Origin of the sequence: Nonomuraea sp. SYSU D8015 (assembly GCF_008065375.1) — a bacterium.
Lineage (GTDB): Bacteria > Actinomycetota > Actinomycetes > Streptosporangiales > Streptosporangiaceae > Nonomuraea.
Genome location: NZ_VJYI01000005.1, coordinates 110,593 through 340,394, shown reverse-complemented (window position 1 = coordinate 340,394; position 229,802 = coordinate 110,593). Strand labels below are relative to the sequence as shown.

At 70.4% G+C, this 229,802-nt stretch carries 202 protein-coding genes (2 of these 202 only partly in view); 92 read left to right on the top strand and 110 right to left on the bottom strand.

Annotation, left to right across the window (positions count from 1 at the left end; genetic code table 11):
• The 3 genes from ID574_RS23980 to ID574_RS23970 form a co-directional block, all read right to left on the bottom strand.
• Window positions 1-996, bottom strand: partial view of an ATP-binding protein gene (locus ID574_RS23980; RefSeq protein WP_188191191.1) — the 5' portion only. 285 nt of this gene lie to the left of the window's left edge; 996 of the gene's 1,281 nt are visible here — the first part of the coding sequence; the start codon lies at window positions 994-996; its stop codon lies off the left edge, out of view.
• 4 nt (window positions 997-1,000) lie between these two features.
• On the bottom strand, window positions 1,001-1,669 hold the full coding sequence (locus tag ID574_RS23975) for a response regulator transcription factor (RefSeq protein ID WP_012888073.1): 669 nt from the start codon (window positions 1,667-1,669) through the stop codon (window positions 1,001-1,003).
• A 263-nt stretch (window positions 1,670-1,932) separates the two neighbouring features.
• Window positions 1,933-2,157, bottom strand: coding sequence for a hypothetical protein (locus ID574_RS23970; RefSeq protein ID WP_188191190.1), 225 nt, complete (start codon window positions 2,155-2,157; stop codon window positions 1,933-1,935).
• A 256-nt stretch (window positions 2,158-2,413) separates the two neighbouring features.
• Here ID574_RS23970 and ID574_RS23965 point away from each other — a divergent pair, with 256 nt between their 5' ends.
• A complete protein-coding gene (locus ID574_RS23965) occupies window positions 2,414-3,466 on the top strand; it encodes an SAM-dependent methyltransferase (protein ID WP_188191189.1) in 1,053 nt (350 codons plus the stop codon).
• A gap of 91 nt (window positions 3,467-3,557) precedes the next feature.
• Here ID574_RS23965 and ID574_RS23960 read toward each other — a convergent pair whose 3' ends face one another.
• Window positions 3,558-4,418: an NAD-dependent epimerase/dehydratase family protein gene (locus ID574_RS23960; RefSeq protein ID WP_188191188.1), complete on the bottom strand. Its 861-nt coding sequence runs from the start codon at window positions 4,416-4,418 to the stop codon at window positions 3,558-3,560.
• A 279-nt stretch (window positions 4,419-4,697) separates the two neighbouring features.
• Between ID574_RS23960 and ID574_RS23955 the strand changes: the two genes are divergently transcribed.
• The 3 genes from ID574_RS23955 to ID574_RS23945 all read left to right on the top strand — a co-directional run bounded on the left by ID574_RS23955 (window position 4,698) and on the right by ID574_RS23945 (window position 8,073).
• On the top strand, window positions 4,698-5,030 hold the full coding sequence (locus ID574_RS23955) for a TetR/AcrR family transcriptional regulator C-terminal domain-containing protein (RefSeq protein WP_188191187.1): 333 nt from the start codon (window positions 4,698-4,700) through the stop codon (window positions 5,028-5,030).
• Entirely contained in the window at window positions 5,027-5,551 is a 525-nt protein-coding gene (locus tag ID574_RS23950; protein WP_188191186.1) for a 4'-phosphopantetheinyl transferase family protein, read from the top strand. The genes ID574_RS23955 and ID574_RS23950 overlap by 4 nt, the downstream gene beginning before the upstream one ends.
• Before the next feature lie 257 nt (window positions 5,552-5,808).
• A complete protein-coding gene (locus ID574_RS23945) occupies window positions 5,809-8,073 on the top strand; it encodes a glycoside hydrolase family 95 protein (protein WP_188191185.1) in 2,265 nt (754 codons plus the stop codon).
• A 43-nt stretch (window positions 8,074-8,116) separates the two neighbouring features.
• On the opposite strand, the gene bfr is transcribed toward ID574_RS23945, so the two are convergent.
• The 7 genes from bfr to ID574_RS23910 form a co-directional block, all read right to left on the bottom strand.
• The gene (bfr, locus tag ID574_RS23940) at window positions 8,117-8,602 is read right to left on the bottom strand and encodes a bacterioferritin (protein WP_188191184.1); all 486 of its coding nucleotides are present in this window, start codon (window positions 8,600-8,602) and stop codon (window positions 8,117-8,119) included.
• A 28-nt stretch (window positions 8,603-8,630) separates the two neighbouring features.
• On the bottom strand, window positions 8,631-8,807 hold the full coding sequence (locus ID574_RS23935) for a (2Fe-2S)-binding protein (protein WP_188191183.1): 177 nt from the start codon (window positions 8,805-8,807) through the stop codon (window positions 8,631-8,633).
• A 141-nt stretch (window positions 8,808-8,948) separates the two neighbouring features.
• The gene (locus tag ID574_RS23930) at window positions 8,949-9,569 is read right to left on the bottom strand and encodes an MBL fold metallo-hydrolase (RefSeq protein WP_188191182.1); all 621 of its coding nucleotides are present in this window, start codon (window positions 9,567-9,569) and stop codon (window positions 8,949-8,951) included.
• The gene (locus ID574_RS23925) at window positions 9,570-10,655 is read right to left on the bottom strand and encodes an S-(hydroxymethyl)mycothiol dehydrogenase (protein WP_188191181.1); all 1,086 of its coding nucleotides are present in this window, start codon (window positions 10,653-10,655) and stop codon (window positions 9,570-9,572) included.
• Between the two features lie 15 nt (window positions 10,656-10,670).
• Window positions 10,671-11,636 (bottom strand): adenylate/guanylate cyclase domain-containing protein, encoded by a 966-nt coding sequence (locus tag ID574_RS23920; RefSeq protein ID WP_188191180.1) that lies wholly within the window; start codon window positions 11,634-11,636, stop codon window positions 10,671-10,673.
• Complete coding sequence (locus ID574_RS23915; protein WP_188191179.1) at window positions 11,633-12,142, bottom strand: PH domain-containing protein; 510 nt, start codon at window positions 12,140-12,142, stop codon at window positions 11,633-11,635. Before ID574_RS23915 ends, ID574_RS23920 begins: the two co-directional genes overlap by 4 nt.
• Window positions 12,143-12,197: 55 nt before the next feature.
• Window positions 12,198-13,019: a biotin--[acetyl-CoA-carboxylase] ligase gene (locus ID574_RS23910; RefSeq protein WP_188191178.1), complete on the bottom strand. Its 822-nt coding sequence runs from the start codon at window positions 13,017-13,019 to the stop codon at window positions 12,198-12,200.
• 71 nt (window positions 13,020-13,090) lie between these two features.
• Here ID574_RS23910 and fdhD point away from each other — a divergent pair, with 71 nt between their 5' ends.
• The gene (gene fdhD, locus ID574_RS23905; RefSeq protein WP_188191177.1) at window positions 13,091-13,930 is read left to right on the top strand and encodes a formate dehydrogenase accessory sulfurtransferase FdhD; all 840 of its coding nucleotides are present in this window, start codon (window positions 13,091-13,093) and stop codon (window positions 13,928-13,930) included.
• Here fdhD and ID574_RS23900 read toward each other — a convergent pair.
• On the bottom strand, window positions 13,927-15,714 hold the full coding sequence (locus ID574_RS23900) for a hypothetical protein (RefSeq protein ID WP_188191176.1): 1,788 nt from the start codon (window positions 15,712-15,714) through the stop codon (window positions 13,927-13,929). The genes fdhD and ID574_RS23900 overlap by 4 nt on opposite strands.
• 147 nt (window positions 15,715-15,861) lie before the next feature.
• Between ID574_RS23900 and ID574_RS23895 the strand changes: the two genes are divergently transcribed.
• Both ID574_RS23895 and ID574_RS23890 read left to right on the top strand, forming a co-directional pair.
• Window positions 15,862-16,944, top strand: a complete 1,083-nt coding sequence (locus ID574_RS23895) for an epoxide hydrolase family protein (protein ID WP_188191175.1) — start codon at window positions 15,862-15,864, stop codon at window positions 16,942-16,944.
• Between the two features lie 8 nt (window positions 16,945-16,952).
• Window positions 16,953-17,546 (top strand): O-methyltransferase, encoded by a 594-nt coding sequence (locus tag ID574_RS23890; protein WP_188191174.1) that lies wholly within the window; start codon window positions 16,953-16,955, stop codon window positions 17,544-17,546.
• A gap of 66 nt (window positions 17,547-17,612) precedes the next feature.
• Here ID574_RS23890 and ID574_RS23885 read toward each other — a convergent pair whose 3' ends face one another.
• The 3 genes from ID574_RS23885 to ID574_RS23875 all read right to left on the bottom strand — a co-directional run bounded on the left by ID574_RS23885 (window position 17,613) and on the right by ID574_RS23875 (window position 22,909).
• Window positions 17,613-20,234: a phosphoenolpyruvate carboxylase gene (locus ID574_RS23885; RefSeq protein ID WP_188191173.1), complete on the bottom strand. Its 2,622-nt coding sequence runs from the start codon at window positions 20,232-20,234 to the stop codon at window positions 17,613-17,615.
• A gap of 229 nt (window positions 20,235-20,463) precedes the next feature.
• Window positions 20,464-22,026, bottom strand: a complete 1,563-nt coding sequence (locus tag ID574_RS23880; protein ID WP_188191172.1) for a hypothetical protein — start codon at window positions 22,024-22,026, stop codon at window positions 20,464-20,466.
• 106 nt (window positions 22,027-22,132) lie between these two features.
• Window positions 22,133-22,909, bottom strand: a complete 777-nt coding sequence (locus ID574_RS23875) for an ABC transporter ATP-binding protein (protein ID WP_188191171.1) — start codon at window positions 22,907-22,909, stop codon at window positions 22,133-22,135.
• A gap of 36 nt (window positions 22,910-22,945) precedes the next feature.
• On the opposite strand from ID574_RS23875, the gene ID574_RS23870 reads away from it, so the two are divergent.
• From ID574_RS23870 to ID574_RS23845, 6 genes are all read left to right on the top strand, one after another.
• Window positions 22,946-24,535: an acyl-CoA carboxylase subunit beta gene (locus ID574_RS23870; RefSeq protein ID WP_188191170.1), complete on the top strand. Its 1,590-nt coding sequence runs from the start codon at window positions 22,946-22,948 to the stop codon at window positions 24,533-24,535.
• Window positions 24,532-24,741, top strand: coding sequence for an acyl-CoA carboxylase subunit epsilon (locus ID574_RS23865; protein ID WP_188191169.1), 210 nt, complete (start codon window positions 24,532-24,534; stop codon window positions 24,739-24,741). The genes ID574_RS23870 and ID574_RS23865 overlap by 4 nt, the downstream gene beginning before the upstream one ends.
• A gap of 107 nt (window positions 24,742-24,848) precedes the next feature.
• Window positions 24,849-25,787 carry an NYN domain-containing protein gene (locus ID574_RS23860; RefSeq protein WP_188191168.1) on the top strand — a complete coding sequence of 313 codons (939 nt, stop codon included), beginning with the start codon at window positions 24,849-24,851 and terminating at the stop codon, window positions 25,785-25,787.
• Window positions 25,788-25,871: 84 nt separating this feature from the next.
• Window positions 25,872-27,260 carry a DNA-3-methyladenine glycosylase 2 family protein gene (locus ID574_RS23855; RefSeq protein WP_270094304.1) on the top strand — a complete coding sequence of 463 codons (1,389 nt, stop codon included), beginning with the start codon at window positions 25,872-25,874 and terminating at the stop codon, window positions 27,258-27,260.
• Window positions 27,257-27,769, top strand: a complete 513-nt coding sequence (locus ID574_RS23850; protein ID WP_188191167.1) for a methylated-DNA--[protein]-cysteine S-methyltransferase — start codon at window positions 27,257-27,259, stop codon at window positions 27,767-27,769. The genes ID574_RS23855 and ID574_RS23850 overlap by 4 nt, the downstream gene beginning before the upstream one ends.
• Before the next feature lie 207 nt (window positions 27,770-27,976).
• Window positions 27,977-28,186 carry a hypothetical protein gene (locus ID574_RS23845; protein WP_188191166.1) on the top strand — a complete coding sequence of 70 codons (210 nt, stop codon included), beginning with the start codon at window positions 27,977-27,979 and terminating at the stop codon, window positions 28,184-28,186.
• An 84-nt stretch (window positions 28,187-28,270) separates the two neighbouring features.
• Here the strand turns inward: ID574_RS23845 and ID574_RS23840 are convergent, their stop codons facing one another.
• Window positions 28,271-29,428 carry an MFS transporter gene (locus tag ID574_RS23840; RefSeq protein ID WP_188191165.1) on the bottom strand — a complete coding sequence of 386 codons (1,158 nt, stop codon included), beginning with the start codon at window positions 29,426-29,428 and terminating at the stop codon, window positions 28,271-28,273.
• Window positions 29,429-29,518: 90 nt separating this feature from the next.
• On the opposite strand from ID574_RS23840, the gene ID574_RS23835 reads away from it, so the two are divergent.
• A complete protein-coding gene (locus ID574_RS23835; RefSeq protein ID WP_188191164.1) occupies window positions 29,519-29,950 on the top strand; it encodes a MarR family winged helix-turn-helix transcriptional regulator in 432 nt (143 codons plus the stop codon).
• On the opposite strand, the gene ID574_RS23830 is transcribed toward ID574_RS23835, so the two are convergent.
• The 12 genes from ID574_RS23830 to ID574_RS23775 all read right to left on the bottom strand — a co-directional run bounded on the left by ID574_RS23830 (window position 29,947) and on the right by ID574_RS23775 (window position 40,177).
• Window positions 29,947-30,876: a hypothetical protein gene (locus tag ID574_RS23830; RefSeq protein WP_188191163.1), complete on the bottom strand. Its 930-nt coding sequence runs from the start codon at window positions 30,874-30,876 to the stop codon at window positions 29,947-29,949. The two genes, ID574_RS23835 and ID574_RS23830, sit on opposite strands and share 4 nt — an antisense overlap.
• Entirely contained in the window at window positions 30,873-31,508 is a 636-nt protein-coding gene (locus ID574_RS23825; protein WP_188191162.1) for a hypothetical protein, read from the bottom strand. Before ID574_RS23825 ends, ID574_RS23830 begins: the two co-directional genes overlap by 4 nt.
• Window positions 31,505-34,192: a BTAD domain-containing putative transcriptional regulator gene (locus ID574_RS23820; protein WP_223167001.1), complete on the bottom strand. Its 2,688-nt coding sequence runs from the start codon at window positions 34,190-34,192 to the stop codon at window positions 31,505-31,507. Before ID574_RS23820 ends, ID574_RS23825 begins: the two co-directional genes overlap by 4 nt.
• Window positions 34,193-34,262: 70 nt before the next feature.
• Window positions 34,263-34,673, bottom strand: a complete 411-nt coding sequence (locus ID574_RS23815) for a TadE/TadG family type IV pilus assembly protein (protein WP_223167000.1) — start codon at window positions 34,671-34,673, stop codon at window positions 34,263-34,265.
• Window positions 34,670-35,083, bottom strand: a complete 414-nt coding sequence (locus ID574_RS23810; protein ID WP_188191161.1) for a TadE/TadG family type IV pilus assembly protein — start codon at window positions 35,081-35,083, stop codon at window positions 34,670-34,672. Before ID574_RS23810 ends, ID574_RS23815 begins: the two co-directional genes overlap by 4 nt.
• A complete protein-coding gene (locus tag ID574_RS23805; protein ID WP_223166999.1) occupies window positions 35,080-35,520 on the bottom strand; it encodes a TadE/TadG family type IV pilus assembly protein in 441 nt (146 codons plus the stop codon). The genes ID574_RS23810 and ID574_RS23805 overlap by 4 nt, the downstream gene beginning before the upstream one ends.
• Window positions 35,501-35,734, bottom strand: coding sequence for a hypothetical protein (locus ID574_RS23800; RefSeq protein ID WP_188191160.1), 234 nt, complete (start codon window positions 35,732-35,734; stop codon window positions 35,501-35,503). The genes ID574_RS23805 and ID574_RS23800 overlap by 20 nt, the downstream gene beginning before the upstream one ends.
• Complete coding sequence (locus ID574_RS23795) at window positions 35,731-36,654, bottom strand: type II secretion system F family protein (protein ID WP_188191159.1); 924 nt, start codon at window positions 36,652-36,654, stop codon at window positions 35,731-35,733. Before ID574_RS23795 ends, ID574_RS23800 begins: the two co-directional genes overlap by 4 nt.
• On the bottom strand, window positions 36,647-37,495 hold the full coding sequence (locus tag ID574_RS23790) for a type II secretion system F family protein (RefSeq protein ID WP_188191158.1): 849 nt from the start codon (window positions 37,493-37,495) through the stop codon (window positions 36,647-36,649). The genes ID574_RS23795 and ID574_RS23790 overlap by 8 nt, the downstream gene beginning before the upstream one ends.
• Window positions 37,496-37,498: 3 nt before the next feature.
• A complete protein-coding gene (locus tag ID574_RS23785; protein WP_188191157.1) occupies window positions 37,499-38,794 on the bottom strand; it encodes a TadA family conjugal transfer-associated ATPase in 1,296 nt (431 codons plus the stop codon).
• The gene (locus ID574_RS23780) at window positions 38,791-39,507 is read right to left on the bottom strand and encodes a MinD/ParA family ATP-binding protein (RefSeq protein ID WP_188191156.1); all 717 of its coding nucleotides are present in this window, start codon (window positions 39,505-39,507) and stop codon (window positions 38,791-38,793) included. The genes ID574_RS23785 and ID574_RS23780 overlap by 4 nt, the downstream gene beginning before the upstream one ends.
• 1 nt (window position 39,508) lies before the next feature.
• A complete protein-coding gene (locus tag ID574_RS23775) occupies window positions 39,509-40,177 on the bottom strand; it encodes a hypothetical protein (protein ID WP_188191155.1) in 669 nt (222 codons plus the stop codon).
• Between the two features lie 372 nt (window positions 40,178-40,549).
• Here ID574_RS23775 and ID574_RS60010 point away from each other — a divergent pair, with 372 nt between their 5' ends.
• Complete coding sequence (locus ID574_RS60010) at window positions 40,550-46,408, top strand: FtsK/SpoIIIE domain-containing protein (RefSeq protein ID WP_223166998.1); 5,859 nt, start codon at window positions 40,550-40,552, stop codon at window positions 46,406-46,408.
• 537 nt (window positions 46,409-46,945) lie between these two features.
• Here ID574_RS60010 and ID574_RS23760 read toward each other — a convergent pair.
• Both ID574_RS23760 and ID574_RS23755 read right to left on the bottom strand, forming a co-directional pair.
• Window positions 46,946-48,310, bottom strand: coding sequence for a WXG100 family type VII secretion target (locus ID574_RS23760; RefSeq protein ID WP_188191154.1), 1,365 nt, complete (start codon window positions 48,308-48,310; stop codon window positions 46,946-46,948).
• Window positions 48,311-48,315: 5 nt separating this feature from the next.
• On the bottom strand, window positions 48,316-48,696 hold the full coding sequence (locus tag ID574_RS23755; RefSeq protein WP_188191153.1) for a hypothetical protein: 381 nt from the start codon (window positions 48,694-48,696) through the stop codon (window positions 48,316-48,318).
• A gap of 96 nt (window positions 48,697-48,792) precedes the next feature.
• Here ID574_RS23755 and eccB point away from each other — a divergent pair, with 96 nt between their 5' ends.
• Window positions 48,793-50,220: a type VII secretion protein EccB gene (gene eccB / locus ID574_RS23750; protein ID WP_188191152.1), complete on the top strand. Its 1,428-nt coding sequence runs from the start codon at window positions 48,793-48,795 to the stop codon at window positions 50,218-50,220.
• A gap of 8 nt (window positions 50,221-50,228) precedes the next feature.
• Here eccB and ID574_RS23745 read toward each other — a convergent pair whose 3' ends face one another.
• The 8 genes from ID574_RS23745 to eccD form a co-directional block, all read right to left on the bottom strand.
• Window positions 50,229-50,981 (bottom strand): WXG100 family type VII secretion target, encoded by a 753-nt coding sequence (locus ID574_RS23745; RefSeq protein ID WP_188191151.1) that lies wholly within the window; start codon window positions 50,979-50,981, stop codon window positions 50,229-50,231.
• Window positions 50,978-51,976 (bottom strand): type VII secretion target, encoded by a 999-nt coding sequence (locus tag ID574_RS61695; protein WP_188191150.1) that lies wholly within the window; start codon window positions 51,974-51,976, stop codon window positions 50,978-50,980. Before ID574_RS61695 ends, ID574_RS23745 begins: the two co-directional genes overlap by 4 nt.
• Window positions 51,977-52,037: 61 nt before the next feature.
• Window positions 52,038-53,318, bottom strand: a complete 1,281-nt coding sequence (locus ID574_RS23735) for a WXG100 family type VII secretion target (protein ID WP_188191149.1) — start codon at window positions 53,316-53,318, stop codon at window positions 52,038-52,040.
• Window positions 53,318-53,647 carry a hypothetical protein gene (locus tag ID574_RS23730; protein ID WP_188191148.1) on the bottom strand — a complete coding sequence of 110 codons (330 nt, stop codon included), beginning with the start codon at window positions 53,645-53,647 and terminating at the stop codon, window positions 53,318-53,320. The genes ID574_RS23735 and ID574_RS23730 overlap by 1 nt, the downstream gene beginning before the upstream one ends.
• Before the next feature lie 86 nt (window positions 53,648-53,733).
• Complete coding sequence (locus tag ID574_RS23725; protein WP_188191147.1) at window positions 53,734-54,042, bottom strand: WXG100 family type VII secretion target; 309 nt, start codon at window positions 54,040-54,042, stop codon at window positions 53,734-53,736.
• A 17-nt stretch (window positions 54,043-54,059) separates the two neighbouring features.
• A complete protein-coding gene (locus ID574_RS23720) occupies window positions 54,060-54,407 on the bottom strand; it encodes a WXG100 family type VII secretion target (RefSeq protein WP_188191146.1) in 348 nt (115 codons plus the stop codon).
• 232 nt (window positions 54,408-54,639) lie between these two features.
• A complete protein-coding gene (locus ID574_RS23715) occupies window positions 54,640-55,080 on the bottom strand; it encodes a YbaB/EbfC family nucleoid-associated protein (RefSeq protein ID WP_188191145.1) in 441 nt (146 codons plus the stop codon).
• Between the two features lie 22 nt (window positions 55,081-55,102).
• Window positions 55,103-56,449, bottom strand: a complete 1,347-nt coding sequence (gene eccD, locus ID574_RS23710; protein ID WP_262496040.1) for a type VII secretion integral membrane protein EccD — start codon at window positions 56,447-56,449, stop codon at window positions 55,103-55,105.
• 251 nt (window positions 56,450-56,700) lie between these two features.
• On the opposite strand from eccD, the gene eccCa reads away from it, so the two are divergent.
• The 3 genes from eccCa (at window position 56,701) to ID574_RS23695 (ending at window position 62,196) form a co-directional block, all read left to right on the top strand.
• The gene (gene eccCa, locus ID574_RS23705) at window positions 56,701-60,684 is read left to right on the top strand and encodes a type VII secretion protein EccCa (protein WP_188191144.1); all 3,984 of its coding nucleotides are present in this window, start codon (window positions 56,701-56,703) and stop codon (window positions 60,682-60,684) included.
• Window positions 60,685-60,763: 79 nt separating this feature from the next.
• Window positions 60,764-61,063, top strand: coding sequence for a hypothetical protein (locus ID574_RS23700; RefSeq protein WP_188191143.1), 300 nt, complete (start codon window positions 60,764-60,766; stop codon window positions 61,061-61,063).
• Window positions 61,060-62,196 carry a transglycosylase SLT domain-containing protein gene (locus ID574_RS23695; RefSeq protein ID WP_188191142.1) on the top strand — a complete coding sequence of 379 codons (1,137 nt, stop codon included), beginning with the start codon at window positions 61,060-61,062 and terminating at the stop codon, window positions 62,194-62,196. The genes ID574_RS23700 and ID574_RS23695 overlap by 4 nt, the downstream gene beginning before the upstream one ends.
• A gap of 17 nt (window positions 62,197-62,213) precedes the next feature.
• On the opposite strand, the gene ID574_RS23690 is transcribed toward ID574_RS23695, so the two are convergent.
• Complete coding sequence (locus ID574_RS23690; RefSeq protein ID WP_188191141.1) at window positions 62,214-62,615, bottom strand: hypothetical protein; 402 nt, start codon at window positions 62,613-62,615, stop codon at window positions 62,214-62,216.
• A gap of 124 nt (window positions 62,616-62,739) precedes the next feature.
• Between ID574_RS23690 and ID574_RS23685 the strand changes: the two genes are divergently transcribed.
• From ID574_RS23685 to ID574_RS23670, 4 genes are read left to right on the top strand one after another with little or no spacing between them, the layout of a single operon-like run.
• A complete protein-coding gene (locus ID574_RS23685; protein WP_188191140.1) occupies window positions 62,740-62,979 on the top strand; it encodes a hypothetical protein in 240 nt (79 codons plus the stop codon).
• 20 nt (window positions 62,980-62,999) lie between these two features.
• Window positions 63,000-63,836, top strand: coding sequence for a hypothetical protein (locus tag ID574_RS23680; protein ID WP_188191139.1), 837 nt, complete (start codon window positions 63,000-63,002; stop codon window positions 63,834-63,836).
• A complete protein-coding gene (locus tag ID574_RS23675; RefSeq protein WP_188191138.1) occupies window positions 63,833-64,222 on the top strand; it encodes a YbaB/EbfC family nucleoid-associated protein in 390 nt (129 codons plus the stop codon). Before ID574_RS23680 ends, ID574_RS23675 begins: the two co-directional genes overlap by 4 nt.
• A gap of 12 nt (window positions 64,223-64,234) precedes the next feature.
• On the top strand, window positions 64,235-64,522 hold the full coding sequence (locus ID574_RS23670; protein WP_223167048.1) for a YbaB/EbfC family nucleoid-associated protein: 288 nt from the start codon (window positions 64,235-64,237) through the stop codon (window positions 64,520-64,522).
• A 61-nt stretch (window positions 64,523-64,583) separates the two neighbouring features.
• Here the strand turns inward: ID574_RS23670 and ID574_RS61690 are convergent, their stop codons facing one another.
• From ID574_RS61690 to ID574_RS23650, 4 genes are all read right to left on the bottom strand, one after another.
• Entirely contained in the window at window positions 64,584-66,833 is a 2,250-nt protein-coding gene (locus tag ID574_RS61690; protein ID WP_188191136.1) for a serine/threonine protein kinase, read from the bottom strand.
• A gap of 108 nt (window positions 66,834-66,941) precedes the next feature.
• The gene (locus ID574_RS23660; RefSeq protein WP_188191135.1) at window positions 66,942-68,048 is read right to left on the bottom strand and encodes a S8 family serine peptidase; all 1,107 of its coding nucleotides are present in this window, start codon (window positions 68,046-68,048) and stop codon (window positions 66,942-66,944) included.
• Window positions 68,049-68,074: 26 nt separating this feature from the next.
• Window positions 68,075-70,183, bottom strand: coding sequence for a serine/threonine protein kinase (locus ID574_RS61685; protein ID WP_188191134.1), 2,109 nt, complete (start codon window positions 70,181-70,183; stop codon window positions 68,075-68,077).
• A gap of 208 nt (window positions 70,184-70,391) precedes the next feature.
• Entirely contained in the window at window positions 70,392-70,664 is a 273-nt protein-coding gene (locus ID574_RS23650) for a WXG100 family type VII secretion target (protein WP_188191133.1), read from the bottom strand.
• Window positions 70,665-70,791: 127 nt separating this feature from the next.
• Here ID574_RS23650 and ID574_RS23645 point away from each other — a divergent pair, with 127 nt between their 5' ends.
• The 9 genes from ID574_RS23645 to ID574_RS23605 all read left to right on the top strand — a co-directional run bounded on the left by ID574_RS23645 (window position 70,792) and on the right by ID574_RS23605 (window position 79,537).
• On the top strand, window positions 70,792-71,511 hold the full coding sequence (locus ID574_RS23645; protein ID WP_188191132.1) for an SDR family NAD(P)-dependent oxidoreductase: 720 nt from the start codon (window positions 70,792-70,794) through the stop codon (window positions 71,509-71,511).
• A 25-nt stretch (window positions 71,512-71,536) separates the two neighbouring features.
• Window positions 71,537-73,288 (top strand): acetyl/propionyl/methylcrotonyl-CoA carboxylase subunit alpha, encoded by a 1,752-nt coding sequence (locus ID574_RS23640; RefSeq protein WP_188191131.1) that lies wholly within the window; start codon window positions 71,537-71,539, stop codon window positions 73,286-73,288.
• A gap of 169 nt (window positions 73,289-73,457) precedes the next feature.
• On the top strand, window positions 73,458-74,813 hold the full coding sequence (locus ID574_RS23635; protein ID WP_223166997.1) for a hypothetical protein: 1,356 nt from the start codon (window positions 73,458-73,460) through the stop codon (window positions 74,811-74,813).
• Between the two features lie 267 nt (window positions 74,814-75,080).
• Entirely contained in the window at window positions 75,081-75,380 is a 300-nt protein-coding gene (locus ID574_RS23630; RefSeq protein ID WP_188191130.1) for a hypothetical protein, read from the top strand.
• Entirely contained in the window at window positions 75,380-76,459 is a 1,080-nt protein-coding gene (locus tag ID574_RS23625) for a bifunctional WXG100 family type VII secretion target/C40 family peptidase (protein ID WP_188191129.1), read from the top strand. The genes ID574_RS23630 and ID574_RS23625 overlap by 1 nt, the downstream gene beginning before the upstream one ends.
• Before the next feature lie 499 nt (window positions 76,460-76,958).
• Window positions 76,959-77,714, top strand: coding sequence for an oxygen-binding di-iron domain-containing protein (locus tag ID574_RS23620; RefSeq protein WP_188191128.1), 756 nt, complete (start codon window positions 76,959-76,961; stop codon window positions 77,712-77,714).
• A gap of 28 nt (window positions 77,715-77,742) precedes the next feature.
• Window positions 77,743-78,357 carry a histidine phosphatase family protein gene (locus tag ID574_RS23615; protein WP_223166996.1) on the top strand — a complete coding sequence of 205 codons (615 nt, stop codon included), beginning with the start codon at window positions 77,743-77,745 and terminating at the stop codon, window positions 78,355-78,357.
• A complete protein-coding gene (locus tag ID574_RS23610) occupies window positions 78,358-78,903 on the top strand; it encodes a GNAT family N-acetyltransferase (RefSeq protein WP_188191127.1) in 546 nt (181 codons plus the stop codon). It begins immediately after the preceding gene.
• Between the two features lie 52 nt (window positions 78,904-78,955).
• Entirely contained in the window at window positions 78,956-79,537 is a 582-nt protein-coding gene (locus ID574_RS23605; RefSeq protein WP_188191126.1) for a putative glycolipid-binding domain-containing protein, read from the top strand.
• Window positions 79,538-79,555: 18 nt separating this feature from the next.
• Here the strand turns inward: ID574_RS23605 and ID574_RS23600 are convergent, their stop codons facing one another.
• The 3 genes from ID574_RS23600 to ID574_RS23590 all read right to left on the bottom strand — a co-directional run bounded on the left by ID574_RS23600 (window position 79,556) and on the right by ID574_RS23590 (window position 84,638).
• Window positions 79,556-80,560, bottom strand: coding sequence for a LacI family DNA-binding transcriptional regulator (locus ID574_RS23600; RefSeq protein WP_188191125.1), 1,005 nt, complete (start codon window positions 80,558-80,560; stop codon window positions 79,556-79,558).
• On the bottom strand, window positions 80,557-83,328 hold the full coding sequence (locus ID574_RS23595) for a glycoside hydrolase family 3 protein (RefSeq protein ID WP_223166995.1): 2,772 nt from the start codon (window positions 83,326-83,328) through the stop codon (window positions 80,557-80,559). Before ID574_RS23595 ends, ID574_RS23600 begins: the two co-directional genes overlap by 4 nt.
• 98 nt (window positions 83,329-83,426) lie before the next feature.
• Window positions 83,427-84,638: an ROK family transcriptional regulator gene (locus tag ID574_RS23590; protein WP_188191123.1), complete on the bottom strand. Its 1,212-nt coding sequence runs from the start codon at window positions 84,636-84,638 to the stop codon at window positions 83,427-83,429.
• 267 nt (window positions 84,639-84,905) lie between these two features.
• Here ID574_RS23590 and ID574_RS23585 point away from each other — a divergent pair, with 267 nt between their 5' ends.
• The 3 genes from ID574_RS23585 to ID574_RS23575 all read left to right on the top strand — a co-directional run bounded on the left by ID574_RS23585 (window position 84,906) and on the right by ID574_RS23575 (window position 88,536).
• The gene (locus ID574_RS23585; RefSeq protein WP_188191122.1) at window positions 84,906-86,546 is read left to right on the top strand and encodes an extracellular solute-binding protein; all 1,641 of its coding nucleotides are present in this window, start codon (window positions 84,906-84,908) and stop codon (window positions 86,544-86,546) included.
• Between the two features lie 89 nt (window positions 86,547-86,635).
• Window positions 86,636-87,613: an ABC transporter permease gene (locus tag ID574_RS23580; RefSeq protein ID WP_188191121.1), complete on the top strand. Its 978-nt coding sequence runs from the start codon at window positions 86,636-86,638 to the stop codon at window positions 87,611-87,613.
• Window positions 87,610-88,536 (top strand): carbohydrate ABC transporter permease, encoded by a 927-nt coding sequence (locus ID574_RS23575; protein ID WP_188191120.1) that lies wholly within the window; start codon window positions 87,610-87,612, stop codon window positions 88,534-88,536. Before ID574_RS23580 ends, ID574_RS23575 begins: the two co-directional genes overlap by 4 nt.
• 64 nt (window positions 88,537-88,600) lie before the next feature.
• Here ID574_RS23575 and ID574_RS23570 read toward each other — a convergent pair whose 3' ends face one another.
• Both ID574_RS23570 and ID574_RS23565 read right to left on the bottom strand, forming a co-directional pair.
• Entirely contained in the window at window positions 88,601-88,792 is a 192-nt protein-coding gene (locus tag ID574_RS23570; protein WP_188191119.1) for a hypothetical protein, read from the bottom strand.
• A gap of 280 nt (window positions 88,793-89,072) precedes the next feature.
• Window positions 89,073-91,766 carry a cellulose binding domain-containing protein gene (locus ID574_RS23565; RefSeq protein ID WP_270094303.1) on the bottom strand — a complete coding sequence of 898 codons (2,694 nt, stop codon included), beginning with the start codon at window positions 91,764-91,766 and terminating at the stop codon, window positions 89,073-89,075.
• A 183-nt stretch (window positions 91,767-91,949) separates the two neighbouring features.
• Between ID574_RS23565 and ID574_RS23560 the strand changes: the two genes are divergently transcribed.
• On the top strand, window positions 91,950-92,717 hold the full coding sequence (locus ID574_RS23560; RefSeq protein WP_188191118.1) for an SDR family NAD(P)-dependent oxidoreductase: 768 nt from the start codon (window positions 91,950-91,952) through the stop codon (window positions 92,715-92,717).
• Entirely contained in the window at window positions 92,714-93,460 is a 747-nt protein-coding gene (locus ID574_RS23555; protein WP_188191117.1) for a glycoside hydrolase family 16 protein, read from the top strand. The genes ID574_RS23560 and ID574_RS23555 overlap by 4 nt, the downstream gene beginning before the upstream one ends.
• On the opposite strand, the gene ID574_RS23550 is transcribed toward ID574_RS23555, so the two are convergent.
• From ID574_RS23550 to ID574_RS23515, 8 genes are all read right to left on the bottom strand, one after another.
• A complete protein-coding gene (locus ID574_RS23550; RefSeq protein WP_188191116.1) occupies window positions 93,397-93,882 on the bottom strand; it encodes a DoxX family protein in 486 nt (161 codons plus the stop codon). The two genes, ID574_RS23555 and ID574_RS23550, sit on opposite strands and share 64 nt — an antisense overlap.
• 105 nt (window positions 93,883-93,987) lie before the next feature.
• Window positions 93,988-96,867, bottom strand: a complete 2,880-nt coding sequence (locus tag ID574_RS23545) for a glycoside hydrolase family 3 protein (protein WP_188191115.1) — start codon at window positions 96,865-96,867, stop codon at window positions 93,988-93,990.
• A 13-nt stretch (window positions 96,868-96,880) separates the two neighbouring features.
• Window positions 96,881-97,702, bottom strand: a complete 822-nt coding sequence (locus ID574_RS23540; protein WP_188191114.1) for a carbohydrate ABC transporter permease — start codon at window positions 97,700-97,702, stop codon at window positions 96,881-96,883.
• On the bottom strand, window positions 97,699-98,562 hold the full coding sequence (locus ID574_RS23535) for a carbohydrate ABC transporter permease (protein ID WP_188191113.1): 864 nt from the start codon (window positions 98,560-98,562) through the stop codon (window positions 97,699-97,701). The genes ID574_RS23540 and ID574_RS23535 overlap by 4 nt, the downstream gene beginning before the upstream one ends.
• Window positions 98,563-99,867, bottom strand: a complete 1,305-nt coding sequence (locus tag ID574_RS23530; RefSeq protein ID WP_188191112.1) for an ABC transporter substrate-binding protein — start codon at window positions 99,865-99,867, stop codon at window positions 98,563-98,565. It lies immediately after the preceding gene.
• 17 nt (window positions 99,868-99,884) lie between these two features.
• A complete protein-coding gene (locus tag ID574_RS23525; RefSeq protein ID WP_188191111.1) occupies window positions 99,885-102,170 on the bottom strand; it encodes a TIM-barrel domain-containing protein in 2,286 nt (761 codons plus the stop codon).
• A 280-nt stretch (window positions 102,171-102,450) separates the two neighbouring features.
• Window positions 102,451-103,755, bottom strand: a complete 1,305-nt coding sequence (locus ID574_RS23520) for a M20/M25/M40 family metallo-hydrolase (protein WP_188191110.1) — start codon at window positions 103,753-103,755, stop codon at window positions 102,451-102,453.
• Entirely contained in the window at window positions 103,752-104,732 is a 981-nt protein-coding gene (locus ID574_RS23515) for an Lrp/AsnC family transcriptional regulator (RefSeq protein ID WP_188191109.1), read from the bottom strand. The genes ID574_RS23520 and ID574_RS23515 overlap by 4 nt, the downstream gene beginning before the upstream one ends.
• Window positions 104,733-104,841: 109 nt before the next feature.
• On the opposite strand from ID574_RS23515, the gene ID574_RS23510 reads away from it, so the two are divergent.
• Window positions 104,842-106,146 (top strand): MFS transporter, encoded by a 1,305-nt coding sequence (locus tag ID574_RS23510; protein ID WP_223166994.1) that lies wholly within the window; start codon window positions 104,842-104,844, stop codon window positions 106,144-106,146.
• On the opposite strand, the gene ID574_RS23505 is transcribed toward ID574_RS23510, so the two are convergent.
• A complete protein-coding gene (locus ID574_RS23505) occupies window positions 106,143-106,595 on the bottom strand; it encodes a gamma-glutamylcyclotransferase family protein (protein ID WP_188191108.1) in 453 nt (150 codons plus the stop codon). The genes ID574_RS23510 and ID574_RS23505 overlap by 4 nt on opposite strands.
• Before the next feature lie 72 nt (window positions 106,596-106,667).
• Here ID574_RS23505 and ID574_RS23500 point away from each other — a divergent pair, with 72 nt between their 5' ends.
• Window positions 106,668-108,062, top strand: a complete 1,395-nt coding sequence (locus ID574_RS23500) for an NAD(P)H-quinone dehydrogenase (protein ID WP_188191107.1) — start codon at window positions 106,668-106,670, stop codon at window positions 108,060-108,062.
• A 206-nt stretch (window positions 108,063-108,268) separates the two neighbouring features.
• Here the strand turns inward: ID574_RS23500 and ID574_RS23495 are convergent, their stop codons facing one another.
• The gene (locus ID574_RS23495) at window positions 108,269-111,487 is read right to left on the bottom strand and encodes an efflux RND transporter permease subunit (protein ID WP_442939322.1); all 3,219 of its coding nucleotides are present in this window, start codon (window positions 111,485-111,487) and stop codon (window positions 108,269-108,271) included.
• A gap of 131 nt (window positions 111,488-111,618) precedes the next feature.
• Between ID574_RS23495 and ID574_RS23490 the strand changes: the two genes are divergently transcribed.
• The 3 genes from ID574_RS23490 (at window position 111,619) to ID574_RS23480 (ending at window position 114,826) form a co-directional block, all read left to right on the top strand.
• On the top strand, window positions 111,619-112,071 hold the full coding sequence (locus ID574_RS23490) for a MarR family winged helix-turn-helix transcriptional regulator (RefSeq protein ID WP_223166993.1): 453 nt from the start codon (window positions 111,619-111,621) through the stop codon (window positions 112,069-112,071).
• 287 nt (window positions 112,072-112,358) lie between these two features.
• The gene (locus ID574_RS23485) at window positions 112,359-113,162 is read left to right on the top strand and encodes a purine-nucleoside phosphorylase (RefSeq protein WP_188191105.1); all 804 of its coding nucleotides are present in this window, start codon (window positions 112,359-112,361) and stop codon (window positions 113,160-113,162) included.
• Between the two features lie 44 nt (window positions 113,163-113,206).
• Window positions 113,207-114,826: a phospho-sugar mutase gene (locus ID574_RS23480; protein ID WP_188191418.1), complete on the top strand. Its 1,620-nt coding sequence runs from the start codon at window positions 113,207-113,209 to the stop codon at window positions 114,824-114,826.
• Window positions 114,827-114,839: 13 nt separating this feature from the next.
• Here the strand turns inward: ID574_RS23480 and ID574_RS23475 are convergent, their stop codons facing one another.
• A complete protein-coding gene (locus ID574_RS23475) occupies window positions 114,840-115,844 on the bottom strand; it encodes a nucleoside hydrolase (protein ID WP_188191104.1) in 1,005 nt (334 codons plus the stop codon).
• 176 nt (window positions 115,845-116,020) lie between these two features.
• Here ID574_RS23475 and ID574_RS59985 point away from each other — a divergent pair, with 176 nt between their 5' ends.
• Entirely contained in the window at window positions 116,021-116,473 is a 453-nt protein-coding gene (locus ID574_RS59985) for an ATP-binding protein (RefSeq protein WP_223166992.1), read from the top strand.
• Entirely contained in the window at window positions 116,419-117,423 is a 1,005-nt protein-coding gene (locus ID574_RS23470) for an ATP-binding protein (protein ID WP_223166991.1), read from the top strand. The genes ID574_RS59985 and ID574_RS23470 overlap by 55 nt, the downstream gene beginning before the upstream one ends.
• A gap of 147 nt (window positions 117,424-117,570) precedes the next feature.
• Here the strand turns inward: ID574_RS23470 and ID574_RS23465 are convergent, their stop codons facing one another.
• From ID574_RS23465 to ID574_RS23455, 3 genes are read right to left on the bottom strand one after another with little or no spacing between them, the layout of a single operon-like run.
• The gene (locus ID574_RS23465; protein WP_188191103.1) at window positions 117,571-118,059 is read right to left on the bottom strand and encodes a GyrI-like domain-containing protein; all 489 of its coding nucleotides are present in this window, start codon (window positions 118,057-118,059) and stop codon (window positions 117,571-117,573) included.
• A gap of 15 nt (window positions 118,060-118,074) precedes the next feature.
• On the bottom strand, window positions 118,075-118,995 hold the full coding sequence (locus tag ID574_RS23460; protein WP_223166990.1) for a sigma-70 family RNA polymerase sigma factor: 921 nt from the start codon (window positions 118,993-118,995) through the stop codon (window positions 118,075-118,077).
• Window positions 118,995-119,813, bottom strand: coding sequence for a MerR family transcriptional regulator (locus ID574_RS23455; RefSeq protein ID WP_188191101.1), 819 nt, complete (start codon window positions 119,811-119,813; stop codon window positions 118,995-118,997). Before ID574_RS23455 ends, ID574_RS23460 begins: the two co-directional genes overlap by 1 nt.
• Window positions 119,814-119,924: 111 nt before the next feature.
• Here ID574_RS23455 and ID574_RS23450 point away from each other — a divergent pair, with 111 nt between their 5' ends.
• The 3 genes from ID574_RS23450 (at window position 119,925) to ID574_RS23440 (ending at window position 122,941) form a co-directional block, all read left to right on the top strand.
• On the top strand, window positions 119,925-120,617 hold the full coding sequence (locus tag ID574_RS23450) for a TetR/AcrR family transcriptional regulator (protein WP_188191100.1): 693 nt from the start codon (window positions 119,925-119,927) through the stop codon (window positions 120,615-120,617).
• Complete coding sequence (locus ID574_RS23445) at window positions 120,577-122,043, top strand: class I adenylate-forming enzyme family protein (RefSeq protein ID WP_223166989.1); 1,467 nt, start codon at window positions 120,577-120,579, stop codon at window positions 122,041-122,043. Before ID574_RS23450 ends, ID574_RS23445 begins: the two co-directional genes overlap by 41 nt.
• Window positions 122,044-122,200: 157 nt before the next feature.
• Window positions 122,201-122,941, top strand: a complete 741-nt coding sequence (locus ID574_RS23440; RefSeq protein WP_188191099.1) for an enoyl-CoA hydratase/isomerase family protein — start codon at window positions 122,201-122,203, stop codon at window positions 122,939-122,941.
• Between the two features lie 13 nt (window positions 122,942-122,954).
• Here ID574_RS23440 and ID574_RS23435 read toward each other — a convergent pair whose 3' ends face one another.
• From ID574_RS23435 to ID574_RS23420, 4 genes are read right to left on the bottom strand one after another with little or no spacing between them, the layout of a single operon-like run.
• On the bottom strand, window positions 122,955-123,572 hold the full coding sequence (locus tag ID574_RS23435) for a hypothetical protein (RefSeq protein ID WP_188191098.1): 618 nt from the start codon (window positions 123,570-123,572) through the stop codon (window positions 122,955-122,957).
• On the bottom strand, window positions 123,569-124,642 hold the full coding sequence (locus ID574_RS23430) for an adenosine deaminase (protein ID WP_188191097.1): 1,074 nt from the start codon (window positions 124,640-124,642) through the stop codon (window positions 123,569-123,571). The genes ID574_RS23435 and ID574_RS23430 overlap by 4 nt, the downstream gene beginning before the upstream one ends.
• Entirely contained in the window at window positions 124,639-125,007 is a 369-nt protein-coding gene (locus ID574_RS23425) for a cupin domain-containing protein (RefSeq protein ID WP_188191096.1), read from the bottom strand. The genes ID574_RS23430 and ID574_RS23425 overlap by 4 nt, the downstream gene beginning before the upstream one ends.
• A gap of 4 nt (window positions 125,008-125,011) precedes the next feature.
• Complete coding sequence (locus tag ID574_RS23420; RefSeq protein ID WP_188191095.1) at window positions 125,012-125,611, bottom strand: AMIN-like domain-containing (lipo)protein; 600 nt, start codon at window positions 125,609-125,611, stop codon at window positions 125,012-125,014.
• Between the two features lie 125 nt (window positions 125,612-125,736).
• Here ID574_RS23420 and ID574_RS23415 point away from each other — a divergent pair, with 125 nt between their 5' ends.
• Window positions 125,737-127,704 carry a hypothetical protein gene (locus tag ID574_RS23415; RefSeq protein WP_188191094.1) on the top strand — a complete coding sequence of 656 codons (1,968 nt, stop codon included), beginning with the start codon at window positions 125,737-125,739 and terminating at the stop codon, window positions 127,702-127,704.
• Window positions 127,705-127,748: 44 nt separating this feature from the next.
• Here ID574_RS23415 and ID574_RS23410 read toward each other — a convergent pair whose 3' ends face one another.
• On the bottom strand, window positions 127,749-129,152 hold the full coding sequence (locus ID574_RS23410; RefSeq protein ID WP_223166988.1) for an MFS transporter: 1,404 nt from the start codon (window positions 129,150-129,152) through the stop codon (window positions 127,749-127,751).
• Between the two features lie 114 nt (window positions 129,153-129,266).
• Here ID574_RS23410 and ID574_RS23405 point away from each other — a divergent pair, with 114 nt between their 5' ends.
• The gene (locus ID574_RS23405) at window positions 129,267-129,665 is read left to right on the top strand and encodes a MarR family winged helix-turn-helix transcriptional regulator (protein ID WP_188191092.1); all 399 of its coding nucleotides are present in this window, start codon (window positions 129,267-129,269) and stop codon (window positions 129,663-129,665) included.
• Here the strand turns inward: ID574_RS23405 and ID574_RS23400 are convergent.
• From ID574_RS23400 to ID574_RS23375, 6 genes are all read right to left on the bottom strand, one after another.
• The gene (locus tag ID574_RS23400; protein ID WP_188191091.1) at window positions 129,662-130,942 is read right to left on the bottom strand and encodes a thymidine phosphorylase; all 1,281 of its coding nucleotides are present in this window, start codon (window positions 130,940-130,942) and stop codon (window positions 129,662-129,664) included. The genes ID574_RS23405 and ID574_RS23400 overlap by 4 nt on opposite strands.
• Window positions 130,942-131,337: a cytidine deaminase gene (locus ID574_RS23395; protein WP_188191090.1), complete on the bottom strand. Its 396-nt coding sequence runs from the start codon at window positions 131,335-131,337 to the stop codon at window positions 130,942-130,944. The genes ID574_RS23400 and ID574_RS23395 overlap by 1 nt, the downstream gene beginning before the upstream one ends.
• On the bottom strand, window positions 131,334-132,614 hold the full coding sequence (locus tag ID574_RS23390; RefSeq protein ID WP_188191089.1) for an ABC transporter permease: 1,281 nt from the start codon (window positions 132,612-132,614) through the stop codon (window positions 131,334-131,336). The genes ID574_RS23395 and ID574_RS23390 overlap by 4 nt, the downstream gene beginning before the upstream one ends.
• A complete protein-coding gene (locus ID574_RS23385) occupies window positions 132,611-133,753 on the bottom strand; it encodes an ABC transporter permease (protein WP_188191088.1) in 1,143 nt (380 codons plus the stop codon). The genes ID574_RS23390 and ID574_RS23385 overlap by 4 nt, the downstream gene beginning before the upstream one ends.
• Complete coding sequence (locus tag ID574_RS23380) at window positions 133,753-135,366, bottom strand: ABC transporter ATP-binding protein (protein ID WP_188191087.1); 1,614 nt, start codon at window positions 135,364-135,366, stop codon at window positions 133,753-133,755. Before ID574_RS23380 ends, ID574_RS23385 begins: the two co-directional genes overlap by 1 nt.
• Before the next feature lie 91 nt (window positions 135,367-135,457).
• Window positions 135,458-136,528 (bottom strand): BMP family lipoprotein, encoded by a 1,071-nt coding sequence (locus ID574_RS23375; protein WP_188191086.1) that lies wholly within the window; start codon window positions 136,526-136,528, stop codon window positions 135,458-135,460.
• Window positions 136,529-136,819: 291 nt separating this feature from the next.
• Here ID574_RS23375 and ID574_RS23370 point away from each other — a divergent pair, with 291 nt between their 5' ends.
• A complete protein-coding gene (locus ID574_RS23370; protein ID WP_188191085.1) occupies window positions 136,820-138,697 on the top strand; it encodes a Xaa-Pro dipeptidyl-peptidase in 1,878 nt (625 codons plus the stop codon).
• Window positions 138,698-138,887: 190 nt separating this feature from the next.
• On the opposite strand, the gene ID574_RS23365 is transcribed toward ID574_RS23370, so the two are convergent.
• The gene (locus ID574_RS23365; RefSeq protein WP_188191084.1) at window positions 138,888-140,111 is read right to left on the bottom strand and encodes a M20 family metallopeptidase; all 1,224 of its coding nucleotides are present in this window, start codon (window positions 140,109-140,111) and stop codon (window positions 138,888-138,890) included.
• 499 nt (window positions 140,112-140,610) lie between these two features.
• On the opposite strand from ID574_RS23365, the gene ID574_RS23360 reads away from it, so the two are divergent.
• Entirely contained in the window at window positions 140,611-142,002 is a 1,392-nt protein-coding gene (locus tag ID574_RS23360) for a peptide ligase PGM1-related protein (protein ID WP_223166987.1), read from the top strand.
• On the opposite strand, the gene ID574_RS23355 is transcribed toward ID574_RS23360, so the two are convergent.
• Complete coding sequence (locus tag ID574_RS23355) at window positions 141,974-142,183, bottom strand: SCO4848 family membrane protein (protein ID WP_223166986.1); 210 nt, start codon at window positions 142,181-142,183, stop codon at window positions 141,974-141,976. The two genes, ID574_RS23360 and ID574_RS23355, sit on opposite strands and share 29 nt — an antisense overlap.
• An 83-nt stretch (window positions 142,184-142,266) precedes the next feature.
• Between ID574_RS23355 and ID574_RS23350 the strand changes: the two genes are divergently transcribed.
• Window positions 142,267-143,388 (top strand): D-alanyl-D-alanine carboxypeptidase family protein, encoded by a 1,122-nt coding sequence (locus ID574_RS23350; RefSeq protein WP_188191082.1) that lies wholly within the window; start codon window positions 142,267-142,269, stop codon window positions 143,386-143,388.
• Here ID574_RS23350 and ID574_RS23345 read toward each other — a convergent pair.
• A complete protein-coding gene (locus ID574_RS23345; protein WP_188191081.1) occupies window positions 143,377-144,309 on the bottom strand; it encodes a YihY/virulence factor BrkB family protein in 933 nt (310 codons plus the stop codon). The two genes, ID574_RS23350 and ID574_RS23345, sit on opposite strands and share 12 nt — an antisense overlap.
• Window positions 144,310-144,331: 22 nt before the next feature.
• Complete coding sequence (locus ID574_RS23340; protein WP_188191080.1) at window positions 144,332-145,591, bottom strand: amidohydrolase family protein; 1,260 nt, start codon at window positions 145,589-145,591, stop codon at window positions 144,332-144,334.
• Window positions 145,592-145,651: 60 nt separating this feature from the next.
• Between ID574_RS23340 and ID574_RS23335 the strand changes: the two genes are divergently transcribed.
• On the top strand, window positions 145,652-146,158 hold the full coding sequence (locus tag ID574_RS23335; protein WP_188191079.1) for a MarR family winged helix-turn-helix transcriptional regulator: 507 nt from the start codon (window positions 145,652-145,654) through the stop codon (window positions 146,156-146,158).
• Here the strand turns inward: ID574_RS23335 and ID574_RS23330 are convergent.
• Window positions 146,155-147,015: a haloalkane dehalogenase gene (locus tag ID574_RS23330; protein ID WP_188191078.1), complete on the bottom strand. Its 861-nt coding sequence runs from the start codon at window positions 147,013-147,015 to the stop codon at window positions 146,155-146,157. The genes ID574_RS23335 and ID574_RS23330 overlap by 4 nt on opposite strands.
• Before the next feature lie 91 nt (window positions 147,016-147,106).
• On the opposite strand from ID574_RS23330, the gene ID574_RS23325 reads away from it, so the two are divergent.
• Together ID574_RS23325 and ID574_RS23320 are read left to right on the top strand one after the other, a co-directional pair.
• Window positions 147,107-147,565, top strand: coding sequence for a MarR family winged helix-turn-helix transcriptional regulator (locus ID574_RS23325; RefSeq protein ID WP_188191077.1), 459 nt, complete (start codon window positions 147,107-147,109; stop codon window positions 147,563-147,565).
• Between the two features lie 80 nt (window positions 147,566-147,645).
• Window positions 147,646-148,836, top strand: coding sequence for a helix-turn-helix domain-containing protein (locus ID574_RS23320; protein WP_188191076.1), 1,191 nt, complete (start codon window positions 147,646-147,648; stop codon window positions 148,834-148,836).
• 344 nt (window positions 148,837-149,180) lie between these two features.
• Here ID574_RS23320 and ID574_RS23315 read toward each other — a convergent pair whose 3' ends face one another.
• Window positions 149,181-149,945 carry a TetR/AcrR family transcriptional regulator gene (locus tag ID574_RS23315; RefSeq protein WP_188191075.1) on the bottom strand — a complete coding sequence of 255 codons (765 nt, stop codon included), beginning with the start codon at window positions 149,943-149,945 and terminating at the stop codon, window positions 149,181-149,183.
• Between the two features lie 48 nt (window positions 149,946-149,993).
• Here ID574_RS23315 and ID574_RS23310 point away from each other — a divergent pair, with 48 nt between their 5' ends.
• Window positions 149,994-150,704, top strand: a complete 711-nt coding sequence (locus ID574_RS23310) for a bleomycin resistance protein (protein WP_188191074.1) — start codon at window positions 149,994-149,996, stop codon at window positions 150,702-150,704.
• Between the two features lie 373 nt (window positions 150,705-151,077).
• Here ID574_RS23310 and trpS read toward each other — a convergent pair whose 3' ends face one another.
• Together trpS and ID574_RS23300 are read right to left on the bottom strand one after the other, a co-directional pair.
• On the bottom strand, window positions 151,078-152,082 hold the full coding sequence (gene trpS, locus ID574_RS23305; protein WP_188191073.1) for a tryptophan--tRNA ligase: 1,005 nt from the start codon (window positions 152,080-152,082) through the stop codon (window positions 151,078-151,080).
• A 14-nt stretch (window positions 152,083-152,096) separates the two neighbouring features.
• Window positions 152,097-153,410 (bottom strand): hemolysin family protein, encoded by a 1,314-nt coding sequence (locus ID574_RS23300; RefSeq protein WP_188191072.1) that lies wholly within the window; start codon window positions 153,408-153,410, stop codon window positions 152,097-152,099.
• 86 nt (window positions 153,411-153,496) lie between these two features.
• Between ID574_RS23300 and galE (ID574_RS23295) the strand changes: the two genes are divergently transcribed.
• Complete coding sequence (galE, locus tag ID574_RS23295) at window positions 153,497-154,444, top strand: UDP-glucose 4-epimerase GalE (protein WP_188191071.1); 948 nt, start codon at window positions 153,497-153,499, stop codon at window positions 154,442-154,444.
• A 245-nt stretch (window positions 154,445-154,689) separates the two neighbouring features.
• Here the strand turns inward: galE (ID574_RS23295) and ID574_RS23290 are convergent, their stop codons facing one another.
• Window positions 154,690-155,676, bottom strand: a complete 987-nt coding sequence (locus ID574_RS23290; protein WP_188191070.1) for a malate dehydrogenase — start codon at window positions 155,674-155,676, stop codon at window positions 154,690-154,692.
• A 55-nt stretch (window positions 155,677-155,731) separates the two neighbouring features.
• Entirely contained in the window at window positions 155,732-157,741 is a 2,010-nt protein-coding gene (locus ID574_RS23285) for a serine/threonine-protein kinase (protein WP_188191069.1), read from the bottom strand.
• 193 nt (window positions 157,742-157,934) lie between these two features.
• Here ID574_RS23285 and ID574_RS23280 point away from each other — a divergent pair, with 193 nt between their 5' ends.
• Entirely contained in the window at window positions 157,935-159,062 is a 1,128-nt protein-coding gene (locus ID574_RS23280) for a saccharopine dehydrogenase family protein (RefSeq protein WP_188191068.1), read from the top strand.
• Between the two features lie 5 nt (window positions 159,063-159,067).
• Here ID574_RS23280 and ID574_RS23275 read toward each other — a convergent pair whose 3' ends face one another.
• The gene (locus ID574_RS23275; protein ID WP_188191067.1) at window positions 159,068-159,589 is read right to left on the bottom strand and encodes a hypothetical protein; all 522 of its coding nucleotides are present in this window, start codon (window positions 159,587-159,589) and stop codon (window positions 159,068-159,070) included.
• Window positions 159,590-159,725: 136 nt separating this feature from the next.
• Here ID574_RS23275 and ID574_RS23270 point away from each other — a divergent pair, with 136 nt between their 5' ends.
• Window positions 159,726-161,339 carry a hypothetical protein gene (locus ID574_RS23270; RefSeq protein ID WP_188191066.1) on the top strand — a complete coding sequence of 538 codons (1,614 nt, stop codon included), beginning with the start codon at window positions 159,726-159,728 and terminating at the stop codon, window positions 161,337-161,339.
• Complete coding sequence (locus ID574_RS23265; protein ID WP_188191065.1) at window positions 161,336-162,406, top strand: hypothetical protein; 1,071 nt, start codon at window positions 161,336-161,338, stop codon at window positions 162,404-162,406. The genes ID574_RS23270 and ID574_RS23265 overlap by 4 nt, the downstream gene beginning before the upstream one ends.
• Here the strand turns inward: ID574_RS23265 and ID574_RS23260 are convergent.
• From ID574_RS23260 to ID574_RS23245, 4 genes are all read right to left on the bottom strand, one after another.
• A complete protein-coding gene (locus ID574_RS23260) occupies window positions 162,400-163,428 on the bottom strand; it encodes a polysaccharide deacetylase family protein (RefSeq protein ID WP_188191064.1) in 1,029 nt (342 codons plus the stop codon). The genes ID574_RS23265 and ID574_RS23260 overlap by 7 nt on opposite strands.
• A gap of 129 nt (window positions 163,429-163,557) precedes the next feature.
• On the bottom strand, window positions 163,558-164,772 hold the full coding sequence (locus tag ID574_RS23255) for an NADP-dependent isocitrate dehydrogenase (protein ID WP_188191063.1): 1,215 nt from the start codon (window positions 164,770-164,772) through the stop codon (window positions 163,558-163,560).
• A 53-nt stretch (window positions 164,773-164,825) separates the two neighbouring features.
• Complete coding sequence (locus ID574_RS23250) at window positions 164,826-165,140, bottom strand: DUF3017 domain-containing protein (RefSeq protein WP_188191062.1); 315 nt, start codon at window positions 165,138-165,140, stop codon at window positions 164,826-164,828.
• Window positions 165,137-166,258 (bottom strand): citrate/2-methylcitrate synthase, encoded by a 1,122-nt coding sequence (locus ID574_RS23245; protein WP_188191061.1) that lies wholly within the window; start codon window positions 166,256-166,258, stop codon window positions 165,137-165,139. Before ID574_RS23245 ends, ID574_RS23250 begins: the two co-directional genes overlap by 4 nt.
• 181 nt (window positions 166,259-166,439) lie before the next feature.
• Between ID574_RS23245 and ID574_RS23240 the strand changes: the two genes are divergently transcribed.
• The gene (locus ID574_RS23240) at window positions 166,440-167,087 is read left to right on the top strand and encodes an FHA domain-containing protein (RefSeq protein ID WP_188191060.1); all 648 of its coding nucleotides are present in this window, start codon (window positions 166,440-166,442) and stop codon (window positions 167,085-167,087) included.
• Between the two features lie 186 nt (window positions 167,088-167,273).
• Here the strand turns inward: ID574_RS23240 and ID574_RS23235 are convergent, their stop codons facing one another.
• Window positions 167,274-168,806, bottom strand: coding sequence for a glycoside hydrolase family 10-like protein (locus tag ID574_RS23235; RefSeq protein WP_188191059.1), 1,533 nt, complete (start codon window positions 168,804-168,806; stop codon window positions 167,274-167,276).
• Window positions 168,807-168,895: 89 nt separating this feature from the next.
• On the opposite strand from ID574_RS23235, the gene ID574_RS23230 reads away from it, so the two are divergent.
• The 3 genes from ID574_RS23230 (at window position 168,896) to ID574_RS23220 (ending at window position 173,102) form a co-directional block, all read left to right on the top strand.
• The gene (locus ID574_RS23230) at window positions 168,896-170,326 is read left to right on the top strand and encodes a glycoside hydrolase family 3 protein (RefSeq protein ID WP_188191058.1); all 1,431 of its coding nucleotides are present in this window, start codon (window positions 168,896-168,898) and stop codon (window positions 170,324-170,326) included.
• Entirely contained in the window at window positions 170,323-171,174 is an 852-nt protein-coding gene (locus ID574_RS23225) for a MurR/RpiR family transcriptional regulator (protein WP_223166985.1), read from the top strand. The genes ID574_RS23230 and ID574_RS23225 overlap by 4 nt, the downstream gene beginning before the upstream one ends.
• A gap of 95 nt (window positions 171,175-171,269) precedes the next feature.
• Entirely contained in the window at window positions 171,270-173,102 is a 1,833-nt protein-coding gene (locus ID574_RS23220; RefSeq protein ID WP_223166984.1) for a thiamine pyrophosphate-dependent enzyme, read from the top strand.
• Between the two features lie 104 nt (window positions 173,103-173,206).
• Here the strand turns inward: ID574_RS23220 and ID574_RS23215 are convergent, their stop codons facing one another.
• Window positions 173,207-174,064, bottom strand: coding sequence for a bifunctional methylenetetrahydrofolate dehydrogenase/methenyltetrahydrofolate cyclohydrolase (locus ID574_RS23215; RefSeq protein WP_188191055.1), 858 nt, complete (start codon window positions 174,062-174,064; stop codon window positions 173,207-173,209).
• Window positions 174,065-174,339: 275 nt separating this feature from the next.
• On the opposite strand from ID574_RS23215, the gene ID574_RS23210 reads away from it, so the two are divergent.
• The 3 genes from ID574_RS23210 (at window position 174,340) to ID574_RS23200 (ending at window position 180,525) form a co-directional block, all read left to right on the top strand.
• Window positions 174,340-178,521, top strand: a complete 4,182-nt coding sequence (locus ID574_RS23210) for a glycoside hydrolase family 38 N-terminal domain-containing protein (RefSeq protein WP_188191054.1) — start codon at window positions 174,340-174,342, stop codon at window positions 178,519-178,521.
• A 79-nt stretch (window positions 178,522-178,600) separates the two neighbouring features.
• Complete coding sequence (locus ID574_RS23205; protein ID WP_223166983.1) at window positions 178,601-179,449, top strand: DUF7158 domain-containing protein; 849 nt, start codon at window positions 178,601-178,603, stop codon at window positions 179,447-179,449.
• Window positions 179,449-180,525, top strand: a complete 1,077-nt coding sequence (locus ID574_RS23200; RefSeq protein ID WP_188191053.1) for an ROK family protein — start codon at window positions 179,449-179,451, stop codon at window positions 180,523-180,525. Before ID574_RS23205 ends, ID574_RS23200 begins: the two co-directional genes overlap by 1 nt.
• A 281-nt stretch (window positions 180,526-180,806) precedes the next feature.
• Here the strand turns inward: ID574_RS23200 and ID574_RS23195 are convergent, their stop codons facing one another.
• The 3 genes from ID574_RS23195 to purN form a co-directional block, all read right to left on the bottom strand.
• Window positions 180,807-181,007 (bottom strand): hypothetical protein, encoded by a 201-nt coding sequence (locus tag ID574_RS23195; RefSeq protein WP_188191458.1) that lies wholly within the window; start codon window positions 181,005-181,007, stop codon window positions 180,807-180,809.
• A 106-nt stretch (window positions 181,008-181,113) separates the two neighbouring features.
• Window positions 181,114-182,652 (bottom strand): bifunctional phosphoribosylaminoimidazolecarboxamide formyltransferase/IMP cyclohydrolase, encoded by a 1,539-nt coding sequence (purH, locus tag ID574_RS23190; RefSeq protein ID WP_188191052.1) that lies wholly within the window; start codon window positions 182,650-182,652, stop codon window positions 181,114-181,116.
• Window positions 182,649-183,278 (bottom strand): phosphoribosylglycinamide formyltransferase, encoded by a 630-nt coding sequence (purN, locus tag ID574_RS23185; protein ID WP_223166982.1) that lies wholly within the window; start codon window positions 183,276-183,278, stop codon window positions 182,649-182,651. The genes purH and purN overlap by 4 nt, the downstream gene beginning before the upstream one ends.
• A gap of 75 nt (window positions 183,279-183,353) precedes the next feature.
• On the opposite strand from purN, the gene ID574_RS23180 reads away from it, so the two are divergent.
• Window positions 183,354-183,773 (top strand): hypothetical protein, encoded by a 420-nt coding sequence (locus ID574_RS23180; protein WP_223166981.1) that lies wholly within the window; start codon window positions 183,354-183,356, stop codon window positions 183,771-183,773.
• A gap of 523 nt (window positions 183,774-184,296) precedes the next feature.
• On the opposite strand, the gene ID574_RS23175 is transcribed toward ID574_RS23180, so the two are convergent.
• The 3 genes from ID574_RS23175 to sucC form a co-directional block, all read right to left on the bottom strand.
• The gene (locus tag ID574_RS23175) at window positions 184,297-185,913 is read right to left on the bottom strand and encodes a cell division protein PerM (protein ID WP_188191050.1); all 1,617 of its coding nucleotides are present in this window, start codon (window positions 185,911-185,913) and stop codon (window positions 184,297-184,299) included.
• Between the two features lie 390 nt (window positions 185,914-186,303).
• On the bottom strand, window positions 186,304-187,179 hold the full coding sequence (gene sucD / locus ID574_RS23170; RefSeq protein WP_188191049.1) for a succinate--CoA ligase subunit alpha: 876 nt from the start codon (window positions 187,177-187,179) through the stop codon (window positions 186,304-186,306).
• Window positions 187,180-187,182: 3 nt separating this feature from the next.
• Complete coding sequence (sucC, locus tag ID574_RS23165; protein ID WP_188191048.1) at window positions 187,183-188,364, bottom strand: ADP-forming succinate--CoA ligase subunit beta; 1,182 nt, start codon at window positions 188,362-188,364, stop codon at window positions 187,183-187,185.
• A 613-nt stretch (window positions 188,365-188,977) separates the two neighbouring features.
• Here sucC and ID574_RS23160 point away from each other — a divergent pair.
• Window positions 188,978-189,868: a hypothetical protein gene (locus tag ID574_RS23160; RefSeq protein ID WP_188191047.1), complete on the top strand. Its 891-nt coding sequence runs from the start codon at window positions 188,978-188,980 to the stop codon at window positions 189,866-189,868.
• A gap of 347 nt (window positions 189,869-190,215) precedes the next feature.
• On the opposite strand, the gene galE (ID574_RS23155) is transcribed toward ID574_RS23160, so the two are convergent.
• On the bottom strand, window positions 190,216-191,193 hold the full coding sequence (gene galE / locus ID574_RS23155) for a UDP-glucose 4-epimerase GalE (RefSeq protein ID WP_188191046.1): 978 nt from the start codon (window positions 191,191-191,193) through the stop codon (window positions 190,216-190,218).
• Between the two features lie 470 nt (window positions 191,194-191,663).
• Here galE (ID574_RS23155) and ID574_RS23150 point away from each other — a divergent pair, with 470 nt between their 5' ends.
• From ID574_RS23150 to ID574_RS23130, 6 genes are all read left to right on the top strand, one after another.
• Window positions 191,664-193,127: a glutamate-cysteine ligase family protein gene (locus ID574_RS23150; RefSeq protein WP_188191045.1), complete on the top strand. Its 1,464-nt coding sequence runs from the start codon at window positions 191,664-191,666 to the stop codon at window positions 193,125-193,127.
• A 5-nt stretch (window positions 193,128-193,132) separates the two neighbouring features.
• Window positions 193,133-193,771 carry a neutral zinc metallopeptidase gene (locus tag ID574_RS23145; protein ID WP_223166980.1) on the top strand — a complete coding sequence of 213 codons (639 nt, stop codon included), beginning with the start codon at window positions 193,133-193,135 and terminating at the stop codon, window positions 193,769-193,771.
• 85 nt (window positions 193,772-193,856) lie between these two features.
• Window positions 193,857-194,117 (top strand): WhiB family transcriptional regulator, encoded by a 261-nt coding sequence (locus ID574_RS23140; RefSeq protein WP_223166979.1) that lies wholly within the window; start codon window positions 193,857-193,859, stop codon window positions 194,115-194,117.
• Between the two features lie 171 nt (window positions 194,118-194,288).
• Window positions 194,289-194,972, top strand: a complete 684-nt coding sequence (locus ID574_RS23135; protein ID WP_188191044.1) for a CPBP family intramembrane glutamic endopeptidase — start codon at window positions 194,289-194,291, stop codon at window positions 194,970-194,972.
• Between the two features lie 189 nt (window positions 194,973-195,161).
• On the top strand, window positions 195,162-195,293 hold the full coding sequence (locus ID574_RS61680) for a hypothetical protein (protein ID WP_262496038.1): 132 nt from the start codon (window positions 195,162-195,164) through the stop codon (window positions 195,291-195,293).
• Entirely contained in the window at window positions 195,287-195,718 is a 432-nt protein-coding gene (locus ID574_RS23130; protein WP_188191043.1) for a PIN domain nuclease, read from the top strand. The genes ID574_RS61680 and ID574_RS23130 overlap by 7 nt, the downstream gene beginning before the upstream one ends.
• A 2-nt stretch (window positions 195,719-195,720) precedes the next feature.
• Here ID574_RS23130 and ID574_RS23125 read toward each other — a convergent pair whose 3' ends face one another.
• Window positions 195,721-196,440 (bottom strand): PIG-L deacetylase family protein, encoded by a 720-nt coding sequence (locus tag ID574_RS23125; protein ID WP_188191042.1) that lies wholly within the window; start codon window positions 196,438-196,440, stop codon window positions 195,721-195,723.
• Window positions 196,441-196,536: 96 nt separating this feature from the next.
• Here ID574_RS23125 and pcrA point away from each other — a divergent pair, with 96 nt between their 5' ends.
• Window positions 196,537-198,798, top strand: a complete 2,262-nt coding sequence (pcrA, locus tag ID574_RS23120; protein WP_442939320.1) for a DNA helicase PcrA — start codon at window positions 196,537-196,539, stop codon at window positions 198,796-198,798.
• A gap of 307 nt (window positions 198,799-199,105) precedes the next feature.
• Here pcrA and ID574_RS23115 read toward each other — a convergent pair whose 3' ends face one another.
• From ID574_RS23115 to ID574_RS23100, 4 genes are all read right to left on the bottom strand, one after another.
• On the bottom strand, window positions 199,106-199,966 hold the full coding sequence (locus ID574_RS23115) for an SAM-dependent methyltransferase (protein ID WP_188191041.1): 861 nt from the start codon (window positions 199,964-199,966) through the stop codon (window positions 199,106-199,108).
• Window positions 199,967-200,141: 175 nt separating this feature from the next.
• Window positions 200,142-201,101, bottom strand: coding sequence for a L,D-transpeptidase (locus ID574_RS23110; RefSeq protein WP_188191040.1), 960 nt, complete (start codon window positions 201,099-201,101; stop codon window positions 200,142-200,144).
• Between the two features lie 120 nt (window positions 201,102-201,221).
• Window positions 201,222-201,854 carry a response regulator gene (locus tag ID574_RS23105; RefSeq protein WP_188191039.1) on the bottom strand — a complete coding sequence of 211 codons (633 nt, stop codon included), beginning with the start codon at window positions 201,852-201,854 and terminating at the stop codon, window positions 201,222-201,224.
• The gene (locus ID574_RS23100) at window positions 201,851-203,059 is read right to left on the bottom strand and encodes an ATP-binding protein (protein WP_188191038.1); all 1,209 of its coding nucleotides are present in this window, start codon (window positions 203,057-203,059) and stop codon (window positions 201,851-201,853) included. Before ID574_RS23100 ends, ID574_RS23105 begins: the two co-directional genes overlap by 4 nt.
• A 113-nt stretch (window positions 203,060-203,172) precedes the next feature.
• On the opposite strand from ID574_RS23100, the gene ID574_RS23095 reads away from it, so the two are divergent.
• From ID574_RS23095 to ID574_RS23060, 8 genes are all read left to right on the top strand, one after another.
• A complete protein-coding gene (locus tag ID574_RS23095) occupies window positions 203,173-204,798 on the top strand; it encodes a PspC domain-containing protein (RefSeq protein ID WP_188191037.1) in 1,626 nt (541 codons plus the stop codon).
• On the top strand, window positions 204,788-204,988 hold the full coding sequence (locus tag ID574_RS23090; RefSeq protein WP_188191036.1) for a hypothetical protein: 201 nt from the start codon (window positions 204,788-204,790) through the stop codon (window positions 204,986-204,988). The genes ID574_RS23095 and ID574_RS23090 overlap by 11 nt, the downstream gene beginning before the upstream one ends.
• Window positions 204,989-205,063: 75 nt before the next feature.
• Entirely contained in the window at window positions 205,064-205,546 is a 483-nt protein-coding gene (locus ID574_RS23085; protein WP_188191035.1) for a (2Fe-2S)-binding protein, read from the top strand.
• Window positions 205,543-207,903: a xanthine dehydrogenase family protein molybdopterin-binding subunit gene (locus ID574_RS23080; RefSeq protein ID WP_188191034.1), complete on the top strand. Its 2,361-nt coding sequence runs from the start codon at window positions 205,543-205,545 to the stop codon at window positions 207,901-207,903. Before ID574_RS23085 ends, ID574_RS23080 begins: the two co-directional genes overlap by 4 nt.
• Window positions 207,900-208,754 carry an FAD binding domain-containing protein gene (locus ID574_RS23075; protein WP_188191033.1) on the top strand — a complete coding sequence of 285 codons (855 nt, stop codon included), beginning with the start codon at window positions 207,900-207,902 and terminating at the stop codon, window positions 208,752-208,754. Before ID574_RS23080 ends, ID574_RS23075 begins: the two co-directional genes overlap by 4 nt.
• Window positions 208,755-208,837: 83 nt before the next feature.
• Window positions 208,838-209,542 (top strand): SRPBCC family protein, encoded by a 705-nt coding sequence (locus ID574_RS23070; protein WP_188191032.1) that lies wholly within the window; start codon window positions 208,838-208,840, stop codon window positions 209,540-209,542.
• A gap of 111 nt (window positions 209,543-209,653) precedes the next feature.
• Window positions 209,654-212,287 (top strand): bifunctional glycosyltransferase/CDP-glycerol:glycerophosphate glycerophosphotransferase, encoded by a 2,634-nt coding sequence (locus ID574_RS23065; RefSeq protein WP_188191031.1) that lies wholly within the window; start codon window positions 209,654-209,656, stop codon window positions 212,285-212,287.
• On the top strand, window positions 212,284-213,306 hold the full coding sequence (locus ID574_RS23060; protein ID WP_188191030.1) for a glycosyltransferase: 1,023 nt from the start codon (window positions 212,284-212,286) through the stop codon (window positions 213,304-213,306). Before ID574_RS23065 ends, ID574_RS23060 begins: the two co-directional genes overlap by 4 nt.
• Window positions 213,307-213,443: 137 nt before the next feature.
• Here the strand turns inward: ID574_RS23060 and ID574_RS23055 are convergent, their stop codons facing one another.
• The 3 genes from ID574_RS23055 to ID574_RS23045 are packed head-to-tail and all read right to left on the bottom strand — an operon-like array spanning window position 213,444 to window position 216,878.
• Complete coding sequence (locus ID574_RS23055; protein ID WP_188191029.1) at window positions 213,444-214,484, bottom strand: sulfotransferase family protein; 1,041 nt, start codon at window positions 214,482-214,484, stop codon at window positions 213,444-213,446.
• Between the two features lie 21 nt (window positions 214,485-214,505).
• Window positions 214,506-215,396, bottom strand: coding sequence for a CDP-alcohol phosphatidyltransferase family protein (locus ID574_RS23050; protein WP_223166978.1), 891 nt, complete (start codon window positions 215,394-215,396; stop codon window positions 214,506-214,508).
• A 48-nt stretch (window positions 215,397-215,444) separates the two neighbouring features.
• The gene (locus ID574_RS23045; RefSeq protein ID WP_188191028.1) at window positions 215,445-216,878 is read right to left on the bottom strand and encodes a glycosyltransferase family 2 protein; all 1,434 of its coding nucleotides are present in this window, start codon (window positions 216,876-216,878) and stop codon (window positions 215,445-215,447) included.
• A 148-nt stretch (window positions 216,879-217,026) separates the two neighbouring features.
• On the opposite strand from ID574_RS23045, the gene ID574_RS23040 reads away from it, so the two are divergent.
• A complete protein-coding gene (locus tag ID574_RS23040; protein WP_188191027.1) occupies window positions 217,027-217,518 on the top strand; it encodes a GNAT family N-acetyltransferase in 492 nt (163 codons plus the stop codon).
• Entirely contained in the window at window positions 217,515-218,558 is a 1,044-nt protein-coding gene (pseI, locus tag ID574_RS23035; protein WP_188191026.1) for a pseudaminic acid synthase, read from the top strand. The genes ID574_RS23040 and pseI overlap by 4 nt, the downstream gene beginning before the upstream one ends.
• On the opposite strand, the gene ID574_RS23030 is transcribed toward pseI, so the two are convergent.
• Window positions 218,555-219,511, bottom strand: coding sequence for a PseG/SpsG family protein (locus ID574_RS23030; RefSeq protein ID WP_188191025.1), 957 nt, complete (start codon window positions 219,509-219,511; stop codon window positions 218,555-218,557). The two genes, pseI and ID574_RS23030, sit on opposite strands and share 4 nt — an antisense overlap.
• Window positions 219,508-220,236, bottom strand: coding sequence for a cytidylyltransferase domain-containing protein (locus ID574_RS23025; protein ID WP_188191024.1), 729 nt, complete (start codon window positions 220,234-220,236; stop codon window positions 219,508-219,510). The genes ID574_RS23030 and ID574_RS23025 overlap by 4 nt, the downstream gene beginning before the upstream one ends.
• Window positions 220,237-220,320: 84 nt before the next feature.
• On the opposite strand from ID574_RS23025, the gene pseB reads away from it, so the two are divergent.
• Entirely contained in the window at window positions 220,321-221,298 is a 978-nt protein-coding gene (gene pseB / locus ID574_RS23020; RefSeq protein ID WP_188191023.1) for a UDP-N-acetylglucosamine 4,6-dehydratase (inverting), read from the top strand.
• Window positions 221,298-222,422 (top strand): aminotransferase class I/II-fold pyridoxal phosphate-dependent enzyme, encoded by a 1,125-nt coding sequence (locus ID574_RS23015; RefSeq protein ID WP_188191022.1) that lies wholly within the window; start codon window positions 221,298-221,300, stop codon window positions 222,420-222,422. Before pseB ends, ID574_RS23015 begins: the two co-directional genes overlap by 1 nt.
• Here the strand turns inward: ID574_RS23015 and ID574_RS23010 are convergent.
• Genes ID574_RS23010 through ID574_RS23000 form a run of 3 tightly spaced genes read right to left on the bottom strand, consistent with a single transcriptional unit; the run spans window position 222,419 to window position 227,057 of the window.
• Window positions 222,419-224,305, bottom strand: coding sequence for a glycosyltransferase family 2 protein (locus ID574_RS23010; RefSeq protein WP_188191021.1), 1,887 nt, complete (start codon window positions 224,303-224,305; stop codon window positions 222,419-222,421). The genes ID574_RS23015 and ID574_RS23010 overlap by 4 nt on opposite strands.
• A gap of 39 nt (window positions 224,306-224,344) precedes the next feature.
• The gene (locus ID574_RS23005) at window positions 224,345-226,126 is read right to left on the bottom strand and encodes a hypothetical protein (RefSeq protein ID WP_188191020.1); all 1,782 of its coding nucleotides are present in this window, start codon (window positions 226,124-226,126) and stop codon (window positions 224,345-224,347) included.
• A 16-nt stretch (window positions 226,127-226,142) separates the two neighbouring features.
• Window positions 226,143-227,057, bottom strand: coding sequence for a hypothetical protein (locus ID574_RS23000; protein WP_223166977.1), 915 nt, complete (start codon window positions 227,055-227,057; stop codon window positions 226,143-226,145).
• A gap of 367 nt (window positions 227,058-227,424) precedes the next feature.
• On the opposite strand from ID574_RS23000, the gene ID574_RS22995 reads away from it, so the two are divergent.
• From ID574_RS22995 to ID574_RS22980, 4 genes are all read left to right on the top strand, one after another.
• Window positions 227,425-227,673, top strand: a complete 249-nt coding sequence (locus ID574_RS22995; RefSeq protein WP_188191019.1) for an acyl carrier protein — start codon at window positions 227,425-227,427, stop codon at window positions 227,671-227,673.
• Between the two features lie 51 nt (window positions 227,674-227,724).
• Window positions 227,725-227,907, top strand: coding sequence for a hypothetical protein (locus ID574_RS22990; protein WP_188191018.1), 183 nt, complete (start codon window positions 227,725-227,727; stop codon window positions 227,905-227,907).
• 108 nt (window positions 227,908-228,015) lie between these two features.
• Window positions 228,016-228,810: an SDR family NAD(P)-dependent oxidoreductase gene (locus tag ID574_RS22985; protein WP_188191017.1), complete on the top strand. Its 795-nt coding sequence runs from the start codon at window positions 228,016-228,018 to the stop codon at window positions 228,808-228,810.
• On the top strand, window positions 228,807-229,802 hold the 5' portion of the coding sequence (locus tag ID574_RS22980; protein ID WP_188191016.1) for an AMP-binding protein. The gene runs 315 nt beyond the window's last position; 996 of the gene's 1,311 nt are visible here — the first part of the coding sequence; the start codon lies at window positions 228,807-228,809; the stop codon falls past the right edge of the window. The genes ID574_RS22985 and ID574_RS22980 overlap by 4 nt, the downstream gene beginning before the upstream one ends.

Sequence of the window (229,802 nt, the reverse complement as noted above, 5' to 3'; positions counted from 1 at the left end):
CCCGTGGCGCAGCGAGTTCTCCAGCAGGGACGCGACCACCTGGCCGAAGCCGCCGGTCGTGGCCATCGCCTTCAGCCCGCGCGCGCCGTCGAGCCGCAGCGTGCGTCCAGCCTCCCTGAACACCGGCTCCCACTCGGTGACCTGCTGGACGAGCACCTCGTCGATCGCGACCGGCTCGGCCTGCGCGTGGCGCTGGCGGCGGGCCGCGGCCAGCAGCTCGTCGATCACCGCGGTCAGCCTCTCGGCCTGCACGATCGCGGCCTCGCCCTCCTCCCGCACCACCTCGGGGTGGTCGGCGGCGGAGACGATCTCCTCCAGGCGCATGGTCAGGCCGGTCAGCGGCGTGCGGAGCTGATGTGATGCGTCGGTGGCGAACTCGCGTTCGCGGGTGAGCAGATCGGAGATGCGGGTGGCGCTGCGGTCGAGCACCTGGGCCACCCGGTCGAGCTCGGGGATGCCGTAGCGATGCTTGCTCGGCCGCGCGTCCCCGGAGCCGAGCCGGTCGGCGATCTTCGCCAGGTCCTGCAAGGGCAGCGTCAGGCGGCGGGACTGCACGACGGCAAGGCTCACGGCCACCGCCAGGGCGGCCGCGGCCAGGGCGACGATGAGGAGCAGACGTGCCCGTACGTCCTGCTCGACCTTGTCCCTGTCACGGCTTATCAGGACGTAGACGCCGGTGTTGGTCTCGGCGTCCTGCGTCATCAGGTGTCCGGATGGTGGGGGGCTGCCGACGATGGTCAGCCTGAGCGGCGTTCCGCGTTCCCAGATCCGGATGTACCTGCCCGGGTATTTCTGCTCCAGTTGCTGGGGGTCGAGCGGCGTCTCCTGGACGCGGGCATACTCGACCTCCCCCACGAGGCGCCTGGCCTCCGCCCCGAGCTCCTGAGCCGCCTCGTCGACGATCAGGCGGCTCACCACGACGCCCAGGGGGACCCCCAGCAACAGGACCGCGATCACTGCGACGACCAGGGTGGAGGTGAGCAGTCGACGGCGCATCCGCCTACTCGCGTTCGAACCGGAAGCCGACTCCCCGGACGGTTGTGATGTAACGGGGCTTGGCGGCGTCGTCACCCAGTTTGCGGCGGAGCCAGGAGATGTGCATGTCGAGTGTCTTGGTGGAACCCCACCAGTTGGTGTCCCACACCTCGCGCATGATCTGCTCGCGAGTGACCACCTTGCCGGCGTCCCGTACGAGGACGCGCAGCAGGTCGAATTCCTTTGTCGTAAGATGCAGCTCTTTGTCTCCCATCCAGGCGCGCCGGGAGTCCGCGTCGATGCGCACACCCTGCACGACCGGCGTCTCGGAGGTGCCGCGGCGCAGCAGCGCCCGCACCCTGGCCAGCAGCTCGGCCAGCCGGAACGGTTTCGTCACGTAGTCGTCGGCGCCGGCGTCGAGGCCGACCACCGTGTCGACTTCGTCGACTCGGGCCGTGAGTATGAGGACCGGAGTGCCGTGGCCCTCGGCCCGAATCCGGCGGGCCACCTCCAGGCCGTCCATTTCTGGCAGGCCCAGATCAAGAACTATGAGGTCGATGCCGCCCGACAGCGCCCTTTCCAGGGCTTGCGGACCGTCGGGGCTCACCTCGACCTGATAGCCCTCGCGGCGCAGCGCACGCGCGAGCGGTTCAGAGATCGAGGTGTCGTCCTCGGCGAGAAGTACGCAGGTCATAAAGCGATCGTAGGACCTTAGGCGATCGTTTCCCGGGCACAGCGCGCGGTTTGACTCGTCGTTGACCTATCTATTGACCTGGGCAAACACGACTAAAATACGGTTGATCATGATTAAATTGCCGCGGCCTTTCTGAACAGATCGTCGACTGATCGTGCCCGTCGGGACGGATTCTCAATCCTCTTCAAGAAAGGCGGCAATCACCCCGACTATTTGCTCAAGATGTGCCGCATCGGGCAAATGGCATGGGCCGTCAAGAGCGATCATGCGTCCAGGTCGTCCTGGCCGACCCGCAGCGCGTAGCCTGGAGGTTGGGTGCGCAGCTCGGCTCCGGGGAGCGCGCGCCGCAGCGCCGACCGGCACGACGACACCGCCTCTCCGGCCCCGGTCGGAGGCTCCCGCCGGCAGCGCCGCCGGCAACGCCCGCTGCCGCTCGTCCCTGCCACCGGGCCGCCTTCGTGCCCCGCCGCCTCGACCGTGCCCGACACCCGGAACTTCCTACGCGGCTGTGACAGCGCCGTGGCAGCGGAACGACAGCCGAACGCCCGAACCTGACGGTTGCCTGATGGTTCAAGCGCGTTCGAGGAGGCATGCCATGCTCGTCAGCCCGTCGAAGGTCCGGTCACCGGCTTCCGCGACGGCCTCGTCGAGGGTCGCTTCCCCATCTGTGTCGAATGACCTTTTCGCCGCGTCCGGCGACACCGATTCTCGTTCGGGACTTTCTACGGGACGAAGGAGAAGATCATGACCACGACGACGGATCAATTCGCCGACCGGCTGTTCCAGGCGGCGCTCGGCACCATCGAGGTGCTCTCCGTGCACATCGGCGACCGGCTGGGCTGGTACCGCACGCTGGCCGCACACGGCCCTGCCATTCCTGAGGAGCTCACCGCGCGGGCCGGCGGCCACGAGCGGTACGCCAGGGAATGGCTGGAGCAGCAGGCCGCGTACGGGATCCTGGAGGTGGCCGCGGACGGCCGGTTCGTGCTGCCGAAGGGCGCCGCCGAGGTGCTGACGGACGAGGCCAGCCTGGCCTACCTCGCGCCGCTGGCCCGGATGCTGGCGGGCGCGGCGGTGCAGATGCCCGCCCTGCTGGACGCCTACCGGAGTGGCGACGGGGTCGGCTGGGCGACGTTCGGGGCCGACGTGCGCGAGTCGCAGGCCGACATGAACCGGCCCTGGTTCGAGCACGCGCTGCCGGGCGCCCTCGCCGGCGTGCCCGCGCTCGACGCCGTGCTCCGCCGTCCCGGCGCCCGCATCGCCGACATCGGCTGTGGCGCGGGATGGTCGTCCATCGCGCTGGTCCGGGCGTACCCGGACGCCACCGTGGAGGGCGTCGACCTCGACGGGCCCTCCATCGAGCTGGCCGAGCGCAACGCGGCCGCCGCCGGCCTCGGCGGGCGCGTCTCCTTCCGCCGCGGCGACGCCGCGCTGCTCGGCGGCGGCCGGTACGACGCCGTCTTCGCCTTCGAGTGCCTGCACGACATGTCGCGGCCGGTGGACACGCTGGAGGCGGCGCGGCACGCGATCGTGCCCGGCGGGGCCGTCGTCATCATGGACGAGGCCGTGGGCGAGTCGTTCACGGCGCCCGCCGACGACACCGAGCGGCTGATGTACGGCTTCAGCCTGCTCATCTGCCTGCCGGACGGGATGAGCGACCGGCCGTCGGCGGCGACCGGCACCGTGATGCGCCCGGACACGCTGCGCCGGTACGCCCGGGAGGCGGGCTTCCGCGACGTCGAGGTCCTGCCGATCGAGGAGTTCGGCTTCTGGCGCTTCTACCAGCTCATCCCGTGACCCGGCTTCTCCGTTGCCGACGGGGTTCCCCAAGGGCTTTCTCGGCTGCCCACCCTCGGCCGGCGCCTGGAGGTGATCGATGCGGTGGGCGTCATGGGCCGGTCCACGCGGCGAACCCCTCGCGCCAGGACGCGTATCGGGGCGTCCAGCCGAGGTGCTTGCGCGCGTACCGGTTGTCCGCGCCCCGTGCGAACCCGTTCCTCTGTGTGCCGTTCTCCGGTGGCTCGGGCGCGCCGACGGCCCGGCAGAAGGCAGGCAGCCAGTCCCGGCCCGGGGCGGGGTCGTCGTCGCAGACGTTCACGGGGCCGGATGGCCAGGCGAGGGCTTGGACGGCGGCGGTCGCGGCGTCGTCCACGTGCACGAAGCTCATCACGTCGGCATCGGCCACGAGGGTGCCCGACCTGGCCTGGTCCGCCCTCAGCCCACGCGGCTCGAACCAGGTGCCGGTGCCGTAGAACATCCCATAACGCAGAACCACCCACTCGGGGAGCTCCCGTGCCGCTGACTCCAGGGTCGCGACGGCGGCGACGCTCGTGCGGCGCGGCTCCGGAGCGTGGACGTCGAGCGGCGTCTCCTCGGCCGCCGGGTCGTCGCCCGGCTCGTACATCCATGAGATGCTCTGCGCCACGATGCGGCGTACCCCGGCGGCCAGGGCCGCGTCGACCAGGTTGCGTGTGCCGATCGTGCGGATCCGGGCGTTGGCGGCGAGGTCGCCCGCGCTCAGGTCGGTCAACTGGTGCATCACGACATCGGCGCCTGACTCACGGAGGGCGGCCGTCAACGCGTCGGCGTCATAGACGTCCGCGATCACGGGAGTGGCGCCCAGGTCGCACAGCATCGCGGCCTTCGACTCGTCACGTGTCGTCGCCGTCACCGTGTGGCCCTCGGCGACCAGCAGCGGGACGATGCGGCGGCCCAGCACGCCGGCGCCACCGGCCAGGAAGACGTTCATGCCGTCACGTTAGGACGCGATCGGTCCGGAGAAGCAGGCCACTTCACCGATGTTTCGCCGGACCACTTGGCACCTCGCATCGGAAGGGCCCGTGACGCCCGACGGGCTGCTGCATCGGTCCTCGAGTGATTCTCGGTCGGGGCGGTGCACGGTAGCGGGTGAGCGAGTGAGCGGAGTAAGCCGATGAAAACCGACCTTCTGCCACGTGCGCCCCGCCTTCCCGCGTGGTGGCCGCCGCGCACGGCCCCACCCCGTGGGCCCCATACCACGCTCGAAGGCGTGCCGGCCGGGGTTCGGGTGCCCGCCGCGGATCCGCGGCGGTGGCGGGAGCAGTTGGAGGACGTGACCGCCGGGCTGCGTGCGGCGCTGCTGGCCCACCCGGGCATGGCGCGGGTCGCGCTGGACTCTCCGCCGGGCCCGGAGGGGCGGCGCGTCAGGAATCGCCTCACCGCGCCCACGGACGAGCCGCGCTCCCCCTTCACCGCGCCCCTGGACGGGCCTCGATCCCGCTTCACCTCGGCGCCCGAGGCCCGTGGCGGGGAGTGTTTCCGCTTCGGGCTTCGCCTGTTGCTGGACGGGCTTGCCGCCGCGCTCCCGGAAGGCGTGGGATGACCTGCGAGGTGTGGTGGGCGGAGCTCGGTGATGTGCGCCCATGGCATGACGGGCTGCTGGATCCCGTGGAACGGCGCTGGAAGGCGAAGTATCGCGCCGCGGCGGACCGTGACCGCTTTGTCCTGGGTTGTGCGATCACCAGGATCGTGCTCGGCCGGCACTTGGGGATGCCTCCCGCCGATGTGCCGCTGCGGCGCGACTGCCCGGACTGTGGTCGCCCGCACGGCAAGCCTCGCGTGCCCGGCGACGAGCTCCACGTGTCGGTGTCGCACTCCGGCCGCTGGGTGGCGGTGGCGATCACAGATGTGGGCCGTGTGGGCATCGACGTGGAGCGCATCGCCGTACGGGCCGCGCCGCTCGTGGCGGCGGCGCTCACGGACCTGCCGCGGCGTGCCGGACATGCCGTGGGGCTCGCGATCGTCGGGGTGGAGGAGATCCCCCGCGTGACGGAGGGCAGCGCGGCCCGCTACCTGACCAGCGCCGCCCGACACATTGCCTGGCCAGCGTCGCCCCTCACATGACGAGCGCTGTCTCCTGGGCCTCGTCGTATTTCGCACGTCACCACGACAGGCCCGCGTTGCCCCGCCCCTCCGCACTTCGGCGAGGTCCCTCCAGGGAAAGGGTGAGAGCCTGGGATCGTGCGGATCAGGGGCCGAGGGCCGGCCACTTCGGCGGGGTTCTCGCGGGAGAGGCCGGGAGGGGCGCGGCGACGGCGGGGCGAAGGCTGCTGCCCTCCGCTGCGCCCGCGACCGGGCCCGGATTGTTACGGTTGTGATCCATGACAGGCTTACTCCTCTGGTACGACCGGCCCGCCACCGACTGGGAGACCGAGGCGCTGCCGATCGGCAACGGGGCGCTGGGCGCGATGGTCTTCGGCGGGACCGACGTCGAGCAGATCCAGTTCAACGAGAAGACGCTGTGGACGGGCGGGCCGGGGTCGCGGCAGGGATACGACTTCGGCAACTGGACGAGCCCGCGCCCGCACGCCCTCTCCGAGGTCCGCGAGGTGCTGGACCGCGAGGGGCGGATGGCGCCGGAGGAGGCCGCGGCCAGGCTGGGGCAGCCGAAGTCGGGCTTCGGGGCGTACCAGACGTTCGGCGACCTGTGGCTCGACCTGCCCGAAGGCGCCCCCGCCGGCTATCGCAGGGAGCTGAGCCTGCGTGAGGCCGTGGCCAGGGTGGCGTACACGGTGGACGGGGTGCGGCACACGCGCGAGTACTTCGCGAGCCACCCGGGCAACGTGATCGTCGGGCGGATCTCGGCCGACCGGCCGGGCGCGGTGGAGTTCACGTTGCGCGCGTCGTCGCCGCACGACGACAAGCGGATCAGCGTGGCGGACGGGCGGCTGACGATGCGCGGGGCGCTGGCGGACAACGGGATGGTGTTCGAGGCGCAGGTGCAGGTGGTCGTGGAGGGCGGCACCCGTACGGACGGGGCCGACCGCGTCACGGTCACCGGAGCCGACAGCGCGGTGTTCGTGTTGTCCGCCGGGACCGACTACGCCCCCGTCTACCCGGCCTACCGGGGCGAGGATCCGCACGACGCCGTCACCGCCGCCGTGGACAAGGCGGTGGTGCAGGGGTACGAGGCGCTCAAGCGAGCCCACCAGGACGACCACGCGCGGCTGTTCGACCGGGTGGAGCTGGACCTGGGCCAGGAGGAGCCGGAGGTGCCGACGGACCGGTTGCTGGCGGGCTACACCGGCGGCGACTCGCCCGCCGACCGGGCGCTGGAGGCCCTCTACTTCGCCTACGGACGCTACCTGCTGATCGCGTCCTCACGGGCCGGGTCCCTGCCGGCGAACCTGCAGGGCGTGTGGAACGACTCCACCGCCCCCGCGTGGTCGAGCGACTACCACGTCAACATCAACCTGCAGATGAACTACTGGCCGGCCGACGTGACGAACCTGTCCGAGACGGCCGTGCCGTACGACGAGTACGTCCAGGCCCTGATGGCGCCGGGCAGGCGGACGGCGCGCGAGATGTTCGGGGCCGAGGGGTGGGTGGTGCACAACGAGACGAACCCGTTCGGGTTCACCGGCGTGCACGACTGGGCCACCGCGTTCTGGTTCCCGGAGGCGGCGGCCTGGGTGACGCAGCACCTCTATGACCGCTACCGGTTCAGCGGCGACCTCGGCTACCTGCGGCAGACCGCCTACCCGGCGATGAAGGGGGCGGCGGAGTTCTGGCTGGACACGCTGCACACCGACCCGCGCGACGGGACGCTGGTCGTGTCGCCGAGCTACTCCCCCGAGCACGGGGACTTCTCGGCGGGCGCGTCGATGTCGCAGCAGATCGTCTGGGACCTGTTCACGAACGTCTGGGAGGCCTCGGCGATCCTGGACGTGGACGCCGAGTTCCGGACCCGGGTGATGGACGCGCTGGAGCGGCTGGACCCGGGGCTGCGGATCGGCTCCTGGGGTCAGGTGCAGGAGTGGAAGGCCGACCGGGACGAGCAGGACGACACGCATCGGCACGTGTCGCACCTGTTCGGGCTGCATCCCGGGCGCCAGATCGCGGCGGGGAGCCCCGAGGGCGAGGCCGCCAAGGTCACGCTGGCGGCCAGGGGCGACGGCGGCACCGGGTGGAGCAAGGCCTGGAAGATCAACTTCTGGGCGCGGCTGCTCGACGGCGACCACGCGCACACGATGCTGGCCGAGCTGCTGAAGCACTCGACGCTGGACAACCTGTGGGACACGCACCCGCCATTCCAGATCGACGGCAACTTCGGGGCCGTCGCGGGCATGGCCGAGATGCTGGTGCAGAGCCACCATGGGGTGATCCACGTGCTGCCCGCACTGCCGTCGGCCTGGCGCACCGGGTCCGTGCGCGGGCTGCGGGCCCGCTGTGACGTGACCGTGGACGTGTGGTGGCGCGACGGGACGGCCGAGAAGGTCACGCTGCGGGCGGGGCGCACCGGCGAGATCACGGTACGGGCCGCCGGACGGGTGTGCGACGAGCAGGGGGACGAGGTGGCCGTGCGGCGCACCGACGACACGGTGAGCTGGGACGCCGAGGCCGGGAAGGCGTACACGATCGGCTGACCGGGGCGGGCGGGCCCCGCCCGCCCCGGCGCCGTGACGGCGGTCAGTCGTCGGCGGACGGCGGCTCGGCGTAGCGGGCCAGGTAGAGCTGCAGGCCGAGGCTGTCGATCAGACCCAGCTCGGTCTCCAGGTAGTCGATGTGGTGCTCCTCGTCCTGGAGGATGTCCTCGAAGATGCGGGCCGAGGTGACGTCACCCTTCTCCCGCATGAGCTGGATCGCCGGCCGCAGCCGCTGCACCACCGACAGCTCGACCTCCAGGTCGGCCCTGAGCTGCTCTTCGACGGTCTGCCCGATGTGCAGGGTGCCCAGGCGCTGATAGTTGGGCAGCCCCTCCAGGAAGAGAATGCGGTCGGTGAGGCGCTCGGCGTGGCGCATCTCGTCGATCGACTCTTCGCGGGTGTGCTCGGCCAGCTTGGTGTATCCCCAGTTTTCCTGCATTTTGGCGTGCAGGAAATACTGGTTGATCGCTGTGAGCTCGGCGGTCAACTGCTCGTTGAGCAACTCGATGATCTGCTTGTCGCCCTGCATGTGAACGGGCCCCTTGCTGCTATCCCGGCTATGCGGTCGTCAACTCTTCCGACCTTTTCAGGATCGCACAGATCTTCCGTACACATCGGGCACAGTCCCCACCAGCCCCGGTGGTGTCGCGGATCTCCTTCGCGCTCTTCGCCCCGGAGGCGATGCAGTCGTGCACCTCGTTCTCCGTTACCGCACGACAAATGCACACGTACATCCAGGGACGGCCTCTCCGCGAAAAGATGGGATGCCAAGGTTAGGCACACCTAAGATAACCCACTTTGGTAAGGCTTGCCTACATTGGGTGGGCCACAGTGACGTATCCCTCGGCGAACAGCGGATTACGGGCCGTCTCTAATCAGTGTCCCCTGGCGATCCACTCCTCCAGATGCGGGGCCTCCGCGCCGATCGAGGTCGAGTCGCCGTGGCCGGTGTGCACGACGGTTTCCGGCGGCAGGGTCAGCAGCCGCTTCCTGATCGACTCGATGATCGTGTCGAACGACGAGTACGAGCGGCCGGTCGCCCCCGGCCCGCCCTTGAACAGGGTGTCGCCGCTGAAGAGCGCGCCGAGCTCGCGCCCGTACACGCAGACCGCGCCGGGCGCGTGGCCGGGCGTGTGCAGGATCTCCAGCGCGCAGCCGCCGACCTCGATGCGCTCGCCGTCGGTCAGCGGCTCGTACGGGACCGCATCGCCGTATTCCTGCTCCCACAGCACCTGGTCGGCGGGGTGGAGGCGGATCGGCGCCCCGGTGCGCTCGGCCAGCTCGCGGGCGGCGTTGATGTGGTCGTTGTGCGCGTGCGTGCAGACGATGGCCTTGACCGCGCGCCCGCCGACCCGCTCGGCGATGGCCGCGGCGTCGTGGGCGGCGTCGATGACGACGACCTCGCGGGCGTCGCCGACCAGCCAGACGTTGTTGTCGACGTCCCAGGTGCCGCCGTCCAGCGAGAACGTGCCCGAGGTGATGACGCGGTCGATCATCTAGAACGTCACCACCGAGCGCAGCACGTCGCCGTTGTGCATCTTCGCGAACGCCTCCTCGACCTGGCCGACGCCGATCGTCTCGGTGACGAACTTGTCGAGCGGCAGCCGGTTCTGCAGGAACAGGTCGATCAGCATGGGGAAGTCGCGGCTCGGCAGGCAGTCGCCGTACCAGCTCGACTTCAGCGACCCGCCGCGCCCGAACACGTCGAGCAGGGGCAGCTCCAGCTTCATCTCCGGCGTCGGGACGCCGACCAGCACCACCGTGCCCGCCAGGTCGCGGGCGTAGAAGGCCTGCGTGTACGTCTCCGGCCGGCCCACCGCCTCAATGACCACGTCGGCGCCGAAGCCGCCGGTCAGGTCGCGAACGGCCTCGATCGGGTCGCTCTCGCGCGCGTTGACCGTGTGGGTGGCGCCGAAGCCGCGCGCCCATTCCAGCTTGCGGTCGTCCACGTCCACCGCGATGATCGTGCCCGCGCCCGCCAGCGAGGCGCCCAGGATCGCCGCGTCCCCGACGCCGCCGCAGCCGATCACGGCCACGCTGTCGCCGCGCGTCACCCCGCCGGTGTTGATCGCCGCGCCGATGCCGGCCATCACGCCGCAGCCCAGCAGGCCCGCCACCGCGGCCGGGGCCTCGGCGGAGACCTTGGTGCACTGGCCGGCGGCGACCAGGGTCTTCTCCAGGAACGCGCCGATGCCGAGCGCGGGCGACAGCTCGGTGCCGTCCTTGAGCGTCATCTTCTGCGTCGCGTTGTGGGTGTTGAAGCAGTACCAGGGGCGGCCGCGCAGGCAGGCCCGGCACCGGCCGCACACCGCCCGCCAGTTGAGGATCACGAAGTCGCCCGGCTCGACCTCGGTGACGCCGGGGCCCACCGCCTCGACGACGCCCGCCGCCTCGTGGCCGAGCAGGAACGGGAAGTCGTCGTTGATGCCGCCCTCGCGATAGTGCAGGTCGGTGTGGCAGACCCCGCTGGCCTGCACGTTGACGACGGCCTCACCAGGCCCGGGATCGGGGACGACGACGGTCTCGAGCGAAACTTCCTGGCCCTTGGCCCTGGCGATGACGCCCTGCACTTCGTACGGCATGGCAGCCATCTTGTGTCAGGAGGTTGATCTCCGCAAGACATAGGGCTGCACCAGGCCGAGGCCCCTCGCCTGGCGGCGTCTGATCTTGTGGATCTCGTAGCCGTCGAGCCCTCCGGCCAGCTCCGCGTCCACCAGGACGGTGCCCGGACGGGCGATCGCGGTGAGCCTGGCCGCCAGATTGACGGTGGTGCCGAACACGTCGCCCATCATGGGCACCACCGGGCCGTACGCCATGCCGATGCGCAGTTCCTCCGCGTCGAGCAGGTCGAGCGCGATCGCCGCCGCCTGTGCAGCGGTCGGCGCGGTGAACAGCACCTCGTCGCCCAGTGTCTTGACCAGCCGGGCGCCGTGCGTGGCCACCACGTCGGAGGCCCGCGACTCGAAGCCCTCCACCAGCCCGGCCAGCTCCCGCTCGTCCAGCTCGCGAGCCCGCCGGGTGAACGCCACCAGATCCGCGAACCCCACCGCCATCGGCACCCGGGTCGGCACGGGGTGGTCGTTGAGGTCGGCGAGGGCCAGCAGCCGGGTGCCGGCCGCGGCGAGCTGGGTCCGCCAGACGTGGATCAGCACGCGTTCGAAATCCGGCAGCATCACCTGCGCGGTGTCGAGCATCGCGGCCAGGTCGGCGTCGGTGGGCTCCGGCCGCAGCATCGTGCTCGTCATGATCTCCGCCTGCCACTGCGCCAGCCTGGCCGTGGTCTGGCCGAGCGCGCGCGCCATGCGGACGACCGTCTCCTCGTCGAGCAGGCCGCGGTCGAGCATCCTGCGCACATGGAGCAGGGCGCCGACGTCGGCGTCGGTGAACGCCACGGCGTCGTCGGCGCGCTGGGCGAAGCCGAGCGCCCTCCAGATGCGCGCGGCCAGCTCCTGCGACACGCCGCTGCGGGCCGCGACCTGCGCGCGCGTGTAGCGCGGTGGCAGGCCGAGCAGCAGCCGCTCGATGTCCTCGGCGGTCGGCCGTCCCCGCGGATGAGAGCTCAACGGCCGTCGATCTCGCCGTCCGAGGCGTCCTCGACCAGCCTGAACAGGTCGGTGCGGACATCCTGGATCTTCGGGATGTCGCGCAGCACGATCTCGCCCCGGTCGCCCGCGGACTCGACGGTCAGCGTGCCGCAGCCGAGCAGGCGCTCGGCGAAGGTCTGGTCGGAGCTGACGGTGTTGACCTTGGCGATGGGGATCTCGTCGGTGGACTTGTTGAGCACGCCCTGGCTGATCGTGAACCGGTGGGTGGTGAGCACGTAGCCGGTGTTCTTCCACTGCAGGTAGGGCACGAACGACCAGATCGTCAGCAGGATGAGGGCGATGACGACGACGGCGATCCTGGCGTAGGAGGCGAACTGCCAGTCCGGCATGAACCACAGCGCCGCGCCCGAGGCCGCGGCGATGAGGACGAGCGCGGCGAAGGGGCCGATGAGCCGCTTCCAGTGCGGGTGGAAGGACCGGACGCGTCGCTCACCCTGCGTCAGATGGTGGTCGGGAAGGGTCATGGCCCAAATCGTGCCACCATCACCGCCCGGCGGCTATGTGGACGGCATAACCGGCTCACCCGGCGATCCGGACGTGCACCACGTCGCCCGCGCTGAGCGTGTAGTGCTGGTCATCGCCGGCCACCTGCAGGTGCCCGGCGGTGTCGACGCCCGTCGCCTGCCCCATCAGCACCTGCCCGCCGGGCAGCTCCACCCGGACCAGGCGGCCGATCGTGGCGCTGGCCGCCAGGTAGGCCGAGCGCAGCCCGGACGCCTCGGCGTCGCCGCCTGCCGCCGTCCACTCCCTGTAGTGGGTCTCGACCTCTCTGAGGATGGCCCTGAGCAGCGGATCCCGGTCGACGCACGCCGCCTTCTCGATGCCCAGCGACGTGGCGGTCTCGATCGGCAGCTCCTCCGGCCGGAGCGACACGTTGAGCCCCATGCCGATGACGACCGCGTCGTCGGACCGCTCGGCCAGCACGCCGGCCAGCTTGCGCTCGCCGATCAGCAGGTCGTTGGGCCACTTCAGGCGTACGTCGACCTCGGCCAGGCGGCGCACGGCCGAGGCGGCGGCGACGCCGTACAGGAGCGCCAGCCAGCCCTGCGCGGCCATCGGGACCTGCGGCCTGAGCAGGATCGAGAACGTCAGCCCCGCGCGCGGCGGCGCCGTCCATGTGCGGCCCAGTCGCCCGCGGCCGGCCACCTGCGACTCCGCCACCAGCACCGCCCCCTCGGCGGCTCCCTCGCGGGCGGCCGCGGCGAGGTCGGCGTTGGTCGAGCCGGTGCTCTCGACCACGGTGACGCCCGTCCACAGGCTGCCGGGGCGCACCAGAACGCGGTTGAGCGCCGCCTCCGAGAGGGGAGGTCGGTCGAGGTCGGAGTAGCGGGAGTCGGCCATCCCCCTATCTTGTCAGCGGGGAAGGATGGAGACATGAGCAAGGGTCTGGACCTCGTCACCGTGCGGCCGCTATGAAGCCCCGCCCCGGCCCCACCACCCGCATGCGGATCCGGGAGATCACCGGCTCCGTGGCCAGGGACCGCCGCGACGACCTGGCCACGGAGGAGCCGCTGGAGATCCGCCTCGCCTCGGCCGACGGCGCCCGCAAGACCGTGGCCGTCACCATGCGCACGCCGGGCCACGACTTCGAGCTGGCCACCGGGTTCCTGCACGGCGAGGGGCTGGTGCGGCCCGGCGAGATCGCGGCGATCGCGTACTGCACCGACGAGGACCTCCCGCCGGAGGCCCGCTACAACACGGTCACCGTGCGCCTGCGCGGGCCCATCCCCGACCTGCCCGCGCTGGACCGGCACTTCCTCACCTCCAGCGCCTGCGGCGTCTGCGGCTCGGCCAGTCTCGACGCGCTGCACGACCGCTGCCGTCCGATCCCCCGGGGAGAGCTGGCGCTCACCCCCGAGGTCCTGTACGGCCTGCCGGACGCCCTGCGCGGGGCCCAGGGCGTGTTCGGCAAGACCGGCGGCCTGCACGCAGCGGGCCTGTTCACCGCGACGGGGGAGCTCCTGGCCCTCCGGGAGGACGTGGGGCGGCACAACGCGGTCGACAAGCTGGCCGGCTGGGCCGCGCTGGCGGACCGGCTGCCGCTGGCCGGCCACGTGCTCATGGTCAGCGGCCGCGCCAGCTACGAGATCATGCACAAGGCTCTCGCCGCCGGGATTCCCGCCGTCTGCGCGGTGTCCGCGCCCTCCTCCCTGGCCGTGGACGTGGCCAGGGAGTTCGGGATGACGCTGGTCGGGTTCCTGCGCGGCGAGCGCTGCAACGTGTACGCGGGCGGTGAGCGGATCGCCGCCTAACTCTGGCAGTGGACGGGATAGTCGGCTTCCATGGCCGGCTTGTTGTGGTTCAGCACCTCGAACCGGACCACGCCGCCGGGCTTCGGCTTCCCGCTCCAGTGGAAAGCCTGCAGCGCCAGGAAGCCGGACTGCGGGACCTTGTACGTGTGCTCCTGGTCCGGTTTGCCGTCGATGACCCACCGGTAGGAGATCTCCGTTCCGGCGGCGGCCAGGAGCGTGGCCTGGGCGGTCGGGTACGGATCCAGCGTGCAGTCGCCGTAGGTGGCCATCGGCTCGAAGCCGGCGAACCTGACCGTGCCCGGCTCGGGGGTCTGCGACCAGCACGTGCGGCTGTAGGGGGCCTCCCTGACCGCCTTGTTCTGGTTGAGCAGTTCGATGCGGACCTTGCCGGTCTTGGTCTCCTTCGTCCAGTCGTACCAGAAGTCGCCGATCGACAGAGGGCGTCCGGCGATGAGCTTGGCCGTCCTGGTCACCTTGGGGTCGCCGTCGACCACGATCCGGTAGCTGATCTCGGTGTCGCGGTCGGACACGACCCTCGCGCTCGCGTTGAGCGCGTAGTAGGTGGTGCAGTCGCCCTTGTACAGCGGCGTCAGCAGCTCGTGGATGACCACCTTGGCGGGGTCGGGCTCGGCGGCGCACGTGACGGTGAACTTCCGCTCGGCGGAGGCGGTCGCGCCCTCGGCCACGAGCTCCACGCTGTGGCCGCCGGCGACCTTCGTGTTCCAGATGGCGGAGGTGTACTGGGAGCGTGGCTGGTCACTGGCCGGGAAGTCCGCGGTGAACGCCTGTCCCTTGACGCCGTCCATGGCCCACCAGAAGGTGACCTTCTGCGCCGCTCCGGCCGGGAGGTTGACGCGGCCCGTGGCCTCGTAGGCGATGGGCTCGGCGCAGCTTCCCTCGTAGTCGCCCGGGGTGAGGGTCTCGATCTGCGGCACCGGCTTCTGCGCGGGCGGCGGGCTGGTGGGCGTCGCCGTCGGGGTCGACGTGGGGGTGGAGGTGGGGGTCGAGGTCGGGGTCGAGGTGGGGGTCGGCGCCGGACCGGTCTTGCAGGTCACCTGGTACGCCGCCCGCCCCGAGTCGCGCCCGCCGGGACCGAGAAGGTGAACGGCCTTCCACCCACTGGCCGTGCTCCCCACGCTGACCGGCAGCGTGACCTGGCGGATGCGCGGGCCGCCTGCGACGAAGTACAGCGACTCCGGCCGTCCCTCCCCGGTGGCGCTGTCGATCCACTGGTAGTCGACCTTGGCCGGAGTGCGTGACACCTGGATGGTGCCGGTAAACGTCACCCTGGCCGGGCAGGCGCCGCTGTAGGTCGCCGGGCTGACGTCCACGTGGGCGACGGCCATGAGCGGATTGCCCGGCTCGCCGGGCAGCGGGTGCGTGGTGTCCCACACCTTCGAAGGCCCCTGGCAGGCGACGGTGAAACGCGCCTTGGCGGACAGCCCGCGCTTGCCGAGGACCTCCACCGCCTGCCAGCCAGAGGTGCTGCGGTCGAAGGTCTGCCGATCCCGCACGGTGACCTTGCGCGCGCCGTTGACCCGGAAGCTCTTGATCGCGCCCTTGCTGCCGTCGCCGCGCACCCATCGGTAGCGGACGACGCCCTTGCCCTTGGCCGCCACCACGGCGGAGAAGCCGACCGTGGTGGGGCAGGCGCCGGAGCGCTTGCCCGGGCTCGCCTTGACCTGGGCCACCGCCGTCTTGATCGCCGGGGCGGCGAGCGCGGGAGGAGCGGCCAGCAGGCCGCCGAGCACCGCGGCGCCCAGCAGCAACGCTGTCCTCTTCATCAGTTGTGCCTTTCTCTGCTTCGGAAAGGCTCATGATCGCGGGTGGCCCTTGGAAATCACTTGGGCCACACTTGTCACATCTATGGAATGGATCATTCCGTTCTGCTATTCTTGGAACAGAACGAACCGTTCCGAGAGGATCCCGTCATGACCATTACGCCGTTCCGCATCGCGATCCCCCAGGCCGACCTCGACGACCTGCGCGACCGCCTCTCTCGGGCCCGCTTCGCCGACGAGATCCCCGGCGCCGACCAGGGCGTCAGCGTCGAGCGGGTGAAGCGCCTGGTCGGCTACTGGCGCGACGGGTTCGACTGGCGGGCGCAGGAGGCCAGGCTGAACGCGTACCCGCAGTTCACCACCGAGATTGACGGGCAGAACATCCACTTCCTCCACGTCCGCTCCGACGCCCCGGACGCCATGGCGCTGATCCTCACTCACGGCTGGCCCGGCTCGATCGTCGAATACCTCGACGCCATCGAGCCGCTGAGGCGCCACTTCCACCTGGTCATCCCGTCGCTGCCGGGCTTCGGCTTCTCAGGCCCGACCAAGGAGCTCGGCTGGAACAACCGGCGCATCGCGGGGGCGTGGGCCGAGCTGATGGCCCGGCTCGGATACGAGCGCTACGGCGCTGCCGGCAACGACGCCGGGTCGATGATCTCTCCTGAGATCGGCAGGATCGACCCGGAGCACGTGGCCGGGGTGCACGTCACCCAGCTGTTCTCGTTCCCCTCCGGCGACCCGGCCGAGTTCGCGGAGCTGAGCGAGGAGGATCAGGCCGGGCTGGCCGTGCTCGACTGGTTCTGGAAGGAGAAGGGCGCCTTCAACGTCCTGCAGTCGCAGCAGCCGCAGACCCTCGCCCACGCCGTCATGGACTCCCCCGCCGGGCTGCTCGGCTGGCTGGCGCAGCTCCTCGACGACGACCTCGACGACGACTTCGTCCTGACCAACGCCGCGATCTACTGGTTCACCGGGACCGCCGGGTCGTCGCTCCGGCTGTACTGGGACAACGCCCGCATGGAGCAGCCCAAGGAGCCCACGACCGCGCCGACGGCGCTGGCCATGGCGGAGGGCGACTTCAAGTCCATCCGCCGCTTCGCCGAGCGCGACCACGCCAACATCGTCAGCTGGAAGACGCTCCCGGCCCCGGCCCGCGGGCACTACACCGCGCACACCGCGACCGAGGCGCTCACCTCCGACGTCATCGCCTTCTTCGCGGGGCTTCGCGCTTGAATGTGACCATGAATCCTTCACTCGAGGCTTATCTGACGGACCTGTACGAGCGCGGCCGCGAGCACGACGCCCCGCTGGCCGACCGGCTGCTGCGACTGCGGAACATGACGCCGGCCGCCGCCGCGTTCGTCTCGGTGCTCATCCGGGTCCAGCGCAGCCTGCGGGTGCTGGAGATCGGCACGTCCAACGGCTACTCGGCGATCTGGTTCGCCGACGCCGTGCGGGACACCGCAGGCCGTCTCACCACCGTGGAGATCGACGCCGCACGGGTCGCGGAGGCCCGCGCCAACCTCGCGGCCGCCGGCGTGGCAGGCCATGTGGACGTGGTGCACGCCGACGGCGGCCAGGTGCTGGAGTCCGCAGCCGACGCCTCGGTCGATCTGGTGGTGCTGGACGCCGAGCGGCCCGCGTACCTGGGCTATTGGCCGCACCTGCTGCGGGTGCTCACCCCCGGTGGCGTCATCGCCGTGGACAACGCCGTCAGCCACCGGGAGCAGGTCGCCGGCTTCCTCGAGCTGATGGCGGCGGACGGCGGGTTCGCCGTACACGTGCACGAGATCGGCGACGGAGTGCTCACCGCGGTCCGGCTGCCGCGATCCTGACCCGGACAGGTCCACCGGCCCGGCGCTGCCCCGGTGCCGGGCTCGCCCAGCCCGGCACCGCCGCCGTCAGCCGGTGTTCTGCAGGCCCGCCGCGACCCCGTTGACCGACAGGAGCAGGAGCGTGGACAGCCGGTCGCGCTCCTGCTCCGACGGGGCGCCGGTGCGCAGCGCGCGCAGGGCCCGCAGCTGGAGATGCGACAGCGCGTCCACGTACGGGTCGCGCAGCTGGACGGCACGCGAGAGCACCTTGCGGTTCTCCAGCAGGCGCGTGTGGCCCGTCACGCGCAGCACCAGCTCGCGGGTCCGGTCGTACTCCTCCAGCACCTGCTGGGTGAAGTCCTCCCGGCCGCCGAGCGCCAGGTAGCGCTTGGCGATCGAGCGGTCGGTCTTGGCCAGCGACATCTCCGCGTTGTCCAGCATCGCGTTGAACAGCGGCCACTCCTGGTACGCGGCCCGCAGCTCGTCGAGGGAGTCGGCCGCGGCCAGGCCGGCGCCGAGGCCGTACCAGCCGGGCAGGTTGACCCGGGTCTGCGCCCACGCGAACACCCACGGGATCGCCCGCAGGTCGTCCAGCGAACGCGGCGCGCCCAGGCCGCGGCGGGCCGGGCGGGAGCCCAGGCGCAGCGTGCCGATCTCCTCCAGCGGGCTGACCAGGCCGAACCACTCGGGGAAGCCCGGCGCCTCGGTCAGCGCGCGGTACGCCTGCTCGGACGCGACGGCCACCCGCTCGGCCAGGCCGCGGAACCGATCGGCCGCGGCGGCCGTGCGGGCGCCGACCGTGGGCGAGGAGGCCATCAGGACGGCGTTCGTGACCTGCTCCAGGTGGCGGCGGGCGATCGCGATGTGCCCGTAGCGGGCGAAGATGACCTCGCCCTGCTCGGTGACCTTGAACCGGCCCGCGACCGAGCCGGGCGCCTGCGCCAGCACCGCCCGGTTGGCCGGGCCGCCGCCGCGCCCCAGCGCGCCGCCGCGGCCGTGGAACAGGCGCAGCTTCACGTCGTGCTCGGCGGCCCAGGCGGTCAGCGCCTCCTGCGCCTCGTACAGGCGGAGCGTGGCGGCGGCGGGGCCGAGCTCCTTGGCCGAGTCGGAGTAGCCGAGCATGATCTCCATGCGCCGGCCGGTGGCCGCCAGCCGCTCCTGGACCTGCGGGATCTCCAGCATGCCGGTCAGCACGCGCGGAGAGTTGGCGAGGTCTTGCCCCGACTCGAACAGCGGCACCACGTCCAGGACGGGCGCGCGGCCGCCGAGCGCGTGCTGGGCCAGCTCGTAGACGGCCGCTATGTCGTCGGCCGAGCGGGTGAAGGAGACCACGTAGCGGGAGCAGGCGCGCACGCCGTACCGCTCCTGGATCCAGCCGATCACCCGGATCGTGGCCAGGACCTCCTCGGTGCGTTCCGACGGCTCGCCGCCGGCCCGCAGCTCCTCCAGCGCCGCCGCGTGGACCTGGGAGTGCTGGCGCACCTCCAGCTCGGCCAGGTGGAAGCCGAAGGTCTCCACCTGCCAGATGAGGTGCTGCAGCTCGCCGTACGCCTGCCGCGGCGCGGACGCGGCCAGCGACTCCTGCGCCAGCCGCAGGTCGGCCAGCAGCTCGGCGGGCGAGCGGTAGGCCAGGTCGAGGTCGCGGCGGTGGGTGGCGGCGATGCGCGCGGCCACGAACAGCAGCCACTGCCGGTGCGGCTCGCGCGGGGAGCGGGTGGCCAGCTCGGAGACGAGCTCGGGGTGGGAGTCCACGGCCCCGGCCAGCGCCGCCTTCAGCTCCGCCGAGCAGGGGGCGAACTGGGCGGACGCGGTGAGCGTGCGGGCGATGCGCGAGCAGGCCGTCTCCAGCGCCGACAGCACGTGTTCGGACTGGATCTGGATGGTCTCGCGGGTGACCCTGGCCGTGACGTTGGGGTTGCCGTCGCGGTCGCCGCCGATCCAGCTGCCGTACCTGATGAACGGCCTCGCCTGCGGCGGGCGGGTGCCGGTGCCGGGGTCGAGCGCCGCGTCGAGAGCGCGGTAGACCTGCGGCACCATGCGGAACAGCGTCTCGTCGAAGGCGGCCATGGCCGTGCGCACCTCGTCGAGCGGGTCGAGCTTGGTCGAGCGCAGCTGGGCCGTGCGCCACAGCAGGTCGATCTCCTCCAGCATGCGCCGCTTGCTCTCGGCGCGCTCGGAGGCCCCTCGGCCCGGCGAGTTGTACTCCGTGAGCTGGGTGCTGATCCGCTGGATGGCGGTGACGACCGCGCGTCTGCGTGCCTCGGTCGGGTGCGCGGTCAGCACCGGGTGCAGCTCCAGGCCCTCCAGCAGCTCGGCGACGCGGTCGTGGCCCAGCTCGTGGACGGCCTGCGCCAGCGACTCCCGCTGGACCCGGCCCTCGGCGTCCCGCTCGCGCAGCGTGCGGATCCGGTAGTGTTCCTCGGCCAGGTTGGCCAGGTGGAAGTAGCAGGTGAACGCGCGGGCGACCTGGACGGCCCGCTCGATCTCCCACGCCGCGACCATCTCGGTGATCACATCGGCGGAGATCTCACCTCTGCGTGCCGCGATGACGGCCTTGCGCAACCGTTCGACGTCTGCCAGCAGGTCCTCGCCGCCCTGCTCGGCGAGCACCTGGCCGAGCAGCTTGCCGAGCAACCGCACATCGTGGCGCAGCTCGTCCGGCATCTCGGTGACAGCGGCGCTGCGATGTTCGAGCCCCTGGTCAATCATGCTTTGAAGAGTAGCGAGTCGGTTTGAATGCACGTAGACCGGTCTCGCCAATTGGACTAGACCACTGGTGAGGAGGGCTTTACCGAAAGTCCGCAGAAAGCCATCGGCCTTCAGGCCGTGGATGAATGCGGCCCCCGATAGGGCGGGATTGCCTGGTCTGTGAAGCGCCAAGGACCAGGGCCGCGCAAGCGGCGCCGGAAATCCTCGCCTCTTTAGGGCGAGGAGCAGGTCAGGAGGCTTTGGACACGGCCGCCAGCAGTTCGGGGAGACGGGCGAAGCCGATGCGGGCGGCCAGGCGGCGGCCGAGCGTCTCGGCCAGCAGGCCGTAGAACGGCGCCACCACGGACACCCACAGGAGCCCGAATGCGAGCGGCACCACGAACGGCAGCGACAACAGCGCGATGCCGAGCATCGCGCCCATGGAGGAGGCGAACGCCTGCCCACCCTGGCCCGGGGCGGCGCCGCTGAAGGCGTTCATGCGCTCGGGCACGGAGTACGGCAGCACGACGCTGGTCACCGAGCCCACGCCGAGCCCGATGCCGAGCGCGCCCCACCCCGACAGCATGGCCGGCGCGATCGCCGCCGGGTGACCGGTGAGCAGGCCGGTGACGACGGCGATCACGCCGAGCAGCGGCACCGCGACGAGCGCGCTGGCCAGGTGGCGACCGGCCAGGTCGGTGGCCAGGCTCCGCTCCGAGCCGAACGTCACGGCGTTCATCCACAGCGAGCGCCCGTCGATGCCGAACGCGTTGCCCGACTGGAGGGCGATCATCAGGGCGCCGACGGTGGTGATGACGATCGCCACGCCTTGGCCAGGCGTGCCCTCGGCGGTGCCGCTCAGCGAGAACGACAGCACGAGTGTGATCGCCAACGCGCTGAACCAGCCCACGCGGAACCTCGGCTCGCGCCTGATGTACTTCAGCTCCTTGGTGACCACCGCGGCCAGCGGCCCGTCCGGCACGAACCGGTCGACCAGGCCGATTTCCTTACGTACGGACGCCTGCGTGGAGACGTCGGGCGTCACCAGCGCGCGGCCGAGCGCCTTGATCCACAGCCAGGCGAGCGCCACGACGACCAGCGCCAGGAACGCCAGCTCGGCCAATCCGATCAGGCCGCCGTCGGCTATGGCGTGCGCGGCCATGCCCGGCGGGGTCCACCTGAGCACGGCGGCCAGCTGGTGCAGCATGGCCTCAGGGTCGCCGAAGCCGCGGTTCATCAGCAGGTTGGGCAGCTGCGCGAGCACCACCACGACCACGGCGGCCACCGCGAGCACGTCGCGGCCGCGCCGGGTGCGGAGCGCGCCGGACAGCGACGTGGTGATCAGCCGCGACGTCACCACGCAGAGCGCGAACTGCAGTAACACGGCGGGCACCCCGAGCAGCGCACCGCCGACGCCGGCGGGGAGCGCGATCAGGGCGCCGGACGTGACGGCCAGCATCGCGACCGGCCAGACGCCTGTCACGGACGCGGTCAGCATGCCGACCGCCAGCGTTCGCGTGCGCAGCGGGAACAGGGCCAGCTTGGCCGGATCGAGCGTGTCGTCCAGGCCGAACGCGAGCAGCGGCACGATCATCCAACCGAACAGGAACAACGCGAACGCGACGATCACCAGCGAGGTCGCGATGTCGGCCGGCGCCAGCCTGAGCAGGCTCATCAGGAGGAAGCCGAAGACGGCCAGCCCGGCGGCCATGATCAGAGTGAAGACGAACCCGAGCCGGCGCTGGAGGTCGCCGCGCAGGTTGCCGGCCAGCAGCCGCAGCTTGAGCCGGGCGAACAGGGCTACCGTGCTCATGGCCTCACTCCGTTCGGCGGCTCGGTCGCCACATGCCGCCGTCTTCCCCCGCTCTGGTCGCTCCGCTCCCGCCGCTCCTCCAGACGACGGCACTCCCTCGCTGTGCTCACTGGTCGTCCTTCGGCCTGGCGCCCAACCAGGACAGGCCTGCCTCGCGGCCGTGGGCGGGGCCGCCGACCAGCTCCAGGAACGCCTGGTTGAGGCTGCGCCCGCCGCGTACGTCCGCCAGCGGCCCCTGCGCCACGATGTGGCCCGCGCTCATCACCGACACCCAGTCGCACAGCCGCTCGACCAGGTCCATCACGTGACTGGAGAAGATGACCGTCGAGCCGGAGGCGGTGAAGCGCCGCAGCACCTCGGTCAGCGTGTTGGCGCTGACCGGGTCGACGCCCTCGAACGGCTCGTCCAGGAACAGGACCGACGGGTTGTGCAGCAACGCGGCCGCCAGCCCGATCTTCTTCCGCATGCCGGTCGAGTAGTCGACGACGAGCTTGTCGGCGGCGCCGGACAGGTCCATGACGGCCAGCAGCTCGTCCGCCCGCTGCTCGACCTCTCCCTTGGGGATGCCGCGCAGCCGCCCGGCGTAGAGGAGCAGCTCGCGGCCCGACAGCCGCTCGAACAGCCGCAGCCCTTCGGGCAGCACCCCGATGCGCGCCTTGACCTCGACGGGATCGCGCCACACGTGGAACCCGTCCACCTCGGCCGAGCCGCCGTCGGGCCGGAGCAGCCCGGTGATCATGCTCAGTGTGGTCGTCTTACCCGCGCCGTTGGGCCCGACCAGGCCCGCGAAACTGCCTGCGGGGACGACGAGATCGACCCCCGCGACGGCGACCTGCTGTCCGTACCGCTTGAACAGGCCATGGGTGCGAACCGCCTCCGTCATGGAACCAATCTATGGGGAGGGGTTAGCCTTGCGCGCATGAGTGCAGCTGCGGAGCCAATGCCGGAGAAGCCGGATATCCATACGACTGCCGGGAAGATCGCCGATCTGGAGCGGCGCCTCGACGAGGCCGCGCACGCCGGGTCCGCGGCCGCGGTCGAGAAGCAGCACGCCAAGGGCAAGATGACCGCCCGGGAGCGGGTGCTCGCGCTGCTGGACGAGGGCTCGTTCGTGGAGTTCGACGAGTTCGCCAGGCACCGGTCCTCGATGTTCGGGCTGGAGAAGCGGCGGCCGTACGGCGACGGGGTGATCACTGGTCACGGCACCATCGACGGCCGGCAGGTCTGCGTGTTCTCGCAGGACGTGACCGTGTTCGGCGGCTCGCTCGGCGAGGTGTACGGCGAGAAGATCGTCAAGGTCCTCGACATGGCGCTCAAGACCGGCTGCCCGATCATCGGCATCAACGAGGGCGGCGGCGCGCGCATCCAGGAGGGGGTGGTCGCGCTCGGCCTCTACGCGGAAATCTTCAAGCGCAACGTGCACGCCTCCGGGGTGATCCCGCAGATCTCGCTCATCATGGGCGCCGCGGCCGGCGGGCACGTCTACTCCCCCGCGCTGACCGACTTCATCGTGATGGTGGACCAGACGTCGCAGATGTTCATCACGGGTCCCGACGTGATCAAGACGGTGACGGGCGAGGAGGTCACGTTCGAGGAGCTCGGCGGGGCCCACACGCACAACACGAAGTCGGGCGTGGCCCACTACCAGGCATCCGACGAGGACGACGCGCTCGACTACGTCAAGGCGCTGCTGTCGTACCTGCCCTCCAACAACCTGGACGAGGCGCCGGTCTTCGAGGCCGCCGCGGACCTGGACCCGGATCCCGAGCTGGACGAGCTGATCCCCGACTCGCCGAACCAGCCGTACGACATGCACCAGGTGATCGAGCACGTGCTCGACGACGGAGAGTTTCTGGAAGTGCACGCGCTGTTCGCGCCGAACATCGTCGTGGGGTACGGCCGGGTGGACGGCCAGTCGGTCGGCGTCGTGGCGAACCAGCCCATGCATTTCGCGGGATGTCTGGATATCAACGCTTCAGAGAAGGCCGCAAGATTTATTCGAACATGTGATGCCTTTAATATTCCTATCCTGACATTTGTTGATGTACCGGGTTTCCTGCCCGGCACCGATCAGGAATGGAACGGAATCATCCGCCGGGGCGCCAAGCTCCTCTACGCCTACGCCGAGGCCACCGTGCCGCTGATCACGGTCATCACGCGCAAGGCGTACGGCGGCGCGTACGACGTCATGGGCTCCAAGCACCTCGGCGCGGACATCAACCTCGCCTGGCCCACCGCGCAGATCGCGGTCATGGGCGCGCAGGGCGCGGTCAACATCCTCTACCGGCGTGAGCTGGCCGCCTCCGACGACCCCGAGGCCGAGCGTGCCAGGCTCGTCACCGAGTACGAGGACACGCTGGCCAACCCGTACATCGCGGCCGAGCGCGGCTACGTGGACGCGGTGATCCGGCCGTCGGAGACCCGGCCTCAGGTCGTCAGGGCGCTGCGGGCGCTGAGGAACAAGCGGGCGACGCTCCCGCCGAAGAAGCATGGGAACATTCCGCTATGACGGCACATCTGCGTATTGTCCGCGGTGACGCCACGCCGGAGGAGATCGCCGCCTTGGTGGCCGCGCTCGCCACGCGACGGAGCTCGCATGCGGGAGAGGAACCGCCTCCTCGACCCCGCCGCCAAACGTGGCGAAACCCCGCCAGAGGTATGCGTAAGCCCGTCCTTCCAGGGAAGTCGGCATGGCGGATGAGCGCCCTACCCTAGATAGATCCTGGGAAACGGGTGTCAAGCTCGCCGGGAGTTGGGACTATCTAGAGAAAGTAGGCGTATATAGTCGGCCGATCAACTAACACCGCGGCCTGGAGGACGACATGGCCATCCCAGACCTCGTGCCGCATCCTGTGGCAGCCAAGTACGCCGTCCTGGTGGATGTCGGTTATCTGTACGCGGCGGCGGGTGAAGTGCTGCTGGGTGCGAAGGAACGCAAAGAATATCGGGTGGCCGCAGATGAGCTCATCCAGAGTCTGCAGAAACATGCAGAGGAACGTATTTCTGGCGAACTCTTGCGGATCTATTGGTATGACGCAGCCCGTGACCGCGTGCCGACCGTCGACCAGCGTGTCATCGCCCAGCTCCCCTGGGTCAAGGTGCGACTTGGCAACCTGAACGCCCGTGGCCAGCAAAAAGGCGTGGATGCGCAGATCAGGAGCGATCTGGAGGCACTGGCCAGACATCATGCGGTCACCGACACCATCCTGCTGGCAGGCGATGAGGACATGGTCCCGGCCGTCGAGGCGGCGCAGGCGTACGGCGTGCGCATCCACTTGTGGGGCGTAGAGCCGCCGTACGGCACCAACCAGGCCGAGCGCCTGGTGTGGGAGTCCGACACCGTGGAAGTGATCTCTGCTGATTTCCTGAGGCCCTTTTTCAGCCGCGCTCCTCAACCCGTCCCGGTCCAGCCGCCCGCCGCGCCCTCGCCCGCCCAGGTGTTCGCCGGGCGCGCGCCCGTCAAGCCGCACGCCAAGCCCGGGCAGGTCGCCAAGCTCGGCCCGAGCCGGCCGCGCGTGGAGGACGTGGGCGAGCACGTGGCGCAGAAATGGATTCTCACCCGCGGCCGCGACAACATCCGCGACCTGCTGCCGGGCCCGATCCTGCCGACCGTGATCGACACCGAGCTGCTGATCGAGGCCGAAAAGGAGCTCGGCCACTCGCTGCGACCGTTCCCGGAGGCCCGGGTGTGGCTGCGTGACGGGTTCTGGGCGCGCGTCTACAGGGAGTTCGACCTGGGTGTCGGGGTGTCGTCGAAGTAGCTCGGGAGGGGCTGACCTGGCCTGTCACGTTCACGTCTGATTTCCGCCAGTCAGCGCCCCTGAGGAGCGCATACCGTCGGAGGCATGGCACCTCCACTGGAGCTCGACTTCGACTCGTGCTACCGGGCCGTCTCCGCCAGGGACGCCCGGTTCGACGGCCGCTTCTACACGGCGGTGACGACGACGCGCATCTACTGCCGTCCGATCTGCCCGGCCCGTACGCCGTCGTCGCGCAACGTGCGCTTCTACCGTCACGCGGCCTCGGCCGAGGCCGCCGGGTTCCGCCCGTGCAAGCGCTGCCGTCCCGAACTCTCCCCCGGTGACCCCGGCTGGGACGTGCGCGGCGACCTCGTCGGCCGGGCGCTGCGGCTGATCGACGACGGCGCGGCCGACGAGCAGGGTGTCGCGGGGCTGGCCGCCCGGCTGCACATCACCGAGCGGCACCTGCACCGGCTGTTCGTGGCCGAGCTGGGGGTAGGGCCGCTGGCGGTGGCTCGGACGAAGCGGCTGCTGCTGGCCAAGCAGTTGCTGACCGAGACCGGGCTGCCGGTGACGGACGTGGCGTTCGCGGCGGGGTTCGGAAGCGTGCGGCAGTTCAACGCGACGATGCGGGAGACGTACGGCTTCACGCCCAGCGAGCTGCGGGCCACGGCGGGGCCGCCGGTCACCGACGCGACGCTGCGTCTCCGGCTGCACCGGCGGGAGCCGTACGACGTGGAGGGGGTCTTCGCGTTCCTGGCCTCCCGGGCGATCCCTGGGCTGGAAGTGGCGGATCGTACGTCGTACTCGCGGGCCGTGCCGGGCGGGACGATCACACTCACGCCGCGGCGCGACCACATCGCCCTCGACGTGGCGGTGGCGGACACGCGGCAACTCGCCCGCGTCGTGGCGCGCTGCCGCCGCCTGCTCGACCTGGACGCCGACCCCGAGGCCATCAGCGAGGCCCTCGGCCCGACCTCCCTGGGCCCGCTGGTCGCGGCCCGGCCGGGGCTGCGGGTGCCGGGGACGTTCGACGGGTTCGAGCTGGCCGTGCGGGCGGTCGTGGGCCAGCAGGTCTCGGTGGCGGGCGCCCGCACCCTGCTGGGCCGCATCGTCGCCAGAGCCGCCGCGCCGGACGGCCTCTTCCCCACCCCCGCCCAGCTGCTCGAGACCGACCTGACCGGCCTGGGCCTGACCAACCGCCGCATCGACACGCTCAAGGACCTGGCGGCACGCCTGGCCGAGGGCCGCATCGACCTGGACGGCGGCCAGGATCCCGCGGAGGCGGTGGCGGAGCTGCTGGAAGTCCGCGGCATCGGCCCGTGGACGGCCGGCTACATCGCGTTGCGGGCGCTCCGCGACCCCGACGCCTGGCCCGCGGACGACCTGGTGCTCAAGAAGCGCATGGCCGCCCTGGGCATCACCGACGACCACATCGAGCGGTGGCGGCCCTGGCGGGCCTACGCCGCGCTGCATCTCTGGAGCTCATCATGATCGCTGCTCAGCTCGTCCCCACCCCCATCGGTCCTCTGGCCCTGCTCTCCCGCGAGGGCGTGCTGGTCGCGGCCGGTTTCACCGCCGACCCCACGGAGATGTTCGTACGGCTCACGCCCGCGCTGCAGGCGGAGGGCCTGGAGGTGGTGGACGACCTCGGCCCGGCGGCGGAGGCCGCCCGTGCGTATATGGCGGGCGACTTGGACGCCCTGGACGCCATCCCGGTCTCCCAGCCGGGCTCCCCGACCCGCAAGCGGCTGCACGCGGCGTTGCGCGAGGTCAAGGCCGGGACGACCGTGTCGTACGCGGAGCTGGCCGAGCGGGCCGGGCTCCCGAAGACGGCGGCCCGGGCCGCCGGGTCGGCCTGCGCCCAGAACCTGATCGCGCCGTTCGTGCCGTGCCATCGGGTGCTACCCAGCGGTGGGGGGTATGGCGGGTACTACTACGGCGTACCGGTCAAACAGTGGCTGCTTGCCCACGAATCCGGACGAATTGACAACTCAAAGTAATGATATAACTGAGTTCGGTAATGCGTTCGGCATGCCGGCGCAGAAACATGAGTTCTTTGCTGGAACTCGTCCGGGGACGCCCGTCTCTCGTGGCCGATCTGCTGGGCCGAGACCGGCGTCCCCGTATCCCCCTTCCAAGAAGCCAGGCTGGACAGCGGCGACTTCACGGATTGCAGGCCGACGGAGTATCGGGCCGATGCAGTGGTCGTGCTGGAGGACGACGAGCACGTGCCGGTGTCGGCGGTCGTGCTGGAGGTACAGCGGCAGTACGACGAGGACAAGCGCTGGAGCTGGCCTGTCTACCTGGCCACCCTCCGGGCACGCCACAAGTGTCCGGTGCTGCTGCTCGGGACATCCTCGAGGTCCTGGGTCCGCAAGGCCGCCACCGCCACCAGCGTCGACGAGCTGTTCGACTGACATCACCGCAGATTCGGGGCGTTCGGGCAGCAATGAGCACACATGAGGGCAACAGTGGCAGCCAAGTGCCAGCCCCATCTGTGCTCACACCGCAGGCGCGAAGCGGCGCGCCTGGACGCCCGCCGCCCCCGCGACCGCCAGTCCGACCGTTCCCAACACGGCAGCAGTCCAGGCCGGCGCCGTGTAGCCGAGGCCCGCGTCGATCGTGAGACCGGCCGCGAACGAACCAATGGCGTTGCCCAGGTTGAAGGCGCCGATGTTGGCGGCCGAGGCCAGGGTCGGAGCGCCGGCTGCGGCGTCCAGGACGCGAGTCTGCAGGGGCGGGACCGTGGCGAAGGCCGCCACGCCGAACAACGTGATCGCGACGACGAAGGCGATCTGGTCACCCGACAGCAGGGCGACCGCCACGGCCAGCAGGGTGAGCAGGCCCACCGATCCGTAGATGCTCGGCATGACGGCGCGGTCGGCGAGCTTGCCGCCGATGAGGTTGCCCGCGACCAGCCCGACCCCGAACAACGCCATCACCACAGGCACCGCCCCCGGCGAGAAGCCGCCCACGCCGGTCATGATGGGCGCGATGAACGTGATGACCGCGAAGACGGGCGCGAAGCCGAAGACGGTCATCGCCAGGGCCAGCCAGACCTCGGGCTTGCGGAAGGTTCCCAGCTCCCGCAGCAGGCCGCCGCCCGCGGGACTCGGCTGCCGGGGGACGAGGGCGAGCACGCCCGCGAGACCCACCAGGCCGATGGCCACCACCACCCAGAAGGTGGCCCGCCAGCCGAACGACTGCCCGATCCACGTCCCCAATGGCACTCCGAGGACGTTGGCCAGCGTCAGGCCGGTGAACATCAGGGCGATCGCGCTGGCCCGCCGCTGCGGCGCCACCAGGTCGGCGGCCACGACCGAGCCGACGCCGAAGTACGCGCCGTGCGCGAACGCCGCCAGGATGCGGCCGGCCATCAGCACCCCGTACGAGGGCGCCAGCGCCGACAACAAATTGCCGGCGATGAACAGGATCATCAACGCCAGCAGCATGGTCTTGCGCGACAACCGGCCGCCGAGCATGGTCAGCGGCGGCCCGCCGACGGTCACGCCGAGCGCGTACCCGGACACCAGCAGGCCGGCGGCCGGGATGGTGACGGCGAAGTCGGCCGCCAGGTCGGGCAGCAGGCCGTTGATGATGAACTCCGTGGTCCCGATGCCGAAGGCGCTGATCGCGAGGGCGAACAGGGCGAGAGGCATAGAATTCTCCTCAGGCGACGTTAGTAAGCGTAGGCATTATTTGCACACGCCGACTAACTGACCATACAAGGATGTCGAGGAGGCTGCCACATGCCCATAGCCGATGACGCCGTCGAGGCGCGCGCCCAGGGCTGGCGCACCCTCGCCGCGCTGCACGCGAAAATCGAGGACAGGCTGGAGAAGGCGCTCCAGAAGGAGCACGGCCTGAGTGTGAGCGAATACACAGTGCTCGACGTGCTGGGCCGGCAGGACGGGTGGCATATGCGCATGCAGCAACTGGCCCGCGCCGTCGTCCTCAGCCAGAGCGCCACGACGCGTCTGGTCACCCGGCTGGAGAACCGCGGGCTGCTGCGCCGCTATTTGTGTGAGGACGACCGGCGCGGCATCTACTCGGAGGTCACGCCGGCCGGGCGCGAGCTGCTCGCGCAGGCGGGCCCCACGCACGACGCCGTGCTGAAGGAGGTGCTGGCCGAGGCGGCGGAGCAGCCGGAGCTGGCCCCGCTCGCCGCGGTGCTCAGCTAGGGCTTGACGTTGCTCTGGATCTCGCCCACCGGCACGTCACGCGTGACGTCGAGCTCCACGGGGGCGAACTGGAACGGCACCACGTTGTCCTGCACCTCGACCGACCACACCGTGCTCACCGTGAGCGTGTACTTCTCGCGCGGCTGGTCGATCGACGAGCGCAGGTAACGCACGCCACAGGAGAACGTGCCGCCCTTGGTGTACGGCTTGCCGGCCGTGCCGCAGCCGCTCTCGTTGACCTCGGCCCGGTCCTGAGTCGTACCGGGGTCGATCTTGACGTTCTGGAGGTTGGCGACCAGGGTCACGCTCATGACGCCGGGAATCTCCGCCGTGACCGTGCGGCGAGGCTGGCCGACGCCCTCCAGCCAGACCCAGGTGGGCAGGTTGACGAAGCTCTTGGCGTCGGGGTTCAGCTTGACGGTGTGCTCGGGCACGGTCAGCGCGGCCCTGGCGATCTGCGCCAGCTGCTCGATCGTGATCCCGGACGGCGGCGTCTGGCCGGGCGGCACGAACACGCCGGTCGGGTCGAGCTCGGTCATGCAGGCCACGTGGTTCGGATCAGCCTCGTTGTACGCGGGCGTCCACCACCGCCCCGGCTTTGTCAGCACGTCCTCGAACGGCTTGAGGTACTCCTGGTGGTAAAAGTCGTCGATCCGCGCTCGGTTGGCCGCGTCGCGGCCCTTACTCTGCCGGTCGTACATCTCCTGGGCGGACGGGCCCGGCTCGTACCAGCACGGACGCGGGATGCGATAGCCGTCGCCCTTCCCACCTTTGGCGCCGTCGCCACGGAAGGTGATGACGTCACCGATATATGCAAACGCCGTCTTTCCATCCTGTCCGACCTCGGCGGTGGTCTCGCCGGCGCCTTCTCCGGGCCTGTCGAGAAGCAGCGGTGCCATGAGCAACGCCGCGATCAAGACTTTCATCGGGTGCACCTCTCTCTGCCGGTGGCGTACATCCTCATGCGCCACACCCCGTCGTCGCCGCGGCGGACGCCCACGCTCTGGGGGTATGGGGTGCGCAGCCAGTCGGGTTGAGGGCTGATGACCTTCCCGGTGCGGGAGGAGACCACCCGGATCCCCGATTCGTCTACGCACGCGGTGACCTCGGCGCCCCTGCCCATCCGGGCAGCGACCCGCAGGTTGTAGATCCGCCCGACTCCGCGCATCGACCACCCTTCGTCGACGAACGACTTCACCCATTCGCTCGCCTGAACCGCCGCGTCGAACTCGAGGCCGTCCTTGTAGATCGTTTTCCCCTCGACGACGGCCTTCCGGGTGCCGACGTACTGGTCGACCATGGGCTTCAGGGCCGGGTGGGGGTCGGCCGGCCACTCCACTCGTATGCGCAGGCCATGGCCGACGTCGATGGTCTGGGTGCCCGACGGCAGCTTCTCGTCCGCGGGCCGCTCGGCCTGTGCCGGGCTGCTCTGTTCGGGCGTGGCCGTTTCCTTCGGCGCGGCGGACTCGGCCGCCGCCTCCCCTGGCGCGTACGGACGTGCGGCCTGGCCGCATCCTGCCACTAAGAGCAGGGTCAGCGCTATCGCGATTCGTCTCATGCCGATGACTCCCTCACCACATGGATGCGCCATGTGGGCAGCAGTTCTTCGATCAAGGCCTCGGTTTCCGGGGCCATCCCGCCGCCGTACGGGTGGGAGACCGCCCTTCTGGTCAGGCCCTCGACGACGGCGCGCAGGCGGGCGACGTCCTCGGTGGCGTGCGTGGCGCGCAGCAGGTCGCGCCAGAGGCCCTCGTCGTCGGCCGCCAGCAGGAGCGCCGCGCGTACGGCGGCCACCGCGGCGTCCGGCTGCCCCTGGGCCAGGCGGATCTCGCAGAGCTGGTGCGCCGCGTCGGCGATCTCGGCGGCCACGTCGTACTCCAGGTCTTCCGCCGCCAGCCACGCGTACCTGCCGGGCGGCCGGCCGGCCAGCAGCGGGCCCCGGACCAGGCCGAGCGCCTTCTCCAGCAGGACGGCCCTGGCCGTCGGGTCGCCGTGGGAGCGGCGGACGAGCTCGCGGAACAGCGCCCAGTCCGTACGCACCTCGGGACCCAGCCGGAGCCGGCCGGCCTCGTCGGTGAGCAGGTGCCGGGGCCCCAGCCATTCGGCGACCCTGGCGATCGTGGCGTCCCTGACCATGTCCTGGACGCCCCGTGGCCACAGCACGCCGCCCAGCACCACGGGATGCACGCCGCCCGGATGCGTGGCCAGGTAGATCAGCAGCTCCGTGGCCAGGGCCATCCGGCCCTCCTCCAGCGGGCCGAGGCCGAGGACCTCGATGGGGCCGAGCATGCGGATCTCGACGGCGGGCGGGTGGAGGCCGGACAGCGGCTCGGGGTCGGGGATGGGCTCGCCGTCCATCCGCCCGGCCGTGCGGAACAGGTCGACGAGCGCCCGGTAGTGGCGGCGGGGCAGGAGCTGGGCGTCCACCTCGAAGCCCAGCTCGGCGATCTTGGCCTTGCCGTCGTCGGTGATCTCCAGCGTCCAGGTGGCGTGGGGGACGTCGCCGGCCACGACGTACCCGGCGGTGTCCCTGCGGGCCAGCAGTGCCAGGCGGCGCGCCTCCTCGTGCGTGGGCGCCACCGACGACAGCAGGTAATGGGCGACGGGTGGGCTGCCGGTGATGCGGCCGGTCAGCACTTCCCTGCGCGGGGCCGCGGCGGCCTCCAGCTCGGGCAGCACCTCGGCCAGGCCGCCGACGGCCCTGATGCGGTCGGGCGCGATCGCGGTCAGCTCCTCGCCGAAGCCGACGAGCGTGATGCGCATGCGGTCGGACCAGCGGTTGGTGGCCAGCTCGACGGCGATGGCGGCCAGCGCCGCCGTGGTCTGCGCCCCGCGTACGTTGATCAGGCCCTGCGCGGCCTCGAGGTCGACCAGCACGCGGCCGTGCGCGTTCGTGCCGATCGAGACCAGCCCGGGGTACGGCGCCCCGCCGGGCTGGTCCTGCAACAGCCGGCCCTCGTGGGCGGGCAGCCGCCACACCTGACCGCCGTCCTCGGCCGTCCAGGGCGGGGGCGGGTCGGCGTCCGGCGGGTGGACCCACAGGTCGAGCGTGCGCGCCGACAGGTGGGCCGCGTACACGGTGGGCGGCGTGCGGTTCTGGGCCGCAAGCTCGGCGCCGAGCAGCCGCAGGCCGATGTCCAGGATGCGGGCGCCCGGCGCGTCGCCGCCCAGCCTGAGCGCGACCTCCGCCTCGGCGGCGTCGCCGCGGGGGCGGGCGATCCTGCGGCCGAACATCCGGCTCCAGAGCTGCTCGCGGCGCCGCCTGGCCAGCACGAGCAGCAGCCCGGCGGCCGCCAGCGAGGCCCCGGCCAGGTATTCGACCAGGTCGTCGTCCTGGGCCTGCCGAATGGCGGTCGGCTCCTCCTGCCTGGGGTCCTGCCGGTCCGGCAGGCGCTGCTTGACCTCGCCCTTGGCCTCGCTCTCGACCTCGCCGTGGATCCGACCGTCGGGGAGCTGCGCGCGGCCCGGGTGCTCGCGCAGCGTCTGCTCGCGCGGCTGGTCGGCGGGGACGATGTGGACGTTCCTGGCGTCGTCCGGCATGTCGAGCACCCAGCCGGGCCTGATCAGGTCGGCCATCTTCAGGCGGGAGCCGTCCGGCTGCTCCTTCGCCTGGTTAAGTCGGTAAATTTCGGCATATCGGCGGCCGTCGCCCAGGCACTTCTCCGCGATCTCCCACAGGCTCTCGTGGTGCCGCCCGTGCGGCGGCTGGACCACGTACACCTTCTTGGTCTTGTTCGTCTCCAGCGTCTTCTCCACGATCGGCGCGGAATACGCCACCGCGGTCACCGGCGGCGCAGCCGGGGCGGGCGACAGTTTCGCGATCGGCACGATCATGGCCCCGGTCGTGAACAGCAGCAGCACGGCCCCGACGAGCTTGTTGGCGAGAGCCTGCGTGCCGCCGGAGAGAGGCACGCGGGCGGGCATCCCGACCCGGCGGACCCCCGCGTACACCTCGACGAGCACGCACACGAACAGCTGGAACCAGGCGAGCCACACCAGCAGCACGAGCACGGCCACGATCGTGCTCGGCCCGACGCGGCCGGTGAACGTTTCGAGGTCCAGCAGCTCCGGCCGGATCGGCGGCCCGACGAACGTGAGCAGCGCGTACGGCACCCCGCCCACCAGCGCGATGAGCACGACCAGCGCGGCGAGCCCGGCGAACACGTCGCCGGCGCTGCGTCTGGCCGGAATGCGCCTGGACGTGTGCCGCCCCTGTGGACGCGCGGGCTCTCGCGTCGGCATCGCCTCTCCTTTCTCCCACCCAGCGTCCTGCCTCGTGCGTTCCGCAATCCATCGAGTGAAGGGATTCGGTCTATCTCGCTTCGGGCGCGGCACTGGCCTCGCCGGTCATCTCCGAGCCGGGGAATCCGATCGCGCCGAGGAAGAACGCCTCCCACCGCACCGACACGGTGACCGTCACCTGCGCCCCGCCCTGCTCCACGGTGCACTCGCCGCTGGTCACGCCGTCGCCGCCCTGCGCCGCGACGATCTCGTCGGCTCTGCCGCACACCTGGTCGTCGCCGAGCAGCCGGGCCTCGCCGGTGGCGCGGAGGTGGTCGACGTCGATCTGGTCGGCGCCGGCCCGCGCGGCCTGCTCGGCCACGTCCGCGGCCCGCAGCCGCGCGTTGATCGCCGACCCGCCGTCCACCAGCAGCCCGGCCAGCAGGAACGCGACCACGGAGAACAGCACGGTGAACACCGACATGGACCCCCGCTCGCTCACTCCTCCACCCTCCTGAACTGCTCCAGGGGCACCACGGCCGTGCCGGTGAGCTGTTTGGTGGCGCCGAACCCGAGGAAGCCGAGGTCCAGCTCGCAGGTGACCTCGGCCTGGATCTGGCCGCCCTGCTCGTACGCGGAGCCGTCCAGGGAGACGGTCGGGGACCCGCAGGGGCCGGTGAGCGTGCTCTCGGCGATCGCCTCGGCGGCGGCCTCGGCCTCGTCGAACGTCCGCTGCACCGACGCCGCCCTGGCGGCGTCCCTGGCCGCCCCGCTGACCCGCCCCTGCGACTCCACCAGCACCCCCGCACCGGCGAGGAACATGAGGAACAGCAGGAAGAGCGGGGCCAGCATGACCGTCTCCACGGCCATGGACCCGCGCTCGGGATCCCCCTCAGTGATCGGCAGGGTCATTCGCAGTCCTCGCCGCCGTTGTCGGGACGGAAGCACTCGACCGGTCCGCCCGCGGTCGCAGTGATCGTGAACGCGAGCTCCGGCAGCAGCGGGACGACCTGCACGGCGCTGCCGGTCACCGTGACGAAGCGCTCGTCGGGCTCCCTTTCGGACGTCGTGGCGGTGGCGTTGCCGAGCAGCCGGGGGCCGATCGCGCGCACGATGTCGGTGGCCTTGGCCGTCGCCGCGCCCGGCCAGTCGCCGGAGTCGATCGGCGCCGACCTCGCCACGCGGGCGCCTTCCCTGGCCGCCGCCTCGGCGACCTGCCGGGCGTGGAACCAGAGCGCCACCTGCACGATGAGCAGCGACACCGCGAGGATGACCGGCATGAGCATGGCCAGCTCGATCGCGGTCACGCCGCGCTCGCCGTCGCGGGGCCTACGGCTGAGGGTCGTCACCACCGCCACCACCGCCGAAGTTCTGCTCGATCTCGCCCTGCTGCTGCTCGACCAAGGTTCTGATCAAGGTGGCCAGGCCGAGGGCGACGCCGGCGATGATGGCGGTGATGATCACCCATTCGACGGCGGAGGCGCCGCGCGTGGGCGCCGTACGGGCCCGGTGGATGCGCGAGCCGAGGTATGCGGTGAGGTAAACGATCCAGGGATGGTTCATGAGACCCCCAACATCTTCATAGCGGCGGGAAAACTGAGAAAGATCACGAATCCGGCGCAGAGGAGGAGCTGGGCCACGAGCATCGACTGCGAGCGCTCGCCCGCCCGGCCCTCGATCTCCGCCAGCTCGCGGCGGCGCAGTGTGGCGGCCCTGGCCGTCAGGGAGGCGCGTACTTTCGCGCCGTCGTCGGCCACCAGGCCGAGCGCCGCGGACAGGTCGCGCAGCTCGTCGACGTTGATCTCCTCGCCGAGCTGGCCGAGCGCCTGCCATGGGGTGATGCCGACGATCCTGGCGCCGCTCAGCGCGTCGCGGATGCGGCCCATCGCCCAGTTGGGGCGCTCGCCGCTGACCGAGACGGCCATCGTGAGCGCCTCGGGCACGCCGCGGCCGCCGGCCAGGTTCATGGAGACGAGGTCGAGGAACGCGCCCACGGCGTGGCGGAAGTCGCGTCTCCTTGCCGCCGCCTCCTTCTTCACCTGCAGGTCGGGGAGGAAGAAGAACACGACGGCGACGATCAAGGAGGCCCAGAACGGGATGGCGGGCGAGGTGCCCCATTCCATGAGCACCAGCCAGCCGAGCAGCAGTGGGAACGCCAGCAGGCCGCTGGCGGCCAGCAGCGCCTTCGTGGCCAGGAACGCCTCGAACGAGCGCCCGACCAGCGCCAGGTCCGCCTTGATCGACCTGACCTCCCAGCCGCGGGCGCCGTACAGGCGGGCCAGCCGCAGGCCGAGGCCGCGGCGGAACGCACTGACCTCCTCGTCGGGCAGCACGAGCTGGATGCGGGGAGCGTCCGTGTCCTCGCGGACGGCGTCGAGCGCGAGCAGCCGCGCCACCAGCCCGGGACGGGCCGGGAAGAGCGCGCGGAGCAGCACGAACAGTCCGAGTCCGAGTACGGCTCCCGCGAGCGCGCCCTCAACCATCGCCGCCACCTCCCATCAGCAGCCGCGTCGGCTTGTCGAACCTGGCCAGCCGCCTCATCCACGCGAACCCGGCCCCGAACAGCCCGGCCACGACCACGAGGACGGCCTGGCCGAGCAGGCCCTCGTACTCGGCGACGTAGGTGGGGTTGAACACCACGAGGATCCCGGCGAAGACCAGCGCGGTGATCACCACGATCTGGACGCTGCGCCTGGTCGCGCGGCGCTCGGCCTCGACGCGACGGCGCATGTCGAGCTCCTCGCGGGCCGACACGGCCAGCGCGCCCAGCACGTCGCGCAGGCCGGGGCCGCGCAGCTTGGAGTTGAGGATGAGCGCGGCCACGACCAGGTCGGCCGAGGGGTCGTCGAGCTCGTCGGCGAACAGCGCGAGCGCCTCGGGCAGCGCCATCCTCGTGTGCAGCCGGTCGATCATGGCGCGCAGGTGGGGCCGGAGCGTGGGGGCGGCGGCCCTGATGGACGACGGGATGGCCTGTTCGAGCCCGGCGGCGCCGGCGATCGTGTCGCGGAGCGACTCGGTCCAGGCGGCGAGCCCTTCGAGGCGGCGCATCGCGGCGCGCTCCTCGGACGCGCCGCCCGCCAGGCCGCGCCAGGCGAACACGAGCAGCACCGTGCCCACTGCGACGACCGGCCAGCCGGTGATCAGCAGGACCAGGGTGGCGGCCACCGCGGCGATCGCCGTGCGGGTGGTCAGCATCTTGACCAGGTGGCGCTTGGGCTGGGACGGGCGGGGGCGCAGGCCGTACAGGGCGATGAAGAACAGGAACAGCCCGCCGCCGGCCACGGCGCCGGCCAGCAGCGCGAAGGGGTCGAAGGTGATCGCCATCCGTCACCATCTCCCCGGCGTGTAGCCGTGTGCCATGAGCTCGTCCAGGCAGGAGACCGGCGCGTGGGGCACGGCGCCGCCGTCCGGCCCCGGGACGAACACCTCGCTCGACAGGACGCGGCCGTCGCAGCCGTTGACCTCGCGGACGCTGGAGACGTAGCGGCGCAGGGTGCCGCCGCGGTGGTAGTCGTTGCGTTTCTCGACGAAGACCACGAAGTCGATGGCGCCCGCGATGAGCATGTGGGTGGCGTCGATGGGGAGGCGCTCGCTGGCCTGCAGGGCGTACGTGGCGATGCGGTTGAAGACCTCCATGCTGGAGTTGGCGTGGATGGTCGACAGGGAGCCGTCGTTGCCCTGGGTCATCGCGTTGAGCATGGTGACGATCTCGTCGCCGAGGACCTCGCCGACGATGACGCGGCTGGGGTTCATCCGGAGGGAGCGCCTGACGAGCTCGGCCATGGAGATCTCGCCCTGGCCCTCGGAGTTGGGCAGGCGCTGCTCGAAGGCGACGACGTTGGGGTGGAGCTCGGGGAACTGGTCGAGGCCCAGCTCCAGGGCGCGCTCGACGGTGATGAGGCGCTCGCTGGGCGGGATCTCGTTGGCCAGGGCCCGCAGCAGGGTGGTCTTGCCGGCGTTGGTGGAGCCGGCGATCATGATGTTCTTGCGGGCGGCGACGGCCGCACTCAGGAACCTCCCAATGTCCGGACTTATCGTGCCATTGCCCACCAGATCGGACAGGAAGACCTTGCCCAGGCGGGCGCGGCGGATCGAGACCGCCGGCCGCACCGTGACGTCCATGACGGCGCTCAGCCGGGAGCCGTCGGGGAGGCGCAGGTCGAGCTGCGGGTTCGCGGTGTCGAACGGCCTGCTCGACAGGCCGGAGTACGCCGCCAGGATCTGGATGAGCTCGATCAGCTCCTCGTCGGACTCGGCGACCGGGTCGTGCATGACCTCCTGGCCGTCGGCGTAGCTGACGAAGACCCTGTCGCAGCCGTTGATGTCGATGTTCTCGACCTGGGGGTCGTCGAGCAGCGGCTGCAGGCGGCCGACGCCGAACAGCGCGGCGTGGATGCCGGCCGCGAGCGCCTCCTCCTCCTCCACCGTGGGCGGAGTGCGGCCGAGGCCGATCTCGCTGCGGGCGTGCTCCTCCAGCACCTGGGAGATCAGCGCCCTGGCGAACTGGCGCTCGTCCTCCCCGGTCATCGCGGGCAGGCCGTTGGCCTGGTCGAGCCTGCGCTGGTGGGCCAGGCGGTCGCCGACCTCCTGGCGGAACCGTTTGACCAGCGAGTGATCGATCATCGGTGGCTCACCAGCCTCGCCGCGAGGTCGCGGGACGTACGGATGAGGAGCGAGCGGTCGAGGCGGCCGCCCCACTGGCCGCGCAGGAGCTCGGCGCCTTTGGGGTCGTAGGCGAGGCCGTGGACGAACTGGACGCTCGGGCCGACGATCCTGCGGACGTCCTCGATCTGGGCCCGGTAGGCGCGCGGGTCGGCGATCACCACGACGCCGTGCGCCTTCGTGACCTGGAGGCGCTCGCGCAGGTGGGCCACGTGGTCGAGGGTCGCCCTGGTCAGCAGCACGACCTGCTCGGCCTCGGCCAGCAGGTCGCCGAGCTGCGGGTGCGCGCCGAGGCGGCCGCAGTCGGCGATCACGTCGGCGTTCGGGATCGCGGCCAGCGCCCTGCCGAGCGGCCCCCACAGCCAGGTGAGCCCGGCGGCCTGCTCGCCGTGGGTGAGCCCGGCCAGCACGTCGAGGCCGCCGACGATCTTCTGCGTGTGCTGGTGTATCTGGGCGGGCTCCAGCCCGCGCCGGGCGGTGGCGCCCAGTGTGAGCAGGCCCCTGCCCGGGTTGAGCACGCCGCCGTCGGCGGCGGGCAGCCGGTAGGCGAGGTCGCCGCCCGCCGGGTCGCACTCGGCCAGCAGCACCGGCCGCGGCCACACCGCGGCCAGGGCGGTCGCGGCCGTGGTGACGCCCGGCGCGCCTTTGTCGGCGGCCAGCACGATCAGTCCCACGTCAGCGCGCTCCCGGCAGCTCGGCCACCGCGATCTCGCCGGTGGAGGCGAACGCCACGATTTCCGGCGCCGCAGATGAATCCACGACCACCGTGATCTGGCCGGAATTTCCGGAACGGGATCTGTCGCCGGCGGCGAAGACGAGTGCGCTCTGGGCGAGCACGCGCGATTGTCCCTGGCTCGACCGGCTCGGTACGAAAATCACCTGGACGCGGTCGCCCTGTTGAATGCCGGCGGGCATTTGGCCGGGCTTGAGCGCCAATCCGACCGTGGCCTTGCCCTCGCCGAGCTCGCTGCTGGCCTTGACGCCCATCTGGTTCGTCAGCAGCGTGCCGGGCAGGATGGTCACGGCCGCGAAGCTGTTGACGACCTGCTGGCGCTGCGACCAGCTGACGAAGTCGATGCCGGTATCGGCGATCTTCACCTCTTCGAGCGCGTCCGCCGGGAACTTCTGACCTGCGCCGATCTGCTGGGTGACCCTGATGGCGGAGACGCGGTCGCCGCTGTTCAGCACGAGCAGGGTGGTGGCCAGCGCGCCGCCGAGGATGAGCAGGACGGCGAGCGCGGCCAGGGCCGGCTTGCGTTCGCGGGGTGGCACCGGGAGCTTGCGCGAGGCCGGGCCGGACAACCCCGCCGCCGTGTTGACGGCAGGCTTTTCACTGGTCCTCATGGGTGGGGGGCTCCCAATGTGAATTGCGGAATCCACGCCATTATGTGGGTCGCATTGGAACGGCGGGGGCGGAATGCGAGGACCCATGCTCGTTTCGCAGGTGACGGTATGTCAATGGGAAATAATCGATGCCTATTGTTTCTATCGAGTTGACGAGTGGGGATTTTTCCGGCTAGCCGCCACTTCAGCCACAATCGCCACTTGAATCACGTACATTTGCCGCTCTATGCGTATGAGCAGGTGCTGACCCGGTCGCGTCGCGATCCGCGTTGTCCACAGAACGCCGTTCTCATGCCATTGCCGTCAACCGACCGGCCTAGCCTCGCTCCGGGCGCTACCTTGGCGCCCGAAGTCGAGCGAGGAGACGGCATCATGCGGATCATGCTCACCGTGCTCGGCGGGCAGGGCGACCGCGACGTCGTGATCGACGGCGACGACGACGCCACGGTGGCGAAGGTGAGCGAGGCGCTCAGCGACCACGGACCTCTGGCGAAGGTCGTCCGCCTGCCCCGAGCGCGAGCGCCGTACGGCATGTCGGCCGACGGCATTCATGTGCCGCCGCCGCGCCGGCCGGAGCGCGCCCACCTGCCAGGCGGCCAAGAGCCGGTGATGTGGCGCGACGGCCGCCCGCTCGACCCGCGGGCCAGGGCCTCGTCCGTGCTGCGCGACGGCGACAAGGTCACGCTCGACCCCAAGCTGGCCCGCGCCACCGTCGTCGAGGAGCCGGGCGGGGTGGCCGAGGTGCGCGTGGTGGGCGGGCCGGCGGCCGGTGCGGTGCACCGGCTGGGGCTGGGCGCCCACATCATCGGCTCCGACCCGATGTGCGCGATCGCCGCCGCCGATCCGGCGCTCGCCCCCGAGGCGGTCACCGTACGCGTGACGCCTGACGCGATCACCGTGGCGCGCACCTGGCGCGAGCCGGGAGAGGCGCCCAAGCTCAAGCTCAAGGGGCGGTGGGCCGAGGAGGTCGCCGAGCTGACGGCGCGGACCGCCGAGCGGGAGGCGGCCGAGCTCGCCGCAGGCTACGGCGAAGCCCCCGAGCTCGACGGCCGGCCGTTCACCGAGCCCGTCGAGTGGCCCGACCAGGCGGTGCTGACCTGCGGCTCCTCGGTGTTCGTGCTGACGTCGATCGAGCCCAAGGACGCCCATCTGGCACCGCGGAGCGAAGGCGGCATGGCCTACAACCGGCCGCCGCGGCTGCGCCGCCCCGAGCCGGAGCGCAAGTTCGTCAAGCCGAAGGAGCCGACCAGGAACGAAGGCCTGCGCCTGCAACTGCTGGCCGCGCTCCTGCCCGCCGCGCTGGGGCTGACCCTGGCGATCGCCCTGGGGCAGTGGTACTACCTGCTCATCGCCTTCATGACCCCGATCATCATGATCGGCCAGTGGTGGAGCGACCGCCGCCACGGCAAGAAGCAGCACAAAAAGGCGATCAAGGAATACAAGGAGCGGCTCCAGAAATACGACGAGGCGGTCGAGGGGGCCAGGGTGATCGACGAGGCGGCCCGCCGGGCCGACGCCCCTGACCCCGCCCAGGTGCTGCTCACGGCCACGGGGCCGCGCCGGCGGCTGTGGGAGCGCAGGATCCACGACTCCGACGCGCTCAGGCTCCGGGTCGGGCTCGCCGACCTGCCCGCCAACCTGGAGCTGTCGGAGGAGCAGGGCGGGCCCATCGATCCGCCGATCTGCCGCTCCGTGCCCGTGGCGCTGCCCATGCGCAGGCTGGGCGTGGCGGGCCTCACCGGCCCGCGGGCCGCCGCGACCGGCCTGGCGAGCTGGCTCATCGCCCAGGCCGCCACTCTCCACAGCCCGCGCGACCTGGCCATCGTGGTCGTGTCGGCGCATGCCGACGCCGAGAGCCGCTGGGGCTGGATGCGCTGGCTGCCGCACTGCGCGCCCCGTGCGGGCGAGGAATGCGTGGCGTTGTTCGGCACCGACCCCGACTCTGCCGCGCGCCGCGTCTCGGAGCTGGCCGCCCTCATCGACGAGCGCCAGAACACCAAGATCCCCGAGCTGGGCAAGATCCCCACCGGCTGGGACGACCTCGGCGGGTCAGAGAAACCCACGTTCTCCTCCTACGACGTGCGCCCCCACGACGTGCTGGTGATCCTCGACGGCGCCCAGGTGCTGCGCGGCCTGCCCAACATGCCGCAGGTGCTGCGGCAGGGGCCGCGTTCCGGCGTCTACACCCTGGCCCTCGACGACGACCAGCGCCTGCTGCCCGAGGAGTGCCAGACGGTGGCCGCGTGCGGCGGCGACGGCCTCGTGCGTCTGCGCGGCGGCGGCCTCGACGTCATCGGCCCGGTCCTGGGCGACTTCGTCTCGGCCGCCTGGTGCGACCGTCTGGCCAGAGCGCTGGCCCCGATCCGCGACGTGAGCAGGGACGACCCGGCGGGCAACCTGCCCGGCGCGGTCCGCCTGCTCGACCTGATGCGCATGCCCAGCCCGTCGGGCAAGGAGCTGGCCGCCCGATGGGGCGACCGGGGCTCCACGAGCGCGCTGATCGGCGTCGGCCCCGAGGGGCCGTTCTCGGTGGACCTCAGGCTCGACGGCCCCCACGGCCTGATCGCCGGCACGACCGGCGCGGGCAAGTCGGAGCTGCTGCAGACGCTGATCTGCGCGCTGGCGGTGGCCAACCGGCCGGACCAGCTGACGTTCGTGCTCATCGACTACAAGGGCGGGGCCGCGTTCAAGGAGTGCGTACGCCTGCCGCACACGGTCGGCATGGTCAGCGACCTCGACGGCCATCTGACACAACGCGCGCTCGACTCGCTGGCGGCGGAGATCCGGCGCAGGGAGCGCCTGCTGATGCAGGCCGGGGCCAAGGACATCGACGACTACGCCGGCGCCGTCCCTCTGCCGCGGCTGGTGCTGATCATCGACGAGTTCGCCGCCCTGGTGGCCGAGTTGCCCGACTTCGTCACGGGCCTGGTGGACATCGCGCGCAGGGGCCGTTCGCTGGGGATCCACCTGATCCTTGCCACCCAGCGCCCGGCGGGCGTGGTGACGGCCGACATCCAGGCCAACACGTCCCTGCGCATCGCGTTGCGGGTGACTGAGCCCTCCGAGTCGACGGACGTCATCGACCTGCCCGACGCGGCCCACATCTCCAAGTCCACGCCGGGCCGCTGTTACGTGCGGTCGGGGGTGGGGGCGGCGACCGCTGTGCAGACGGCGAGAGTCGGGGGCCGCAGCCCGGCGGCGTCGGGTGCGCTCGAGGCGTCCGGCGGCAACGTGCGGGTCGTGGACGTGGCCTGGCGCTCGCTGGGCAAACCGCTTCCGCGTCCGCCGGAGCCGGAGGAGGAGTCGACGGTCACGGACCTCACGCTGGTGGCCGACGCCCTCATCGAGGCCGCCCAGCTGACCGGTGTCCCTGCCCAGCCCAGCCCTTGGCTCGACCCCCTCCCCACCCACTTCGTCCTGGACCTCCCAACGCCTGCCTCCGTCCCCGAGCCCCCGCCCAACACCGCCTCCGCACCCGGCAGTGCGGGCGACATTCCGGCCATCGCGTCCAACCCACCCGAGACGACGGGCAACACGCCCGCCATCGCCTCCGCTCCGCCCGGAACCACCGGAAACACCCCCGCCATCGCCTCCGACCCGCCCAGAACCACCGGAAACACCCCCGCCATCGCCTCCGGCCCGCTCGGGTTCGCTGGGAACGCGTCAGGCATCGACGTGGGCGCCTTCGGGAGCGGCTCGAAGCAGGCGGGCACGACCTCCGCATCGTCCGGCGCCGCTGAAGGCGTGGCCGGCGTCGTCCCCTTGGGCGGTGCGGGGGACGGGCGTGGTGAGTCCGGTGACGGCTCGGTCTCTGACTCGTCCAGGTCAGGCGACGCCCGAAGGCCAGGCTCCCGTTCCGAGGCATCTGATGCTGACGGCGCCGCACCGCGCTCCGCTGGTTCCCATGCATCGGGAGCCACGCCCGTTCACGCCTCCGGTGTTCCCTTCCGCGGCAACCCCCTGCAGCCCCGGGTGAAAGGCTCCGGCCAGCCGGCGCTGGAAGACTCCGGCCACCAGGGGAACGTCAGCGCGGGCGTGGTTCCATCCACGGGGTTCGGCCCCGTCCCACCTCCGGGATCCACCGCGCTCCCACCGTCCGGATTCGGCGCCGCCCCACCGGAAGAGCCGGACATGTCCCCTTTGGCAGGGCAGGAGATGGCGCATTCAGCAGGGCCGGACATGTCCCGCCCGGCAGAGCCGGACGGGCCCCACCCTGCGGGGACGGGCGTCTCCCACCCGGCAGGGTCGGATCCGTCGTCTCCGGCGGGGCAGGTCGGCACGCCGGGCCCGTTCCATCCGGCGGGGTCGAATGCCTACCCTCCAACGGGACTTGGCGCGCGCCTTCCAGCAGGACCGGACGCCCGCCCACTTGCGGGACCGGGCGCGCACCCTCCTGCAGGACCGGACACCCGCCCACTTGCGGGACCGGGCGCGCACCCTCCTGCAGGACCGGACACCCGCCCACTTGCGGCACCGGGCGCGCACCCCCCTGCAGGACCTGGCGCGCCTCCTCCGGCAGGGGTGGGGGCATACTCTTCGGACTCGTCGGTGCAGGTGGACGGCGCTCCGTTCGGAGGGTCGGACAGGAGCCGGGGGTCGCGTGCGGGTGGGGCTCCGTCGTCAGACTCGGGGGTGTCGGCGGGTGGTGCGTTCGTTGAGGTGGCGCCTCTGCCCTTCGGCCTCACCGATCGGCCGTGGGCGCAGGATCGGAAGCCTCTGGCGCTGGACCTCGCGCACGGAGGGCATCTGCTCATCGCGGGGGCCGCGCGGAGCGGCAGGTCCACGGCGCTGCGGACGATCGCCGGGTCCATCGCGGCCCACACCTCCCCCAGCGACGTGCACCTCCACGCGGTCGACTGCGGTTCGGGAGCGCTCCTGCCGCTGGTGGCGATGCCCCACTGCGGCGCGGTGGTGACCCGTGACCAGCTCGACCGGGTCGAGCGCCTGCTCACCAGGCTCCGGGCCGAGATCGGGCGCCGCCAGCAGCTCTTGGCCGAGGCCGGGCACGCCTCCCTGGCCGAATACCGCCAGGCGGGCCACCGGCTCCCCTGGCTGGTGTTCATGCTCGACCGCTGGGAGGGCTTCGTGGCGGCGTTCGAGAGCTACGACTACGGCAGGCTCATCGAGGCGCTGCTCCAGTTGCTGCGCGAGGGCGCGGCGGTGGGATTTCGCGGCGTGGTCACCAGCGACCGGTCCGGGCTGCTGGGCCAGGTGTCCACGGTCTTCGACGAACGCCTGCTGCTGCGTCTCTCCGACGGGGCCGACTACGGTCTGGCCGGTTTCCCCCTCAAGGGCCTGCCCTCGTCCATGCCCGCGGGCCGGGCGCTGTCGATGGGTGAGCACGGCGTGGTGGAGCATCACATCGCGCTCCTCGCCGCCGACCCCTCCGGTCCCGCCCAGGTGGCGGCGCTCCAGTCCCTGGCCAGGCAGGCCGCCGCAGCGGGCGAGGACGAGGCGGGTCGTCCCCGGCCGCGGCGGCAAGGGCCCGCGCACGAGGACGGGACACCGCTGGGGCGAGGCGCATGGCGGTGGAGCGGGGAGCCGCCGCTGCGCGTGGACGCCCTCCCGATGCGCATCACCGCAGCGCAGACCCTCGAACTGGATCCGTCCTTCGTCCCTCCCTCACCGCTGTGGGCGCTGATCGGCGCGGGAGGCGACGCCCTCGCCCCGCTCGGACTCGACCTGCTGGCTCACGGGCCCGGCGCCGTGATCGCGGGCCCCGCCCGCTCCGGCCGGTCGTCGGCCCTGCTGACGGCCGCGCACTCACTGATCGATCGCGGCACCCCGGTCATCGCCATCGCGCCGAGACGCAGCCCGCTGAGAGACCTGGACGGAGCCCTGGCGGTCCTGGACGGCAACGCCGCCAACCTGCTGGAGCTCGTCGCGGACCAGCACCATTACGTCGTGCTGGTGGACGACGCCGAGCTGATCAATCCCGACTCCCCGCTGGGCACGGCTCTGGAGGAGGTGCTCCGCTCGGGCAGGGACGGCGATCACGGCCTGCTCATCGCCGGCACGACCGGGGACCTCGCGGTCGCGTATCGCGGCTTCGTCGCCGAGACCCGCAAGGCCCGTACGGGGCTGCTGCTGGCGGTGCAGGGGCAGAACGACGGTGACATCTTCACCATCCGCCTGCCGCGTGGCGCGGCGGGCGGGCCGCCCGGACGCGGCCTGCTCGTGACGACCGGCAACATCACCCCCGTCCAGGCGGCTCTGCCGGACAACGCCTGAGGGTCTCCCCTCGCCTCCCCGCCTCCGCCGGTCTCATGCCGCAGATGGGAGAGGACGACGGTTCGCGGGTTCGCGTCCGGCACGTGGGAGGGCGGCGAGTCCGCAGGCGGAAGTGGGGTTCGCGGCTTCGTCCCGCAAGCGGGGGCGGCACGCCTCAGAGGTCCGCCGGCTCCGTCCCGGAGGCGGCAGGGCGGCTCGCGGGTGCGTACTGCCCGGCGGAGCAGGGTTCGCGGCTTTCGACCCGAAAGCGGGGACGCGGCGCGCCCCTCGTAGGCGGAGGGCTGTGGCGGCGGCGGCAGGCGGATGGGCCGCTGGCGGGTTCGTGCTGCCCGCCGGAGCAGGGGACGCGGCTGGCGGGTTCGTCTCGCGGGTGGGAGGGCAGCTGGCGGGTTCGTGTAGCGGGTGGGAGGGCAGCTGGCGGGTTCGTGTAGCGGGTGGGAGGGCAGCTGGCGGGTTCGTGTAGCGGGTGGGAGGGCGGCTGGCGGGTTCGTGTTGCGGGCGGAGCAGGGTCGTGGGTTCCGCCCGCAACAGGGCGCGTTAGCCGATCTTGCTGTTCACCGCCGAGTCCGTGTCGCCGCCCCACACGTCGTCGTCCTCGTGGAGCCACGTGGTGGATTCGCGGTCCCGGGATTGCTCCGCGCCCGCTCCACCCCCCATCGCGCCCATGGGCATGATCGGCATCCCCGTGTTCCCACCGACCCTGACGCCGCCTGCCGGTGCCGCGGCGGGCACGACGCCGCCACCGTACGCGCCGGGGCCGCCCGGGCCGCCGGAGGTGCCCGGAGTGAACGACGAGGTGTTGGGGGTGGCGTGGCCGGGCGGGTTCGCGGTGGGGAAGTTCCCGCCGTTGGCCGTGTAGCCGTTCGGGGGGCGCTGGTAGTCCTGGAGATTCGTGGTGGGATTGGTGCCGGGGCTCGGCACCTGGCCGGGGTTCTGCGACGTGGCGCCGGCCGGGTTCTGGCCGCTGGGGTCGGTGCCGCGGGGGTCGGTGCCGCCGGGCGTGGCCGTGGAGCCGGTGGAAGGGTCGCCCTGCTGCCCGGGCTCGCGGGGGTCAGGATCGGTCTGGGTGGTGTCGGTCGGGGAATGGACGGAGCCGAGGGTGGGGCCGTCGGTGTCCCGTCCGCCCGGCCGGTAGCCGTTCAGGTCGTTGTTGCCGTACGAGACCGGGGTGACGTTCCCCGTGCCCGGCCGCTGGTCGCCGAAGTTGTAGTCCACCGGAGGGGGCTGATACGTCGGCCCTGCCGACGGATGGATGTCCGGCAGCGTCTCCTCCAGGTTGTCCGGCATCTTGTGGAGGATTTGCTTGAGGTCGTTGCCGAACGTCTGCAGGTGGAGCCCGGCCAGCTCGTTCGAGGTCCCCCATTGGGCGCGGGTGGAGTTCACAACCTCACCGCGCTCGTTGTAGTAACCGGTGTAGACGCCGAAGTTGTCCGAGATGAGGTCGTCGTTCCAGCTGCCGGTGTCGGTGAACGGTATCCCCGCGTTGAAGTATCCCTGGTAGTGCCAGGCCGGCAGCAGGAACCCCTTCCAGTCGTCGTTGAGGAACGCCTGGTGGCCGCGTACGACGTTGCCGAACTCCGAGAGGGGGTGGGCCATTTTCCCCAGCTTCTCGGCCAGCTCGCCCAGCGTCGCGTACAAAATCCCAAGTGCCTTCTGGGCTTCGACCGAGGCCTTGCCCTCCCAGACCTTGGCGAGGTTGTGGGCCTCCGCCTTGATCTCCTCCCTGGCGTCGTTGACCGCCTTCTGCGCATCGCGGTAGGCAGTCGCCGCATGGTCGATGGGCGCGGGATCGAACTTCCCGATCAAGGTGAGGACCTGCTCGACGTTCCGGTTGTCCGGGCTGTCGGTCCCGCCTGCTCCGGAGGCCTTCAGGGAGTGGGTCTCATGCCTGCTCTCTCCCATGACGATCACCTCCCGCCTTCGTTGGCCGTATTCGTCACCCGGTAGGTGCCGGCCCCGTCGTCGATCAGGGTTATCGCGGTTTCGAACTTCTGGAGGACTCTGCCGTAGACCTGCGTGAACGTTTCGTGGTTGTCCGTCAACGTTTGGAGGAACGTCTTGATCCCGTCGACGCGATCGATGCCCGCCAAGTGATCGCGCAGCTTGGAGAGGTCGCCGGAAGTGGCGAGATTTCCGACCGAACCCTTGCTCGTGCCATAGCCCGAAATGGGCTGCATCGCCTCACGCAGCGCTTCGGCGATGTTCGCGATCTTCCTGGCGTCGTACGTGACACCGTCCCGTTCCGCCTCCAGCCCCGGCCAGTCTTTGGGCGGTTGCGCTTCTCCCACGAGGCCCTCCCCCTTGGCACTTGATCAAGCAGCCTACTGGAATGTTTCCTTTGCCGTACAGAAAACTCATAGTCAACATGCGTAACATTAGGCAATATGCAGACCCAAAAGGATCTTTATCAGGCGCATCGGTTGATGACGCAGCGCCTGGGGCTGGCTCTGCTGCAGGGGGAACCGGATGTGCCGGAGTCCCCGATGCGGAGGCAGAACGTGGCGACGTTCGCCGGGATCCTGGTCGCCGTGCTGATCGTCGCAGGGTTCGGGATCTGGGGACTGCTCAAGCCGGGGAACGCCACCAAGCTGACCGAGGCCGGCCAGCTGCTGATCGAGGAGGAGACCGGCGCCTCGTACGTCTACAACCAGCAGAGCGGCAAGCTGCAGCCGGTGGCGAACTATGTCTCCGCGCGGCTGATGCTGGGCGAGGAGAACATCAAGGTCAGGACGGTGTCCGCGGAGTCGCTGGCCGGCTTCGGCCGCGGGCAGAAGGTGGGCATCCAGGGGGCGCCCGACTCGCTGCCGAAGCGCGAGCGGCTCGTCAAGGCCCCGTGGTCGGCATGCGTGGTGGAGGGGGTCGATGCAACCGGGATGCGCAAGCCGTTCGTGACGCTCGTGGCCGGGACCGACGTCGGTGGGACGCCCGTGGGCGGCGAGGCTCTGGTCGTCAGCGAAGGGCAGAACAGCTGGGTGCTCTGGGCCAACCAGCGCATGCGGGTGACGAACGTGGACCGGCTCACCGATCAGGCGCCGCGCCGCGTGCCCACGTCGTGGGTCAACGCCATCCCCGCGGGCGTCGACTTCGCCGCTCCGAAGGTCCCCCAGCGCGGTAAGAAGGCCGTCGGCCCCGGCGGCAAGGCGTCCAGGGTCGGGCAGGTGTACAAGGTCGCGCCCGTGGCCGGCTCGGGCGAGCGCTGGTACGTGCTGCTCGCGGACGGCCTCGCGCCGATCAACCAGACGCAGGCGATGCTGCTGCTCCTGGACCCGGCCAGCAAGAGCGCCTACGGCAAGCTTCCGGTCCGCGAGACCTCGATCGACGCGGCGAGCGCCAACGCGATGAAGGCCTCCGGGAAGGCCCTGCTGAACAACGGCCTGCCGGCCACCATGCCCCGCTTCCGCTCGCCCGGGGCGTCGGCCCCGCTCTGCGCGGTGTACGCGAACACGGCGAAGGGCTCGACACGGGCCGTGCTGACCACCGGCAGCAGGATTCGCATCCCGACGCCGCCGGCGAGCGCCGGCCCGGAGAAGGTCGACCAGGTGCTGCTGCCGCCGGGCAGCGCGGTGCTGGCCGGGACCCTGCCGGGCGACGGGCAGTTGTCGGCGGTGCAGCAGTACTCCCTGATCACCGACCAGGGCCGGAGGTTCCGCCTGTCCACGGCGGACGTGATCGCCAAGCTGGGGTACGAGGCCACGGACGTCGCGCCGGTGCCCTCCCACCTGCTCCTGCTGATCCCCGACGGCCCGATGCTGGATCCGGCGGCGGCCAGGACGCCGGTGCAGGAGGTGCAGACCATCCAGCAGCCGCGGTGATCGACGCCCTAGATCTTGAGGTTGCCCCCGCCGAGCGGCGCTCCCAGGGACTCGTCCATTTTCGGGGTGAGGGCGCCCATGTTCGGGTCGTACGTCATGCCGTCGTTCGTGAACGGCATCTTGCCATTAGGCGTCGACATCGTGTTGGTCGGTATGGCGGCCTCGAGCGTGGGGAAGATCTTGCCGCTCATCTTGGTCTGCGTCACGGCCATGCTCAGGAGCGTGCCGAGGCCGATGACCACCATGCCCTGCTTCTTGACCACGTTCCCGATCACGGTGAGAGTGGCCTTGCCCACGGCGGCGTCCGCGGCCTCCGCGGCCAACGCGGTCGGCGGAGTGCTCCTCATGGCCATCTTCCAGAGCCCGAACGCATACACGCCCAGGCCGATGGCCATACAGACGCCGGCGCCGACCTTGTAGAAATTGGCCGTCGATCCGACGCCGTCAGCGGTGTTGTCACGGATCTCTTTGAGCTGCTTGATGGAGTCGTTGTAGCTCGTGTAGACGCTGTCGAAGGCCTCGGACGCCTTGCCCTCCCATTTGCCTTTCTCTTTGAGCTGGTCCCTCAGCGTGCGGAGCTCCCCGCTCAGGGTGTCCAGTTCGTTCGTCCGCCATTGACCGGCGGAATGGTCCATGCCGTTGGGATCGGAGACCATGGTGCCGATGGCGGCGGCGACGTAGAACGGCCACGGCCGCCAGATCATGGCGGCCCCGAGCATCGCCGCCCCGGCACCCGTCATGTAGAGGTCCTTGTAGTTCACAGGTCTTCCTCCTGACCGATCACCTGGGGTGCGATGTCCTCGTCGCCGCCCCAGACGCCCTCGTCCTCGGACAGGCCGACGGTTTTCTCACGGTCGTTCTTCTGGTCGCCGGCCGCGCCCCCGGCACCCATGGGCATGAACGGCATCATCGGCATGCCGCTGCCCGCAGCCCCGCGCAGACCGGCGGTCGCCGCGGCCGGTACGGCGCCGTTGGGGCCGGCGCCCACGCCCACGCCTCCGCCGGGGCCGCCGAGCGTGCCGGGTACCGTCCGCGTGCCGGGGGAGCCGGGGTCGACGGTCGGCAGGTTGCTCCCGACGCCGGGGGGCGGGGGCTGATAGGACGACAGGTCAGTTTTGCCGGGATTGTTGAGCGCCGAGTCGAGGTCGGGGACCCTCATGTCCGCCGGGTCGGTGGTCGGCAGGTTCTGCTGAGGCAGGTCGGTGCCGGGCAGGTCGGTGCCGGGCAGGTTCGGCTTCGGCAGGTCGGTGGAGGGCAGGTCCGAACCCGGCGGCTTGCCATTGCCCGGCAGGTCGCCGCCCGGTAGATCTCCTCCGGGGAGGCGGCCGCCCGGCAGGTCCCCTCCGGGGAGGCGGCCGCCCGGCAGGTCTCCACCTGGGAGACCGCCGCCGGGGATCTTGGGCAGGTTCGCGTTCTTCAGACCGTCCATGCCCAGGTTGCCGGGACCGGGGATGTCGTTCAGACCGGGCACGTTGCCGCTGTCGTCGTCGGCCTTCCGGTAGTTCTCACTGGCATGCTTGAGTGCCGGCATCCAGGAGGCCAACGCCGCGCGGGCCCGCTCCAAGGCGTCCCGCTGGTTGGCGATCGCGTCCTGGTGGACACTGTGGACTCCCAGGCCGACCACGCCGAAGTGGGGCCAGGGAACGTCCAGATTGTTGGTCGCGTCCCTCAGCTTGGCGACGCGGTCGACGTGCGGGTTGATCGTCTCGCTGCTGGCTTTGATCTCCTCCGCCGTGAAGCTGAGGCCCGATGACAATCCCTGGCCACCGAAGCCTCCGAGCGAAGGGAAAGGGTTCGACCCATTGTTGCCCATCAGTTCATCCGATCACGGGGTCCGTCGTCTCATGGCTGGTCGTCCAGCTGCTCGCGTCCTCCGGCACGTACGTGTTCCGCTCCAAGTCGCCGTGCTCGCCCGCGCCTGCGGCACCGCCCATGAACGGCATGAACGGCATCCCGGCCGACGACCCGCCGCTTCCGCGGCCGCCTGGCCCCACCGCGGAGGCCGGACTGCCGCCGACGCCCGGCGAGCCGATGATCGCGGGGATGCCCGGCGACCCTGACGGTCCGATGTAGCCGCTGGGAGGGCTGATCGACGTGGTCGGCACGGTCGCGGCCGGCGTGGTCAGCACCGGCGGCTGATAGCTCGCCACGGCGGTCTGGCGCGGGTCGACGGTGTTCGTGTCACCCGTGGTCGTACGGTCCTGATCGCCGATGACCGGCGGAACCGTGCCGTCGCCGGAGCCGGGGGGTTGCGTCTGGCCCGGGGCCGGGGTCGTGGGCGTGTTCGGGTTGGAAGGGCCGCCAGGATCGCCCGGGTTGTTCGGGTCGGGGTTCGTGGGATTGTTCGGATCCGAACCGCCCGGGTTGGAGCCGCCCGGATTGGAACCACCCGGGTTGGAGCCGCCGGGGTTGGAACCGCCGCTACCTGGGCTGGACCCGCCGGAGCCACCGCCGGAGGAGCCGCCGCCGCCCGAGTAATCGCCCGCCGACGAGCCGAAGGTGGGGCCTGTCGTCCCGGAGCCTGTGGGGTAACCCGGGTTCTGGGTGTCGACGGGGACCCCGGGGAGGTTGACCGTGGGCAGGTTGTACTCGATGGCCGCGGGAACGTCGCTGTAGTAGACGGTGACGATCCACTTGTTGAGATCGTCGAGCACCTTCCGCGCGTGCTCGTTCTTGTACGCGGTGTCGAGCTCTTCCTGGGTCTGTGAAGGGGACGAGACTTCCGGGACGTCCACCTTTTCATTGATCTTGCGGTGAGCGTCCTGGAGGTGCGTCGCGTACGTCCCGAGCGCGCCGCCCATCTCCCGCATTCTCTGGACGAGCTGGGCGCCGGTCGCCTGCAGCATGTCCAGCGCTTCCCCGGCCAGCTCGGCGTCCGGCCCCTTCCAGATCTGCAGGATCTTGGCGCGGTTCGCCTCAAGGGCGTTGACGGCCTGCTCGACCTTGCTCGACGCGTTGTTGTACGTCATGCCGGCGCCGGAGACCGTCGACGGGTCCGTGTTCAGGATCCACTGCTTGATCTCGGCCATGGAGTTGTTGACGGAGGTGCCCTTGGGTCCGTCGCCGAGCTTGATCTCGACCTTCCCCCGCTCAGCCATCAGGTCTCACCCTCGTTGGTCCGGCGCGCCCTGTCATGGTTGTCAGCGCTGAGCTCGACGGCCTTGACGACGTCCTCGTACGCCTTGATGAACTTGTCGTACACCTCGGCGAACTTCAGGCCCGCGTTGGACGACCCGACGACCTTGGCGAGGGTCTCGGCGTCCGACCACCGGCCGATCTGGGTCGCAGAGAGCTCGTTGCCGGTGTCGATCTGGTTGATGTTGCCGTTGGGCCGCTCGCCCCGGCCCATCATGGCGTCGAAGGCGCCTCTCAGCTCCTGCGCCACCAGGCGCATGCCGGACGGCGAGTTCTCCCGGGCGTCGGTCATGCCTCTCCCCCAACAACAGTTCCCCCAACAACAGTGCTCTCGGCCACCGCGCCCCAGCGATGACCGAGAGAATGGACGAATTCGGGTCAGTCCGTCCAGATGCTGATGTTGCGCCGCTCGGCGGACTCGTAGTTGCCCTTGGCGACGTTGACCGCCGTCGCGGCCTGGAACAGCTGCTGGCCCATCGCCTTCTCGTGGGCGTTCCACTGCTCGCGCTTGGTGTCGAAGAACTGCTGGGCCTCGCCCTCCCAGCTGGCGCCCAACTCCTTCTTGATGTCCTGGTACAGGTCGTCGGTGGCCCTGTCGAGCTCGGTGACGACCTTCTTGAGCTCCTCGTAGGCCTGCTCCATGGAGCCGAACCGAACGTATGTGTAGTCGTCAGCAGGCATAGACATGATGGTCTCCGTCCAGCTCAGCGGTTGGCGTTGATGAGGGAGTCGATACGGCCGCCCTGACCGGCCCCGGCGAAGCCGCCGGCGATGTCCATGTTCTGGTCGGCGGCGTTCCGGTAGACACCGGCGCCGATGTTGAGGCGGTCGTAGATGTCCTCAAGAATCTTGATGACCGCCTTGAACTCGACGTCCCATTGGTCGAGCGCCTGGCTGAACTTCTGCGCCGCGCCACCCTTCCACCCCTGGGTGGTCAGGTCGCCCTTGATCTGCTGGACGCGCTGCCGCATGCCCTCGATGTACTGCGCGGTGTCCTGGCAATAGCCTGCCGCGTTGGTCAGCTGAGTTGGGCTTGCCCCGTACAGTGCCACTGGACCTCCAAGTCGACATGGCCTGGTCTGTCACGACGGGCGGTCACCCGGTGAAACGAACGGACTACCCCCGTGAACAACATCAAATGGCATGGTAGTCACTTTTGGCCCCACAATTCCCAGAAATATCAAATTACGGATCGGTCACGCTGTGGCGACTTTCCGGAAAACCTGCTGGTAGAGGGCGCAAAAGCCCTGACATCAGGAGAGCCTCGGCTGTGGGTGGACGGCGTCAGAGCTCCATCCGGCGGCGGATGGTGTCGAGCTGACCCATCACGTCCGTGAACGCCCGGTCGTGGACCGCCTCCATCTCCTTGAGCTTGTCGAGCGCGGTGGCCGGGTCGGAGAGCCGCATCGGGTCGTCCTTCCCACCGAACATCTCGCCCACGGCCGCGTTGACCTGACGCTGGAAATCAGCCGTGGCGTCCGCGAGCGCGGTCTTGATCAGGTCGGCCAGCTCGCCCGAGCCCATGCGCATCGCCTTCGGGTGGATCTCCAGCTCGCGCACGCCCTGGTGGTCGTACTCGACGGTGACCATGCCGTTCTCGTCCTCGGCGCGGCCGACGTACGAGTCGAGGTTGCGCTGGAACTCCTCCAGGTGCGCGAACTGCTCCTGGGCGCCCTTGAGCAACTTGTCGATGTCGATGTTCGCGAAGTCGCCGAACTCCTGCATCCCACTACCTTCCTGAAAGAGATCAGCCGGACAGCCCGCGCACCCAGGTGTAGACCTCCAGCACGCCCAGCGCGAGCGGGAAAAGCTGCACGATCAGCGCCACGTCCAGAATGTCGGCCGAGCGCCCCCAGAACGGCGACGGCTTCCCCGTCGCCAGCCAGAGCCCGATGCCCACGGTCGTCAGGGCCAGCCACAGCACCCCGATGGCCACGGCCAGCGACCCCACGATCCCGCCCTGGCCAACCAGCGACAGCGCGAGCATGGCGAACCCAGCCAGGCCCGTGCCGATGAGCCAGAGCCGCTGTCCGAGCCCGCGGAAGACCCGGGCCCGCATGATCACGGTGAGCGACAGGGACACCGTCATGACGGCCGCCACCCAGTCGCGGTCGAGCACCAGCAGCAACTGCGTCACCAGCACCGAGATCCCGATCGCGGCGATCATGCCGGTGGCGTAGCGCTGCGCGACCCTGGTGCGGTCCTGGATGGCCTGGGCGTCCAGGCGCTGGTTGTCGCTGCGGAGTTCCTCCGCGGTGGTCGGCATGGCCGGCAGTGGCACCTTGGCCAGCCGGAACGACAGCGTGGGCACCAGCGGGCTGAACGCCAGCAGCACCGCCACCGCCACGGCCGCCACCCCCGCGGGCGGCGCCGACCACACCATCACCGCCGCCGCACAGATCCCTCCGGCCGTGGCGGCGACGGCCGTGCCCAGGAAGCCGGGAACGCCGTCGGAGACCAGCGCGCCGCCGACAGCGGCCACCAGCGCGGTGCAGGCCAGCGCCGACAGCAGGTGCGGCGCGCCGAACCCGGCGGCGGAGCCCGGCGCGAACAGGCCCGCGACGAATCCGTACGGCAGCGCCGCGTGCCCGATCAGCGCGCCGGCCATCGAGTCACCGACCGCCCGGGACAGCAGCGTGCCGGTGACGACCAGCAGCAGCGCCAGCAGCCCGGCCACGATCGTGACGGTCAGCGCCGGCATCCCGGACAGGGCCAGCCCGACACCGCCCAGCACGAGCAGGCCGGCCGCCCCGCTGGCACCCACGATCCTGGTGTGCCTGGCCGACCAGACGCCGCGGCCCTCGCGTACGCCGGTGGCCACCACGTCGGCCACGTCGTCGTAGAGCGCCGGCGGCAGGATCGCCTCACGCGGCCTGAGATAGAGGATCTCGCCGTCGAGCACGCCCAGCGCGCCCAGGCTCTGTCCCAGGTCGAGCGGCGCCCCGCCGAGCCGCTGCAGCGTCCACCCGGGAGCGGCGGCCGAGTCGCCGCCCACCTCGCCGAGCGCCCGGAGCAGTCCCGGCAGCACGTTCGGCAGCGGGATATCGGCGGGCAGCGACAGGTCGGCCTTGCGCCGCGGACCGACGATCGTCACATGGCACTGGGTCGGCATCGGCATGGGCACCTGCGCCAGGGCGCCCTGCTGGAAGGGGCCCTGTGGCGGTGGCGGGGGACCGAGGCGCCCGGAAAATCCGTTCATCGGCGGCGGACCCGGGGGTGGTCCCTGGATGGGGGGTGGACCGGGCGGAGGTCCCTGAACAATATGTCCCATATCAACTCTCCGTCCCCACCAACGGTCATGGACAACAGAGAACATATCCGGTCTCTTCTGGTAAGAACGTCTCGATGAGCATCGTCGTCGTCCGCCGCCCTGAGCGCCGTCCGGGCCCCAAACCCCCGCGCGGCGAGATCCTGCTCGAGTCCCCACCCGAGATCCCCGAGGTCCAGGGGCAGGGCTTCACGCTGGTCCTCACCTACCTGCCGATGGTGGCGGGCGCGGCGGCGATGGCCCTGATGTTCACGTCCTACGGCAACGCCAACCCGATCATGTACGTGGCCAGCGGCCTGTTCGCGCTGTCGATGGTGGGCATGACGCTGGGCCAGGTCGGCCGCCAGGCGGGCGAGCGGAAGTACCGGCTCAACGGCGCCCGGCGCGACTACTTCCGCTACCTGAGCCAGGTGCGCAAGAGGACCAGGCGCGCGGCCCGGCAGCAGCGGGAGGCTCTGGAGTGGAGCGGTCCCGAGCCCGACTCCTTGTGGTGGATCGCCATGGGGCCCCGGCTGTGGGAGCGCCGCCCGCGCGACGATGACTTCGCCACCGTACGGCTCGGCACGGGCGTCCAGAAGCTGGCCATCCAGCTCATACCGCCGGACTCCAAGCCCATCGAGGACTTGGACGCGCTGGCCGCTGGCGCCCTGCGCAGGTTCATCAGGGCGCATTCGACGGTGTCCGGGCTGCCCGTCGCCGTAGCGCTCGGCTCGTTCGCCCGGATCAGAGTGACCGGCGACCCGGTCGCCGTGCGCGACCTGATGAGGGCCATGATCGCCCAGTTGACCGTGTTCCACTCGCCCGACGACATGCGGATCATGGTGTGCGCCGGCGCGGACTGGATGCCGCACTGGGAATGGGTCAAGTGGCTCCCGCACGCGCTGCACCCCGAGGAGGTGGACGCGGCCGGTCCCGTACGGCTGATGACGGAGAACATGAGCGAACTGGACCGGCTGGTCGGCGGCGAGCTCAAGGAACGCGCCCGGTTCCGGCCGGGCGCCGCGGCCGACTCGCTGCCGTACCACGTGCTGATCGTGGACGGCGGGCACGTGCCGCACGACTCCCAGCTCGGCACCGACGCCATCCAGGGCGTGACCGTGATCGACCTGTCCGGCTCGACCGCCGACGTGGAGGAGGCCAACACCCTGCGGCTGGACATCCGGCCGGACGGCTTCCACATGGTGAAGATCGACCACGCGGGCAAGGAGCACCGGACGCGGCTCGGCGACCCCGACCGGCTCGACTATCTGCGGGCGGAGGGCCTGGCCAGGCAGCTCGCGCCGCTGCGGGCCTCGACGTCCTCCGGCGGCGAGGCCGAGGACGTGCTGTCGGTCAACACCACGCTGACCGAGCTGCTGGGCGTCGGCGATCCCACCCACCTGGACCCGTCCGTCACCTGGCGGCCGCGGGCCGGCCGCAACAGGCTTCGGGTGCCGATCGGGCTCGGAGCCGACGGCCGGGTCGTGGAACTCGACATCAAGGAATCGGCGCAGGGCGGCATGGGGCCGCACGGCCTGGTGATCGGAGCCACCGGCTCCGGCAAGAGCGAGCTGCTGCGGACGCTGGTGCTCGGCCTGGCGGTCACGCACTCGTCGGAGATTCTCAACTTCGTCCTGGTCGACTTCAAGGGCGGCGCGACCTTCCTGGGGCTGGAGTCGCTCTCCCACGTCTCGGCGGTCATCACCAACCTGGAGGACGAGCTCCCGCTGGTCGACCGCATGCACGACGCGCTGCACGGCGAGATGGTGCGCAGGCAGGAGCTGCTGCGCGCGGCGGGCAACTACGCCTCGCTGCGCGACTACGAGCGGGCCAGGGAGCAGGGGGCGGAGCTGGCGCCGCTGCCGACGCTGTTCGTGGTGCTCGACGAGTTCAGCGAGCTGCTGTCGGCCAAGCCGGAGTTCATCGACCTGTTCGTGATGATCGGCCGGCTGGGCCGCTCGCTCGGCGTGCACCTGCTGCTGGCCTCGCAGCGCCTGGAGGAGGGGCGGCTGCGCGGCCTGGACACCCACCTGTCGTACCGAATCGGCCTGCGGACCTTCTCCGCGATGGAGAGCCGGGTGGTGCTGGGCGTGGCAGACGCCTACGAGCTGCCCTCGGCACCGGGCAACGGCTACCTCAAGTTCGACACCACCGGCATGACCAGGTTCAAGGCCGCGTACGTGTCCGGCCCCCACCAGGTGGACTCCCACCGTCCCGGCTCCGAGGACGGCCACACCGTCCTGCGCCAGGTCGTGGAGTACGGCTCGGCGTACGTGCCGCTCCCCGTCGTGAAGGAGCCGCCCAAGGAGGCCCCGGCGGCCGCGGAGGTGGACGAGCGCTCCTCCCAGGCCAGCCTGCTCGACATCGTCGTGCAGCGCCTGGCCGGACACGGGCCGGCGGCCCACCGCATCTGGCTGCCGCCGCTCGGGGAGCCGGCCACGCTGGCACACCTGCTGCCGCCGCTGTCCGTCACGCCTGAGCTCGGCCTGTCCACGCCCGGCTGGCACGGCAGGGGCAAGCTCCACGCCGTCGTCGGGATCATCGACCGGCCGTTCGAGCAGCGGCGGGATCCGTACTGGCTGGATCTGTCCGGCGCCGCCGGGCACGTCGGCGTGGCCGGAGGGCCGCAGAGCGGCAAGAGCAACGTGCTGCGCACGCTGATCGCCGGCATGGCGCTCACCCACACCCCGCGCGAGGTGCAGTTCTACTGCCTCGACTTCGGCGGCGGCGGCCTCGCGGCACTGGAGGGGCTGCCGCACGTGGGCGGCGTCGCCACCAGGCTCGACGGCGACCGGGTACGCAGAACCGTCGCCGAGGTGGCGGCGCTGCTGCAGCAGCGGGAGCGGAGCTTCACCGAGCGCGGCATCGACTCCATCGCCACCTACCGGCGGATGGTGGCCGATGGCAGCGCTCAGAGCGACGGCTGGGGCGACGTGTTCCTGGTCATCGACGGATGGCTGACGATCAGGCAGGAGTTCGAGAGCCTGGAGGGCGTGATCACCGACCTGGCGGCGCGCGGGCTCGGCTACGGCATCCACGTGGTGGCGGCGACCAACAAGTGGTCGGAGTTCCGCTCCGGCATCAGGGACCTGTTCGGCACCAGGATCGAGTTCAAGCTGGGCGACGCGTACGAGTCGGAGATCAGCAGGAAGGCGTCGCTCGCCGTTCCCGAGGGAGTGCCGGGCCGCGGCCTGACCAGGGACGGCATGCACTTCCTCGCCGCGCTGCCGCGGATCGACGGGCAGCAGAGCGCCGAGGACGTCTCCGAGGGCTTGCGGTCGGTGGTGGAGATCGTGCGGCAGTCCTGGCAGGGGCCGAAGGCGCCGCCGGTGCGCCTGCTGCCGTCGCTGCTGCCCGCGGCCGCTATGCCGGGGCCGGAGCTGACGGGCCCGCACCGCATCGCGATTGGCATCGACGAGGACGCGCTCTCGCCGGTCACGCTCGACTTCGAGACCGATCCGCACTTCATCGTGTTCGGCGACAACGAGTGCGGCAAGTCCAACGTGCTCAAGCTCATCATGGAGGGCGTGGTCGCGAGGAAGACGCCACACGAAGCCATGATGATCGTGATCGACTACCGGCGCTCGCTGCTGGACACCGCGGTGACCGAGCACCGCATCGGCTACGCCGCCTCCAGCACGGCCGCCACGGAGCTGATCCAGGACGCGCGGTCCGCCCTGCTGAAGCGCCTGCCGCCGGCCGATCTCACGCCCGAGCAGCTGCGGGAGCGGAGCTGGTGGCAGGGCTCGGACCTGTACATCGTGGTGGACGACTACGACCTCGTGGCCACGTCCAACAACCCGCTGCAGCCGCTGGCCGAGCTCCTTCCGCAGGCTCGGGACATCGGCCTGCACCTGGTGCTGGCCCGGCAGAGCGGCGGCGCCAGCCGGGCGATGTACGACTCGGCCGTCCAGCGGCTGAAGGAGATGGCCAGCCCGGCGCTGATCATGTCGGGCAACCGGGATGAAGGCCAGCTCTTCGGCAACATCCGCCCGCAGCCGCTGCCCGTCGGCCGCGGCTTCTACGTCGACAGGAGGTTCGGCTCCCGCCTGATCCAGACCGCGTACCTGGAGCAGGTGTAGTCCATGGCCGGGCAGAACGGTGTCCGTTATGCTCGGCCCTCCTGTGCTTCATACACAGTCGGGGAGTTCCATGGGGTTTGTGGATGTACATGTCCGGGCGATCGAGGAGTGCGGGCGACAGGCGACCCGCGTCCGGAACATGCTCGACTTCAATGACGCGTTCGTGGACGGCAAGGCCACGGCGCCGAGCGGCGCCACCGACGCCGGCATCTTCGGCAAGCTCGAAGGCGCGGGCGACCTGGCCACCAAGATCGATGAGGTGTGGAACTCGGTCAAGCACGAGCTCGGCGAGGGACGCAACCGCTTGAAGAACGTCGACACGGCGCTCGGCGAGGTCGTCACCAACTACCGCGGCGCCGAGGGGGCCTCCGGCGCATGAGCATCGTCCAGACGCTGGCCGGGAAGCTGGCCAAGGTCGACGGCGACCCGAAGGCGATCAGGAACATCGCCGCCGGTCTGCGCGCGGTTGGCGACCACGTCTCCACTTCGATGAACCGGCTCCCCCGGTACGTCAGCGAGGTCGGCAAGGCCTGGCGGGGCGCGTCGGCCGAGGCCTTCGCCTCGTACATGGCCGCCTACCCGAAAGCGGGCAACAACCTCAAGGGAGCGCTCACCACGTGCGCCTCGGCGCTCGACGAGGCCGCCGGCAAGCTGGAGAGCGCCCACAACACGATCACGAACCTGCACAGCCAGGCGAGCGCGGCGCAGACCGCTTACAAGAACAAGCACCCCGACGCCACCGCGGCCGACATCGACAGGCATGTCGCCTCGGCGCTGCAGGGCGACCCGGTCAAGCAGGCCGACGACGCCATCCGGGACGCCCAGGACGCCGTGGCCTCCGCCAAGAAGGCGCTCGGCGAGCAACTCGGCGAGGGATTCACCTTCTTCAAGGGCATCCCGCAGCCCGACGGGGCCGACTTCAAGGAAGGCACGCACAAGGTCGACTGGCGGAAGATCGGAAGCTACAACCCCACCACCACGCTCGCCTCGACAGGAAATCCCGGCGGCCTGAACGGCCCTGGGGACGGCGGCCCCGGGGGCGGCGGCTCGGGAGGTGGCGGAGGCGGCGCCGGCGCGCCGTCGTCGTACGGCAACGCCCCGGCGCCCAAGGCTCAGGTCGTCGAGTGGATCAAGCAGGCCCTCACGATCATCAAGTCGCCCGAGATGGCCGCGATCATGCGGCAGAGGGGGCTGGACGTGAGCGACCTGGACCCGAACGACCCCAAGGACATCCAGCGCATCTGGACGATCATCTACCACGAGTCCGGCGGCAACCCCAACGCCATCAACAATTGGGACATCAACGCCAAGAACGGCGTGCCGTCCCAGGGACTGATGCAGACCATCCCGCCCACCTTCAACGCGCACGCGCTGCCCGGGTACGGCCAGATCCGGGAGCCGGTGGACAACATCATCGCCGGCGTCCTGTACACCTACAGCCGCTACGGCAACCTCGCCGGCCACCCCGGCATCTCGTCCCTGGAGCGGGGCGGCGGCTACCGGCCCTACTGAGCCAGGGAAACACCGGGTTACGACAACGTGAAGGATGATCGCACAATGCCCTTCACCTGGGCAAATGCCGATTTAAGCGACATTTCGCGGTGATACAAAGATCGGGTGTCGACTGATCCTCCGTCCACCAGCGCGAGCCCGTCCCCGACGGGCGGCGCCTCACCGAGCCCTTCGACGCCCGCTTCCAGCACGCCCAACCCGACGCCGAGCACCCCGCCGACCAGCGGGACGCCGTCGCCCACGCCGTCTCCTTCGACGACGCCTCCGAGCACGACGCCGTCCCCCACACCGAGCACGACGCCGTCCCCGACACCGAGCACGTCGGGGACGCCCACGCCGAGCCCGTCGATGGTCAGCCCGTGCCCGCACGCCCCCAAGTGCCCGCCGCCCGTGTGCCTGCCGCCGTCGCTGCGGCTCACGGCGACGCCCAGCGCCGGCCCTCGCCCCAGTCCTGACAAGCCTGCGGGAAACGGCTCCGGCGACAAGTCGAACCTTCCCGGGTACGAGACCCGGACCGGTTCGATCGACGCGTTCGCCGGGTCCATGAGCGGCGCGGCCCAAGGCGTGAACCTGGTCAAGGAGCGCACCCCCCGCTTCGAGGGCTGGAACCTGGTCCCGCTGGCGGGCGTCCCCCTCGTCGGCCGGATGTTCGTCGGCCGCTACAACACCATCTCCGACACCTGGCGTGACAGCGCGGGGATCCTGCGAGGTGTGCTCGACAAGGACAGCGAGAAGGTCACCAGGGCGGCGCAGAACTACCGGAACGCCGAACGTCCCGGCTGAAAGAACTGAGAAGGATCTGGATGTCGACTCCCTCGAACCAGCCGCCCAAGCTGATCATCCCCGGTCAGAGCACCACACAGCCGACCGGCGGGCAGCTCCATCTGGCCAACTCCAACGGCGCTGTCACCAAGACCGTCACGGTGCCACCGGCCACCGCCCGTGCCGACAACGGTTTCTTCAATCGCCTGATCGCCCGGCTGAACCCTCTGCGTGCGGCCACCAGGCCGGCGATGGGACTGCTCGGCGCGGGCGCGATCGCCCTGGACGTGGCCGCCACGCTCAACCTGGGCAACCCGTTCCTCTTCTACGACCGGCGGGAAACCTGGAAGGAGATGTCGGGCTCGCTGGAGGGCAGCAGGTCGAACCTGTGGCGCGGCTACTTCGACAACGTCTCGCCGAACTGGAAGGGCCACGCGTCCGAGATGCTCCAGCAGTACGTCCGGTTCAACGTCAACGGCCTGTTCAGCCAGCTCGGCAAGGTCAGCGACGACATGAGCAGCAGCATGCAGTCCCAGTTCAAGGAGGTGGCCGAGTACGACCTGTCGGTCCTCGGCCTGTACGCCTCCCAGGCGCCGATCCTCAGGACCCTGGCCTCCATGAGCGCGCATCCGGTCGCGCGCGCCACTCTGGTGGCTCAGACGGGCCTCTTCATGGGCGCGCTCGGCAACCTCCTCAAGCAGTTCGCCGACATCTACGTCACCAACGAAGGCGAGCTGAACAAGCTGGAGCTGAAGCTCAACGACCTGAGAGGCGCCTTCTACAACTCGGGCAACCCCGAGCTGGGGGCACGCGACCTGGACCTCTCGGGCAACATCGAGAACAAGGACATCTGGGTCCACGCGTCGGAGCAGGAATGAAAGAGATCAAGGCATTCGCCGAGGGCAGGGAGGGCGACGTGACCGGCCTGCTCCGCGAGATCAACGAGTGGACCGGCGCGCTGAACAGGACGATGGACGACCTGGCGAGAGAGCGGCTGGAGGGCGCCGACGAACGCGGCATCGTACGCGCCAAGATCTCCGGCACCGGCCGCTTGCTCGGGCTGACCATCGACTCGCGCGGCCTGAACGACCTCGACCACGTCCAGCTGGCCGCCGCCGTCATGGAGGCCGTCGGCGCGGCCCGCGCCGCGATGGGCGACCGGCTGACAGAGCTGATGAGCGACCTGGTCGGCCCCGAGTGGTCCGCGCAGCCCGGGGAGGACCCGTTGGCGTCCCACATCCAGCGCGTGTTGCGGGAGGGATGAGCCGTGCAGGAGATGGACGAGCTGATGGAGCGCCTGGAGGCGATCACGGCGGCCGGCCGGCGGGCCGAGGAGATGACGGCCGAGTGGAGCACGCGCCAGTTCGTCGGCCGCGCCGACGAGGGCCGCATCGTGGCCACCGCGGACGCGCTCGGCACCCTGACCAAGCTGGAGATCAGCCCGCTGAGCAGGAAGCGGCTGGACGCCCGCCGCCTCGCCGACGAGATCGTGGCCGCCGTGTCAAAGGCGGAGGAGGCCGCCGCGGCCGCCAAGGACGAGTTGATGAGCAACCTGCGCCCCTGACCTCCGTACGTGGAGAACCCCTCCGGGCCGGTGCCGGCCCGGAGGGGTTCTCTGTGTGGGGTCAGCCGCAGTTGGCCCAGTCGGCGCTGGTGGCGAAGCGTCCGGCACTGCCGGAGAACCTCACGCACTTGCCCTTGGCGGGCAGCTTGACCGGCCCGGCGTAGTACTCGAACTGGCCGCTCTCGGTCCGGCTCCCGCCGCCCTGCACCTCGAGCGTGGCGCTCACGTAGGTGGGCTTGCCGATGTCCGTGGTCTTCATGGTGACCACGCAGTTCTCACCGGTGGAGCCGTTGTACAGCTGGAAGGTCTCGCCACCGCCGAAGGCCTGGGAGCGCTGCACGGAGAAGCCCGGACCGCAGACCTGGGTCGGCGAGTGGGGGTTGTGGGCCGGCGGAGGCGGGCTGCTCGTGCTGGGCTTGGGCGACGTCGGGGTCGGCTTCGGGGTGGCCGTGCGCGTCGCGGTCGGTTTGGCCGTCGGCGTGGGCTTGGCCGTTGCTGTGGGCTTGGCCGTCGGCGTGGGCTTGGCCGGCGGGGCGTTGGTCACGGTGACGGTCGGGGTGGGCGTCGCGGTGACGGTGACGGTCGGCGTGGGCGTCGGGGTGACAGTGACGGTCGGCGTGGGCGTCGGGGTCTCGGACGCGGTGGGACTCTCCTCGGGTCCGAGGGTGCGGACGTTCGAGGGTGTCGGGCTCTGCGTCGGCGTCGGGCTCTGCGTCGGCGTCGGCGTCTGCGTCACGGTCACCGTGGGCTGGGCCGACGTCGGCCGGGCGGCCGTCGGCTGCGTGACCGGCTGGGTGTTGATCGGCAGCGGCGTCGGCACGGTGCTGAGCTCCGGCGGGGTGGGCGTCTGCGACGTCCACTCGTTGGGCAGCACCATCGGGCCCACGTCGTCCGGGCCGGCGCTCGGCGTGTTCGCCCACGGCACGGTCACCTCGGGCGGGCTCTGCTCGGGCTGGCTCTGGCCCGGCTGCGTGACCCCGTTGTCCACTCCTTCCGCGCCTTCGGCGGCCGCGGCACCCTCGGTCGTCGGGGCCGCGACCACCGCCACGGGCTCGAAGCGCTGTGTCGAGGCGTACCGGTTGGCGCCCCAGAGCCCCACGCCGGACACCAGCGCCAGCGCGGCCACCGCGGCGGCCAGCCCCAACGGGAACCTGCGCGGCTGGCGGGACGGCACCGTCTGACCCTGGACCGGCGCCTGCCGCGCCTGGTCACGCGGCGGCTCCCACATGGGTCCTGAGGGCGGCAGCGGCACGCCCTCCATCGGGGCCGCGCCTTCCATCGGACCCGGGCCACCCTGACCGGGCCCCTGGGCGCCCGGGGGCACGGCCGGCGGCCCCCAGGTCGACTGGGGCGGGACGGGCGCCCCCGCCGGCGGCACGCCCTCGCCCGGCATCCCCTGCACAGGCATACCCTCGACCGGCGGCACTCCCGGCACGGGGCCTCCGGCCACGGGCACGCCCGGTACGGGCACACCCTCCAGGGGCGGCACTCCCGGCACCGGCACGCCCTCGATCGGGGCGCCCGGCTGGGGCGGCAGGCTCCGCGTCATGACGCCGGCGGCCGCGCCCCGCTTGTCGCCGAGGAGCTGCAGCAGCGCCATGTACGTGGTCGGGCGCGGCGTGACGTCCTTGGCCAGCGACGACAGCACCACCCGGCGCAGCGGCTCGGACAGGCCGCCCACCTCGGGCTGCCCGTTGAGCACCGCCTCTTCGTCCTCGCCGAACGGCGGCTTCCCGGTCGCGGCGAACACCACCGCCGCGGCCCAGGAGAACACGTCGGCGTACGGCCCGTACGCCAGCCCTCTGAGCTGCTCGGGCGCGCGATACGCCACCTCGCCGACGGGCTCGCCCAGGTCGACGTCCGTCACCCGGGGACCGTCGGGACCGATGATCACGTTGTGCGGGGTCAGGCCGCGGTGCGTGATTCCGGCCAGGTGCACCGCGGTCAGCGCGGTGAGCACGCCCACCGCCACCCGCTCCAGCGCGTCGGCGTCGAGCGGGCCGTCCTCGGCCACGACCTCGGCCAGACTCCGCCCCTCGACGTACTCGCGCACCACGTACAGCTGGTCGCCGTGCTTGCCGGCGTCGAGCGTCCTGGCCACGTACGAGCTGGACACGCGTTGCACCCCGGTGAGCCGAGCGACGTCGTCGCTGCCGGCCTCCGGAGCCGGGGGCAACAACTTGACCACTCGTAACGGCGCGTCGTCGGACTCCTTGCCGAGATAGGCCGCGCCCCGCGGCCCATCGGTCAGCCGTCCTGATATGACGTACGCGCCCACCTTCTCGGGATCACCCGGCCGCAGGGGGTGCATCTCTATCCCTTCAGTCAAAGCACGATCTCGAAGGGATATTCAACCAAATCCGCCACTTTTGTATCACCTGTTTCACAGGCGAATTGACAATTCATCGGTGGTACACGTTCAGGACGCCCGTCCGGGGCGCCAGCCCCTCCGCCGCCCCAGGGGAATGAGCAGGGCGAGTCCGCCCGCCACCATGATCGCCACCAGCACGCCGGCCCCCACCGCCATGGCGATGCCGATGGCGGTCTCGTCCCGCGGCGGGACCTTGGCGATGGCGTCGGCGGGGAGCGCGGAAGGGAGCGGCTCGGCGACCACGGGCGCGTCACCGCGTTCGTACGGCAGCACGGCCGTGATCGCGAGCAGCGGGTTGACCATGCCCGCGCCGGTGCCCGCGCCCGCCGTGCCGTCGGCGGTGGCGATGATGCGCCGGCGCACCTGTTCCTGGGTGAGCTGGGGGAAGCGGGCCCGCACCAAGGCGGCGGTGCCGGCCACGTACGGCGCGGCGAAGCTGGTGCCTTGCAGGCCGCGCATGTAGCTTCGGCCGGGCCAGGGAGCGGTGATGTCCGTGCCGGGGCCGAGCACGCCGACCGGGGTGGCGGCGTTGGAGGAGTCGGCGCGGCGGCCGTCGGGTGTGGCGGAGCCCACCGCCAGCACCCCCTCGTACGCCGCGGGATAGGCCGGCACGTCCTGGTCGTCGGGGCCGGTGACGTTCCCGGCGGCGGCCACGACGACGATGTCCTGGTCCAGCGCCCGCTGGATGGCGGCCCGCAACTGGGGGTGATCGGAGGCACGCACCGAGACGTTGATCACCTCGGGCTTCGCCGCGACCGCGTCGTCGATGGCGCTGATCAGCTTGGTGATGTCGCCCTCGGTCTTGTTGCTCTGCTTGACCATCACGATCTTGGCATCGGGCGCGACGCCGTGGAACGGCACGCCGGCCACGTAGCGGGCGCCGATGATGCCCGAGACCGCCGTACCGTGACCCACGCAGTCGCGGTGGCCGGTGTGCGTCTCATCGATGATCTTGGAGATCTGGACCTGCGGGTGGTAGTCGGCGCCGCTGTCGACGACCGCGACGGTCACACCCGCGCCCCTGGTCAGCCGCCAGGCGTTCTTGATGTCGAGCCGTTTCTGCGCCCACGGCTCGCTGGCGGGCAGCTTCAGCGTGCCCTTCTTCGGATTGCAGTCCTCAGGGGCGGCCTGAGCAGGAGCCGCGACGACGCTCATGGCGAGCAGGCCGGCAATGAGAATCCCTAGCCGCAGTTTGCCCACCCCACACTGGTCCTCCCGGCACCCGCGCTGCCGGAGTAGCGGACGCACTTGCCCCTGGCGGGCAGCTTGACGGGGCCGGCGTAGTACTCATAGTTGCCGGAGTCGGTCTGGCTGCCGCCGCCCTGCACCTCCAGCGTCGCGCTGACCGGAGTCGACTTGCCGACGTCCGGGCCCGACTTGAGGGTGACCACGCAGTTCTGGCCCGTGCTGTTGTTCCAGAGCTGGTATGTGGTGCCGCCGTTGAAGGGGGTGCTCCGCTGGATGACGAAGCCGCTGCCGCACACCTGGGTCGCGGTGTAGGGGTTCTTCTGGGGGGGCTTCGTCGTCGGAGCTTTCGTCGGCGTTCTGGTGGGCGTCGGCTTGGTGGTCTTGGTGGGCGTCGGCTTGGTCGTCCTGGTCGGCGTCGGCTTAGTGGTCCTGGTCGGCGTCGGACTGGCCGTCTTGGTCGGCGCCGGCCGCTGAGTGGTCCTCGTGGGCGTCGGCTCAGGCCGCTCGGTGGGTGCGGTACGGGTCGGCGTGGGCCTCACCGTTCTGGTCACCGTGGCTGTCGGACGGGCCTTCTTGGTCCGCTTGGGCGTCTTGGGCGTCTTGGGCGTCTTGGTCGGCGTCGGCTGGGCCGTCTGTGTCGGTTGGACGGTGACGGTGGGCACCGGCACCGGCTGCGTCGGGATCGGCGCCGGCGTGGGCACCGTGGTGATCGTAGGGAGATCACCCGTCTCCGCGGGGGTGTCGGTCGGCAGCAGCATCGGCCCCACGCCGCTGTCGTCGGGGCTCGGCGTGGTGACCCACGGCGCCGTCACCTCTCCCTGCGGCTGCGCGGGCACACTTGACACGACTCCCTGCTCCTGCGAGGAGAGGGCATCCCTCCCCGCGGACTCCGTGGCGGCCGCGGCGATCGGAGAGAACGTGACGTTGTCGGAATACCGGCTCGCGCCCCATAGGGCGAGGCCTGACAAGAGGGCGAGGGCGGTCACACCCGCCAGGAGCGCGACGGGGAACCGCTTGCTTTCCTGACCGCCGCCCTGCCCTGGCGCGGCGGGGGGCGGCGCGGCCTGGGGCATTTCCTGCCGACCGGTACCGGGCGGAGGTCCCCAGGTCTGGGGCGCGAACCCGGGCTCCACCGGAGGCGACCCCACCACACCCGGACCGACCGCACCCGGACCGGCCGGAGCCGGACCGGCCGCACCTGGACCGGCCGGAGCCGGACCGGCCGCACCTGGATCCGGACCCACCGGGCCGGCCTGCATGGGACCCGGCGTCATCGGTTCTTGGGGCGCTACAAAAGGTGGCGGCGCCGGCATCTGAGGCGTCGGGACGCCCTCGATCGGCGGCGCGGGGATCGGCGCGTTGCGGTCGCCCAGCAGCCGCAACAGCGCCATAGAGGTCGTCGGCCTCCCCGCCACGTCCTTAGCGAGCGCGGCGAGCACCACCTGCCGCAACGGCTCGGGGAGGACGCCGACTTCGGGCTGTCCGTTCAGCACGCTCTGGGCGTCGTGCCCGAACGGCGCGGCCCCGGTGGCGGCGAACACGACGGTCGCGGCCCAGGAGAAGACGTCGGCGTACGGGCCGTACTGCAGCCCGTTGAGCTGCTCAGGCGCCCGGTAGCCGATCTCGCCGACCGGGTCGCCCAGCTCGATGTCGGTGACGCGGGGCCCTTCGCCCGTGAGGATCACATTCGAGGGCGTGAGACCGCGGTGCGCGAACCCGGCCAGGTGAACGGCGGTCAGCGCGGTGAGCATGCCCACCGCGACCCGCTCCAGCGCGTCCCCGGTCAGGGGTCCGTCCGCCTCGACGGTCTCGGCCAACGAGCGGCCCTGGACGTACTCCCTGATCACGTACACGGAGCCGTTATCGGTGCCGGCGTCGAGTGTGCGGGCCACGTACGAGCTGGATATCCGCGTGACGCTCTTGAGTCTCGCCACGAAGCCCGGGTCGGCGGCGGGGTCGACGTTCAGCGTCTTGACGGCCACCAGGGGCGCGTCTTCGGACTCCCGGCCCAAGTGGACAATGCCACGAGGCCCCTCGCCCAGGCGGTCCACGATCTCGTGGCCGCCGATTCGTTCGGGCTGGGAGGAGTCCCTTTCCGCCATGACCGTCCTTCCCGGCATCACGTCATGATCGGAGGACATTTAACCAAATAAGCCCCATACGCATCAGGGGTTTCGGTCGCGCGCTCTGACAGTTAACCCAACTGTTCGTTCCCGTTGGTGTCGCGCGAGAGCCGGGACGGGGCGGCGACGGCCCCGCAGATGCAACGGAAAGAAGCCCCAGCGGCATGCCGGGGCTCCGTTCCGCCGATCATTGCGTGGCGGACTCGATGTTCTGCCGGTAGGTGCCGATGACCCGCGAGGCCTCCTGGAGCTCCTCGGTCATCCGCTGGAAGGCCGTGCGGTAGTTCTGCCAGGCCTGCTGGAAACGCTGGGCGCCAGGCCCCGTCCACGCCGTGCCGACCTTGGCGGCCTCGCGGTCGAGCGCGGTCATGGTGGTGCGGACCGCCTCCGACTGCTGCGTGAACTGGGTGGCCATCTGCTGCATCTCGGCGGGGTCGCCACCGAGCATACTGTGGCTCATGCATACCTCCTGGACCGGGTGAAAGCGCCATCACCATAAGCGGGGGCCACCTGCCGTCGTCCGGGTTATGCCGAGCGGCTATGGTCTTCCAGAGGAACATTCGGATTCTCACGGGAGTGGTCCCGTCATGCGCGAGGTTGTGGTGACCGGCGGCGGCACCGGGATCGGATACGCCGTCGCGGCGGCGTTCGCCTCACTGGGCGACCACGTCACGATCACCGGCCGCCGCGAGCAGGTGCTCAAGGAGGCCGCCGACCGCCTCGGGGCGGCGTACGCGGCCTTCAACGCCGCCAGCCCGGTCGCCGTCAAGGAGGCGCTCGACAGCCTGCCCGCACGGGTTGACGTGCTGGTCAACAACGCCGGCGGCAACACCAACCTCGACCGCAAGCAGTCGCACGACCTGATGGACGTGGCCGAGGCCTGGTGGGCCAACCTCAACGCCAACCTCATGTCCGCCGTGCTCATGACGACCGCGCTGGCGCCGCGCATGACCGAGGGCGGCCGGATCATCTCGATCGGCTCGATCGCCGCCCGGGGGACGGGCTCCGGCTCGTACGGCGCCGCCAAGGCCGCCATCGAGTCCTGGACCGCCGACGTGGCCGCCGAGCTGGGCCCCCGGGGCATCACGGCGAACGTCGTCGCCCCCGGCCTGGTGCTGGACACCGAGTTCTTCCGCGGCCGCCTCACGCAGGAGGGCATCAGGGCCCGCGTCGAAAACACCCGCAACGGCCGGCCTGGCACTCCAGCTGACGTGGCGGATACCGTTCTGTTCCTGGCTTCCGCGGGAGCCGGGCACGTCACCGGGCAGGTGCTCCACGTGAACGGCGGCGCGTACCTGGGCCGCTGAACTCTTCGAGGAAGGACGAACGTCGGTGCGGAAGGTTCTGATCGCCAACCGCGGCGAGATCGCCGTGCGGGTTGCCCGGGCGTGCAAGGACGCCGGAATCGGCAGCGTGGCCGTCTACGCGGACCAGGACCTCGACGCGCTGCACACCAGGGTGGCCGACGAGGCGTACGCGCTGGGCGGGCTGTCCCCCGCCGAGACTTATCTCGACATCGCCAAGCTGCTCGACGTGGCCGCCCGCTCCGGCGCCGACGCCGTACATCCCGGCTACGGCTTCCTGTCCGAGAACGCCTCCTTCGCGCAGGCCGTCATCGACGCGGGCCTGATCTGGATCGGCCCGCCGCCGGCCGCCATCGCCGCGCTCGGCGACAAGGTGCAGGCCAGGCACATCGCGCAGAAGGTCGGCGCGCCGCTGGTCGCGGGCACCAAGGACCCGGTGTCGGGGGTCGACGAGGTGGTGGCGTTCGCGGAGGAGCACGGACTGCCGATCGCGATCAAGGCGGCGTACGGCGGCGGCGGGCGCGGCATCAAGGTCGCGCGGCGGCTGGAGGAGGTCCCCGAACTGTACGAGTCGGCGGTGCGCGAGGCGGTCGCGGCGTTCGGGCGCGGCGAGTGCTTCGTCGAGCGCTACCTCGACCGTCCGCGCCACGTCGAGACCCAGTGCCTGGCCGACCAGCACGGCAACGTGGTCGTGGTCAGCACCCGCGACTGCTCCCTCCAACGCCGCCACCAGAAGCTCGTCGAGGAGGCGCCGGCCCCGTTCCTGACGCACGCGCAGGTCGAGATCCTCTACTCCAGCTCCAAGGCCATCCTGAAAGAGGCCGGATACGTCGGGGCGGGCACGTGCGAGTTCCTCGTCGGCCAGGACGGCACGATCTCCTTCCTGGAGGTCAACACGCGACTGCAGGTCGAGCACCCGGTCACCGAGGAGGTCGCGGGCGTCGACCTCGTACGCGAGATGTTCAGGATCGCCGACGGCGAGCCCCTGGGCTACGACGACCCGGTGCTGCGCGGGCACTCCATCGAGTTCCGGATCAACGCCGAGGACGCCGGGCGTGACTTCCTGCCCGCTCCGGGAACGCTGACGGTCATGCGCGCGCCCTCCGGGCCGGGGGTGCGGCTCGACGCGGGCTACGAGGCGGGGATGACGGTGCCCGGGGCGTTCGACTCGCTGGTGGCCAAGCTGATCGTGACCGGGCGGACCCGGCAGGAGGCGCTGGAGCGGTCGCGGCGGGCACTGGCGGAGTTCGAGATCGCCGGCATGCCGACCGTGCTGCCGTTCCACCGTGCGGTCGTCGCCGACCCGGCCTTCGCCTCGGCGCCGTTCTCCGTGCACACGCGGTGGATCGAGACCGAGTGGGACAACACGGTCGCGCCGTACGCGGGAGACGTGGCGTCCGACGAGGCCACGGCCGCCCGCGAGACCGTGATCGTCGAGGTGGGGGGCAAACGCCTGGAGGTGGTCCTGCCCGCCGGACTGGGCGCCTCCGCCGCTACGCCTGCCGCGAACAAGGCGCCGCACAAACGCGGCGGCGGCAAGGCGAAGAAGGCCTCGGCCGGCGGCGACTCGCTGGTGAGCCCGATGCAGGGCACGATCGTCAAGGTCGTGGCCGCGGACGGTGACACGGTGAACGAGGGCGACACGGTGGTGGTGCTGGAGGCCATGAAGATGGAGCAGCCGCTGACCGCTCACAAGTCGGGCACGATCACCGGGCTCGTGGCGGCCGTCGGGCAGACGGTCACGTCAGGGGCGATCATTTGCGAAATCAAGGACGCCTGACACCCTTACCAGACGTTGACTTGACGTCAATGACCCCTGTTATGGAAATCATGACCCCAGGATCTTCGTCCAGGGTGTGCGCCTGCGGGCTTCCTGGCGGGTAACGTGCGCAGTGAGGAACTTTGCCGACCGCCCGTTCGTCCTCATGGGCGAAGGAGGCTTGCTGCCAATGACCCATTCGCTGCGCCGAGCAGGGGCCGCGATCGCGGCTCTGATCGCCGGTCTAATCGTCGTTCTTGCGCTGTCCCCTGCCGCCAACGCGGCGGCGCCCCCTGACGCTCAGTCGGTGGTGTCCAACTGGAAGAACAACCCTCTTTACGTGGTGTCCGGCTCACCTCTGACGTCGGACCAGCAGAGTGAGATCAGTGACGCGCTGAAGGGGGCCGACAGCAAGATCTACGCCGTCGCGCTTCCCGACGGCACGGTGGACAACTCCAGCATTGCGTCATACATGAGCTCCCTGAACTCCGCGCTGGTCGCCGCGGGCCGCCCCAGCGCGACCATCGCCGTGCTCGACGGCCAGACGCTGTTCGCCGCCTCGAGCTCCATCCGCCAGTCCGGCCTTGCGGGCGAGTTGGCCAAGCGCGCCGTCAGCGCCAACTCCGACGTCGTGGACGGGATGAAGGACTTCGTCAACCGCGTCGACTCCGCCGTCGCGGGCAAGACCCGCTCGGCGCTCGACACCGGCAGCCAGGCCAACCCCGGCGCCGGCGGCACCGCCGCGCTGGTCGGCCTGGGCATCCTGGCGCTGGTCGGCGGTGGCGGCTACTTCCTCTACTCCAGCAACAAGAAGAAGAAGCGCGCCATCCAGGAGGCCAAGGACCTCGCCGCGGTCAAGCAGACCGTGGACGAGGACGTCACCAAGCTGGGTGAGGAGATCACCACGCTCGACGCGGACGTGACCCTCTCCGGTGAGGGCGGCAAGCACATCGAGGAATGGCAGACGGCGCTCGACTCGTACGAGAAGGCCAAGACCCAGCTGGCCACCATCGAGCGGGTCGACCAGGTCCGCGAGGTCACCCAGACCCTCGAGGACGGCCGCTACGCGCTGGCCGTGGTGAAGGCCAAGGTCAACAACGAGCCGGTGCCCGAGCGGCGCGCCCCCTGCTTCTTCAACCCGCAGCACGGCCCGTCCGCCCGCGACGTGCGCTGGGCGCCGCCCGGCGGCGCGGTCCGCGACGTTCCGGCCTGCCGGATGGACGCCGAGGCCGTGGAGCGCGGCTTCGACCCGCAGATGCGCGAGGTCATGGTCGACGGCCAACGCCGTCCCTACTACGACGCGGGCCCGGCCTACCAGCCGTACGCCTACGGCTACTACGGCGGCTTCGGCGACATCATGACCGGCATGTTCATCGGCACCATGATGGGCAGCATGCTGAGCGGCGGCTGGGGCATGGGCGGCTACGGCGCCGGCTACGCCGAGGGCTACGCTGACGCCGGTGCCGGCGGCGGAGACGGCGGCGACTGGGGTGACTTCGGCGGCGGCGGAGACTTCGGCGGCGGAGACTTCGGCGGCGACTGGTAACCAGCCTTTTCAGAAGCGCTCCCCCGGGCCCGAGAGCGTGGGCCTCCGTGGGGGGCGCTTCGCGCTTTCGGGCGCCCGCCCGGTCAAGGACGTGCGGTGGGATCTGTGCTCCCGGCGGGAGGGCAAGACGCACTGCACCGAGTGGAAATAGCCGCCACCGAGTTGAGACGTTGTTGTTTTTTCTGTGACTAATGCGGCTGGATGGGCATTCGCGGCAAGATGGTCACGTCAGGAACGTCACGACGATCTTCCAGGGGGTACGTGTCGATGGCAGCCCTCGACATCCATTTCCAAGCGATCGAGGACTGCGCGGATGCCGCGCGCAAGGCGGCCGAGCAGCTCAAGTACTCGGCCGCGAACGCCGACTCCTCGATCTTCCCGAAGTCGATCTTCGGGAAGCTGGGCGGCTCGTCTTCCGGTCTGGCCTCCGTCGTCAGCGAGGTCGAGACGATGGTCGGCAACGAGTTCGGAGCCGCCCGCGGCAAACTCGACGCCGTCAGCCGGGCCCTTGACACTGTCGAGCAGAACGTCCGCACGGCCAACAGAGCCAGCGGGGCGGCGGCGTAGTGGACCTGACGCGAATCTCCCAGTTACCGTCAGGCGCGGAGCTCGTTGCGATTTACACCAACATCACCGCCAGCGACCCCGATGCCATTCGTGACATAGCCACCCGGTGGCGAGGCGCGTCGGGAAAGGTGAGCGACCACGCGGGGCGGATCAACAGGGCCGTGGGAAATGTGGACAACGCCTGGAACGGCGCGTCAGCCGTCGCCTTCGTCGAGTACATGAGCAAGTATCGCAAGGCCGGCGTCGCGCTGCAGGACGCGCTGGACAGCAGCGCGAGCTCCCTCGACGGAGCGGCCCAATATCTGGCGACGGCGAAATCGAGGATCACCTCGATCTGCCAGGACATGGTCGACTTCGAGGCGGAGAACCGCGAGAAGCCGGACGCGGCGGCGAAACGGCTGCTCGAGGTGGCGCTCCCCGCGGCCAGGGATCTCGAGGGGAAGGCGAGTTCGGCCCTGACCATCGCCATGAGGGACATCTCGAACCAACTGAAGGACCGGACGCCGACCTTCGAGTCCATCGACAGTCCCACCGGTGAGCCATGGCGGCCCTCACGTGGCAACACCGTCGAGTGGAAACCGGTCACCCTGCCGGCAACGACGACGTTCCAAGGCGGGAACGGGTATTCCCCCACCTCGTACACCCCGGGCGGAGGATCCCCGGGCAGTCCTGGAGCCCTGGCCGACCCCGGGGGTGCGGCCCCGCAGCCGTTGCCGTTCACACCGGGAACCGGCACGGGGGCGCGCATCGTCCAGGCGGCGCGGCAACATCTCGGCAAGCCGTACGTGTGGGGCGCCAACGGGCCGAGCGCCTTCGACTGCAGCGGGCTCGTCTACTACGTCCTGAACCAGGCGGGCATCAAGATCGGTGACACGACCGCCGCCGGATACCAGGCGAGCGGGAAGCCGGTGTCGTCGCCGCAGCCGGGCGACATCGTGTTCTTCGGAAATCCCGCCGGCCACGTGGGCATCTACATCGGCGACGGCATGATGATCCACGCGCCGCGTTCGGGATCCGACGTCATGGTGGCGCCGGTGGCGGCCGACGGACGCTCCGTCAGCTACCGCCGCTTCACCTGAGCCGACGGACGTCGCGACGACGTGACGACGTGCTGCCGGGAGTGGCCGGCGTCCGGCAGGCCAAGCACCCCAGGCGACCTGCCCAGCGGAACGTACAGGGCTTGCACGCGGTCCTCACCAGCGGACCGGCTTCCACAGCGTCGCGGCCACCCCCGCACTCCCCCTGGGACCGTACGCAGACGGCCCGCCACGGCCACGCCCGCCCGATTTGCCCGACATGCTCAGGTAAACATAGAGACTCGCAGACGCTTCCGGTCAGTACGAAGCCGTACCGCCGTAACGCCTCTCCACGGCCCGTCACGAATTCCTCGAAGCTCGGGGGACGCTCGGCCATGTCGTCACACCACACCTCCACTCCCTAAGGACGCGTGGCGCGGCTCCGTCTGTTGCGGTGCCGGGCGACGTCGATCCCACCGGCCAGGTCGACAGGGCTGTCTCGTGTCCCGCCGCCCCGGGTGCGACGATGGACGCAGGGGGCCGCTCCAGGAGGAGGAGCACGATGGACACCACCGTTACCGAGGTCGCGCCGGACATCTATCGCTTGTCGACATTCATCCCAGATGCCGGGATCACCTTCAACCAGTTCCTGATCGACGCCGGGGAGCCGTTGCTGTTCCACACCGGTCTGCGGGCGCTGTTCCCGTCGGTGTCGGCGGCCGTGGAGCGGGTGGTGCCGGTCGCGCGGCTGCGCTGGATCACGTTCGGGCACGTCGAGGCCGACGAGTGCGGGTCGATGAACTCGTGGCTGGCCGCCGCGCCCGATGCGCAGGTGGCGCACGGCGTCCTGGGCTGCATGGTGTCCGTGAACGACCTCGCGGACCGGCCGCCCCGGCAGCTGGCCGACGGCGAGGTCATGGACCTGGGCGGCAAGCGGGTACGCCGGATCGAGACGCCTCATGTGCCGCACGGCTGGGACGCGGGCCTGTTCTTCGAGGAGACGACGGGGACCCTGCTCTGCGGCGACCTGTTCACGGCAATGGGCCAGGCTCCGGCGCTGACCGAGCACGAGATCGTCAGCCCGGCGCTGGCCGCGGAGGACGCCTTCGGTGCGACCTGCCTGACCCCGTCCACCGGCCCGACCATCCGCGCCCTGGCCGGCCTGAAGCCGGCGACGCTCTGCCTCATGCACGGTCCTGCGTACCAGGGAGACGGCACAGCGGCGCTGCGCGATCTCGCCGGCGCGTACGAGGAGCGGCTCGCCGCCGAGGGCGTCCGCCTGCACGCGCCCATCACGCCGTCCGCATCCGGCGCATAGGCGCCCGCAGGGGTCGTATCGTCGGAGCATGAGCGATCTCGTCCGCGTGCTGTGCCTGCGTCACGCCGAGTCGCAGAACGTCACGGCCGGGGCCTCCGGCGCGCTCCCCCACGCCGAGCTGACGGCCGAAGGGCGAGGGCAGGCGGCCGAGGCCGCCCGGCTCCTCCTGCCGGAGGGGATCACCCACGCGTACGCCAGCACCGCGGTCCGGGCCCGGCAGACCGCCGAGATCATCGCGGGCACGCTCGGCATCGGCGTCACCCCTGTGGCCGGCCTCGTCGAGATGGGCATCGGCCGTCTGGAGGGCGCCACCGACCCGGCGACCCGGGCGCGGACGAGGGAGGTCCTCCGGTCCTGGGTCGTGGACGGGCGGCTGGGCGAGGCGGTGGGCGACGGCGAGGATGGGCACACGGTCGCCGCGCGCGTCGTCGCCGCCCTCACCGCGATCGCGACCGCTCACCCGGGCGAGACGGTGGCCGTCGTCGGGCACGTCGCGAGCCTCACCATCGGGCTCAGTGGGCTCTGCGGGCTGGGCGGGCGGGTGTGGGGGGCTCCTCTCCCGCACGCGGTCCCGTTCCTCGTGGAGTGGGACGGCGGTGCGTGGCGGTGCTCGTCCTGGCCGGGATCTCCTAACATCACCTGAATGACCTACCTCGTCCGAGGGCCCCGCGTCGGCATCCGGCACCTCGCGTTGCCCGACCGGGCCGAGTTCGTGGCTCTGAACAGGGAAAGCGCCGACTTCCTCGCCCCCTGGATGCCCGGACGGCCCATCACCACCCCCGAGGCCTTCGACGCGTACGTCGCCCGCTTCGACGGCCGGGCGCACGAGGGCTTCGTCATCTGCCGCCGTGACACCGGCGCCATCGTCGGCCGAGCCAACATCAACAACATCGTCCGGGGCACCCACCAGGCCGGGACCCTCGGCTACTGCGCGTACGCCGCCACGGCCCGGCGCGGCTACATGACCGAGGGCCTGCGGCTGCTGGTCCGGTATGCCTTCGACGAGCTGGAGCTGCACCGCCTGGAAGCCAACATCCAGCCGGGGAACACCCCCTCTCTGAACCTGATCAAGCGCGTCGGGTTCCAGCGCGAGGGCTACTCGTCCAACTTCCAGTTCATCAACGGCGCGTGGCGCGACCACGAGCGCTGGGCCATCACCGTGGAGATGGCAGAACCGGGTGGCGCATGACCCAGACGTTGTCCGGATGATCGCACTGCCGCGCCGTGGCAGGATCGGTGGCGTGACCTTCGCACCTCCACCGGAGACCGCCGCCTGGCGGCACCTCGACGCGAGCACGGGCTTCGAGGTCGCATACTTCCGCCCGCTGGACGGCGGGCACCGCATCGAGGGCTGTACGACGGCCGTCGAGGACGGACGCACCTGGATCGTCGGCTACGTCATCGACGTGGACGCCGCCTGGATCACCAGGCGCGCCGAAGTGACCGGACGCTCCGCGGCCGGAACGCGGCACATCACGCTGGAGGCCGACGGGGCCGGGCACTGGCGGGTCGACGGCGCCCCGGCTCCTCTCCTGGACGGCCTCCTGGACGTGGACCTGGAGTCGTCGGCGATGACGAACGCGTTCCCCGTGCACCGCATGCGCCTGGCCGTGGGCGACGAGGCCGACGCCCCCGCCGTCTACGTCCGCGCCCTCGACCTGGCCGTCGAGCGACTCGACGAGCAGCACTACGTCCGCATCCCCGACGAGGGCCCCGGGCAGCGCTACGACTACACCTCGGTCGACGGCTTCGCCTGCCGCCTGGTCTACGACGAGTCAGGCATCGTCCTCGACTACCCCGGCATCGCCGTCCGGGTCCGGTGAGCCGACAGGCACGTCGCCTCAGGTGCTGGAGCGGACGGCGAGCAGAGGGGCGAGCAAGGTCGAATCCGGGACGCTGCGGCCCTCCAGCTTGTCCATGACCAGCCGGACCGCCTCCCTGCCGACCTCCTCGGCCGGGATCAGCACCGAGGTCAGAGGCGGGCTCGCGCGCTCGGCCACGTCGTCGGGGCAGATCGCCACCACGGCCACGTCGTGCGGCACCCGCCGGTCCAGCTGGCGCAGCGCGGCCAGCACGTGACCGACCGCGGCCTCGTTGTGCACGACCAGGCCGGACAGTCCCGGGTGGTCGAGCAGCAGATCGCGGACGGTCTCGTAGACCTCGTCGAACGTCTCCTCACACGGCAGCGCCACGCCCTTGAGCCCGTGGTCGGCCACCGCGGCCTCGAAGCCCTCGCGGGTGCGGGTGGCGAAGCCGGTGCCCCGGTCGTACACCACGGAAGGGGCCCCGAGCAGGGCGATCTCCTCGTGGCCGCGCTCGGCCAGGTGCTCCACGCAGCGTGCCCCGGCGGCGTGGAAGTCGAGGTCGACGCAGGTCAGGCCGGCGGGTTCGGCGGGGAAGCCGATGAGCACGCTCGGCTCGGCCAGCTCCCGCAGCAGCGGGACGCGGCGGTCGTCCAGCTCCACGTCCATGAGGACCAGCGCGTCCACCAGCGCGCTCGCGGCCACCCGCCGGATGCCGGCGGTGCCCTCGTCGGCGGTCAGCAGCAGCACGTCGTGGTCGAAGCGGCGGGCGGCCGTGACGACGGCGCTGGCGAAGCGCATGAGCACGGGCACGTGCATGCCGGCGCGCAGCGGCAGCACCAACGCGATCACGTTGGAGCGCTTGCTGGCCAGGGCCCGGGCGCCGGCGTTGGGGTGGTAGCCGAGCGCGGTGATGCTGTCGAGCACCCGCCGCCTGGTGTCGGCCGAGATCGTCCGCTTGCCGCTGAGCACGTACGAGACCGTGCTGACCGCCACGCCCGCGTGCTTGGCCACCTCGGAGATCGTGACCGTGCGCCGGCTCAAGCCTCGGCTCCGAAGTCGAGCTCGGCCAGGATGACGCCATCGTTCTCGAACACCACATAAAGATCGTGCACCCCGTCCGCGGCCGCAAGGGATGCCGGGATGGCGTGATAGTCGTACCGGTCGGTCCTGGGCACCGGGAAGGTCGCCAGGGCCTGGCCGTAGAGGGGGTCGCCGCGGCGGATGGTGATCATGCCGCCTTCGGTGCTGCCCACGGTGGCCACGCACGTCGTGACGCCGGTCAGGTCCACCTGCCGGAACAGGATCCAGGCACCCTCCGCGTCCGACCGTACGGCGTCCCCGTCCGTCTTGGTCTCGTCCACGAAGGTGATCGCGTCGTACTCGTCGTGGGCGGCCGCGCGCAGCAGTCCGGACTGGGGCGGGATGATCTCCCCTTCGACCTCGAAGCGCGCGCTCAGGCGCACGTCGGTGGCGCTGCGGCCGACCATGAGCTGGTGCGGCGCACTCTCCACGACGAACCGCTCCCTGGTCACGTCCCAGAAGGCCAGCTCCGACACCGGCAGGGTCAGGATGACGGTGCGGCTCTCGCCGGGCGCGAGGCGTACCTTCTCGAAGCCACGCAGGCGGCGCAGCGGCTGCTTGACGCGGGAGCGCTGCTGGTGGGTGTAGAACTGGACGACCTCGACGCCGGGGCGGTCGCCGGTGTTCGTGACCGTGGCCTCGGCCGTGATGACCTCGCCGTCCTGGTGGACCCGCAGGTCGGCGTAGTCGAACGTGGTGTAGCTGAGGCCGTGGCCGAAGGGGTGCAGCGGGGTGCCGCGGAAGTACAGGTACGTGGCGTCGGAGGCGATGATGTCGTAGTCGAGGAGGTCGGGGAGCTCCTGCTCGGAGCGGTACCACGTCTGGGTGAGGCGGCCCTCCGGGTCGGCGTCGCCGAACAGCACGTCGGCCAGGGCGTGGCCGTACTCCTGACCGCCGTGGGCCGACCACAGCACGGCCGGCACCTCGTCGTCGGTCCACGTGAGCGGGTAGCCGCTGGTGATGACCATGACCGTGCGGGGGTTGGCCTTGCGCACGGCGGCGACCACGGCGTCCTGGGCGGGGGCGAGGGCCAGCGTCATGCGGTCCTCGGTCTCGCGGCCGTTCACCAGCGGATGGTCACCGACCACGACGACCGCCACGTCGGCCGCGGCGGCCAGGCGGGCGGCCTGGTCGGTGCCGCTCCTGAGCACGTCCATGGCCAGCCAGACCGCCTGGTCGGCGTCGTCCATCAGGCGCAGCACGCCGTCCTCGCCCGCGCCGACGTAGCAGCCGGTGGAGATGTGGCGCAGGACGAGCGTGCCGCGCGGCCGCTCCTCCATGCGGAACGTCTCGCGCACCTCCCAGCCGTTCGGCCCGGGCTGGTCGTTGACCAGCGTGCCGCCGTCCACCGACACGAAGCGCCCGGTCGTCACGGACCGCAGGGCGTACGCGCCGCCGCCCCAGTCGAACAGGTCGAACGCCCCCGCCTCGGCGACACCGACGCTGAGCGGTCCACCGCCGGGGTCGGCCGTCACCGGACCGGCGTCGGCGGTCAGCGTCACCCGGTCCACGGCCTCGCAGAAGATCGTCTCGCAGCGTTCGGCGAGCCCGGCGCGGGCGGTGACGGCGTAGGGCAGGGTGCCGCTGTACCAGTCCTCCATGAGGGTGTCGCCGAGCTGCCCGATCACCGCGACCCTCATCGCGTCCTGGAGCGGCAGCAGGCCGTCGTTCTTCAGCAGCACGAACGAGCGTCGCGCCGCCTCCCTGGCCAGCGCCTGGTGCTCCGGGGAGTTGACCACGATGTCCGTGATCTCGTCGTACGGCGTCGCCGGGTCGAACTCGCCCAGCCGGAACCTGATCGACAGCACGTGCCGCACGGCCGCGTCCACGTCCTCCTCGGCCAGCAGGCCCTTCTCCAGGGCCTCCGTCAGGTGGTTCAGCGTGGCCTCGGAGCGGTCGTCGTCCTGGGTGAAGCTGTCCAGCCCGGCCTTGACGGCGTGCGCGTACGCCTCCGGCAGCGTGTCGTGGTAGCCCTGCGGCGAGGTGAGGTTGCCCGGTGCGTACGCATCGCTGACCACCAGCAGGTCGTCCGGCGCCCACTCGCGCAGCACATCATTGATCAGCGGGCTGAGGTGCGCGGGACGGCCGTTGACCAGGTTGTACGACGGCATGACGGCCACCGCCACGCCCTGCTCGACGGCGGGCCGGAAGGCCGGCAGCTCGTACTCGCGCAGCACCCGGGGCGGCACGCTGCTGGAGGTCGTGCAGCGGTCGGTCTCGTTGTTGTAGGCGAGGAAATGCTTGAGCGTGGGGGCGGTCTTGAGATTTTCGGGAGCGCTCCCACAAAGCCCGCGGGCGTAGGCCTCCGCCATGACCCCGGTCAGCCAGGGATCCTCCGAGTAGCCCTCCTCGTTGCGCCCCCAGCGGGGGTCGCGCAGCGGGTTGACCACCGGAGCCCACACGTTGAGCCCTGCTCCGGCCGGGTCCTTGTGGTGGAAGGCCAGCACCTCGTCGCCGGTGGCCTCGCCGACCCTGCGGACGAGGTCGCGGTCCCAGGTGGAGGCCAGCCCGATGGCTTGGGGGAACACGGTGGCCGGGCCCTGCCACGCCAGCCCGTGCAGCGCCTCGGTGCCGGTGCGGAACGCGCCAAGGCCGAGCCGCTCGACCGGGGCCTGGTACTGGTGGAGCAGGCCGACCTTCTCCCCGAGCGTGAGCCTGCGCACCAGGTCGTCGATCCGGTCGGGAAGGGGTATCGACGGGTCGCGGAAGGGGGGTTCGTGCATGGTCATCCCTCTGAGAGTGTCGAAGCGCTTCGACGACCGGCCTCGGGAAGTTACGCGGACATTTCGGTGGGTTGACTGAAGGGTGCACTCCCCAGTGACCAAGGTCAAGGGCTTGAGGACAATCCTCCGGGCAATCTTCCCGAATCAATGGAATCGAGCACCCTCGCAGCCCCGCCGAGCGCGGCCGCGTCGTGGCCCAGCGTCGAGGCCACGACCTGGCATCCTCCCGCCTCGGCGGCGATGACGCGGTCGCTCAGCTCGTCGTGGACGGCGGGCAGCAGCCAGGGCGCGAGCGGGACGTAGTAGCCGCCGAGGATCACGACCTCGGGGTTGAGCAGGTTGGCCAGAATGGCCACCCCGCGGCCCAGGCGGCGGCCGACCGAATCGAGCGTGGCGAGGGTGTCGCCGTCGCCGGCGCGGGCGAGGCGCACGGACTCCTCGATCTCGATCTGGATCTCGGCGGGCGAGGGCACCTTGCGCAGCACCGCGCCGATGCCGGCCATCGCCTCCAGGCAGCCACGTCGGCCGCAGTGGCACTCGGGGCCGTCGGGGTCGAGCTGGACGTGGCCGATCTCGCCGCTGTAGCCGCGGCCGCCGCGGCGCAGCCGCCCGTCGAGGATGACGCCGGCACCCACGCCGATCTCGCCGGTGAGGTAGACCAGGTCGGCGGCGCCGGAGTGGGCGCCGAAGCGCTGCTCGGCCAGGGCCGCGAGGTTGGCGTCGTTGTCGACCTGGATGGGGAAGCCGGGATCGCGCAGCGCCTTGGCCAGGTCGCCGCCGATGTCGGCGTCACGCCAGCCCAGGTTGGGCGCCAGGCGCACGGTGCCCTGCACGTCGACCAGCCCCGGCACGGCCACCGCCAGGCCGAGCACCTGGCGCTCCTCCTTGGCCATGCGGTTGACCACGCGCCGGATGATCGCCCCGACGTTGGCCACCCCCTGATTGACCGAGTCGCCGGTCGAGAACGAGCGCCGCCACGTCAGCAACCGCTCTCCCGCGAGGTCGGTGGCCACGGCGGACACGTGGTCGACGTTGATCTCGACCCCTATGGCGGCGTACGGCGAGCCGTCGAGGACCAGCATCGTGGCCGGCCGGCCGACGCGGTTTTCCGTGAGACCGGTCTCGCGTACGAGCCGCCGATCGATGAGGTCCGCGACCAGGCTCGACACGGTCGCCTTGTTGAGCCCGGTGGAGGCCGCGATGTCGGCTCGCGAGCAGGGCGCGTGCTCGCGGACGAACCGCAGCACGACGGCCAGGTTGGTGGCCCGTACGTCGGCGAAGTCGGCCGGCTGCGGGCCGGTCGTAGAAGTGATCAATATCAGCCCCGTTCCCGCCAAGAGATGACCCCAGCATGCCGCATTCGTGGTCTCCCTTCACCAACAAGAAAGCCGCTCATCAAACTGCGGCCCTACTGCCTGCATCCGGCCGCCGTCATGGCGACAGTCCGCTTCGCACCTTTCTCATCGGCACCAACCTGTGACGATGGGATCCCTTGTGGCCCGGACGACAGTCTACTAATTTGTTTGGTCGCAATACCAACTAAATCTTACTGAGGCCATCCCCACCGGAGAAGGGAGCGAGCCATGGCAACCAACACGACTCGCCGCGGGTTCCTCGGCCTGGTCGGCGCAAGTGTTCTGGTGGCGGGCTGCGCCGAGAAGAAATCGGTCAACAAGGGCACCGCCGTGGCGGCCGACAAGCTCAAGAGCCTGGTGCCGACGCGGATCCCGTTCGAGATCCCGGGGCTCAAGCCCGATCTGCCCGGCAGCGAGTTCGTCGCGCCCGGCTTCCTGAAGCGCCCGGCCAGCATGGTGCAGGCCGTCGCAACCAAGCCGCTGACCAGCGGCAAGGAGGTGACGGCGATGACTCCGCTGTGGGGCACCGTGCCGCCAGGCCTGGGCGACAACTCCTACTACGAGCACATGAACGAGCGCCTGGGCGGGGTCGTCCGGTTCAACATCTCCGACGGCAACACCTACGGGCAGAAGCTGTCCACCCTCCTGGCCAGCGGCGACGTGCCGGAAATGGTCATGGTCCCGAACTGGGAGCTCATCAAGATCGGCCACTTCACCGAGGCGGCCAACAAGCTCTTCGCCGACCTGTCCCCCTATCTGGCCGGGGACAAGGCCAAGGAGTTCCCGCTGCTGGCCAACTACGACACCGCGGCCTGGCAGTACGGCGTCTTCGGCGGCATCCTGCAGGGCATCCCCTGGCAGAACGAGCCGTTCCCGTTCGCCACCTTCGTCCGCCAGGACATCATGGAGGAGCTGGGCCTGCAGCACCCCAAGAGCGGCGACGACCTGATCGCGCTCGGCAAGGCCATCACCGACGCGAAGAAGAAGCGCTGGGCGTTCGGCGGCGGCATGGAGCAGGAGATGCAGCGGGCCTTCGGCGCGCCGCGCGAGTGGCGCAAGAAGAGCGACGGCACGCTCGAGTACAAGTACGAGACGCCTGAATGGCAGGCCTCGATCGAGTTCATGACCAAGCTCTTCGAGGCCGGGTACGTGCATCCGGACATCGTGGCCAACCAGGACGCCGACAACAAGGGCATCTTCGGCAGCGGCCAGATGATCATCTACCGGGACGGGCTCGGCGCCTGGCACGAGAACCTGGGCCGGTTCCAGGCCGACAACCCCAAGTTCGGCATGCAGGCCGTCGCACCCTATCCGGGCCGGCCGGGCGGCAAGACGATCATGTGGCGCAACGAGCCCGCAGGCATGTTCGTCTTCATCAAGAAGGGCCTCGGCGACGCCCGCACCCGCGAGCTGCTCGCGCTGTCCAACTGGTGCTCGGGGCCGTACGGCACCCAGGAGTACGAGCTGGTCGCCAACGGCGTCGAGGGCAAGCACTACAACATCGAGAACGGCAACATCAAGCAGACGGCACTCGGGCGCAAGGAGGTCGCGCCCACGTACATGTTCCTGTCCGGCCGGCCCCCGGCGAACGAGAAGAGCCAGTACGAGGGCCTGGTCCAGGCGCTCTACGACTGGCAGACGCAGGCCGCGAAGCTCCTGGACATCGACCCGTTCGTCGGGATCCGCGTGGAGGTCCCCTCCAAGATGGCCGGCCTGGCCAAGCCCACCGAGGACAAGATGCAGGAGATCTTCCGCGGCAAGCGGCCCGTCTCCGAGTGGTCGAAGATCGTCAAGGAGTGGCAGGAGCAGGGCGGCAACGAGGCACGCGAGTTCTACATGAAGGTCGCGCGCGAGAACGGCAGGCTGTGACACCGTGAGGGGCAATTCGTGGGCGCGGGGCTTTTCATGGACGCGCTGACGTCGGGGGAGGTCTCCTGGGAGCAGCCGGAGGGCCTGCCATGGGCGTGATCACGGTCAAGCGCCCGGCCAAGCCGGCCAAGGCCGCGGCGCCCCCGCAGGAGAAGCTCCCCTGGCGGGCGAAACTGCGGCGGGACCGGTCGCTGCTGCTGATGAACCTGCCGATGCTGCTGCTGGTCCTCGGCTTCTGGTGGATCCCCGCGCTCGGCAACGTCATCGCGTTCCAGGACTACAACCCCTACACCGGCGGGATCGTCGAGAGCCCGATCATCGGCTTCACCAACTTCGCGCTGCTCTTCCAGGACCCCCAGTTCCTGCGCGCGATGACCAACACGCTGTCGATCACGGCCTTCCAGCTCGTCTTCTACTTCCCCGTGCCGATCATGCTGGCGCTGCTGCTGCACAGCATCGTCTCGGCCCGGCTGAGGGCGTTCGTGCAGGGCGTGGTCTACATGCCGTACTTCTTCTCCTGGGTGCTGGTCGTGGCCATCTTCCAGCAGATGTTCGGCGGGGCCGGGCTGCTGGCGCAGCTGCTGCGCGAGCGCGGCCACGAAGGCGTCGACTGGATGACGAACTCCGACACGTTCATCCTGCTGATCACCACCCAGACCATCTGGAAGGACGCCGGCTGGGGCGCGATCATCTTCCTGGCCGCGCTGAGCACCATCGACCCCAACCTGTACGAGGCCGCCGCCGTGGACGGAGCCCGCAGATGGCGGCGCATGTGGCACATCACGCTGCCCGGGCTGCGTCCGGTGATCGTGCTGCTGCTGATCCTGCGTCTCGGCGACGCCCTGAACGTCGGCTTCGAGCAGTTCATGCTGCAGCGCAGCGCCGTCGGCAGCGAGGCGTCCGAGGTGTTCGACACGTTCGTCTACTGGTCCGGCCTGCGTACCGGCGACCTCGGGTACGGCGCGGCGGCCGGGCTGTTCAAGGGCCTGGTCGGGCTGCTGCTGATCGTGGCGGCCAACCGGGTGGCGCACGCGTTCGGCGAGCGAGGAGTGTATTCGCGATCATGACGTGGGCATTGACGAAGCCGGGCGCCTCCCGCAAGCCGGCCAACCTGGCGCCCTGGGAGGAACGGCCCTCCCCGATCGGCCGGCTGAGCAAGGGCACGCTGGTGACCTTGATCGTCCTGGCCGTGCTCGGCCCCCTCTACACGATCGTGCTGACCAGCCTGAGCTCGGCCGCCACCGTCAACCGCGCGGGCGGCCTCGTGCTCGTGCCCGAGGGGATCACGTTCGAGGCGTACCAGCAGATCTTCTCCGACACGGTGGTCAGCAGGGCCGTGCTGGTCAGCACCGGGGTGACCCTCGCGGGCACGCTGATCAGCACGGGAGTGAGCATCCTGGGGGCGTACTCGCTGTCGCGCCCCGGCTCCTTCCTGCACCGCCCGCTGTTGTTCAGCATCCTGCTGATGTTCGTCTTCTTCCCCGGCATCATCCCCGTGTACCTGATGGTGAGCGGCCTGGGCCTGAAGGACAGCTACTGGTCGTTGATCCTCCCGACCGCCGTTTCCGCCTTCAACGTGGTGGTGCTGCGCTCGTTCTTCATGAACATCCCGGGAGAGGTCCTGGACAGCGCCCGCATCGACGGCGCCGGAGAGTGGCGGATCCTGTGGCGCATCGTGCTGCCGATGTCGAAGGCGGTCACGGCCGTCGTGGCGATGTTCTATGCGGTGGGCTACTGGAACGCCTGGTTCAACGCGATGCTGTACATCGACGACACGCGCAAGTGGCCGCTGGCGCTGATCCTGCGCCAGTACGTGGTGGACTCGAACCCGCTACCGGCGGCCACGGCCGGCGTGACGGGTGACGCACCCCCGACCCTGGCCATCAAGATGGCCATCGTGGTCATCGCCGTCGTACCAGCCTTGATCATCTACCCCCTGGTCCAACGCCACTTCACCAAGGGCGTGATCGTCGGCGCCATCAAGGGCTGACCCTCCGAGAGGTGCTCGATCCCCTTACGCCGGCCTCGCGGGACCTTCGGTGGCGTGGGACCGGTCAGATCTCGATGAGGATCAGGGCGGCCACGGTGACGACTGCCGTGATGATGGACGTCACCGCGACGGGACGGCCTCTGATGTCCGGATCCAGGCGCGCGATATGGAACCACGTCACGCCGAAACCGAGCAGGGAAGCCAGTAGGACGCCGTCACTGCTCACCTCGCCCATCAGGTCGGCGATGATGAACAAGTACACCAGTTGGATGCCGATCACGTAGCATGCCGCGGGCAAGCCCCAGGTGATCCACCCCCACCTCGTCCAGTGGCGGTCGGCTTCCCTTCCGGCCCGCCCGATCGTGGACATGTGATGGGTGGAACCAGAGGACCCACCCTTGGATCTTCGCCGGTTCTTCCTGCGCGAACGCCTCTTTCTGGAGTTGCTCCCCACGCCCGGTCAACGAACCCGGTGATCGGAAAGGTTCCGGAAGCGCAGGCGCCCCCGGGTGTGCCGGGGGCGCCCTGTCCGGGTGTTACGCCGGGGTGCAGGTGAGGGTGGCGGGCGGGGTCGGGGTGCCGGAGGCCGAGCCGGTGAAGCCGAACGACGTGGACGCGTTCGGCGCCAGGTTGCCGTTGTAGGAGGCGTTGGCCACGCTCACGTCGGCGCCCGTCTGGGTGTGGGCGCCGTTCCAGAGCTGAGTGATCTTCTGGTCGCCCGACCAGGTCCAGGTGACCTTCCAGCCGGTGATGGCCGAACTGCCGGTGTTCTGGACGGAGACCTCCGCCTGGAAGCCGCCCGACCACTGGTTGCCCGCCTTGTACGTGGCCGTGCAGCCGGTGCCCGTCGTCGGGGTGACCGTGGGAGTGGCCGTGACCGTGGGAGTGACCGTGACCGTGGGAGTGACCGTCACCGTCGGGGACACCGTGACGGTGGGCGTGACCGTGACGGGCGGGCCCGTGCGGTCGCCGTAGATGATGCCGCGGCCGTTGGTGCCCAGGTAGACGCGGCCGTACACGCGCGGGTCGCCGGTCAGCGCCTCGCCCATGTTGCCCCACTGGTGCTTGTCGTCGTTGATGCGGACCCAGGTGGCCCCGGCATCGTCCGAGCGGTACAGGCCGGTGACGCCGTCGATCGTGGCGACCGCGAAGATCGCCATGTACGTGCCGCCGGGCGCCGCCTTGCCGAAGCCGACGTTCACGGACTTGGTGATGCCGGAGAGCTTGGTGAACGAGGCGCCGCTGTTCGTGGAGTGCCACAGGCCGCCGTCGCCGGCCAGCCACAGATCGCCCTCACGCCCGGGCACCGCCTTGAACTTGCCGCTGGTGGGCAGGCCGGTCGCGGCGGTGGCGGTGAAGGTGGCGCCGCCGTTCGTGCTGACGTAGAACCTGCCGCCGCTGAGGCCGTAGAACTTCGTGGCGTTCACCCGGTCGGACTCCACGACCGCGTCCGTGGGCAGGCCGGACGCCTGCTGCCAGGAGTTGCCGTACCCGACGGAGTAGACGGGAGTCACGCCGCGCGGGGCCCACACGAAGCGGGAGCCGTCGGCGGCGGCGGCGACCGTGCCGCCCTCGTTGACGCCGCCCGGCTCCGTGCCCTGGAACCAGTTGGCGCCGCCGTCGGTGGAGAAGGCCACGTGGCTGTCGTTCGGGCGGTCGGCGTCGGTGAAGTTGCCGGCCCGCACCATGATCGACGGGTTCTTCTCGGCGTAGTCGAGGCTGGTGGTGGAGGTGAAGTTGGGCTGGGTGAACATCAGCGGCGGCACGGCGTCGAGGTTCGTGTGCCGGAAGCCGGCGATGTCGCCGAGGCCGCTGATCAGGGGCGCGCCGCTGGGCGGGCTGATCAGGTCGAGGACGGCCGTCTCCTCCAGGCCCCTCGCCATGGGCTTGATGGTGAACTGGCCGCCGGAGTCCCACTGCGTGAGGTTCTCGGTGCCGTAGATCGTGGCGCCGGTGCCGTACATCATGCGGTTGGAGTCGAACGGGTCGATCTCCAGCGACTCGGTCATCCAGCCGAGCTTGGGCGTGACCTCGGGCGGCTGCGGGTTGGTGCCGAACGTCAGCCACGGGTTCTCGGTGATGTCCATCTTGTAGCGGAAGCTACGGTTCGGGTACGACGTCCAGTCCCACACCCGGGTCCACGTGGCGCCGGAGTCCGTCGAGCGGAAGAAGATCACGTCGGGCCACCAGGAGATCTGCGTGGCGACCATGATCGTGCCCGGGTCCTGGCGGTCGATGGTCAGGCCGCTGTAACCGAAGTAGTCGTCGCTGCTGGAGGACGGGACGGGGCTGATCTGCGTCCAGGCGCCGGTGGCGGTGGCGTAGCGCCACACGTCGCCCTTGGCGCCGTCGTACGGGCCGCCGGTGTCGCTCGTGGCGATGTAGAGGTAGCCGTTGACCGTGTCGAGCACGCCCTTGTGGGCGATGTAGCCGGTGGGCTGGCCGGCCAGCCGCGACCAGGTGGCGCCGCCGTCCGTGGTGCGGTAGACGGTGTTCTCCTTGTCGGCGACGCCCACGTAGATGGTCTTGGAGGGGGTGCCCCTGGTGGACGAGCGCGGGTCGTAGGTCACCCAGACCACGCCCGGCCGGTGGCTCAGGTAGCCGTTGGGGTCGTTGGGGTCCTGGGCGTAGTTGCCGGGGTTGGGGAAGCTCGCCACCTTGGCCCAGGTGGCGCCGTAGTCGGTGCTGCGCCACAGGCCGTTGCCGTTGGGAGCGCCGAAGTAGAGCACGCGGTTGTCGTTCGGGTCGACGGACAGCGCCTCCCCCATGCCGCGGCCGGGCATGTTGCCGCCGAGCTTGAACGGCAGTGCCGTGACCTGCCAGGTGTCGCCCTTGTCGGTGGAGCGCAGGATCGCGCCGTTGTTGGGATCCCAGCTGTTGGTGTACATGCCGACGGCGGCGTACACGCGGTTGGTCTGCACGGGGTCGGTGGCGAGGCTGATCACGCCGTTGTAGCCCCACTTGTCCCATCCGACCCAGTCGAGCAACGGGGTCCACGACTTGGTCGACTGGTTCCACCGGTACGCCCCGCCGATGTCGGTGCGGGCGTAGATGAGGTTCCGCTCCGCCGGGTTGAAGATGATCCCGGGGACGAAGCCGCCGCCGTCGATCCTGACGTTCTTGTACGCGTACGGATCGGAGGCGACGGCCGAGACCGGCGACATCCTCACGACGGCCACCACCAGCAGGACGGCGGCGGTCGCCAGCATCGCGAATAATCTTCTTCGCATGCGCGGCTCTCCCTTTCCAGGCACGCCAACGGGCGCCCCAAAGGCTTCACATGACGCCATGCACGAGCAGAGTGCAGGACCCTGACCGTCACCGCGCCTTCGCGCATGAGCTCATAAGAAGGCTCACACAGGCCCGCACAAGCGGTCAATAGTTTGGACGTACAACGAATTAAGGGGTGGAGGATGGAGTTTCCCGAGTTCCGGGTCGACGGGAAGGTCGCTCTGGTCACGGGGGCGGCACGCGGCCTCGGGCAGGCGATCTCGCTGGCTCTGGCGAACGCCGGGGCCGAGGTCGCGCTCGGCCTGCGGGACGTCGGCGACGACGGCGGCCTGGCCGGCGAGATCACCGGGATGGGCCGGACGGCACTGCCGCTGCAGATGGACATGACCGTCCCCGGGCAGATCACACAGGCGGTGCAGCACGCGCTGGACCATTTCGGCAGGATCGACATCCTGGTCAACAACGCCGGCATCGCCCCGGGCAACCCGGCCGAGGACGTCACCGAGGAAGACTTCGACCGCACGCTGGCGGTCAACCTCAAGGGCACGTTCCTGGCCAGCCAGGCGGTGGGCCGGGCGATGATCCGGCGGAAGCACGGCCGCATCGTGAACATCGGGTCCCAGGCCGGCGAGGTCGCCCTGCCCGGCGAGTCCGTCTACTGCACGACCAAGGCGGCGATCGCCCATCTCACCCGGTGCCTGGCGGTCGAGTGGGGGCCGCACGGCATCACGGTCAACAACGTCGCGCCGACGTTCATCCGCACGCCGGGCACGACCGCGGCGCTGTCCGACCCGGCGTTCGAGGCGGACGTGATCGAGCGGATCGCCGCGCTCCACCGCATCGGCGAGCCCATGGACGTGGCCGGCGCCGTGCTGTTCCTCGTCTCCCCCGCCGCCTCCCTGGTCACGGGCCACACGCTGGTCGTCGACGGAGGGTGGACCGTCCGATGACATTCGAGGACACCTTCGCGGGCGACCGCCTCGACGAGACGAAGTGGGTGCCGTACTACCTGCCGCAGTGGACGACCCGCGAGGCCGCCGCGGCACGCTACCGGCTCGGGGACGGCCACCTGACGCTGCTGATCGAGGAGGACCAGCCGCCCTGGTGCCCGGAGCTGGAGGGCGGGCTGCGGGTGTCGTCGCTGCAGACGGGCCTCTTCTCGGGGCCGGTCGGCAGCCGGATCGGGCAGCACGGGCGCGGCGGCGCGGTGGTCAGGGAGGAGCAGCCCACCCTCCGGCTCTGCACCCCGCAGTACGGCCGGATCGAGATGCGCGCGAAGGCGATCGACGACCCGAACTGCATGGTCGCGCTCTGGCTGATCGGCTTCGAGGACGAGCCGGAGCGCTCCGCCGAGATCTGCGTCGCGGAGATCTTCGGCCGCGACGTCGGCCCCGATGAGGCGAAGGTCGGCATGGGCCTGCACCCGTTCGGCGACCCGTCCATCACCGACGACTTCACGGTGGAGACCCTGCCCATCGACGCCCGCGAGTTCCACGTGTACGCCGCCGACTGGACACCCGGCCACGTCTCGTTCTTCGTGGACGGCCGTCACGTGAGGACGGTGAACCAGTCGCCGCCGTATCCGATGCAGCTGATGCTCAACATCTACGAGTTCCGGCCCGGCGGCGCCTACCCCAAGGAGTTCACCGTGGACTTCGTCCGCGTGGCCGCCCACAGCGCCACCGCGATGTAGAGCACCTGCTCGGGGACCCGCTGCCACAACGGCGACGCGGGCTCGCCCGCGAACGCGATGTCGGCGAGCGCGGCGTACACGTTGGCCGGGAGCAGCACCACGAAGAGCAGCGCCAGGCAGATCCCGGCGGCCCTGCGGGTCCCTTCGAGCACCAGCCCCACGGCCCCGGCCAGCTCCAGCACGCCGGTCAGGTAGACCATGAAGGCGGGCAACGGCACGAACGGCGGCACCATGGCCACCAGGTCGGCGTGATTGGGCATGAAGGTCACACTCGCCGGGACGAAATGCGCGCTGGCCGTCATGACCAGCATGACGGCCAGCCCGTGGGCGGCGCTGACCCGCCAGGTGGCGAACCGGCCCACGCCCAGCACGCCCAGCAGCCGGAACACCAGCGTGGCGACCAGCAGAACGATCACAGTCATCAAGAACCCCCCTTGGATAGCATCACTATCTTAGTGTTAGACACTATAGCTATCCAAGGGGGTTTCGTGGCGGCCACGACCATGCTCATGGCCGCCACGAAACGCTCATCGGACGAGCGCGAAGTCCTTGATCCGCAGATCGCCCTTGAACACGAGGTACACGGCGCCCGTGCCCGGCTTGACCGAGGCGCTCGCCGTTCCGTACTGGTAGATCCCGCCGGTGGCGGGCACCTGGACGGTGCCGAGCAGCGTGCCCGTCGGCGAGCCGCTGCGCACCTCGAACGAGCCGCCGTTCACCGAGGCCACCGAGGCCGTGAGGCGCGAGCCCCAGGAGGCCTTGGTGAAGGAGATCCAGTCACCCGCCGAGCCCTCGACGACCTCGCCGGCGGCCTTGGTCTCGTCCGCGAAGAAGACGCCCGAGTAGTCGTCGAAGTCCATCGCCCTGGTGGTCTTGGCCAGGTCGCGGACCGGGACGGTCTCGCCGGAGACGCGCAGCGTGGTGGTCTGGCGGATCCGGTCGGAGGAGGAGCCGACGAGCACGTCATGGGTGGCGTTCTCGACGATCCACTTGCCCCGGGTGTAGTCCCAGACGGCCAGGTCCGACTTCTTCAGGGTGAAGGTGACCGTACGGGTCTCACCCGGGTTCAGCGTGACCCGCTGGAAGCCGCGCAGCTGCTTGACCGGCTGCTTGAAGCGGGACTGCTGCTGGTGGGTGTAGAGCTGGACCACCTCGTCGCCCTTCACCCTGCCGGTGTTGGTGACCTTCACGCTCACCTTGTCGCCCTGCACCCGCAGGCCCTGGTAGCCGAACGTGGTGTAGCTCAGCCCGTGGCCGAACGAGTAGAGCGGCTTGCTCTTCCCGTACAGGTACGTCATCCCGGTCTTGGCCAGGTCGTAGTCCAGGATGCTCGGCAGGTTGTCGGTGGCCGGCCAGGTCTGGGTGAGCCGGCCGCCCGGGTTGACGTCGCCGAAGATCACGTCGGCGACGGCGTGACCGGTCTCGGCGCCCGCGTGCGTGGTCCACAGCAGGTTCGGCGCGTCCACGATCACCGGGTAGCTGGTCTCCAGGACCACGACGGTCTTCGGGTTGGCCTTGCTCACGGCCTCGATGAGCCGCTTCTGCCCGTCGCCGAGCTGCAGGTTGTCGCGGTCGTGGAACTCGCGCCCGGCCACGAACGGGTGGCTGCCCACCACCACGACCGCGACCTCCGCCTTGGCGGCCTGCGCGGCGGCCGCGGCGATGCCGTCGGAGACGACCTCCTTGCCGAACTTCGCCGCCTGCGCCTTCGGGGCCAGGGCGAGCGCGCCGTCGGCGGTCACTGTGACGTACGGGTCGGGCAGGCCGTACCAGCCCTCGACGCTCTCCCAGCCGGCGTACCTGACGAGGTAGGTGCCGTCGGACTGGCGCTCCAGCGCGAACTGCTGCTGCACGTACCAGCCGTCGGGCTCGGCGTCGTCGGTGTCGAGCGAGCGCCAGTCGCCGCCGAGCAGCTTGCCGTTGCCGGCGTTGCGCAGCGTGGACACGCCGCCGGTCCAGTCGGTCAGGTCCCACTGCGAGGCCGCCGTCGGCGCGGTGTCAGTGAGCGCGGCGTTGTCGTCCGGGCCCGTGCCGGTGGCGGTGATGTACTTGCCGGAGGCCAGGTGCTTGAGCGCGATCCGCTCCAGCCCCTCGCTGGTGGCGACATCACCGACGCGCTCCTTGACGCCGGCGAGCGGCGTCACCTGGTAGGGCATCTGGCCGGAGTACCAGTCGCGGTAGAGCTTGTCGGACAGCGGGCCGACCACCGCCGCGGACTTGGGCTCGGCCAGCGGCAGCACGCCGGAGTTCTTCAGCAGCACCGCGGCCTTGGCCGCGGTCTCGCGGTTGAGCTTCTGGTGCTCCGCGCTGTTGATCACGTCCTTGGTGATCTTCTTGTACGGCCCGCCGTCAGGATCGAAATGCCCCAGCCGGGTCCGGATCGACAGGGCGTGGCGCACGGCGTTGTCCACGTCGGCCTCGGTGATCCGGCCCTGCTCCAGAGCGGCCTTGAGATTCGTGACCAGCGGCCCGCTGTTGCTGTCGTCGATGGTGAAGCTGTCCTGCCCGCTCTTCAGCACGGCGGCGAACGCCTCGGGCTTGTTGTCGAAGTACCTCTGCAGGTCGGTGAGCGCGTGCGGGCCCCACGCGTCGCTGACGTTGTAGAGCGTCTTGTTTGTCCACGACCTGACCACGGTGTTCAGGTCCGGGTTGACATGCGCGGGCCGCCCGTTGACCAGGTTGTACGAGGCCATGACGCCGGTCGCGGCGTCAGCCGAGATCGCCGCCTTGAAGCCCTGCTCGTAGTACTCACGCTTGAGCTTCGGCGTCAGGTTGGATGAGGAAAGGCTGCGGGTGGTCTCGTTGTTGTAGCCCAGGTAGTGCTTCAGCACGGGCGCGGCCTTCAGGTAGAAGGGGTCGTCGCCCTGCAGGCCCTTGCCGTAGGCCGTCGCCATGGCGCCGGTCAGGAGCGGGTCCTCCGAATAGCCTTCCTCGTTGCGGCCCGCCCGCGGGTCACGCAGCGGGTCCACCACGGGCGCCCATACCTGCAGACCCCACAGGATCGGGTCGACGTCGTTGAAGCCGCGCACCTCGTCGCCGACCACGGAGCCGACCTTCTTGATCAGCTCCGGGTCCCAGGTACTGGCCAGGCCCACGGCCTGCGGGAACACCGTGCCGTTGGCGAACTTCTGCCTCCAGCCGTCGTTGAGGTGGTTGGACCAGGCGACGCCGTGCAGCGCCTCGGTGCCGTTCTTGTGGTAGGCGATGCCGAGGCGGGGGATCGCCGCCTGCGACTGGTGCAGCAGGCTCAGTTTCTCGTCCAGCGTGAGCCGGCCGAGCAGGTCGTTCACGCGCTGCTCAAGCGGCAGACGCGGGTTCTGGAAGGGGTAGTCCTGAGCGGCGTGGGCGGGGGCGGTCACCAGAGAGGCCGCCAGGGCAAGGGTGGCTAACAGCGGGATTTTTCGCATCGGGGGTTCTCCATCACTTGATGGCGCCGACCGTCACTCCTCGGGTCAGCGTGCGCTGGAAGATCAGGAAGAAGGCGATCGCCGGCACGACGCCGAGCAGTGCCGAAGCGCTGGACATGGTGGCGTCCATGAACTTCTCGCCCTGCAGGACGGCGAGTGCGACCGGCACCGTCTGGGTGTCGTTCGAGATCAGGAAGATGAGCGGCAGGAAGAACTCGTTCCAGGTCCAGATGAAGAAGAAGATCAGCAGGACGTTGATGGTGGGTCTGCTGATCGGCACGACGATCCGCCACAGGGACCGCCACCGCCCCGCGCCGTCGATCGACGCGGCCTCGAGGATCTCCTTCGGGAACTGGCCCAGGACCGCGCTCAGCAGGTACGTGCCGAACGCCGCCTGGATCACGGTCATGACGATGATCACGGCCAGCTGGGTGTCGTACAACCCGACGGCCTTGGACAGGTAGTAGAGCGGGTAGGCCAGCGCCTCCTGTGGCAGCGTGTTGGCCACCAGGAACACCACGAGGATCGACAGCCGGCCCTTCACCCTGCCGATGCCCAGCGCGTACGCGTTGAGCACCGACAGCACGACGGCCAGCACCGCCACCGAAGCGCTGATGACGAAGCTGTTCCAGAGCTTGGTGCCGAAGTCGACCCGGTTCCAGAAGTCGATGATCCCCTGGAGGTAGAGCCCGTCCGGCAGGCTGAGCGGGCCCTGCGAGCTGTATTCGGCCGGCGACTTGACCGCGTTGATCGCCACGATCGCGAACGGGAACAGCATCACGACCGCCAGCACGACCAGCGCGAACAGCACCGCCCAGCGTCCCGGCCCCCTCATTGCTCACGCTCCTGGACGCGCAGGAACAGGAACGTCACCACGATGATGATCAGCGCCAGCACCGTGGCGATCGCCGCGCCGTACCCGACGTTGCTCTTCTGGAAGAAGTTCAGGTACGAGAAGTACGACGGGACCATGGTCGCGTTGCCGGGTCCGCCCCGGGTCAGCACGAAGATCGGCCCGAACACCTTCAGCGCGGCGATCGTGCACGTCAGCAGCACCACGAAGATCTCCGGCCGGATCTGCGGGATCGTGATGTGCCAGAACTTGCGCCACCACGAGGCCCCGTCGATCTCGGCCGCCTCGTAATAGGCCGGGTCCACGCGCTGCAACCCCGCCATGAAGATCACCACCGGGTAGCCGAGCTGGAACCAGACCATGACGGCCATGACCGTGGCCAGCGCCAGGTCGGGATCGCCGAGATAGTCCAGGTCCAGCCCGAAGATCTGGTTGACCGCGCCGTACGACGGATGCAGCATCCAGCCCCACACCACGCCGGCCACCGCCACGGGCAGGATCTGGGGCAGGTAGTACATCGCCCGCAGCGCCGAGGCCGTGCGCGGCCCGAACCGCTTGCCGATGTAGTCGAACAACGCGGACGCCAGCACGAGGCCGATCGCGGTCGGCACGATGGCCATGGCCACGATCAGCGCCACGTTGTGCTGGAACGACTGCCAGAACCGCTCGTCCTTGAGCAGACGGGCGTAGTTGTCGAACCCGATCCACCTGGGCGTGCCCACCCCGGACCAGCGGGTGAAGCTGGCGCCCACGTTCATGAGGAACGGGACGACGATGACGCCCAGGAAGAGAATCAGGCTGGGGATCAGGTAGAGCCAGTATCCCCTCGTGCGTACTCTCATTTAGTTGCCAATGTCGGCGAGGTTGTCCTCGTAGGGCTTGGCGATCTCGTCCAGCACCGCGGAGGGCGTCTTGCTGCCGTTGATGAGGTTCTGGACGCCGGCCACGAGGACGTCGTAGTAACCGGGCGCCGGCCAGTCGGGGTAGAAGGCCAGGCCGTCGGCGGCGGTCAGCTTGTTGAAGGACTCGATGAGCTCCTTGCTCTTGGCGTCGGTGATCGCGGTCGGGTCGGCGGCCACGGGCACGCCGCCAGAGTTGCCCAGGAGGTTCTGAATCTCCTTGCTCATCGTGATGTCGATGAAGTCGTAGGCCAGGTCCTTGTTCTTGGAGTTCTCAGGGACGACCCAGAGGTTTCCGCTCGAACCGGGCGACATGGTGGCGCCGGGGAACAGGAAGTGGCCCCACTGGAAGTCCTTGATCGTGGAGGCCACGCGGCCGTACCACCAGCTACCGCTGATCATGATGGGGAACTTGCCGTTCATGAAGGCCACGCCCATGTCCTCGGCCTTGAGCCCGGCCGAGTTCTTGGCGATGTAGCCCTTCTTCACCCAGTCGGCGAAGGTCTCCGCGCCGTAGGTGAACTCGGGGCCGTGGAAGTCGACCTTGCCCTTGTAGGACTGGAAGGCGTCCAGCCACGGCTTCTGCGCCTTGGTGAGCGCGAGTTGGTAGAGGATCTGCTGGGCCGGGTACTCGGCGCCGGCGTTCGCGATGGGGGTCACCCCGGCCTTGACGAACGTGTCCAGCCCGGCGGTGAACTCCTCGAACGTGGTCGGGACCTTGACCTTGTGCTTGTCGAACAGGTCCTTGTTGTAATAGACCATCACGAACTCGCCGTAGTTCGGCACGCCGTACCAGTTGCCGGAGCCCATGACGCCCCGGTCGTCGTATTTGGCGGTCGTCTGCAGGCCGCCCGGCAGCAGCTTGTCCCAGCCGCGCTTGGTGGCCTCCTCGGTGAGGTTCGTCAGCAGACCCTGCTTGGACAGCAGTCCGGCCGTGGCGTTGCCCTTGTTGTACTCCATGATGTCGGGCGCCTCGTCGGAGTTGAGCACCATGCTCGCGGTCTTCTGGATCTGCTCGAAGCCCTTCTCCTCGAACTTGACGGTCACGTTCGGGTGCGACGCCTCGAACTTCTTGATCGCCTCGGCCCACGCCTTGGCCATGGCGCTGTCCTTCGACTCGTAGTGCCAGAGCTTCAGCGTGCGGGGCTGGCCGCTCTGCGCGGGCGACGGGCTCTCCGAGCCGGAGCCGCAGGCTGCTAGGGCGAGCGCGGCGGCGGCCAGCACCGCTGCGCTTCTCAACTTCAGCATCGTCCCTCCAGGGGGTGTTACGAGATGACGGCCCGCGCGGGAGCTCCGGCCACCGGGACGATCTCGACCGCGGTGACGCGCTTCGGGCCGGTGACGGCGACGTGCAGCTCGTCGCCGTCCCTGGTGGCGACGGCGACCGTCACGCCGTCTTCGTCGTGGATTCGGGTAGTTCCGCCGCCGCCCCCGAAGGCGACGAGGGTGATCTCGGCAGGCACGTCGATGGTGTCGCCCGGCGGGGCGACCGGGATGAGCGCGCCGTGCCGGACGAAGAGGGGGATCTGGTCGAGCGGCTTGGCGACCCGGACGTAGCGCGAGCCCTCCAGCACCTCGCCCGTCCAGTAGTCGACCCACGTGCCACGCGGCAGGTACACCTGCCGGACGCCCTCCGGCGCGATCATGGGCGCGACCAGCAGGTCACGGCCGAGCAGGTATTCCAGATCGGCCTGCCAGGCCACCGGGTCGTCGGGGAAGTCCACGCACAGCGCCCGCATGATCGGCGCGCCGGTGCGCGCGGCCTCGACGGCCGCCGAGTAGAGGTACGGCATCAGCCGGTAGCGCAGCTTGAGCGCCTGCACGGCCTGCTCCTCGACGGCGGGGAACTCCCACGGCTCGCGCGTGGTCGTGCCGTGCAGCCGCAGCAGCGGGGACAGGGCGCCGAACTGGGTCCAGCGGACGTACAGGTCGTCGGTCGGCCGGCCGGTGAAGCCGCCCGCGTCGTGGCTCCAGAACGGCACGCCGGACAGGCCGTGCGCGAGCCCACCCCTGATCGTGCTGCCCATGGCGGCGTAGCTGGTGTAGGTGTCGCCGTTCCACTGGGCGCTGTGGCGCTGCCCGCCGAGGTACGACGAGCGCGCCCACACGAGCTCGTGCCCGTTGACCTCGCGGGTGACCGCGGCCACCGCGTCGTTGAACAGCAGCGTGTAGACGTTGTGCAGGTCGGTCCCGCTCATCCCGTTGTACGCGACGGCGTCCGCCGGCACGCCCTCGGCGAAGTCGGTCTTGAACGCGTCCACGCCCTGTCGCAGCAGGCTCTCGAGCAGACCCTTGAACCAGGTGGTCGCGGCCGGGTTGGTGAAGTCGACGATCCCGCAGGCGGGGAACGACCCGTGCCAGCAGTCGGCGACGTAGGTCTCCCCATCCTCCTTCTTCAGGAAATATCCGGCGCGGGATGCTTCCTCAAAGGCCGGGCTGCGATGGGAGATGTAGGGATTCATCCAGAGACAGACCTTGAACCCCATCTCATGCAGCTCGTCCAGCATCTGCTCCGGCTGCGGGAAGTTCGTGGGATCCCACTGCAAATCCGACCAGTGCCCGTCGGTCTGCCAGTAGGTGTCCAGGTGAAGCACGTCGCACGGGATGCCGCGCTCCCTGATCGTCCGCGCCCTGGCCAGCACGCGCTCCTGGCTGTCCACGCAGAAGCCGGACGAGATCCAGGTCCCGAACGCCCACTTGGGCGGCAGCGAGGGGCGGCAGGTCAGCAGGTCGTAACGGTCCAGGATCTCGGACGGCGTCGGCCCCGCGATCACGTAGTAGTCCATCACGTCGTCCGGCACGACGATCTGCACGACGCTGTGCGTGGACTGGCACACGTCGAACTCGGTGGGCGCGCCGCTGTCGACCAGCAGGCCGTAGCCGCGGCTCGACACGTAGAGCGGCACGTTCTTGTAGGCGCGCTGCGACTCGGCGCCGAAGGCGTCGAAGTTCCACATGACCGGGCGCTGGCCGCGCTTGTCGAGCCGGGCGAACGACTCCCCGAACCCGGCGAACACCTCGTCGGGGGCGGCGGCGAAGCTGTCGTGGTAGGCGACGGAGGCGCCGTTCGCGGTCGAGCGGCCGAAGGGGAGCGTGCGCAGCCGGCCGCTGATGTCGGTGTGCCCGCGGTCCTGCTCGGCCAGCGTGTTCCCGGAGGCGTCGGTGAAACGAAGGTGCCACGGCGCGAGGCTGATCTCGGCCCGCAGCGAGCCCGCGTCGATCACGATCGGGCCCTCGGGGGTGACCCCGGCACGGGCCCCTGAATACGTGCCGGCGGTCACCAAGGAGATGGCCCCCTCCGACCGCGGCCTGGCGGCCGCGTCCTCCGACAACCGCACGCGGATCACGCCCTCACCGGCCACGCCCACCTGGACGACCAGCGTCTCCTCCGCCGTGGTGACCGCCTTCAGCATCACCTCGGCGCCGTCGGCCGCGACCAGCTCGGCCGCGGTGAGCGCCGACAGACCACCCTCGCCTCGCGCGCGAACCGGGAGCTCGGGCGGGTCCGCGACGAAGTACTCGTGCGCGACCAATGGGGGGCGATAGGGCATGGAAGCTCCTTACGAACGGCTGCGCCAACTCGTGAATTAGTTTGCTGTCCATACCAACAAACGTCAACGGTCAACGGGTTGACGATTGGTTCGCGAATCCTGTCGACACGCGCCCTGCCGCGCGCTCTCGGAGCTGCGGGGATGTTCCTGCCGGAGGCTGCGACTGCGCTCGGCCCGCGCCCGTCACCTCCGCTCTCGCCGACGTCCAGCCGCCCCGTCGCCTCCGCTCGCGCCGGCGCCCAGCCGCCCTGTGACGTCCGGCTGCGCGCCGGCCGCAGAGTCAGTAGCTCAGCAGCAGCCTGTCCAGCACACGCACGCCGAACTGCAGCGCGTCCACCGGCACCCGCTCGTCCACGCCGTGGAACATCGACGCGAAGTCCATGTCCCCGGGCAGCCGCAGCGGCACGAACCCGAAGCCGCGCACCCCGAGGTCGGCGAAGAAGGTCTTGTTGTCGGTGCCGCCGGACATGCAGTACGGGATCGCCCGCGCCGTCGGGTCCTCGGCCTTCAACGCCGCGATCATCGACTCGACCAGCGCCCCGTCGAACGACGTCTCCAGCGCGATGTCGTGGTGCACGAACTCCCGCCGGACGCGCGGGCCGATCAGCGAGTCGACGGTCTTGAAGAACTCCTCCTCGAACCCCGGCAGGAACCGCCCGTCGACGACGGCGGTGGCCTGCCCCGGGATGACGTTGGACTTGTAGCCGGCCCCGAGCTGGGTGGGGTTGGTCGTGTGCCGCAGCGTCGCGCCCACGAAGCGCACCAGGGGCCCGATCCTGTCGAGGATCGGCTGCGGGTCCGACTCGTCGAAGGGGATGCCGAAGGCGACGGCGACCTCCGTGAGGAACTGCCGCACGGTCGGCGTGTACGTCAGCGGCCACTCGTGATCACCGATCCTGGCCACGGCCTTGGCGATCTCGGTGACGGCGTTGTCGGAGTTGAGCATCGAGCCGTGCCCGGCGGTGCCGTCGGCGATCAGCTTCATCCAGGCCAGGCCCTTCTGGGCCGTCTCGATGAGGTAGAGCCGCAGGGACGGGTCGACCTCCAGCGAGTAGCCGCCGACCTCGCTGATGGCCTCGGTGACGCCCTCGAACAGCTCCGGGTGGTGCGCGGTGAGGTATTTGGCGCCGTACACGCCCCCGGCCTCCTCGTCGGCCACCCAGGCGAACACGAGGTCGCGGCGCGGCCGGCGGCCGTCGCGCTTGAGCTGGCGCAGCACCGCCAGCATCATCGCGTCCATGTCCTTCATGTCCACGGCGCCGCGGCCCCAGATGTAGCCGTCGCGCACCTCGCCGCCGAACGGGTCGACCGACCAGTCGGCGGCGTTGGCCGGCACCACGTCCAGGTGCCCGTGGACGAGCAGGGCGGGCAGGGACGGGTCGGTGCCCTCGACGCGGGTGATCACGTTGCCGCGGCCCGGCTCGCTCTCGACGTACGTCGCCTCGATCCCGACCTCGGCGAGCCTCGCCATGACGACCTCCGCCGCGGCCCGCTCGCCGGGACCGCTGCCGTCCCCGTAGTTGCTGCTGTCGACGCGGATCAGCTCCACGCAGAGGTCGGCGACTTCCTTCTCGGCAGGTGTCATGGCTTTTTCTCCAGTGTGAGCAGTCCGGACTTGTGCAGGTGTCCGCGCTTGTAGGCGCGGGTGATGAGGGTGAGGTCGCTGTCGGTGATCTCGTCGAACGAACCGACGACGCCGGTCATGAAACGGTAGAGGTCGGCCTCGTGAGCCGTCACCACCTGGACGATCAGGGAGTGGGTGCCCGAGGTTGCGGCACAGTAACGCACGTTGGGATGCTCGGCCAGCCGCTGCCCGACCTGATCCAGTCCGTACGGGCGGACCTTCAGCCACAGCATGGCCTCCACCTCCAGGCCGAGCAGCGCGGGCTCCACCTCCGCCCGGGGCAGCAGCAGCCGCCGCTCGATCAGCGAGGTCACCCGGCGGCGCGCGGTCGGCACGGAGACGTCCAGCCGCTCGGCGACGGCCGTGAACGCGATCCGGCCGTCGGCGGCGAGCAACTCGGCGATCTCCTGCTCCAGAGGTGACAGCCCCTCCTCGTCGGGCAGGCACTCAGGGGGCGGCGCCGGCCGCAGTTCGGCGACCTCCTGCTCGGTGAGGTACGGCGCGTGCCACTCCGCGACGGTCCTGAAGGTATGGAGCACGACTTGAGTCTGCGTCTGCAAGACCCCGTCTATCGCGCTGATCTCCGCGGACAGGATGCGGTGCAGCGCCTCCCTGGACGGCGAGACCAGCTCGCAGCCGAGGTCGGCGACGCCGGTCAGCGCGTACACCGAGCGCGTGTCGGGCCGGTCGGCCAGCGCCTTGGCGACCTGGGTGACGGTGCCGGGGCGCACCTGGACGTGCAGGTGCGCGGGACGGCCGTGTCCGGTGCGCAGGTCGTCGTAGATCGTCGTGACCCGCACCACGCCGTCCGCGATCAGCCGTTGCAGGCGGCGGGCGACCGTGCGTTCGTGCTCGCCCACGGCCCGGCCGATCTCGCCCCATGAGGCGCGCGGGCTGACTTGGAGCGCGGCGACCAGGCGCCGGTCGAGAACATCCACCTGCAAGCGCTTCCGTGTCGGGAATGTAAATAGGCGGCCTGATATTTGACTGTTTCGGTCATCCAATAGCACAGTAGGCCATACCGCACCTTGCAGCAAAGGAGCCCCCGTGGCGACCTCCCCCACCGCGCACTCCCCCGTCGGCATCCCCAAGAGCCGCGTCCGCCAGCTCATGGCGGCCAGCATCGGCAACGTGGTCGAGTGGTACGACTGGTATGCCTACACGTTTCTCGCGCCCTTCTTCGCCAAGCAGATCTTCCCCGAGACCAGCGACAACAGCCTGGTGCCGCTGCTGAGCTCGTTCGCGGTCTTCGCGGTCGGCTTCTTCATGCGCCCGCTGGGCGGCCTGCTCGTCGGCGCGTTCGCCGACCGGTACGGCCGCAAGGCCGCGATGACGTTCACGATCGTGCTGATGGGCGCGGGGTCACTGCTGGTCGGGCTGACCCCCACTTACGCGGCGGTCGGCCTACTGGCGCCGATCATCCTCACCCTCGCCAGGCTGACCCAGGGCTTGTCCGTGGGCGGTGAGTTCGCCGCCGCCACCACGTTCCTGGTGGAGTCGGCCCCGCCGGGCCGGCGCGGCCTGTTCTCGAGCTTCCAGTACGTCAGCACCACCATCGGCCAGCTGCTGGCCTCCGGGCTGGCCGCGCTCCTGGCCACCGTCCTGGTCAAGGCCGACATGGAGTCCTACGGCTGGCGCATCCCGTTCATCGTGGGCGCCGTGCTCAGCCTCGTGGGCCTGTGGATCCGCAAGACCGCCGACGAGACCTCGGCCGTGGCAGAGGAGATCAAGCGGGGCGAGGCCAAGCGGCCCAAGATGTTCGAGTTCCTCAAGCACCACCCGAAGTCCGCCCTCACCATCGTCGGCATCACGATCGCCGGCACCGTCGCGTACTACACCTGGACCACCTTCCTGCCCACGTACGCGCAGATCACCGTGAACTTCGACGAGGCGGACTCGCTCCAGATCGGCACGATCTCGCTGGTGTTCTTCATGATCCTGCAGCCGCTGCTGGGCATGCTGTCGGACCGGGTCGGGCGCAGGCCGATGATGATCGCGTTCGGCCTCGGGTTCCTGATCCTGCCGGTGCCGCTGCTCGGGCTGCTCAGCGACGCGTACGGCAGCCTGCTGGTCGTGCAGCTGATCGGCATGATCTTCCTCGGCTGCTTCACCTCGATCTCCGCCGCGGTGAACGCCGAGCTCTTCCCCACGCGGGTGCGGGCGGCCGGGATCGGGTTCCCGTACTCGCTGACCGTGGCGCTCTTCGGCGGCACCGCCCCGCTGATCGGCACCGCGTTCAGGGAGGCGGGAAGCCCCGGGTTGTTCCCGTGGTACGTGTCGGCGCTGGCACTGATCTCCACCCTGGTCTACGTCTTCGTGCTCAAGGAGACCAAGGACCAGCCGCTGAGCTAGCCGCCGTATGAGGTGCAGGGGCGCTCCCGCAGCTCCTTGACGTAGTCGTCGGGGGCGCCCGCCCGCTCGGCCGCCTCGGCCAGGCTGCCGAGGTAGCGGGCCGACGGCAGACCGCCCTCGTAGCCGTCGAGCACGTAGAACCAGGCCAGGACATCGCCGTCGAGGGTCTGCACCCGCAGGCGGACCTTGTGGTAGGCGCCGCGGACCGCGCCCTCCCACTGGTCGAGCGAGGTCTCCTCCCACTCCGGCACGTCGTAGAGCACGACGAACACGTGCTCGTCAGGATCCTCCACGATCGTGGCCAACGCGCCGCCCCAGGCCGGGTCGTAGCCGCCGAACGTCAGGCGCCAGCCGGTCAGCCAGCCGACACCCCGGATCGGGGAGTGCGGGGCGCGCATGGCCATCTGCTCGGGGTCGAGATTGCTGCCGTAGGCGGCGTACACAGGCACAGCAGCCAAGAGTAGCGCGTGAGAGCGCGCCCCGTTCGTGGTCACCACGAGGCATGCGGGAGAATAGGACACGTGACGAGGATCGTGATCATCGGTGGCGGACCAGGCGGCTACGAGGCGGCGCTGGTGGCGGCCCAGCTAGGCGCGCAGGTCACCATGGTCGAGCAGGACGGGCCGGGCGGCGCGTGCGTGCTGACCGACTGCGTGCCCTCCAAGACGCTGATCGCGACCTCCGTGCGCAAGCAGGCGCTGCTCGACGCCCCGTCGCTCGGCCTGTCGTTCGACGGCGGGCCCGACGGCGACGCCGGCACGGTCGGGGTCGACCTGCCGATGGTCAACAAGCGGGTGAAAGAGCTGGCGCAGGCCCAGTCGGCCGACATCGCCACCCGGGTCGAGGCCGAGGGCGTCGAGATCATCAAGGCTCGCGGCCGGCTGGTGGATCCGCAGGTCGTGCGGGCGGGAGACCGGACGATCCGGGCCGACGTCGTGCTCGTGGCCACCGGCGCGACGCCGCGCGTGTTGCCCGGGGCCGAGCCCGACGGCGAGCGCATCCTCACCTGGCGTCAGCTCTACGACCTGGAGGAGCTGCCCGAGCACCTGATCGTGATCGGATCGGGCGTGACGGGGGCGGAGTTCGCCGGGGCCTACCGCTCCCTCGGGGCCGAGGTCACGCTGGTCTCCAGCCGCGACCGGATGATGCCCAACGAAGACGCCGACGGCGCCGAGGTGCTCGAAGAGGTCTACCGGCGGCGCGGCATGAACGTCATGGGCCGCTCGCGCGCGTCCTCCGTCAAGCGCACCGCCGACGGGGTCGTGGTGACCCTGGAGGACGGGCGCACGGCCGAGGGGTCCCACGCGCTGATGACGGTCGGCATGATGCCCAACACGTCCGGCATCGGGCTGGAGGAGGCCGGGGTCCAGCTCGACCGGGGCGGCTTCATCAAGGTCGACAAGGTCTCGCGCACGTCCGCGCCGGGCGTCTACGCCGCCGGCGACTGCACGGGCGTGCTCATGCTCGCCTCGGTCGCCGCCATGCAGGGGCGCATCGCGGTCTGGCACGCGCTCGGGGAGGCCGTGCAGCCGCTGCGCCTGGCCACGGTCGCCTCCAACATCTTCACCGACCCCGAGATCGCGGCGGTGGGCGTCGCCCAGCGGGCCATCGAGGCCGGCGAGATCGAGGCCAACGTCGTCAAGCTGCCGCTCGCCACGAACGCGCGGGCCAAGATGCAGGGCTTCAACGACGGTTTCGTCAAGCTGTTCTGCCGGCCGCACACCGGGATCGTGCTGGGCGGGGTCGTGGTGGCGCCGCGGGCGTCGGAGCTGATCCTGGCGGTGTCGGTGGCCGTCCAGCAGCGGCTGACGGTCGACCAGCTGGCTCACACGTTCGCGGTCTACCCGTCGCTGTCCGGCTCGATCACCGAGGCCGCCCGCCGCCTCATGCAGCCCCAGACGGCCAGCGGCATCTGACTCCCGCGCCACGCGCCCTCGCACGACGGCCCACCGGAGCCGACCGGGCCGCGGTCAGCCGAGTGCATGGTGACCGGCCGATCGCCCGGCGACCGTGCGGCGGGGCGGCGGCCGGTTCTGACTCGGGCCGGTGAGCCGGGCGCGCACACCCTGAACGACGAAAGGGCGCGTGCCCCCAAGGGGGTACGCGCCCTTTGCCGCCGCGGTCACGTGGCCGGCGTGAGCACCTTCTCCTCCTGCTTCGGCTCGGCCGGCTTGCGCCGCATCCGCTCCTTGGTCCGCTCCACCACCGTGTACAGCGTCGGCACCAGCACCAGCGTCAGCAGGGTGCTGGAGATCAGCCCGCCGATCACCACGATGGCGAGGGGCTGCGAGATGAACCCGCCCGATCCGGTCACGCCCAGCGCCATCGGCGTCAGCGCGCAGATCGTGGCCACCGCCGTCATAAGGATCGGCCGCAGCCGGCGCCGGCCGCCCTCGATCACCGCCTCGACCACGCCCATGCCCCGCTCGCGGTACTGGTTGATCAGGTCGATCAGCACGATCGCGTTCGTCACCACGATGCCGATCAGCATCAGCATGCCGATCAGCGCCGGCACGCCCAGCGCCGTGTCCGTGGCGACCAGCAGCCCGATCGCGCCCGTCGCCGCGAACGGGATGGACACCAGCAGGATCACCGGCTGGACGAAGCTGCGGAACGTCGCCACCATGATCAGGAACACGATGGCGATCGCCGCCAGCATCGCGATGCCCAGGTCGGCGAACGCCTCGGTCTGGTCGGCAGACGCGCCGCCGATCTCGTAGGTGGCGCCCGACGACAGCTGCAGCCCGTTCAGCTTGGTCGTCAGCGCCTGAGTCACCGCGCCCAGGTTGCCGGCGTCGGCCGCCTTGGCCGAGACCGTCGCCGAGCGCTCGCCGTCGATCCGGGTGATCTGCGTCGGCCCGGCCACCTCCTTGACGTCCGCCACGGTCTTCAGCTTCACCGTGCCCGCGGCGGTGGCCAGCTCGAGGTCCTCGACCTTCTTGACGCTCTCCGGCGCCTCGTCCTCGCGCAGCACCAGGTCACTGGTGCGGCCGTCCAGCGTCATCTGGCCCAGCGGCGCGCCGCGGAACGCCTGCGCCACCGCCTGCCCGATCTGCGCCTCCGACAGCCCCCGCTCGGCGGCCTCCTCACGGTCGACGACCACCTCGATCCGCGGCGCGCTGTCCTCCAGGTTCGACGCCACGTCCCGAAGCCCGGAGACCTCGCCCATGGCCTTCGCCACCTGGTCGGTCGCGCTGCGCAGGGTCTCGGTGTCGGGCGCGCGCACGATCACGTCGATCGTGTCGGAGTTGAACCCGCCTCCGCTCTGGCCCACGGTGACCTCGCCGACCCCGGACAGGCCCGCGATCTTGTCGCGTAGCTCCTGCTCGACCTTCGGGGTGTCGACGCCGTCCTTGAGCGTGATCGAGTACGAGGCCCGGTCCGCGCCGCGGCCGCCCCCGCCGGGCGGGCCGAAGGAGTTGCCGCCGCCGCCGACGTTCACCTGATAGGACTTCACCTGGTCCATGCCCGCCAGCACGCCCTCGACCTGCTTGGCGGCCTTGTCGGTGGTCTCCAGGTCGGTGCCGACCGGCATCCGCTGGCTGACGGAGATCGTGTTCTGCCCCGAGGAGTCCAGGAAGTTCGTCTGCAGCCCGCCGGCCAGCCCGAACGTGCCGACCATCACCGCCACCCCGATGAGCACCGTCACCAGCTTGAACCGCGTCGCGAACCGCAGCACCGGCAGGTAGAGCCGCTGCAGCGGCGAGCGCAACTCCTTGGCCTCCGCCTCCTCACGCTGCTTGCGCGCCTGCTCCGGCGTCAGCGCCGGCGCCTTGAGGAACCAGTACGCCAGCACCGGCACCACCGTCAGCGACACCACCAGCGACGCCATCAGCGCCACCGCCACAGTGATCGAGAACGGGCCGAACAACTCGCCGACCATGCCGCCGACGATCGCGATCGGCGCGAACACCGCCACCGTGGTCAGCGTCGAGGCCGTCACCGCCCCGGCCACCTCGCGCACCGCCGTCAAGATCGCCTGTAGCTTCGCCTCGCCGTAGCCGAGATGCCGTTTGATGTTCTCCAGCACCACGATCGAGTCGTCCACGACCCGGCCCACGGCGATCGTCAGCGCGCCCAGCGTCAGCATGTTCAGGGAGTAGTCGCCCATCCACAACACGATCAGCGCGATCACCACCGACAGCGGGATCGACACCGCCGTCACCAGCGTCGAACGCACCGACAGCAGGAACACCAGGATGACCAGCACCGCGAATGCCAGGCCCAGCAGGCCCTCGGTGGTCAGGCTCTCGATCGACTGCTCCACGTACGGCGCCTGGTCGAACACCACCGACACCGCCGTGTCCGACGAGTCGCCCAGCGCCCGGGTCAGCTCCGGCAGCTTCTCCGTGATCTCGTGCGAGATCGTCACCGCGTTCCCGTCGGGCGCCATCGTCACCGACACGCCCAGGCTCGTCTTCCCGTCCGTACGGGTGATCGTCGTCGCCTCGGCCAGCCCTCGCGTGATCTTCGCGACGTCGCCCAGCTTCACCGGCTTGAGCGGCTCGGGCTCGGCGGCCTGCTGAGGAACCCCGCCCTGCCCCGGACGAGCCTGCGCCTGCCCCGGCGGCGCCTGGCCCTGCCCCGGCTGACCCTGCCCCGGCTGACCCTGCCCCGGTTGCGCCTGGGCCTGGCTCTGCTGCGGCTGGGCCGGCGTGAGATACAGGTTCTTCAGCTTCTCCACGGTGTCGACCCGCGTGCCGACCTGCACCGTCAGTGCCTTGCCGTCGGAGTCGAGCGTGCCGGCCGGGATCGGGGTGCCGTTCGCCTGCAGCACACTGGAGATCTGCGAGGCCGACACCCCCTTGTCCTCCATCTTGTCCTCGTCCGGCTCGATCGTGACGACTTCCTCGCGGGTGCCGGTGACGTTCGCCTCCCGCACACCCTCGATGCCCTGCAACTCCGGCACCATGATCCGGTTCAGCTTGTCGGCCATCGCCCGCGCGTCGCCGCCGTCGCCCACGGCCAGCACCATGACGGGGATGTCGTCGGTGTTGCCCGCCGACACCGTCGGCTCCACGCCGTCGGGCAGCGTGACGCGGCTGACCGCCTGCTGCATCTTGTTCAGCGACTCGTCGACGTCGGTGCCGTACGCGAACGCCACCTGGATCTGCGCCATGCCCTCGGCCGAGGTGGAGGTCATCTGCTCCATCCCGGCAAGCCCCTGGAAGGAATCCTCGATCGGCTTGGTGACCTGTTCCTCGACGATCTCCGGCGACGCGCCGGGATACGACGCGACGACGAACGCTCCGGGAAACGACAACGACGGCAGCAACTGCTGCTTCAACTGCGGAATCGCGAACACGCCGAACCCGCTCAACACGAGCGAGATCAAGATCACAAGGCTCCGGTTAGCCAGGCTCATCCTGGCGAAAGCGGTCATGGGCTTCCCTCCCTGGAGTTTCGCCCCAGACTAACACTTAGCCTTAGACAAACATTTTCTTTCCTGATAACCTTCTCAGGGAACGAGAGGTGAGTGTGAACGACGAGCGCGAAGAGCTGATCCGCCGGATTTCCGCGACGCAGCGCGGCATGGGTCGACTGTTCGCCCAGAATCAGTCGCCTCTGTTCGACTCCAACCTCACCATGCGCCAGCTCAAGGTCGTCATGATCCTCTCCGCCGGCGGCTCGGCCTCCGGTCAGGAGCTCGCCGCCGCGCTCGGCGTCGGCCTCGGCACCGTGACCGGCATCGTCGACCGGCTCGTCGCCCAGGGGCTCGTCAGCCGCCACGAGGACCCGAACGACCGCCGCGTCCGCCGTGTCCGGCTCACTCCCGCCGGCACCGACCTCGTCGAGCAGATCAACTACACCGGCCTGGAGCACCTGCGCCGGGTGATGTCCCACCTCGACACCGAGACCCTGCGTGCCCTCGACAAGGTCAGCCGCGCCATCAGGGACGTCGCCGACAAGCTCGACAAGAAGTGATCTGCCGCCCATAGGGGGAATGCGGCCCGCGCCCGACGGGCGAAAAGCCCTATCCGGGCCGCCCGCCGCGCCTGCGGCACCCGTACCGGCCCGCTCCCCGACCAGAGGCGCGGGACCGCCCCAAGAGCCGCCCCACCCCGAAACGACCCACCCACACCCGGAAGAACACCTCAAAGACCTCCAGCCGTGTGCCCGGCCGGCGCGCGCACGGCAACGCCCGCCCGAATTGCCCGAATGCTCCAGGCGAACACAGAGAATCGCACACGCTGCTCATAAACTACTGAGCTGTGAGCAACGACGCATACACCCTGGCCAGTGAGGCCGCGGCGGCGCTTCACCGCGCCAGCGGCCTCGACACCTTCGACGTGGCGCTCGTCATGGGCTCGGGGTGGGTGCCCGCCGCCGACGCGATCGGCGAGACGGTGGGCGAGGTCCCGTTCACCGACCTGCCCGGTTTCCGCGCCCCGGCCGTGGCCGGACACGGCGGCAAGATCCGCGTCCTGCGCACCTCCAGCGGGCGGCACGCTCTGGTGTTCCTCGGGCGTACACACCTGTACGAAGGGCTCGGCGTGGACGCCGTCGTGCACGGCGTGCGCACGGCGGCCGCGGCCGGCGTCCGCACGCTCGTGCTCACCAACGCGGCCGGCGGGCTGCGGCCGGAGACGCAGAACGTCGGCGACCCGGTCCTGATCAGCGACCACATCAACCTGACCGGAGCCAACCCGATCACCGGGACCACCTTCATCGACCTCACCGAAGTCTACTCGCGCCGCCTGCGCGCCCTGGTCCGCGAGATCGACCCGACCCTCTCCGAGGGTGTCTACGTGGCCTTCCGCGGGCCGACGTACGAGACGCCCGCCGAGATCCGCATGCTGCGCACGCTGGGCGGCGACATGGTCGGCATGTCCACCGTCCTGGAGGCCATCGCCGCCCGCGAGGCCAACCTGGAGGTGCTCGGCCTCTCCCTCGTCACCAACCCCGGCGCGGGGCTGTCCGGCGAGCCGCTCAACCACGAGGAGGTCCTGGAGGTCGGCCGGGCGACGGCGGCCCGCATGGGCGTCCTGCTCGCCAAGGTGGTGGACCGCCTGTGAGCCCCGCGGACGAGCACCACGACACGCCGGAGGGCAGCGACCTGATGGAGGCCGCCCGCCGGTGGCTGGCCCAGGACCCCGACCCCGACACCCGCGCCGAATTGTCGGCCCTCCTCGACGCCGGGGATCTGGCGGGGCTGCGGGACCGGTTCGGGGCCAAGCTGGAGTTCGGCACCGCCGGCCTGCGCGGCGAGCTGGGCGCGGGCCCCAACCGCATGAACCGCGTGACCGTCATGCGCGCCGCCGCGGGCCTGGCCCAGGTCCTCGGCCCCGGCAAGCACGTGGTCATCGGCTACGACGCCCGGCGCAAGTCCGACGTGTTCGCCAGCGACACCGCGGCCGTCCTGACCGGCGCCGGCCTGCACGCCTCCCTCCTGCCCGGCCCCCTGCCCACGCCGGTCCTGGCCTTCGCCGTGCGCCACCTGGGCGCGGACGCCGGGGTGACGGTCACGGCCAGCCACAACCCGCCGCGGGACAACGGCTACAAGGTCTACTGGGGCGACGGCTCGCAGATCGTGCCGCCGATCGACCGCGAGATCTCGGCCGCCATCGACGCGGTCGGTCCCGTCGACCGGCTCCCGCTGCACGGCCCCGGCACGTTGACGGAGCTGGGCGAGGGCATCGTCGACGACTACCTCGACGCCGTGACGTCCCTGCCGCTGGGCGACGCCCGTGAGCTGCGCGTGGCGTACACGCCGCTGCACGGGGTGGGCGGGGCCACGCTGACGGGCGCCTTCCTGGCCGCCGGGTTCGAGAGTCCCATGGCGGTCGAGGAGCAGCGCGAGCCCGACCCCGATTTCCCCACGGTGTCCTTCCCCAACCCGGAGGAGCCGGGCGCGATGGACCTGGCGATCGCGCTGGCCGCTGCGAAGGGCGCCGACCTGGTCCTGGCCAACGACCCGGACGCCGACAGGTGCGCGGTGGGCGTGCCGCTGCCGGGCGGCGGCTGCCGCATGCTCACCGGCGACGAGGTGGGCGGCCTGCTGGCCGAGCACGTCCTCACCCACACCACCGGCGACCGCATGGTGGCCACCACCATCGTCTCCTCCAGCCTCCTCGGCAAGATCGCCGCCGCGTACGGCGTCCGCTACGGCGAGACGCTGACAGGCTTCAAGTGGATCATCAAGGCCGGCCCCGGCCTGGTCTTCGGCTACGAGGAGGCCATCGGCTACAGCGTCGGCTCCGACGACGGCCTCCCGGTCCACGACAAGGACGGCATCGGCGCCGCACTGACGGTGGCGGCCATCGCCGCGGCGGCCAGACGCGACGGCCGCACGCTCCTCGACCTCCTGGACGACCAGGCCCGCCGCTACGGGCTGCACGCCACGTCACAACTGTCGTTCCGGGTGGCGGACCTGTCGCTGATCACCGATGCGATGACCCGCCTGCGCACCACCCCGCCGACCGAGCTGGGCGGCCGCGTGGTCACGGGTGTGGACGACCTGACCAAGGGCGAGGGCGGCCTGCCGCCGACAGACGGCATGCGCTACCACCTCACCGGAGACGCCCGCGTCGTGATCCGCCCGTCGGGGACGGAGCCCAAGCTGAAGTGCTACCTGGAGGTGGTGGCGCCGGTGACGGGCGAGGTCGCCGACGCCCGCGCCCACGCCGCCCGGTCCCTCGACGCCCTGAAAGCGGATCTCTCGAGCTCCTTGGGCCTTTGACAGGGCGCTGCGCCTAGGTCCGGCCGTTCAGGGTGTCGAGGAAGCGCTGCTCGAACGCGGCGGTGTCGGCTGTGGTGCCGTACCAGAGCAGGCGGCCGGACGGCGACAGGACCGTCCGCCCGGCCGAGGGACCGTCCAGCACCACGTCGACGCGTCCGGTGGTGAACTCCACGTGCCCGGGACGGACGGCGCTCATCGCGGCCAGAGGATCCCACCAGTAGAGCAGGCCCTGCTCGATCAGCGGCCGGACCTCGGGATGCGTGACGATCTCCAGGACGGTGTCGGCGGCGGGAGTGTGGTGGTCGGCGCCGAGCCGATCCAAGAAGGCGTCGGTGATGGGCACCTGGTTGGCGGCGTCCAGCGGCACCATGCGTACGATCCCCCGGCTCCGGGTGAGCGCCGCCCGCGCGGCCACGGGGTCGAGCCAGTAGTTGAACTCCTGGGTCCCGTCGAACTCCGGCGGGGTCCCACAGCACAGGTTCCCGCCCACCTTGACGGCTCCGCCCATCGAGGTCAGCCGGGAGGCGGAGTACGGCAGCGCGGCGGCCGGATTGCCGAGCGGGCCGGTGGCGATGATCTGGGTCGAAGGATCCTCGCGCAACACCTTCCTGATCAGCTGGTGAGCAGGCAGCCGCGCCGGCGTCTCGTCACCGGCGCACCCGGGTGTAGCCGCCGTGAGCACCCGGTCGAAGAGTTGCCGCAGGTCGGCGGGGAAGGTGTTGGGCGCCGTGCCCGACGCGTCGGCGATTGCCACGTCATCCAGGCCCAGGCGCTCGGCCAGACACCGCGCGTGGCGGATCGCCCGGCCGGGCAGGCCGGCCCCGTCGTTCGTCACCGTGATGGCACGCAGGTCGATGCGCCCGGCCTGGTGCTCCTGAGCGAGGTACGCGAGGGTGGCCGCGTCGTCGAAGTCCATGTCGGTGTCGAAGATGACCGCGGGCGGACGGGCGTGGGCCGCCGCGGGCAGCGCCCCTGCTGTCGCCATGGCCAGGACAAGGGATAACAGGACTCGCTTCATGAGTCTCCCCGGTTCGAGACGATGGTCCACGGCCCCAGTTAAGCCCAGTGCGGCTTCATATCTGCGTCAGCCCTCAGAAGCTCACAATGGCTTGCATCGGTATCAGATGAGGTCCAAGGTTAATAGGTCCAAAAATGGTTGGACCATTTTTGGACCTATTGACGTGCGGGGGACCGATGGACGGATTCATTGGGCGCGATCGCGAGCTGGCCATGCTCGGCCGCTATTTTGCGCGCGTAGGAGCAGGAGACAGGCCAGGTCGTGCCGTCCTCATGAGAGGTCGTCGCCGAGTTGGCAAGTCTCGCCTCGCCGAGGAGTTCATCCGCCGCTCCGGCGTTCCGAGCCTGTTCTTCACCGCGGCCCACGAGCCGCTCGCCGACCAACTCGCACGGTTCATCGCAGATGCCGCGGCCTCCAACCTGCCTGATGCTTCGCTCTTTGACGGTGTGGCCCCCACATCGTGGGACAGCGCGCTACGGCTGCTGGCCCAGGCCGTGCCTCAAGACTCGCCGAGCATCGTCGTGCTCGACGAGCTCCCCTTCATGATCGCTCAGGATCCGCACCTGGAGGGGAGGTGCAGCGTCTCTTCGACCGCGAATTCTCACGCCGCCCGATGTTGCTCATACTGATCGGCTCCGACCTGTCCGTCATGGAGGCGATCAATCAATATGACCGTCCGTTCTACATGCGGGCATCGGAAATGGTGGTCCGTCCGCTCACCCCTGCTGACGTGGAGAAAAAGCTCGAGTTGCCACCCGCCGACACGATAGACGCCTATCTCGTCACGGGCGGCTTCCCGCTGATCCTGGACGAGTGGCCGACCGGCACCACGGTGTGGGACTTCCTGAACACCTCCGTGCCCGAACAGACCTCGGCCCTGATCGTCAGCGGTGAACGCGCGATGGCGGCGGAGTTCCCGCCTGAAGCGCAATCCAGGACCCTCATCAAGGCCATCGGCTCGGGACAACGCACCTTCTCGTCCATTGCGAGGGCCTCCGGTGGAATGCCTGCCACATCGATCAGGCGCGCCCTGCAGATCCTTATGGACAAGCGTATGGTCTCCTCGGAGACGCCGCTGTCCACCCGTCCCTCGAAGGAGCGCCGCTATCACGTCGAGGACACACACGTGCGGTTTTGGCTGGCGTTCCTCGAGCCGGGCATGCCGGAGATCTATCGTGGCCGTGGAGATCTCGTCCTGCGGCGGATCGAGCGCTCATGGACGGCATGGCGAGGCGCTGCCGTCGAGCCGTTGATCCGTGAATCGCTGCGCCGCATGGACGGACGTCCCGAAGACACCGGGGCAATCGGCGGGTTCTGGACGAGAACCAACGACCCCGAGATCGACCTCGTCGGCGCAGATCGGGAGCCGATCGCGAAGAAGATCACCATGCTCGGCTCTGTGAAGTGGCTCGAAAATCGGCCGTTCGACCATCACGACCTGAGCGAGCTCATCGTCCACCGCTCGAAGATGCCCGGAGCGGACACGTCCACGCCTCTCTACGCGATCTCCCGCAGCGGATGCAGTGTGGACGGCGTCACGCCCATCGGCCCAGAGGAGCTCCTTGACGCCTGGCGATGAGCGAGCCGGCTCCACATTGCGGCGGAGTTCGGCGAGGGTGAAGGCCAGCGTGGCGACAACCAAGCCGGCGATCCTGGGCGTCCGGCGCCGGGGACGATCGACGTTGTTCGCCGGTCCCCGGCGCCGCGCGCTCAGTCCTTCAGTGGATCAATCCTTCAGGCGGAACTGCAGGTCCGTGTCCCAGTTGTTCAGGTCGGGCTCCTCCTGGGGGTTCGTGTTGTAGAGCTCCAGGCGGCACCCCCAGTGCTCCGTCCCGTCCTTCTCGGTCATGTCCCACGTCAGACCCTCTGCCTTGGCCCACTTCCGCGTCCTGTCGATGACGTCGAACAGCCCGTCGGGGTGGCCGTGGTGGGACTCGGTGACGTAGCGGCCCGCGGGCAGGACGTCGGCGAAGATGTCGCCCTCGCCCTCCACCGGCGCGGGAACCGGCACCCCGGCCTGCACGACCAGCCGGTCATTGGCCATGTCGATCTCGTCGTACCTGAAGAACGGGGCCCCCGCGGGATACGAGCCGCGCGCGATCAGCCAGCCGATGATCTCACCGATCCGGTCTCCGACGAGGCCGAAGGTGGTCATGGTGATGGTCCCGCGCACCCCGACGTACGGACGCTCGGGAAGCTCGATGATCTTTGGCATGTTTCTGTTCCTCCTTCACTTCTCAGTACGAAGCGCCTGCCCCAAACTCATCGGCAGCCCGAAGTACGGGAACAGGCCCGGGTCCAGGTATGTGGTCTCGCCGGTGATCAGGCCACCGGCGACGTCGAGGACGACCAGGGCGAACGGCTCCCCCTTCACGTACTGTCCGAACGCCGGGCAGCCGTTGGCCCGCGTCGGGAGGAGGCGGGAGCCGGCACAGTGGGCGTCCGGACCGGCCGCCAGCAGGACGGCGCGGATGTGCTCGCGCCCGCGCAGCCACCACGTGAACGGCGGCATCGACGACGTGGCGTCCTCGTGGAGCAGCGACACCAGCGTGTCCACGTCATACCGCTCGAACGCCGACACGTAGCGGGCCAGCAGGCTCTCGTCCACCTCCGCGTCGGCCTCCCCGGTCGCGGGGAGCTTGGCGCGGGCGCGCTGGAGTGTGCTGTTGACGGACGTGATCGTGGTGTCCAGCAGGCCCGCGGTCTCGGCGGCGGACCATTTCAGCACGTCGCGGAGGATGAGGACGGCCCGCTGGCGGGGCGGCAGATGCTGCAGGGCCGCCACGAACGCCAGCCGGATCGTCTCCTTCGCCACCGACACGTCGGCCGGGTCGAGGGCGCGGCCGTCCGGGATGGGCTGGATCCACCGGTCCGGCGGGAGCGGGGCGCCCAGGTCGGCACCGGGGATCGCGTCGGGGACGAGGTCCATGGCGCGGGCGCGGCGCTGAGTGCCGCGGAGCATGTCGAGGCAGACGTTCGTGGCCAGGTGGAACAACCACGGACGCAGCGGGCCCTTGGCCGGATCGTACGTGCGCCACGCCCTGACGAAGGTCTCCTGCACCGCGTCCTCGGCCTCGAACCCGGAGCCGAGCATCCGGTAGCAGTAGCCGGTCAGCTCGATCCGGTGCCGCTCGGAGTCGACAGTGTCCACTACGTGGAGGTCACCTCGATCTGCAGTTCGGTCACCCATTCGTCCAGGTTCTCCGGGCAGTGCAGGGAGATCTCCCTGGCCAGGCCGAGCGAGCGGAAGCCGTTCTCTTCGATCCAGTGCGCCAGCGCCTGGAACGTCGGCCCGACCTCCTCCATCGGCCCCTCGTGGATGATCGTGGCCGCCGTCTCGATGGCGGGCAGGTCGAGCACCTCGAAGTCGTAGGAGTCACTGGGCGCCACGGTGACCGGCAGGCAGGCGTGCACCATGACGGAGCCGTCCTCCTCCTCCACGTAGTAGGCCAGGCCAGGGCCGACGATCGGCACGCCGGCCGCATCCATCCGCCGGCAGATCTCGGCGAACAGCGGCTTGATCACCGGCCCGATGTCCTCGCCCTCGTAGCTGGCCGCCCTGGCGCTGAGCTGGGCGACACGCAGCGGGGCCACGCGTTTCAGCACGACCTCGGCCGTACGCATGTGTCCCTCCGTCTCGATCGTGCGGAGCCTCGCCTCGACGCTCCGCAGCCTGGCGAGGTCGGCGCTGATCTGGGCCTCGATCTGGGCGCGACGCAGCCGGACCATGCCGTGCAGTTCCTCCGCGCTGACCTTCTCGTCGAGGATCGCCCTGACCTGCTCCAGTGTGAAGCCGAGGTCCTTGATCGCGACGATGCGGTTGAGCCTGGACAACTGCGCGGCCTGGTAGGACCGGTAGCCGGTCACCGGATCCACGTGCGCGGGGCGCAGCAGGCCGATCGCGTCATAGTGGCGGAGCATGCGTACGGACACGAGCCCCAGCCTGGCGAAGTCTCCGATGCTGAACATGGCCTCTCCAGGTGTAGGCCCTGACACGGTGTCAGAGTCAACCTATGGCGTTTTGCCGGGCGTTGGAGTATTTTCCGGACTTAGAGCGACCGAACGTTCGGTAGGAGGGTGATGGACCTCAAGGACAGGGACGCTGACGCGAGCCGGCGGATCAGGACGGCGGCGGTGCTGCTGTTCGCCCAGCGGGGCTACGCGGCCACGAGCATCCGTGACCTGGCCAGAGAGGTCGGCATGACCAACGCCGGCATCTACCACCACGTCTCCAGCAAGGAGGCCCTGCTGGCCGACCTCATGCGCGTCGCCCAGCAAGGGCTGATCGACGCCACCGAGCGCATGCTGCGGGGCGTCCGGAGCCCCGCCGACCGCCTCGCCCTGCTGATCAGCTCACTCACCGCCAGCCACGCCCTCGGCCCCATGACGACCCGGGTCATGGACGGCGAGCTCCGCTCCCTGACCCCCGGCTCCGCCGTCCGCGACCAGATCATCGCCCTCCGCGACGCCTACGAGGACCACTGGAGGCTGGCCCTCGCCGACGGCGTGGCCGAGGGTGTCTTCCGCATCGCCGACCAGCGGCTGACCCGCCTCGCCCTGATGTCCATGTGCACGGGCACCAGCGAGTGGTACCGCCCCGACGGGGACTCCACGCTGGAGCAGGTGTGCGCGGAGTTCGTGGCGATCGGTCTGGCCGCCGTACGCGCCTCCGCCCAGGTCGTCGCCACCCCCGACCTCTCCCTGCTGCCCGACTTCCCCTGGGAGCCGCCGGATGTCAGAAACGATCCCCGACCTGCTGAGGCACGCCGCTAGACGGTACGGCCGCCGCGAGTTCCTCCGTTTCCCCGACACCTCGCTGACTTTCCAAGACGCCGACGAGCAATCGGATCGGCTGGCCACCGCCCTGGTCGACAAGGGCGTCCGCCCGGGCGACCGGGTGGCGATCATGATGGAGAACGTGCCCGGCTGGCCGCTGAGCTGGCTGGCCGTCCTGAAGGCGGGCGCGATCACCGTGCCGGTGAACGTCCGCTACCGGGCCGCCGACCTGGAGCACGTCCTGCGCGACTCGGGCGCCGTCGCCACGCTGACCACCGACGAGCACGCCCCGCACATCCCCGGCACGGTGCACCTCCTCGCCACGTTGGGCTCCTCGGCCGCCCAGGTGCCAAACGTTCCGGTCATGCCCCACGATGTCGCGAATTTTCAGTACACGTCGGGTACGACCGGCTTCCCCAAAGCCTGCATGCTCACCCACGACTTCTGGCTCAGAACCGCCGGGATCATCGCCGACCAGGCCGAGCTCCGGGACGACGACGTCATGCTGATGGCCCAGGCGTACTCGTACATGGACCCCCAGTGGGCCACGCTCATGTGCCTCATCGGCGGCATCCCGCTCGTGGTGCTCCCCCGCTTCTCCGCCTCCGGCTTCTGGCCCGCGGTCAGGGAGCACGGCGCGACGCTCACGTACGTGCTGGGCACGATGCCCCTCCTGCTGCACAAGCAGGCGCCATCCCCCCTGGACCGCGACAACCGCATGCGTCTGGTGCTCTGCTCGGGCATCCGCCCCGACCTCCACCGGGAGTTCGAGGAGCGCTGGGGCGCACCGTGGCGCGAGCTGTACGGCTCCACCGAGAGCGGCCCCGACCTGCTGGTGCCCATCGACGCCGAGGAGACGGTCGGCACCGGCGCGATGGGCGTGGCGCCGCCCGGCAAGGAGGTCGTGGTCGACGAGGAGACCGGCGAGATCCTGGTGCGGGGCCTGCCCATGATGAACGGCTACTGGAACCACCCGGAGGCGACCGCCCACGCGTTCAGAGGCGGCTGGTATCACACCGGGGACCTGGGCTTCCGCGACGAACGCGGCTACGTCCACCACGCCGGGCGGATCAAGGACATGGTGCGCAGGGGCGGCGAGAACATCTCGTGCGCCGAGGTCGAGAGCGTGCTCACTCAGCACCCGGCGGTGCTCCAGGCGGCCCTCGTGCCCATCCCCGACGACCTGTGGGGCGAGCTGCCGAAGGCGTTCCTCCAGCTGCGCCCCGGCCACGCCGCCGACGAGGAGACGGCCATGAGCGTGATCGAACACGCCAGACGGCGGCTGGCCCCCTTCAAGATCCCGGCGTACGTCGAGTTCGTCGAGGAGTTCTCGCTGACCCCGTCGGCCCGCATCGAGAAACGCCACCTCCAGCGCCCCGACCAGCGCTCCACCCCCGCCCTGTTCATGGGCCTCACTCCGTGAGCCCGGGCTCGGTCGCCATATGCCGCCGCCTGCTCATGGCCGCACCGCGTGCGGCGGCTCGCTCGCCACACGCCGCCGTCTTCCCCGCTCTGGTCGCTACGCTCCCGCCGCTCCTCCAGACGACGGCACTCCCTCACCAGGTCGAGAAGGAGAGACCATGATCGAGATAACCGAACGCGACGACGTGGCCGTCATCACGCTCGCCCGGCCCGGGAAGCTCAACGCCCTCACCGCGGACATGCGCAGGCAACTGGCGGCGGAGGTACGCGGGCACGGGGACGGCAAGCAGGTCAGGGGCATCGTGGTCACGGGCACGGGCCGTGCGTTCTCCGCCGGGGAGGACCTGCGCGAGGCCGCGGGGAAGTCGCTCCTGGAGGAGGTGGAGTCGTTCCACGACATGACCAGGGCCGTGCTGGAGACCCGCGTGCCGGTCGTGGGCGCGGTCAACGGCCTGGCCGTGGGCGGGGCCGCCGAGTGGACGCTGTGCTTCGACGCCCGCTTGGGCGCCCCGTCGGCGGCGTACTTCTTCCCGGAGAACCACATCGGCCTGTCGATCTCGAACGCCAGCAGTTACCTGCTTCCCCGCCTGGCGGGCGCCAGGGCGCTGCGGCTGGTGCTCGACTCGGCGCGGCTGACAGCTGAGGAGGCCGTGGCGGCGGGCCTGCTCGACACCATCGTCCCGGAGGACAGGCTGGTGGAGGCGGCCATCGGCCTCGTGCACCACTGGACGCCGCCCGGCACGGCCACGACCGTCCACCTGTCGCTGCTGCGTCCCTCGCGCTCGGAGGTCGAGCGGGCCTTCGAGTTGGAGACGGAGGCCGCCAGGCAGGTCGAGGAGGCCGGGATCGCCCAGGCGGGCATGTCGAAGTTCATCGAATCGCGGAAGGCCAGGGAATGACGGCCGGGCGAGGTCACGGCACGACGATCGCCACGACCACGAGCACCACCGCCGCCGCCAGCACCGCGATCGAGTCGTAGGACCACACGGCCCGGACCGCCGGCGCCGCCTCCTCCCCCTGGCGGCGCCGGGCCGACTCGGCACGCTCGCGGATCTGCTCGCCCACCCAGTCGGCGTGCGTCTTGCCCGCCAACGCCTCCGCCGCCGCCTGCTCGCCCTTGCTCAGCACCGGCTCGGCGCTCAGGCGCCCGCGCTGCGGCCTGGGCATGCCGCGCCGCTGCGCCTTGGCCCGCTCACGGGCGGTGCTCATCGGCGTCCACATCCGCAGCACGCGGTCTTCACCGTGGTGGACGCCGATGGCGTGGGACACGGTGACGTCGTCGACGGCCGCCCACGGCACGTACGTCGTGCGGAGCGGGTTGCGCGCCACCAGCTCGCGCTCCGTGAACACGGTCGCCGGCCGCAGCGCCACGATGTAGACCAGCGCGGACAGCACGCCGAGCACGGCCAGCGCCACCAGCGACGGCTTGCCGTTGTATTTACTGACCAGGTCCCAGACGTTGAAGGCGACGAAGGCCAGCCAGACCCACGCCATCACGTACGCGGTCTTGGACCGGTAGACCTGTTTCACGACTGCCACTTGAGCTGTGCGAACCCGGGCTTGATCCGGCCGTTGATCAGCGCCAGCCGCTCGTCGAACGGGATGAACGCCGACTTCATCGCGTTGACCGTGAACCACTGCAGGTCGTCCCAGCCGTAGCCGAACGCCTCGACCAGCTTGGCGAACTCCAGCGACAGGCTGGTGCGGCTCATCAGCCGGTTGTCGGTGTTGACCGTGACGCGGAAGTAGAGCCGCCGCAGCAGCCCGATGGGGTGCTCGGCGATCGACGCGGCCGCCCCGGTCTGCAGGTTGGAGGTGGGACACATCTCCAGCGGGATGCGCTTGTCGCGGACGTAGGCGGCCAGCCGGCCCAGCTTGGCCGGTCCGTCGTCGGCCACGGTGATGTCGTCGATGATCCGCACGCCGTGGCCGAGCCGGTCGGCGCCGCACCACTGGATGGCCTGCCAGATCGACGGCAGCCCGAACGCCTCGCCGGCGTGGATGGTGAAGTGCGAGTTTTCGCGCTGGAGGTATTCGAACGCGTCGAGGTGCCGGGTGGGCGGGTATCCGGCCTCCGCACCCGCGATGTCGAAGCCGACCACGCCCACGTCGCGGTAGCGCACGGCGAGCTCGGCGATCTCCATGGACATGGCCTGGTGGCGCATGGCCGTGAGCAGCGTGCCGACGCGGATCCCGCGGCCCTCGGAGCCCTGTCTGAAGCCCTCGAGCACGGCCTCGACCACCTGGTCGAGGCTCAGCCCCGTGGCGGTGTGCTGCTCGGGGGCGAAGCGCACCTCGGCGTAGACCACGCCGTCGGCGGCCAGGTCTTCCGCGCACTCGGCGGCCACGCGCACGAGCGACTCGCGGGTCTGCATGACGCCGACGGTGTGGTCGAACGTCTCCAGATAGCGTACGAGCGATCCCGAATCCGACGCCTCCTCGAACCACTGGCGCAGATTGTCGGGATCTTGAGTGGGCAGCCGATCGTAACCGGTCTCCCGGGCGAGCTCGACGATCGTCTCGGCGCGGAGCCCGCCGTCGAGGTGATCGTGCAGCAACACCTTGGGAGCCCGCCGGATCTCGTCAAGCGTGGGGCTCATCCGGCCATGATATGCGGGTCTCGGCCCGCGCTCTCCGGTGAGAAGGCGGGCAGGCAGACGGCGATGTATTCGGCCCCCTCGGGACCGACGCTGTAGCGGACCTTCTCGCCCGGCGAGGTCACCACGGACTGCCCGGCCTCGACCTCCGTCCTTCCGCCGTCGTGCTCGACGATCACCATGCCGCGCAGGACCACGGTGTATTCGGTGAAGGAGGGCGTCTGGGCCGGCTCCTCCCAGCCGGGCGGTGCCGTCATATGGGCGATGGAGATCACCTCGTCGCCGCTGCTGACACGGCCGACGTGCTCGTCGATGAGCTTGCCGCCGGCGACGGGAATGCGGGCCGGGCCCTCGATCTTTCTGACCACGAGGTCAGTGTGCCACGTCGAGCACGAGCCGGTTGGGGCCGGTCAGCTCTCTCAGCTGGAACGCGGCCTGCCTGGCCAGCACCAGCCCGATGCCGACGCGGCCCTCGAAGTCGCCGGTCCGCACGACCTCGGTGAGGTTGGGGAGGTCGGCGGGGTAGACCGGGCCGCCCTTCCAGGTGAGCTCACCGTCCTCGTCGTGGGCGTTCGCGGGAAAGAGCGTGAGCTGGAGGTACGCGCCGCCGCGCACGTCGATGGGCTTACCGGAACCGTCCTGTAGGAACTCGTCCACCCACTTCACGTTGTAGCCGGGGATATCGCCTTCGAGATCGATGACCAGGCGGTCGTAGGTCTCGTGGGCGGCGAAACGCACGGCCGTCACGATGGCGGGCTCGACGCCGTCGCGCTCGACGTCCACCTCCGCGGTGCTGGTCGGCGCGCCCGGCTGGGGGGCGCCGCTCGATTCGGTCGCGGACGGGGGTTCGGACAGGACGGTGTGGGTGGTCGTACCGCTCGTGCCGCAGGCGGTGAGCGCGGCGAGGCAGGTGAGCACGGCGACGACGCGGGCTCTCGACGGCCTGCCGCCGGACGGGGATGACGGTCGCATGCCCGGTAGATGCCCAGCCCCCGGGCCTGCAAGCGGCGTCTCGCCGATCAAGGGGGGACTTTCCCGGGTCTTTCGCGGAACCGGCCGGGGCCTCTACCCTGTTCAGCCCACAAGGAGTCATATACGTGAGTGAATCCACTGATTTACCGGTTTTCCTGGCCCACTACGGTCCGTCTTTCGCGCGGACCGCGTACCTGCTGACCGGCGACCCGGACCGGGGCCGCGACCTGGCCGTGAACGCCCTGACGGCGGTCGGCCGCCGCTGGTCCGCGGTCCGCTGGACCCGGCCTGTGCAGGCCGTGCTGCGTGAGCTGTACAAGCGCTTCCTGTCGGACGGCACGCCGGCGCCGGACGCGTACGCGCTGGCCGCGCTGCCGCCGAACACGCGAGCCGCCGTCGTGGCCCGCTACCACGACGGCCTGTCGCCGCAGCAGGTGGCCGCGATCATCGGCCTGTGGACGGCCGCCCACGACGAGGAGATCCACCGCGCCCGCATCCACCTCCGGACCGCCCGCCCCGACCTCTTCCCCACCCCGGCGTACGCGTCGCCGGGCGCCCCAGCCACCCCACAGGCGCCGGATGACTCGCTCGTGCCGAAGGCCGCGGAGGCGCAGCGAGCCCACTCCGACGACCAGGACGGAAACGCACCGTGGGCCGCTCCATGGGGTTCGCCCACCGCCCCGCCCGGCGGCACTCCCGGCACCGCGCCAGACGCCCTCCCAGAGGCCGCGCCAGGCACCACAGGCAACCCCGAGCCCACGCCCTGGGCCGCTCCCGGCGCCGAGGCACAGGCCGCTCCGAGATCCGAGGCCGGTGGTGCCGGAGCGTTCGCCGCGGTCGACGACGGCCCCCGCTCAACCGGCTCCGGCGGCCCGGGAAGGCATTTCGGGGGCGAGACATGGGCGGTGCCGGCTTCGGCCTGGGATGTCGTGCCGGGTGACGACGATCCGGAGCTGCGGGCCGCGCTCATCCATCTGGCCGCCGCCGAGATGCCCCACGTCCACCTCTCCGGTCCCGTCCTGCGCCTCATCCGCAGACGCCGCAGGATCCGGTCGACGGCGTGGGCGACGATCTCCGTCGGTGCGGCCGGCGGGTTCGTGGCCCTGGTCGTGGCCGCCACGACCGCCCTCGCCGGCAACATCGAACGCGCGATGACCGAGCCGACCGGCCTTCCCCAGTACACGGAGTCCCCGCAGCAGGTCCCTCCACCGATCCCCGACGAGCTCGAAGAGCCGGTCCGGTACGCGTACGCGGGCTACTGCCGCGGCACCCCCAACAACCCCGCCAACCCCGAGGCGTGCGGCCAGTGGCGGCTGACGACCACGTCGGGCGACGAATGGCGGCTGCCGCACGCGGGCGCCGGCTACGACGAGGACACCGGCATCGTCCTGCCCCTCGCCGTGAGCCAGAACGGCCACCGCCTGGCCTACCGGGACAACCAGGGCTCCTACCTCGTCCTCGACCTGCCCACGGGCGAGTTCAAGCGGATCGACCTGGACGACCAGCAGGCCACCCCGCACTTCACCTCCTCCCCCGACGGCCGCTACTTCGCCGTCCACTTCGAGGACGGCGCCACCAGCGCGATGCTCGACTTCGACACCGGCGTCACCCGTCACACCACTGGTGAGAAGGTCAGGATCCTCGCCGTCGGGAACGACGGCACGCAGGTGGTGAGCGAGGAGGAGGACGTGGACGACGTGCCGGGGCACGCCTCGGTCACGACCGTCGAGCTGCGGGGCGCGCGGGTCTACGCGGGCGGCTACCGGATCGACCCCGACCTCCTCGAGTACGGCGCCGCCCTGTCCTCCGACGGACGCACGCTCGCCCTCGTCTCCCAGGGCGCGAAGCTCGTCACCATGGACGTCCGCACGGGGCTCGTCATGAAGCGGCGCACGCCGCTGGAGGACTACGAGGTGATCGCGGTCGAGCGCTGGATCAACGCGGACGAGGTCCTGGTCCGCCACTGGGACGAGGACGAGGAGTACGTCGTCTTCACGAAGGCGAACGTGCGCACCGGCACCCTCTCGGAGCACGCGGACGAGGCGACGGAGTGGATGGACTACGACTCCCCGATCGGCGTCCTGGAGGAGTGAAAGAGGGCCCCGCCAGAACTGGCGGGGCCCTCGCGAGTGTCTGATCAGACGGTCTCGTACACCTTGCCGCTCTCCGGCTCCACGGCCACGGCCCTGCGGCGGCGCAGGCCGGTCGCCGAGATCGCCAGCCCGACGAGGGCCAGCACCAGCGACACCACGATGGCCGCGCGGAGCGAGCCGATCGACAGCGTCTCGCCGCCGCCGCCCGAGGTAAGCACGGCGGTGACCGCGGCCAGCACGACGGCGCCGCCGACCTGGCCGGAGGTGTTGAGCAGCCCGGAGGCGAGGCCCTGCTCGTCGTCGTCCACGCCGCTGACGGCCTGGATGTTCAGGGCGGGGAAGGACAGCGCGAACGCCACACCGAGGAGCAGCATGCCCGGGAGGACCATGCCGGCCAGGCTGGGCGTGCTGTCGATGCCGAGGAAGATCGCGTACCCGCCGGCCAGCGCGGCCGCACCGATGACGATCAGCTTGCCGGTGCCGAACCTGTCGGCGAAGTCGCCCATCTTGGTCGAGGTGACCGCGACGAGCAGGCCGGCGGGCAGGAACGCCAGGGCCGTGCCGAGTGCCGACCAGCCCAGCAGGTTCTGGAAGTACTGCATGGCCACGAACTGGAAGGCCACGTACGAGCCCATGAGGATGACCAGGCCCAGGTTGGCCCGCACGATGTGGCCGGAGCGCAGGATGCCGAGCCGCACCAGGGGGTGCCTCGTCCGCAGCTCCGTGAAGACGAACAGCCCGAGCAGCGCGGCCACGGCCACCAGCGAGCCGATGGTGCGGATGGAGGCCCAGCCGACCTCGGGCGCCTGCACGACGGTGAAGACCAGCAGCAGCATCGAGGCGGTGATCAGCACCGCGCCGAGGATGTCGTGGCCGCCCTCGGCCCGCTCCTCCTCACCCCGCGGCAGCACCTTCAATGCGGCGACCAGCGCGATGACCGCGACGGGCACCGGCATGAGGAGCGTAAGCCGCCAGTCGAGCTGGGTCAGCAGGCCGGAGAGCACAAGACCGAGCGAGTAGCCGCTGGCGCCGCAGGCGGTGAAGATGCTCAATGCCTTGTTGCGCTCCGGGCCCTCGGGAAAGGTCGTCGTGATGATCGACAACGCCGCGGGCGCGGTGAACGCGGCGGCGACACCCTTGACGAACCGGGCCGCGATCAACAACGCGCCGTCGTCCACGACGCCGCCGATCAACGACGCCACGGCGAACACGCCCAGCGCGGCCAGGAACACCCTGCGCCGCCCGAGCAGGTCGGCGGTCCTGCCCCCGAGCAACAGAAGACCGCCGTAGCCGAGCACGTAACCGCTGACCACCCACTGCAAAGACGAGGTGCTCAGACCCAGATCGTGCTGGATGGCCGGCAGGGCGACACCGACCATCGAGACGTCCAGGGCGTCAAGGAAGATCACCGCGCAGAGGACGGCGAGCGCCGCCCAACGGGATGACACAGATACGGAAGTTGAGGAAGAGGACATGGCCCAGAACACTACATGCAATCGCATCTAATGCAAATGCATTTAATGCTGTTGCATAAGTTTTAGCCGAGTGGTAACCTCCGCGACATGGACGAGGAGTTCGTGGTCGAGACCTGGCATTACGTCCTGGCCAAGCATGCCAAGGCCATGTGCGAGCTGGAGCGTGAGCTAGGTGATCGTCACGGGCTGGGGCCCAGCGAGTTCGAGGTGCTGGACAGGATCGTCCGTCACGACAGGAAGCTGCGCCTGCAGGAGCTCTGCGACGAGGTCCATCTGAGCCAGAGCGCCCTGTCCCGGGTGGTGGCGCGGCTGGAGAAGGCGGCGCTCGTCGCACGCAACGCCTGCGACTCCGACCGGCGCGGCGTGTTCGTCTGCATCACCCCGGAAGGCCGCGCCAAGCACGCGGAAGCGCTCCCGACGCACCACGCCGTCCTGACGGAGATCTTCGCCGACGCCCCGGCCCCCGAAGGCGCGCTCCGGCGCTAGGACGCGGTGATGCGGTCGATGACCAGCGGGAGATGCTCCTCGCTCGCCGCGCCCACCGCGTAGCCGCCCTCAAGGGCCTCCAGCGCCCGCTCGAAGCGCGCCGTCTCGTCGGCGTGCAACGTCATCAACGGCTGCCCGGCCCGCACCAGATCGCCGGGCTTGGCGTGCAGCGTGACCCCGGCCCCTGACGACACCGGGTCCTCCTTGCGCGCCCGGCCGGCCCCCAGCCGCCAGGCCGCCAGGCCCACCGCGTACGCGTCCAGCCTGGTCAGCACCCCCGAGGACGGCGCCTCGACGGTCATGGTCTCGGCCGCGCGAGGCAGCACGGCGTCCGGGTCCCCGCCCTGGGCGGAGATCATCCGCCGCCACGCGTCCATGGCCGAGCCGTCCTGCAGCGCCTTGGCCGGGTCCTTGCCGCCGGAGACCCCGGCCGCCTCCAGCATCGCCCGCGCCAGCCGCACCGTCAGCTCCACCACGTCCGACGGCCCGCCGCCCGCGAGCACCTCGACGGACTCCTCGACCTCCAGCGCGTTGCCCACGGCCCGCCCCAGGGGCCGGTCCATCGCAGTGAGCAGCGCCACCGTGCGCACCCCCGCGTCCGTCCCGAGCGCGACCATGGTCTCGGCCAGCTCCCGGGCCGCGGGGACCGTCTTCATGAACGCCCCGGAGCCCACCTTGACGTCGAGGACGAGCGAGCCCGTGCCCTCGGCGATCTTCTTCGACATGATCGACGAGGCGATCAGCGGGATCGACTCGACGGTGCCGGTGACGTCGCGCAACGCGTACAGCTTCTTGTCGGCCGGGGCCAGCCCCGAGCCCGCGGCGCAGACCACCGCGCCCGCCGAGCGCAGGACGCGCAGCATCTCGTCGTTGGAGAGCGAGGCCCGCCAGCCGGGGATGGACTCCAGCTTGTCGAGGGTGCCGCCGGTGTGGCCGAGGCCGCGGCCCGACAGCTGCGGCACGTACGCGCCGCACGCCGCCACCAGCGGCGCCAGCGGGAGCGTGATCTTGTCGCCCACGCCGCCCGTGGAGTGTTTGTCGGCGGTGGGCCGGTCGAGCATCGACCAGTCCATGCGCTCGCCGGAGCGGATCATGGCCTGCGTCCAGTCGGCGATCTCGCGCCGGTTCATGCCGTTGAGCAGGATGGCCATGGCCAGCGCGGACATCTGCTCGTCGGCCACGTCGCCGCGGGTGTAGGCGGCGATCACCCAGTCGATCTGGGCGGTGGTGAGCTCGCCGCCGTCGCGCTTGGCGCGGATGACCTCGATGGCGTCCATCAGGCGCTCCTGCTCAGGTCTTCGGGGCCGAAGGCGTACGGCAGGATCTCGGACATCGGCTTCGGCCCGTCCACGGTCTCGACCAGCAGGTCCTCGCCGCCGAACTCGTACAGGAGCTGACGGCAGCGCCCGCACGGCATCAGCAGCTCGCCGTGGCCGTCCACGCAGGTGAAGGCCACCAGCCGGCCGCCGCCGGACAGCTGCAGCGCCGACACGAGCCCGCACTCGGCGCAGAGGCCGAGGCCGTAGGAGGCGTTCTCGACGTTGCAGCCGGTGACGATCCGCCCGTCGTCGACGAGCGCCGCCGCTCCCACAGGGAACTTCGAGTACGGCGCGTACGCGTGCCTCATGGCCTCCGTGGCCTCGTCACGGAGCCCCTCCCAGTCGATGCTCAATGCTGCTCCCCCCTGCGGTAGCGTACGCCGTCGGCCTTGGGCATCCGCAGGCGCTGCGAAGCCACCAGGAGCACGAGCAGCGTGAGCACGTGCGGCGTGATGAAGACGAACTCGTTCGGCAGCTGGTCTACGGTCAGCCAGAGCCAGAACAGCACGACCATGCCCGCCGCGGCGGCCGCCATGATGGTGTAGTCCTTGCCGGTCCTGGCCGCCAGCTCGGCGGGCTGGGTGGGCGACAACATCCGGCGTGCCCTGATCACCAGGTAGGCGAGCAGCAGCACCGCCCCGAACAGGAAGAACGACGTGACCGCCCCTGCGCTGCGCAGCTGCAGGCCGTCGGCGTAACCGAACAGCGAGGCGCCGGCCGCGAGCCCGCCGGGACGCCAGTTGCCGAAGATCATGGCGGCCAGGCCGATGAAGCCGCGCCCGCCCGTCTGGCCCTCCACGTACTTGGTGGAGACGAACACCAGGAACACGCCGCCCAGCCCGGCGAAGGCGCCGGAGATGACGACCGCGATGTACTTGGTCAGGTAGACGTTCACGCCCAGCGACTCGGCCGCCCACGGGTTCTCGCCCACCGAGCGCAGCCGCAGGCCGAAGGCCGTGCGCCAGAGCACGAAGAACGTCAGGGGCAGCAGCAGGACCGCCAGGACCACCAGGATGTTCACGTTGTGGGTGAGGCCGCGCACGATGCCCGCGACGTCGGAGAGCAGGAACCAGTGGGTGTTCTCAAGCTTTCCGAGCAGGTCGGGCCCGTCGGAGAGCAACGGCAGGCTGGGCTGCCACGTCCGCCCGGTGATCGCGGGCGAGGTGGTGATGCCCGCGCCGGCGTCGGCCGCCGGGGTGCCCTCCTTGTAGAGCACCTCGGACAGGAAGCGGGTGACGCCGGGGCCGAGCAGGTTGATGGCGACGCCGCTGATGATGTGGTCCACGCCGAACGTCACGGTGGCCACGGCGTGGATGAGGCCGCCGAGCGCGCCGCCGAGCAACCCGGCGATCAGCGCGGCCAGGGGTCCCCACTGGTAGCCGGCCCATCCGGCGAACCAGGTGCCGAGCACCATCATGCCTTCGAGCCCGATGTTGACCACGCCGGCCCGCTCGGCCCACAGACCGCCGAGGCCGGCGAGGCCGATCGGCACGGCCAGCAGCAGGGCCGCGGAGAACGTGCCGGAGGAGGTGATGTCGTTCTGACCCGACACGACGCGGACCAGTGACATCACCAGGAGGAGCGCGGCGACGCCGACGAGCACGAGGTGGTACTTGGTGAACCTGGTCATGCTGCCACCTCAACCGGTTGCTTCCTGCCGAGCTCCTGGGCGGCCCGCTGCTCCTCGAGTCTGAGCGCCAGCCGGTTCGTCACCTCGTTGGCCACCACGACCAGCAGCACGATCACGCCCTGGATGATCGTGATGACGGACGGCGGCACGTTCGCGATCTGCAGCGCGCCCTGGGCCCGGTCGAGGAAGGCGAACAGCAGCGCGGCGACCGCGATGCCGACCGGCTTGTTCCGGCCGAGCAGCGCCACCGCGATGCCGAGGAAGCCCAGTCCAGCGGTGAAGTTGGAGTTGAAGGCGCCCTTGTCGCCGAGGATCTCCGGCAGGCCGATGAGCCCGGCGATCGAGCCGGACATGACCATCGCCGCGATGATCATCTTCTTCGAGTCGATGCCGGAGGCGAGCGCGGCCGGGCCGTTGAGCCCGCTGGCCTTGACGTTGAAGCCGAAGCGGGTGCGTTCGAGCACGACCCAGATGACGATGCCGAGCACGATCGCCACGAGCAGGAAGCCCCACACGCCGCCGCCACGCGTCGGCGGGAGCAGCCCGAACAACTCGAAGACGAAGTTGAGGTTCGGGAACATGGCCGACTCCGGCAGCTCCGGCGTCGTCGTGGTGAGCTGCCCCGCGGCGCGCTCGCCCGCGAACGGCCCGCGGACGAGGTAGGACGTCAGGTTGATCGCGATGTAGTTGAGCATGATCGTGGCGATGACCTCGTTCACGCCCCTGGTCACCTTCATGACCGCCGGGATGAGCGCGTAGAGCCCGCCGACGGCCGCCGCCACGACGATGATCACCGCGATCTGGATCGGCGCGGGCGCCGTGAACGTCGAGCCGACGTACGCCGCGCAGATGGCGGCCAGCCGGTATTGCCCCTCCACGCCGATGTTGAAGAGGTTCATACGGAAACCGACGGCCACCGCGAGGCCGGCGATGAACAGCGGCACAGCCCGGTTGATGAAGGCCGCGATGCCGTTGGACTGCGCCCGCTCCGAGGCGCCGAAGTCGAAGAACGCGGCGAACGCGTCGATCGGGCTGGCGCCCGCGGCGGTGATCGCCACGCTGGAGATCGCGATGGCCAGGATGATCGCGATGACGGCGCCGGCCACGGTGAGCAGCGCCCGGTTGAGCCCCGCGGGCATCACGTCTCCTCAGTGCCGGCGATGGCGCCGGTCATGTAGCCGCCCAGCCGCTCGGGCGTGATGTCGGAAGGGTCGAGCGCGGCCACGAGCCGTCCCCGGTAGATCACCTGGATCGTGTCGGACAGGCCGATCAGCTCGTCGAGGTCGGCGGAGATGAGCAGGACCGCCAGTCCCGCAGCCCTGGCGTTGCGCAGGTGGTCCCAGATGGCGGCCTGCGCGCCGACGTCCACGCCGCGCGTCGGGTGCGCGGCGATGAGGAACTTGGGCGCGCCGCTCATCTCGCGGCCCACGATCAGCTTCTGCTGGTTGCCGCCGGACAGGGCGAGGGCCAGGGTGTCGACGCTCGGCGTGCGGACGTCGTAGTCCTTGACGATGCGCGCGGTGTCGCGTTTGGAGGCGCTGCGGTCGACCCAGATGCCGCTGCGCGCGGGCTTCCTGGTCTGGTGGCCGAGCACGCGGTTCTCCCACAGCGAGGCCTCCAGCAGCAGACCCTGCCGGTGCCGGTCCTCGGGGATGTAGCCGATGCCGGACTCCCGCCGCTTGAGCGTGGACCAGGCGCTGATGTCGTGTTCGCCGAGCCTGATCGTGCCGTGCGCCGGGCGGATGCCCATGATGGCCTCGATCAGCTCGGACTGGCCGTTGCCCTCGACGCCGGCGATGCCGAGGATCTCGCCCTCGTGGATTTCGAACGACACGTCGTCGAGCAGGAGCCGTTTGCCCTCCGCGCGGAGCTTCTCGACGTACGTCCGGACGGGGGTGCCCTTGGGCGCCGGGCGGTAGCCGTCGGCCTCCATGGTGAGGTCCTCGACCTTGAAGGCCACGCGGTCGGTCACCGTGGACTCGCGGGTCTCCGGCGTGGGCAGCTCGCTGCCGACCATGAGCTCGGCGAGCTGGCGGGCGCTGGTGACCTCGCTCCTGGGCAGGCTCGCGACGGTGGTGCCGCGCCGGATCACGGTGATCGCGTCGGCGATGTCGAGCACCTCGTCGAGCTTGTGGGAGATGAAGATGACGGTCAGGCCCTCGGCCTTGAGCTCGCGCAGGTTCTGGAAGAGCTCCTCGACCTCCTGGGGGACGAGCACGGCGGTCGGCTCGTCGAGGATGAGGATGCGGGCGCCGCGGTAGAGGACCTTGAGGATCTCCACGCGCTGGCGGTCGCCGACGCCGAGGTCCTCCACGAGCTTGTCGGGGTCGACCCGCAGGCCGTGGCTCGCGGCCAGCGCGTTGATGCGCTTGCGGGCCCCGGCGGTGTCGAGCCTGACGTCCTTCTTCGGCTCGGCGCCGAGGACGATGTTCTCCAGAACGGTGAGGTTGTCGGCCAGCATGAAGTGCTGGTGCACCATGCCGATGCCGACCTCGATGGCGTCACTGGGGGTACGGAAGCTCACGTCCTTGCCGTCGACCCTGATGCTGCCCTCGTCCGGCTTCTGCATCCCGTACAGGATCTTCATCAGGGTGGACTTGCCCGCGCCGTTCTCCCCGACGATGGCGTGCACCGTCCCGGCTTGGACCGTGATGCGGATGTCGTGGTTGGCGACGACGCCGGGGAAACGCTTGGTGATGCCCTCCAGCTCTACGGCGGGGAATTTCGCCGTGGCCAGGGTGTCAGCACTCATCTCGTTGCGCCTTCTCCTCAGGCGGGCAGGGGATAGACGGAAGGCCCGAAGTAACCGGACTCCGGGCCCTCAGTCGATGCTCCTACCCAGGTTACGGCTTGGCCGGAACCGTGATTTTGCCGTCCACGATGTCCTTCTTGGCGGCGTCGAGCTTGTCCTTGATGTCGTCGATCTCGCCGCCGGTGGTGGACAGGCCCACGCCGTCGACCTTGAGGTCGTACGTGACGTTGCTGCCGCCCTTGGCGCCGCCCTGGAAGGCCTTGATGAACTCGAACACGCCGACGTCGACGCGCTTGAGCATCGAGGTCATGATGACCGACTGCAGGTCGGTCTCCTTGACCGTCTGGCGCTGGTCGGAGTCGACGCCGATGGCCTTCTTCTTGGCCGCGGCCGCCGCCTGGAAGACGCCGAGGCCGGAGTCGCCGGAGGCGTGGTAGACGATGTCGGCGCCGTCCTGGTACATCTTGTCGGCCGCGACCTTGCCCTTGTCCGGGGCCTTGAAGCCGGAGAAGTCACCGTCGGGCGTGAGGTACTTGATATCGATCTTGATGTCCGACTTGACCGACTTCGCGCCGGCCACGTAGCCCGCCTCGAACTTCTTGATCAGGTCGTTCTCGACACCGCCGACGAAGCCGATGTGGCCGCTCTCCGACTTGGTCGCGGCGGCGACGCCGGCCAGGTAGGAGCCCTGCTCCTCGGCGAACAGCAGGCCGGTCACGTTGGGCGCGTTGGAGGCGGAGTCCACGACCGCGAACTGGATGTCCGGGTATTCCTCGGCCGCCTTCTTGATGTCCTCGCCGTAGGCGAAGCCGACACCGATGATCGGGTTGTAGCCCGCGTCGGCGAGCTGGCGCAGCAGGTCGCCGCGGTTCGAACCGTCGGCGGCCGGGCTCAGCTCCTTGATCTCGGCGCCGAGCTCCGTCTTGGCCTTCTCCAGGCCGGCGTACGCGGCGTCGTTGAAGGACTTGTCGCCGCGCCCGCCGATGTCGAACGCCAGACCCACCTTGAGCGCGCTCTTGGGCGCCTCGCTGCTCGCGCCACCGGTCGGCGCCTCGCTGGCCGTCGTGGCGCCCCCGCCGCCGCCACCACAGGCGGCCGCTGCCATGAGCATGACGCCGGCCACCGTGCCGATCGCCATCCTGTTGAATCGCTTGCCGAGCAAGGCGACTCCCTTCCATTTCCCCGCCGTCGAACTTCATCGCAGGCGCGAAGAAACGTACGGCACCTGCACGGAAGATAGTTGCTTGACCAGGGCGGACCAAACCGGCACACAGTGTCGCAACCGCTCCGTTATCGACCTCAGGCGCGTCCGTGACCTGAATCCCCGCATACGGGGCGCGCCATGCGTTGGCAAAACTTTTGCCCAGCTTTGGGAGGTAATCACCTCTTGCCCAAGGCCGGATCATGGCGGAGATTCGAGCGACGGTGGAATCTTCCCGTATCGGAGCCCCGTATGCACCCTAGGCAAGCACTGGCCGTGCCGCTCGTCGCGCTCCTCGTCGCGACCTTAGCCGGCACCGCGCCCGCCACAGCCGACACCCCAGCTATCAAGATCGAGAACAACGCCACCCAGCCGGTCTTCTCCCGGGCGGACGCCATCAAACAGACGGTGTTCGTCGAGGTCGCGGGGACCGACAGCGACAACGACGGCGAACCGGACCGGGTCGCGGTGGACATCCTGCGCCCCAAGGAGACCGACCAGGGACTGAAGGTCCCGGTGATCATGGAGGCCAGCCCGTACTACGCCGGCGGCAACGACGTCGCCAACCACCCCGTGGACGTGGACGAGAACGGCAACCCCCTCCCGACGCTCAAGGCGCTGGCCGACAAGCTGGCCGCCGAGCCGTTCGACGGCTACTACGACAACTACTTCCTGCCCCGCGGCTACGCGATCGCGCTGGTGGAGAACCTCGGCAGCGGCCGCGCCACCGGCTGCCCGACCTCCGGCGACCGCAACGAGACCGAGGGCCCGAAGGCGGCGATCGACTGGCTGAACGGCCGCGCCAAGGGCTACGACGCCGCCGGCAACCCGGTCGAGGCCACCTGGTCGACCGGCAAAGTGGGCATGATCGGCGTCTCCTACAACGGCACGCTGCCCAACGCGGTCGCCGCGACCGGCGTCGAGGGCCTGGAGACGATCGTCCCGATCGCCGCGATCTCCAGCTGGTACGACTACTACCGCGCCAACGGCGGCGTGCTCGCCCCCGGCGGCTTCCAGGGCGAGGACCTGGACGTGCTCGCCAAATACGTGCTGACCAGGGAGAACGGCCAGGAGGCCTGCGGCGCGTTGATCGACCAGATCACCGCCGCCCAGGACCGGATCACCGGCGACTACAGCCCGGTCTGGGACGCCCGCAACTACCTCAACGACGTCGGCAAGGTCAAGGCCAGCGTCTTCGTCGTGCACGGGCTCAACGACTGGAACGTCAAGACCAAGCAGTTCGCCCAGTGGTGGTACGCCCTGGCCAAGCGGCACGTGCCGCGCAAGATCTGGTTGCACCAGGGCACCCACATGAACCCCTTCAGCCTGCGCACGGCCGAGTGGCTGCGCCAGCTGCACGGCTGGTTCGACCACTGGCTGTACGGGATCGACTCGGGCATCATGCGCGAGCCGCAGGCCGACGTGGAGATCGCGGCCGGCCAGTGGGCGCAGCACCGGTCGTGGCCGCTGCCCGGCGCGACGACCGTGCCCCTCCGGCCGCGGTCCGGCGGGAGCCTCGGCCTGCTGCCCGGCCCGTCGGCCAGGGAATCCTTCGTGGACCAGAAGGTCAGGACCGCCGAGCAGCTGGTCGAGGCGACGGGGGCGGATCCGAACCGGCTGGCGTACGTGACCGGTGGCCTGCCCGCCGACGTGCGGATCTCCGGCACGCCGACGGTGTCGGTGCGGGCCTCGTTCAAGGACGGGGCGTCGCCGTACCTGACGGCGTTGCTGGTGGACTACGGCGAGGACGTCCGGCCTGACGGCCGCCTGCTCTCGACCGGCCAGACCTACTGCTACGGCCAGGGTGTCCCGGGTGACACGGGCTGCACCACGCTGCGGGTGCTCGGCACGGCCGCGACGCCGTACAAGATCGTCACCCGGGGCTGGCTCGACGTCCGCAACCGGCACCGGCCGGACAGGACCGAGCCGCTCCGCCCGGGCAAGGAGTACACCTTCACCTGGGACTTCCAGCCGACGGACTACCTGTTCAAGAAGGGGCACCGGCTGGGCCTGGTGATCATCTCGACCGACTACGACTACACCCTGCGGTACCCGCCGGGCACGAAGATCACGGTCTCGCCGGGCCACTCGTCCCTGCGTCTCCCCGTGGTCCTCGGCAAGCTCCCCTGACCGATCGCACGCGCCGCCGTCCCCGCCCCTTCCTGCTTGGGAAGGGGCGGGCCAGGAGGGTGACGTCGGCGCCCCGCCACTCACCGTACGCACTCCCCAAAGGACCTCAGCCGGAGTACGGCTTTCCCGAGAGCACCTTCGGTCCCAGATGGCGGGACGGGGCATGCGGCGGTGAGTGATCGCGAACGGTTCAGGCCAGCGCGCTGGTGATCGAGTCGAGGGGCCCGACCTCCCAGAGGGCGGTCAGCGCGGTGGCGGCCATGACCCGGACGCCCATCGGGATCGCCTTCTCGTCCACGTCGAAGGTGCCCTGGTGGATGTCGTACGTCACCCCGTCCGGCGAGCGGGTGCCCAGGCGGGCGAACGCGCCGGGGATCGACTCGAGGTACCACGCGAAGTCCTCGCCGCCGAGCGACTGCTGGGTCGAGACCACCGCGCCCGCGCCCAGCACCCGCTCGGTGGCCTCGGCCAGCATCTCGACGCTGACCTCGTCGTTGACCACGGGCGGCACGCCGCGCTTGTAGTCCATCGTGGCCTCGATGCCGTAGGCGCCGGCCACCGACTCCAGCAGCGACTTGATCAGGTCGGGGGCGGCGTGCCAGGCGTTCTCGTCCAGGCAGCGCACGGTGCCCTCGGCGATGCCGTCGTCGGGGATCGCGTTGGCCGCCGAGCCGGCCTCGACCCGGCCCCAGACGAGGCTGAGCGAGGAGCGGGGGTCGATGCGGCGCGACAGGGCCGCGGGCAGCTCGGTGAGGATCTTGGCCAGCGCGAAGACCAGGTCGGCGGTCAGGTGGGGACGGGCGGTGTGGCCGCCGGGCCCGGAGACGCGGACGGTCAGCTTGTCGCAGGCGGAGGTGATCGGGCCCGGCTTGAGCCCGACCTGGCCGACGTCCACGCGGGGGTCGCAGTGCAGGCCGAAGATGCGGTCGACGCCGCTGATGCCGCCGTGCGCCATGACCTCCAGCGCGCCGCCCGGAAGCTCCTCGGCCGGCTGGAAGATCAGCCGGACCCGGCCTGGCAGGAGGCCCGCGGCGGCCTGCTGGGCGAGGAAGAGCGAGGTGCCGAGCAGGATCGTGGTGTGCACGTCGTGGCCGCAGGCGTGGCAGGCCCCGGTCACCGTCGAGCGGTAGGGCACGTCCTTCTCGTCCTGCAGCGGCAGCGCGTCGATGTCGGCGCGCAGCGCGATGGTCGGCCCGTCGCCGCTGCCCACGTCGCAGATGAGGCCGGTGCCCCGGGGGAGCACCGAAGGGGTCAGCCCGGCGGCGGTGAGCCGCTCGGCGATCCGCTGCGTCGTGCGGTATTCGGCGAAGGCCAGCTCAGGGTGCATGTGGAGATCGCGGCGAAACGCCACGAGGTCCTGCTCGGTCTCCGCCAGGAACGCGTCGAGTTCCCCCCGCAGCTCACGTCCCCGCATATGTCACCGTCCCGTCCAATGCCGCGCGCCCCAATATGTCCGACCACCGCGGCTCATCCGCTGTGGAAAACTCGTCCGATCCGCCGTGGCCTCCCGGGTCGAGCGGCCGCTCGGCGAATCAAAAAACACACCCTCTGGTCGGGGTGCGCGAGATCGTCAGCATGGGCTTTGCGTTCGTCGGTCCGCGAGTGCCGCTGCAGCCCGGGAGCACAGCGGTCGGCCGTGAGCCCGATGGCGATGCTTCGACTCTATCGCCCGCGCGCTGCTTCCCGCCGACAGATACACCAAAAGTTAGCCGATGGCACGTCCGAAACCGCAGGTGGTCACGGTGTGTGCACGTCTTCCTGATCCCGAAATAGTCACAAGGGATCATTAGATCGTGACCCGTTGAAGCCACTTCCAAACGTGGTCAGCGATTCCGAATCCTGTCACCTTCTGTCATGGTCATCACACTTCGACGATGGCTGCATTTGAGAAGTATGCGTGTTTCACTCGCAATATGATCACTAATATCCCGTTCGGGGAGAAGCATGCTGGGTTGAGCATCTTCGAGCCGAGTGAGGGGACCCTGGTGGTCGTGCCCTCGCTCTCCCTTCCGCAGGACGAGCTCCGCCGCATCACGGCAGCGAGGTCCTACGAGGAGCGTCTTCTCTTCCTCCTGCTGACGCTCCGCGAACCCGGGGTAAAGGTGGTCTACCTCTCCTCCGCGCCCATCGATCCCGACATCATCGACTACTACTTCGCGTTCCTGCCCGATCCGGATGACGCCGCCAAGCGACTGACGCTGATCACGCTCGACGACCCCTGGTCCCAGCCGTTGACCAGGAGCCTGCTCGGCCGCCCCGACGTGATCGAGCAGGTGCGCTCCGCGATCGACGGTGACGCCTGGCTGGTGCCGTTCGTGCTGAGCGAGCTCGAGGAGGAGCTGGCGTCGTCACTCAACGTTCCCCTCTACGGTCCGGCCACCTCGTTCGCCTATTACGGCTCCAAGAGCGGGGCCCGCGAAGTGGGCCACGATGCCGGCGTGCCGATGGCGCGTGGCTTCGGGGACGTGCGGACGGCGCTGGAGATCGAGGAGGCCATCGAGGCGCTGCCGGGCGAGCGAGTGATCGTCAAGCTGAACGACGGCTACTCGGGGCTCGGCAACGCGATCGTCACCAAGGCCGACAGGGCGTCGACCAGCTTCGCGATGCCCGGCGAGACGTGGGACGCCTTCACCGCCAAGGTGCGCGACCGCGGCGCGGTGGTCGAGGAGTACATCGAGCACCGGCCGCTGTACTACCCGAGCGCGCTGGCCGGCATCACGCCGGGCGGGCACGCGCAGGTGCTGGCCACCCACGACCAGGTGCTCGGCGGCCCCAACGGCCACGTCTACCAGGGGTGCACGTTCCCGGCCGCGCCGGAGTACCGCGCCGAGGTGGGCGCCGCGGCCGACCGGATCGCCCGCGTGCTGGCCGAGCGGGGCGTCGTGGGGCTGTTCGGGATGGACTTCTTCGCGCTGAAGGCCGACGCCGGGTACGCGGCGCTGCTGTGCGAGATCAACCTGCGGATCGGCGGCACCACGCATCCGTTCGGCGCGGCCATGCTGACGACCGGGGCCGCGTACGATCCGGCGACCGGCCTGCTCATGGCGGGCGACCAGCCGAAGTACTACACCGCGACCGACAACTGCGCCGCCTCCTGCCTGCGCGGGCGCACGCCGGGCGAGGTCGTGCGGACGGCGGACCGGCTCGGCATCGGGTTCGACCACGAGCGGCGTACCGGGAACGTGTTCCACCTGCTCGGGGCCATCCCCGAGCACGGGAAGCTGGGCTTCACCTCCATCGGCGACTCACGGGAGGAGGCCGACGAGCTCCACGCGCTCACCCGGCGTCTCCTTTGCGGCCCCTGAGCCCTCGCCAGCCGATGGCGGCCAGGACGACGGCGAGGACGATGTTCACCGCGATCAAGATGCCGTGAACGACATAAAAGCTGGTCGGATGCCCATCGGCCAAGTTAAACCCGAGATTCACCCATTCGAAGATCATGAATGCGCCCGCGATGATGAGGAATCCGGCGATCTTTCGTGACATGTCCATCTCTCCAGTATCGAAGGGGGATCTGCGGGGAAAGTGTCGCTCCATGGGCATTCACACGGAGCTACCCTGAGACCGCAATGTGGACGAAAATCGTGCCCGTCGCGGCACTCATCGCCTCGGTCTCGCTCACCGGCGGGACCGCATATGCCAGCCCGACGACACCCGTCGGCGGTGAGGCACTGGGCAGCCGCGGCCTGGTGGCGCCGGAAGGCGTCCAGAAGCCGCCCAAGAGCAAGGCTACGTCGTACGTCATCGCGGACGTGGGGACGGGCCAGGTGCTCGCGGCGAAGGACGCCCACGGGCGCTACCTGCCGGCCAGCACGCTCAAGACGCTGACCGCGCTCACGCTCATCCCCAAGCTCGACAAGAACCGCACGATCCGGCCCAGCCACAACGCGTGCAACCAGGAGGGCTCCGCGGTCGGGCTGTCGCCCAAGGCGACGTACAAGATCGACGACCTGTTCAAAGGGCTGATGATGTCGTCCGGCAACGACGCGGCCATGGCCCTGGCCGAGTCGAACGGCGGCCTCGCCAAGACCATGAGCGACATGAACGCCGAGGCCAAGCGGCTGCAGGCGTACGACACCGTGGCCAAGACGCCCAGCGGCCTGGACAAGCCCGGCCAGAGCAGCTCGGCCTACGACCTGGCGCTCATCGCCCGCGCCGGCCTGGCCAACCCTGACTTCAAGCGCTACATCAGCACGAAGACGGCGAACTTCCCGGCGCCCAAGGGCAAGACCTACCAGATCAGCAACCACAACAAGCTGCTCTGGCGCTACCAGGGCATGATCGGCGTCAAGAATGGCTGGACCACGAAGGCGCGGGCCAGCTTCGTCGGCGCGGCCACCCGCGGCGGCCACACGATCGTGGTGAGCATCATGCGGCACGAGGGCTTCTTCTGGGACGAGGTGGCCAAGCTGCTCGACTGGGGCTTCTCGGTCAGGGGCAAGGTCACGCCGGTCGGCCGTCTGGTGGACCCGCTGCCCGCCGGCCTGCCCGCCCCGCAGCAGCAGGCCTCCGCGCCGGCCAAGACGGTCACGCCGGCCGCCCAGCCGCCGCTGCTCGACACGGCCGCGAAGAAGCAGACCGACACCACCAAGACCGTCGGATCCGTGGTGATCGGCGGCGGGCTGCTGTTCGGGCTGATCTACCTGTGGTACGGGATCCGCCGCCGCAGGCGCGCCAGGTCACGCTTCTGACCTCGACGGCGGCGCCGGCGTCGGGGCCGGCGGCGGGCAGAACCCCGCCGTGGCCGTCCACGCGGCGACGTAGAGGACGAGCCTGGCCGAGAAGTTCATCCAGACCAGCAGGCCCACGATGACGGCGAACGCGCCGTAGACCGGGTTGCCGAGCGTCTGCGCCAGCAGCAGCGTCGCGAGCTGCTTGAGCAGCCCGAACCCGATCGCGCCGAGCAACGCGCCCTTGGCGATCACCCGGAACGGCTGGGTCGGTCTGGCCACCCAGCCGAGCAGGATCAGGAACAGCAGCCAGTCGGCGCCCAGGCTCGCCGCCACCCCGGCCAGCCGCAGCCCTGCGTTGGCGAGCGCGGACTCGCTGCCGAACAGGAAGTCCAGCACCTTGTCCGTGGCCGTGGTGGCGAACCCGGCGACCAGCACGGACGAGATCATCGTGACGCCGAGCAGGGCGAGCGAGGCCAGGTCGCGCAGCTTGCCGACGAAGAAGTTGAGCGGGGGCGCGGTGGTCATCGAGATCTCGCGCAGCGCCCCGCGCAGGGCGTCCAGCGCGCCGAGCCCGGCGTAGAGGAGACCGAACAGGCCGATGATCCCGGCCGCCTCCTTGGCCTTGGCGATGGCTTCGAGGTTGAGCTGGCCGGCGATGGCCGGCAGCCGCTCGAGGATGGCCGCCTCCAGGGCCTCCCTGGTGGTGTCGCTGGTCGCCACCACGAACCCGAGCACCGCGTACGACAGCGCCACCAGCGGGAAGAACGACAAGAACGCGAAGTACGTGACCGCGCCCGCCAGCCGGTCGCCTTCCTGCACCTGGTAACGCTGCACGGCCCTGATGAGGTGGTCGAACGACAGCCGGCGGACCCGCCAGTCGTCCACCTTGCCCCGGCCCCAGACCTTGGCCGCCTCGATCCGCTCCACCAGGCCCGCCATCACGCCCTCCGTGCCTATGGCCTCACCTCACGACCGCGGCGGCGGACTCGTGCAGGGAGGCGAGGACCGCCGTCAGGTCGTGGTGGAGCAACTGCCCATCTCGCTTGACCGCACGCCCCGCGACGAGCACCGTGTCAACGCAGGCGGTGTCGGCGTTGAGCACGACGGCGCCGATCGGGTCGTGGGCGGCGGCCATGCCGAGCCTATCGGTGCGCAGCAGCATCAGGTCGGCCTGTTTTCCAGGCCGCAGCGACCCGATGACGTCGGCCAGGCCGAGCACCTCCGCCCCCTCGATGGTGGCCATGCTCAGCGCGTCGCGGGTGGTGAAGCCGAGCCCGGCGCCGTCGGGGCGGCCGCGTTCGAGCAGGTGGACGGCGCGCATCAGGGAGAACATGTCGCCGGGCGAGCAGACCACGGTGTCGGCGCCGAGCCCGGCCGGGATCCCCGCGGCCCTGGCCCGGCCGGTGGGAGGGTAGCCGAGCCCGAGGTTCATCTCGTCCACGGGTGCGAGCGAGACCGTGCCCCCGGTGGCGGCGATGCGCTTGAAATCCTCGTCGGTGTAGTGCAGCGCGTGCACGAACGTGGTGGGAGTGTCGAGCAACCCGTTCGACTCCAGGAACGCCAGTCCGGATGCGGTGCTCAAGTGCACGGTGACCGGGAGGTCCAGCTCGGCGGCGAGTCGCCACTCCTCCAGCGCGCGCTCCTCCCCGGCGATCTCCGGCCCGAGGGCGGCGAGGGCCATGGTGACCAGCCCCTGCGTGTCGGACAGGCGCTCGCGCACCCGCCGGGTCTCGCTCGTGAGCCCGCCGGGCTCGCCCCCGTAGCAGTAGCCGAAGACGCCCCTGATGCCCGAGTCGTGCAGCGCCTTCACGGAGGCCTCCGTGTGGGCGGGGCTGAACTGGGCGTGCGACCAGTCGAGCAGGGTGGTGATGCCGGCGTCCAGGCACTCCAGAGCGCCGGCGAGGGTGCCCGCGTACATGTCCTCGGGGCGGAGCTTGGGGGCGAGGTCGCCCATGACGCGCGCCATGTAGCCCTGGATGGTGGTGTCGGGCAGGACGGCCCTGATGGGTGCCTGCCAGGTGTGCCGGTGGGTGTCGACGAATCCCGGGAGCACGATCGTGCCGGTCGCGTCGATCACCTGCGCCCCGGGGACGTCCGGCAGGGCGGGGCCGACCTCGGCGATGGCGCCGCCCTCGATCCGCACGTCGGTCCGGCCCAGCACGACGGGCTCCGGCTCGGTGTCGATGACGACGCCATTCCTGATCAACGTGGTAATTGTCATGCTGAAAGCTTAAGCAGAAGCTTTTAAGAAAGCAATCTGCTGACAGGTATCCTCGATGACGTGAAACCGGATGAGATCGACGCGCTGGTGCCCCGCTGGCAACGACTGGGCATGTCGTCGTCGCTCATCGCCACCCTGGAGCTCAGCAAGCGCGCGACCCGGCTCGACCAGCTGTTCATGCAGGCGATCAAGGCCGAGCTGGCGGAGCTGGGGCTCACCTACGCCGAGTTCGACGTGCTGATCGCGCTGGCCCGGGCCGAACCACCGCACCGGATGAAGCCGAGCGAGCTGTCCAAGTCGCTGTTCCTCACCTCCGGCGGCATCAGCAACGTGCTGCAGCGGCTGACGGCGGCCGGATACGTGGAGCGCGAGGCCAATGCCGGCGACGCGCGCAGCCGCTGGGTCCAGCTCACGGACGAGGGGAGCCGCGTGGCGAGCGCGGCGCTGGAGGCGGCGAACCGGGCGCAGCAGGAGCTGATGGCAGGGATCCCGGAGGAGACGGTGCGGCGGGCGGCGGACGCGCTCCGAGAGGTCCTGGCCCCGCTGAGCCGCCGCCGCTTCCGCTAGCCCAGGGCGCGACGACCCGCCCACGCGGCGACCGCCGCGGCGATCTCTTCCGGCCGGTCCTCCGTCACGTGGTGCCCGGCCGGACCGCAGTGCGCGATCTCCAGGGCGGCCACGTTCTCCGCGCACCAGGCCGCCATGTCCTCCTTGATCAGCAGCGTGGGGGACGAGTCGAAGGTGAGCAGCAGCTTGGGCACGTCACCGCTGCTCGCGAGCCACTTGCTGTAGTGCTCGACCCGCTCGGCCACGTCGGCGGGCTCGCCGTCGAGCGGGAACGACCGCGCCCACTCCAGCAGCGGCCGCCGGCTCTCCCTGGTGGGGTACGGCGCCAGGTACGGCGCCTTCTCCTCCTCGCTCAACGGCGTCAGCACCCCGCCGGTGAACGCGGTCTCCACGAGGAAGTTCCCGTCGAGCACCAGGGACTCGCCCTCGGGCCCGCGAATGGCCTCGGCGCGCCTGCGCGGCCCCTCCCCCAGATCGTCCCAGCTCATCGGGCGGACGAAGGTCTCCATGAACGCCACGCCGCGCACCCGCCCGGGGTGGCGGGCGGCCCAGTCGAAGGCGAGCGCGCCGCCCCAGTCATGACCGACCAGCACCACGTCATCCAGCCCGAGCGCGTCGAACCAGGCGTCGAGGTAGCGGGCGTGCTCGCCGAACCGGTACGGCACGTCGGGCTTGCCCGAGCGGCCCATGCCGATGAGGTCGGGGGCGAGCAGGCGGCGCCCGGGGGCGGCGACGCCGGGCAGGACCTTCCGCCACGTGCGGGAGGAGGCGGGGTTGCCGTGCAGGAAGACGAAGGGGACTCCGCTGCCGGAATCTTCGTAGAAGACGGTCGAGTCGAGCACATCGATGGTGGCCATGACACATCCATTCGTTCGTTTGACTAACGTTTATGGCACTAACGAACCTACATCGTTAGTGCCACTAACGCAACGGGATAGGATCGCCGGCATGACGGACCCCATGGACGCGCAGGAGACCCCCGCCCCGCTGCGGGCCCTGCCCAGCCGGCTGTTGTCGCTGGTCGCGATGCAGGCCGACCGGCTGGTGAGCGAAGGGCTGGCCCGCGCCGACGCCCGCAAGTGGCACTACGCGGCGCTCGTGGCGCTGCGCGAGTCGGGCCCCGCCAGCCAGGCGGAGCTGAGCAGACGCACCGGCATCTACCGCAGCGACCTGGTCGCCGTCATCAACGAGCTGGCCGAACGCGGCTTCGTCGAGCGCGCGCCCGACCCCGCCGACCGCCGCCGCAACGTCGTCACCGTCACCGAGCAGGGCCGCCGGCATCTGCGCCGCCTCGACAAGCTGATCGCCTCACTCCAGGACGACCTTCTGGCGCCCCTCACCCAACCGGAACGCGAGCAGCTGACGGACTTTCTGGGCCGCCTTTTTGAGCATCTTTCACGTTCCTGACCTGGGCAGAAACCATGGCAGGGCCCCTGCTGGAGCCCTAGCCTGTCGGTGTTACGACCGAGCCAGGAGGCGTCACGCCCATGACCGAAATCAGCACCGGTCAGATGATCAGACTCCAGCGCGAACGAAGAGGCATGAGCACCACCGCGCTGGCGACCCAGTCAGGATGCACCGCACGGCACATCGAACTGATCGAGCACGGCAAGCGCACGCCGTCGCTCCCGCTGCTGCGGGAGATCGCCAAAGTGCTGGGCGTGCGCACCGCCGTGCTGTTAGGAGAGACCCCGCGCGACTCGCACGAGCCCAGCAGGCCGCAGATCAGCGACATCGAGCGCGCTCTGTTCACCAGCCGCTCCCTCTCCCCCGACATCGAGCCGCCCGACGCCGAGCAACTGGCCGAGCGGGTGGCGGCCGCCCGCAATGCCTGGTTCACCTCGACGCGGCGCTACTCGATCCTCATGGCGGAGCTGCCGTCCCTGGTCACCGATGCCGAGAGCGTGGCGGCCGAGGGCACCCCGCAGGCGTGCGGCGTGGCGACGGACGCGTACATGCTGGCCAGGGGCGTGCTCAAGCACCTGCGGCGGGTGGACCTCGCGCACCTCGCGGCGGACCGGGCCATGCGCTTCGCCGAGGAGTCCGAAAATCCGCTGATGATCGCTTGGGCGTACTGGAGCCTCGGGCAGTCCATGCTGTCGGACGACATGCACCAGATCGCGTACGACGTCGCGCGGCGCGGCCTCGAACTCCTCGAGCCGCACGTCGCCGACGGCGACGAGCGGCACGTCAAGGCGCTCGGCGCGCTGCACCTGCTCGCCGCCGTCGGCGAGGCCCGCTCGGGCGACGACGACCAGGCCAGGGAGCGGGTACGCGGGCCCGCGACACAGCTCGCCGAGCGGGTGCGGGACACCTCGGACGTCTACGACCTGGCCTTCTTCGGGCCCACCAACGTCGCCATCCACATGGCCAGCATCGAGAGCGACGTCGGCCGCCCCGAGGACGTGCTGCGCATCGCCGACGACATCGACCTGCGCCACACTCCGTCCATCGAGCGGCGCACCACCCACCTGGGGCAGGTCGCCCGCGCGTGCGAGGACCTCGGCGACGACGCCGCGAGCCTGCTCCACCTGTTGCGGATCGATCGGGAGAGCCCCGAGGAGCTGGACCACAAGCTGTTGCTGAGAGAGATGGTCCGGTCTTTGGCGCGGCGGGCGCGGCCGTCCTGGGCGCCGGAGGTCCGCCAGCTCGCCGAGCGCCACGGCATCCTGAACTGACCCGCGAACTGAGAGTTCGGAGTTTGCGAACGAGGAGTTCTGTCGCTTGAGTTCGTCACGGACCGGCGTTCTGATGCCACTCTGCGTTCATGACCACAGCGCCGAGTGCCGATTTCGTCATGGAACGACTACTGCAGGAAGCCATGAGGGAGTTCCCGGGGTGGTCTTTCGAGCGAGACCATTCCGGGTGGACCGCCGTTCACGGCGACATCCGGTTCACCCGGCCGAGCCTGGCCGCCCTCCGCGCGATCCTGAGGATCCACCGGGCCACCCGGGTACGGTGACCGAGACGCCTTGGTCGGCCCGCCGCCGCCACGTTCCCGACGTGCGGCGGCGGTTCGGCGTCAGGCCGCCGTGATCCGGGCGCCGATCGCGTCGAGGAGCAGGTCGAGGCCGAAGGCGAAGCGGTCGAGGGCCCGCTGCACCGTGTACGGCAGCGTCGTGTCCGACACGGCGAACGCCCCCGCCTCCTCCAGCGCCGAGAACAGCGGGAAGCGCCCGTTCATGCGTTCCTCCAGGAACGGCACCTGCCGCTCCCACCACTCGTCGTCGCTGCTCCCGGTCTGCGCGGGCGCCTGCTCGGCCTCGACGACCGCCGACGCCGCGCCCCGCGTGTACGCCTCCACGGCCGCCACGCAGCCCACGACGTCGGCCGCGGCCAGGCCGTGCCCGTCGAGCAGGGCGAGGGTGGCCTCGTAGCGGGCGAGGACGTTCGGGCCGAACACGGTGCGCACGGTGGACACCTGCAGCAACCACGGATGAGTCCGGTATGCCGCCAGGTCGGAGCCGGCCACGTCGCGCAGCCCCGCCCGCCACCCGGCCGCGGCGTCGGGAAGGGGCTGGTTGCCCACGACGCGCTCGACCATCAGCTCCAGCAGTTCGGCCTTGCCCGGCACGTACGTGTACAGCGACGCGGTGCCGATGCCCAGCTCCTGCGCGAGCGCCCGCATCGACAGGGCGGCCGGACCGGCGCGGTCGGCTTGGGCGATGGCGGCGTCGACGATGCGCGACAACTCCAGCCGTTGCCGCGGCCCGCGCCGTGGGGTCGGCAGCCCGTCCCAGAGCAGCGCCATCGTGCGCGCCGGGTCACCGCGTCCCGCGTACTCCATCAGGAAATCCCCCTGCGACAAATACTCCGAACAGCGTACGATGTTTTCATGCGCACCGAGACGGTCATTCCCTGCCTGCCCTGCCGCTATCTCGACGACGTCCTGCCCTTCTACACGGCGCTCGGGTTCGACGTCACCTACCGCCAGGAACGCCCCAACCCGTACGCCGCCGTCCGCCGCGGCGGGATCGAGGTGCACCTGTTCGGCGTCCCCGAGTTCGACCCCGCCGAGTCCATGGGAAACGTGATCGTGAAGGTCGACGACACGGAGGCGCTCCACAAATCGTTCGCCGCCGGGCTGCGGGCGGCGTTCGGCAAGGTCCCGGTGTCCGGGATCCCGCGGATGACCCGGCCGCGGCGCATGCAGGGCACCGCGGGCGGGTTCATGGTGGTCGACCCCGGCGGGAACTGGCTGCGGATCACCAGGCACAAGGACGAGTTCGACGAGCCCGACCCTTCGGAGGGGCGGCTGGCGCGGGTGGTGGCCGCGGCCGCCCGCCAGGCCGACTCACACGGGGACGAGGCCGCGGGGATCCGCGTGCTGGAGAACGGGCTCGCCCGCCACGCCGACGCGCCGCCCGCCCAGCGGCTGCCTGCCCTGGTGTACCTGGCGGAGCTGCGGGTGCGTACGGGGGATCGCGAGGGCGCGGCGGCGCTGCTGGCCGAGGTGCAGGCGATGGACCTGACCCCGGCGGAACGCGAGTCCCTCACCAAGGACCTCACCACCGCCGCCGAACTGACCACCGACCTCCACCCCTGACACCCACCGGGTGTCGTGTCCGCGCCGCCTGGAGACGACCGTGCCACGCGCAGGCGCTGCCGCCTGAATGCGGCCCCTGCCACGCGCGGGCGCTGCCCACCACGACTTCACCCCCACCGGCCGCGCACCACCCGCAACGCGGCCTCCGACAGCCCGGCACTCATCGGCCGGCGTGCCAGGTGCATGTGCGCGCCCAGACCCGACGCCACGGTCGCGGGTGCGCCGCCCCGGGACAACCCATGCCACGTGCCGGTGCGCCACCCTGCACGACCTCGACCCCACCGGCCGAGCGGTCACGGGGCGCGCCGGCCGCACCGGCGACAGGGCGGTGCCGGGCGGCGTCAGGGGCCTGGTGGGAGGACCCGGGCGGCGATCAGAGCTTGGGGAGGAAGCCGACGCGGTCGCGGACCTGGGCCATGGTCTCCTTGGCCACGGCCGACGCCCGCTCCGCCCCGATGGCGAGCATCCGATCCAGCTCGGCCTCGTTGGACAGCAGCTTCTCCGTGCGTTCCCTGATCGGCGCGAAGGTCTCGATGACGGCCTCCGCCACGTCCTTCTTGAACGTGCCGTACCCCTGCCCGGCATAGCGGGCGACCAGCTCGGGAATGGGCGTGCCGGTCAGCGCGGACAGGATGCGGAGCAGGTTGGAGATGCCGGGTTTGTTCTCCTCATCGAAGAGGACCTCCGTCCCGGTGTCCGTGACCGCCCGCATGATCTTCTTCCGCAGCGGCCCCGGCTGCTCCAGGACGTCGAGGATCCCGGCCGGGCTGGACGACGACTTGGACATCTTCGCCGTCGGGTCCTGGAGGTCGGTGATCTTCTCGACCTCCTTGAGGATGTACGGCTCGGGCAGCGTGAACGTGTCGCCGAAGCGGTGGTTGAAGCGCTGGCCGAGGTCGCGCGTCAGCTCGAGGTGCTGCTTCTGGTCGGCCCCCACGGGCACCGCGTTGGCCTGGTAGAGCAGGATGTCGGCGGCCTGCAGGATCGGGTAGGTGAACAGCCCGACACTGGCCGCGCTCTCCCCGAACTTGGCCGACTTGTCCTTGAACTGGGTCATCCTGCCCGCCTCGCCCATGCCGGTGAGGCAGATCAGGATCCAGGCGAGCTCGGTGTGCTCGCGTACGTGCGACTGCACGAAGACGGTGGACCGCTCGGGATCGAGCCCGGCGGCGAAGAGCTGTGCGGCGGCCACGCGGCTGCGCCGGCGCAGGGCGGCGGGCTCGGTCGGCACGGTGATCGCGTGGAGGTCGACCACGCAGTAGAAGGCGTCGTGGGTCTCCTGCATGGTGACCCACTGGCGAACCGCACCCAGGTAATTGCCCAGGTGGAAGGAGTCCGCGGTGGGCTGGATGCCGGAGAGTACACGAGGTCTGGCCATAGCAGGCAATTGTGTCAGGAATCCAGCTCGGGCGGCGACTCGGCGACCGGCCGGCGTTTCACTCTCACCCTGGCGGTACGGCGCCCGTCGAGCTCGGTGACGGTCAGCTCGAAGCCCGGGATCTCCACGCTCTCGCCGATGACGGGCACGTGGCCCAGCATGGCCATCACGAACCCGCCCAGCGTCTCGTAGGGGCCGTCGGGCAGCCGGATGCCGGTCTCGGTGGCGAAGTCGTTGAGGTTCGTCAGGCCGTCGATCTCGATCTCGCCGGCGGGCAGGACCACGACGTTCTCCTCGAGGTCGTACTCGTCCCTGATGTCGCCGATCAGCTCCTCGACGAGGTCTTCCATGGTGACGATGCCGGCCGTGCCGCCGTATTCGTCCACCACGATGGCCAGGTGCTGGCCCTCGTCGCGCATCTCGTTGAGCGTGCTGAGCAGGCGTTTGGAGGCGGGCACGAACTTGGCGGCGCGGATGGGCACGACCGCGCTGATCGGCTCCGTGCGGCCGGCGAGCTCGGGATCGAGCAGGTCGCGTACGTGGACGAAGCCGATGACCTCGTCGTATGACTCGCGGTAGACGGGGAAGCGGGAGTGCGGGAGCGTGGCGGCCAGCCGGGCCGCCTCGGCGAGGGGCGTGTCGGCCTCCATGAAATCGACCTCGGTACGCGGCAGCATCACCTCTCTGAGCTGCCGTTTGCCGGCGGCGAAGACCTCGGCGATGACCTTTCGCTCGTCGGCGGTCAGTTCGGTGTGCCCGACGACCATCTCGCGCAGTTCCTCGGTGGTGACCTCCTCGCGGTCGGCCGCCGGGTTGCCGCCGAGCAGCCTGACGATGACGTCGCTGGACTTCGACAGCATCCAGATGATCGGGCGCGACAGGGTGGCGATCGAGTCCAGGAAGGGTGCCACGACCAGCGACAGCCCCTCGGCCCGCTGCAGGGCCAGGCGCTTGGGCGCGAGCTCGCCGAGAACGAGCGACACGTACGAGATGGCCAGCGTCACGAGCACGAGCGCGAGCACGGGAGACACGGCCCCGGGCACGCGCCACCCTTCGAGCACGGGCACGAGCTGCGCGGCCAGCCGGTCGGCGCCGAACGCGGCCGACAGCATGGTGGCCACGGTCACGCCGATCTGCACGGCGGACAGGAAGCGGTTGGGATCGCGGGCGAGCTTGGCCACGCGCTCGCCCCGGCGGCCCCGGACGGCGAGCTTGCGCACCTGGCTGTCCCTGAGGGACACCAGCGCGATCTCGGCGGCGGCGAAGAAGCCCCCGATCAGGATGAAGAGCAGGACCAGGGCGATGTTGGCCGCGACGGTGTCAAACATGGTGGTTGGCAGCGTACTCGTGGAGTTTCCAGCGTATGCTGATGGGCAAGCCCTACAAAATCAAACATATTTGAACAGGAGCACACATGAGATTGCTGGTCACCGGAGGGGCCGGATACGTCGGCAGCGTGGTCGCGGCGCAGCTCATCGAGGCGGGACACGACGTGACCGTACTCGACGACCTGTCGACCGGGCATCAGGACGCCGTCCCAGAGGGTGCCCGTTTTGTCCAATCCGACATTTCCGACGCCGGCGCCGCGCTCGACGGCGTGGACGCGGTGCTGCACTTCGCGGCCAAGTCCCTGGTGGGCGAGTCGGTCGAGAAGCCGGGGCTCTACTGGGCCAACAACCTCGGCGGCACGCTGGCGCTGCTCGACGCGATGCGCGACAAGGGCGTGGGCAGGATCGTGTTCTCCTCGACCGCGGCCACGTACGGGGAGCCCGAGCGCTCCCCGATCCAGGAGGACGACCCGACGCGCCCGACCAACCCCTACGGCGCCTCCAAGCTGGCCGTGGACACCGCGCTGAGCGCGTACGCGCGCATCCGCGGGCTCGGCGCGGTGAGCCTGCGCTACTTCAACGTGGCCGGCGCCTACGGCCGCTTCCGCGAGCGGCACACCGTCGAGACCCATCTCATCCCCAACGTGCTGAAGGTCGCCACCGGCGAGCGCGCGTCGGTGAGCGTGTTCGGCAACGACTACCCCACGCCGGACGGAACCTGCGTGCGCGACTACATCCACGTGGCCGACCTGGCGCGGGCGCACCTGCTGGCGCTGGAGGCCATCACGCCGGGCGAGCACAAGATCTACAACCTGGGCAGCGGCAGCGGGTTCACCGTGCAGGAGGTGATCTCGGTCTGCCGCGAGGTCACCGGCCACGAGATCCCGGCCGTCGTGGGCGAGCGCCGTCCCGGAGATCCGGCCGTGCTGGTCGCCTCGTCCGCGAAGATCCAGCGTGAGCTGGGCTGGAAAGCCGAGCGGCCGGCGTTGCGCGACATCGTCTCGGACGCGTGGGCGGCGCTTTCCGCCAAATGAGTCATGCGGAGGATGAATCTGTGCTGTGATACCCAAACGTGAGGAGCTTTTCACCAAGGGTCACAAAACTGATCTTTGGCGTCCTCGTCGTGACGGGCAGCCTCCTCGCCGCCGCGGGCGTGATCTTCGCGACCACCCAACCCGCTCCGGCCGTGCAGCCGTCCCCCTGCGCCACGGGGCCCAGAGAGGGGCGGACATGACGAACGCCCCCCGCGTGGCACGGGGGGCGTCCGGTCAGATGCTGGTCAGATGAGGCCGAGCTCCCTGACGGCGGTGCGCTCTTCCTCCAGCTCGCGGACGCTGGCGTCGATGCGCTCGCGGGAGAAGGAGTCGATCTCGAGGCCCTGGATGATCTCGAACTTGCCGTCGACCGAGCGTACGGGGAAGGACGAGACGAGGCCCTCGGGCACGCCGTACGAGCCGTCGGAGACGATGGCGGCGGAGGTCCAGTCGGTGCCGTTGACCCAGTCGTAGACGTGGTCGATCGCGGCGTTGGCGGCCGAGGCGGCCGAGGAGGCGCCGCGGGCCTCGATGATGGCGGCGCCGCGCTTGGCCACCGTCGGGATGAACGTCTCCTTCAGCCACTCCTGGTCGACCTGCTCGGCCGCGATCTTGCCACCGACCTCGGCGTGGAACAGGTCGGGGTATTGGGTGGCGGAGTGGTTGCCCCAGATCGTCATCTTCTTGATCTCGGTGACGGGGACCTGCAGCTTGGCCGCGAGCTGCGACAGCGCGCGGTTGTGGTCGAGCCTGGTCATCGCGGTGAAGCGGTCGGCGGGCACGTCGGGGGCGTGCTGCTGGGCGATGAGCGCGTTGGTGTTGGCCGGGTTGCCCACGACCAGGACCCTGATGTCGTCGGCGGCGTGGTCGTTGATCGCCTTGCCCTGCGGTCCGAAGATGCCGCCGTTGGCGCCGAGCAGGTCGCCGCGCTCCATGCCGGCCTTGCGCGGCATGGCGCCGACCAGCAGGGCGACGTTGGCCCCGTCGAAGGCGACGTTGGGGTCGTCGGTGATCTCGATGCCGGACAGCAGCGGGAACGCGCAGTCGTCCAGCTCCATGGCGGTGCCCTCGGCCGCCTTCACCGCCGCCGGGATCTCCAGCAGGCTGAGCCTGACCGGGACGTCGGCGCCGAGCAGCTGCCCCGACGCGATGCGGAACAGCAGTGCGTAGCCGATCTGGCCGGCGGCTCCGGTGACGGTCACCTTGACGGGCGCAGTGGCTGACGACGCCATGGCCTTCCCCTAACTCGCAGCAGGAATCATTGACGTTGGGGATGTTACCCGCTCGTCATCGGCAGGGTTCCATCGCGGGTGGCTCCAGCTCGGGATCGAACTCGACCTTGCCGAAATACTTGGCTAAGAGCTGCTTGAGCGTGCCGTCGCTGTAGAGGCTGGCGACGATGCCGTTGACGGCCTGGCAGGTCCGCGCGTCGCCCTCCTTGATGGCGACGGCGTACCGCTCGTTGCTCAGCTTGGCGCCGAGGATCTTGTAGCGCTGCGGCTCGCGGTCGGCGAAGCCGGCGAGGATCAGGTCCTCGCCCGGGATCGCGTCCACCTTGCCGCTCCTGAGCATGTCCATGCACTGGGCGAGGTGGCCGGCGATCACCGGCCGGACCTTCACCCGGTCCTGCACCGCGCCGACGGACGGGCTGTTGGGAGCGCAGATGTTCTTGTCCTCGAGGTCCTCGATCGAGTCGATGCCGCCGCCCGACCGCACCAGGACGTCGCGGTGGGCCACGTAGTAGGGGCCCGCGAACTGGAGCGGGCTCTTGTCGGTGCCGAACGTCGCGATCACGAGGTCGAGCCTGCCCTCGGCCAGCCCGGTGACCCGCTGCTCCCGGCTGACCGCCACGAACTTCGTCTCCTTGGCCCCCAGCCCCGCGGCGATGCGCTGTGCGAGCTCGATCTCGAAGCCCTGGAAGTCGTCCCCGTTCCGCAGTGCGACGCCGGGCAGGTCGCCCCTGACGCCGATCACGATCTTCCCGGTCTGGGCGACCTTGTCCGCCACCGAGGCGAACGGGCGCGTGGGGTCCTCGCCGGGGTCCGTCTGTCGCTCCAGGAACGCCGGCGGCCAGCCGTTCATGGCCAGCGCCATCGCCGTGGTGGCGACCAGGACGAGCACGGCGCCGAACGCGACCCACAGTTTCACGCGGCCGCGCCGGGCGGGCCGCGCCGGCTCGGCCACCGGGTACGGCGCCCGCTCCCCCTCCGGCGGCGCGGTCTCCGCGGGCATCACGCTCACGCCGCCCTGTCCGGTCGTGACCTGGTGCTCGTGGGACCCGGTGGTCCGGTGCTCGTGGACCCCCGAGGTCCGGTGCTCGTGGGACCCGGTGGACCCCTCGTGAGCCGGCGGGCCGTGCTGGGACGGCACCAGAGAACCGGTGCCCTTGTCGGTGATCGACCCGGCCGACACCCGGGTGAACGGCGTGGTGTCGTCACTGGCCACCTCCGCGCCCCGGGTGAGCACGGCCGTGGACGCCCCCACCGCGGTGGACTGCCCGAGCAGCCGCAGCAGGATCTGGTCGGCGGAGGGCCGCTCGGCGGCCGCCTTGGCCAGCGCGGCGCGCACCACGCTCCGCAGCGGCTCCTCCATCGCGCTGACGTCGACCTCGTGGTTGAGGATCCGGTTGAGCACGGTGGCGATGGACTTGCCCTCGAAGGCCACCTTCCCGGTCGCCGCGAAGGCGATGGTAGCCCCCCACGAGAACACGTCGGTGTAGGGGCCGATGTCGTCCCCGGCGATCTGCTCGGGCGCCATGTAGGCGGGCGTGCCGATGGCCCGGCTGGTGATCGTGCCGGTCGAGTCGATGATCCGGGCGATGCCGAAGTCGACCACGCGCGGCCCGTCGGCGGCGATCAGCACGTTGTCGGGCTTGAAGTCTCTGTGCACGATGTGCGCGTGGTGGATGGCGGTGAGCGCGGTGGCGGTGCCGATCGCGAGCCGGTCGAGCGCCGTGCCCCTGAGCGGCCCGTCGGTCTCGACGATCTCCCTGAGCGACCGGCCGTCGATGTATTCGCTGGCGATGTACGGCGTGTCGCCGTCGAGGTCGGCCTCCATCACCCGGGCGGTGCAGAACGAGGCGACCCGCTTGGCCGCCTTCAACTCCCTGGCGAAACGGGACCTGGCGATGGTGTCGCCGGAGAATTTCACATGCAGGAGCTTGATCGCCGCCCGCTCGCCCGCCTCGTTGACGCCCAGGTAGACGATGCCCTGGCCGCCCTCCCCGACCCGTCCGGACAGCCGGAATGACCCCAGCTGGGTGGGATCGCCGGCCATCAGCGGCGAGATCTGCGGCATTCGTCATTCCCCACGTTTTTCTGAATCCCAACGACGAAAACTTTACGACGCTCAGCAACTTCTCAGGGATCCGTTAACCGTTCGTGACGTCACGTTTTCCGTCATAGCCCGCTCATTGCCCAGGAAACCGGCAATCTCCGGGTCTCGAGGGGCCCTTGCACCAGCGGGCGATCACAGGGGAGGCTCGGGAATCATGGACCGCCCCTACGACATCGTACTTTTCGGCGCGAGCGGATTCACCGGCGCGCTCACGGCCGCCTACCTCGCGCGGGCCGCCGCTCCCGGCACCCGGTGGGCGCTGGCCGGGCGCGACCGGGCCAAGCTGGGGCGGCTCGGGCTCGACGTGCCGATCCTCATCGCCGACGCGACCGACCCGGCCTCGCTGGCCGAGCTCGCCCGCCGGACCCGCGTCCTCGCCACGACGGTCGGCCCGTACGTGAGGTACGGCGAGCCGCTCGTCGCCGCGTGCGCCGAGGCCGGCACCCACTACGTGGACCTGACGGGCGAGCCCGAGTTCGTGGACCGGATGTACGTCCGCTACCACGACCTGGCCGCGGCGAACGGCGCCAAGATCGTGCACGCCTGCGGCTTCGACTCCATCCCGTACGACCTCGGCGTGCTCGACATCGTCACCCGCCTCCCCGAAGGCGTCCCGCTCACGGTCAGCGGCTTCCTGCGGACCAGCATGCGTCCGTCCGGCGGCACGCTGGCCACCGCGCTGACGATCGCCGGCCGGGCCCGCCAGGCGGCCGAGGCGGCCTCGCGGCGCCGTGCCGCCGAGCCGGGGCCGAAGGGCCGCAAGGTGAGCTCGGCGCCGGGCGGCCTGCGGTATGTGGGCGGGTGGGCACTGCCGATGCCCACCCTCGACCCGAAGATCGTCGGCTACTCCGCCCGCCTGCTCGACCGCTACGGCCCCGACTTCACCTACCGCCAGCACTACGCCGTGAGAACGCTTCCGCAGGCGCTGAGGACGGCGGCGGGCGCGGGCGCGTTCGCGACGCTCGCGATGATCCCGCCGGCCCGCGACTGGCTCCAGAGCCGCCTGCGGCCTGGCGAGGGCCCGTCACCCGAGCGGCGCGCGAGGAGCTGGTTCAAGATCACGTTCCTCGGCGAAGGCGGCGGCGAGCGGGTGGTCACCGAGGTGGGGGGCGGCGACCCGGGGTACGACGAGACCGCCAAGATGCTCGGCGAGTCAGCCCTGTGCCTGGCCTTCGACGAGGTCCCCGACCGCGCGGGCCAGCTCACACCGGCCTCGGCCATGGGCCGGCCGCTCATCGACCGGCTGCGGCGGGCGGGCATCACCTTCGCCGTGAAGCCCTGAGGGCGTCACTCGCACGACGGCATCCAGGGCGGCTCGGTTTCGTCCTCCTCCGCCACTTCGGCGGTGGCACGCCCCCACCAGCGGTCCACCTCGAACACGACGGGGACGATCGTGTCCTTGACGACCGCGCAGTCCGCGACGGACAGGATGAGTGCGAGCCTCACGGATCCGCCGGGCGGGATGGTCCGGGGGAAGCCGCCACCTTCGGCTCTCACGGTTCTCAGCGTGTAATCGTCGCCGGCCGGCACGCCGACTCCGGTGATGGTGACGGGCAGCCAGCCATCGTTGTCGAAGGTCTGGTGGATGGCGACCTCGGTGCCGTTCGGCCGGCCTATGTCGTCGTTGTCAACGTAGACATGGGCAACGCCGGCATATCGGGAGGTCAGGTGAGGGCTGATCGCACCGCTCACCCAGGCGGCCGCGACGAGCATCGCCGCCACTCCGGCCAGCGACCAGCGCCGGTAGCCGATCGCCCGCACCATTCCCGCTCCGGGATCGAGCCGCACCCAGATTTCTTCGGAAATCACTCCAGCCCCTCTGTTTGGCGATTCGGCATTCTGCTACTTTTCCGGGCGTGGCGAAAGACGATTCCTGTTGTTAATCGGGCTGGCGGTTCTCGCATCGATCGTCGTACCAGTCGTCGGCGCATCGGCGAACTCACCGATGCACCGCCTGGACGCCGAGCGGTTCGCCCGCCGTCAAATGGTGGACGTCACGGCGTTCAACGGCTATCACATTCTGCGATATCTCCAGGTCACCCGGCGTTCGCGCTGGATGGGCACGGCCGCGGGAATGACCGCCCTGCCGCTCACCATGACGTCGGACTCTTTTAGTCTGAGCCCATATTTCCCGGTGACCGGATGGCTCCTCGGAGTAATAGCCGGGGAAATCGCATTCGGCCGTGCGGCAGGCCGGGTGCGGCGTCCGCTGGGCATGCGACTGGTTCCGCCGACGCTCACCGCGACGTGGACGATCTCCGCAGCCATCTCGTGCGGATTGGCCGCCGGCACCGTAGTGCGCTCCTATTCGCACGAGGTCGGGATCGCGCAGCGCCTCGGCGCCGTGGCCGCACTCGCGGTGGTGGTGGTAGTCCAGCTCATGGTGAGCGAGCTGCACCGGCGGGCGCTGCCCGCCGGGCCCGCCGACCTGGTCGGCGCGGAACTGGCCACGCGATCCAGGTCCGCGCGCTCAATCACGGCCGCGGGCACGACCGTGGCCCTGTGGACCGCGACGAGTGTCCTCCCCGACGAGCTCCCCGACAACGTGACCGCGGTCGGCCTACTGCTCCTCGTCGGCCTGCCGACCGTGGCGTGGATCAAGAGCGCCGACTCCTGGCAGGTGCGCACGTCCGAAAGAAGGCAGGCCTGGACGCCGGCCGTCGTCGGTCTGACGCTGGCCGCCACTGCCCTGTACGTGGGCGCGACCGCCGAGGTGTCGAAACCCGCCGTCACCCGGCACGCCGCCCCACACGTGGTCACCGGTCACGACGCCCAGTCCTTCCCCTACGCGTGGGTTGACCCACAGTCCCACACGTGGGTGCTGCTGGCGCTGGGCAGCCGCTTCACCGTGGAAGGAGCCGCCGTGCGCCTTCCCGGCGACCACCGGCGGGCGCCCTTCGCACTCAGCGGCGACGGCCGGCGCGTCCTCTATCTGGACGAGGAGACCCGCGGCCTGTTCCTGCGCGACTTCTCCCAGTCCGGCGCCCCGCGGCAGCTCACCGGCCCTCTGTCCGGCGCGGCCTTCCCCGATGTGACCATGTCACACGACGGCCGCTACGTGAGCATCGGCGCCGAGGTGATCGACACCGCCGCCTGGACCCGCTTCAGCCTGCCCGGCGTCGGGAGCGTGCTCGGCTTCGGGCCCGGCAGGGTGGTGGCCACCACCGGCCGCCAGGCGCTGCCCGGTGCCCCCGACGTCGAGTTGCTCACTCTCGACCTCCAGGGGGCCGTGCGGACACGGGCGCCGTTCGATCCCACGCTGGAGGTCCTGCTGACTCCCGATGGCCGCGGCTTGGCCGTGGTCACCGACGACGAGGTGCTGACCATGGATCCCAGCACCGGGAAGGTCGGCGAGCGGACGAAGCTCCGCCTCCCCGCGCGCTACGGCTCTCCGGAGGCGCTGAGCTGGGCGGACGACGGGCGGCTCCTGGTCAGGATCGATCCCAAGGAGGACGAGGATGACGCCTATCACCTGGTCGACCTGCGTACGGGCAAGTCACAGCAGGTGAAGGGCATACCGGACAAGCCGGAGAGCATGGTGTTCGGGAGACTTCGATGAGGCGGCTTCCTTGGCGGCCGGCTCTCGGTGCGGCCGCCTTGGCCGTGGCCGCCGCGTGGGCGATCGGCCCTGGCGAACGGCCCATCCGGTTCCTCCGGCCCTCTTCCAGCCCCGCGGCGAGCGCTCCCGTCCCCCAGAAGCTCGCGAAGTACGCCTCCCCGGTCCGTTACGCGTACGTGCCCGCCTGCCAGGACGGGTCCGGCCCGTGCGCGAACTGGAACCTGGTCACCGCGAGCGGTGAGCACGGCTGGCTGCCCGGCGCCGACGCCGCAGGATCCCTCGCGCTCAGCCAGGACGGCACCCGCGCGGCCTTCCTGCGCGGCAAGGACGAGAGGTACGTGGTGACCGACCTGCGTACGGGCAAGACCAAGCCTCTCCCGGTGCGGCAGAAGGGCGGGTCAGTCACCGAGATCTTCGGCGCCCAGCCGCCGCGGTTCTCCCTCGACGGCCGTCACCTGCTCATCCAGCTCGACCGCCTGGACGAGAACGACGACGTCGTGCTGGAGAACCCGATGGTCGTGGACATCGAACGCGGCGCCGTCCACCGCCTGCCCCGCGTCGATCGGGTGGTTGGCTGGACGAACGCCGGTCTCGCCGTCATGACGCGCAAGCCCACGGACGACCTGCCGGGGCACGCCACGTCGGCGACGTTCACCGTGTACTCGCCCCAGGGCAAGGCTGTCAGGACGTACACGCTCCCCGGCAATCTCGCGGACGGCACCGTCACATCCCCTTCGGGGCGCACGCTCGCCTCGCTCGTCCGCGAGATCGCCCCGGACGGCATCGCCGACCTCGGCGTCGCCCTCACCGACACGTCATCGGGCAAGCCGGTCCGCGCGGTCGCCCCGCGGACGCCGACCGGTTGGCGGATCAGAGAGATCCTGCGCTGGGACGGCGAGGGCGCCCTCGTCGTCAAGAGCCGCGGCCCGTACAACGAGATCGCCCACCATGTCCTGGATCTCGGCACGGGCGGCATGCGGCCGCTCGGCATCGACATGGGCCACGTGGCGGACCTGATCCTGCAGCCTGCCGATCTCGGAGTGGTCGTGGGGAGCGTGCGTCAGTAGGGCAGGCTCCAGGCGGCGAAGGACTTGCGCAGGTAGGGGGCCTTGAACTTCGGGTACGCCACCGTGCGCGGGTCCCCGTCGGACGTGTAGCGCATGTCCGGGTTGCTCTTGAGCCAGTCGAGCCAGGCGTGCGAGCAGAACTGGGCGCAGTCGCCCTTCTTCTCCATGACCTTGATCCGCGGGATGCCGGCCGGGTCGAACGCCTTGCTGAACGGCGACGCGGCGGGCGTGTAGCCGGCGAGGAACGCGCCCTGGTGGTTGTAGTTCCTGCCGCGCAGGGCCCACTCCTTCTTGCGGGGCTGGTTGCCGTACGGCAGGGCGATGGTGGTCGGCTTGACGGTGGACAGGGCGGTGATCTGCCGGCCGATCGAGCCGATCTGCTCCTCGACCTCCTTGTGCGAGCGCGGACGCAGGTCGAAGTGGTCGCGGGTGTGGTTGCCGATGTCGAAGCCGTTGTCCCTCAGCCAACCCAGCGCCTGGGCCTGCTCCTCCTGCGCGCTCTTGCCGAACATGTCACGCGTCACGTAGAAGGTCGCGACCGGGCGGAAGCCCGGGTTCTTGGCGGCCACGTCCTTGAGGATCTCGACGGCTGTGTCCTTCTGGGGGACGCCCATCTGGTTCAGCGTGAGCTGGGAAGGGGACGAATCGTCAAATGTCAGGACCACGGGATGCTTGCCGGCCGGGATGTCGATCTTGCCGGCCACCATCTCGGCGGCCGTGATCGGCACGTAGCCCTCCTTGATCAGCCGCGCCAGGTCCGCGCGGAACTGCGCGGGCGTCCTGTCGTCCGTCGTCGCCGGTTTGGGGATGATCCGGTGGTACATGAGCACCGGGATCTGCCCCAGTTCGTTGGCCTTGGCCTGGGCAGCCGCCTTCACCTTGGCGGCCCTGGTCTCTTTGGCCTTCGCGGCGGCGTTGGGCTTGGCGTCGGCCCTCTTGGCGGTGTCGGGCTGCGAGCCGCACCCAGCCAGGATCGCCGTGCCGGCGAGCAACCCCACCCCACTGAGAACACGCAGTCGCATTCGAACCCCCCGAGACGCGTACGACTGTTATGTGGTGGCTCTTACCCAGACGATCAACCGCGCCACGCCGCCGAACTCGTCAAGACATGGGAAAGGGCCGCCCGCAGGCGGCCCTTCGAGCGCGGACGATCAGGCCATCTTCTTCTTGAGGTTCTCGTCCAGCGCGGCCAGGAAGTCCTGGGTGGTGAGCCACTTGGCGTCGCCGCCGACCAGGAGCGCGAGGTCCTTGGTCATCTGGCCGCCCTCGACGGTCTCGATGCAGACCTGCTCCAGCGTGTTGGCGAACTCGGTCACGGCGGGGGTGTTGTCGAGCTTGCCGCGGTGGGCCAGGCCACGCGTCCACGCGAAGATCGAGGCGATCGGGTTGGTGGAGGTGGGGTTGCCCTGCTGGTGCTGGCGGTAGTGGCGGGTCACCGTGCCGTGCGCGGCCTCGGCCTCGACTGTCTTGCCGTCGGGGGTCATCAGCACCGAGGTCATCAGGCCGAGGGAGCCGAAGCCCTGCGCGACCGTGTCGGACTGCACGTCGCCGTCGTAGTTCTTGCACGCCCAGACGTAGCCGCCCTCCCACTTGAGCGCCGCGGCGACCATGTCGTCGATGAGGCGGTGCTCGTAGGTGAGGCCGGCCTTCTCGAAGTCGGCCTTGAACTCGGTCTCGTAGACCTCGGCGAAGATGTCCTTGAAGCGGCCGTCGTACGCCTTGAGGATGGTGTTCTTCGTCGACAGGTAGACCGGGTAGTTGCGGGCCAGGCCGTAGCGCATGGAGGCGCGGGCGAAGTCGCGGATCGACTCGTCCAGGTTGTACATCGCCAGGGCGACGCCGCTGCCGGGGAAGTCGTAGACGTCCAGCTCGATCGGCTCGGAGCCGTCCTTGGGGGTGAACGTCAGGGTCAGCGTGCCCTCGCCGGGGACCTTCAGGTCGGTGGCGCGGTACTGGTCGCCGAAGGCGTGACGGCCGACGACGATCGGCTTGGTCCAGCCGGGGACGAGCCGCGGCACGTTCGACATGATGATCGGCTCGCGGAAGATGACACCGCCAAGGATGTTACGGATCGTCCCGTTGGGGGACTTCCACATCTTCTTCAGACCGAACTCCTCGACCCGCGCCTCGTCGGGGGTGATGGTGGCGCATTTCACACCGACGCCGTACTTCTTGATGGCGTTGGCGGCGTCGATGGTGACCTGGTCGTCCGTGGCGTCGCGGTGCTCGATGCCGAGGTCGTAGTACTTCAGATCGACGTCGAGGTAGGGAAGGATCAGCTGGTCCTTGATGAACTGCCAGATGATCCGGGTCATCTCGTCGCCGTCAAGCTCGACGACCGGACCCTCCACCTTGATCTTGGGCATGCGAATGGTTCCCCTTCAATGAATTGATGCGTTGAGGCTATCGGACCGTCCGGTCACCGGTCGAAAAGGGACAGGATGATCGCCTTGAGCGCGTTGTTCTCGAGCAACAACGAGGTCAGGACCAGCACGAAGCCGAAGACGGCCAGCGTGACCACGTCGATGCCCTTGCTGCGCACCGAGAGCTGACCACCGTATCCGGCGAAGCGCAGGGCCGCGGCGACCATGACGGCGGCGCCCAGCACGAACCCGCCCCAGCGCGGGTCCACGAAGAACATCACGAGCACGCCGATGACCGCACCCGCCAGGATCAGCGGGTACGGTCCCCAGCTCTCGCGTTCAGTCCCTTGATCGCCCAACTGATCGCTCAACGCTCTTCTATCGGCTTCCACTTCTGGTCCGTCTCGCCGATGTACTCACTGTCCGGGCGGATCAGGCGGTTGTCGGCGTGCTGCTCGATGACGTGAGCGGTCCAGCCGGACATGCGGCTGATCGAGAAGACCGGCGTGAACAGGTCGGTCGGGATGCCGAGGTAGTGATAGACCGAGGCGGCGTAGAAGTCGACGTTCGGGTAGAGGCCCTTCTCCTCGAAGACGACCTCCTCCATCTCCTTGGACATCCGGTAGTAGGTGTCGTCCCCGGTGGACTCGGCCAGTTCGGCGGACATCCTGCGCAGGTGCGTGGCGCGCGGGTCCTCGGTCTTGTAGACGCGGTGGCCGAACCCCATGATCTTCTCGTGCGCCGCCAGCTTGTCGCGTACGGCCTGGGCCACACCACCCGCCGGGATCGACTCCAGCGTCTTCATGACCTGCTCGTTCGCGCCGCCGTGCAGCGGGCCCTTCAGGGTGCCGATGGCGGCGACGATGGCGGAGTGCATGTCCGACAGGGTCGCGGCGCACACGCGGGCGGCGAACGTGGAGGCGTTCATGGTGTGGTCGGCGTGCAGCACCAGGCACTCGTCGAAGATCTCGACCTCGCGCTGCGCAGGGGTGCGCCCGGTGACCTGGAGCAGGAAGTTCGCGGCGATGCTCAGCGACGGGTCCGGCTCGGGGATGCTGCCGCCGGTGCGGGCGGCGTGGTAGCGGGCGACCAGCAGGGGCTGCTGCGCGACCAGCCGGGCGGCCTTGCGCAGGTTGGCGTCGGGGGCGATGGAGTCTTTGTCGGGATCGTCAGCGCCCGACAGCGAAACCAGCGAGCGCAGGGCCTCCATGGGTTTCTGCTTCTCGGCGATCTCGGAGATGTTCGCCGAGACGAGGGCGCCGAGCTCCCGGCCCCGCGCCAGCTCCTCCCCGAAGGCGTCCAGTTCGGAGCGGGTGGGCAGCTTGCCGCGTTGGAGCAGGTGTGCGGTCTCTTCGAACGTCGCGCGACCGGCAAGATCGTGGATGTCGTATCCGCGATAGAAGAGCCGGCCGGCCTTTCCGTCAATGTCGCTCAGCGCTGTGGACGCGGCAACGACATCGGCCAGACCTTTCGTGGGCTTGTCCGCCATGAGAGCTTCCTCCGCTTATCTTCCTCCGAAGTCTACCTGTGAGCAGGCAAAACCGTCCGCAAAGGTCCAGACCAATTTCACGTCGGATTCTCCTTTCGGCAAAGGCGATTCCGCATCCCCTCGGTTGGGTAAGCCGGAGCTGTAGTAATAGTTACGGCGGGCTACCTGGGGAGGAACTGCCGTGGAGGGGCCGTTCATACGCATCGAGGACACCGGCGAGGTGATCCCGTTGCGCCCCGAGATCACGACGGTCGGAAGGGGCCGGGGTGTGGACATCCGGCTCACCGATCCCAGCGTGTCTCGACTCCATGCCGAGTTCGTCAGACGAGGACCCTACCTGTACGTCGTGGACCTGGGGCTGTCCAGGAACGGCACGCGGGTGAACGGCAGGCCGATCGCCCGGAGGGTCCTTGACGACGGCGACGTCGTCTCGTTCGGCGCGGCGCGGGGTCGCATCGGTGGAGTCCCCCGTGAGGACTTCACCCCCGAGGTCGAGCTGCGCAGGGCAGCGGCGCCCGAGCTGACCAGGCGCGAGGTCGACGTGCTGACCTCGCTCTGCCGGCCGGCGCTGTCGGACGAGGCGTTCGTCGCCCCGGCGACCGCACGCGAGATCGCCGACGACCTGGTCGTGACCGAGGCCGCGGTCAAGCAGCATCTGCTGCGGCTCTACCAGAAGTTCCGGATTCCCGAGGGCACCAACCGGCGCACGCGACTGGCCAACGAGGTCGTCGCGCTGGGTCTGGTACGCCCGACCCCCGTGGTCCCCCCACAGCGGTCGTCGGGAGCCTCCGCCGAGCAGCCGTCGGCGGCCGGGCGCAGGGCTTCGTAGGAGCGCTTCACAGGAATCGGATCGCGACCGGGGCTTCGGCGAGGGGTTCCGGCAGCGTCGGAACCTGAATTCCACCGTGTCCGCGGACACGGATCAGAGCTGCGGCGGATGGCCGCGCGCCTTCCGGCGCACGGCGACCCGCCGAGCTCGTCGCAGGTCAGGAGCAGGGCGTAGCCTGCTCACGCCTCAGACGACCCGGAATCCGTTGCTGGGCCTGCTCGTCCTGTTGGCCCGGTCCACCGCGACGACGTAGTAGTGGCTGCCACGCTTGCCGTCCGGGTCCGTCCAGCGGACCTGCCGGTCGCCGGGCACGACCGCGACCAGGTTGCGGGCGTCGGCGAAGTCGCCGGGGCCCGCGTGCCGGTCGAAGCGGAAGACCGCGAACAGGAACGGCTCGTCCCTGCCCGTGGCCACGGCCCGCACCTCGACGCCTCCCGGGCGGCGCAGCGCGTACGCCAGCACCGGCCGCCGGGGCGGATCGCCCTTCGCGAGCCTGGGCAGCACGGGCGCGAGCGCGGGCCGCTGGTAGTGCTCGTTGACGGCGGTCGTGATCGAGCCGATCCTGTCCACCTTGACGTCGTTGGCGTTGTACCAGATGTCGCCGCTGATCTCGGGGTGGTTCCTGTTGAGCGTCAGGTGGTTGGACAACTCGGCGGGGTTCTTCCACTCCGGCGCGGGCTGGGCGGGGTCGCCGGCCTTGTAGGCGGGCTGCCCGATCCAGAGCAGGGTGCCGGTGCCCTTGGCCACGTCCGACCACCAGGGGACGAGCTTGGAGTAGTCGGCCGGCGGCTGGCCGATGTACCAGTAGAGCTGCGGCGCGATGTAGTCCAGCCAGCCCTTCTTGACCCAGCCGCGGGTGTCGGCGTGCAGGTTGTCGTACGACTGCCCGCCGTTGGTGTCGGAGCCGAGCGGGTCGCTGGCCTTGTTGCGCCAGATGCCGGACGGGCTGATGCCCCACGCGATGCCGGGCTTGCTCTCCAGCACCCGCTGCTGCATCTCCTGGACCATGAGGTCGACGTTGTTGCGCCGCCAGGAGGCCAGGTCGGGGAAGCCCGCGCCGTGCTGGGCGAACGCCGCGCTGTCGTCGAAGGCCGTGGTGTTGGTCGGATAGAAGTAGTCGTCGAAGTGCAGGCCGTCGATGTCGTAGCGGGTGACCGCGTCCATCATCGCGTCCTGGCAGAACTTCCTGACCTCGGGCATGCCCGGGTTGTAGTAGAGCTTGCCGCCGAACGGCACGATCCAGTCGGGGCGCTTGCGGCCGGGGTGGTCGGGGTGCAGCTTGGCCGGGTCGGCCTGCATCGACACGCGGTAGGGGTTGAACCAGGCGTGGAAGGCCAGGCCGCGCTTGTGCGTCTCCTCCACCGCGAAGCCGAGCGGGTCGTAGCCGGGGTCCTGCCCCTGGGTGCCGGTCAGCCAGTGGGACCACGGCTCGTACGGTGAGGGCCAGAACGCGTCCGCGGTGGGCCTGATCTGCACGAACACCGAGTTGAGCCGGCGCTGCACGGCCACGTCGAGCCAGGCCAGGAATTCGACCTTCTGCTCGTCGGCGGTCAATCCGGGCTTGGAGGGCCAGTTGATGTTGACCACGGAAGCGATCCACATGCCGCGCATCTGGTGCAGCGGCGGGACGTAGCCTGTCTCGGCTAACGCGGGCAGCGGCACAGCCGAGGCTGCGGCGGCGAGGGCGAGACCCTTGAGGAGAGTCCTTCTGCTGGGCATGGGGGGTTGGCCTCTCGGAATGTGGTTATATCGAGGGCGACGATGACAGAAAATTACCTTCAGATCAATAACCATGAAGGAAAATGCCGATGAGTCGTGAGCTGTCCAGACTGGCGATGACGGTGCTGCATCCCGGGTTCGACGGGACGACCGTCCCCGCTTGGCTGCGCCGTGCGCTGGGCGAGGGTCTCGGCGGGGTCGTCCTGTTCGCCCGCAACGCCGTCGGCGCGCGGCTCGTCCGGCAGATCCGGGCGGAGAACCCGGCCGCCGTCGTCGCGATCGACGAGGAGGGCGGCACGGTCACCCGGCTCGAGGTCCAGGCCGGCAGCTCATTCCCCGGCAACAGGGCCCTGGGCGTGGCCGACGACGTGGAGCTCACCGAGCGGGTGGGCCGCCAGATCGGCAGGATGCTCGCCGAACTCGACATCACGCTGAACTACGCGCCCTCTGTCGACGTCAACTCCAACCCGGCCAACCCGGTGATCGGGGTCCGCTCGTTCGGCCCGGCCTCCGACCTGGTCTCCCGTCACACGGTCGCGTACGTCAACGGGGTGCAGGGCGCGGGCGTGGCCGCCTGCGCCAAGCACTTCCCCGGCCACGGCGACACCGTCACCGACTCCCACCTGGCGCTGCCCACCGTGCACGCCTCGCGCGAGGTGCTCGCCGAACGCGACCTCCCCCCGTTCCGGGCCGCGATCGGCACCGGGGTGCGGGCCGTCATGACCGGCCACCTGCTGGTTCCCGCTCTTGATCCGGAGATGCCGGCGACGCTGAGCCGGGCCGTTCTCACCGAGCTCCTGAGGGGGGAGCTCGGTTTCGGCGGCATGGTCGTCACCGACGCGATCGAGATGCGCGCGGTGGCCGCCATGCTCTCCCCCGGTGAGATCGCGGTACGGGCGCTGGACGCAGGCGCCGACGCGATCTGCGTGGGGATCGCCACCGAGGAGAGCCTGCACGCGATGCGCGACGCGATCGTGGCGGCCGTACGCGGCGGGGTCCTCCCCGAGGAGCGGCTGGCCGAGGCCGCCGGACGGGTGCGAGCTCTCTCCGACTGGTACGCCGCCCGCACCGCGCTGCGGGAGAAGGCCCGCGCCGACGTCGACCCGGACGTCGGCCTGGAGGCCGCCAGAGCGGCCCTGACCACGACCGGAGCCGCCACGCTCGACCGCGGGCCGCTGGTCGTCGAGATCAACGTCCGCCACAGTCAGGCCGTGGACCCGGCCACGCCGACCGGCATCACCGCGGCACTCACCGCGCTGCTGCCCGGCACCGCCATGGTCAGGATCGGGCCCGACGGCGAGCTGCCGCCCTTCGACGACCGGCCCCTCGTGCTGGTCGTCCACGACGCCGCCCGGCACGCGTGGGTACGCGACGTCGTGGCCAAGGCCGTGGCGGCGCGCCCCGACGCGATCGTGGTCGACACCGGCATCCCCGGCCCGCCCGCCGGCGCCGCCCACGTCGCCACCCACGGAATCTCACGCGTGTCCGCGCAGGCCGCGGCGGAATGGTTGACCCAGTGACCACCAACCCCGTGGCGGCGGTACGCGCGGTGCTGCCGTCCCTCACCCCGGCGGCCCAGGCCATCGCCCGCATCATCCTGGACGATCCCGGGCTGGTCGTACGCAGCACGATCACCGAGTTCAGCGCGGTCTCCGGCACCAGCGAGGCCACGATCGTGCGGACGGCGCGGGCGCTCGGCTTCGCCGGGTACTCGCAGATGCGCTTCGCGCTGGCGGCGGCCGTGGCCAAGGCGCCCGAGCGGCTGGTGCCCGGCGACCTCGCGCCCGACGACCCCCTCACGGATGTGATCGCCAAGGTGGCGCGGGCGGAGTCGGAGGCCCTGGCCGACACCGCCGCCCAGCTCGACCCGGACCAACTGGGCGAGGTGGTGTCGGCGATCGCGGCGGCGCGGCGGGTGGACGTGTACGGGGTGGCGGCATCGGGGCTGGTCGCGGCCGACATGTCGCAGAAGTTGCTGCGGATCGGGCTGTCCAGCCATCCGTTCAGCGACGCCCATATGGCGCTGACCAGTGCGGCGCTGCTGCGGTCAGGGGACGTGGCGGTGGCGATCAGCTGCAGCGGGGAGACGCCCGACGTGCTGGTGCCCGCCCGCACGGCGGCCGAGGCGGGGGCGTTGGTCGTGGGGATCACCAACAATCCGCGGTCGTCGCTGGCGGAGCTGGCCGAGCACACGCTGGTGTCGGCGGGGCGGGAGACGGCGTTCCGGCCTGGGGCGCTGGCCAGCCGGATCAGTCAATTGCTGATCGTGGACTGCATTTTCGTGGGGCTGGCGCAGCGGACGTACGACACGGCCGACGCGGCCATCCGCGCCACCCGCGAGGCCACGGACCGCTACCGCAACCGCTGACCCCTGTGGTCATGGTTCTGTCCTCTAGGGATCCTCTAGGGATGAGGAATGCGCGGGCACGTCTATCGGCAGATCCAGCGGGCGAGGGGCGCGATGTGAGCGAGCGAAGCGAGGGATCCGCGGCGGCCACAGTGAAAGACGCCACGTTCGGCTTACTCAGGCGGTACGGCCTGACCACGATCTTCGGCAATCCCGGCTCCACCGAGGTCTCCCTGCTCACCGGGCTGCCGGACGACCTGCGTTTCGTGCTGGCCCTGCACGAGGGGTCCGTGGTCGGCATGGCCACCGGGTGGGCGATCGGGCAGGAGGCACCCGCGCTGGCGGTGCTGCACACGACCGCCGGGCTCGGCAACGCCGTCGGCGCCATCGCCACGGCCCGGGTCAACCGAGTGCCGTTGGTGATCCTGGTCGGGCAGCAGGACCGGCGGCACCTGGCGCTGGAGCCGTTCCTCACGGGGCGGCTGAGCGGGCTGGCCGGAGATTACCCGGTGCGCGTCGACCAGCCGGTGCGGGCTCACGACGTGCCCGGGGCGGTGGCCCGGGCCTGCCACGAGGCGGTCACCTTCCGCGGGCCCGCCCTGGTGGTGGTGCCGATGGACGACTGGGAGGCCGCGTGGGCCGGTGAGGTCGTGGCGGCGCCCGGGCGGGTCGTGCGGCCGGTGGCCGTGGCCGACGCCGATCTCGCGCCGCTGGTGTCGCTGCTGGCGGGGGCGAGGTCGCCGGCGATCGTGGCGGGGGCGGGGGCCGACTGGGGCTCCTTGGTGCCGCTGGCCGAGTCGCTGGGGTGTCCGGTGTTCCAGGAGTCCTTCGGGGCGCGGGCCGGGTTCCCGCAGGACCATCCCCAGTACGCGGGGGTGCTGCCGGCCGACCGAGGGCGGCTGCGGGCTGTGCTGGCGGGACATGACGTGGTGCTGGCCGTCGGGGCGCCGGTGTTCCGGCAGTACCCGTACGTGCCCGGGCCCCTGGTGGAGCCGGGAACGGCCGTCGCGATGATCACGGACGACCCGGCGGAGGCCCATCGCAGCCCGGCCGACCTGGCCTACCTGGCCGCGCCGTCCCCGGTGTGCACCCGTCTGACCGCGCTCTTGTGCGGTGCGGGCGGCGACGCCGGCGAGCCCGAAGGCAACGCGGACTCCGGGCGGGGCGTCGCGGCAGACAACACCACAGTCGGGCGCAATCCGTCGGACGACGCAGCGCAACAAGGCGCGACCGGGACCTCCACCCCGCCGCACGCCACCACGCCAGAGGCCACTGCCTCACAGGGCACACCGCAGACGGCCCGTCCGGGCGCCGTCGGCGCTGGTCGGAGCGGTGCAGGCAGCGACGCCGGCGAACACGAGAGCGTCGACATTCCGGAATCGCCGCCGGGTGGGCGGCCGATGCGGGCCGCCCACGTGCTGCATGAGCTCGCGGTGCGGCTGGCCGACGACACCGTGCTCATCGAGGAGACCCCGTCCTCCCGCCCCGACCTGCACCGGCTCGTCCCCGCCAGGAACCCGCTCGGCTTCCTGTCAGCGGCCATGGGCGGGCTCGGGTTCGCCGTGCCCGCCGCCGTCGGGCTGCGGATGGCGCTGCCCGGCCGCCCCGTGGTGGCGGTCGTCGGCGACGGGTCGGCGCTCTACGGCGTGCACGCCCTCTGGAGCGCCGCCCACTACAGGGTGGGCGCCCTGTTCGTGGTGCTCGCCAACGGCCGCTACGCGGTCATGGACCGGCTGGCCGACAAACAGGGCGGCAAGGCGCCGTGGCCGCCGTTCACGGAGGTGGACATGGGCGCCCTGGCGAGATCCCTCGGCTGCCCCGCCCGCACGGTGGACGGCCACGACGAGCTGACGGCGGCCCTCGACGAGGTGCTGCCGACGCTCCGCACCCGCGAGGAACCCCTTCTGCTCGACGTCGCCGTGACGGTCGACCCCGATTTCCAGCCCTGAGGAGGCGCGCCATGCCGTGCCTCCATCCCAGGATCTGGACCGGCATTCCTTCGGCGGCGGATGGACGGCCCGGTCCTCGATGATCTAGGTGTGGTCCTGAGGGTTCACCGAGCGCTCATTTGGCGTTCGGCGGCCTCCACGACGTTCGAGAGGAGGAGCGCTCGCGTCATGGGGCCGACGCCACCCGGGTTGGGGGTGAGGAAGCCCGCGACCTCCTCGACGTCCAGCGCCACGTCACCGGCGATCTTGCCGTCCACCCGGGAGACGCCCACGTCCAGCACGGCCGCGCCCGGCTTGACCATGTCGCGCTTGATCAGCTCGGGCACTCCGGCGGCCGCCACCACGATGTCCGCCCGGCGCACGTGCGCGGCGAGGTCATGGGTGCCGGTGTGGCAGAGGGTCACGGTGGCGTTCTCGCTGCGGCGGGTGAGCAGGAGTCCCAGCGAGCGGCCCACCGTGATGCCGCGGCCCACCACGGTCACCTCCGCGCCCTTGATCGGGACGCCGTACTCCTGCAGGAGCAGCACGATGCCGTGCGGGGTGCAGGGCAGGGGCGCGTCGACCATGTGGACGAGGCGGCCGAGGTTGACCGGGTGGAGGCCGTCGGCGTCCTTGGCCGGGTCCATGCGCTCCAGCAGGGCCATCGTGTCCAGGTGTTTGGGCAGGGGCAGCTGGACGATGTAGCCGGTGCACTCAGGGGAGGCGTTGAGCTCGTCGATGGCCGCCTCGACCTCGGCCTGCGTGGCGGTGGCCGGCAGGTCGACGCGGATGGAGGCGATGCCCACCTCGGCGCAGTCGCGGTGCTTTCCCGCCACGTAGATCTGGCTGCCCGGGTCGTCGCCCACGAGGACGGTGCCCAGGCCGGGGGCGATGCCGCGTTCCTTGAGCGCGGCCACTCGGGTCGTGAGGTCTGCCTTGATCTTGGCGGCGGTCGCCTTGCCATCGAGTTTCACTGCGCTCATGCGGCAATCCTTCCATGTCCCCATCCACCCCTCGTACACCCGCACCCCTCCTCCTGACCCACCCACTCGAACCGCTCGGCCTTTCTCCCCAGCCGCCAACCGGCCCCTCGTCACCCGCAGGAAGCGAGGACGCGAGCGCGGCTCACCAGTTATCCACAGATCCCAGGCAGTTAACACAGGGTTATCCACAGGCGATCTTTGACATCGTTGTCATTGATCTTGGAAGGGCTTATCGTTACGGGCGCCGGCACCATGCTGCCCACGGAGGTCCCCCCTTGCCTGTCCGCCTGTTGTCCGCCGAGTCGACCGACCTGTTCACAGGCTCCCCCGACGAGCCGCGCCAGGTGCTCCGCGTCACGGTGGCCCAAGGAGAGCACGACACTCCCCTTGAGCTGCGCGGAGAGGGCGTCCGGCTGTCCGAGCCGGTGACCGTGCCCGCCACCGCCTCCGGCGTCGTGGAGGTCCCGCTCACCCTGTCGGTCCCGCCCGGCACCGCCGTCCCCTGCACCCTGACCCTGGGTGAGGAGTCCCTGGAGCTCACGGTCACGGCCGAGGAGCCGGGCTGGACCATGCACATGATCTCCCACTTCCACTACGACCCCGTGTGGTGGAACACACAGGCCGCCTACACCAGCCCCTGGGAGCTGCTCTCCGGCGACGCCACCACCAGACCCCTGTGGGAGCGCAACGCGTTCGCGCTGGTCGAGGCGCACATCGAGCTGGCGCTGCGCGACCCCGACTACCGTTTCGTGCTGGCCGAGGTCGACTACCTCAAGCCGTTCTTCGACACCCACCCCGAGCGGCGGGCCGACCTTCGCGCCCTCATGGCCGAGGGCCGGGCCGAGCTGATCGGCGGCACCTACAACGAGCCCAACACCAACCTGACCGGCGCCGAGACCACGATCCGCAACCTCGTCTACGGCATCGGCTACCAGCGAGACATCCTGGGCGGCGATCCGCGGACGGCGTGGCAGCTGGACGTGTTCGGGCACGATCCGCAGTTCCCGGGTTACCTGGCGGCGGCCGGGCTGACCGGCAGTGCGTGGGCACGCGGGCCGTTCCACCAATGGGGCCCGATCCACAAGAACTTCCAGCAGGCCAAGAACGACGCGGCCCTGATGCAGTTCCCGAGCGAGTTCGAGTGGATAGCGCCGTCCGGGCAGGGCGTGCTCACCCACTACATGCCCGCCCACTACTCCGCGGGCTGGTGGATGGACTCCGCCCCCACGCTGGAGGACGCCTGCCAGGCGGTCTACGACCTCTACCGCTCGCTCAAGCCCGTGGCCGCGACCAGACACATCCTGCTGCCCGTCGGCACCGACTACACACCGCCCAACAAGTGGATCACCGACGTCCACCGCACGTGGGCGGCCCGCTACGTGTGGCCGAGGTTCGTCTGCGCCACGCCGAGGGAGTTCCTCGACGCCGTCCGCGCCGGCCTGTCGCGTTTCAGTCCCCAGACCCGCGACATGAACCCCGTCTACACCGGCAAGGACGTCTCCTACATCGACACCAAGCAGGCTCAGCGCGCCGCCGAGGTGGCCGCGCTCGACGCCGAGCGCCTGTCGGCGTTCGCGGCCGTGCTCGGTCTCGGCCGCTATCCGCACACGGCGCTCGACAAGGTGTGGCGGCAGCTGGCGTACGGCGCGCACCACGACGCGATCACCGGCTCGGAGTCCGACCAGGTCTACATCGACCTGCTGACCGGCTGGCGCGAGGCGTACGACCTGGCCACGACCGCCAGGGACAACGCCCTGGACGCCCTGACCGGGCAGATCGCCGTGGACGGCCCGAGCGTCGTGGTGACCAACACCCTGCCCTTCGCCCGTGACGGGCTGGGCCGTGTGCTCCTGCCCGCCGGCCGGACGCTGGCCGACCCGTCGGGCGCCGAGGTGCCCGCCGTCGTCGACAACGGAGCGCTGACGTTCCTGGCCCGCGACGTTCCGTCGCTGGGCTGGCGGACGTACCAGGTGGTCGAGGGCTCGCCCGTGGCCTGGCACGCCGCGCCGACGCCCGAAGGCGCCACCCTGACCATCGACAACGACCGCTGGCAGGTCACCGCCGACCCCGCCCGGGGCGGCGGCCTGACCTCGATCGTCGACCGGGCGTCCGGCCGGGAGCTCCTCTCCGGGCTGGGCAACGAGCTGCGCCTCTATCACGAATACCCCACGCACCCCGACATGGGCGAGGGCCCGTGGCACCTCATTCCCACAGGTCACGTCGTGGGATCGGCGGAGACCCAGGCTCTCTCGGCCCGGGCGGAGACGAGCCCGCTGGGCGCGCGCCTGATCGTCACGGGGCAGGTGGGCGAGATCGCGTACGAGCAGACCGTCACCCTGCTGGCCGGCTCCGACCGGATCGACTTCACCACCCGCGTCCTCGACCACACAGGCGCCGACCGCCTCCTCCGCGTCCGTTTCCCGGCCCGCGTCGAGGGCGCGCTGCCGGTGTCGGACGTGTCGGGCGCCGTGGTCGGCCGCGGCTTCGCACTCCCCGACGTCGACACGGCCGAGCACCCATGGACGCTCGACAACCCCGCCAACACCTGGTTCGGCCTGTCCGCCACGGCCAGCGTCGATCTCGGCGAGGCGGGCGCGCGGGCGCTGGGCGTGGCCGAGGTCGTGATGCCCACGCTCGCCGACGCCCCCGAGGCCCGCGACCTGGTGGTGGCACTGGCCCGCGCGGGCGTGACCGCCACCACGTCCGCCGCCGCGGGCACCAGGTATGGCTGGCTGGACGTCGACTCCAACCTCCCCGACGTACGCATCGTGCTGGGCGGCCCCGACACCAATCCGCTCGCCGCCGAGCTGCTCTCCCGCGCCGACCCCGCCTATCTGGACGCGCTGAAGTCGGGCGAGCCCCGCGTGTGGATCCCGGCCGAACGCCCGCTGTCGGAGGTCTGGCAGCCCAGCGCCGACCTGCGCGACCTCCGCGCCCTGCCCGCCCTGATCGTCGCCGGGCCGGTCGAGGATCTCGTGACCGACCTCGCCGACGCCACGATCGAGGCCGTCTGCCCGCTGGGCGCCGAGCGACTCGACCGCCGGACGGTGGCCCTGCTCACGTACGGCCTGCCCGGCTTCGCCGTGGACCCCTCGGGCGCCCTGCACCTGTCGCTGATGCGCTCCTGCACGGGCTGGCCGTCGGGCATCTGGCTGGACCCGCCCCGCCGCACGACTCCGGACGGCTCGGGGTTCCAGCTGCAGCGCTGGACGCACGAGTTCTCGTACGCGCTGGTCGCCGGCGAAGGCGACTGGCGTGCCCTGAAGCTCCCCGCCGCCGCCCAGGAACACATCACCCCGCTACTCGCCCGCACTCTGGACGCCCAGGAGGGCACGCTTCCCGCGACCCACTCCCTCCTCACCGTCTCTCCCCCTCGTGACGTCCTGGTGGGCACCATCAAGGCCACCGGCAACCCCCATGCCCACGGCCGCACGACCCAGCACGACCGGCCCGGCGACCACGGCCTGACCATCCGCCTGATCGAATCCACCGGTGCGGGATCCAAGGTCGAGCTCGACTCCCCGGTCCTGCCGCTGGACCAACTCACCCACTCCAACCTGCTGGAACGCCCGGGCGGCCCGGTCTCCGACCCCGCCCTTTCCGGATTCGAGGTCGCCACCTACCTGGCCCCCGCCCCGCCTCCACCGGCCGGCCCAGAGTTCGGCCCCACGACCGAGCCGGCGCAGCCGGTCTACAGCCGCTACTGGCTCCACAACAAGGGTCCGGCGCCGCTCGGCTACCTGCCGGTCTCCATCGCCGTCACCCCCGGCCTCGTCACGTCCGCGGACGGTCCGTTCGAGGTGGAGGTGGTCGTCTCCTCCCACCTGACCGACGAGCCGCATGAGGGCGTGGTGGACCTGCGCCTCCCGGAAGGCTGGACCGCCACCCCCGCCCAGCGCCCCTACCGCCTCCAGCCGGGCGGCCACCTACGCTTCCCCGTCACCATCGCGCCACCCGCCACCGCACCGGACGCGGGCCTCTACTTCCTCTCCGCCCGCACCTCCGTCGGCGGCCAGGTCATCGAGGACGTCACGACCCTGGCGGTAGGCGACGACCTCCCAGAACTCCCCGTCTCCGGCCCGCCGCCGGCCTCGGGCACCGCCGTCAAGGGCACCACGTCGGCCGAGGCCCGCCCCACGGGCCTGTCGATCACCCCGGTCGCGGACGCCCTCTCCCTCCGCCCCGGCGACCGCACCGCCCTCGTCCTCCGCCTCGCCAACACCACCGCCGACGAGATCCGCGGCGAGGCCCAGCTGGCGTCCCCGTGGGGAACGTGGTCCCTGCTCCCCCAGGTCATTCAAGGTTTCGCGGTGGCGGCAGGCGAGACGGCGGAGGTGTCGTTCCCGGTGGAGGTCCCCGCGGACGCGTCGGACGGCCACGCCTGGGCTCTTGCGAAGGTGATGTGGTACGGCCGCTGCCAGTACACCCCGGCGATCCGCCTGGAGGTGTCCCGATGAGCCGTGACGGCGGGGCCACTCGTTCCAGAGCTGTCCCGATGACCCATGACGGCCGGGCCACTCGTCCGGAGGTGTCCCGATGAGAGGCCATGTCCATGATCACTCCGTCAGCCCGGCGGCCACCGGAGCGGCCACCGCACCGGGGCTGGGTGAGGTGATCGGCTGGGTGGACGACCGCCCGATCCCGCGTACACACCTCGACCTGCGCATCGCCGACCTGCGCGACGGCCCTCTCAGCGCGGCGCTGCCCGTCCCCGGGAGCTCCGAAGACCGCCAGCTGGCCAGGTGGCTGACCCAGGTCATCCTCACCGAAGCCCTCTGCGAGACCACCGCCAGAGCCCTGGGCCTGCCCCCGCTGGACGGCCCGCCGCTCGACCGCCTGGCGGCCGTCGAACTGGGCTCGATCAACGCCGCCGCCTACAACGGCAGCCCCTGGGTGCGCGCCATGTTCCAGCACGTCACCGGCACGGCGGAGATCCCGCCGGAGTGGCGCGCCCGCACCTCCCCCCAGCACTCCGCCACCCACATCGTCCGGCACCGCCTTTTCAAGGACCGAAGGAGCGCGGAGCAGGCCACCCCTGAGGACCTCCAGTCCCTTGGCCGCATAGACCTCGGCTCACTTCCGGTCGCGGTCGCCGAGGCGCTCAGCCACCAGCCATCCGGCACCCTCATCGGGCCGGTGGGAGACGCCCTGGGCTGGCACCTGGCCATAGCCGTCCCGGCACCCGCACCGACCACCACCTCCCCGCCCGACGATCACTCCGCTCCCACCCCGCCGGAGCGAGACAGGGCTCCCTTGCTGGACGCCGCGCGACGGAGGGCCTTCGCACGCTGGCTCGACGAGAGGCGAGCCGAGAAGATCAAGCTAGTGCCCGGACTCGAACATCCTGGCGACCCCCGCCAGCCCGACAACCACCACAAACATTGATGACCTGCGTACTTGCCATTGACATCGGAGGGACCAAGCTCGCCGCCGCGCTGGTGGACGAGGAAGGTTCCGTGTTGCGCTCCGCTACCCGGCCCACGCCGCGTACGGACGTCATGTCCGCCCTGGCGGCCCTGATCACGGAGGTGACCGAGGGCGGCCCGCCACCGGTGGCCGCCGGGATCGGCTGCGCCGGCCCGCTCGACCTCGCCACCGGCACCGTCAGCCCGGTCAACATGCCCAGCTGGCGGGGTTTTCCGCTACGGGATGAAGTGCGGCGGCTGACCGGGCTCCCCACCATGCTGGCGGGCGACGCCCAATGCTTCGCCCTCGGAGAACATTGGCTGGGGGCCGGACGCGGCTACTCATCGTTGCTCGGCATCGTCGTGTCGACCGGCATCGGCGGAGGCCTGGTGATCGACGGCGCCCCTCTCCTCGGCCCAACAGGCAACGCCGGACATGTCGGTCACATGAGCATCGACCCGTACGGCGAACGCTGCGAATGCGGCGGCCGGGGCTGCGTCGAACGCTACTCCAGCGGCCCCAACATGGCCCGCTGGGCCCTGGAGAACGGCTGGACGCCCACCAGCCCGGACGAGCGCCCCCCGCTCGAAGCCGATGGCCGGGCTGCCGACACCTGGACCGGCGAAGCGGCCACGGCGCATTCCGCGGGACAGCACAGCGCCGTCGACTCCGACAGCCCCGCCCTCGACGTCGATCAAGGCGAACAGGTCGGCACGATGACCGGGACCAGGGAGAAGGCTGACGCGCGGGCACTTGCGCGGGATGCCGCGGCCGGGCATCCGGTCGCGGTGGCGGCGTTCGAGCGTGGCACCAGGGCGCTGGCCGCCATGATCGCGTCCACCGCCGCGGCGGCCGAGGTCACCACCGTGGTCATCGGGGGCGGCGTGTCCGGAGCCGGCAGGGTCCTGTTCGATCCGCTGGAGCGAGCACTGGACGACGTGGCCGGGCTGGCCTTCGTCAGAGCGGTCCAGGTGAAGCAGAGCACTCTCGGGGTGCGGGCGGCGCTGGCCGGAGCCGCCGACCTCGCTTGGCAGGCCGTCCGATCCGGTGGCTGAGCAGTCAGGCGTGCGCATGATCAACCGGTGCGCCGACCCTCGGGGACGCCGGGGAAGATCATGCCCATTCCAGGTGCCGCCCATCGGCCGCGTCATGCACCCTTTTGCCGAAAGCAGCGCATCCATCGCTTCCTGTCGAGATTCGACAGGGCATGAGGGCGGCGAGAAATACCTTTCCGGAGGAAAGGCATGAGTCGGCCGCCGCTCAGGGCTTGCGGCGGGTGTGGCGGTGGGGACGCGTTCGGGGAGACGCCGACCGCGCAAGGAAGGATGTGCCGCGGTCAGTCGCGCTCTGCGGCCTGGGCCTCGCGACGCTCGATGATCCGGCGGGTGACCGGGATGATCTCGACAACGCGGCTGCCGAGGTAGGCGCCGATGAAGGCGAGCACCAGCAGGACGACGGGGCTGGTGGCGAAGCCGTTCATGGTGACGAAGGCCTGCAGGATCATGTCGAGCAAGGGGGACTCCGGGAGGTCGGCCAAGCGGGGAGGTCAACAGGCTAACCGCAGGAGACCGATGCTCGCTCCCAAAACGGCTAAAGGGCGACATGATCGGCCATGTCGCCCTTTAGTGCCGTTCAGTGGACGATCAGTGGAAGAAGTGGCGGGTGCCGGTGAAGTAGAGGGTGATGCCGGCCTTCTCAGCGGCCTCCACCACCAGGTTGTCCCGGATGGACCCGCCGGGCTCGACGATCGCCTTCACGCCTGCCTCGGCCAGCACCTCCAGCCCGTCGGGGAACGGGAAGTAGGCGTCAGAGGCCGCGACCGAGCCGGGCGCGCGCTCGCCCGCCCTGGTGACCGCCAGGCGGCACGAGTCGACCCGGTTGACCTGGCCCATGCCCACGCCCACGGTCGCCCTGTCGCTGGCCAGCAGGATGGCGTTGGACTTCACCGAGCGGCAGGCCCGCCAGGCGAACTCCAGGTCGGCCAGCACCTCGGGCGAGGCGGGCTCGCCGGTCTTGAGCTCCCACTGCGACGGCGAGTCGCCGGGCGCGTCCACCCGGTCGACGGTCTGGACCAGGAGCCCTCCGTCGATCCTGCGGAACTCGGTCGGCTGCGAAGGACCCTCCGGGCAGGCCAGCAGGCGCAGGTTCTTCTTCTCCCGCAGCACCTCCAGCGCCTCGGCGTCGAAGGAGGGCGCGATGACGACCTCGGTGAACACCTCGGCGATCTGCCTGGCCAGCTCCGCCGTGACCGCGCGGTTGACCGCGATCACCCCGCCGTACGCCGACACCGGGTCGCAGGCGTGCGCCTTGCGGTGCGCGTCGGCCACGTCGGCGCCGACCGCGATGCCGCACGGGTTCTGGTGCTTGATGATGGCCACGCAGGGGTCGGAGAAGTCCCACGCGGCCCGCCAGGCGGCGTCGGCGTCGAGGTAGTTGTTGTAGGACATCTCCTTGCCGTGCAGCTGCTCGGCGCCGGCCAGCCCGCCGGCGCCGGTCGTGTAGAGCGCGGCGCGCTGGTGCGGGTTCTCGCCGTACCGGAGCGTGGCCTGGCGCTCGTACGCGGCCCCGCTGAAGGAGGGGAACTCCTCCTCCCCGTACGTCCCCGCGAACCAGTTGGCCACCGCCACGTCGTACGAGGCCGTGTGGGCGTACGCGATGCCCGCGAGCCGCCGCCGCTCGGTCAGGGTGAAGCCGCCCTCGGCCAGTGCGGTGAGCACGTCGCCGTAGTAACCGGGGTCGACCACGACGGCGCAGGTGTTGTGGTTCTTGGCGGCGCCGCGGATCATGGCGGGCCCGCCGATGTCGATCTGCTCGACGCACTCCTCGTCGGACGCGCCGGAGGCCACCGTCTGCTGGAACGGGTAGAGGTTGACCACGACCAGCTCGAACGGGTCGATCTCCAGCTCCTCCAGCTGGGCGACGTGGTGCGGCTTGGTGACGTCGGCCAGCAGGCCGGCGTGCACGCGCGGGTGCAGCGTCTTGACCCGCCCGTCGAGGCACTCGGGGAACCCGGTCAGCTGCTCGACCTTGGTCACCGGGATCCCGTACGACGAGATCGCGGCGGCCGTGCCCCCGGTCGAGACGATCTCCACCCCGGCGCCGTCGAGGGCCCTGGCCAGCTCCTCGAGCCCGGACTTGTCGTAAACAGCGATCAGCGCGCGCCGGATGGCGATGCGAGTCACGTGGATTCCCCTCCTGATTGGTTGCCGATTCGGACGATACGTCCGCTCACCGTCCAGCCCTCGCGGGCCATCCGGCCGACGATTTCGACGAGCAGGCGGCGCTCGACGGTCTTGATGCGCTCGTGCAGGGTCGCCTCGTCGTCGTCCGGGAGCACGGGCACAGCTTCCTGGGCGATGATGGGCCCGGTGTCGACCCCCTCATCGGCCAGCATCACCGTACAACCGGTGACCTTGACCCCATGGGCAATCGCGTCGCGCACGCCGTGCGCGCCGGGGAACGACGGCAGCAGCGCCGGGTGGGTGTTGACCACGGGGAAGGCGTCGAGCGTCGGCTTGCCCAAAATCTTCATGAAGCCGGCCGACACAACCAGGTCGGGTTCGTACGATGCGATCTTGGCCGCGATTGCCGCGTCCCAGTGGGCCCGTGTCGCATAGTCGCCCAATTTTTCGACAAATGTCGGGATCCCTGCCCTGGTCGCCCTGGCCAGCCCCTCGATCCCATCCCTGTCGGCGCCTACCGCGACCACGCGGGCCCCGTAGGAAGGGTCGGCAGAAGCGTCCAGAAGGGCCTGTAGGTTGGTTCCAGAGCCGGAGACGAGGACGACGAGCCGCCCAGCCTTAGACACGCACACTCTCCAAAGAGGAAACAGGGTGAGCTGCCAGGGTATCTGTTCCTCTCCCGGCGACGCAGAGGAGGTCAGGTGTCGACACCGGTGCAGGCACCGGCAGGCCAGCAGCCCGCCGAATCGGCGGGCCGCCGAGCGATCTGGTTGTCCATCGCAGCGCTGGCCATGACGTTCATGTTGCCGTTGGCCGGCCTGGTCATGGCGCTGTTCGCGCTCGTGGCCGGGATCCGGGCGTTCCCGCTGCTGAAGGGTGCGAGCAAGCCCACGAGCATGGCCGTGGGCGGCATCACCATCTCCTCGATCGCGCTGGCGCTGTCCGCCATGGCCACGGGGATGCAGCTGTACCTGATGGACGAATATTCGGCCTACCAGGAGTGCATGAAGGGTGCGGGGACGGTGTCCTCGCAGGGCGAGTGCTTCACTCAGTTCAGGGACGCGGCGCAGCGCAAGCTGCCGCCGGACGTGCTCGAACTGCTCGGCGCGATGCAACCTTGAGCGCGACGCTCCCCCGCTGAGCCCGCCGGTCTTTCCGCGTCGAGCGAACGGACGTCCGGGCGGGGTGCCCGGCCCCATACCGTCTCCCCTTTCATGGCGACGTGCCCAGCCGCCTCGAACGGGGCGGTGTGGGGGGGTGCGCCCCGCCGCTCTCGAACGGGGCCGGTGTGGCGTAGTGCCCCGCCGACAGCGCAGGCGGCGGTTCCAGGATCGCCATGATGTCGCCGCCGCCATTCGGGCCGGCGGCGCTGCGGGCGGGTCCGCCTGCGCCCCGTCGGCGCCAGGACGGCGCTCGACGGCTCGGGGGTGGCGCAACCGGCGTTTCCCCGGCTACCGCAGTAGCAGCGCGGTGGCCGAGGGCCGGGTGCGGTCGCCTCTCCGGTCGTCGCCGTCCAGCCGCGGCAAAGGCCTTCACATTCCAGTGTCGTGGCGTAGGCCCCACACCCCGATGCCGTGGCAAAGGCCCCACACCCCGATGCCGTGGCAACGGGATCACATCACTGTGCGCCTGTGTGCGGCGTGTTCAGTCGCGGTCCCAGGCGTACGGGTCCACGTAGATGACGTGGCCGCCGCGGTCGTCCGACTCGTCCACGATGTCCTTGCGCGGCGGGCGCGCCGGATCGGGCTCCGGCGGACGCGGGCGTGCCTGGGCCAGCGTCTCGGCCTCCGCCGAGGCGTGCTCGTCCTGCCAGTCGTCCCTGATGACCGGGATCTCCTGGGTGTCGGCCTCGGTGGCGTCCATCCAGTGGCCGGGCAGCGGACGCGGGTCGGACTCGGCCAGGCCGACCTTGCTCGCCGCCTTGGCGATCGCGGCTCCGGCCTTGCGCACCGGGGCGGCCGCCTTGTCGAGCGGCGCGCGGGCGCGCTTGTTGAGCAGCAGCAGGTTGGTGACGCCGGCGGAGATGCCCGCGGCCACGCCGACCTCGAGCGCGACTGACAGCGCCACCTCCCAGGGCGAGGGCCCGACCGTCGCGAGCCGGCCGCCGCCGATGGGTCCGCCGGACAACGCCGCCAGCGCCCCCGCCACCACGCCGGTGGAGACCCCGGTGAGGAAGCCCCAGAGCGGCGCGGCCTCGTACGACGGCGACGGCGAGATCCTGGCCACCATCACCCCCGCCACGGCCCCCGCCGCGAACGGCAGCGCGATCACCGCCATCATCCACGCCGGCACCGGCCCGCTCTCCGGCAGCGCGCCCAGCAGGGGCAGGCTCGGCACCGTGCCGAGCTGCACCCCGGTGGGCGCCACCAACGTGTCCGCGCCGATCGCGAATCCCGGCCCCGCGATGTAGGAGAGCGCCCAGATGACGGCGTTGAGCAGGTAGAGGAGCTGGAGCAGGATCAACAGCACGCCGCCCACGAAGCCGGGCGACAGGACGCTCGACAGCTCCCTGACCTGGTCGAAGTTGAGCACGACGGCGACCAGCACCAGGCCCAGCCCGGCCACCAGCAGCAGCGCGGTGGCCATCGCCGTGCCGAGCGTCAGCGCGCGCACCCGCTCGGGCAGCAGCTTGAGCATCACCCGCCAGGGCCCGATCATCCGCGCGGTGGCCAGCGCCCCGGCCAGGAACGCCAGCACGAAGTGGCTGAACAGCGCCTCGCCGATGAACGGCTGAGTGATCTCGTTACTCGCGACGAGCGCGATGAGCCCGGCCAGCAGCGCGTACGGGGCCGCCAGCGACACCCCCGCCTGGACCACCAGGACGAGCTGCGCCCGGCGGCGGGCCTGGGCCTGCTCGCGCGGGCTGTTCTTGGGCAGCCGCGCGGGCAGGCGCAGCCGCAGGTCGGCGTCGCGCGCCATCCACCGGCCGGCCCGGTAGAGCAGCATGGCGGGGAGAACGATCAGCCCGATGGGCAGCAGCCCGACCCGCCCGCCGGGAATCGCGAACCCGGCGTGGTGCGCGGCCAGCCAGAGCTGCGCCGCCGTACGGAACACGCCCGGCAGCCCGGCGCCCAGCGTGCCGCGCGGGGCGGCGATCCATCCGACCAGCGTGAGCGTGGTGAGCGCGGCCAGGCCGACGCCCAGGGTGCAGGCCGCGGCCAGCATCCCGGACACGGGTAGCGGCCGCCTGGCCTCGTCGTCCGCTCCCGGGAGCTTGCTCAGCATTGACCCGGTGCGCAGTTGGTCGAGGATCGCCGTCACAGTGCGATTTTCTCAACCTTTCCCAACCAACCCTTGGTTGACGCGCCGGGGATATCGTTTTCATCTTTTCCACCCGCCGGCCCAGGGCCGTCAATGGCCCACCGCCGCGTCCTGGACAACTGCGAGCACCTGCTGGACGCGTGCGCCGCCATGGCGGACACGCTGATGCGCTCCGTGCCCGGCCTCCGCATCCTGGCCACCAGCCGGCAGGCGCACGGCGTCGTGAGCGAGCGGATGATGCCGCCGCCGATGTCGGTGCCGGAGGCCGACGGCGTGCGCCGACGGCCGAGTCGCTGCGACACGCCGACGCGGTGGGGGCTCGGGCGAGTAGCGGCAGCGCATGAGAAAGCCCCGCATGGTGGAGTACCACGCGGGGCCTTCGGAGAGCGGTCAGCGGGACTGCATGATCTCCCGCATGAGCCGCGCCGTCTCCGACGGGGTCTTGCCGACGCGGACGCCCACCTTCTCCAGGGCCTCCTTCTTGGCCTGGGCGGTGCCGGCCGAACCGGACACGATGGCGCCGGCGTGGCCCATCGTCTTGCCCTCGGGCGCGGTGAACCCGGCCACGTAGGCCACCACCGGCTTGGTGACGTGCTGCTCGATGTAGGCCGCGGCCCGCTCCTCGGCGTCGCCGCCGATCTCACCGATCATCACGATGGCGTCGGTGCCCGGGTCTTCCTGGAAAGCCTGGAGCGCGTCGATGTGGGTGGTGCCGATGACGGGGTCGCCGCCGATGCCCACCGCGGTCGAGAAGCCGAAGTCGCGCAGCTCGTACATGAGCTGGTAGGTCAGCGTGCCGGACTTCGAGACCAGGCCGATGCGCCCGGCGGTGGTGATGTCGGCGGGGATGATGCCGGCGTTCGAGGCGCCGGGGGAGGCGATGCCGGGGCAGTTGGGGCCGATGATGCGGGTCTTGTTGCCCTTGGCCACCGCGTACGCCCAGAACTCGGTCGAGTCGTGCACCGGCACGCCCTCGGTGATCACCACGCAGAGCGGCATCTCGGCGTCGATGGCCTCCTTGACGGCGTCCTTGGTGAACGCCGGCGGCACGAACACGACCGACACGTCCGCGCCGGTCTGCTCCATGGCCTCCTTGACCGTGCCGAACACGGGCAGGCCCTCGTGCACGGTGCCGGCCTTGCGGGCGTTGACGCCGCCGACGACCTTGGCGCCGGAGGCGAGCATGCGGCGGGTGTGCTTGGTGCCCTCGCCACCGGTCATGCCCTGAACGATGATCTTGCTGTTTTCCGTCAACCAGATGGCCATGAGTTACGCACCTACCGCAGCGAGCTCGGCGGCCCGCTTGGCCGCGTCGTCCATCGTGTCTACCAGCTCGACCCGCGGGAGCGCGGCGTCAGCCAGGATCTGCCGCCCGAGCTGGGCGTTGTTGCCGTCGAGGCGGACCACCAGCGGGTGGGTCACGGCCTCGCCGCGGCTCTCGAGCAGCTTGAACGCCGAGACGATGCCGTTCGCCACGGCGTCGCAGGCGGTGATGCCGCCGAAGACGTTCACGAAAATCGACTTCACGTCGGGGTCGGAGAGGATGATCTCCAGGCCGGCGGCCATGACCTCGGCCGAGGCGCCGCCGCCGATGTCGAGGAAGTTGGCGGGGGAAGGCTTGCCGGGGAACTGCTCGCCCGCGTAGGCCACGACGTCGAGGGTGGACATCACCAGGCCCGCGCCGTTGCCGATGATGCCGACGTCGCCGTCGAGCTTGACGTAGTTGAGGTCCTTCTCCTTGGCCTTGGCCTCCAGCGGGTCCTCAGCGGCCTTGTCGGCCAGGGCCTCGTGGTCCTGCTGGCGGAAGGAGGCGTTGTCGTCGAGCGTGACCTTGCCGTCGAGGGCCTTCACCTGGCCGTCGGCCGAGAGGATCATGGGGTTGACCTCGACGAGCGTGGCGTCCTCGTCCACGAAGCAGCACCAGAGCTTCTCGATGAGCTCGGCGGCCCCGTCGAGCGCCTTCTCCGGCAGGCCGCCGGCCACCGCGATCTCGCGGGCCTTGGCCCGGTCGATGCCGGTCAGCGCCGACACCGGCACCTTGGCGACCTTCTCGGGGGTGCTGTGGGCGACCTCTTCGATGTCCATGCCGCCGGCGGCGGAGCAGATCGCGAGGAAGGTACGGTTCGCGCGGTCGAGCAGGAAGGAGAAGTAGTATTCCTCCGCGATCGCGCTGGCCTCCTCCACGAGCACCTTGTGGACCGTGTGGCCCTTGATGTCCATGCCCAGGATGGCGGTGGCCTTCTCGACGGCGTCGGCGGCGCCGTCGGCCACCTTCACACCGCCGGCCTTGCCGCGCCCGCCGGTCTTGACCTGGGCCTTGACGACGACGCGGCCGGTCAGCTGCTCAGCCGCCGCCCGCACCTCCTCCACGTTGTGGGCGACGATGCCGCGCGGCACCGGGATGCCGTAGTCAGCGAAGAGTTCCTTCGCCTGATGTTCGAACAGGTCCACGAGGGTCCGTCCTTGCTTATCCGACTGGTTGTTCGACGGCCCGGGCAACCCCGTGCGTGCCGGGCGTTTCCGCCAGTGAAGCCTAGCCCGAAGCTTGACCTGCCCTGGTCATCGGGTCGCAGTTCTCCCACTATGTGACGGCGATCTCACTTCTGGAGCAAGGGTCCGGATGATGATCTGCACGAAAAATGCACCGATTCGACGTCGTAACCCCCGCCAGTCGATATACCGCCGTGATCTTTGCTTGGCAGGATTCCCGGGCCCTCCTTTTCCGATTCGAAGGAATCGCATGAAGCGAATTCTCACGGAAGACACAGGCTCCGGCGGTCGCGGTCGAACGACCGGCGAAACCTGCACCTTCGGCGCGCCGAGCATGATCGATTCAGTGGATCACCCGTGGATTGGAACGGTATGATCCCGATCAAGCTCCGCTCGCCGGGATCTCGACCTGGACCCTCCGTCCAACAAGAGGTTCTCTCCGTGTCGGTCGATCCATTGACCGCGATCGGGTAAAGGCAGGGGCCCACACGGCTTTTCCTCACCTCGCTTCACCTCGAGGCACCAAGGCTTCGGCGGGAAGCACCGGTAACCCCCTCGACAAAAAGGAATCCGTATGAAGCGCATGCTCGCCGGCGTGGTGTTAGCCACCAGCGCCACACTGATCGCCGCGACCCCCGCGATGGCCGCCGCGCCCAAGGACCCGGTCGTCGCGGTGAAGAAGCAGATGGCTCCCGGCAAGGGAGTGAAGTTCACCGAGCGGACCACCCTCGACATCGACGGGGACCGCGAAATCTTCGTCCGGCGCAGCGGCACCCTGCAGTTCGGCAAGTCCGGCGTCGCCGCCTCGGACATCACCGGCAAGTTCAACATCTCGCAGAAGGACCTGGGCCCGAATCCGGATGAGGCCCCGGAACTGCTCAAGGCGTTGGCCAGGCCGGAACGTACCATCCGCGTCGGTACGACGTCGTACATGTCCGGCGGCTTGTGGGCGACCGTGCTGCCCGAGGACAAGACCTGGCTGAAGTATCCCAAGGGCCCGACCGGCGGCATCACGGGCGTCTACGGCCAGCCGCTGAACCTGGCCGAGGCGGCCACCCTCAAGACCCTGCTCAAGGGCGCCAAGCCCGTCGGCGGCGGCTACGCCGGCAAGGTCACGGTGGGCGACCTGTGGAAGGTGTCTCCGTGGTACCGCGCGAGCATGCTCGAGAAGCCTTCCAAGAAGGCCCTGAAGAGCACGATCAGCTGGCGGATGACCCTGGACTCGGCCGGCCTGCCGACCCGGCTCGTGTCGACCTTCCCGGTCGTCGTCGTGTCCGAGGGGAAGGGCACCGTGAGCGTGGACACAAGGCTCACCGACTGGGGCACCGCCGTGGAGATCAAGGCGCCGCCGGCGGACGAGGTCACCAGCCAGCCCAAGACGGATGAGGATGGCGACGGCGACGCGCCCTTGGTCGACGATCCGGGCAAGATCCTGGACGGCGTCCTCGGCAAGATCATCGGCTGACATCCCAGCCGTGCAGCCCTCTCCTGCCGCCGGGCGGGAGAGGGCTGCTTGCTTCTCGCGGTCGGCCGCCGCACCGGACCTGTCACTTCCCGGCCGTCGCTTCCGCTCGGCCGGGCGTCGCGCCGGGCATGTGGGGCTGGAGCGTGTCGTTCAGCACGTCTCCACGGTGCCGCCCTTGGACAGCCGCGGTGGTCGTGACAGAGGCCGCGGACGGCCGGGCGCCGACGGCCGGGAGGCGGCGGCCGGGGCGCCGACGGCGGGAGGCGGCGGTAGGGCGGTTGGAAGTGCTCGGGCCGCCGTCTCGGGGTGAGCGGAGCGGCGGCCGGTGGGCCGGGCACCCCGGGTGCCTATGCCAGGCGGGAGTCCCGCAGGCGGGCCCATTCGAGCGAGTGCCTGATCCCGTCCTCGACGGAGTATTGAGCCTGCCAGTCGAGCAGGACGCGGGCGCGGTCGCTGCGGGTGTAGGCGCCTGCCACGTCGCCCGGTCGCGCGGGGGCCTCGACGACCTCGATCGGGCGGTCGACGACGCGGTTGAACGCGTCGACCAGCTCGCGGACGGTGGTGCCTGCGCCGGTGCCCAGGTTGATCACGTCCACCGGCAGGTCGTCGAACCGCCTCAGGGCCGCGACGTGCGCGGCGGCCAGGTCCCAGACGTGGATGTAGTCACGGATGCCGGTGCCGTCGCTGGTCGGGTAGTCGGTGCCGGTGATCTGGAAGGGCACGCGTTCCTCGTACGCCTCGATCATCTTGCCCAGAGCGTGGCTCGGGCGCCTCAACTGCAGGCCGGTACGCATCTTCGGGTCGGCGCCGATGGGGTTGAAGTAACGCAAGGAGAGGATCTTGATGGGCCTGCCGGCGGCGATGTCGGCGAACATGCCCTCGCAGACCGCCTTGGTGTGCGCGTACGGGCTCATCGGGGCGAGCGGGGAGTCCTCGGTCACCGTGTGGTCCTCCGCGACACCGTAGATCGACGCGGACGAGCTGAAGATCATGCGGGTGCAGCCGTTGCGGATCAGGTGGTCGACGAACTCCAGGCTCTTGGCCACGTTCGCGCGGTAGTAGCCGATGGGGTCGGCCACGGAGTCCGGCACGACGATGAGGGCCGCGCAGTGGATGACGGCCTCGATATCCGAATTTTCAGCAAATATCTTGTCAATCAGCGGTCCGTCGCTGATATCCCCCTCATAGAACACCCGCCCCTCGGCGAACTCCCTTCGCCCGGTCACGAGGTTGTCGAGAATGACGGGCGAGATCCCGGCGTCCAGGCACGCCGAGGCGACCGTGCTGCCGATATATCCCGCCCCACCGGTAATCAAAACACGCATCCCAGCACCCTACTTCTGCGCGGACGCGCGGCCTCCCGCAGCGCCGCGAATGGCTGGAGCCCCGATCTCGTACGGCGGCACGCCGGATGCGGGGCTGTCTGTGCCCTCGCCGCCACGACCGGCCATGGGCTGTGGCGATGGCCGTGAACGCCGGCCTGGCGTCGGAGGAGCGCAGGCGGGGCTTCGAGCCCGGCTGCCGCCGCCGCGGCGCGACAATCGGCGACGCCAGACGATGACCCCCGCGACACCCAGACGATGACCGGGGCGCGGTGACGATGACCGGCGGCACCACCGGCGGCGGTGGCGCATCGCCTGCAGCGGGCGGCGGTTCCAGGGAGCGTGGCCCTTCACCGGCGGGCCGCCTCTTACGGAGCGGGAGGGGCCGGCGCCGTGGTCGTATCCAGGGTTCGGCGAGGCCGGAAAGGGGGGTGGCCTGGTGTTTGAGGCGTCGACGTGCGACATTTCCAGATATGGGCAGGGACGTGCCGGTCGTGGTGTTCAGCCGCGATGATCGCCGGAAATATCGCGAAAAGGTGCGACGATGTCTCGACGTCTTCGCCCAGATGCTGCGCGAATCCCGCTTCGAGCTCGAACGCCCGCTCGCCGGCCTGGAGATCGAGCTCAACATCGTGGACGCGGCAGGCGAGGCCGCCATGCGCAACACCGAGGTGCTCGCCGCCATCGAGCAGCCGGACTGGGCCACGGAGCTGGGCCAGTTCAACATCGAGATCAACATCGAACCCCAGGAGCTGAGCGGCGACGGCCCGCTCCGCCTGGAGAACGACGTACGGGCCAGGCTCAACCACGCCGAGGAGCGCGCCCGCTCCCAGGGCGGCCACCTGGTCCTGGTCGGCATCCTGCCGACGCTGCGCGAGCAGGACGTCCACGAGGGATCCCTCTCCGCGAACCCCCGCTACCGCCTGCTCAACGAGCAGATCTTCGCAGCTCGCGGCGAGGACCTGCACCTGTGCATCGAGGGCGTCGAACGCCTCGACACGCACGCCGACAGCGTCGCGCCCGAGGCCGCCTGCACGAGCGTCCAGCTCCACCTGCAGGTCAGCCCCGAGGCGTTCGCCGCACACTGGAACGCCGCCCAGGCCATCGCGGGAGCGCAGGTCGCGGCCGCGGCCAACTCCCCGTACCTGTTCGGCAAGGAACTGCACCGCGAGACCAGGATCACGCTGTTCGAGCAGGCCACGGACACGCGACCGGCCGAGCTGAAAGCGCAGGGCGTGCGGCCGCGCGTGTGGTTCGGCGAGCGGTGGATCACCAGCGTCTTCGACCTGTTCGAGGAGAACGTCAGCTATTACCCGGCCCTCCTCCCCCTCTGCGAGGACGAGGACCCCCGTGCCGAGCTGGAACAGGGACGCATCCCCCAGCTCCACGAGCTCACCCTGCACAACGGCACGATCTACCGCTGGAACCGGCCCGTGTACGCCGTGGTGAACGGCATGCCGCACCTGCGCGTGGAGAACCGCGTGCTGCCCGCCGGGCCGTCCGTGGCCGACATCGCGGCCAACGCGGCCTTCTACTACGGTCTGATGCGCGTCCTGCCGTACGCCGAACGGCCGATCTGGAGTCAGATGTCGTTCCAGGCGGCGGAGGACAATCTCGCCGCCGCGGCGCGGCACGGGCTGGAGGCGCGGCTGTACTGGCCGGGGATGGGCGAGGTGCCCGCGGCCGAGCTGATCCTGCGCCGCCTGTTGCCCATGGCCCACGAGGGGCTGGCCAGATGGGGCGTGAACGGTCCCGTCGCCGACCGGCTGCTCGGCATCATCGAGGGCCGCTGCCTAACCGGGCGGACGGGTGCGGGCTGGCAGGTGGAACGCGTACGCGCCCACGGAGGGGGCCGGCACGAGGCGCTGCGTGCCATGACCCTCGACTACATCGCGCGCATGCACACGAATGAGCCCGTGCATACGTGGGAAGTCTGAAGCCCGTGATCCCCCGTCCGCTGATCGTCGTACTCGCCCTGGTGCTGGCCGCCTGCGGCCTCACCCGCCCGCCGTCCATGGATGCGGCGGAGGAGGACTCGTTCGAGGACGACGTCCGTACGGCGCGGACGCTGACGGAGGAATTCTGGAAGCAGCAGTTCGACCGGCTGGGTGAGACCTATCGGCCCATAGCCGACTTCATCCCCTACTCGGGCACTTCGGGACCGAGCTGCGGCGGCGAGCCGTCCGTGCCGAACAACGCCTTCTACTGCCCCGTGGGCCACTTCATCGCCTACGACCAGGACTGGATGGAGGCGCTGTGGAATGAAATGGGAGACGGGTCCGTCTATCTGATCATTCCGCATGAGTTCGGCCACTCCGTCCAGGCCCAGCTCGGCACGGGCTTCGAACTGAACGTGCAGATGGAGCTGCAGGCCGACTGCTACGCGGGCGGCACCCTTTCGGCCCTGGTCAATTCGGGCGCGCTGACCGCGCAGCCGGGGGACGAGAACGAACTGCTGCTGAGCCTGGCGGCCGCCGGCGACCCGACGGACGACTGGCTGAACCCGGCCGCCCACGGCACGGCCGAACAACGTCAGCAGGCGTTCGTGCAGGGGTACAGGGGCGGCGTGGGGGCCTGCTGACGTCCGCGTATTGGCTCGGGGATGTACACCCCCATCAACCCAGAGGATGATGTGGCCGATCATGACCACGCCGTACCGTGGACGCATGCCACTGGAGGAGATCGGCTGGTTGCGCAGGGGGGCGTGCAGATCCAGCGACCCGGACCTCTTCTTCCCCCTCGCCCCCTCACCCCTGCAGGAAGCCCGGGCCAAGGCGGTCTGCGCGAGCTGCCAGGTGCTGGAGGAGTGCCGGGCGTACGCGTTACGGTCCGGCGAGTCCGAGGGCATCTGGGGCGGCCTCACCCCGGAGGAACGCCGCCGCTCCCGCTTCCCGGCGGGCTGGCGCAACTCCGCCGCCGCCTCCTGACCCACCCCCGCTGGAGAAGGGCCGCCTACCGGCGGACGGCAACGCACCGGCGCGACACCAAGCAGGCGAACACGGGCTCCGGCGGGTGAGTGGATGCGGGAGGAACGTGAGAAAAGCGGCGATCCTGCTGAGGCGGGCCGATGGGAGCGGGTCGCGACGTAGCCTGCAAGGGTGCTCCTCCGCTCGATCGCCATCCTCGCCGCCGCCAACATCATGAACAACAAGGTCGCCCCCCGCCTGGGCCCGCTGACCTCCACCGCCGCGACGGCCGCCCTGGTGGCGATGGCCCGCAGGTCCGGCCTGTCGTGGGAGGAGCTCGGCTTCGAGCACGGCCGCCGCGGCGCGCTCGCCGGCGGCGCACTGGCGGCGGCGGTGGCCACCGCGTACACGGTCGGCATATCCCACCCGCGCACCAGGCCGCTGTTCCACGACGAGCGCGCCCTGTCGCTCTCGCGCGCCCGCGTCCTGGAGGAGGCCCTCGTCCAGGTCCCCTTCGGGACGGTCCTGCTGGAGGAGGTGGGCTTCCGGGGGGCTCTCTACGCCATGCTCCGCCAGAGGCGCGGCACGATCACCGCCACCGCGGTCTCCTCGACGTTGTTCGGCCTCTGGCACATCCTCCCAGCCATCGACATGGCCCGCGCCAACCCAGCCCTCGGCGCTCTGACGGCAGGCGAGTCCCCCCATCATCTGGACACCGCACGGGTGGTGGCGGGGAGCGTGGTGTCGACGGCGGCGGCCGGGGTGCTGTTCTGCGAGCTACGCCGCCACCGCGGCCTCCTGGCGCCGGTCATGCTGCATCTGGCGACCAACTCCTTGGGCTACCTTTTCGCCAGGATCGCCGCAAAGCGGAAGTAAGCCGGCGTGGGCGGCAGGCCTGCGATCACCCCGGGAGTGAGGGTTCTTCGCCTACGGATGAAGATCCTGCATAAGATGTTGGAGCGTTCCATGAGCGCCTGACCTTGATGCTTTACGGTCTCCTACGCGCTCTTCCCGGGGCCGGTGCCGCCCTTGGGGAGGGTGTATATCAAGATCACAAGGTCGACCATGAAGGAGACCGTCAACGTGGCCCTGCAGGAGATCGCCGAAAGGGCAAAGCGTCGCGAGGCCTTCGAGTACTGGCGTACCCAGGACAATACCGATCTCCTGGACCCGGAGATCATGAAGCATGCGTGGTAGCCACGGGTGTGGTCTACCTCATCGACAAGAGCGCGCTGGCGCGCATGCCGCACCCGGACGTCCACCGGGCGCTCAAGCCGCTCATGCTCGACAAGATGCTGGCGATATGCGAGGTCACCCAGCTGGAGGTGCTCTTCAGCGCGCGTGACCCGGAGGGTTACGAGCGGGACGCCTACCACCTGCACGAGGACTTCCGCTTCCTGTCGATCACCGAGAAGGCGGTGCCGTCCCGCGCCCTGGACGTCCAGGCGATGCTGGCGCGCAAGTCACACCATCGGGCGGTCGGGCCGAACGAACTGCTGATCGCCGCCTGCGCCGAGGTGCACGGGGCGACGGTGCTGCACTACGACCGCGACTTCGACGTCATCGCCGAGGTCACCGGGCAGCCCGCGCTCTGGGTGGTGCCGCCGGGCTCCATCCCCTAGCGCTAGGCCGTCGGCACCACCTGGAAGCCCTCCGCGTAGCGGCCCTCGCCGAAGCCGGCCTGTTCGGCCCAGGCGGCGAAGCGGCCCTTGACGAACTCGGCGAACCCTTCCACGTGCGACACCTGGCTCACATGCGACTGCAAGGCCGCGAGCTTGCGGTCCATGACGTCGGTGATGTCCACCCAGTGGTTCGGGGTCATGCCGCCGTTCAGCCAGACCTCCCGTACCGTCCACGCCTCCAGGCCCTCGTCCTTCAGCAGCTCGGGGAAGGCGTAGGGGTTGCGGGCGTCCGGGTAGACGGCGTCCAGGGTGGCGCCGCCGACCGCGCGGTGGTCGGGATGGCTGGGTGCGACGAACCGGTAGTTGCGATCCGGATGATGGGTGATGACCAGGTCCGGTCTGACCTGGCGGATCACGCGGGCGATGTCGCGCCGGAGCTCCAGGGACGGCACCACCTGCCCGTCCGGGTATCCCAGGAAGCGCACGTCGGTCACGCCGACGGCCTTGGCCGCGGCGCGCTGCTCCCCTCTGCGGAGCTCGGCCATGCCCGAGTTGTCCAGAGTGCGCTCGTTGCCGCCCGCGTCACCGTCCGTGATCAGCAGGTACGTGACCTCCACGCCCCTGTCGACGAAGAGCGCCACGCTCCCGGCGGAACCGAAGTCGGCGTCATCGGGATGCGCGGTCACGACCAGTACCCGGTTGATCTCGGCTTCCGCCAGCATGACTCCCCTTTCTTGACCTTCCTTTGAAGCACAACCGGAGCCCCGGCGATGGCATTCCATGCGCCGTTTGTCGGTCGGGCGGCTTAACCTAGGTGCGTGCCCACCCAAGTCTCTGTTGACCACCCCTTGCTCGACGGTCTCAACCCGCAGCAGCGCGAGGCCGTGATCCATCACGGCAGCCCGCTGCTCATCGTCGCGGGAGCGGGGTCGGGGAAGACGCGGGTGCTCACCCATCGCATCGCCTACCTCCTGGCCGAGCGCAAGGTGCATCCGGGCGAGATCCTGGCGATCACCTTCACCAACAAGGCCGCCAAGGAGATGAAGGAGCGCATCGACAAGCTGGTCGGGGCGCGCTCCAAGGCCATGTGGGTGATGACGTTCCACAGCGCCTGCATGCGGATCCTGCGGCGGGAGGCCAAGCGGCTCGGGTTCCCGTCCAGCTTCTCGATCTACGACCAGGCCGACTCGCAGCGGCTCATGGCCATGGTCTGCAGGGAGATGGACCTCGATCCCAAGCGCTATCCGCCGCGCTCGTTCTCGGCGCAGGTCAGCAACTTCAAGAACGAGCTGATCGACTACGAGACCGCGATGGAGAAGGCGGGCTCGCACCTGGAGAAGACGCTCGCGCAGGCGTACAAGGCCTACCAGCTCAAGCTGACCGAGGCCGGCGCGATGGACTTCGACGACATCATCATGAACACGGTGACGTTGTTCCAGCTCTTCCCCGACGTGGCCGAGCACTACCGGATGCGGTTCAGGCACGTGCTGGTGGACGAATATCAAGACACCAACCACGCCCAATACATCCTGATCAGGGAGCTGGTCGGGCATCCCGAGCTGCGGACGACGGACGGCGATCTGGTCAGGTCCGGGGCCGACCAGTCCGAGCTGTGCGTGGTGGGCGACGCCGACCAGTCGATCTACGCGTTCCGGGGCGCGACGATCCGCAACATCCTGGAGTTCGAGCGAGACTACCCGGACGCCCGCACCATCCTGCTGGAGCAGAACTACCGCTCGACCCAGAACATCCTGGCCGCCGCCAACGCCGTCATCTCGCGCAACGAGTCCCGCAAGCCCAAGAACCTCTGGTCCGACCAGGGCGACGGTCCCAAGATCGTCGGATACGTCGCCGACAACGAGCACGACGAGGCCATGTTCGTGGCCCAGGAGGTCGACCGGCTCAGCGACGAGGAAGACGTCAAGCCCGGCGAGGTGGCGGTCTTCTACCGGACCAACGCGGCCTCCCGGGTCTTCGAGGAGATCTTCATCCGCACCGGCCTGCCGTACAAAGTGGTCGGCGGTGTGCGCTTCTACGAGCGCAAAGAGGTCAAGGACCTGCTGGCCTACCTGCGCGTGCTGGCCAATCCGGCCGACGTGGTGTCACTGCGGCGCATTCTCAACGTGCCCAAGCGCGGCATCGGCGAGCGGGCCGAGGCGATGATCGAGGCGCTGTCGTCGCGCGAGGGGATCACGTTCTGGGAGGCGCTGCGCCGGGCCGACGAGGCGTACGGCATGGCGACCCGGTCGCTCAACGCCGTGCGGGAGTTCGTCGCCATGATCGAGGAGCTGATCGCCAAGGGCGAGGGCATGCCGCCGTCAGCACTGGCCGAGGAGGTGCTGGTGGCCACGGGCTACCGCGCCGAGCTGGAGGCCTCCGAGGATCCGCAGGACGAGTCGCGGCTGGAAAACCTCAACGAGCTCATCTCCGTGGCCTCGGAGTTCGAGGAGGCCAATCCGGAGGGCACGCTGGTGGAGTTCCTGGAGCAGGTGTCGCTCGTGGCCGACGCCGACCAGATCCCCGAGTCCGACGGCGGGCAGGGGGTCGTCACGCTGATGACCCTCCACACGGCCAAGGGGCTGGAGTTCCCCGTGGTCTTCCTGACGGCCATGGAGGACGGGGTCTTCCCCCACATCCGGTCGCTGGGCGAGCCGAAGGAGCTGGAGGAGGAGCGGCGGCTGGCGTACGTCGGGATCACCCGGGCGCAGAAGCGGCTCTACCTCACGCGGGCGGCCGTCCGCAGCTCGTGGGGGGCGCCGTCGTTCAATCCCGCCTCGCGCTTCGTCAACGAGGTGCCGGGCAAGCTCATCGAGTGGCGTACGGATCCGGAGAAGTCCGCCTGGAGCGCGGCCACCCGGCGGGAACCCGCCGCGCGGCCGGCGCCTGCCGCCAAGAGCGGCGGGGGCGGGCGCAAGGTGCCGTCGCTGACGCCTGGGGATCGGGTGTCGCACGACGCGTTCGGGCTGGGCACGGTGGTGTCCGTGGACGGGGTCGCCGAGAAGACCAAGGTCAAGATCGACTTCGGTAGCGGCGGCGAGAAGACGCTTCTCCTGGCCTACGCCCCCCTCGAGAAGCTCTGACGGCCTCCACACGGCATGGGGCGTTCTCTTCTCCCCTCCCCTCCTCGGGCTCCCTTCCTCGGGCTCCCTTACCTTCCCCTCCCCGGGGCCGGACAGGGCCGCGCCGCTGGACACCGAACAGGGCAGCCGCCGGAACCTCAGGACGGGAGCGGTGCCCGGGCGGGGCGAGGCCACAGTGCCGAGTGGAGCGGCGCCGCACGCCGGTTGAGCGACACGGCGTGCGGGCGGAAGCGGCAGTGCCGGGCCGGCGCGAGAGCCGGTGCGTGCCGGGTGACCCGTGGGGCTGCGCGGTGGCGCGGTGGCGCGGTCAGGGGCTCGATGGGAGGTGGGCCGTGACGAGCCAGCCGCGGCCCGTGTCGGGGCGGGCCGGGTCGAAGGGCGGCGGAACCGGGCGGCCGTGTTCGGAGGTGAGGTCCGTGAGATCCCTCATCGTGGGGTTCCAGGTGTGGCGCCGCAGCCAGGCGTCCAAGGGCTCCGCGGGGCCGCCCTGCCACATGGTGACGAGCTCAGGCGACACCTTCGCCCGGGCGGCGCGGAGTGTCGGTGAGTCCTCCATGTGGTCCAGAGCCAGGACGCTGCCGGGGGCGGACAGCTCGGTGATGCGGTTGAGGAAGAGATCGGCCGCCTCGGCGGGCAAGGCGTAGAGGATGCCTTCGGCGAGCCAGGCTGTGGACCTGCGCGGGTCGAAGCCGGCCTCGGTCAAGGCATCCGGCCAGTTCAGGCGCAGGTCGACGGGCACCTCCACGCGGTGGCCAGCGGGCTTGGCGTCGTGCTGGGCGAGGACGGCGGCCTTGAAGGCCAGGACGTCGGGGAAGTCGAGCTCGAAGACCGTGACGCCGGCGGGCCAGGCGAGACGGTACGCGCGGGCGTCCATGCCGCAGGCCAGCAGCACCACCTGGTCGCAGCCGCCCCGTGCGGCCGCAAGCAGGGCGTCGTCCAGGAACCGGGTGCGCACGCTCACCTGCTCGGTCATCACCTGGAGGAACTCCGCGGCGTTTCCGCCGGCCCAGGGGGACGAGGCGGCAACGGCGGCGAGGAAGAGCTCGGCGTAGGGGTCGGCGAACAGGCGGTCCGGGCGGCGGTTCTCCCGGGCGCGGAGGAAGGCGACGCCCAGGGCGGTCGCCCCGATTCCGGACAACTGGCCGGGGATGGTGGGTTCAGACGTCATGGGTCCCGCTCCCGTCATAAGTCGCTAAGTCCAAGTCCGAGAGCGATTGTTCGTTCTCTATACGACAGAGATCACGACGGCCCGGGGCAGTCAAGAACGTCCAGCCGGAACGACGCCGCGGCCTCGCCCAGGGCCTCCGGGACGATGGCCGCGACGACGCTTGAGCCGGACGTCGTCACAGCAGGGCGCTGCCCGCCTTCCACTGCGTCCAGTTGAGCTGCCAGTAGCTCCAGCCGTTGTTCCACTGCAGCTTGCGCTTGGTGCCGGTGATCTTCACGACGTCGCCGCGCTGGGCGATCGTGTAGAACCACTTGGCGCCGGCCGGGGTGGCGCGGACGCAGCCGTGGCTCTGGTTGGAGCGGCCGAGGAAGTGGTAGTAGCCGGCGCTCTGGTGGACGTACTCACCGCTGTCGGAGATGCGCACCGCCCACGGGATCTCCTCCTTGTAGTAGCGCGGGTCCTTCGGATCCGTCACGCCCATCCAGGAGGAGGTCATGGTCTCGACGGCCTTCTTGCCCATCGTGAGGTGGATGCCGCTGGTGGTCAGGTAGACGTCCACGCCGTTCCTGATCAGCCCACCCTTGCCGGCGCTGATCGGGATCTTCTTGGCCAGCTTGCCGTTGCGGTAGACCTTCATCTGATGCGTGCGGGTGTTGACCACGGAGATGTGCTTCGCGCCGACGGCGAAGCGGCGGGAGACGTCCTTGGCGCCGGTGTTGCCCGGCAGCTCGGACAACTTCGCGGTGAAGAGCACCTTCTGGTACGGCTGCCAGTACGTCTTGGTCCGGTAGATGACCTTGCGCGCCGACACCCAGCGCCAGGCCCCCTCGACCGGCTTCTCCGGCTCCACCACGAGCAGCGCCTCGACGGCCGCCCGGTCCTTGGGCTTCACGTCACGGTCGAACGTGACGATGATCGGGAAGCCGACGCCTACCTTCTCGGTCTTCTCCCCCATGGGGGTGATGTCGGCGATGCCGAGCTTGACCTTCTTCGCTGGAGCGGCGACGGCGGCGGCAGCGGGTGTCTGAACAGCGGGGGCGGCCTGGGGACGCGAGACGGGGACGGTCTGCGCCGCGCAGGCCGTCACGGTGACCAATGCCACCAAAGCCGGAAGCAACCGGGTGACGCGCTTCAAAGGGGTACTCCTGGACTATGTGCTTCGATCTACCTCCTTGTGTGACAACTGAGACCGGTGTTTCGTAGGCAGACTACTGATAACTTTCCTGTAACGGTCCAAACTAGGCCGTATCGGCCGTCAGACCAGGCGGCGAGCGGTGGCCCAGCGGGACAGCTCGTGGCGGTTGGAGAGCTGGAGCTTGCGCAGAACGGACGAGACGTGGGTCTCCACGGTCTTGACCGAGATGAACAGCTCCTTGGCGATCTCCTTGTATGCGTACCCGCGCGCGATCAGCCGCAGAACCTCGCGCTCGCGCTGCGTCAGCGAGTCGAGCTCCGGGTCGATGGACGGTGCCTCGGAGGAGGCGAACGCGTCCAGCACGAAGCCGGCCAGCCGCGGCGAGAACACCGCGTCGCCCTCGGCCACCCTGCGGATGGCGTCGGTCAGCTCCTTGCCGCTGATGTTCTTGGTGACGTAGCCGCGCGCGCCGCCCCTGATCACGCCGATGACGTCCTCGGCGGCGTCGGACACCGACAGCGCGAGGAAGCGGACCTGGGACCCGGAGCCGAGGACGCGGCGCAGGACCTCCTGGCCGCCGCCGCCGGGCATGTGCACGTCCAGCAGGACCACGTCGGGCTGCTGCTCGGCGATGGCCTTGACGGCCGACTCGACGTCCTCCGCCTCGCCCACCACCTCGATCGAGTCGCCCAGCTCGGCCCGCACGCCGGAGCGGAACAGCCGGTGATCGTCGACGATCAACACGCGCGTCATGCTCTCTCCACCTTCATCGTCAACATCACTTCCGTGCCCTCGCCGAGCTCGGTGCGTACGCGGGCCGTGCCTCCATGGCGTTCCATGCGCCCGACGATGGACTGCCTGATCCCCATCCGGTCGAGCGGCACCGCCTCGAGGTCGAACCCCTTGCCTCGATCCTTCACGAAAATCGTGGCCTCTTCACCCTCTACTTCCGCGTACACGGAAATGGACGGACTCTCAGAGTATTTCGCCGCGTTGACCATCGCCTGCCGGGCCGCCTTCAGCATGGCCGCCAGCCGGCCCCCCGAATCCAGATCGACGTCGCCCACGCAGACCACCTCGATGGGCACCCCGTGCGCGTCCTCCTCCTCCGCGGCGATCCTGCGTACGGCGGCCGCGAGCGTGGCGTCGGCGTCCTGGGCGGGCTGGTAGAGCCAGTTGCGCAGCTCGCGCTCCTGCGAGCGGGCCAGCCGGGTGACCTCGCGCGGGTCGTGGGCGACGCGCTGGATCAGCGTGAGCGTGTGCAGCACGGAGTCGTGCACCATGGCGGCGACCTCGGCGCGCTCCTCCTGCCTGATGCGTTCGCGCCGCTCCAGTTGCAGCTCTTTCCACAGGCCGGCGAGCCAGGGCGTGGCGATGACGGCCAGCCCGCCGACGACCACGACGGTGAACAGCAGCCCCGGCCTGGCCTGCGCGAATTCGTCCTGCACCACCAGGAACCCGATGGCCCCGCCCACGACGAGCAGCACGCCGAGCAGCGTGCGCACCCGGTTCTTCCTGATGCTCTTGGACGTCCCGCTGACCCAGTTCTTGCGGCGTTCTGGATCGGCCTGCTGCCACAGGATCAGCGCGCCGATCCCGCCGACGGCGAACGGCAGCATCCCGAGCCCGCCCTGCGAGGCTCCCGTGATCCAGCCGAACGCGAGCAGCGCCATGCCGATCGCGCTGAAGGCCGCGAGCTGGCTCCAGTCCCGCTGCGGCGCCGGCCCCTCGTACGGCTGCCGCGGCGTGATCATCCACAGCACCGCGTACGCCACCGTACCGATCCCGTCCACGACGCTGAGCAGCATGAACATCAGCCTGATCACGACGGGATCGAGCGAGAGCTGCGTCGCCAGCCCCTGAGCGACGCCGCCGATCAGGCGGCCCTCCATGGGGCGCATCATGCGCCGGTAGGGCGCGTCGCCGGTGGGCTCGGCGAGAGTCTTCTGGTCAGCCATAACATGGCCATCGTCACACGCCAGGGAAGTCCCGGGCATCAGGGAACGACCCCCGGGTCGGGTCAGGGGTGTCCCGGATGCGAGCACACCGCGCGCGGGTCCACGATGGTGGCATGTCAGAAGCTCCACCCAGAGAACCGGCCACCACCCGCAAGGTGCTGCGACGCAGCAGCGAGGGGCGCATCCTCATGGGAGTGTGCGCGGGGCTCGGGCGGCACACCGGCATCGACCCGGTGGTGTTCCGCGTGGCCTTCGCCATGCTGATGCTGGGCTCCGGGGTGGGGCTGTTCCTCTACATAGCGGCGTTCCTGCTGATGAAGGAGCCGAACGGCGGCCCCGGGCTCATCGAGCAGTGGACGCGCAGGGATTTCGACGCCGAGGCCGTCATGGCGCTGCTGACGGCGGTGCTCGCGGGCGGGCTCGGGCTCAACCTGGCCACGATCTGGCTGGACGCGGGCACGCTGGTGGTGGGTGTGCTCCTGGCGGTCTCACTGCTGGCGGCGCACGCCAGCGGTGTCGATCTGCTGGGGGTGGCCCGGTCGATGCCGGAGCGGCTCAGCCGCAGGCGTACGGCGGAGCGGGCCGCGCCGTCCTACACCAGCCCGGAGCCCGCTCCCCCGGTACGCCCCGCGCCCTCGCCCCCGCCCGCGGCTCCGTCCCGGCCCGCCGAGGAGACGACCGTGACGCCGCCGACGGCCGCGGCCTCCGCCCTGGCGCAGGAGCGCGCCGAGGCCACCCCCCGGGAAGAGGTCATCCCCCGGGAAGCGGCCCAGCCCGACGAGACCGCGGCACACGCGGATGAGACCACTGCCCATGCCACCGAGACGGCGACCCACGCCGGCGAGACCGCGGCCGGTGAGACCCACGCCGGCGAGACCGCGCCCGGTGCGAGCGACACGACGGCACGCGGCGACGCGGTGACCGCGCAGCACCCCGTCCCGCCGTACCAGCCGCCCGCCCACCGCCCCCAGCCCAGGCCCGCAGTCGGCCACACCCGCTACGGCGAGCCCTTCGCGCCCCACGGCCCCTACAGGCCGCTGGACCCGGCCAAGCGGGCGGGCGACCAGTCGCCGTACGACCCCATCCTGTACGGCCGCCCGGTCCCCAGACCCGAGCGCAAACCCCGGCCGAAGTCGTTCATCGGCGTCATCACCATCCTGCTGGCAATCATCATTGGAGGGATCGTCGTGGCGGTCCAAGCCAGGTCGGCCGCCGGAGTGAGCCCGACCATCGTCGGCGGCGCGATGCTCATCACGATCGGCGCCGGGCTGCTGGTCGCGGCCTGGTGGGGCCGCGGCGCCGGGCTCGTGGCCGCCGGCACCACGGTGGCGCTGATCTTGAGCCTGGGCCTGACGCTCGGCGGCCTGCCGAGGAACATCGGCTCGTCCGAGTGGTCCCCCACCACGCTCGCCGAGCTGAACGCCGTCTACGACGTCGGCATCGGCGACGGCCGGCTGGACCTGTCGGACCTGAAGCTGGCGCCGGGGACGACGGCGACGGTCAACACCGCGATCTCGCTGGGCGAGCTGGAGGTGATCGTGCCGTCGACGGTCAGGCTGGAGGTGCACGCCACGAACAAGGTCGGCGACATCACGGTCGACCAGTCGATCAGAGGCGGCGTGAACGTACGCCTGGACAAGGTGCTGGAGCCGGAGACGAAACCGGACGGCGCGGTCTCGACACTCGTGCTCAACCTCAGGGGCGGGGTCGGCGACATGGAGGTGCGGCGTGCCGCGTGAGATCGATCGGCCCCGGCAGTTCCACAGGACGGACTGGATGGCCCTGCTCAGCGGCGTGCTCTTCGTCGTTCTGGGCATCCTGATAGTGACACGCGTGATAAGAGATCCGCTGGTCCTGGTGGGGGTCATGGTGCTGGGGCTGGCGTTCGCAGGGCTGGTAGCGATCATCGCCCGAGCGGTCCGGCGGTAAGTAACCCTTGACCGGGAAAAACACGGGCGTAGGTTCGGGTGTGTCCGCCTTTCCCCTGCTCCTGAGGGAGGACGTATGCCCCGAATCACCGTCACCGTCGACGGGATCAAGTACGAGGAGGACGTCGAGCCGCGGCTCCTGCTCGTCCATCTGCTACGAGAACGGCTGGGCAAGACCGGCACCCCTGTCGGCTGCGACACCAGCAACTGCGGCGCCTGCACGGTCATGCTGGACGGAAAGAGCGTCAAGAGCTGCTCGGTGCTCGCCGTCCAGGCCGACGGGTGCGACGTCCTGACGATCGAGGGCCTGGGCGTCAACGGGTCGATGCACCCGATGCAGCAGGCCTTCCACGAGGAGCACGCGCTCCAATGCGGCTTCTGCACGCCCGGCATGGTCATGGCCGCGATAGACCTCCTCAGGGAGGATCCCGATCCCTCGGAGGAGACGATCAGGCACGGCCTGGAGGGCAACCTCTGCCGCTGCACCGGCTACTGCAACATCGTCCGCGCCGTCCGCAGGGGCGCCCAGGAAATGGGGCAGGCGGTGAGGACGCCATGACGATCCAGCAGGAGGCAGGCCGGGAAGTAGGCAGGCCCAGGAAGCGCAAGGAGGACGCCAGGCTGCTGACGGGGCGCAGCCGGTGGACCGACAACCTCTCGCGTCCGGGCATGCTGCACGTGATGTTCCTGCGCAGCCCGATGGCGCACGCCAGGATCACCAGGGTCGACGTGTCGGGGGCGCGCGGCCTGCCAGGGGTCGTGGCGGCGTTCAGCGGCCAGGACTTCGCCGCCGAGCAGGGCAGCCTCCCGTGCGCGTGGCCGGTGAGCGAGGACATCGTCATCCCCGACCACCCGCCGATGGCGGTGTCGGAGGTCCGGTACGTCGGCGAGGCCGTGGCCTGCGTGGTCGCGACCGACCGCTACCGCGCGGCCGACGCGCTGGAGGCCATCGAGGTCGACTACGAGCCGCTGCCGGCGGTGCTCGACATGAAGCAGGCGCTGACCGCGGACAGCCCGAAGGTGCACGAGGCGGGCAACAAGGCGTTCAGCGTGAAGATCAACTCGGGTGACATCGAGGCCGCGTTCAGGGACGCGCCGATCATCATCGACAGAACATACCGGCAGCAGCGGCTCATCCCGTGCGCGATGGAGCCCCGCGCGGTTCTGGCCGACACCGACGGCGACACGTTCACGGTCTGGTCGGCCACGCAGATCCCGCACATCCTGCGGGTCATGCTCGCGGTCGTGACCGGCATCCCCGAGCACCAGATCCGGGTGATCGCCCCCGACGTGGGCGGCGGATTCGGCTCGAAGCTGCAGGTCACCGCCGAAGAGGTGCTCTGCCTGCTGATGGCGCGCAAGCTCGGCAAGCCGGTCAAATGGGCGGAGTCGCGCTCCGAGGGCAACCTGACCGTGCACCACGGCCGCGACCAGATCCAGCACATCCGGCTGGCCGCCGACGCCGACGGGCGCATCCGCGGGCTGCAGGTCGACCTGCTGGCCGACATGGGGGCGTACCTCATGCTGGTCACGCCGGGCATCCCCATGCTGGGCGCGTCGATGTTCAACGCGATCTACAAGATGGACGCGTACGAGTTCGGCTGCACCGGCGTGTTCACCACCAAGATGCCCACCGACGCCTACCGCGGCGCCGGCCGCCCGGAGGCGACGTTCGCCATCGAGCGGGTGATGGACGAGCTGGCCGCCGAGCTGCACATGGATCCGCTGGAGGTACGCAGGCGCAACTGGATCAAGCACGAGGAGTTCCCGTACACCACGATCTCGGGGCTGACCTACGACTCGGGCAACTACGAGGCGGCGACCGACAAGGCCACCGCGATGTTCGGCTACGACAAGCTGCGGGCCGAACAGGCCGACCGGCGGGACAGGGGCGACCCCGTGCAGCTGGGGATCGGCGTCAGCACGTACACCGAGATGTGCGGCCTGGCGCCGTCCAGGATGCTCGGCGAGGCCAACTACGCCGCCGGCGGCTGGGAGCACGGCGCGGTGCGCATGCTGCCCAGCGGCAAGGTCGAGGTCATCACCGGCACGTCCCCGCACGGCCAGGGGCACGTGACGGCGTGGAGCCAGATCGTGGCCGACGCGCTCGGCGTGCCCTTCGAGGACGTCACGGTGCTGCACGGCGACACGGCGATCGCGCACAAGGGCATGGACACCTATGGCTCGCGCTCGCTGGTCATCGGCGGCATCGCCGTGCTGAAGGCGTGCGAGAAGGTCAGGGACAAGGCCCGCAAGCTCGCCGCGCACGTGCTGGAGTGCTCGCCTGACGACCTGGAGTTCGAGGCCGGGGCGTTCAAGGTGCGGGGCACGGAGTCGCAGAAGACCATGCAGGAGCTGGCCTGGGCCGCGTTCACGGCGCACGACCTGCCCGACGGCGTGGAGGCGCGGCTCGACTCCGACGCCACGTTCGACCCGGAGAACTACTCCTTCCCGCACGGGACCCACCTGTGCGCGGTGGAGGTGGACACCGAGACGGGCATGGTGAAGATCCGCTCGTACGTGGCGGTGGACGACGTCGGCAAGGTGGTGAACCCGCTGATCGTCGAGGGCCAGGTGCACGGCGGCATCGCGCAGGGCATCGGGCAGGCGCTGTTCGAGGAGGCCGTGTACGACGCCGAGGGCAACCTGCTGACCACGACGCTGGCCGACTACCTGCTGCCGTCGGCGGCCGACCTGCCGCCGTTCAGCCTCGACCGGACCGAGTCGCCGGCGACCAGCAACCCCCTCGGCGTCAAGGGAGTGGGCGAGGCCGGGACGATCGCCTCGACCCCGGCCGTGGTGAACGCCGTCGTCGACGCCCTGCGGCCGTTCGGCATCCACGACATCGAGATGCCGTGCACGCCCGAGCGCGTCTGGCGGGCCGTCTCAGAGGCGCAGGAAGGAGTGCGGCGATGATTCCCGCGCAGTTCGACTACGTGCGCCCGGAGTCGCTCTCCGAGGCGTCGCAGGTTCTCGCGTCGGACGAGGACGCGAAGGTCCTGGCCGGCGGGCAGTCGCTGCTGCCGCTACTGCGGCTGCGGCTGGCGTACCCGTCGACGCTGGTGGACGTCGGCCGGCTGCCGGAGCTGAAGGGCGTGCACGACCGGGGCGACCACGTGTTCATCGGCGCGATGGCCACGCACGACGAGGTCATGCGCTCCGACGTCGTGCGGGCCGGGTGCCCGCTGGTGGCGATGGCCGCCGCCCACGTGGCGGATCCGGCGATCAGGCACCGGGGCACGTTCGGCGGCTCGCTGGCCCACGCAGACCCGGCGGGCGACCTGCCGGCCGTGGTGCTGGCCCTGGACGGCGTGTTCGTGGCCAGGTCGGCGCAGGGCGAGCGGGAGATCCCTGCGGCCGAGTTCTTCGTCGACTACTGGGAGTCGTCGCTGGGGCCCGGGGAGATCCTGGCCGGAGTCAAGATCCCGAAGCTCGGCGAGGGCTGGGGCTTCCAGTACGAGAAGTTCCACCGGACCGCGCAGGCGTGGGCCATCGTCGGCGTGGCGGCGGCCGTCAAGCGCTCCAACGGCGCGATCACGGAGGCCAGGATCGGGCTGACGAACATGGGCCCGACGCCGCTGCGGGCGCGGGCGACCGAGACCGCGCTGCAGGGCATGGAGCTGGGCGACCAGCTGCGGCAGGCGTGCGAGGAGGCGGCGGCGGACACCTCGCCCCCGGCGGATCTGCACGCCCAGCCGGACTACCGCCGGCACCTGGCCAGGGTCCTGACCCACCGCGCGGTGCGCACCGCCGCGGGCGCCCCCTGACCACCCGGGGGCGCCTCTCCCTGGGGCGCCCCCACAGGGTGGGTGGTCGGGGTGTCTTCCATATCGGCAGAAGGAGCGGAGCGATGGCAATGCGGTTCGAGCACGAGTTCACTGTTCCAGTCCCGATCGAGCAGGCCTGGGCCGTGCTGCTCGACGTCGAGCGGGTCGCGCCGTGCCTGCCAGGGGCGACACTCGACATCTACGAGGGCGACGAGTTCACCGGCAGGATGAAGGTCAAGGTCGGCCCGATCACGGTGACCTATCGCGGCTCCGCCAGGTTCGAGGATGTGGACAAGGACTCCCACACGCTCACCATCCAGGCGTCGGGGAAGGAGGCCCGGGGCTCCGGCACGGCCTCGGCCACGGTCAAGGCCCACATGGCGCCGAGCGAGGGCGCCACGGCGGTGACCGTGGAGACGACGTTCAACGTGACCGGGCGGCCCGCGCAGTTCGGGCGGGGCGTGATGGCCGAGGTGGGCGCGAAGCTCATCGACAAGTTCGCGGAGAACCTGGCCCAGCTGCTGTCCGAGCCCACTGTCGAGCCCGCTCCCGCGCAGCCCCAGAAGGAGGAGCGGCAGGAGGAGGAGCGGCACCTCACCGCGGTGCCCGCGCCGGAGCAGGAGCTGCGCCCGGGAGGCACGCAGCGGACGTCGCGCACGGCCGACGAGGAGGCGCTCGACCTGCTGGAGATCGCCGGTCAACCGCTTCTGAAGCGGCTGGCGCCCGTCGCGGGCGCGATCGTGGGGCTCCTGCTCATCGTCTGGGTGATTCGTCGCTTTAGGCGGTAATTTCCGGCAGATGCTCTGATTTTCGGCAACAGTCCATCAAGTCCGGACACTTCTCCCAACCCGGGGGAAGCTCCATCCCCGCAGGCTGTTGGACCAGCGGGGGGACTTGGGATGCCGGACTGCACCGTTGTCGTGATCACCTACAACGACGCGGCCCGACTGCCCAGGGCTGTGCGTTCCGTGCTCCACCAGTCGCTGCGCGACCTGGAAGTGATCATCGCCGACGACGCCAGCACGGACGGCACGCCGGAGGTGGCCGCCCGGCTGGCGGGCGAGGATCCGCGGGTGCGCTACCTGCGCAGGGAGACCAACAGCGGGGGCTGCGGCGCGCCGCGCAACGCCGGGATCGACGCCGCGGCGGCGCCGTACGTGATGTTCCTCGACAGCGACGACGAGCTGCCCAGGCACGCGTGCAAGAGCCTGGTCGCCGAGATCGAGCGGACCGGGGCCGACTTCGTGTCCGGGCAGATCTCGCGGCTGTTCGAGGCGAGCGGGCGGCTGCAGCCGTACTATCCGTCGCTGTTCGCCAGGCGGCGCGTGGTCGAGGGGATCCGCGAGGATCCCGAGCTCTTCCTGGACTCCTTCAGCACCAACAAGCTCTACGACGTGGACCGGCTGCGGAGCCGGGGGCTGCGCTTCCCCGAGGACATCCACTACGAGGACCACGTCTTCGCCGCCGGGTTGTACGCCGTGTCACGCAGGTTCGCGATCGTTCCCTGGGTGGTCTACCACTGGCACCGGGCGCCGGCGAACAACTCGATCTCTCTGAGCATCGACGACATGGAGAACGTGCGGCAGCGGGTCATCGCGGCCCGCATGAGCGACGAGGTCCTGCGCGCGCACGGGGCCGGTGACCTGGTGCCGCATCGGCAGCGCCGGTTCGTGCGGCAGGACCTGCGGGTCTATCTCAATCCCCTGCCGGCGCGGGATCTGGTGTGGGTCAAGGAGTTCGCCTCGATCGTGCGGCCGTACCTTGCGGAGATCTCCCCCGGGGTGCTGGACGAGGCCGAGCCGCTGGAACGGGTCTGCTGCAGGCTGATCCTCGACGACCGGATCGAGGACCTGCGGATCGCGGCGGGCTCGCTCACGGGGCCGAGGGCCGCGCCGCGGGCGGCCGTGCAGCTCGACGGGCGGACATATTGGGGCACCACGGTCTCACCCGGGCTGGACATCACCCGGCTGCGGCTGGCCGAGCTGCCGTTTTCCGCCTCCAGGCTGCGGCACGAGGCGACGGACCTCACCGGTGACGGCGAGCGGGTGCGGATGACCGTGCGGACGTACGACCCGTTCGGCGTGCTGCCGGCGGAATGGACGGCCTTCCTTCAGCTCGGCAGGCGGAAGATCCCCATAGATCCGCAGCCGATCGGCGAGCCGTCGAAAGAGGGCGGCTACGTCAGCGAGGTCGTCTTCACCCCCACCGGCAGATGCGACCCGCGCATCGGCTTCACCAGGACCTCCGACGGGCACACCACGACGGACCGGATCATCGTCGACCCCGGCACCCCGCCGATCGAGCTGCCGGGGTGCCGGGTGCAGGCCGAGGGCTACGCCGCGTACCTGTGCGTGCGGCCGGACCCGGCCCCGCGGTCGCTGTGGCGGCGGGTCAGGCGGGCGCTGGTGAAGCGGGTCAGCACCCCCCGGAACAAGCTCCGGGCGTACAAGCTCATGATCAAGGTGTTGCCGCAGCGTCAGGACCTCGCGTTGTTCGAGTCCGACGTGGGCAAGGGCTACAGCGGCAGCCCGCGGGCCGTCTACGAGGAGCTGCGGCGGCGCCGGCTGCCGATCGAGGTGGTCTGGTCGGTGGCCGCGGGCCGCCGGAACTTCCCGTCCGACGCGCGGCTCGTGCGGCGTGGGAGCTGGCGGTACGTCTATACGATGGCGCGGGCCGGGATCTGGGTGGACAGCCACGGGTTCCCACTGGACTACCCCAAGCCGCGTGGCACCCGCTACCTGCAGACCTGGCACGGCCAGGGCATCAAGTCGATCGGCTTCGACGCGCCCGACCTGCGGGCCGACTTCGACGCGCCGCGGGCCCGGTGGCGGGCGGCGGTGGCGCGGTGGGACGCACTGGTGTCGCCGAGCGCGGAGTTCTCACGGATCTTCGTGCCGTCCAACGGCTACACCGGCAAGGTCTACCGGTACGGGACGCCGCGCTGCGACGCGCTGGTCAGGGGCGAGTCGACCGGCGACGTGCGGGAGCGGCTGGAGATCCCACCCGGGCGAAAGATCCTCCTTTATGCGCCTACGTACAGGGATCGCGCGAAAGGCAGCGGCAAGTCCGTACGGGCGGACCTGGAGCTGATGGCCGACGAACTGGCCGACGACTGGGTCGTGGTCCTGCGTACGCATCCGGTCGAGCGCTACAGCCCGCCCGAGCACCTGCTGCACTTCGTCCGGCCCGCCGGCTCCTATCCCGAGATCAACGACCTGATGCTGGCCTCGGACGCGCTCCTGACGGACTACTCCTCCGTCATGTGCGACTACGCGATCACCGGCAAGCCCATGGTGTTCCTCATCGACGACTGGGACGACTACCGGCTGTCGGAGCGCGGCGTCTACCACGACCTGCCCGCGATCGCGCCCGGCCCCTGCGTCACGACGACCGGGGAACTGGTGGACGTGATCAGGCGGCTGCCCGAGGTCCACGCCGCCTTCGCCGAGCGGTACGCGGCCTTCCGCGACCTGTGGTGCGCCGACGAGCGCGGCGACGCTGCCGCCCGCGTGGTAGAGGACTTCTTCCGGTGAGCGTGGTCTTCGCGTGCCTGGACGCCGACACCCTCGGCGGCATCCAGCAGGTCACGCACACACTGGCCCAGGGGCTGGCCGGTCGGGCCCACGAGGTGCACGTGATCGGCCTGCAGCGGTCCCGATCGCCCTTCCGCTACGTGGACCGGCCGCTCTACCACCACCACGTGATCACGGCCGACCGGCGGCTGAAGAAGCTGCTCCGCGCGATCGAGCCGGGGTACGCGGTCATGACCTCGCCGTCCGTGGTGATCAGGCTGTCGGGGCTGCTGCCTGCCGGGTTCCGGCCGATCGGGCAGTATCACGGCTCGTACGACCATGCCCGCGGCTGCTGGCATTTCGCCTCCATCAGGAAGCACTATCCCGCGCTCGACCAGGCGGTCTTCCTGAGCGAGGACGACGCCTGGCGCTTCTCCGAGCACGCCCTGCTGCCCAACGCCTGGACGCTGCCCAACCCGCTGGCCCCCTGGCCCGAGGAGACGTCCGCCCTCGACTCGCCCCGGGTGCTGGGCGTGGGCAGGCTGGAGGGGGTCAAGCGGTTCGACCGGCTGATCAGCGCCTTCGCCCGCTCGGGTGCGCCACCGCCGTGGGAGCTGCACCTGATCGGCGAGGGCGCCGAGCGGGAGCGGCTGCGCGCGCACGCGGCCGGAGAGGGCGTCGGCGACCGGGTGGTCTTCAGGGGCCTGCTGCCGGCCGCGCGCATGCCCGCCGAATACCTGAACGCCTCGGTCCTGGGGCTGACCAGTGAGCACGAGGGCCTGCCGATCGTGCTGCTGGAGGCGGGGGCGCACGGGGTGCCGTCGGTGGCGTTCGACGTGTCGGGCGGGGTGCGGTCCGCGGGTCCGGTACCCGTGCCGCCGGGGGACGTGGACACCTTCGCGGCGGAGCTGAGGCGGCTGGTGGACTCGGTGGAGGAGCGGCGGCGCCTGGGGGCCGCGGCCCGGGCACGGGCCGCGGCCTTCCGCCTCGACCGCGTGCTGGACCGCTGGGAACAGCTGTTCGCCCACATCGAGCGCTGAGCCCGTCTCCCTCCAGGCGCCGGCCCCATCCTGGCCCCCGCACTTCGGCGGAGGTCCTTTGGGAGTCAGGGGGGATGCGCAACAGTATGCAACGCGCACACTCCCCAAAGGACCGGCGCGGAGGTCCGAGGCCGGGGTCAGACGGCGGGTTCGCTCACCTCGGTGCGCTGGCGCGGGACGCCGGCCAGCGACCGCTGGCGGGAGGTGAGCATCGCCGCCACCGGGCTCGGCTCGCGCAGCCGGTTGAAGCGGTCACGCATGTGCTTGCGCATGCGGCTGGCCCTGCGCTTCTGCATGGTCTTCTGACAGGTCGTGATGTGCTCCTTGGCCGGCTTGGGCGCGCCGCTCAGCTCGTACCCCATGGACTCCAGCCGATCGCCGAGCATGTGCTCGCACAGGGCGATCTCCCAGTCCTCGAGCCGATTGGCCCAGCTGCCCACGCGGGTGCGGATGACCTCGCCGTGCGTGTTGCTGTGCCAGACCTTGTGCTGCGGCACGGCCACGCTGGCCGCCTCGCGCGGGGAGATCATCGACGGGGCGAAGTCCTCTTCCAGGAAGTCGCAGAGCTTCTTCAGCTCGGTCGCCGGGTCGTCGGTGAGGTCCTCGTAACGCAGTTCGTAGTACGTGTCCGCGGGCAGCGTGCGCTTCAGCTTGCCGCCCGCGTCGATGGCCTCGGCCCAGGTGGAGATGGCGTGGAAGGAGTCCAGGGTGTACCAGGGCATCTCCTTCAGCGAGGACACGCAGTCGCGGCCGTCCCTGATGAGGTGGATGAACTGGGCGTCGGGGAACATCCTGAGCAGCATGTCCACCTGCTTGACGTAGCTCGGCCGCTTGTCGCCCCAGCGGACCTTGTCGAAGCGGTCGGCGTACATGCGGAAGGCCGTGCCGATCACCGAGCCGAGCGAGCCGGGGCCGGCCACGGCCTGCCTGACGAACTCGTCCTTGTCGATCTTGAGCTCGCGGAACTTCGTGCTGCGGTCGGTGGCGATCCACTCCGCCAGGGCGCGGCGGCGCTGGGCGACCCGCAGGTCGCCCCACTTGCGGCGCCGGTAATAAGCCGGAACCACGAAGCGGGTCTCCGGTGGGACGGCCATGCGCGGGTGCGAGTGCAGCATGAGCTGGAGCATCGTGGTGCCGGAGCGCGGGCATCCTACGACGAAGACTGGCCGGTCGGACATTTCGTTCTAACCCCCGAAAACTTAGACGAGAACGTGCTCTCGGCTCTCCCGAGAGGAGGCGACGGCGTGCCTGCGCGTGAAGCGCCACATCCGGTAGACAAGGAAGACCTCGTTGGCCAGCAGCAGGGCCCCGGCCAGCGCGGCGAGCGGGATCAGCGCCCATGCCCCCGCGAGGGGCGCGACCACGAACACCGCCGCGTGGAACTCGATGCCGCTGATCAGGTGAGAGCGGACCCGGTGCCGGGCCAGGAACCTGTTGAGCCGCCGGAAGAAGCCGCGCTGCCGCGGCCCCCGCTCCAGCGAGACGCGTTCCAGCGGCTCGGTGAGCGTCTGCTCCAGCGAGACGGGCTCCAGCGGCTGGGTGTGCGCCTGCTCCAGGGAGAGGCGCTCCAGCGGGTCGGCGTCCTCGTCCGGCTCCGGCTCGTTCCGCGCCTCCCTGACGGCCTCGCGGACGCGCTTCATCTGCGGCGCGTTGACGTACCTGAACAGGTCCAGCACGGCCACCGCCGCGCCGAGGACCACGTAGCGCACATCCCCGGTCAGGGCGTACTGACCGGATGCCAGTCCTCCGGCGCACACGACCACCCTGATCCGGTCCCCCACGTAGTCGAGCCAGAGGCCGAAGGGTGTCCCCGTGCCCTTGAGCCTGGCGATTTTGCCGTCCACGCAGTCGATCATGAAGCTGAGATAGAAGACGACGGCGCCCGCCACGAGCTGGTTCATCGTGAAACAGGCGGCCGACACCATGCCGAGGACCAGCGAGAGCACGGTGAGGCCGTTGGGCGTCAGCCGGGTGTGATTGGCGACGGGAAGGGCGACCCGGCAGGCGACCGGGTCCACGAAATACACGGTCCACCAGGAGTCTCTCCGCTTGCGTGTCTCGTAGACGTCATCGAGCGAATAGGTCCTCATGGAGACCAGCATGAACACGACACGCGCTCGTGTGATTACTGTCTGGAACTACTGGGTGATGTCCATGCCGGTTCTTGACCAACCCGGCACCGACAACCGCCATGCGGAATTGGCCTCGCCATCCCTGAGCCAGCCTTTGAGCACCAGCCCGCGCGTCTCGGTCCGCGCCTGCAACCGCCAGGTGGGCCCGCCGCCCTCCAGCCGCGCCGGGTCGATGGTGGTGACGAACCCGTGGCGGCGCGAGCGCCGCACGTCCAGCGGGATCTTGCGGCGGCCGTCGCTGAGCCACAGGTTGAGCCGGTCGATCCGGCGGTCGACGCGGTGGATCGCGACGTGCCCGCGCACGCGGTATTCGGCGCCGGTCCACGTGCATTCCTCTACCCTGGCGATCAGTTTGAGCTCGTCGCGGGCGTCGAAGACGTCGTCGGGGATCTTGAGCCGGCGGTCGCGGAAGAAGGGGTAGTCGCCGAACCAGCGGGCGTTGCGCCGGCCGCGCGGCACGATGCGGGCCGCGTCCTCGCGGGAGCGCCGGAAGTCGCGGATGGTCCGCAGCTCGCGCACCAGACCGCGAGCCATCAGGTGCAGCTCCAGGCGGCGCAGCGACGGCGCGGTGGCCAGCGCGTGCGGGCTCAGCGCGGCCATCCAGGCGCGGGCCAGGTCGAGCAGCGGCTCCGGCTCCTCGCTCGACTCCAGCGCCTGGAACAGGAAGATGATGTCCTTCTCCAGCACCAGCGCGTCGAAGCCGTCGAGCAGCTCGGGCGCCCGCTCGTCGAGGAAGGAGCGCACCGCCCGGATGGCGGTCAGCCGCTCGTTCAGGTTGGACAGCTCGTTCCGGCACTGCGTGATGGACGACTCGCGCCTGCGCCAGTGATAGACCACGTCGCCGACCATGTCCACACTGGTGGCCAGCACGTGCGCCTGCATGGCGACCGGGACGTCCTCGTAGATGCCCGCGGGGAACTCCAGCCCGGCGCGCTCCCAGAAGTCGCGCCGGTAGACCTTGTTCCAGACCGTGCGGTCCCGGATCAGGACCTGTTTGTCGGTGATGTGAGTGCACAGCTCGGGCCGCCTGAACACCTTCTCGTGCAGGATCGACTCCTCCAGCGCGCCGTCCACGAGCCGCGCCACCGCACCGCACGCGAGGTCGGAGCCGGTCTCGGCCAGCCTGGCGACCATCCGCTCGTACGCCTCCGGCGGCACGACGTCGTCGGCGTCGGCGAAGGCGATGTACGTGCCCCGGGCCTGCCCGACCCCCTTGTTGCGGGCCGGCCCCGGCCCCAGGTTGCGCTGCTCGATCAGCAGGAAACGGCCGTCCCGGGCGACGAAGTCCTCGGCGATCCGCCTGCTGCCGTCGCAGGAGCCGTCGTCGACCATGATGACCTCGAGGTCGTCCAGCGTCTGGACGGCCAGCGACTTCAGGCATTCGGTGAGGTACTGCTCCACGTTGTAGAAGGGGACGACGACGCTCAGCAGGGGGATCATGCCAATGTGCTCCTTGGCTGTCGGGAGTTGGGATCGAGGGCAGCATGCCTCGCGGTCCCCGCTCGAGACCTGAGCCTGATGAGCTCTTTACCGGACGCATAATCCGCTACGTTATGGAGTGGCTCGATCGCGAAGCGTAGGGGGCGCGATGCTGAGGAGTGTCCGGGACGACGATCTGCCCGCCATGCGGCGCTGGCGCAACCACCCGCGGGTGCGGGCCTCCAGCTTCACCACACATGAGATCGGCGAGGCAGAGCACGCCCGATGGTGGGCGGCCGTCCGCGCCGACGCGACCAGGCGCGTGCTGATCTACGACCACGAGGGCGCCGCCGCGGGCGTGGTCGCCTACTCGAGCCTCACGCGGGAGAGCGCCACCTGGGGCTTCTACCTCGACCTCGACGGGCTGCAGCGGGCCGGGACGCTGCTGCGGGCGTGGATCGGCCTGGAGCGGGCGGCCATCGACCACGCCTTCGGAGCGCTCGGGGTGAGTGCGCTGCGCGGCGAGGTGCTGGCCGACAACGAGCCGGTCAGGGCACTGCACCGGCGGTTCGGGTTCGCCGAGGTCGCGACCTACCGGCGGGACGTGGACGGGGCGCCGCGCGACATCGTGGCCGTCGAGCTCAGGAAGGAGCTCTCATGATCTCCATCGCGGGGCGGGCGATCGGGCCGGGCAATCCGCCGTTCGTCGTCGCCGAGATGTCCGGCAACCACAATGGGGGCCTGGAGCGGGCCCTGGCCATCGTCGACGCGGTGGCGCGCTCGGGGGCGGACGCGCTGAAGCTGCAGACGTACCGGCCCGACACACTCACCGTCGACGCCGACGGGCCGGCGTTCCGCGTGGGCGACGGGCACTCGCTGTGGGGCGGGGAGCGGCTCTACCGGCTCTTCGAGCGTGCCCACACGCCGTGGGAGTGGCACGAGCCGATCTTCGAGCGGGCGCGCGAGCACGGGCTGGTCGCCTTCTCCTCGCCGTTCGACCCGACCGCCGTTGAGCTGCTGGAGAAGCTGGGCGCGCCGGCGTACAAGATCGCCTCCTCGGAGATCGTGGACCTGCCGCTGATCAGGCTCGCCGCCGCCACCGGCAAGCCGCTGATCATCTCCACGGGGATGGCGACGGCCGGCGAGATCGACGCCGCCGTGACCGCCGCACGGGAGGCCGGGTGCACCCAGCTCGCCGTGCTGGCGTGCACCGCCTCCTACCCGGCCGCGCCTTCCGAGAGCAATCTGCGGGCGCTGCCGCTGCTGGCCGCGCTCACCGGGGAGGTGGTCGGGGTCTCCGACCACACGCCCGGCATCGGGGTACCGCTGGCCGCGGTGGCGCTGGGGGCCTGCCTGATCGAGAAGCACGTGACCGTGTCGCGCGCAGAGGGCGGGGTGGACGCCGCGTTCTCCCTTGAGCCCCGCGAGCTCGCGACGCTGGTGGAGGAGAGCCGGCGGGCCTGGGAGGCGCTGGGGAGCGCGGTGATCGGGCCCCGGGCGTCGGAGCGCGAGGGGCTGCGGTTCCGGCGGTCGCTGTACGTGGTGCGCGACGTGCGGGCCGGTGACGTGGTGAGCGCCGGCAACGTGCGATCCATCCGGCCGGCCGGCGGGCTGCCCCCGGACGCGGCGCGTGACGTGATGGGGCGGCGCTTCGTCCGGGACGTCCCCATGGGCACGCCGCTGAGCTGGGACCTGATCTAGAGCAGGGCCAGGAGGGCGTCGGCCACGCGTTCCCTGCCCTTGCCGTCCACCAGGCCGCGGCCCCGGCCGCCGTGCTCCTCGCGGGCGGCGGGGTCGGCGAGCAGGCGGGCCAGCGCGGCGACGGCCTCCGCGCCGGGCGCGCCGCCCAGGCCTGCCGCGACACCCCTGCCCACGAGCTCGCGGTAGCCGATGAGCTGGTTGTCGGCCACCCAGGTCAGCGCCGTGGGCACGCCGAGGTAGAGCAGCTCCCAGATCGCCGAGCCGGCCGCGGTGACCACGAGGTCGGCCTCGGCCATGAGCTCCGGCAGCCGGTCCGTCGGCGGGATGACGGTGATCGGCCCGCCTGCCGCGAACGGCGCCGGGCTGACCACCGTGCCCTCGAAGGGCACGCCGGTCGCCCGGAGCGCGTCCGCCCACGCGGGGACGACGCCCGCGCTGTCGGTGCCGCCGAAGAAGCACAGCACCCGCGGCACCGCCCCGTCGCGCCGCGGCGCCCGCGTGCGCCACCTGACGCTGTCGCGCAGCAGCACGTAACGCGCCCCGGTCAGCGACTCGGAGAGGAGGACGCGGCGTTCGGCGCCGAGGTTCTGGTCGAGGTAGAGGTCGGCCTCCTGACCCCGCGGGTCGCCGTCGACGATCGCCAGCACCGCCAGCCCCGCGTCCCGGAGCACGGCCCCGGTCTCCGCCGGCAGGTGGTACGAGTCGAGCACCATCGCGTCGAGCCGGAACTCCCTGGCCAGGGCCGCCAGCCGCGCAGGCGTCCGAGGGGCGGCGACCAGCGGCAGCGCGCGCTCCCTGAGCTGCGCCCTGGCCCAGTCGGACCCGTGCACCGCGCCGAGGAAGAGCACGTCCACGCCGCGCCCCCGCAGCTCCTCGGCCAGCGCCACGCAGCGCACCAGATGTCCGACGCCGCTCTTCACCCCGGCGTCGCAGCGGAAGCCGACCGCGGTCATGCGTCCTGCAGCGCCTTCTGCCGGACGTGGGCGTTGAGCCCGCACACCTCGGGCCGCTCACGCAGCCAGCCCACCAGTGTCCTGGTCGGCACGCAGCCGTCGCCCAGCTCGCTCACCACGCGGGAGATGAGCCGCCAGTCGTCCTCGGTGTCGAGCGTGACCCGCAGGTCGTCGGCGACCGGGCGATAGGCGAGCCCGAGCAGCCGCGCGTCGCCAGGGTGCTCGTAGACGTAGGAGGTCACGTGGGTGCGGTGGTAGGCGTCGGCCTCCCGGTCGGCCCGATCGAGCGCGGCCCTGCCCACGATCTCCACGTCGAGCCCGCGCGGCATGGTGCGGGCCAGGCTGGTGCTGAGGTAGTCGAGCCCGGGCACGGCCCGGTAGACGAGCGCGGCCTCCCTGATCACGGTGGGGTCGAGCAGCGGGCAGTCGGCCGTGAACCGCATCACGGCATCCCCCGCGCGCCCCTCCAGCGCCTGCACGAACCGCGTCAGCACGTCGTCCACCGGCCCCCGGTGGCAGTCGACGCCGAGCCGGCGGCACTCGGCGACCACCACGTCGTCGGCGGCCAGGGTCGTGGTGGCGACCACGAGGTCGTCGAGGGCGTGCGACTCACGTGCGGCGCGAACCACCCACCCCAGGACAGAACGACCGCCCAGCTGCCGCAGCACCTTCCCCGGAAGGCGGGTGGACCCCATACGAGCCTGAATGATCCCGACAATACGCACAGCAGCCCCATTCCCCCGTGTGACAGTGCGTCATTGACCGATCGCGCTATGCTACCGCCCGGCACGCGACTTCAGGGGGGCCACGTGAGCATTCTCAGTGGATCGTCGATTCTGGTCACCGGGGGGACGGGGTCCTTCGGCAAGGCCTTCATCCGCCACGCCCTCGACTCGCTCGGCGTGCGGCGCCTGGTGGTCTTCTCCCGCGACGAGCTCAAGCAGTACGAGATCAGGCAGCTCTTCGGCGACGACGAGCGGCTGCGCTGGTTCATCGGCGACGTCCGAGACCGCGACCGCCTGACCCGCGCCATGCACGGCGTCGACCACGTCGTCCACGCGGCCGCGCTCAAGCAGGTCGACACCGCCGAATACAACCCGTTCGAATACGTCCGCACCAACGTCGCCGGATCGCAGAACGTCGTCGAGGCCGCCATCGACTGCGGCGTGCGCAAGGTGGTCGCGCTCTCCACGGACAAGGCCTCCAGCCCGATCAACCTCTACGGCGCCACCAAGCTGGTCGCGGACAAGCTGTTCGTCTCGGCCAACCACTACGCCGCCGCACACGAGACCCGCTTCGCCGTGGTCCGCTACGGCAACGTCGTCGGCAGCCGGGGCTCCGTTGTGCCGCTGTTCCAGCGCCTGGCCGCGCAGGGCGAGAGCCTGCCGATCACCGACAAGCGCATGACCAGGTTCTGGATCACCCTCGACCAGGCCGTGCGGTTCGTGGTCGACTCCTTCGACCTCATGCAGGGCGGCGAGCTCTACGTCCCGCGCATCCCCAGCATGCGCATCACCGACCTGGCCGAGGCGCTGGCCCCGCAGAGCTCGATCTACGAGATCGGCGTCCGGCCGGGCGAGAAGCTGCACGAGGAGATGATCGGCCCCGACGACGGCCGCAGGACACTGCGGCTGGCCGACCGCTACGTGGTCCAGCCCACGATTGCGACCTGGGGCTACCTGCCGCCGCAGACCGGGGAGCTGCTGCCGGAGGGCTTCGCCTACCGCTCCGACACCAACGACCAGTGGCTGACGGTCGACGACCTGCGCACGATGGTGGCCGGCTGATGCTTCCCTACGGACGGCAGTCGATCGACGAGTCCGACGTCGAGGCGGTGGCCGAGGTGCTGCGCGGCGACTGGCTCACCACCGGGCCGGCGGTCGCCGCGTTCGAGGCGGAGCTGGCCCTCTGGACGGGCGGCGTGCCGTGCGTGTCGGTCACCTCGGGCACGGCCGCGCTGCACGTCGCGTACGCGGCGGCCGGGGTGCGCGCGGGCGACGAGGTGGTCACCTCGCCGCTGACGTTCGTGGCCACCGCGGCCACGGCCGCGCTGCTCGGCGCCCGGCCGGTCTTCGCCGACGTGCAGCCCGACACCGGCAACCTCGATCCCGACGCCGTCGCCTCGCTGGCCGGCTGCCGCACCCGGGTGATCATGGCGGTCGACTACGCGGGCCATCCCGCCGACTACGACGAGCTGCGGGAGGTCGCCGACCGGGTCGGTGCCGTGCTGATGGCGGACGCGGCGCATTCGATCGGGGCGGCGTACAAAGATCGGCCCGTGGGGGCGCTCGCGGACCTCACGACGTTCTCGTTCTTCCCGACCAAGGCCGTGACGACCGCCGAAGGCGGCGCGGTCGCGGCGCTCGCCCCGGAGCACCATCGGCGGGCGGCCCGCTTCAGGAACCACGGCCTGGTCAAGGATCCCGCCGACCAGCGCGCGCCCGACGTGGGCGGCTGGCACCAGGAGGTGCACGAGTTCGGGCTCAACTACCGGCTGCCCGACGTGCTGTGCGCGCTCGGCCTCAGCCAGCTGCGCCGCCTGACGCGCTTCCGCGCCCGCAGGTCCGAGCTGGTGGCCCGCTACAACACGCTGCTGCGTGACGTGCCCGGGCTGACGCTCCCGGCGCAGCGGGCATACGTCCGCCCGAACTGGCACCTCTATCCGGTGCGGATCCGCGAGGGGCGGCGGCGGGAGGTCTACGACCGCATGCGGGCCGCGGGCATCGGTGTGCAGGTCAACTACCTTCCCGCGTACTGGCATCCGGTGTTCGAGGACCTCGGCTATCGGCGCGGGCTGTGCCCGCGGGCGGAGGCCTATTACGCCGAGGAGCTGTCGCTGCCGCTCTTCCCGGACATGTCCGACGCCCAGCAGGACCGCGTCGTCGAGACGCTGGCGAGCATCCTGGCCTAGCGCTCGGCCACGATCAGGCAGCCGTCCTTCCCCCGATCCACCAGGAAGCGACGGTCGTCGACGGTCGCGACGGCGCACTGGCGGGCGCGCACCAGCGGGCGCAGTTCCTTGCCCTGGTCGATGACGACCTCCCACCACGACTCGTCGCCGACGCACTCGTCGATGCCGGCCAGCGGCACCCGGGCGCGGAACTGCTGCCCGGTCAGCGTCACGGGGAAGTACATCTCCTCGCCGTCGCTCCTGCGTCTCAGCCTCAGCACCGGCTCGCCGTCGCCGACGTCGGCCATCTTCCCCGCGAACACCAGGTCACCGCCGTCCACCCGGCACTCGTCGATGATCGCCTCCGCCGCGCGCAGCCGCAGACCCCAAGCCCCCTTGGCACTGCGCACCGGCACGAGCCACACGCCCGACCTGCGGCGCGGCGCCGGGATCGGCGGCGGCAGCCAGCGCGGCCCGGCCACCTGGCCCTCCAGGCGCAGCCCCTGGCCCCTGAGCTGCAGCCGGAGCTCCCAGTGGCCGCGCCTGGCGAGCTGGGCCCGCGACAGCACGGCCGGGTCGAAGGCGAACGCGAACGGGAACACGTGCTGGGGCGCCCTGCTGTCATCGTCCTCCGCCACGATCTCCCAGGCGGGCGCGGACTCCTGGTCGGACAGGTGAACGGTCTCGCCGGTCCTGCGTTCCTCCAGCCAGACGCGTACGCGTGCCCGGCCCAGCTCACTGACGTCGAAGCCGCCGACGCCCACCCGGCCGGCGCCGGCGAGCACGCCGTCCCGCCAGTCGAGCTCGACCAGCCGGGCCGACACCTCCAGCTCGTCCGAGACGTCGGACAGGTGCCCGGGCAGCCACGGATGCCTGCCGTACCAGCGCCTGCGCAGGAACCCGGAAGGGCACACCCGGGGCCGCAGCCGTCCGTCGCGGGCCTGGGCGTGGACGTCGGCCAGCTGGGCCAGGCGGCGCCGGTGGAGGAGATGGACCTGGAGCCGCTGGGCGAACGGAATGCTTCGCCACGCCTCGCGCGACACGCCGTCGAGATAGCGGACGATCAGACCGATCAGCTCCGGATCCGCCGACTCGCCCATCGCGGCCACGGCCTCCACCGCGACGGCCATGTCGATGTCCATGGTGTCGCGGTCGAAGTCCGGCTTGAGTCGCGGCGCGTGGCGGGCGACCAGGTCGGCGGTCTCCAGCACCGACAGGAGGCGGTCGCGCAGGTTGCCCGGCTCCAGGCTCCGCTGGGTGATCGAAGTGCCGGGCTCGTCGCGCTGCCGCCAGTGGTAGACGACCCTGGCCAGCACGTCGACCGAGCGGGCCCCGACGTGGGCAGCCATGGCGACGGGCTGGTCCTCGTACATGCGCTCGGGGAAGCTCAGGCCCAGGGCGTCCCAGAAGGAGCGGCGGTAGACCTTGTTCCACAACATGCGGTCGCGGATCAGCAGCGGGTGGCGGGTGATGTGGGTGCCCTTGATCGGCTTGGCGAACGCCTCCCGGTGCGCCCACGACGGGATGAGCAGGTTTCGATGGAGACGCATGACGTTTCCGCAGGCCAGGTCGGAGCCCGTGGTCTCGAGTGAGGACACCAGGCGCCTGAACGCGTCCGGCGGCACCGTGTCGTCGCCGTCCACGAACGCCAGGTAGCGTCCGCGTGCCCGGCGTACGCCGACGTTGCGGGCACGTCCCACGCCCTGGTTGTCCTGGCTGATGAGGTTGATCCGGCGGTCGTCGGCCTGCCTGGCGCGGACGAGGGCGGGGCCGCCGTCGTCGCTGCCGTCGTCCACGCAGATCACCTCCAGATCGTCCAGGGTCTGGGCGGAGATGGAGTCCAGGCAGGGTCCGATGTACTTCTCGACGTTGTAGAACGGGACGATCACCGAAAGAACCGGCACATGCGCTCCTCTTCGTCAGCTGGGCAGCGGGTGGATTCGTCAGCCGGACAACAGGCGGAAGACCTTCCGGGCGACCTTGCGCGGGCGGGCCAGGCGGCGTGAGAGCCGGTAGCCGAGGGTCCTGCGGTAGGCGGTGGCCTTGCGCTGGCTCCTGTGGAGCTTGGCCTTGGCCCTGACCAGCTCGCGCTCCCGGTAGGAGAGCTTGGTCTCCAGGCGCGCGACGCGTGCCAGGGCGGCGGTGAGCTGGTCGGCCAGGCGGTCGCGGGCGCCCAGCAGGTCGCGGTACGTCGGCGCCTGCGCGGCCGGCTCCGTGGGGTGTCCGAGCTCTGCGTCCAGCTTGCGGGCCAGGTCGAGGTCGCCGGGGTCGCATGGGCGGCCGGCCATGCCGCACAGGGTCAACGTGAGCTGGTCCGCATCCAGCGGCCACGGCCACGGGTGGTGATGGCCTGCCGCCTGCAGCCGGACGGCGAACCGCCACAGGATCCGGCACAGGGCGATGCGGGGGTCCGGGGGCGTGGCGGGGGCGGGGGCACCCGGGGTGACGGCGGTGAAACGCTCGCCGTCGTACACCAGGCCGTCCGTGGCCGCCGCGGCGTCGCCGCCCTCCTTCTCCAGCCAGGTGGCCAGGACGGAGAGCAGGTCACGGACGGTCTTCACGTCCTCCCGGGCACACGCCTCGACGAGGATCTCCTCGACGACCCGGCCGGTGGGGATCGGGCGCTCCTCGCCGTTGGGGAGCCGCTTGAGCCCGGCGCGGGTGAGCTCGTACACGGCGGCGCCGTCCTCGAGGAGCCCCAGCGGCAACGCGCTCGCGCCGGCCGGGCCGACGGCGGCGCCGGGCTCGTCGCGCGCCATCATCTCGGCGGCGTCCTCGTCGTACGGAGCGGCGTCGGCGTGATCGCCGTGCGGTGTGACGTCAGCGTCGGCGGGGTCGTCGTGTGCCGCGACCGTGGCGGTGTGCCGGCTGGTGAGGGCCGAGGGTCGCGGGGTCTTTGTGATCAGCGGGCGGGTTGCCACGGCCAGCCACAGCGGCGCGAGCTCTTCCCCCAGGCGGTGGCGGAACACCAGGCGCGTCAGGTGGAGCGGGTCGGCCACCAGCATGCGGTCGCCCTCCCCGGCGCTCAGCGGGAACGTGAGCGCGTCCGGCAGGCCGAAGGCCAGTGCCTCGCGGGCGAGCAGCGCCCGGGGCGCCTGCCGGCCGGGGTAGGCGGCGTAGCACCGCTGCACCGTCAGCCCCGCCGACTCGAGCCCGGCGTCCAGCGCCCCCGGTCCGCTGGGGTAGCTGGGGTCGAAACCGTGCGGCGCCCACTGGTCGTCGCCGCCGTCCCGCTCGGCGGGCCGGGCCTCGAGGAAACGGTCCACGCCCAGGTCGTTGCGCACCCCGAGCACCAACCGCCCGCCGGGTGCGACGTGGGCGGCCAGGGCGTCGAGCGACTCGATCCAGGCTGCCGCCGGCGCTTCGGCGGAGTGTGTGCGCAGCAGCCCGTCCAGTGCCAGCACCAGATCGTACGGCTCCTCCGCCGCGAACACCTCCAGCCGCCCGCAGTAGACCGCCAGCCCCGGGTGACGCTCGCCGAGGGCGCAGGCGTCCGGGTAGGAGCGCAGCAGCACGGCCGCCGACGGGGCGTGTGCCGCCACCTGGTCCACCACGGCCTGCGGATGCGGGCCGACCAGCAGCACCCTGCCGCTCGGCGGCAGCATCCGGCTGATCAGCTCCAGTGCGGCACCCCGCCAGTCCGTGATGCCGTCCCGGTTGGACATGTCCGACCACAGCAGCATTTCCCCGCCGATCAACCGGACGTTCTCGGGTGCGTCGTTCATGCGCGTGTCCATGCCCTCACTCGGCGGGGCGGCTCGCTCGCCGTCCGCCGCCGCCTTCCCCCGTCGCTCTGGTCGCATCGTTCCGGCTGCTCCTCATGCTCCCGGCCTCACTCCGCGAGGCGGGCTCGATCGCCACCTGCCGCCGCCTGCTCGTGGCCCCACTCCGTGCGGCGGCCCCGTCGCCAGACGACAGCGCCTTGCCCCGCTCTGGTCGCTTCGCTCCCGCCAACCCTCTGGGCGACGGCGCTCCCTCCGGGCCCCCGCTGTGGTCGCTTCGGCCCCTGCGCTCCTCCGGGCGACCGTGCGGCCTCGCGGGTCGCTTCCAACCGAACATCCGCCGTAGTTCCTCCGGTGTCGCCTGATACTCGAATCCCAGCTCGCGCCTCGCCACCTCGGCGGCCAGCTCGGGATCGACGTGCGTGCCGTGCAGCTCGGGCCAGAGCCGCATGCGGCGCGCCGTGCCGCCGTACTCGGGACGCTCGTCCTCAAACTGCATCGGGTCGCCGTACACCGCCACCTCGCACCCCACCGAGGCGCCGTAGAACACGGCGCTGCCGAGCCTGTTGGAGGCCACCCTGCGGTGTCGCCGCAGCTGGACCAGCTGCTTGCGCAGGAAGTCGCGCCCCTTGCTCTCCCAGCGGGATCCGCGCTCGCCATGGCAGATGACCCGGAATCCCCTCGATTCGTACGCCTGTCGAATGTCCGGATTCGCGAATTCCAGCCAATAAAGGCAGACCGTTACCGGACCGGTCTCGACATTTCGTATTTCGTCGGCGAGCCGCCCGTGGTCGCCGTGGACGGAATGCTTCTCCCAGCCATGAAAGGGATACCAGATCGTACCCTCGCGTTTCGGCGTCACACCCAGGTCCGGCTCCAGGTGAAGGAGGTAAATCCAGGGCGCGCCGATGAGGTAGTGTCCCCTGCGGCCCATCGACCACCCTCGGCGACGCAGCACGTCAGACCAGATGAAACGGGGATAACCCGGACTACACCAGTGGTCGTTCGGGGGAAATCCATGGAGATAGTTCCATCCGTGCTGAAGGAAGCCCTGGATTCGCTTTGGCGTTTCCTCCGACATATCGCAGTATCTGCCGAGTATGCGGGAGTGCCCGTACCAGTGATTGGATTCGTCCATCATTCCCCCTGTAGCGGTTGCCGCGCCCCATCCGACATTCCCAGCCCCGAACGTGCCCCACTCGCCGTTATACGGTTCCATTACTCGCGGCGGGTCCTTGGTTTCTCCTGGCTGGAAAATGTCGCTACACTCGGTCGTTGTTCGGGAGCAGAGAGTGGTGATCATGAATCATCTCGACCGCCTGCGCGCTGTTTTCCGCAGGGCACTCAGCCTTTCCGCCGACGCCGACGTCGACGGCCTCGAATACCGCGCCATCCCGCAGTGGGACTCACTGGCCCACATGGCGCTGATCGCGGCGATGGAGGACGAGTTCTCCATCATGATCGACACCGACGAAATGATCGACATGAGCTCGTTCGCGAAGGCGGCCGAGCTGCTGGAGAAACATGGCATCGGCGCCGCCGCCGTCTGAGCACCGGGCCGCCAGGCGGGTGCTGGAGGCGGTGGCCTGGTCCGCGCGAGCGTGCCGTCCGGGAAGAGCGTCGGGGTTCACACCGGCCGGGCCGCGGTCCGCACGTCCGGCAAGTCCACCATCGCTACCGCCCTTGGCGTCGTCCAGGGCATCGGCCACCGGCATGTGCGCCTGCTGCAGCGCGGCGACGGCTACGCCTACCACCTGCAAGGAGAGACCGGTGTGCCCAACTGACCGTTTCGACGGCGTTGCGCCTGGCGGCCAATCGCCTGTTCCTGCCCTGCTCCGCAGGGGTCCGTTTCCTGTCCGGTCTGAAGGCCGGCGTATCCACGGAGGTTTCTGATGACCGTGGAGCCGCCACCCTCCGAGCTTCGTGCCGTCGCGACGCCGGAGCCGGCGTCCGAGTGGCGGGTCGCGCTCGTGACCGGCTCGACGGCCGGCATCGGACGCGCGGTCGCGCTGCGGCTGGCCGCGACCGGGCACATCGTCGTGCTGCACGGCCGTGACGAGGAGCGGGCCGCGAAGGCGGCCGCCGAGGTGGCCGCGCAGACCGGTGGGCCGACCGACTCGGTTCACGGCGACGTGGCCGACTCCGCCCTCGTCTCGGCCATGATGCGGCGGATCTACCAGCGGCACGGCCGGCTCGACGCGCTCGTCGTCAACGCCGGCATCCACGCCGCGGGCCTGCTCGGCATGGTCCGCCACGACACGGTCAGCCGGTTGTTCGAGGTCAACGCGATCGGCGCGACGCACACCCTGCAGGCCTCGCTCAGGCTCCTGCGCCGGGGCGCCCGTCCCGCCGTGGTGCTGATCTCCTCGATCATGGGCCGCGCCGGCGGTCCAGGGCAGGCGGTCTACTCCGCAACCAAGGCGTCGGTCATCGGCCTCGCCCTGGCCGCCGCCAAGGAGCTGGGCCCCGCCGGCATCAGGGTCAACGCCGTGGCCCCCGGCTACATCCAGACCGACATGCTCTCCACGCTCGACGACGAAGCCCGCGGCGCCACGATGGCGGCGACCCCGCTCGGCCGCCTCGGCACGCCCGACGACGTCGCCGCCGCCGTCGCGTTCCTGCTCTCGCCCGACGCCGGGTTCATCACCGGCCAGGTCATCGGCGTGGACGGCGGGCTGGCGCCATGATGTTCCCGCACCCACAGGCCCGGCTCGTCGTCGCCGGAGATCCGGCCGGCCTCGGCGGCGACGAACTCGTCGACCGCGTCGCACGCGCGGCGGAGGCGCTGAGCCGGCTCCGGCCGGGGCCGCTGTTCTGCGGCATGCGCAACAACCTCAGGTCCGTGCTGCGTTTCCTCGCCGCCTGGCAGTCCGGCCGGCCGATCGCGCTGCTCGACCCCGACCTGTCGGCCGGGATGCTGGCGGATCTGGTGGTCCGGTTCCGGCCGGCCGCGTTGCTGGGGTTCACGCACGCCGCCGACGGCTCGCCGCCGGCGCGGCGCGACGCGCCGGTTCCACATCCCGACCTGGCCGTGCTCCTCGCCACGTCGGGCTCGACCGGCAATCCCAAGCTCGTACGCCTGTCGCGCCAGGCAGTCCTGTCCAACGCCGCGGCCATCGCCACGGCCCTGTCGATCACTCCCGACGAGATCGCGCCCACCAGCCTGCCGCTGCACTACAGCTACGGGCTGTCGGTGCTCAACAGCCACCTGGCGGCGGGCGCGACCGTGGTGCTGACGGAGGCGGGGCTGCTGGAGCGGTCGTTCTGGACACATCTGGACGCGCACCGGTGCACGTCGCTGGCCGCCGTCCCCTACCAGTACGAAATGCTGCGCCGCCTCCGCTACGACCGCTCCGAGCACCCCACGATCGCCACGCTCACCCAGGCAGGCGGCCGGCTCCACCCCGACCTCGTCACGGAGTTCTCGGGCAAGGCCGACCGGTTCTTCGTCATGTACGGGCAGACGGAGGCCACCGCCCGCATCGCCGTCCTGCCACCGGACCGGCTCGCCGACAAACCGGGCTCGGTGGGGGTGGCCGTTCCCGGTGGGCGACTGGAGATCGTGGACGGCGAGGTGGTCTACCACGGGCCCAACGTCATGATGGGCTACGCCGAGACGGCCGCTGACCTGGCCCGAGGTGACGATCTGGGGGGAGTGCTGCCCACCGGCGATCTCGGG

Excerpts from the sequence above, each read along its gene's own strand:
- ID574_RS23015 (WP_188191022.1), top strand. The coding sequence starts at position 221,298 with ATGCTTCCCTACGGACGGCAGTCGATCGACGAGTCCGACGTCGAGGCG.
- ID574_RS23365 (WP_188191084.1), bottom strand. The coding sequence starts at position 140,111 with ATGCGGGGACGTGAGCTGCGGGGGGAACTCGACGCGTTCCTGGCGGAG.
- ID574_RS23950 (WP_188191186.1), top strand. The coding sequence starts at position 5,027 with ATGACCTGCGAGGTGTGGTGGGCGGAGCTCGGTGATGTGCGCCCATGG.
- ID574_RS23450 (WP_188191100.1), top strand. The coding sequence starts at position 119,925 with ATGGACCTCAAGGACAGGGACGCTGACGCGAGCCGGCGGATCAGGACG.
- ID574_RS23885 (WP_188191173.1), bottom strand. The coding sequence starts at position 20,234 with ATGATTGACCAGGGGCTCGAACATCGCAGCGCCGCTGTCACCGAGATG.
- ID574_RS23115 (WP_188191041.1), bottom strand. The coding sequence starts at position 199,966 with ATGACGTCTGAACCCACCATCCCCGGCCAGTTGTCCGGAATCGGGGCG.
- ID574_RS23380 (WP_188191087.1), bottom strand. The coding sequence starts at position 135,366 with ATGAGTGCTGACACCCTGGCCACGGCGAAATTCCCCGCCGTAGAGCTG.
- ID574_RS23790 (WP_188191158.1), bottom strand. The coding sequence starts at position 37,495 with ATGGCGATCACCTTCGACCCCTTCGCGCTGCTGGCCGGCGCCGTGGCC.
- sucD (WP_188191049.1), bottom strand. The coding sequence starts at position 187,179 with ATGGCCATCTGGTTGACGGAAAACAGCAAGATCATCGTTCAGGGCATG.
- ID574_RS23870 (WP_188191170.1), top strand. The coding sequence starts at position 22,946 with ATGAGTGCAGCTGCGGAGCCAATGCCGGAGAAGCCGGATATCCATACG.
- ID574_RS23475 (WP_188191104.1), bottom strand. The coding sequence starts at position 115,844 with ATGAAGCGAGTCCTGTTATCCCTTGTCCTGGCCATGGCGACAGCAGGG.
- ID574_RS23230 (WP_188191058.1), top strand. The coding sequence starts at position 168,896 with ATGAGTCGTGAGCTGTCCAGACTGGCGATGACGGTGCTGCATCCCGGG.
- ID574_RS23960 (WP_188191188.1), bottom strand. The coding sequence starts at position 4,418 with ATGAACGTCTTCCTGGCCGGTGGCGCCGGCGTGCTGGGCCGCCGCATC.
- ID574_RS23575 (WP_188191120.1), top strand. The coding sequence starts at position 87,610 with ATGACGTGGGCATTGACGAAGCCGGGCGCCTCCCGCAAGCCGGCCAAC.
- ID574_RS23215 (WP_188191055.1), bottom strand. The coding sequence starts at position 174,064 with ATGAGCGCAGTGAAACTCGATGGCAAGGCGACCGCCGCCAAGATCAAG.
- ID574_RS23105 (WP_188191039.1), bottom strand. The coding sequence starts at position 201,854 with ATGACGCGCGTGTTGATCGTCGACGATCACCGGCTGTTCCGCTCCGGC.
- ID574_RS23635 (WP_223166997.1), top strand. The coding sequence starts at position 73,458 with ATGACCCATTCGCTGCGCCGAGCAGGGGCCGCGATCGCGGCTCTGATC.
- ID574_RS23050 (WP_223166978.1), bottom strand. The coding sequence starts at position 215,396 with ATGAGGACCTATTCGCTCGATGACGTCTACGAGACACGCAAGCGGAGA.
- ID574_RS23405 (WP_188191092.1), top strand. The coding sequence starts at position 129,267 with ATGGACGAGGAGTTCGTGGTCGAGACCTGGCATTACGTCCTGGCCAAG.
- ID574_RS23045 (WP_188191028.1), bottom strand. The coding sequence starts at position 216,878 with ATGATCCCCCTGCTGAGCGTCGTCGTCCCCTTCTACAACGTGGAGCAG.
- ID574_RS23355 (WP_223166986.1), bottom strand. The coding sequence starts at position 142,183 with ATGTCACGAAAGATCGCCGGATTCCTCATCATCGCGGGCGCATTCATG.
- eccCa (WP_188191144.1), top strand. The coding sequence starts at position 56,701 with ATGAGCATCGTCGTCGTCCGCCGCCCTGAGCGCCGTCCGGGCCCCAAA.
- ID574_RS23325 (WP_188191077.1), top strand. The coding sequence starts at position 147,107 with ATGACGGACCCCATGGACGCGCAGGAGACCCCCGCCCCGCTGCGGGCC.
- ID574_RS23140 (WP_223166979.1), top strand. The coding sequence starts at position 193,857 with ATGCCACTGGAGGAGATCGGCTGGTTGCGCAGGGGGGCGTGCAGATCC.
- ID574_RS23565 (WP_270094303.1), bottom strand. The coding sequence starts at position 91,766 with ATGCGAAGAAGATTATTCGCGATGCTGGCGACCGCCGCCGTCCTGCTG.
- ID574_RS23785 (WP_188191157.1), bottom strand. The coding sequence starts at position 38,794 with ATGATCGATCACTCGCTGGTCAAACGGTTCCGCCAGGAGGTCGGCGAC.
- ID574_RS23760 (WP_188191154.1), bottom strand. The coding sequence starts at position 48,310 with ATGGGAGAGAGCAGGCATGAGACCCACTCCCTGAAGGCCTCCGGAGCA.
- ID574_RS23080 (WP_188191034.1), top strand. The coding sequence starts at position 205,543 with ATGACGATCCAGCAGGAGGCAGGCCGGGAAGTAGGCAGGCCCAGGAAG.
- trpS (WP_188191073.1), bottom strand. The coding sequence starts at position 152,082 with ATGGCCAGACCTCGTGTACTCTCCGGCATCCAGCCCACCGCGGACTCC.
- ID574_RS23280 (WP_188191068.1), top strand. The coding sequence starts at position 157,935 with ATGGACCGCCCCTACGACATCGTACTTTTCGGCGCGAGCGGATTCACC.
- ID574_RS23915 (WP_188191179.1), bottom strand. The coding sequence starts at position 12,142 with ATGACCCTTCCCGACCACCATCTGACGCAGGGTGAGCGACGCGTCCGG.
- ID574_RS23660 (WP_188191135.1), bottom strand. The coding sequence starts at position 68,048 with ATGAGCGTCGTCGCGGCTCCTGCTCAGGCCGCCCCTGAGGACTGCAAT.
- ID574_RS23595 (WP_223166995.1), bottom strand. The coding sequence starts at position 83,328 with ATGACCATGCACGAACCCCCCTTCCGCGACCCGTCGATACCCCTTCCC.
- ID574_RS23840 (WP_188191165.1), bottom strand. The coding sequence starts at position 29,428 with ATGCCTCTCGCCCTGTTCGCCCTCGCGATCAGCGCCTTCGGCATCGGG.
- ID574_RS23910 (WP_188191178.1), bottom strand. The coding sequence starts at position 13,019 with ATGGCCGACTCCCGCTACTCCGACCTCGACCGACCTCCCCTCTCGGAG.
- ID574_RS23455 (WP_188191101.1), bottom strand. The coding sequence starts at position 119,813 with ATGTTCAGCATCGGAGACTTCGCCAGGCTGGGGCTCGTGTCCGTACGC.
- ID574_RS23620 (WP_188191128.1), top strand. The coding sequence starts at position 76,959 with ATGGACACCACCGTTACCGAGGTCGCGCCGGACATCTATCGCTTGTCG.
- ID574_RS23715 (WP_188191145.1), bottom strand. The coding sequence starts at position 55,080 with ATGCAGGAGTTCGGCGACTTCGCGAACATCGACATCGACAAGTTGCTC.
- ID574_RS23385 (WP_188191088.1), bottom strand. The coding sequence starts at position 133,753 with ATGCCCGCGGGGCTCAACCGGGCGCTGCTCACCGTGGCCGGCGCCGTC.
- ID574_RS23085 (WP_188191035.1), top strand. The coding sequence starts at position 205,064 with ATGCCCCGAATCACCGTCACCGTCGACGGGATCAAGTACGAGGAGGAC.
- ID574_RS23260 (WP_188191064.1), bottom strand. The coding sequence starts at position 163,428 with ATGCGACTGCGTGTTCTCAGTGGGGTGGGGTTGCTCGCCGGCACGGCG.
- ID574_RS23070 (WP_188191032.1), top strand. The coding sequence starts at position 208,838 with ATGGCAATGCGGTTCGAGCACGAGTTCACTGTTCCAGTCCCGATCGAG.
- ID574_RS23345 (WP_188191081.1), bottom strand. The coding sequence starts at position 144,309 with ATGGCGGGCCTGGTGGAGCGGATCGAGGCGGCCAAGGTCTGGGGCCGG.
- ID574_RS23820 (WP_223167001.1), bottom strand. The coding sequence starts at position 34,192 with ATGCCGACGCGAGAGCCCGCGCGTCCACAGGGGCGGCACACGTCCAGG.
- ID574_RS23580 (WP_188191121.1), top strand. The coding sequence starts at position 86,636 with ATGGGCGTGATCACGGTCAAGCGCCCGGCCAAGCCGGCCAAGGCCGCG.
- ID574_RS23975 (WP_012888073.1), bottom strand. The coding sequence starts at position 1,669 with ATGACCTGCGTACTTCTCGCCGAGGACGACACCTCGATCTCTGAACCG.
- ID574_RS23800 (WP_188191160.1), bottom strand. The coding sequence starts at position 35,734 with ATGAACCATCCCTGGATCGTTTACCTCACCGCATACCTCGGCTCGCGC.
- ID574_RS23675 (WP_188191138.1), top strand. The coding sequence starts at position 63,833 with ATGAAAGAGATCAAGGCATTCGCCGAGGGCAGGGAGGGCGACGTGACC.
- ID574_RS23585 (WP_188191122.1), top strand. The coding sequence starts at position 84,906 with ATGGCAACCAACACGACTCGCCGCGGGTTCCTCGGCCTGGTCGGCGCA.
- ID574_RS23775 (WP_188191155.1), bottom strand. The coding sequence starts at position 40,177 with ATGAGGACCAGTGAAAAGCCTGCCGTCAACACGGCGGCGGGGTTGTCC.
- ID574_RS23725 (WP_188191147.1), bottom strand. The coding sequence starts at position 54,042 with ATGTCTATGCCTGCTGACGACTACACATACGTTCGGTTCGGCTCCATG.
- ID574_RS23235 (WP_188191059.1), bottom strand. The coding sequence starts at position 168,806 with ATGCCCAGCAGAAGGACTCTCCTCAAGGGTCTCGCCCTCGCCGCCGCA.
- ID574_RS23550 (WP_188191116.1), bottom strand. The coding sequence starts at position 93,882 with ATGACTGTGATCGTTCTGCTGGTCGCCACGCTGGTGTTCCGGCTGCTG.
- ID574_RS23865 (WP_188191169.1), top strand. The coding sequence starts at position 24,532 with ATGACGGCACATCTGCGTATTGTCCGCGGTGACGCCACGCCGGAGGAG.
- ID574_RS23400 (WP_188191091.1), bottom strand. The coding sequence starts at position 130,942 with ATGGACGCCATCGAGGTCATCCGCGCCAAGCGCGACGGCGGCGAGCTC.
- ID574_RS23270 (WP_188191066.1), top strand. The coding sequence starts at position 159,726 with ATGCACCGCCTGGACGCCGAGCGGTTCGCCCGCCGTCAAATGGTGGAC.
- ID574_RS23900 (WP_188191176.1), bottom strand. The coding sequence starts at position 15,714 with ATGAAGAGGACAGCGTTGCTGCTGGGCGCCGCGGTGCTCGGCGGCCTG.
- ID574_RS23430 (WP_188191097.1), bottom strand. The coding sequence starts at position 124,642 with ATGAGCCCCACGCTTGACGAGATCCGGCGGGCTCCCAAGGTGTTGCTG.
- ID574_RS23125 (WP_188191042.1), bottom strand. The coding sequence starts at position 196,440 with ATGCTGGCGGAAGCCGAGATCAACCGGGTACTGGTCGTGACCGCGCAT.
- ID574_RS23545 (WP_188191115.1), bottom strand. The coding sequence starts at position 96,867 with ATGCGAAAAATCCCGCTGTTAGCCACCCTTGCCCTGGCGGCCTCTCTG.
- ID574_RS23200 (WP_188191053.1), top strand. The coding sequence starts at position 179,449 with ATGACCTGCGTACTTGCCATTGACATCGGAGGGACCAAGCTCGCCGCC.
- ID574_RS23835 (WP_188191164.1), top strand. The coding sequence starts at position 29,519 with ATGCCCATAGCCGATGACGCCGTCGAGGCGCGCGCCCAGGGCTGGCGC.
- ID574_RS22985 (WP_188191017.1), top strand. The coding sequence starts at position 228,016 with ATGACCGTGGAGCCGCCACCCTCCGAGCTTCGTGCCGTCGCGACGCCG.
- ID574_RS23360 (WP_223166987.1), top strand. The coding sequence starts at position 140,611 with ATGATCACTAATATCCCGTTCGGGGAGAAGCATGCTGGGTTGAGCATC.
- ID574_RS23005 (WP_188191020.1), bottom strand. The coding sequence starts at position 226,126 with ATGAACGACGCACCCGAGAACGTCCGGTTGATCGGCGGGGAAATGCTG.
- ID574_RS23530 (WP_188191112.1), bottom strand. The coding sequence starts at position 99,867 with ATGCTGAAGTTGAGAAGCGCAGCGGTGCTGGCCGCCGCCGCGCTCGCC.
- galE (WP_188191071.1), top strand. The coding sequence starts at position 153,497 with ATGAGATTGCTGGTCACCGGAGGGGCCGGATACGTCGGCAGCGTGGTC.
- ID574_RS23670 (WP_223167048.1), top strand. The coding sequence starts at position 64,235 with ATGGACGAGCTGATGGAGCGCCTGGAGGCGATCACGGCGGCCGGCCGG.
- ID574_RS23095 (WP_188191037.1), top strand. The coding sequence starts at position 203,173 with ATGTCAGAAGCTCCACCCAGAGAACCGGCCACCACCCGCAAGGTGCTG.
- ID574_RS23630 (WP_188191130.1), top strand. The coding sequence starts at position 75,081 with ATGGCAGCCCTCGACATCCATTTCCAAGCGATCGAGGACTGCGCGGAT.
- ID574_RS23285 (WP_188191069.1), bottom strand. The coding sequence starts at position 157,741 with ATGCCGCAGATCTCGCCGCTGATGGCCGGCGATCCCACCCAGCTGGGG.
- ID574_RS23040 (WP_188191027.1), top strand. The coding sequence starts at position 217,027 with ATGCTGAGGAGTGTCCGGGACGACGATCTGCCCGCCATGCGGCGCTGG.
- ID574_RS23880 (WP_188191172.1), bottom strand. The coding sequence starts at position 22,026 with ATGAGCACGGTAGCCCTGTTCGCCCGGCTCAAGCTGCGGCTGCTGGCC.
- ID574_RS23315 (WP_188191075.1), bottom strand. The coding sequence starts at position 149,945 with ATGGAGTACGCGGGACGCGGTGACCCGGCGCGCACGATGGCGCTGCTC.
- ID574_RS23645 (WP_188191132.1), top strand. The coding sequence starts at position 70,792 with ATGCGCGAGGTTGTGGTGACCGGCGGCGGCACCGGGATCGGATACGCC.
- ID574_RS23055 (WP_188191029.1), bottom strand. The coding sequence starts at position 214,484 with ATGTCCGACCGGCCAGTCTTCGTCGTAGGATGCCCGCGCTCCGGCACC.
- ID574_RS23860 (WP_188191168.1), top strand. The coding sequence starts at position 24,849 with ATGGCCATCCCAGACCTCGTGCCGCATCCTGTGGCAGCCAAGTACGCC.
- ID574_RS23300 (WP_188191072.1), bottom strand. The coding sequence starts at position 153,410 with ATGTTTGACACCGTCGCGGCCAACATCGCCCTGGTCCTGCTCTTCATC.
- ID574_RS23390 (WP_188191089.1), bottom strand. The coding sequence starts at position 132,614 with ATGACCAGGTTCACCAAGTACCACCTCGTGCTCGTCGGCGTCGCCGCG.
- ID574_RS22995 (WP_188191019.1), top strand. The coding sequence starts at position 227,425 with ATGAATCATCTCGACCGCCTGCGCGCTGTTTTCCGCAGGGCACTCAGC.
- ID574_RS23340 (WP_188191080.1), bottom strand. The coding sequence starts at position 145,591 with ATGACAATTACCACGTTGATCAGGAATGGCGTCGTCATCGACACCGAG.
- eccB (WP_188191152.1), top strand. The coding sequence starts at position 48,793 with ATGCAGACCCAAAAGGATCTTTATCAGGCGCATCGGTTGATGACGCAG.
- bfr (WP_188191184.1), bottom strand. The coding sequence starts at position 8,602 with ATGCAGGGCGACAAGCAGATCATCGAGTTGCTCAACGAGCAGTTGACC.
- ID574_RS23825 (WP_188191162.1), bottom strand. The coding sequence starts at position 31,508 with ATGAGACGAATCGCGATAGCGCTGACCCTGCTCTTAGTGGCAGGATGC.
- ID574_RS23730 (WP_188191148.1), bottom strand. The coding sequence starts at position 53,647 with ATGACCGACGCCCGGGAGAACTCGCCGTCCGGCATGCGCCTGGTGGCG.
- ID574_RS23560 (WP_188191118.1), top strand. The coding sequence starts at position 91,950 with ATGGAGTTTCCCGAGTTCCGGGTCGACGGGAAGGTCGCTCTGGTCACG.
- ID574_RS23610 (WP_188191127.1), top strand. The coding sequence starts at position 78,358 with ATGACCTACCTCGTCCGAGGGCCCCGCGTCGGCATCCGGCACCTCGCG.
- ID574_RS23555 (WP_188191117.1), top strand. The coding sequence starts at position 92,714 with ATGACATTCGAGGACACCTTCGCGGGCGACCGCCTCGACGAGACGAAG.
- ID574_RS23965 (WP_188191189.1), top strand. The coding sequence starts at position 2,414 with ATGACCACGACGACGGATCAATTCGCCGACCGGCTGTTCCAGGCGGCG.
- ID574_RS23925 (WP_188191181.1), bottom strand. The coding sequence starts at position 10,655 with ATGCCGTACGAAGTGCAGGGCGTCATCGCCAGGGCCAAGGGCCAGGAA.
- ID574_RS23255 (WP_188191063.1), bottom strand. The coding sequence starts at position 164,772 with ATGCCCAAGATCAAGGTGGAGGGTCCGGTCGTCGAGCTTGACGGCGAC.
- ID574_RS60010 (WP_223166998.1), top strand. The coding sequence starts at position 40,550 with ATGCGGATCATGCTCACCGTGCTCGGCGGGCAGGGCGACCGCGACGTC.
- ID574_RS23265 (WP_188191065.1), top strand. The coding sequence starts at position 161,336 with ATGAGGCGGCTTCCTTGGCGGCCGGCTCTCGGTGCGGCCGCCTTGGCC.
- ID574_RS23810 (WP_188191161.1), bottom strand. The coding sequence starts at position 35,083 with ATGACCCTGCCGATCACTGAGGGGGATCCCGAGCGCGGGTCCATGGCC.
- ID574_RS23650 (WP_188191133.1), bottom strand. The coding sequence starts at position 70,664 with ATGAGCCACAGTATGCTCGGTGGCGACCCCGCCGAGATGCAGCAGATG.
- ID574_RS23065 (WP_188191031.1), top strand. The coding sequence starts at position 209,654 with ATGCCGGACTGCACCGTTGTCGTGATCACCTACAACGACGCGGCCCGA.
- ID574_RS23895 (WP_188191175.1), top strand. The coding sequence starts at position 15,862 with ATGACCATTACGCCGTTCCGCATCGCGATCCCCCAGGCCGACCTCGAC.
- ID574_RS23855 (WP_270094304.1), top strand. The coding sequence starts at position 25,872 with ATGGCACCTCCACTGGAGCTCGACTTCGACTCGTGCTACCGGGCCGTC.
- ID574_RS61680 (WP_262496038.1), top strand. The coding sequence starts at position 195,162 with ATGAAGGAGACCGTCAACGTGGCCCTGCAGGAGATCGCCGAAAGGGCA.
- ID574_RS23075 (WP_188191033.1), top strand. The coding sequence starts at position 207,900 with ATGATTCCCGCGCAGTTCGACTACGTGCGCCCGGAGTCGCTCTCCGAG.
- ID574_RS23330 (WP_188191078.1), bottom strand. The coding sequence starts at position 147,015 with ATGGCCACCATCGATGTGCTCGACTCGACCGTCTTCTACGAAGATTCC.
- ID574_RS23350 (WP_188191082.1), top strand. The coding sequence starts at position 142,267 with ATGTGGACGAAAATCGTGCCCGTCGCGGCACTCATCGCCTCGGTCTCG.
- ID574_RS23875 (WP_188191171.1), bottom strand. The coding sequence starts at position 22,909 with ATGACGGAGGCGGTTCGCACCCATGGCCTGTTCAAGCGGTACGGACAG.
- ID574_RS23440 (WP_188191099.1), top strand. The coding sequence starts at position 122,201 with ATGATCGAGATAACCGAACGCGACGACGTGGCCGTCATCACGCTCGCC.
- ID574_RS23795 (WP_188191159.1), bottom strand. The coding sequence starts at position 36,654 with ATGGTTGAGGGCGCGCTCGCGGGAGCCGTACTCGGACTCGGACTGTTC.
- ID574_RS23850 (WP_188191167.1), top strand. The coding sequence starts at position 27,257 with ATGATCGCTGCTCAGCTCGTCCCCACCCCCATCGGTCCTCTGGCCCTG.
- ID574_RS23520 (WP_188191110.1), bottom strand. The coding sequence starts at position 103,755 with ATGACACCTGCCGAGAAGGAAGTCGCCGACCTCTGCGTGGAGCTGATC.
- fdhD (WP_188191177.1), top strand. The coding sequence starts at position 13,091 with ATGAAGCCCCGCCCCGGCCCCACCACCCGCATGCGGATCCGGGAGATC.
- ID574_RS23030 (WP_188191025.1), bottom strand. The coding sequence starts at position 219,511 with ATGACCGCGGTCGGCTTCCGCTGCGACGCCGGGGTGAAGAGCGGCGTC.
- ID574_RS23695 (WP_188191142.1), top strand. The coding sequence starts at position 61,060 with ATGAGCATCGTCCAGACGCTGGCCGGGAAGCTGGCCAAGGTCGACGGC.
- galE (WP_188191046.1), bottom strand. The coding sequence starts at position 191,193 with ATGCGTGTTTTGATTACCGGTGGGGCGGGATATATCGGCAGCACGGTC.
- pseI (WP_188191026.1), top strand. The coding sequence starts at position 217,515 with ATGATCTCCATCGCGGGGCGGGCGATCGGGCCGGGCAATCCGCCGTTC.
- ID574_RS23420 (WP_188191095.1), bottom strand. The coding sequence starts at position 125,611 with ATGCGACCGTCATCCCCGTCCGGCGGCAGGCCGTCGAGAGCCCGCGTC.
- ID574_RS23535 (WP_188191113.1), bottom strand. The coding sequence starts at position 98,562 with ATGAGAGTACGCACGAGGGGATACTGGCTCTACCTGATCCCCAGCCTG.
- ID574_RS23160 (WP_188191047.1), top strand. The coding sequence starts at position 188,978 with ATGAAGCGCATGCTCGCCGGCGTGGTGTTAGCCACCAGCGCCACACTG.
- ID574_RS23935 (WP_188191183.1), bottom strand. The coding sequence starts at position 8,807 with ATGTACGTGTGCATTTGTCGTGCGGTAACGGAGAACGAGGTGCACGAC.
- ID574_RS23540 (WP_188191114.1), bottom strand. The coding sequence starts at position 97,702 with ATGAGGGGGCCGGGACGCTGGGCGGTGCTGTTCGCGCTGGTCGTGCTG.
- ID574_RS23735 (WP_188191149.1), bottom strand. The coding sequence starts at position 53,318 with ATGGCTGAGCGGGGGAAGGTCGAGATCAAGCTCGGCGACGGACCCAAG.
- ID574_RS23685 (WP_188191140.1), top strand. The coding sequence starts at position 62,740 with ATGAGCGGCGCGGCCCAAGGCGTGAACCTGGTCAAGGAGCGCACCCCC.
- ID574_RS23890 (WP_188191174.1), top strand. The coding sequence starts at position 16,953 with ATGAATCCTTCACTCGAGGCTTATCTGACGGACCTGTACGAGCGCGGC.
- ID574_RS23205 (WP_223166983.1), top strand. The coding sequence starts at position 178,601 with ATGAGAGGCCATGTCCATGATCACTCCGTCAGCCCGGCGGCCACCGGA.
- ID574_RS23615 (WP_223166996.1), top strand. The coding sequence starts at position 77,743 with ATGAGCGATCTCGTCCGCGTGCTGTGCCTGCGTCACGCCGAGTCGCAG.
- ID574_RS23680 (WP_188191139.1), top strand. The coding sequence starts at position 63,000 with ATGTCGACTCCCTCGAACCAGCCGCCCAAGCTGATCATCCCCGGTCAG.
- ID574_RS23830 (WP_188191163.1), bottom strand. The coding sequence starts at position 30,876 with ATGAAAGTCTTGATCGCGGCGTTGCTCATGGCACCGCTGCTTCTCGAC.
- ID574_RS23000 (WP_223166977.1), bottom strand. The coding sequence starts at position 227,057 with ATGGGCCGCAGGGGACACTACCTCATCGGCGCGCCCTGGATTTACCTC.
- ID574_RS23370 (WP_188191085.1), top strand. The coding sequence starts at position 136,820 with ATGCACCCTAGGCAAGCACTGGCCGTGCCGCTCGTCGCGCTCCTCGTC.
- ID574_RS61690 (WP_188191136.1), bottom strand. The coding sequence starts at position 66,833 with ATGCACCCCCTGCGGCCGGGTGATCCCGAGAAGGTGGGCGCGTACGTC.
- ID574_RS23465 (WP_188191103.1), bottom strand. The coding sequence starts at position 118,059 with ATGCCAAAGATCATCGAGCTTCCCGAGCGTCCGTACGTCGGGGTGCGC.
- ID574_RS61685 (WP_188191134.1), bottom strand. The coding sequence starts at position 70,183 with ATGGCGGAAAGGGACTCCTCCCAGCCCGAACGAATCGGCGGCCACGAG.
- ID574_RS59985 (WP_223166992.1), top strand. The coding sequence starts at position 116,021 with ATGGACGGATTCATTGGGCGCGATCGCGAGCTGGCCATGCTCGGCCGC.
- ID574_RS23480 (WP_188191418.1), top strand. The coding sequence starts at position 113,207 with ATGGAGGCCGCCCGCCGGTGGCTGGCCCAGGACCCCGACCCCGACACC.
- ID574_RS23945 (WP_188191185.1), top strand. The coding sequence starts at position 5,809 with ATGACAGGCTTACTCCTCTGGTACGACCGGCCCGCCACCGACTGGGAG.
- ID574_RS23525 (WP_188191111.1), bottom strand. The coding sequence starts at position 102,170 with ATGCCCTATCGCCCCCCATTGGTCGCGCACGAGTACTTCGTCGCGGAC.
- ID574_RS23100 (WP_188191038.1), bottom strand. The coding sequence starts at position 203,059 with ATGGCTGACCAGAAGACTCTCGCCGAGCCCACCGGCGACGCGCCCTAC.
- ID574_RS23245 (WP_188191061.1), bottom strand. The coding sequence starts at position 166,258 with ATGGCGGACAAGCCCACGAAAGGTCTGGCCGATGTCGTTGCCGCGTCC.
- ID574_RS23150 (WP_188191045.1), top strand. The coding sequence starts at position 191,664 with ATGGGCAGGGACGTGCCGGTCGTGGTGTTCAGCCGCGATGATCGCCGG.
- ID574_RS23445 (WP_223166989.1), top strand. The coding sequence starts at position 120,577 with ATGTCAGAAACGATCCCCGACCTGCTGAGGCACGCCGCTAGACGGTAC.
- ID574_RS23310 (WP_188191074.1), top strand. The coding sequence starts at position 149,994 with ATGCGCACCGAGACGGTCATTCCCTGCCTGCCCTGCCGCTATCTCGAC.
- ID574_RS23290 (WP_188191070.1), bottom strand. The coding sequence starts at position 155,676 with ATGGCGTCGTCAGCCACTGCGCCCGTCAAGGTGACCGTCACCGGAGCC.
- ID574_RS23930 (WP_188191182.1), bottom strand. The coding sequence starts at position 9,569 with ATGATCGACCGCGTCATCACCTCGGGCACGTTCTCGCTGGACGGCGGC.
- ID574_RS23320 (WP_188191076.1), top strand. The coding sequence starts at position 147,646 with ATGACCGAAATCAGCACCGGTCAGATGATCAGACTCCAGCGCGAACGA.